201 protein-coding genes, 1 pseudogene and 2 riboswitches (1 of these 204 running past the window's edge) are annotated in these 225,386 nt (G+C 65.1%); of the genes and pseudogenes, 104 read left to right on the plus strand and 98 right to left on the minus strand.

All coding sequences use genetic code 11. The features are described 5' to 3' along the window. Positions 1 to 310 precede the first annotated feature (310 nt). Positions 311 to 1,255 (plus strand): flagellar brake protein, encoded by a 945-nt coding sequence (locus ACZ9H4_RS26295; RefSeq protein ID WP_476121606.1) that lies wholly within the window; start codon positions 311 to 313, stop codon positions 1,253 to 1,255. A gap of 38 nt (positions 1,256 to 1,293) precedes the next feature. Here the strand turns inward: ACZ9H4_RS26295 and ACZ9H4_RS26300 are convergent, their stop codons facing one another. The 4 genes from ACZ9H4_RS26300 to cobW are packed head-to-tail and all read right to left on the minus strand — an operon-like array spanning position 1,294 to position 8,017. Further along, positions 1,294 to 1,920, minus strand: a complete 627-nt coding sequence (locus tag ACZ9H4_RS26300) for a vWA domain-containing protein (protein ID WP_408150410.1) — start codon at positions 1,918 to 1,920, stop codon at positions 1,294 to 1,296. Between the two features lie 56 nt (positions 1,921 to 1,976). Continuing rightward, positions 1,977 to 3,089, minus strand: a complete 1,113-nt coding sequence (locus ACZ9H4_RS26305) for a magnesium chelatase ATPase subunit I (RefSeq protein WP_476121608.1) — start codon at positions 3,087 to 3,089, stop codon at positions 1,977 to 1,979. Next, positions 3,086 to 6,916, minus strand: a complete 3,831-nt coding sequence (gene cobN / locus ACZ9H4_RS26310; RefSeq protein WP_476121610.1) for a cobaltochelatase subunit CobN — start codon at positions 6,914 to 6,916, stop codon at positions 3,086 to 3,088. The genes ACZ9H4_RS26305 and cobN overlap by 4 nt, the downstream gene beginning before the upstream one ends. A gap of 6 nt (positions 6,917 to 6,922) precedes the next feature. Beyond that, positions 6,923 to 8,017 carry a cobalamin biosynthesis protein CobW gene (gene cobW / locus ACZ9H4_RS26315; RefSeq protein ID WP_408157916.1) on the minus strand — a complete coding sequence of 365 codons (1,095 nt, stop codon included), beginning with the start codon at positions 8,015 to 8,017 and terminating at the stop codon, positions 6,923 to 6,925. Between the two features lie 209 nt (positions 8,018 to 8,226). After that, positions 8,227 to 8,506, minus strand: a riboswitch (cobalamin riboswitch). A 67-nt stretch (positions 8,507 to 8,573) separates the two neighbouring features. Continuing rightward, a riboswitch (cobalamin riboswitch) is annotated at positions 8,574 to 8,815 on the plus strand. Positions 8,816 to 9,059: 244 nt separating this feature from the next. Between cobW and cobA the strand changes: the two genes are divergently transcribed. The 5 genes from cobA to bluB all read left to right on the plus strand — a co-directional run bounded on the left by cobA (position 9,060) and on the right by bluB (position 13,174). Further along, positions 9,060 to 9,908: a uroporphyrinogen-III C-methyltransferase gene (gene cobA, locus ACZ9H4_RS26320; protein ID WP_476121795.1), complete on the plus strand. Its 849-nt coding sequence runs from the start codon at positions 9,060 to 9,062 to the stop codon at positions 9,906 to 9,908. Next, positions 9,905 to 10,486, plus strand: coding sequence for a cobalamin biosynthesis protein (locus ACZ9H4_RS26325; protein WP_476121612.1), 582 nt, complete (start codon positions 9,905 to 9,907; stop codon positions 10,484 to 10,486). The genes cobA and ACZ9H4_RS26325 overlap by 4 nt, the downstream gene beginning before the upstream one ends. Further along, positions 10,483 to 11,085: a cob(I)yrinic acid a,c-diamide adenosyltransferase gene (cobO, locus tag ACZ9H4_RS26330; RefSeq protein ID WP_476121614.1), complete on the plus strand. Its 603-nt coding sequence runs from the start codon at positions 10,483 to 10,485 to the stop codon at positions 11,083 to 11,085. Before ACZ9H4_RS26325 ends, cobO begins: the two co-directional genes overlap by 4 nt. A gap of 135 nt (positions 11,086 to 11,220) precedes the next feature. After that, positions 11,221 to 12,531 carry a cobyrinate a,c-diamide synthase gene (locus ACZ9H4_RS26335; protein WP_408150422.1) on the plus strand — a complete coding sequence of 437 codons (1,311 nt, stop codon included), beginning with the start codon at positions 11,221 to 11,223 and terminating at the stop codon, positions 12,529 to 12,531. Then, on the plus strand, positions 12,515 to 13,174 hold the full coding sequence (gene bluB, locus ACZ9H4_RS26340) for a 5,6-dimethylbenzimidazole synthase (RefSeq protein ID WP_408150424.1): 660 nt from the start codon (positions 12,515 to 12,517) through the stop codon (positions 13,172 to 13,174). Before ACZ9H4_RS26335 ends, bluB begins: the two co-directional genes overlap by 17 nt. Positions 13,175 to 13,184: 10 nt before the next feature. On the opposite strand, the gene ACZ9H4_RS26345 is transcribed toward bluB, so the two are convergent. From ACZ9H4_RS26345 to ACZ9H4_RS26360, 4 genes are all read right to left on the minus strand, one after another. Next, complete coding sequence (locus ACZ9H4_RS26345; RefSeq protein ID WP_476121617.1) at positions 13,185 to 13,778, minus strand: DUF4136 domain-containing protein; 594 nt, start codon at positions 13,776 to 13,778, stop codon at positions 13,185 to 13,187. Positions 13,779 to 13,810: 32 nt separating this feature from the next. Continuing rightward, positions 13,811 to 16,309: a CHASE2 domain-containing protein gene (locus ACZ9H4_RS26350; RefSeq protein ID WP_476121619.1), complete on the minus strand. Its 2,499-nt coding sequence runs from the start codon at positions 16,307 to 16,309 to the stop codon at positions 13,811 to 13,813. A 66-nt stretch (positions 16,310 to 16,375) separates the two neighbouring features. Then, the gene (locus ACZ9H4_RS26355; RefSeq protein ID WP_408157926.1) at positions 16,376 to 17,812 is read right to left on the minus strand and encodes a FecR domain-containing protein; all 1,437 of its coding nucleotides are present in this window, start codon (positions 17,810 to 17,812) and stop codon (positions 16,376 to 16,378) included. 14 nt (positions 17,813 to 17,826) lie between these two features. Next, positions 17,827 to 18,564 (minus strand): response regulator transcription factor, encoded by a 738-nt coding sequence (locus tag ACZ9H4_RS26360; RefSeq protein ID WP_408150431.1) that lies wholly within the window; start codon positions 18,562 to 18,564, stop codon positions 17,827 to 17,829. A gap of 164 nt (positions 18,565 to 18,728) precedes the next feature. On the opposite strand from ACZ9H4_RS26360, the gene ACZ9H4_RS26365 reads away from it, so the two are divergent. After that, positions 18,729 to 19,040 (plus strand): hypothetical protein, encoded by a 312-nt coding sequence (locus tag ACZ9H4_RS26365; RefSeq protein WP_476121621.1) that lies wholly within the window; start codon positions 18,729 to 18,731, stop codon positions 19,038 to 19,040. Between the two features lie 357 nt (positions 19,041 to 19,397). On the opposite strand, the gene ACZ9H4_RS26370 is transcribed toward ACZ9H4_RS26365, so the two are convergent. From ACZ9H4_RS26370 to ACZ9H4_RS26385, 4 genes are all read right to left on the minus strand, one after another. Continuing rightward, complete coding sequence (locus ACZ9H4_RS26370) at positions 19,398 to 22,904, minus strand: DEAD/DEAH box helicase (protein ID WP_476121623.1); 3,507 nt, start codon at positions 22,902 to 22,904, stop codon at positions 19,398 to 19,400. Positions 22,905 to 23,425: 521 nt separating this feature from the next. Continuing rightward, the gene (locus tag ACZ9H4_RS26375) at positions 23,426 to 23,965 is read right to left on the minus strand and encodes a cytochrome b (RefSeq protein WP_476121625.1); all 540 of its coding nucleotides are present in this window, start codon (positions 23,963 to 23,965) and stop codon (positions 23,426 to 23,428) included. Beyond that, positions 23,962 to 25,053 (minus strand): catalase family peroxidase, encoded by a 1,092-nt coding sequence (locus tag ACZ9H4_RS26380; protein WP_476121627.1) that lies wholly within the window; start codon positions 25,051 to 25,053, stop codon positions 23,962 to 23,964. The genes ACZ9H4_RS26375 and ACZ9H4_RS26380 overlap by 4 nt, the downstream gene beginning before the upstream one ends. A 108-nt stretch (positions 25,054 to 25,161) precedes the next feature. Next, entirely contained in the window at positions 25,162 to 25,434 is a 273-nt protein-coding gene (locus ACZ9H4_RS26385; RefSeq protein ID WP_408148345.1) for a DUF4148 domain-containing protein, read from the minus strand. Between the two features lie 305 nt (positions 25,435 to 25,739). On the opposite strand from ACZ9H4_RS26385, the gene ACZ9H4_RS26390 reads away from it, so the two are divergent. The 3 genes from ACZ9H4_RS26390 to ACZ9H4_RS26400 all read left to right on the plus strand — a co-directional run bounded on the left by ACZ9H4_RS26390 (position 25,740) and on the right by ACZ9H4_RS26400 (position 27,970). After that, on the plus strand, positions 25,740 to 26,465 hold the full coding sequence (locus ACZ9H4_RS26390; protein ID WP_408148347.1) for an anti-sigma factor family protein: 726 nt from the start codon (positions 25,740 to 25,742) through the stop codon (positions 26,463 to 26,465). A gap of 165 nt (positions 26,466 to 26,630) precedes the next feature. After that, on the plus strand, positions 26,631 to 27,149 hold the full coding sequence (locus ACZ9H4_RS26395; protein WP_408148349.1) for a sigma-70 family RNA polymerase sigma factor: 519 nt from the start codon (positions 26,631 to 26,633) through the stop codon (positions 27,147 to 27,149). Further along, positions 27,146 to 27,970 carry an anti-sigma factor family protein gene (locus ACZ9H4_RS26400; protein WP_408325916.1) on the plus strand — a complete coding sequence of 275 codons (825 nt, stop codon included), beginning with the start codon at positions 27,146 to 27,148 and terminating at the stop codon, positions 27,968 to 27,970. The genes ACZ9H4_RS26395 and ACZ9H4_RS26400 overlap by 4 nt, the downstream gene beginning before the upstream one ends. 184 nt (positions 27,971 to 28,154) lie before the next feature. On the opposite strand, the gene ACZ9H4_RS26405 is transcribed toward ACZ9H4_RS26400, so the two are convergent. Next, positions 28,155 to 29,039, minus strand: a complete 885-nt coding sequence (locus ACZ9H4_RS26405) for a helix-turn-helix domain-containing protein (RefSeq protein ID WP_476121631.1) — start codon at positions 29,037 to 29,039, stop codon at positions 28,155 to 28,157. Positions 29,040 to 29,252: 213 nt separating this feature from the next. On the opposite strand from ACZ9H4_RS26405, the gene ACZ9H4_RS26410 reads away from it, so the two are divergent. Continuing rightward, a complete protein-coding gene (locus tag ACZ9H4_RS26410; RefSeq protein WP_476121633.1) occupies positions 29,253 to 30,152 on the plus strand; it encodes an NmrA family NAD(P)-binding protein in 900 nt (299 codons plus the stop codon). 29 nt (positions 30,153 to 30,181) lie between these two features. Next, complete coding sequence (locus ACZ9H4_RS26415) at positions 30,182 to 30,388, plus strand: hypothetical protein (protein ID WP_408148357.1); 207 nt, start codon at positions 30,182 to 30,184, stop codon at positions 30,386 to 30,388. Positions 30,389 to 30,578: 190 nt separating this feature from the next. On the opposite strand, the gene ribA is transcribed toward ACZ9H4_RS26415, so the two are convergent. Then, a complete protein-coding gene (ribA, locus tag ACZ9H4_RS26420) occupies positions 30,579 to 31,229 on the minus strand; it encodes a GTP cyclohydrolase II (protein ID WP_042328071.1) in 651 nt (216 codons plus the stop codon). 278 nt (positions 31,230 to 31,507) lie between these two features. On the opposite strand from ribA, the gene ACZ9H4_RS26425 reads away from it, so the two are divergent. After that, positions 31,508 to 31,951 carry a CBS domain-containing protein gene (locus ACZ9H4_RS26425; protein ID WP_175163344.1) on the plus strand — a complete coding sequence of 148 codons (444 nt, stop codon included), beginning with the start codon at positions 31,508 to 31,510 and terminating at the stop codon, positions 31,949 to 31,951. Between the two features lie 367 nt (positions 31,952 to 32,318). On the opposite strand, the gene ACZ9H4_RS26430 is transcribed toward ACZ9H4_RS26425, so the two are convergent. After that, positions 32,319 to 32,660: a DUF4148 domain-containing protein gene (locus ACZ9H4_RS26430; RefSeq protein ID WP_408157716.1), complete on the minus strand. Its 342-nt coding sequence runs from the start codon at positions 32,658 to 32,660 to the stop codon at positions 32,319 to 32,321. A 293-nt stretch (positions 32,661 to 32,953) separates the two neighbouring features. Beyond that, positions 32,954 to 33,583, minus strand: a complete 630-nt coding sequence (locus ACZ9H4_RS26435) for a DNA-3-methyladenine glycosylase (protein ID WP_476121797.1) — start codon at positions 33,581 to 33,583, stop codon at positions 32,954 to 32,956. A 447-nt stretch (positions 33,584 to 34,030) separates the two neighbouring features. Between ACZ9H4_RS26435 and ACZ9H4_RS26440 the strand changes: the two genes are divergently transcribed. Both ACZ9H4_RS26440 and ACZ9H4_RS26445 read left to right on the plus strand, forming a co-directional pair. Further along, positions 34,031 to 34,381: a BON domain-containing protein gene (locus tag ACZ9H4_RS26440; RefSeq protein ID WP_408148362.1), complete on the plus strand. Its 351-nt coding sequence runs from the start codon at positions 34,031 to 34,033 to the stop codon at positions 34,379 to 34,381. A gap of 433 nt (positions 34,382 to 34,814) precedes the next feature. Then, the gene (locus tag ACZ9H4_RS26445) at positions 34,815 to 35,897 is read left to right on the plus strand and encodes a calcium:cation antiporter (protein WP_476121637.1); all 1,083 of its coding nucleotides are present in this window, start codon (positions 34,815 to 34,817) and stop codon (positions 35,895 to 35,897) included. A gap of 38 nt (positions 35,898 to 35,935) precedes the next feature. Here the strand turns inward: ACZ9H4_RS26445 and ACZ9H4_RS26450 are convergent, their stop codons facing one another. Further along, positions 35,936 to 36,829, minus strand: a complete 894-nt coding sequence (locus ACZ9H4_RS26450; RefSeq protein WP_408157712.1) for a LysR substrate-binding domain-containing protein — start codon at positions 36,827 to 36,829, stop codon at positions 35,936 to 35,938. Between the two features lie 560 nt (positions 36,830 to 37,389). Between ACZ9H4_RS26450 and ACZ9H4_RS26455 the strand changes: the two genes are divergently transcribed. The 7 genes from ACZ9H4_RS26455 (at position 37,390) to ACZ9H4_RS26485 (ending at position 43,787) form a co-directional block, all read left to right on the plus strand. Beyond that, the gene (locus tag ACZ9H4_RS26455; protein ID WP_408157710.1) at positions 37,390 to 38,484 is read left to right on the plus strand and encodes an ABC transporter substrate-binding protein; all 1,095 of its coding nucleotides are present in this window, start codon (positions 37,390 to 37,392) and stop codon (positions 38,482 to 38,484) included. Between the two features lie 5 nt (positions 38,485 to 38,489). Next, positions 38,490 to 39,443: an ABC transporter permease gene (locus ACZ9H4_RS26460; RefSeq protein WP_408325930.1), complete on the plus strand. Its 954-nt coding sequence runs from the start codon at positions 38,490 to 38,492 to the stop codon at positions 39,441 to 39,443. Further along, a complete protein-coding gene (locus tag ACZ9H4_RS26465) occupies positions 39,440 to 40,333 on the plus strand; it encodes an ABC transporter permease (protein ID WP_408325901.1) in 894 nt (297 codons plus the stop codon). The genes ACZ9H4_RS26460 and ACZ9H4_RS26465 overlap by 4 nt, the downstream gene beginning before the upstream one ends. Positions 40,334 to 40,367: 34 nt before the next feature. Next, positions 40,368 to 41,438, plus strand: coding sequence for an ABC transporter ATP-binding protein (locus tag ACZ9H4_RS26470; RefSeq protein ID WP_476121640.1), 1,071 nt, complete (start codon positions 40,368 to 40,370; stop codon positions 41,436 to 41,438). 76 nt (positions 41,439 to 41,514) lie between these two features. Next, the gene (locus tag ACZ9H4_RS26475) at positions 41,515 to 42,339 is read left to right on the plus strand and encodes a transporter substrate-binding domain-containing protein (protein ID WP_476121642.1); all 825 of its coding nucleotides are present in this window, start codon (positions 41,515 to 41,517) and stop codon (positions 42,337 to 42,339) included. A gap of 42 nt (positions 42,340 to 42,381) precedes the next feature. Continuing rightward, the gene (locus ACZ9H4_RS26480) at positions 42,382 to 43,128 is read left to right on the plus strand and encodes an amino acid ABC transporter permease (protein ID WP_408157706.1); all 747 of its coding nucleotides are present in this window, start codon (positions 42,382 to 42,384) and stop codon (positions 43,126 to 43,128) included. A gap of 2 nt (positions 43,129 to 43,130) precedes the next feature. Further along, entirely contained in the window at positions 43,131 to 43,787 is a 657-nt protein-coding gene (locus tag ACZ9H4_RS26485; RefSeq protein ID WP_408148377.1) for an amino acid ABC transporter permease, read from the plus strand. Positions 43,788 to 43,895: 108 nt separating this feature from the next. On the opposite strand, the gene ACZ9H4_RS26490 is transcribed toward ACZ9H4_RS26485, so the two are convergent. Genes ACZ9H4_RS26490 through ACZ9H4_RS26500 form a run of 3 tightly spaced genes read right to left on the minus strand, consistent with a single transcriptional unit; the run spans position 43,896 to position 47,913 of the window. Then, positions 43,896 to 45,200 carry a c-type cytochrome gene (locus ACZ9H4_RS26490; protein WP_408148379.1) on the minus strand — a complete coding sequence of 435 codons (1,305 nt, stop codon included), beginning with the start codon at positions 45,198 to 45,200 and terminating at the stop codon, positions 43,896 to 43,898. Positions 45,201 to 45,212: 12 nt separating this feature from the next. Continuing rightward, positions 45,213 to 47,456, minus strand: coding sequence for a xanthine dehydrogenase family protein molybdopterin-binding subunit (locus ACZ9H4_RS26495; RefSeq protein WP_408325892.1), 2,244 nt, complete (start codon positions 47,454 to 47,456; stop codon positions 45,213 to 45,215). 1 nt (position 47,457) lies between these two features. Further along, positions 47,458 to 47,913: a (2Fe-2S)-binding protein gene (locus ACZ9H4_RS26500; protein WP_408148384.1), complete on the minus strand. Its 456-nt coding sequence runs from the start codon at positions 47,911 to 47,913 to the stop codon at positions 47,458 to 47,460. Positions 47,914 to 48,345: 432 nt separating this feature from the next. On the opposite strand from ACZ9H4_RS26500, the gene ACZ9H4_RS26505 reads away from it, so the two are divergent. Next, positions 48,346 to 48,744, plus strand: coding sequence for a hypothetical protein (locus tag ACZ9H4_RS26505; RefSeq protein WP_408148386.1), 399 nt, complete (start codon positions 48,346 to 48,348; stop codon positions 48,742 to 48,744). Positions 48,745 to 49,166: 422 nt separating this feature from the next. Continuing rightward, a complete protein-coding gene (locus ACZ9H4_RS26510; protein ID WP_408148387.1) occupies positions 49,167 to 49,985 on the plus strand; it encodes an alpha/beta fold hydrolase in 819 nt (272 codons plus the stop codon). A gap of 24 nt (positions 49,986 to 50,009) precedes the next feature. Here ACZ9H4_RS26510 and ACZ9H4_RS26515 read toward each other — a convergent pair whose 3' ends face one another. From ACZ9H4_RS26515 to ACZ9H4_RS26525, 3 genes are all read right to left on the minus strand, one after another. Beyond that, positions 50,010 to 51,014, minus strand: a complete 1,005-nt coding sequence (locus ACZ9H4_RS26515; protein ID WP_476121646.1) for a peptidoglycan DD-metalloendopeptidase family protein — start codon at positions 51,012 to 51,014, stop codon at positions 50,010 to 50,012. Between the two features lie 649 nt (positions 51,015 to 51,663). Continuing rightward, a complete protein-coding gene (locus ACZ9H4_RS26520; RefSeq protein ID WP_408157697.1) occupies positions 51,664 to 52,080 on the minus strand; it encodes a hypothetical protein in 417 nt (138 codons plus the stop codon). 334 nt (positions 52,081 to 52,414) lie between these two features. Further along, complete coding sequence (locus ACZ9H4_RS26525) at positions 52,415 to 53,575, minus strand: porin (RefSeq protein WP_476121648.1); 1,161 nt, start codon at positions 53,573 to 53,575, stop codon at positions 52,415 to 52,417. Positions 53,576 to 54,135: 560 nt separating this feature from the next. On the opposite strand from ACZ9H4_RS26525, the gene ACZ9H4_RS26530 reads away from it, so the two are divergent. Next, positions 54,136 to 55,242, plus strand: coding sequence for an OpgC domain-containing protein (locus ACZ9H4_RS26530; protein ID WP_408148395.1), 1,107 nt, complete (start codon positions 54,136 to 54,138; stop codon positions 55,240 to 55,242). A gap of 154 nt (positions 55,243 to 55,396) precedes the next feature. Further along, positions 55,397 to 56,269 (plus strand): alpha/beta hydrolase, encoded by an 873-nt coding sequence (locus ACZ9H4_RS26535; RefSeq protein WP_408148396.1) that lies wholly within the window; start codon positions 55,397 to 55,399, stop codon positions 56,267 to 56,269. A 120-nt stretch (positions 56,270 to 56,389) separates the two neighbouring features. Here the strand turns inward: ACZ9H4_RS26535 and ACZ9H4_RS26540 are convergent, their stop codons facing one another. Beyond that, complete coding sequence (locus tag ACZ9H4_RS26540; protein ID WP_408148398.1) at positions 56,390 to 57,472, minus strand: AI-2E family transporter; 1,083 nt, start codon at positions 57,470 to 57,472, stop codon at positions 56,390 to 56,392. A 344-nt stretch (positions 57,473 to 57,816) separates the two neighbouring features. Between ACZ9H4_RS26540 and ACZ9H4_RS26545 the strand changes: the two genes are divergently transcribed. Both ACZ9H4_RS26545 and ACZ9H4_RS26550 read left to right on the plus strand, forming a co-directional pair. Beyond that, positions 57,817 to 58,101 (plus strand): DUF3331 domain-containing protein, encoded by a 285-nt coding sequence (locus ACZ9H4_RS26545; RefSeq protein WP_121323857.1) that lies wholly within the window; start codon positions 57,817 to 57,819, stop codon positions 58,099 to 58,101. A 304-nt stretch (positions 58,102 to 58,405) separates the two neighbouring features. Beyond that, a complete protein-coding gene (locus ACZ9H4_RS26550; protein ID WP_476121651.1) occupies positions 58,406 to 60,973 on the plus strand; it encodes an adenosylcobalamin-dependent ribonucleoside-diphosphate reductase in 2,568 nt (855 codons plus the stop codon). A 145-nt stretch (positions 60,974 to 61,118) separates the two neighbouring features. Here ACZ9H4_RS26550 and ACZ9H4_RS26555 read toward each other — a convergent pair whose 3' ends face one another. From ACZ9H4_RS26555 to ACZ9H4_RS26590, 8 genes are all read right to left on the minus strand, one after another. Continuing rightward, positions 61,119 to 62,069, minus strand: coding sequence for a dimethyl sulfoxide reductase anchor subunit family protein (locus tag ACZ9H4_RS26555; RefSeq protein ID WP_408148402.1), 951 nt, complete (start codon positions 62,067 to 62,069; stop codon positions 61,119 to 61,121). 47 nt (positions 62,070 to 62,116) lie between these two features. Then, entirely contained in the window at positions 62,117 to 62,875 is a 759-nt protein-coding gene (locus tag ACZ9H4_RS26560) for a 4Fe-4S dicluster domain-containing protein (protein WP_408148404.1), read from the minus strand. Between the two features lie 127 nt (positions 62,876 to 63,002). Continuing rightward, entirely contained in the window at positions 63,003 to 65,924 is a 2,922-nt protein-coding gene (locus tag ACZ9H4_RS26565; protein WP_476121654.1) for a molybdopterin-dependent oxidoreductase, read from the minus strand. A 180-nt stretch (positions 65,925 to 66,104) separates the two neighbouring features. Next, entirely contained in the window at positions 66,105 to 67,103 is a 999-nt protein-coding gene (locus ACZ9H4_RS26570; protein ID WP_408148408.1) for an Ldh family oxidoreductase, read from the minus strand. 34 nt (positions 67,104 to 67,137) lie between these two features. Continuing rightward, entirely contained in the window at positions 67,138 to 68,127 is a 990-nt protein-coding gene (locus ACZ9H4_RS26575) for a hydroxyacid dehydrogenase (protein WP_476121657.1), read from the minus strand. Beyond that, positions 68,128 to 69,480, minus strand: a complete 1,353-nt coding sequence (gene dctA / locus ACZ9H4_RS26580) for a C4-dicarboxylate transporter DctA (RefSeq protein ID WP_408325868.1) — start codon at positions 69,478 to 69,480, stop codon at positions 68,128 to 68,130. 204 nt (positions 69,481 to 69,684) lie between these two features. After that, positions 69,685 to 70,860, minus strand: coding sequence for a UxaA family hydrolase (locus ACZ9H4_RS26585; RefSeq protein ID WP_408148414.1), 1,176 nt, complete (start codon positions 70,858 to 70,860; stop codon positions 69,685 to 69,687). 77 nt (positions 70,861 to 70,937) lie between these two features. Further along, complete coding sequence (locus ACZ9H4_RS26590; RefSeq protein ID WP_246291102.1) at positions 70,938 to 71,282, minus strand: UxaA family hydrolase; 345 nt, start codon at positions 71,280 to 71,282, stop codon at positions 70,938 to 70,940. Between the two features lie 596 nt (positions 71,283 to 71,878). On the opposite strand from ACZ9H4_RS26590, the gene ACZ9H4_RS26595 reads away from it, so the two are divergent. From ACZ9H4_RS26595 to ACZ9H4_RS26610, 4 genes are read left to right on the plus strand one after another with little or no spacing between them, the layout of a single operon-like run. After that, on the plus strand, positions 71,879 to 72,898 hold the full coding sequence (locus ACZ9H4_RS26595) for an ABC transporter substrate-binding protein (protein ID WP_408157168.1): 1,020 nt from the start codon (positions 71,879 to 71,881) through the stop codon (positions 72,896 to 72,898). A 1-nt stretch (position 72,899) separates the two neighbouring features. After that, a complete protein-coding gene (locus tag ACZ9H4_RS26600) occupies positions 72,900 to 73,697 on the plus strand; it encodes an ABC transporter ATP-binding protein (RefSeq protein WP_408148419.1) in 798 nt (265 codons plus the stop codon). Next, a complete protein-coding gene (locus tag ACZ9H4_RS26605; RefSeq protein ID WP_408148421.1) occupies positions 73,690 to 74,595 on the plus strand; it encodes an ABC transporter permease in 906 nt (301 codons plus the stop codon). Before ACZ9H4_RS26600 ends, ACZ9H4_RS26605 begins: the two co-directional genes overlap by 8 nt. Before the next feature lie 35 nt (positions 74,596 to 74,630). After that, positions 74,631 to 75,548 (plus strand): LysR substrate-binding domain-containing protein, encoded by a 918-nt coding sequence (locus tag ACZ9H4_RS26610; RefSeq protein ID WP_408148423.1) that lies wholly within the window; start codon positions 74,631 to 74,633, stop codon positions 75,546 to 75,548. Here ACZ9H4_RS26610 and ACZ9H4_RS26615 read toward each other — a convergent pair. From ACZ9H4_RS26615 to ACZ9H4_RS26640, 6 genes are read right to left on the minus strand one after another with little or no spacing between them, the layout of a single operon-like run. Next, the gene (locus ACZ9H4_RS26615) at positions 75,479 to 77,215 is read right to left on the minus strand and encodes an L-aspartate oxidase (protein ID WP_408148424.1); all 1,737 of its coding nucleotides are present in this window, start codon (positions 77,213 to 77,215) and stop codon (positions 75,479 to 75,481) included. The two genes, ACZ9H4_RS26610 and ACZ9H4_RS26615, sit on opposite strands and share 70 nt — an antisense overlap. A 21-nt stretch (positions 77,216 to 77,236) precedes the next feature. Continuing rightward, entirely contained in the window at positions 77,237 to 77,878 is a 642-nt protein-coding gene (locus ACZ9H4_RS26620; RefSeq protein ID WP_476121662.1) for a fumarate hydratase C-terminal domain-containing protein, read from the minus strand. Positions 77,879 to 77,885: 7 nt separating this feature from the next. Beyond that, positions 77,886 to 78,803: a fumarate hydratase gene (locus ACZ9H4_RS26625; protein WP_476121664.1), complete on the minus strand. Its 918-nt coding sequence runs from the start codon at positions 78,801 to 78,803 to the stop codon at positions 77,886 to 77,888. A gap of 24 nt (positions 78,804 to 78,827) precedes the next feature. Next, positions 78,828 to 79,235, minus strand: coding sequence for a succinate dehydrogenase, cytochrome b556 subunit (gene sdhC / locus ACZ9H4_RS26630; RefSeq protein ID WP_408157176.1), 408 nt, complete (start codon positions 79,233 to 79,235; stop codon positions 78,828 to 78,830). Then, positions 79,232 to 79,576 (minus strand): succinate dehydrogenase/fumarate reductase transmembrane subunit, encoded by a 345-nt coding sequence (locus ACZ9H4_RS26635; protein WP_408148432.1) that lies wholly within the window; start codon positions 79,574 to 79,576, stop codon positions 79,232 to 79,234. Before ACZ9H4_RS26635 ends, sdhC begins: the two co-directional genes overlap by 4 nt. After that, positions 79,573 to 80,307, minus strand: a complete 735-nt coding sequence (locus ACZ9H4_RS26640; RefSeq protein ID WP_408157178.1) for a succinate dehydrogenase/fumarate reductase iron-sulfur subunit — start codon at positions 80,305 to 80,307, stop codon at positions 79,573 to 79,575. The genes ACZ9H4_RS26635 and ACZ9H4_RS26640 overlap by 4 nt, the downstream gene beginning before the upstream one ends. Before the next feature lie 266 nt (positions 80,308 to 80,573). On the opposite strand from ACZ9H4_RS26640, the gene ACZ9H4_RS26645 reads away from it, so the two are divergent. After that, positions 80,574 to 81,332, plus strand: coding sequence for a GntR family transcriptional regulator (locus ACZ9H4_RS26645; protein WP_408148436.1), 759 nt, complete (start codon positions 80,574 to 80,576; stop codon positions 81,330 to 81,332). 59 nt (positions 81,333 to 81,391) lie between these two features. Here the strand turns inward: ACZ9H4_RS26645 and ACZ9H4_RS26650 are convergent, their stop codons facing one another. Next, positions 81,392 to 82,324: a 2-hydroxyacid dehydrogenase gene (locus ACZ9H4_RS26650; RefSeq protein ID WP_408148437.1), complete on the minus strand. Its 933-nt coding sequence runs from the start codon at positions 82,322 to 82,324 to the stop codon at positions 81,392 to 81,394. Between the two features lie 390 nt (positions 82,325 to 82,714). Here ACZ9H4_RS26650 and ACZ9H4_RS26655 point away from each other — a divergent pair, with 390 nt between their 5' ends. Next, positions 82,715 to 84,145: a sensor domain-containing diguanylate cyclase gene (locus tag ACZ9H4_RS26655; protein ID WP_408148485.1), complete on the plus strand. Its 1,431-nt coding sequence runs from the start codon at positions 82,715 to 82,717 to the stop codon at positions 84,143 to 84,145. A 121-nt stretch (positions 84,146 to 84,266) separates the two neighbouring features. Here the strand turns inward: ACZ9H4_RS26655 and ACZ9H4_RS26660 are convergent, their stop codons facing one another. Then, positions 84,267 to 84,569: a putative quinol monooxygenase gene (locus tag ACZ9H4_RS26660; protein ID WP_408148439.1), complete on the minus strand. Its 303-nt coding sequence runs from the start codon at positions 84,567 to 84,569 to the stop codon at positions 84,267 to 84,269. A gap of 268 nt (positions 84,570 to 84,837) precedes the next feature. On the opposite strand from ACZ9H4_RS26660, the gene ACZ9H4_RS26665 reads away from it, so the two are divergent. Continuing rightward, complete coding sequence (locus tag ACZ9H4_RS26665; RefSeq protein ID WP_408148441.1) at positions 84,838 to 85,254, plus strand: VOC family protein; 417 nt, start codon at positions 84,838 to 84,840, stop codon at positions 85,252 to 85,254. Positions 85,255 to 85,262: 8 nt separating this feature from the next. Here the strand turns inward: ACZ9H4_RS26665 and ACZ9H4_RS26670 are convergent, their stop codons facing one another. Together ACZ9H4_RS26670 and ACZ9H4_RS26675 are read right to left on the minus strand one after the other, a co-directional pair. Further along, entirely contained in the window at positions 85,263 to 86,663 is a 1,401-nt protein-coding gene (locus ACZ9H4_RS26670; protein WP_408148443.1) for a heavy metal sensor histidine kinase, read from the minus strand. Then, positions 86,660 to 87,331 (minus strand): heavy metal response regulator transcription factor, encoded by a 672-nt coding sequence (locus tag ACZ9H4_RS26675; protein ID WP_408148445.1) that lies wholly within the window; start codon positions 87,329 to 87,331, stop codon positions 86,660 to 86,662. The genes ACZ9H4_RS26670 and ACZ9H4_RS26675 overlap by 4 nt, the downstream gene beginning before the upstream one ends. Positions 87,332 to 87,595: 264 nt before the next feature. On the opposite strand from ACZ9H4_RS26675, the gene ACZ9H4_RS26680 reads away from it, so the two are divergent. From ACZ9H4_RS26680 to ACZ9H4_RS26690, 3 genes are all read left to right on the plus strand, one after another. Further along, positions 87,596 to 88,228 carry a hypothetical protein gene (locus ACZ9H4_RS26680; protein ID WP_175163261.1) on the plus strand — a complete coding sequence of 211 codons (633 nt, stop codon included), beginning with the start codon at positions 87,596 to 87,598 and terminating at the stop codon, positions 88,226 to 88,228. A gap of 94 nt (positions 88,229 to 88,322) precedes the next feature. Further along, a complete protein-coding gene (locus ACZ9H4_RS26685; protein WP_408148447.1) occupies positions 88,323 to 88,964 on the plus strand; it encodes a cytochrome b/b6 domain-containing protein in 642 nt (213 codons plus the stop codon). After that, on the plus strand, positions 88,961 to 89,752 hold the full coding sequence (locus tag ACZ9H4_RS26690) for a molybdopterin-dependent oxidoreductase (protein ID WP_408325846.1): 792 nt from the start codon (positions 88,961 to 88,963) through the stop codon (positions 89,750 to 89,752). Before ACZ9H4_RS26685 ends, ACZ9H4_RS26690 begins: the two co-directional genes overlap by 4 nt. Positions 89,753 to 89,788: 36 nt before the next feature. Here ACZ9H4_RS26690 and ACZ9H4_RS26695 read toward each other — a convergent pair whose 3' ends face one another. Continuing rightward, the gene (locus tag ACZ9H4_RS26695) at positions 89,789 to 90,757 is read right to left on the minus strand and encodes an AraC family transcriptional regulator (protein WP_408148450.1); all 969 of its coding nucleotides are present in this window, start codon (positions 90,755 to 90,757) and stop codon (positions 89,789 to 89,791) included. Between the two features lie 320 nt (positions 90,758 to 91,077). Here ACZ9H4_RS26695 and ACZ9H4_RS26700 point away from each other — a divergent pair, with 320 nt between their 5' ends. Beyond that, positions 91,078 to 92,130: an NAD(P)-dependent alcohol dehydrogenase gene (locus ACZ9H4_RS26700; RefSeq protein WP_408325840.1), complete on the plus strand. Its 1,053-nt coding sequence runs from the start codon at positions 91,078 to 91,080 to the stop codon at positions 92,128 to 92,130. A gap of 753 nt (positions 92,131 to 92,883) precedes the next feature. Continuing rightward, complete coding sequence (locus ACZ9H4_RS26705) at positions 92,884 to 93,840, plus strand: LysR family transcriptional regulator (protein WP_408148454.1); 957 nt, start codon at positions 92,884 to 92,886, stop codon at positions 93,838 to 93,840. Positions 93,841 to 93,892: 52 nt separating this feature from the next. Here ACZ9H4_RS26705 and ACZ9H4_RS26710 read toward each other — a convergent pair whose 3' ends face one another. Together ACZ9H4_RS26710 and ACZ9H4_RS26715 are read right to left on the minus strand one after the other, a co-directional pair. Further along, complete coding sequence (locus tag ACZ9H4_RS26710; protein WP_408325834.1) at positions 93,893 to 95,035, minus strand: nucleoside hydrolase; 1,143 nt, start codon at positions 95,033 to 95,035, stop codon at positions 93,893 to 93,895. A gap of 97 nt (positions 95,036 to 95,132) precedes the next feature. Next, on the minus strand, positions 95,133 to 96,191 hold the full coding sequence (locus ACZ9H4_RS26715) for an SDR family oxidoreductase (protein WP_408325831.1): 1,059 nt from the start codon (positions 96,189 to 96,191) through the stop codon (positions 95,133 to 95,135). 133 nt (positions 96,192 to 96,324) lie between these two features. Between ACZ9H4_RS26715 and ACZ9H4_RS26720 the strand changes: the two genes are divergently transcribed. Continuing rightward, positions 96,325 to 97,230, plus strand: coding sequence for a LysR family transcriptional regulator (locus ACZ9H4_RS26720; protein WP_476121672.1), 906 nt, complete (start codon positions 96,325 to 96,327; stop codon positions 97,228 to 97,230). Positions 97,231 to 97,520: 290 nt separating this feature from the next. On the opposite strand, the gene zwf is transcribed toward ACZ9H4_RS26720, so the two are convergent. From zwf to ACZ9H4_RS26745, 5 genes are all read right to left on the minus strand, one after another. Continuing rightward, the gene (gene zwf / locus ACZ9H4_RS26725; protein WP_408148462.1) at positions 97,521 to 99,002 is read right to left on the minus strand and encodes a glucose-6-phosphate dehydrogenase; all 1,482 of its coding nucleotides are present in this window, start codon (positions 99,000 to 99,002) and stop codon (positions 97,521 to 97,523) included. A 454-nt stretch (positions 99,003 to 99,456) separates the two neighbouring features. Beyond that, on the minus strand, positions 99,457 to 100,398 hold the full coding sequence (lhpI, locus tag ACZ9H4_RS26730) for a bifunctional Delta(1)-pyrroline-2-carboxylate/Delta(1)-piperideine-2-carboxylate reductase (protein WP_476121674.1): 942 nt from the start codon (positions 100,396 to 100,398) through the stop codon (positions 99,457 to 99,459). A gap of 430 nt (positions 100,399 to 100,828) precedes the next feature. Continuing rightward, positions 100,829 to 101,077: a hypothetical protein gene (locus tag ACZ9H4_RS26735; RefSeq protein WP_476121676.1), complete on the minus strand. Its 249-nt coding sequence runs from the start codon at positions 101,075 to 101,077 to the stop codon at positions 100,829 to 100,831. Positions 101,078 to 101,199: 122 nt separating this feature from the next. Further along, positions 101,200 to 101,859 carry a C39 family peptidase gene (locus ACZ9H4_RS26740; protein ID WP_408325827.1) on the minus strand — a complete coding sequence of 220 codons (660 nt, stop codon included), beginning with the start codon at positions 101,857 to 101,859 and terminating at the stop codon, positions 101,200 to 101,202. A 25-nt stretch (positions 101,860 to 101,884) separates the two neighbouring features. Further along, the gene (locus ACZ9H4_RS26745; protein WP_476121678.1) at positions 101,885 to 103,225 is read right to left on the minus strand and encodes an NAD(P)/FAD-dependent oxidoreductase; all 1,341 of its coding nucleotides are present in this window, start codon (positions 103,223 to 103,225) and stop codon (positions 101,885 to 101,887) included. 240 nt (positions 103,226 to 103,465) lie between these two features. Between ACZ9H4_RS26745 and ACZ9H4_RS26750 the strand changes: the two genes are divergently transcribed. From ACZ9H4_RS26750 to ACZ9H4_RS26760, 3 genes are all read left to right on the plus strand, one after another. Next, entirely contained in the window at positions 103,466 to 103,720 is a 255-nt protein-coding gene (locus tag ACZ9H4_RS26750) for a helix-turn-helix domain-containing protein (protein ID WP_408157198.1), read from the plus strand. Between the two features lie 2 nt (positions 103,721 to 103,722). Further along, a complete protein-coding gene (locus tag ACZ9H4_RS26755; RefSeq protein WP_408148472.1) occupies positions 103,723 to 105,063 on the plus strand; it encodes a type II toxin-antitoxin system HipA family toxin in 1,341 nt (446 codons plus the stop codon). 367 nt (positions 105,064 to 105,430) lie between these two features. Beyond that, a complete protein-coding gene (locus tag ACZ9H4_RS26760) occupies positions 105,431 to 106,285 on the plus strand; it encodes a helix-turn-helix domain-containing protein (RefSeq protein WP_408148474.1) in 855 nt (284 codons plus the stop codon). 130 nt (positions 106,286 to 106,415) lie between these two features. Here the strand turns inward: ACZ9H4_RS26760 and ACZ9H4_RS26765 are convergent, their stop codons facing one another. Both ACZ9H4_RS26765 and ACZ9H4_RS26770 read right to left on the minus strand, forming a co-directional pair. Further along, positions 106,416 to 108,254 (minus strand): hybrid sensor histidine kinase/response regulator, encoded by a 1,839-nt coding sequence (locus tag ACZ9H4_RS26765; RefSeq protein WP_476121681.1) that lies wholly within the window; start codon positions 108,252 to 108,254, stop codon positions 106,416 to 106,418. Then, complete coding sequence (locus ACZ9H4_RS26770) at positions 108,224 to 108,745, minus strand: putative pterin-binding protein (RefSeq protein WP_476121683.1); 522 nt, start codon at positions 108,743 to 108,745, stop codon at positions 108,224 to 108,226. Before ACZ9H4_RS26770 ends, ACZ9H4_RS26765 begins: the two co-directional genes overlap by 31 nt. 285 nt (positions 108,746 to 109,030) lie before the next feature. Here ACZ9H4_RS26770 and ACZ9H4_RS26775 point away from each other — a divergent pair, with 285 nt between their 5' ends. After that, positions 109,031 to 109,978 carry a phosphoribosyltransferase gene (locus ACZ9H4_RS26775; protein WP_476121685.1) on the plus strand — a complete coding sequence of 316 codons (948 nt, stop codon included), beginning with the start codon at positions 109,031 to 109,033 and terminating at the stop codon, positions 109,976 to 109,978. 42 nt (positions 109,979 to 110,020) lie between these two features. Here ACZ9H4_RS26775 and ACZ9H4_RS26780 read toward each other — a convergent pair whose 3' ends face one another. Further along, positions 110,021 to 111,703 carry an ATP-binding domain-containing protein gene (locus ACZ9H4_RS26780; RefSeq protein WP_476121687.1) on the minus strand — a complete coding sequence of 561 codons (1,683 nt, stop codon included), beginning with the start codon at positions 111,701 to 111,703 and terminating at the stop codon, positions 110,021 to 110,023. A 169-nt stretch (positions 111,704 to 111,872) separates the two neighbouring features. On the opposite strand from ACZ9H4_RS26780, the gene ACZ9H4_RS26785 reads away from it, so the two are divergent. Beyond that, entirely contained in the window at positions 111,873 to 112,499 is a 627-nt protein-coding gene (locus ACZ9H4_RS26785; protein WP_408146789.1) for a glutathione S-transferase family protein, read from the plus strand. Between the two features lie 216 nt (positions 112,500 to 112,715). After that, positions 112,716 to 113,285: a Fur family transcriptional regulator gene (locus tag ACZ9H4_RS26790; RefSeq protein ID WP_476121689.1), complete on the plus strand. Its 570-nt coding sequence runs from the start codon at positions 112,716 to 112,718 to the stop codon at positions 113,283 to 113,285. Between the two features lie 168 nt (positions 113,286 to 113,453). Here ACZ9H4_RS26790 and ACZ9H4_RS26795 read toward each other — a convergent pair whose 3' ends face one another. Next, the gene (locus ACZ9H4_RS26795; protein ID WP_408146785.1) at positions 113,454 to 113,966 is read right to left on the minus strand and encodes a response regulator; all 513 of its coding nucleotides are present in this window, start codon (positions 113,964 to 113,966) and stop codon (positions 113,454 to 113,456) included. 501 nt (positions 113,967 to 114,467) lie between these two features. On the opposite strand from ACZ9H4_RS26795, the gene ACZ9H4_RS26800 reads away from it, so the two are divergent. Then, entirely contained in the window at positions 114,468 to 115,187 is a 720-nt protein-coding gene (locus ACZ9H4_RS26800; RefSeq protein ID WP_408146783.1) for a ribonuclease activity regulator RraA, read from the plus strand. 144 nt (positions 115,188 to 115,331) lie between these two features. On the opposite strand, the gene ACZ9H4_RS26805 is transcribed toward ACZ9H4_RS26800, so the two are convergent. Continuing rightward, positions 115,332 to 116,129, minus strand: coding sequence for a TetR/AcrR family transcriptional regulator (locus tag ACZ9H4_RS26805; RefSeq protein ID WP_476121692.1), 798 nt, complete (start codon positions 116,127 to 116,129; stop codon positions 115,332 to 115,334). 75 nt (positions 116,130 to 116,204) lie between these two features. On the opposite strand from ACZ9H4_RS26805, the gene ACZ9H4_RS26810 reads away from it, so the two are divergent. The 3 genes from ACZ9H4_RS26810 to ACZ9H4_RS26820 all read left to right on the plus strand — a co-directional run bounded on the left by ACZ9H4_RS26810 (position 116,205) and on the right by ACZ9H4_RS26820 (position 120,794). Next, positions 116,205 to 117,764 (plus strand): MDR family MFS transporter, encoded by a 1,560-nt coding sequence (locus ACZ9H4_RS26810; RefSeq protein WP_408325802.1) that lies wholly within the window; start codon positions 116,205 to 116,207, stop codon positions 117,762 to 117,764. 1,022 nt (positions 117,765 to 118,786) lie between these two features. Then, the gene (locus ACZ9H4_RS26815; RefSeq protein ID WP_408155039.1) at positions 118,787 to 119,530 is read left to right on the plus strand and encodes a hypothetical protein; all 744 of its coding nucleotides are present in this window, start codon (positions 118,787 to 118,789) and stop codon (positions 119,528 to 119,530) included. A 190-nt stretch (positions 119,531 to 119,720) separates the two neighbouring features. Continuing rightward, positions 119,721 to 120,794 (plus strand): TAXI family TRAP transporter solute-binding subunit, encoded by a 1,074-nt coding sequence (locus ACZ9H4_RS26820; protein WP_408146774.1) that lies wholly within the window; start codon positions 119,721 to 119,723, stop codon positions 120,792 to 120,794. Positions 120,795 to 120,834: 40 nt separating this feature from the next. Here ACZ9H4_RS26820 and ACZ9H4_RS26825 read toward each other — a convergent pair whose 3' ends face one another. Beyond that, positions 120,835 to 122,274 carry an aminotransferase-like domain-containing protein gene (locus tag ACZ9H4_RS26825; protein WP_476121695.1) on the minus strand — a complete coding sequence of 480 codons (1,440 nt, stop codon included), beginning with the start codon at positions 122,272 to 122,274 and terminating at the stop codon, positions 120,835 to 120,837. A 116-nt stretch (positions 122,275 to 122,390) separates the two neighbouring features. Here ACZ9H4_RS26825 and ACZ9H4_RS26830 point away from each other — a divergent pair, with 116 nt between their 5' ends. The 9 genes from ACZ9H4_RS26830 (at position 122,391) to ACZ9H4_RS26870 (ending at position 131,957) form a co-directional block, all read left to right on the plus strand. Next, positions 122,391 to 123,278 (plus strand): DMT family transporter, encoded by an 888-nt coding sequence (locus ACZ9H4_RS26830; protein WP_408155035.1) that lies wholly within the window; start codon positions 122,391 to 122,393, stop codon positions 123,276 to 123,278. A 126-nt stretch (positions 123,279 to 123,404) separates the two neighbouring features. Then, positions 123,405 to 124,337, plus strand: a complete 933-nt coding sequence (sapR, locus tag ACZ9H4_RS26835; RefSeq protein WP_408146768.1) for a sap1 transcriptional regulator SapR — start codon at positions 123,405 to 123,407, stop codon at positions 124,335 to 124,337. Between the two features lie 162 nt (positions 124,338 to 124,499). Beyond that, the gene (locus tag ACZ9H4_RS26840) at positions 124,500 to 125,132 is read left to right on the plus strand and encodes a GNAT family N-acetyltransferase (protein WP_408155031.1); all 633 of its coding nucleotides are present in this window, start codon (positions 124,500 to 124,502) and stop codon (positions 125,130 to 125,132) included. A 46-nt stretch (positions 125,133 to 125,178) separates the two neighbouring features. Next, positions 125,179 to 126,045 (plus strand): MerR family transcriptional regulator, encoded by an 867-nt coding sequence (locus ACZ9H4_RS26845; protein WP_476121698.1) that lies wholly within the window; start codon positions 125,179 to 125,181, stop codon positions 126,043 to 126,045. A gap of 307 nt (positions 126,046 to 126,352) precedes the next feature. Continuing rightward, on the plus strand, positions 126,353 to 127,348 hold the full coding sequence (locus ACZ9H4_RS26850; protein ID WP_476121700.1) for an aliphatic sulfonate ABC transporter substrate-binding protein: 996 nt from the start codon (positions 126,353 to 126,355) through the stop codon (positions 127,346 to 127,348). Between the two features lie 133 nt (positions 127,349 to 127,481). Further along, entirely contained in the window at positions 127,482 to 129,092 is a 1,611-nt protein-coding gene (locus ACZ9H4_RS26855; RefSeq protein ID WP_476121702.1) for a flavin-containing monooxygenase, read from the plus strand. A 66-nt stretch (positions 129,093 to 129,158) separates the two neighbouring features. Next, a complete protein-coding gene (locus ACZ9H4_RS26860; RefSeq protein ID WP_476121704.1) occupies positions 129,159 to 130,067 on the plus strand; it encodes an SDR family NAD(P)-dependent oxidoreductase in 909 nt (302 codons plus the stop codon). A 67-nt stretch (positions 130,068 to 130,134) separates the two neighbouring features. Continuing rightward, the gene (locus ACZ9H4_RS26865) at positions 130,135 to 131,016 is read left to right on the plus strand and encodes a metal-dependent hydrolase (protein WP_408325786.1); all 882 of its coding nucleotides are present in this window, start codon (positions 130,135 to 130,137) and stop codon (positions 131,014 to 131,016) included. Beyond that, entirely contained in the window at positions 131,013 to 131,957 is a 945-nt protein-coding gene (locus ACZ9H4_RS26870; protein ID WP_476121706.1) for an alpha/beta fold hydrolase, read from the plus strand. Before ACZ9H4_RS26865 ends, ACZ9H4_RS26870 begins: the two co-directional genes overlap by 4 nt. On the opposite strand, the gene ACZ9H4_RS26875 is transcribed toward ACZ9H4_RS26870, so the two are convergent. Next, positions 131,932 to 132,486, minus strand: coding sequence for a putative glycolipid-binding domain-containing protein (locus ACZ9H4_RS26875; RefSeq protein ID WP_408325780.1), 555 nt, complete (start codon positions 132,484 to 132,486; stop codon positions 131,932 to 131,934). The genes ACZ9H4_RS26870 and ACZ9H4_RS26875 overlap by 26 nt on opposite strands. A gap of 86 nt (positions 132,487 to 132,572) precedes the next feature. Between ACZ9H4_RS26875 and ACZ9H4_RS26880 the strand changes: the two genes are divergently transcribed. The 5 genes from ACZ9H4_RS26880 to ACZ9H4_RS26900 all read left to right on the plus strand — a co-directional run bounded on the left by ACZ9H4_RS26880 (position 132,573) and on the right by ACZ9H4_RS26900 (position 135,150). Continuing rightward, positions 132,573 to 132,734 carry a hypothetical protein gene (locus ACZ9H4_RS26880; RefSeq protein WP_476121708.1) on the plus strand — a complete coding sequence of 54 codons (162 nt, stop codon included), beginning with the start codon at positions 132,573 to 132,575 and terminating at the stop codon, positions 132,732 to 132,734. A gap of 150 nt (positions 132,735 to 132,884) precedes the next feature. Continuing rightward, positions 132,885 to 133,823 (plus strand): urea transporter, encoded by a 939-nt coding sequence (locus tag ACZ9H4_RS26885; RefSeq protein ID WP_476121710.1) that lies wholly within the window; start codon positions 132,885 to 132,887, stop codon positions 133,821 to 133,823. An 86-nt stretch (positions 133,824 to 133,909) separates the two neighbouring features. Next, a complete protein-coding gene (locus ACZ9H4_RS26890) occupies positions 133,910 to 134,686 on the plus strand; it encodes a class II aldolase/adducin family protein (RefSeq protein ID WP_408325776.1) in 777 nt (258 codons plus the stop codon). After that, positions 134,632 to 134,925 carry a 4-oxalocrotonate tautomerase gene (locus ACZ9H4_RS26895; protein ID WP_476121712.1) on the plus strand — a complete coding sequence of 98 codons (294 nt, stop codon included), beginning with the start codon at positions 134,632 to 134,634 and terminating at the stop codon, positions 134,923 to 134,925. The genes ACZ9H4_RS26890 and ACZ9H4_RS26895 overlap by 55 nt, the downstream gene beginning before the upstream one ends. Before the next feature lie 99 nt (positions 134,926 to 135,024). Then, complete coding sequence (locus ACZ9H4_RS26900) at positions 135,025 to 135,150, plus strand: hypothetical protein (RefSeq protein ID WP_476121714.1); 126 nt, start codon at positions 135,025 to 135,027, stop codon at positions 135,148 to 135,150. Positions 135,151 to 135,185: 35 nt separating this feature from the next. Here the strand turns inward: ACZ9H4_RS26900 and ACZ9H4_RS26905 are convergent, their stop codons facing one another. The 7 genes from ACZ9H4_RS26905 to garD all read right to left on the minus strand — a co-directional run bounded on the left by ACZ9H4_RS26905 (position 135,186) and on the right by garD (position 143,479). Further along, positions 135,186 to 136,412, minus strand: a complete 1,227-nt coding sequence (locus ACZ9H4_RS26905) for a porin (protein WP_408325767.1) — start codon at positions 136,410 to 136,412, stop codon at positions 135,186 to 135,188. Between the two features lie 79 nt (positions 136,413 to 136,491). Beyond that, entirely contained in the window at positions 136,492 to 137,844 is a 1,353-nt protein-coding gene (locus tag ACZ9H4_RS26910; RefSeq protein ID WP_476121717.1) for a TRAP transporter large permease, read from the minus strand. Positions 137,845 to 137,851: 7 nt separating this feature from the next. Next, positions 137,852 to 138,331, minus strand: a complete 480-nt coding sequence (locus ACZ9H4_RS26915) for a TRAP transporter small permease (RefSeq protein WP_408146742.1) — start codon at positions 138,329 to 138,331, stop codon at positions 137,852 to 137,854. Positions 138,332 to 138,482: 151 nt separating this feature from the next. Beyond that, positions 138,483 to 139,475: a TRAP transporter substrate-binding protein gene (locus tag ACZ9H4_RS26920; RefSeq protein WP_408146740.1), complete on the minus strand. Its 993-nt coding sequence runs from the start codon at positions 139,473 to 139,475 to the stop codon at positions 138,483 to 138,485. A 579-nt stretch (positions 139,476 to 140,054) separates the two neighbouring features. Continuing rightward, positions 140,055 to 140,972 (minus strand): SMP-30/gluconolactonase/LRE family protein, encoded by a 918-nt coding sequence (locus tag ACZ9H4_RS26925; protein WP_408325927.1) that lies wholly within the window; start codon positions 140,970 to 140,972, stop codon positions 140,055 to 140,057. A gap of 8 nt (positions 140,973 to 140,980) precedes the next feature. Further along, entirely contained in the window at positions 140,981 to 141,823 is an 843-nt protein-coding gene (locus ACZ9H4_RS26930) for an NAD-dependent epimerase/dehydratase family protein (RefSeq protein WP_408155011.1), read from the minus strand. Positions 141,824 to 141,889: 66 nt separating this feature from the next. After that, positions 141,890 to 143,479, minus strand: coding sequence for a galactarate dehydratase (garD, locus tag ACZ9H4_RS26935; protein WP_476121719.1), 1,590 nt, complete (start codon positions 143,477 to 143,479; stop codon positions 141,890 to 141,892). A gap of 233 nt (positions 143,480 to 143,712) precedes the next feature. Between garD and kdgD the strand changes: the two genes are divergently transcribed. The 3 genes from kdgD to ACZ9H4_RS26950 all read left to right on the plus strand — a co-directional run bounded on the left by kdgD (position 143,713) and on the right by ACZ9H4_RS26950 (position 147,195). Then, the gene (kdgD, locus tag ACZ9H4_RS26940) at positions 143,713 to 144,630 is read left to right on the plus strand and encodes a 5-dehydro-4-deoxyglucarate dehydratase (protein ID WP_408155006.1); all 918 of its coding nucleotides are present in this window, start codon (positions 143,713 to 143,715) and stop codon (positions 144,628 to 144,630) included. Between the two features lie 268 nt (positions 144,631 to 144,898). Further along, a complete protein-coding gene (locus ACZ9H4_RS26945) occupies positions 144,899 to 146,251 on the plus strand; it encodes an MFS transporter (RefSeq protein WP_408146733.1) in 1,353 nt (450 codons plus the stop codon). Between the two features lie 200 nt (positions 146,252 to 146,451). After that, the gene (locus ACZ9H4_RS26950; RefSeq protein WP_408146731.1) at positions 146,452 to 147,195 is read left to right on the plus strand and encodes a FadR/GntR family transcriptional regulator; all 744 of its coding nucleotides are present in this window, start codon (positions 146,452 to 146,454) and stop codon (positions 147,193 to 147,195) included. A gap of 119 nt (positions 147,196 to 147,314) precedes the next feature. Here the strand turns inward: ACZ9H4_RS26950 and ACZ9H4_RS26955 are convergent, their stop codons facing one another. Further along, the gene (locus ACZ9H4_RS26955) at positions 147,315 to 148,898 is read right to left on the minus strand and encodes an aldehyde dehydrogenase (NADP(+)) (RefSeq protein ID WP_476121722.1); all 1,584 of its coding nucleotides are present in this window, start codon (positions 148,896 to 148,898) and stop codon (positions 147,315 to 147,317) included. A gap of 223 nt (positions 148,899 to 149,121) precedes the next feature. Between ACZ9H4_RS26955 and garL the strand changes: the two genes are divergently transcribed. The 3 genes from garL (at position 149,122) to ACZ9H4_RS26970 (ending at position 153,132) form a co-directional block, all read left to right on the plus strand. Next, positions 149,122 to 149,922, plus strand: coding sequence for a 2-dehydro-3-deoxyglucarate aldolase (gene garL, locus ACZ9H4_RS26960; protein ID WP_408146727.1), 801 nt, complete (start codon positions 149,122 to 149,124; stop codon positions 149,920 to 149,922). Next, a complete protein-coding gene (locus ACZ9H4_RS26965) occupies positions 149,841 to 150,878 on the plus strand; it encodes a 2-hydroxy-3-oxopropionate reductase (RefSeq protein ID WP_476121724.1) in 1,038 nt (345 codons plus the stop codon). The genes garL and ACZ9H4_RS26965 overlap by 82 nt, the downstream gene beginning before the upstream one ends. Positions 150,879 to 151,107: 229 nt before the next feature. Further along, positions 151,108 to 153,132 (plus strand): glycoside hydrolase family 28 protein, encoded by a 2,025-nt coding sequence (locus tag ACZ9H4_RS26970; protein WP_476121726.1) that lies wholly within the window; start codon positions 151,108 to 151,110, stop codon positions 153,130 to 153,132. A 228-nt stretch (positions 153,133 to 153,360) separates the two neighbouring features. On the opposite strand, the gene ilvD is transcribed toward ACZ9H4_RS26970, so the two are convergent. The 3 genes from ilvD to ACZ9H4_RS26985 all read right to left on the minus strand — a co-directional run bounded on the left by ilvD (position 153,361) and on the right by ACZ9H4_RS26985 (position 157,815). Further along, positions 153,361 to 155,220 carry a dihydroxy-acid dehydratase gene (gene ilvD, locus ACZ9H4_RS26975; RefSeq protein ID WP_408146721.1) on the minus strand — a complete coding sequence of 620 codons (1,860 nt, stop codon included), beginning with the start codon at positions 155,218 to 155,220 and terminating at the stop codon, positions 153,361 to 153,363. Positions 155,221 to 155,650: 430 nt separating this feature from the next. After that, entirely contained in the window at positions 155,651 to 156,949 is a 1,299-nt protein-coding gene (locus ACZ9H4_RS26980; protein WP_408146719.1) for an MFS transporter, read from the minus strand. 29 nt (positions 156,950 to 156,978) lie between these two features. Continuing rightward, positions 156,979 to 157,815, minus strand: a complete 837-nt coding sequence (locus ACZ9H4_RS26985; protein ID WP_408154994.1) for an NAD-dependent epimerase/dehydratase family protein — start codon at positions 157,813 to 157,815, stop codon at positions 156,979 to 156,981. A gap of 415 nt (positions 157,816 to 158,230) precedes the next feature. Here ACZ9H4_RS26985 and ACZ9H4_RS26990 point away from each other — a divergent pair, with 415 nt between their 5' ends. Continuing rightward, on the plus strand, positions 158,231 to 158,785 hold the full coding sequence (locus ACZ9H4_RS26990) for a DUF2867 domain-containing protein (protein WP_408146715.1): 555 nt from the start codon (positions 158,231 to 158,233) through the stop codon (positions 158,783 to 158,785). 217 nt (positions 158,786 to 159,002) lie between these two features. On the opposite strand, the gene ACZ9H4_RS26995 is transcribed toward ACZ9H4_RS26990, so the two are convergent. The 4 genes from ACZ9H4_RS26995 to ACZ9H4_RS27010 form a co-directional block, all read right to left on the minus strand. After that, positions 159,003 to 159,755 (minus strand): IclR family transcriptional regulator, encoded by a 753-nt coding sequence (locus ACZ9H4_RS26995; RefSeq protein ID WP_408146713.1) that lies wholly within the window; start codon positions 159,753 to 159,755, stop codon positions 159,003 to 159,005. A 17-nt stretch (positions 159,756 to 159,772) separates the two neighbouring features. Further along, positions 159,773 to 160,939 carry an acyl-CoA dehydrogenase family protein gene (locus ACZ9H4_RS27000; protein WP_476121729.1) on the minus strand — a complete coding sequence of 389 codons (1,167 nt, stop codon included), beginning with the start codon at positions 160,937 to 160,939 and terminating at the stop codon, positions 159,773 to 159,775. Between the two features lie 79 nt (positions 160,940 to 161,018). Beyond that, positions 161,019 to 162,320 (minus strand): CitMHS family transporter, encoded by a 1,302-nt coding sequence (locus ACZ9H4_RS27005; RefSeq protein WP_408154986.1) that lies wholly within the window; start codon positions 162,318 to 162,320, stop codon positions 161,019 to 161,021. 187 nt (positions 162,321 to 162,507) lie between these two features. Then, positions 162,508 to 163,653, minus strand: a complete 1,146-nt coding sequence (locus tag ACZ9H4_RS27010; protein ID WP_476121732.1) for a CaiB/BaiF CoA transferase family protein — start codon at positions 163,651 to 163,653, stop codon at positions 162,508 to 162,510. A 413-nt stretch (positions 163,654 to 164,066) separates the two neighbouring features. Here ACZ9H4_RS27010 and ACZ9H4_RS27015 point away from each other — a divergent pair, with 413 nt between their 5' ends. The 4 genes from ACZ9H4_RS27015 to ACZ9H4_RS27030 all read left to right on the plus strand — a co-directional run bounded on the left by ACZ9H4_RS27015 (position 164,067) and on the right by ACZ9H4_RS27030 (position 167,772). Then, on the plus strand, positions 164,067 to 165,479 hold the full coding sequence (locus tag ACZ9H4_RS27015; protein ID WP_408154982.1) for a cytochrome ubiquinol oxidase subunit I: 1,413 nt from the start codon (positions 164,067 to 164,069) through the stop codon (positions 165,477 to 165,479). A 35-nt stretch (positions 165,480 to 165,514) separates the two neighbouring features. Next, on the plus strand, positions 165,515 to 166,519 hold the full coding sequence (gene cydB, locus ACZ9H4_RS27020; protein WP_408146704.1) for a cytochrome d ubiquinol oxidase subunit II: 1,005 nt from the start codon (positions 165,515 to 165,517) through the stop codon (positions 166,517 to 166,519). Beyond that, the gene (locus ACZ9H4_RS27025; RefSeq protein ID WP_408146702.1) at positions 166,494 to 166,694 is read left to right on the plus strand and encodes a hypothetical protein; all 201 of its coding nucleotides are present in this window, start codon (positions 166,494 to 166,496) and stop codon (positions 166,692 to 166,694) included. Before cydB ends, ACZ9H4_RS27025 begins: the two co-directional genes overlap by 26 nt. 328 nt (positions 166,695 to 167,022) lie before the next feature. Continuing rightward, entirely contained in the window at positions 167,023 to 167,772 is a 750-nt protein-coding gene (locus tag ACZ9H4_RS27030) for a response regulator transcription factor (protein ID WP_408146700.1), read from the plus strand. 27 nt (positions 167,773 to 167,799) lie between these two features. Here the strand turns inward: ACZ9H4_RS27030 and ACZ9H4_RS27035 are convergent, their stop codons facing one another. Together ACZ9H4_RS27035 and ACZ9H4_RS27040 are read right to left on the minus strand one after the other, a co-directional pair. Beyond that, on the minus strand, positions 167,800 to 169,719 hold the full coding sequence (locus ACZ9H4_RS27035) for an ATP-binding response regulator (RefSeq protein WP_408146699.1): 1,920 nt from the start codon (positions 169,717 to 169,719) through the stop codon (positions 167,800 to 167,802). 248 nt (positions 169,720 to 169,967) lie between these two features. Then, positions 169,968 to 170,108 (minus strand): hypothetical protein, encoded by a 141-nt coding sequence (locus ACZ9H4_RS27040; RefSeq protein ID WP_408146697.1) that lies wholly within the window; start codon positions 170,106 to 170,108, stop codon positions 169,968 to 169,970. Between ACZ9H4_RS27040 and ACZ9H4_RS27045 the strand changes: the two genes are divergently transcribed. The 3 genes from ACZ9H4_RS27045 to ACZ9H4_RS27055 all read left to right on the plus strand — a co-directional run bounded on the left by ACZ9H4_RS27045 (position 170,107) and on the right by ACZ9H4_RS27055 (position 175,473). Beyond that, the gene (locus ACZ9H4_RS27045) at positions 170,107 to 170,898 is read left to right on the plus strand and encodes a hypothetical protein (RefSeq protein WP_476121736.1); all 792 of its coding nucleotides are present in this window, start codon (positions 170,107 to 170,109) and stop codon (positions 170,896 to 170,898) included. The two genes, ACZ9H4_RS27040 and ACZ9H4_RS27045, sit on opposite strands and share 2 nt — an antisense overlap. A gap of 179 nt (positions 170,899 to 171,077) precedes the next feature. Next, positions 171,078 to 174,497, plus strand: coding sequence for an alpha/beta fold hydrolase (locus ACZ9H4_RS27050; RefSeq protein ID WP_476121738.1), 3,420 nt, complete (start codon positions 171,078 to 171,080; stop codon positions 174,495 to 174,497). Between the two features lie 193 nt (positions 174,498 to 174,690). Further along, the gene (locus ACZ9H4_RS27055; RefSeq protein WP_476121740.1) at positions 174,691 to 175,473 is read left to right on the plus strand and encodes a substrate-binding domain-containing protein; all 783 of its coding nucleotides are present in this window, start codon (positions 174,691 to 174,693) and stop codon (positions 175,471 to 175,473) included. Positions 175,474 to 175,563: 90 nt separating this feature from the next. On the opposite strand, the gene ACZ9H4_RS27060 is transcribed toward ACZ9H4_RS27055, so the two are convergent. Together ACZ9H4_RS27060 and ACZ9H4_RS27065 are read right to left on the minus strand one after the other, a co-directional pair. Continuing rightward, positions 175,564 to 177,000 (minus strand): FAD-binding oxidoreductase, encoded by a 1,437-nt coding sequence (locus tag ACZ9H4_RS27060; protein ID WP_476121742.1) that lies wholly within the window; start codon positions 176,998 to 177,000, stop codon positions 175,564 to 175,566. Then, on the minus strand, positions 176,997 to 177,986 hold the full coding sequence (locus ACZ9H4_RS27065) for an isopenicillin N synthase family dioxygenase (protein WP_408146689.1): 990 nt from the start codon (positions 177,984 to 177,986) through the stop codon (positions 176,997 to 176,999). The genes ACZ9H4_RS27060 and ACZ9H4_RS27065 overlap by 4 nt, the downstream gene beginning before the upstream one ends. 287 nt (positions 177,987 to 178,273) lie before the next feature. Here ACZ9H4_RS27065 and ACZ9H4_RS27070 point away from each other — a divergent pair, with 287 nt between their 5' ends. From ACZ9H4_RS27070 to hutC (ACZ9H4_RS27090), 5 genes are all read left to right on the plus strand, one after another. Next, positions 178,274 to 179,101 carry a transporter substrate-binding domain-containing protein gene (locus ACZ9H4_RS27070; RefSeq protein WP_408146687.1) on the plus strand — a complete coding sequence of 276 codons (828 nt, stop codon included), beginning with the start codon at positions 178,274 to 178,276 and terminating at the stop codon, positions 179,099 to 179,101. Positions 179,102 to 179,184: 83 nt separating this feature from the next. Then, complete coding sequence (locus tag ACZ9H4_RS27075; RefSeq protein ID WP_408146685.1) at positions 179,185 to 179,835, plus strand: amino acid ABC transporter permease; 651 nt, start codon at positions 179,185 to 179,187, stop codon at positions 179,833 to 179,835. A 24-nt stretch (positions 179,836 to 179,859) separates the two neighbouring features. Continuing rightward, entirely contained in the window at positions 179,860 to 180,522 is a 663-nt protein-coding gene (locus tag ACZ9H4_RS27080; RefSeq protein WP_408146683.1) for an amino acid ABC transporter permease, read from the plus strand. A 13-nt stretch (positions 180,523 to 180,535) separates the two neighbouring features. Further along, positions 180,536 to 181,405 carry an amino acid ABC transporter ATP-binding protein gene (locus ACZ9H4_RS27085; RefSeq protein ID WP_408146681.1) on the plus strand — a complete coding sequence of 290 codons (870 nt, stop codon included), beginning with the start codon at positions 180,536 to 180,538 and terminating at the stop codon, positions 181,403 to 181,405. Positions 181,406 to 181,461: 56 nt separating this feature from the next. Next, on the plus strand, positions 181,462 to 182,265 hold the full coding sequence (hutC, locus tag ACZ9H4_RS27090) for a histidine utilization repressor (RefSeq protein WP_408154847.1): 804 nt from the start codon (positions 181,462 to 181,464) through the stop codon (positions 182,263 to 182,265). Positions 182,266 to 182,304: 39 nt separating this feature from the next. Here the strand turns inward: hutC (ACZ9H4_RS27090) and hutC (ACZ9H4_RS27095) are convergent, their stop codons facing one another. The 9 genes from hutC (ACZ9H4_RS27095) to ACZ9H4_RS27135 form a co-directional block, all read right to left on the minus strand. Next, positions 182,305 to 183,093, minus strand: coding sequence for a histidine utilization repressor (gene hutC, locus ACZ9H4_RS27095; RefSeq protein ID WP_408146677.1), 789 nt, complete (start codon positions 183,091 to 183,093; stop codon positions 182,305 to 182,307). 91 nt (positions 183,094 to 183,184) lie between these two features. Beyond that, a complete protein-coding gene (locus tag ACZ9H4_RS27100) occupies positions 183,185 to 184,834 on the minus strand; it encodes an HAL/PAL/TAL family ammonia-lyase (protein ID WP_476121747.1) in 1,650 nt (549 codons plus the stop codon). A 38-nt stretch (positions 184,835 to 184,872) separates the two neighbouring features. Continuing rightward, positions 184,873 to 185,664 carry an ABC transporter ATP-binding protein gene (locus tag ACZ9H4_RS27105; protein WP_408154841.1) on the minus strand — a complete coding sequence of 264 codons (792 nt, stop codon included), beginning with the start codon at positions 185,662 to 185,664 and terminating at the stop codon, positions 184,873 to 184,875. A gap of 47 nt (positions 185,665 to 185,711) precedes the next feature. Continuing rightward, entirely contained in the window at positions 185,712 to 186,467 is a 756-nt protein-coding gene (locus ACZ9H4_RS27110) for an ABC transporter permease (protein ID WP_476121749.1), read from the minus strand. Positions 186,468 to 186,481: 14 nt separating this feature from the next. Continuing rightward, entirely contained in the window at positions 186,482 to 187,204 is a 723-nt protein-coding gene (locus ACZ9H4_RS27115) for an ABC transporter permease (protein WP_121321560.1), read from the minus strand. 88 nt (positions 187,205 to 187,292) lie between these two features. Next, complete coding sequence (locus tag ACZ9H4_RS27120) at positions 187,293 to 188,117, minus strand: transporter substrate-binding domain-containing protein (RefSeq protein WP_408155055.1); 825 nt, start codon at positions 188,115 to 188,117, stop codon at positions 187,293 to 187,295. Between the two features lie 312 nt (positions 188,118 to 188,429). After that, complete coding sequence (locus ACZ9H4_RS27125; RefSeq protein ID WP_408154839.1) at positions 188,430 to 189,110, minus strand: methyltransferase family protein; 681 nt, start codon at positions 189,108 to 189,110, stop codon at positions 188,430 to 188,432. A gap of 33 nt (positions 189,111 to 189,143) precedes the next feature. After that, positions 189,144 to 189,980: an arylamine N-acetyltransferase family protein gene (locus ACZ9H4_RS27130; RefSeq protein ID WP_476121752.1), complete on the minus strand. Its 837-nt coding sequence runs from the start codon at positions 189,978 to 189,980 to the stop codon at positions 189,144 to 189,146. Between the two features lie 206 nt (positions 189,981 to 190,186). Continuing rightward, positions 190,187 to 190,867 (minus strand): hypothetical protein, encoded by a 681-nt coding sequence (locus ACZ9H4_RS27135; protein ID WP_408146665.1) that lies wholly within the window; start codon positions 190,865 to 190,867, stop codon positions 190,187 to 190,189. A gap of 339 nt (positions 190,868 to 191,206) precedes the next feature. Here ACZ9H4_RS27135 and ACZ9H4_RS27140 point away from each other — a divergent pair, with 339 nt between their 5' ends. The 6 genes from ACZ9H4_RS27140 (at position 191,207) to ACZ9H4_RS27165 (ending at position 199,153) form a co-directional block, all read left to right on the plus strand. Beyond that, a complete protein-coding gene (locus ACZ9H4_RS27140; RefSeq protein WP_476121754.1) occupies positions 191,207 to 192,730 on the plus strand; it encodes a carbohydrate porin in 1,524 nt (507 codons plus the stop codon). A 100-nt stretch (positions 192,731 to 192,830) separates the two neighbouring features. After that, a complete protein-coding gene (locus tag ACZ9H4_RS27145) occupies positions 192,831 to 193,982 on the plus strand; it encodes a hypothetical protein (RefSeq protein WP_408146661.1) in 1,152 nt (383 codons plus the stop codon). 44 nt (positions 193,983 to 194,026) lie between these two features. After that, positions 194,027 to 195,340, plus strand: coding sequence for an iron uptake transporter deferrochelatase/peroxidase subunit (gene efeB, locus ACZ9H4_RS27150; protein WP_476121756.1), 1,314 nt, complete (start codon positions 194,027 to 194,029; stop codon positions 195,338 to 195,340). A 62-nt stretch (positions 195,341 to 195,402) separates the two neighbouring features. Continuing rightward, a complete protein-coding gene (locus ACZ9H4_RS27155; RefSeq protein WP_476121758.1) occupies positions 195,403 to 196,434 on the plus strand; it encodes an iron ABC transporter substrate-binding protein in 1,032 nt (343 codons plus the stop codon). Continuing rightward, positions 196,435 to 198,039: an ABC transporter permease gene (locus tag ACZ9H4_RS27160; RefSeq protein WP_408146655.1), complete on the plus strand. Its 1,605-nt coding sequence runs from the start codon at positions 196,435 to 196,437 to the stop codon at positions 198,037 to 198,039. Between the two features lie 58 nt (positions 198,040 to 198,097). Continuing rightward, positions 198,098 to 199,153, plus strand: a complete 1,056-nt coding sequence (locus ACZ9H4_RS27165; protein ID WP_476121761.1) for an ABC transporter ATP-binding protein — start codon at positions 198,098 to 198,100, stop codon at positions 199,151 to 199,153. Positions 199,154 to 199,193: 40 nt separating this feature from the next. Here ACZ9H4_RS27165 and ACZ9H4_RS27170 read toward each other — a convergent pair whose 3' ends face one another. After that, positions 199,194 to 200,069 carry a LysR family transcriptional regulator gene (locus ACZ9H4_RS27170; protein ID WP_408146652.1) on the minus strand — a complete coding sequence of 292 codons (876 nt, stop codon included), beginning with the start codon at positions 200,067 to 200,069 and terminating at the stop codon, positions 199,194 to 199,196. Positions 200,070 to 200,170: 101 nt separating this feature from the next. Here ACZ9H4_RS27170 and ACZ9H4_RS27175 point away from each other — a divergent pair, with 101 nt between their 5' ends. Next, positions 200,171 to 201,091 carry a DMT family transporter gene (locus tag ACZ9H4_RS27175; RefSeq protein ID WP_476121763.1) on the plus strand — a complete coding sequence of 307 codons (921 nt, stop codon included), beginning with the start codon at positions 200,171 to 200,173 and terminating at the stop codon, positions 201,089 to 201,091. A 165-nt stretch (positions 201,092 to 201,256) separates the two neighbouring features. On the opposite strand, the gene ACZ9H4_RS27180 is transcribed toward ACZ9H4_RS27175, so the two are convergent. Next, positions 201,257 to 202,555, minus strand: coding sequence for an MFS transporter (locus ACZ9H4_RS27180; protein WP_408146647.1), 1,299 nt, complete (start codon positions 202,553 to 202,555; stop codon positions 201,257 to 201,259). Positions 202,556 to 202,747: 192 nt separating this feature from the next. Between ACZ9H4_RS27180 and ACZ9H4_RS27185 the strand changes: the two genes are divergently transcribed. The 8 genes from ACZ9H4_RS27185 to mdcH are packed head-to-tail and all read left to right on the plus strand — an operon-like array spanning position 202,748 to position 209,862. Next, positions 202,748 to 203,521 carry a GntR family transcriptional regulator gene (locus ACZ9H4_RS27185; RefSeq protein WP_476121765.1) on the plus strand — a complete coding sequence of 258 codons (774 nt, stop codon included), beginning with the start codon at positions 202,748 to 202,750 and terminating at the stop codon, positions 203,519 to 203,521. 8 nt (positions 203,522 to 203,529) lie between these two features. Beyond that, entirely contained in the window at positions 203,530 to 205,200 is a 1,671-nt protein-coding gene (gene mdcA / locus ACZ9H4_RS27190; RefSeq protein WP_476121767.1) for a malonate decarboxylase subunit alpha, read from the plus strand. 2 nt (positions 205,201 to 205,202) lie between these two features. Continuing rightward, positions 205,203 to 206,225, plus strand: a complete 1,023-nt coding sequence (locus tag ACZ9H4_RS27195) for a triphosphoribosyl-dephospho-CoA synthase (protein ID WP_476121769.1) — start codon at positions 205,203 to 205,205, stop codon at positions 206,223 to 206,225. Beyond that, the gene (locus ACZ9H4_RS27200; RefSeq protein ID WP_168664006.1) at positions 206,213 to 206,527 is read left to right on the plus strand and encodes a malonate decarboxylase subunit delta; all 315 of its coding nucleotides are present in this window, start codon (positions 206,213 to 206,215) and stop codon (positions 206,525 to 206,527) included. Before ACZ9H4_RS27195 ends, ACZ9H4_RS27200 begins: the two co-directional genes overlap by 13 nt. Continuing rightward, on the plus strand, positions 206,524 to 207,408 hold the full coding sequence (locus ACZ9H4_RS27205) for a biotin-independent malonate decarboxylase subunit beta (RefSeq protein WP_408146639.1): 885 nt from the start codon (positions 206,524 to 206,526) through the stop codon (positions 207,406 to 207,408). The genes ACZ9H4_RS27200 and ACZ9H4_RS27205 overlap by 4 nt, the downstream gene beginning before the upstream one ends. After that, positions 207,405 to 208,220 (plus strand): biotin-independent malonate decarboxylase subunit gamma, encoded by an 816-nt coding sequence (gene mdcE / locus ACZ9H4_RS27210; RefSeq protein ID WP_476121771.1) that lies wholly within the window; start codon positions 207,405 to 207,407, stop codon positions 208,218 to 208,220. Before ACZ9H4_RS27205 ends, mdcE begins: the two co-directional genes overlap by 4 nt. Beyond that, a complete protein-coding gene (locus ACZ9H4_RS27215) occupies positions 208,220 to 208,930 on the plus strand; it encodes a malonate decarboxylase holo-ACP synthase (protein ID WP_476121801.1) in 711 nt (236 codons plus the stop codon). The genes mdcE and ACZ9H4_RS27215 overlap by 1 nt, the downstream gene beginning before the upstream one ends. Next, complete coding sequence (mdcH, locus tag ACZ9H4_RS27220; RefSeq protein WP_408154815.1) at positions 208,930 to 209,862, plus strand: malonate decarboxylase subunit epsilon; 933 nt, start codon at positions 208,930 to 208,932, stop codon at positions 209,860 to 209,862. Before ACZ9H4_RS27215 ends, mdcH begins: the two co-directional genes overlap by 1 nt. 32 nt (positions 209,863 to 209,894) lie before the next feature. Here mdcH and ACZ9H4_RS27225 read toward each other — a convergent pair. Both ACZ9H4_RS27225 and ACZ9H4_RS27230 read right to left on the minus strand, forming a co-directional pair. After that, positions 209,895 to 210,116 (minus strand): annotated as a pseudogene (locus tag ACZ9H4_RS27225) (carboxymuconolactone decarboxylase family protein); the annotation flags it as partial. After that, positions 210,052 to 211,380 (minus strand): MFS transporter, encoded by a 1,329-nt coding sequence (locus ACZ9H4_RS27230; protein WP_408325700.1) that lies wholly within the window; start codon positions 211,378 to 211,380, stop codon positions 210,052 to 210,054. The pseudogene ACZ9H4_RS27225 and the gene ACZ9H4_RS27230, both read right to left, overlap by 65 nt. Positions 211,381 to 211,576: 196 nt before the next feature. Between ACZ9H4_RS27230 and ACZ9H4_RS27235 the strand changes: the two genes are divergently transcribed. Further along, complete coding sequence (locus ACZ9H4_RS27235) at positions 211,577 to 212,539, plus strand: GlxA family transcriptional regulator (RefSeq protein WP_408146793.1); 963 nt, start codon at positions 211,577 to 211,579, stop codon at positions 212,537 to 212,539. A 266-nt stretch (positions 212,540 to 212,805) separates the two neighbouring features. Here ACZ9H4_RS27235 and yjfF read toward each other — a convergent pair whose 3' ends face one another. The 5 genes from yjfF to ACZ9H4_RS27260 form a co-directional block, all read right to left on the minus strand. Continuing rightward, on the minus strand, positions 212,806 to 213,915 hold the full coding sequence (gene yjfF, locus ACZ9H4_RS27240; RefSeq protein WP_408146631.1) for a galactofuranose ABC transporter, permease protein YjfF: 1,110 nt from the start codon (positions 213,913 to 213,915) through the stop codon (positions 212,806 to 212,808). Then, the gene (locus tag ACZ9H4_RS27245) at positions 213,912 to 214,955 is read right to left on the minus strand and encodes an ABC transporter permease (RefSeq protein WP_476121775.1); all 1,044 of its coding nucleotides are present in this window, start codon (positions 214,953 to 214,955) and stop codon (positions 213,912 to 213,914) included. The genes yjfF and ACZ9H4_RS27245 overlap by 4 nt, the downstream gene beginning before the upstream one ends. Then, positions 214,952 to 216,586 (minus strand): sugar ABC transporter ATP-binding protein, encoded by a 1,635-nt coding sequence (locus ACZ9H4_RS27250; protein ID WP_476121777.1) that lies wholly within the window; start codon positions 216,584 to 216,586, stop codon positions 214,952 to 214,954. Before ACZ9H4_RS27250 ends, ACZ9H4_RS27245 begins: the two co-directional genes overlap by 4 nt. A 196-nt stretch (positions 216,587 to 216,782) precedes the next feature. Next, complete coding sequence (locus ACZ9H4_RS27255; protein ID WP_408146625.1) at positions 216,783 to 217,769, minus strand: ABC transporter substrate-binding protein; 987 nt, start codon at positions 217,767 to 217,769, stop codon at positions 216,783 to 216,785. 213 nt (positions 217,770 to 217,982) lie between these two features. Next, complete coding sequence (locus tag ACZ9H4_RS27260; protein WP_476121779.1) at positions 217,983 to 218,582, minus strand: alpha-ketoglutarate-dependent dioxygenase AlkB family protein; 600 nt, start codon at positions 218,580 to 218,582, stop codon at positions 217,983 to 217,985. A 164-nt stretch (positions 218,583 to 218,746) separates the two neighbouring features. On the opposite strand from ACZ9H4_RS27260, the gene ACZ9H4_RS27265 reads away from it, so the two are divergent. Further along, on the plus strand, positions 218,747 to 219,331 hold the full coding sequence (locus ACZ9H4_RS27265; protein ID WP_476121781.1) for a malonic semialdehyde reductase: 585 nt from the start codon (positions 218,747 to 218,749) through the stop codon (positions 219,329 to 219,331). Positions 219,332 to 219,389: 58 nt separating this feature from the next. Here ACZ9H4_RS27265 and ACZ9H4_RS27270 read toward each other — a convergent pair whose 3' ends face one another. After that, positions 219,390 to 219,731, minus strand: a complete 342-nt coding sequence (locus ACZ9H4_RS27270) for a hypothetical protein (protein WP_476121783.1) — start codon at positions 219,729 to 219,731, stop codon at positions 219,390 to 219,392. A 375-nt stretch (positions 219,732 to 220,106) separates the two neighbouring features. Here ACZ9H4_RS27270 and ACZ9H4_RS27275 point away from each other — a divergent pair, with 375 nt between their 5' ends. After that, positions 220,107 to 221,270: a metallophosphoesterase gene (locus tag ACZ9H4_RS27275; protein WP_476121785.1), complete on the plus strand. Its 1,164-nt coding sequence runs from the start codon at positions 220,107 to 220,109 to the stop codon at positions 221,268 to 221,270. Between the two features lie 31 nt (positions 221,271 to 221,301). Here ACZ9H4_RS27275 and ACZ9H4_RS27280 read toward each other — a convergent pair whose 3' ends face one another. Then, positions 221,302 to 221,826, minus strand: coding sequence for a hypothetical protein (locus ACZ9H4_RS27280; RefSeq protein WP_476121787.1), 525 nt, complete (start codon positions 221,824 to 221,826; stop codon positions 221,302 to 221,304). 639 nt (positions 221,827 to 222,465) lie between these two features. Here ACZ9H4_RS27280 and ACZ9H4_RS27285 point away from each other — a divergent pair. Beyond that, on the plus strand, positions 222,466 to 223,173 hold the full coding sequence (locus ACZ9H4_RS27285; RefSeq protein WP_476121789.1) for an MgtC/SapB family protein: 708 nt from the start codon (positions 222,466 to 222,468) through the stop codon (positions 223,171 to 223,173). 162 nt (positions 223,174 to 223,335) lie between these two features. Beyond that, positions 223,336 to 223,590 (plus strand): GlsB/YeaQ/YmgE family stress response membrane protein, encoded by a 255-nt coding sequence (locus ACZ9H4_RS27290; protein ID WP_084585457.1) that lies wholly within the window; start codon positions 223,336 to 223,338, stop codon positions 223,588 to 223,590. Positions 223,591 to 223,648: 58 nt separating this feature from the next. Here ACZ9H4_RS27290 and ACZ9H4_RS27295 read toward each other — a convergent pair whose 3' ends face one another. Both ACZ9H4_RS27295 and ACZ9H4_RS27300 read right to left on the minus strand, forming a co-directional pair. Then, positions 223,649 to 225,163, minus strand: coding sequence for an acetyl-CoA hydrolase/transferase family protein (locus tag ACZ9H4_RS27295; protein WP_476121804.1), 1,515 nt, complete (start codon positions 225,161 to 225,163; stop codon positions 223,649 to 223,651). 197 nt (positions 225,164 to 225,360) lie between these two features. Beyond that, on the minus strand, positions 225,361 to 225,386 hold the end of the coding sequence (locus ACZ9H4_RS27300; protein WP_408146611.1) for a hypothetical protein. It continues 199 nt past the right edge of the window; the window shows 26 of its 225 coding nt (coding positions 200-225); its start codon lies beyond the right edge, outside the window; it ends in the stop codon at positions 225,361 to 225,363.

Raw genomic sequence — 225,386 nt, forward strand, 5'->3', positions numbered from 1 at the left:
TCGATCCGCTCACGCACAGCGCCCACTTCAACCACCCGGCACCGCTTCGTTCTGCGTCGCTGCATCAGCAGCAGAGAAACGAGATTATGGAGAACGGTCGCCAGGTCGTCAAGCCCCTTCTGTGAATTTTCTTCTGGCCAGTAAAGCCACGCCTCCGACCAGAGCCAAAAAATTAGTTAGTTATCCAATTTTATTGAACACCCCATTCGGAACCACCGGCGCGTAACCGACCGTAATAACCGCGCACTCAAGTTTTCACTTCCGCCGCCGTCAACCAAGATATCCCGCCACTTAAAATAACCGCCCGACCATGGATCATCCTGTCGAGGAACACGTCGTGGAAAACTCGCCCGCCGCGCTATCGTCGGCGCTCGCCCCGGATGCGGTGCCAGTCGGCACGCCCCTCGCCTGGCCGATCGTCGATAGCGACGGCTCACTGCTGTTCGCTGGCGGCACCACTCTGGCGAACACGGACGAACGCAACTTCCTGTTCAGTCACTTTCATCCGCAGCGGGGTGATCTGCTGGACACGGCCACCCAAGCGTCGCCCACGGCAGCACCACTCGCGGATTCCGCCAGCGAACTGACGCTCAAGGACATGCACCTCGAAATAGGCGCATTGATCGGCGTGCGTTCGCAGCTCGGCAGCGGCGCGCCAATGCACCCATGCCGCATCATCGGTTTCGCGCCGAATCACGCGCTCTTCGTCACGCCGCCGTTGCAGCAAGGCCGCCAGCTACCGCTCGCGCCGGGCGAAAACATCGAGATCGTCGCCATCGCCAGCCAGGCCGTGTTCCGCTTCGTCTGCACGGTCGAAGCGGTCTGCCGCGCGCCGTTCGACTACGTCGTGCTGTCGAAGCCCGGCGTCGTCCGCCGTCTGCGCGAGCGCAAATCGATCCGCGTTCAGGCGCGCCTGGCGGTACGTTTTGGCATCGGCGAAACGGGCAATGCATATGAAGGACTCGGTCTGGCCAAGGGCATCAGTGCGCTCGGCATGTCGTTGAGCGCCGCGTGGACGCTCGGCGCGGTCGGCGAACGGCTGCGAATCGCTTTCCGCCTGAAGTCGGCGGAATTCGATACGCAGATCGAGACCAGCGCCATCATCCGCAACGTGCAGAAAGGCAACGCGCCTGGCGCCCCGTCGAACCATGGGCTTGAGCTGGACCGGCTCGACGCGTCCCAGCAGATGGCGATGAAAGTCTTCGTATTCGACCGGCAGGACGACGTGCAGTACTGGTCGAACGGTCTGAAGTAAGCGTATGAAAGCGGGCGACACCCAGACGCACGGGCCGCTCAGCCGATCAGCTCTTCCGGCCTCACACGCCGCGCCCCCCACGCATCGGCGAGCGCTTCGCAACGGCCGAGCCGTATCGCCCCGCGCTCGAAATCGACAAATACAACTTCGTCCGCGTCGGGCGGGCGCGCAGGTTCGTCGCGGGTGCGGCCATCGGTCAGAATCCACAGCCAGCGCTGCTGGGCGGGCTTCACACGCGCACTCCGCGCGAGCAACTGTGCGGCGCGCCGGATGCCGGACGTGAGCGGCGTGCCGCCGCCGCCGCCCACGGGCCGGAGCCACCGCTCGTTCCACCAGCGCGGCACGGCCGGGCCAAAACGCACGTCCGCCTCCGCGCCGCCGAAACAGACCAACGCAGCTTCGGCGCGCGCGGCGCTCGCGCGGTCGAACAACGCAGTCAGCAAGCCCTTCGCGAGCGCAAGACGCTGCCCGGCCAGCATGGAGCCGGAACAATCGAGCACGAAGCAATGCATTACGCCGCCGCGCGGCGCCTCCCGCACGAAGCGCAGGTGATCTGCACGCAGCGGCGCCGCGCGCTTCGCGGCAAGCGTTAGCGGCCAGGTGATGCGCTTACCCGGCTTGCCGCGCGGATCGCCCCGCAAATGGCTGCGCGAATTCGCACCCACGCCTCCTCGCCATCGAAAACCGCTGCGCGTGTCAGCGGCGGCGCCCTTCCGATGGCTCAGCGTTTTTTTGCGCCAAGCGGTATGACGCCTTTGACTTGCCTGGTCGGGGCCGGCTCGGGCGGCAGGTAGCCCCAGTCGTTCTCGTCGGTGCCGGGGGGAGCCGACGCGGCATCCGCTGCAGATCCAGCCGGTCGATCCGCAGTGCCGCCCGCAGCGGCTTGCCGCCGCGCTTCGCTCTCATACGCATCGCCACCTGCCTGCTCGTCACGCTGACGACGCCGATGAATCAACACCACCTCGGCAACCCGGTCGACATGCTCCGCCGTTACCGCGACCGCCTGCTCCAGTGCGGCCAACGCCCGCGCCGCGCGCAGCATCACGAGATCAGCGCGCAGACCATCCACGGCCGCGTCGATGCACAACGCGCTGACATGCGCGTGCACGGCGTCGTCGAACGCGAGTTGCGGCAGCGCTTCGCGCGCCGCACGAATCCGCTCGACATACGCCGCCTGCCGCGCCGCATAGCCTGCACGAAAGCCCTGCGCATCGAGATCGAACGCGAGCCGCGCTTTCACGATCGCCTGACGCACTTGCGGCTCGAAACAGTTCTGCAACTCCACCATCAAGCCGAAGCGGTCGATCAATTGCGGCCGCAGTTCACCTTCTTCGGGATTCATCGTCCCGATCAGCACGAAGCTCGCGTCGTGGCTATGCGAAACGCCATCGCGTTCGACGGTGTTCACGCCGCTCGCCGCGACGTCGAGCAATGCATCGACGAGCGCATCAGGCAACAGATTGACTTCATCCACATACAGCACGCCGTGATGCGCTTTCGCGAGCAGGCCTGGAGAAAAACGCACCGAGCCGTCACGCAGCACGGTTTCGATATCGATCGTACCGATCAGACGGTCTTCGCTCGCGCCGAGCGGTAAATTCACCAGTTGCCCTTGCGGTAGCAACTCGGCGAGCGCGCGCGCCGCGGTCGACTTGGCCGTGCCGCGCGGCCCGCTGACCAGCACGCCGCCCAGCCCCGGATCGATCGCGGCCAGCAGCAGCGCCTGCTGCAACGGCGCCTGCCCGATCAACGCGGCAAACGGAAACCCGGGTCGCTGATTGCGCCGCGGCTCCTCGGCCGCCTGGCGGCTCATTGCTGGCGTCGCTGCATTCATGTCTGCATTCCTTCGATCTGCTGCTCGCTCGCGAGCAGATGTCCTTCGACTTGTGCACGGTACTCGCCCGGCGCTTGCCACAATCCCCGCTGCATCGCTTCTAGCAGACGCTCGCAGATCGAATGCAATGCATGCGGATTGTGCCGCTGCAAGAACTCGCGCGTATCGGCGTCGTTCAGATAAGCATCCGTGACGAGCGCATATTGATGATCCGCGATCACCCGCGCGGTCGCATCGTAACCGTACAGATAATCGACGGTCGCGGCGATCTCGGCCGCGCCCTTATAGCCGTGACGCTTCACGCCGTCGATCCACTTGGGATTGACCACACGCGAACGAATCACGCGTGCGATCTCCTCATGCAGCGTGCGTACGCGCGGCGCGGCCGGATTGCTGTGATCGGCGTGATACACGCTCGGCTGAGTGCCGGCCAGATGCCGAACCGCCGCGACCATGCCGCCCTGGAACTGGTAATAGTCGTTCGAATCGAGCAGGTCATGTTCGCGGTTGTCCTGGTTCTGCAGCACCACGTCCAGCGCGGCGAGGCGCGCACCGAACTCATCGCGCGCTTCTTCGCCCGCGTTCTTCTGCGTGTACGCGTAGCCACCCCACGCCTGATAAGCGTCCGCGAGATCGGCGTCGGTCTGCCACTGCTGCGAGTCGATCATGTCCTGCAGACCCGCGCCATACGCGCCGGGCCGTGCGCTGAACACGCGCCAGCCGGCGCGCCGGCGCGCCTCGGCGGCATCCATGCCGCGCGCGATCAGCGCATCGCGTTCGCGCAGCACACGCGCGCGAATCGGGTTCAGCGCTTCGGGTTCGTCGAGTTCGGCAACGGCCTGCACAGCGGCGTCGAACAGATGCATCACGTTCGCAAAGGCGTCGCGGAAAAATCCGGACACGCGCAACGTGACGTCGATACGCGGACGATCGAACGCTTCGATCGGCATGATCTCGAAGTCGGTCACGCGATGGCTGCCCGGCGCCCACTTCGGCCGCACGCCGAGCAGCGCGAGCGCCTGGGCGATGTCGTCGCCGCCGGTGCGCATCGTCGCGGTGCCCCAGACCGAGAGCCCGATCGCGCGCGGATAATCGCCTTTGTCCTGCAGATGCCGCTCGAGCAACTGCTGCGCGGATTTCAGTCCGAGCGACCACGCGGCTTGCGTCGGCACCGCGCGCGTGTCGACCGAATAGAAATTGCGGCCGGTGGGCAGCACGTCGGGCCGTCCGCGCGACGGCGAACCGCTCGGCCCCGGCGGCACGAAGCGCCCTTCGAGGCCGCGCTTCAGATGCAGCATTTCCTGTGGACCGCAGGCGTCGAGCCTCGGCAGCACGTCGTCGCGCAAGCGCTCGATGACCTGCTCCGCTTGCGGCAGCGCACCGGCTGGCGGTGTCGCGCGTGATATCGCGCCGCGCAGCTCGCCTGCATCGGCCCGGTCGCCGCACACGCCGCTCAACATTTGCGCCGCCAGCAACTCGAGCCGTTCGCGCGTGTCGCCGCCATGCCGCCACGGCGCGTCGCTCACCTGCTGCAACACATCGGGACGCGGGCCGTCCCACACCGCCGACCAATCCACCGACAACGGATCGAACAGATGATCCATCCGCAGATCGCGTGCCAACGCATCGATCAAGCCGGCTCTGGCGCCTCGCCCGTCACCGACCGGAAAGCGCCCCAACGCGAGCAACGTGTCGCGCCGCTGCACACCGGCAGGCGATTGCCCGAACGTATGCAAGCCATCGCGAATCTGCGCTTCCTTCAATTCGCACAGCCACGCGTCGACGCGCGTGAGCAGCACGTCCTCGTCGTCCTCGCCGTTCGGCTCCGCGAGACTCAACTCCTCATGCAGCTTGTGCTCGACGATGGTCGCCAGAATCGTGCGCCGTAGCAGCTTCGAGCGGCGCGGATCGACCATCAGCGCTTCATAGTATTCGTCGACCTGGCGCTCCAGATCCTGCAACGGACCATAACTTTCGGCACGCGTGAGCGGCGGCATCAGGTGATCGACGATGACCGCCTGCGCGCGGCGTTTGGCCTGGCTGCCCTCGCCCGGATCGTTGACGATGAACGGATACAGATGCGGCATAGGCCCGAGGATCAGATCGGGCCAGCACGCCTCGCTCAACGCGACGCTCTTGCCGGGCAGCCATTCGAGATTGCCGTGCTTGCCGACATGCACGACCGCGTCGATACCGAACTGGTGACGCAGCCAGAAATAGAACGCGAGGTACGCATGCGGCGGCACCAGTTCGGCGTCGTGATAGCTCGCATAATCGCCCTGCTCGCGCGAACGCGACGGCTGGATGCCGACGAACACCTGCCCGCAGCGCCAGCCCGCGATCAGGAAACGGCCGCGCCGCAGGGTCGGGTCCTGGTCGGGCGTACCCCAGCGCGCGTTCAGTGCTTGACGCGCCTCGGCGGGCAGCGCGTTGAAATGCGCGAGATAGTCGTCGAGCGCGAGGCTTTGCAACGCGGGGCGCAGATCGCGCACGACCGGATCGTTGGTCACGCCTTGCGTGAGCTTCCTCAGCAGCGCATCGCCATCGGCGGGCAATTCGTCCGCGAGACGATAGCCCTCGTCGCGCAGCATCGCCAGCATGCCGACCACCGACGCCGGCGTGTCGAGCCCCACGCCATTGCCGATGCGCCCTTCGCTCATCGGATAGTTGGCGAGAATCAGCGCGAGTTTCTTGTCCGCATTATCGAGCGATCGCAGACGGCACCAGCGGCGGCTCAATTCAGCGAGAAAGCCCACCCGTTCGAGGTCCGGCTGATAACGCACCACGTCGACCTGGGTGTGCGCACAGCGATACGCGAGCCCCTTGAAACTGATCGCGCGCGTGATGATGCGTCCGTCCACTTCCGGCAGCGCGATATGCATCGCGATATCGCGCGAATTGAGGCCGTGGTTGTCCTTGAGCCAGTCGTCGCGATTGCCGCCGCTCAGGATCACCTGGAACACCGGCGCGTCGCCGGCAAGCGCGAGCGGCGCGGGGTCGTCGATCGCGGATGCGGCGAAGGCGGTCGTATTCAACACCAGCGCGACCTCGTGCTGCGCGCACAATGTCTGCACGACGTCGCGGCTCATCGCGTCTTTCAGCGACGTGATCGCGATCGGCAACGGATTGAGGCCCTGTGCTTCGAGCGCGTCGATCAGCGCGTCGAACACCGCCGTGTTGGCCGCCTGCAGATGCGCCTTGTAAAACAGGATCGCCGCGACCGGCGCGCCGGCTTGCCAGCGCGCCTGCCAGTCGGCGATGGTCGGCATGTCGTGCCGCGGATGATAGAGCGCGGCGGCCGGCAACGCGCGCGGCGGCGCAGGCTCGCGCCCCCAGCCGAACGCGCGGTGCGCGATGCAGCGCAAAAACGCCTCGGCATTTTGCGGACCGCCCTCGCGCAGATAGCGCCAGAGCTGATGACACAGATCGGCAGCGGCGGTGCTGCGCGCGAGCAGGTTCGGATCTTCCTGCAAGTCGCCGGAAAACATTGCGAGCGTTTGCTGTTTGCGCTCCGCCAGCGCGACCACCTGCTCGATGCCGTATGGCCAATACGCCTCGCCGCCGAGGTGATCGACCACCACCACGCGCGCGTGCTGCAGCACATCCTCGAGATAGAAATCGACCGAGGCCGGTTGCCGCAGATACGTGACGTTCGCGAGTCGCACGCTGGGGAAGCCCTCGCCCAACCGCGGAAAAACACTCGCGAGCAGGGACAGCGTGGTGTCGGCGGAACTGAGCACGACAATGTCGGCGGGCTGCTGATCGATACGGATCACGCCCTGCGTATCGTCGACGAAACCGCCCGGCGTCGTGCGCAGCAGATGCATGAGCGCTTACGCCTCGCTGGCTGCGGCGCGCGACGACACGACGCCGAGCGCCGCATCGAACGCGCGTTGCAACGCGGCCTGATCGAGGTCTTCGCCGATCAGCACGAAGCGGCTTTGCGTCCCTTCGCCGGGCTGCCAGCGTCGATCGAAGTAACTGTCGAAGCGCCGGCCCACGCCCTGGATCACGAGACGCATCGGCGCGCCCGGCAATGCCGCGAAGCCTTTGACGCGGTAAATCGTGTTCGCTTCGACGAGCGCTTGCAGCGCGGCGATCACCGCTTCACGCGACGGCGCATTCGCCTGCACGACCACTGAATCGAATTCGTCGTGGTGGTGATCGGCGTCGTCGGCGGACCCGTGGTGGTCGTGGCGCAAGTGGATCGTTTCCTCCGACGCTGCTTCGAGACCCAGCAACGTATGCAGATCGAGCTGGCCCATCTGCGCGCGCACGACCTTCACCTGCGGCGGAATCTCTTCGCGGATCACCGCTTCGACCGCGCCCTGCTGCGCGTCGTCGAGCAGGTCCGTCTTGTTCAGGATCACGAGGTCGGCCGCCGAGAGTTGATCTTCGAACAGTTCGTGCAGCGGCGACTCGTGATCGAGATTCGGATCGGCTTTGCGCTGCGCGTCGACGGCCACCGGGTTATCGGCGAACTGGCCGCTGGCGGCAGCCGGGCCGTCGACGACCGTGACGACCGCATCGACGGTGAAGCTGTTCCTGATCTGCGGCCAGTTGAACGCCTGCACCAGCGGCTTGGGCAACGCGAGACCGGAGGTTTCGATCAGCACGTGATCGATCTGCTCGCGGCGCTCGACGAGCTTTTCCATCACGGGAAAGAACTCTTCCTGCACGGTGCAGCACAGGCAGCCGTTCGCGAGTTCATACAGTTGCCCTTCGGTTTCGACGCCGTTTTCATCGCAACCGATGCCGCAGCCTTTGAGGATTTCGCCGTCGATGCCGAGTTCGCCGAACTCGTTGACGATCACCGCAATGCGCTTGCCGCCCGCATGCTGAAGAATATGCCGCAGCAGCGTGGTCTTGCCGCTGCCGAGAAAGCCCGTGACGACGGTGACGGGGATCTTGCGCATTTGAGTTTGCATCGTGAGGTCCATCCGTAGGCGTTGCCCGGGGCCGCCGGTACGTTCGCGCGTCTGTCTGCATGGGCTGGCCGGCCGGACACGCACGAGGCGCACGCGCTGCCAAAGCCGGCACGATCACAACACACGGGGACGAACGACGGCGTTGCCGCGACAACGGTAAACAGAAAGCGGGTGTGAGGTCATGAACGCGCCGTCGCATCCCCGCGGCGGGCATCCTGCGTATTCTGGCCGGTATCCGGGCTGGCGAAAGCGCCGCTTCCCCTTCCCGGACGAGTGATTTCTCGCCCAGTGGTGATATGCCGACGCGGCCTTGCGCGTGGACATCGAAGCCGGCTCCGCAGCGTCGGTCGATGCAACCGACGCCACTTTTCGCTTACCGTTGCGGGGGCAGCACAGGTTGACCCGGTCCAATGCAGGCGGGCACCCTGTTTCCCGTTTAACTGCATGCGCACGAGCGCGCACACGAGCACCAAAGTGCGTGCGAGTGTAGGCCCGCGGCCCCGTGCAGTCAAGAAAACGCAGGCCGCAAGCGCTTATCGGGCGGGGTGCCATGTGCTATCGTATGCGCGCGTTTGGTGCCCGCACATGCGTTCGCGTGTGCAGTTAAACGGGAAACAGGCAGCGCGTCATGCGCTCAACCTGTGCTGTCCCCGCAACGGTAAGCGACCTGCGGCGCGCTGTTCCATCAGCCCTGCCGCGCATGCGTTTTTTCGATGCCACTGTCCGGCGAATCCGGCACGGGAAGGCAAAGCGCATGAGGCCGCCAGCCCGGATACCGGCCAGACGCGGAGGCGGCGCACGTTACGCCGCCGGCCGCCGGAATCCGCGAGGGACGGATGTGAAGGCGCTGAAGCACGACGTGACGCGTCCGTTCGCGTATTCCGCATGAGCCGTACTTTCGCGGGATTCGCCATGAACCGGCCGCGTTTTCGCCGAGCCCGAATCCGTTGCACCGCATGATTTCAATCTCCGCCGCTGGGCGCAGTTGCCCGCTTCGCCCCTTCCCGCCGGTGACGCCATGGCGCGCGCCATGCCCGCCGCGATGAGCCGCGCGTGGCTGATCGGCGCGGGCCCGGGCGACGTCGAACTGATGACGCTGAAGGCCACCCGCGCGCTGGCGCAAGCCGACGTGGTGCTGGTCGACGACCTGGTCAATCCCGACGTGCTGCAATTCGCGCGCGATGACGCGCAGGTCGTGTACGTCGGCAAACGCGGCGGGCATCCGTCCACGCCGCAAGCCGGCATCGTTGCGCAGATGCTCGGACATGCGCGGGCCGGGCGCAGCGTCGCGCGCCTCAAGGGCGGTGATCCGTTCGTGTTCGGCCGTGGCGGCGAGGAACAGCAGGCGCTGCACGAAGCGGGCATCGAGGTCGAAGTGATCAACGGCATCACGGCGGGGATTGCCGCGCCCGCGGCAATCGGCATCCCGGTCACACATCGCGATTACGCGCAGGGCGTCGTGTTCGTCACGGGACACGGCGCGGGCAGCGGCGAGCCGGATTGGACCGCGCTCGTCGCTACCCAGATGACGCTGGTGATTTATATGGGCATGCGGCGCCTGAGCGAGATCACCGCCGCGCTGCTCGCGGCCGGCATGCGCGCCGACACGCCGTGCGCGGCGATCGAATCGGCGACGCGTCCCGAACAGCGTCACGTGCTCGCGCGGCTCGGCGAGTTCGTCGATGCTGTCGCGCGTGCGGGGCTTGGCTCGCCGGCGATCGTGGTGATCGGCGGGGTGGCGTCGCTGGCGCTGGCTCGTGCGGCGGTCAAGGCGGACGTGGCGCATGGGGCGGCTGGTGCTGGCGCCAATGGCGGCTCCGACGTTGATGGCACTTCCGTTGCCAGTGCCGATTCCGCCGCTGCCTCGACTCCCGGAACGGCCTCCCAATGAAAACGCTGAGCGTCGGCATTGGTTGCCGCCTGAACACGCCGGCCGCGCAGATCGAAGCGGCCGTGCGCGCCGCGCTCGGTCCACATGCATTCGATCGGATTCGCGCAGTCGCTTCGGTCGACACCAAAGCCGACGAGCCGGGTCTGCTCGAATTCTGCGCGCGTCACGCGCTGCCGTTGCTACTCTTCAGCCGTGCGCAGATCGCAGGAATCGCAGTCGCGAAACCGTCGGACGCCGTGCGAGAGCATCTCGGCGTGGACGGCGTCTGCGAACCGTGTGCGCTGCTCGCGGCGTCGTGTGAGCCTGCCGCGCTCGTAGCGGCGACTGTGCGTGGCGCACGCGCGGCGCACACCGCACCCGATGCGGGCGCAATATCGGCTGTGGCGGCTGCGGGTACGCTCGCCGCACGTGGTGCCGTAGCAATTGCACCGGCAGCACCCACCACCCGCCTCCTAACCACCCGCCTCCTAGTCTCCAAAACGCACCACGGCGGCGTCACCGTGGCAATCGCCACGGCCGCAACCGACGCCGGTGACGAACCACCCAACCACGCCCCTCACCGACAGGACCTTCGATGAAGACCGACCCCGAATCGCATCAACGCATGACCGAGCGCCGACGCGAAGGCCACGAGAAGAAGCAGGCCAACGCGACCGTCGAAAAAGGCCTGCTGATCGTCAACACCGGCACCGGCAAGGGCAAGACCACCGCCGCGTTCGGCATGGCCGTGCGGGTGCTCGGACACGGCATGCGGCTCGGCGTCGTGCAGTTCATCAAAGGCGCGCTGCATACGTCCGAGCGAGACTTCCTCGGCGCGATCGCGAACTGCGATTTCGTCACGATGGGCGACGGCTACACCTGGAACACGCAGAACCGCGACGCCGACATCGCCACCGCCCGCAAAGGCTGGGACGAAGCGCGCCGGATGATCGAAAGCGGCGAGTACCAGATGGTGATCCTCGACGAGCTGAACACCGTGCTGAAGTACGAATACCTGCCGCTCGACGAAGTGCTGTCGGTGCTGAAGGCGCGCCCCGCGATGCTGCACGTGGTGGTCACCGGCCGCCACGCACCGGACGCGCTGATCGAAGCCGCCGACCTCGTCACCGAAATGCGCATCGTCAAGCATCCGTACCGCGAGCAAGGCGTGAAAGCGCAGCGCGGCGTGGAGTTCTGAGCGATGTCCGAGCGGCCCAACGGCACTTCGTCAGGAGCGTCCCAACAGGGAGAGGCCTCCGCGCCCTGCGGGGTGCCCTCCCAAGGAACGTCCACCGGGGCGTCTGCACAGAAGACTAACTCCGGAGCGCGCCCGATGGAGACTTCCTCCCGTGCCTGCCCCGCGCTCTTCATCAGCGCTCCCGCTTCGGGGCAGGGCAAAACCACGATCACCGCCGGTCTCGCGCGCTACCACCAACGGTTGGGACGGCGCGTACGCGTCTTCAAAACCGGCCCGGACTTTCTCGATCCGATGATCCTCGCGCGCGCGAGCGGCGCACCGGTTCTGTCGCTCGACCTGTGGATGGTCGGCGAGGCCGCGTGCCGCAATCTGCTCGCACAGGCGGCGGCCGAAGCCGATCTGATCCTGATCGAAGGCGTGATGGGTCTGTTCGACGGCACGCCGAGCAGCGCCGATCTCGCGACGGTCTTCGGCGTGCCGGTGCTCGCAGTGATTTCCGCGAAGGCGATGGCGCAGACCTTCGGCGCGGTCGCCTTCGGCCTCGCGCACTTTCGCCCGCAGGTGCCGTTTCATGGCGTGCTCGCGAATCGCGTCGGCTCGGCGCGCCACGCGCAGATGCTCGAAGAGGCGTTGCCCGCCGGGCTGCGCTGGTGCGGACACATCGCAGCCAGTGATGAAATCGCGTTGCCCGACCGCCACCTCGGCCTGCACCAGGCGGCCGAGATCGACGATCTGGACGCGCGTCTGAACCGCGCCGCCGACACGCTCGCCCAGACCGCGCTCACCGCCTTGCCACCGCCGGTCGAGTTCGGCGCGCCGGCGCCGCAAGCCTTGCCGCGCCTGCTCGAAGGCAAGCGCATCGCGATTGCCCGCGACGCCGCGTTCTCGTTCATCTATCCGGCCAACGTCGCGTTGCTGGAAGCGCTCGGCGCGCGGGTCGACTATTTTTCGCCGCTCGCCGACGAGGTCTTGCCCGACGACGCCCACGCGCTCTATCTGCCAGGCGGCTATCCGGAGCTGCACGCCGCGACGCTCGCCGCCAGCACGCGCAGCGCCGCGTCGATCCACGCGCACGCGGCGGCGGGCAAACCGCTGGTCGCCGAATGCGGCGGCATGCTCTACCTGCTCGACCGGCTGACCGACGCGCACGGCGTCACGACGCCGATGCTCGGCCTGCTGCCCGGCCATGCGACGATGCAAACCCGCTTCACGGCGCTCGGCATGCAGCAGATCGACGGCCTGCACGGGCCGCTGACCGGCCACACGTTTCACTACTCGAAGCTGAGCAGCCCGCTTACCCCGCTGCGCTCGGCCACCCGGCCGAACAGCGACGGCCCCGGCGAGGCCGTCTATCGCGCGGGCTCGATCGTGGCGACCTACATGCACGCTTACTGGCCCTCCAACCCGGCCTTCACGGCCGCCCTGTTCCATGGCGAAGCCTTTTAACGACTCCGAGCGCGACGCCGTCTATCGCGCGATTTACGAACGCCGCGACATGCGCCACTTCGTGCGCGATCCCGTCGATCCCGCCATGCTCGCGCGCCTGCTCGACGCGGCGCATCACGCGCCGAGCGTCGGCTTCATGCAGCCGTGGCGGATCATGCGGATCACCGACGCGGCGCTGCGCACCGCCTTGCACGCAACGGTCGAAAGCGAACGGCTCGCCACCGCCGACGCGCTCGGCAAGCGCCGCGAAGAGTTCATGAAGCTGAAAGTGGAAGGCATTCTGGAGTGCGGCGAACTGCTGGTGATCGCGCTGATGGACGGGCGCGAGCGCCATATCTTCGGGCGCCGCACGTTACCGGAGATGGATCTGGCCTCGGTGGCGTGCGCGATCCAGAACATGTGGCTCGCCGCGCGCGCCGAAGGGCTCGGCATGGGCTGGGTGTCGCTGTTTGACGTCGACGCGGTCCGCACGCTGCTGCACATGCCCGAGGGAGCACGGCCGGTTGCGATCCTGTGTCTGGGCCACGTCGACCAGTTCTACAGCGAGCCGATGCTGGAAACCGAGCGTTGGGCAAGCCGCCTGCCGCTGGCCGATTGCGTGTTCGAAAACCGCTGGCCGGAAGCCGACGCGCCGCAGCGATAGCCCGCGCCCGTTACTGTGGCAGCGGCTTCACCGAAATCACGTCCGGCACGCCGCTCGCCTTGTCCTGCCGCAGCTTGACACGCCAGTCGGACGCATCGAACGGAAACTTCGCCAGCGCGCTTTTCACGAGCACCGGCATCGCGTGCAGCGGGTCCGCATCGCGATCGGCGATCACCGCGCGAACCTTATAGCGCTCTTCGCCGCTCGTGCGCTCGAAAAAGCGCAGTGTCAGCGAATGCTGGTAAGGAGCGCCGCCGAACAGCGCGAACGGCGCCTCGGCTTTGGCGCAGTCGCTCGGCGCGCAATCCTTGCCGCCGACGCCGACCGTGGCCGGCCGCGTGTCATACGCAATCGACAGCAGATAATGCGTGGCGTTGCCCGTCGCGGCGACGAAGCCGCGTTTGGCCAGTTCGTCGCGCAGCAGCGCCTCGAATTGCGGATGATCGGCGCTGGCATCCTGCGACGGCATGCGCATGATCGTATAAGTCGGCTCTCCCGGCAGCCCCGCCGCCGGATTCGCGCTGTGCACGTCCGCATTGAGGCCCGCGCAACCGCAGAGGCTTGCCGCGGCCAGCGCGGCACACATCAGAGTGGTTTTGTGCATCTTCTCTTTTTCGAACCTTACGTGTTGGTCCGTCATGAACGTGACGTGACGGATGCGTCGAATTGCGCCTCATCGAGCGCCGGCAGCCAGATCGTAAAAGCCGTGCCCTCGCCGGGCGCGCTGACCACGTCGACGTCGCCGCCATGGCGCGTCACGACGGTCTTCACGAAGGCCATGCCGAGCCCCGCTCCGCCCACCTCGGGCCGCTCGCTCGCGTGAAAGCGGCGAAAGCGCTCGAACAGCCCCGCCTGCTGCTCCGTCGGAATGCCGTAGCCCTGATCGCGGATCGTGCACGACACGCGCCGCGCGGGGCCCGGCACGATCGCCGGTGTCGCGCTCTCGACGCTGCACACGATGCGCGTGTCCGGCGGACTGTACTTGACCGCGTTGTTCAGGATGTTGACGAGCGCGCGCGTTATCAGCGACCGGTCGACGCAGATCCAGCGGCCGTCGTCCTCGTGGTCGTCGCCGGTGTCCGTCTGCAGCGTGATGCGCTTCGCGTGCGCCTGCGGCCAGACTTCGTCGCTCGCGTCGATGATCAACTCGGTCAGGCTCACCGGTTCGAGCACATAGGCTTGCGACTCGGCGCGCGCCAGTTGCACGAAGTCGTCGGCGAGCGTGAGCGCGCGTTGCGCATAGCGCTCGATGCGCCCCAGCAATTCGCGCGCAAGCGTGGGCTCGGTGCGGGCGCGCTCGATCTCGACCAGCGCCAGAATCGACGCCTGCGGCGAGCGCATGTCGTGCGACAGCAGCCGCAACGCGTCTTCGCGCTGACGCTCGGCCGCATGCAGCGCCGACACGTCGACGAGACCCGCGATCCAGCCGGTCGTCTCGCCTTGCGCGTTGGTACAGGTCGCGTAGCGCAGCAGATGGTCGCGCCCGTTGGCGTCGCGCACCTCGACGCCGTGCTCCATCAGTGCGGCGAATTCGCCGCGCGCCGGATCGAGCAGCGCCGGCCAGTGCGCATGCGCGTACTGATTGTGCTCGGCGTCCGAGGCCGCGTCGCCGTCGATCGTCTTGACGAGCGTCAGGCCGTCCAGCACCGCCTGCATAGGCCGCCCTTCGGGCAGCGGCGCGCCGAGCCGCGCGAAATGCGCCTTGGCCGCATGGTTCGCGATCAGCACGACGCCGTGCACGTCGCTGACCAGGATCGGCTCGGGCATGCTGTCGAGGCTGTCCCAGACGAATCGCTTCATGTCCTGCACCCGCTGCGCGGCCTGCGCCATCAGGGCCATATGCTGCTCCAGCACGTCGCCGCTGAACTCGCGGCGGCGCTGCGGCGTTTCAGGCAGCAAATGAGGCTCGTCGGCGAGGCGCTGCAGTTCTTCGCGCAGATAGGCCATCGTCATTTCGAGGCGCCGCCAGTTCCAGATCGGATACACGACCACCACGCCGATCATGGCCGGCGCCGGCGATATCCAGAACCGCGCGCCGTACAGCCACGCGGCGCTGGCGGCCACCGAGAGCAGCACGAGGCCGACCGTCAGTAGCAACGAACGACGCGGCGACAGCACCAGAAATCCGCCCAGCAGCACCGCGAGCGGCAGCAGCGACACCGCGAACACCATCCAGCGCCCGGCCGGCTGGATCTCGCGGCCGGTGAGTAAGGTGTCGAGCACGTTCGCGTGGATGTACACGCCGGGCAACGGTCCCAGTTCGCCGGACACCGGCGTCGCGAAACGGTCGTACAAACCGGACGCGGTCACGCCGATCACGACGATGCGCCCGCGCAACTGGTCGGCCGATACCTTGCCGGCGAGCACGCTCGCGAAGCTCAGCCTCGTGTAGCTCTGCGCGTTCGGGCCGAACGGGATCAGGAAACGGTCTTCGCCGCCGTTATCGCGGGCGGCCAGGCTCGCCGCCGCACTAGCCGGCGCTTGCCGTGGCGGTCGCCCGTTCAGGTGCACGGTGTCACGCCCGATCGCATCGGCGAGCGCGACCATCAGTTGCGGCCAGCGCGAGCCGGCGTCCCCCTCGAACTGCGCGACGCTGCGCACGATGCCGTCGCGGTCCACTTCGAAATTGATGTGGCCGAGGCCAGCCGCCGCCTGCGCGAGCGGCGCGACGGGCTCGACCACGACTCGACGCCCCGAGGCGTCGGGCGCGCTCAGCAGCACCGGCAGGTAGGTTGGACTCAGCGCGACCGCGTGAGCCAGTTGGGCGTCTTCGGGATTGGCCTCGGTGAACAGCACGTCGTAAACCACGGCGGCGGGTTTCGCCCCGGCGATCTGTTCGAGCAGCTTCGCATGGACGCTGCGCGGCCACGGCCAGCGGCCGAGTTGCGCGATGCTTGCGTTGTCGATTTCGACCACGACGATGTCGGGCAGCGAAGGCTGCGCGCGCGCACTCAGAAAGTAGTCGTAGACCAGCAGATCGACGCTCGCGCTCATCCGGCCGAGCGAGGCAAGCAGAATCACCAGGATGCCGAGGCAACCGACGCTCACCCATTCGATCAGGAAGCGCAGGCCGGCGCGCCTGCCGAGACGGGCACGCGGGTCGACGAGGCTCAGGCGCGTAGGTGTGGTCGGCAAATGGGTGTGGGGTGAGGAACCTGGGAATGGGCCGGCTCGCGGGCCGGCCTCACCAATCTACCAGCGTCAGCGCGCGATCGTAAACGAACGCACTGCGCTGCCCGTTTCGTAAAGGCGGCCGTTCTGGAACTGCTCGGCGATGATCGTCCAGTAATAGACGCCGGCCGGCAGATCGCTGACGACGAATTGGCCGCCCGACAGATCGGTACGATCGACGACCGGCTCACGCAGATCGGGCGTCTTGCCCAGCACGAAGCGAAAACGTGTATCGACCTGCGCGCGGCTGACGAACCAGCGGAACTCGTAGTCGTGACTGTTGGCGCGCGGCCCGGCCGACACGTCCAGTCCCACCTGACGCCGCTCGAACGCGTACACCTGCGGCAGACTGTCGAGCCCGTTGGCGGCGATCGCGGCGATCCGCACGAAATACGTGCCGTCGGGCAGATCGCCGAAGTCCGCATGCGGCGCGCTCACGCGCAGGTCGCGGATCAGGTCGAGTTGGTCAGCGTCGCGCGCGATCTGCACGCGGTAGCCGACGGCGTGGTCGGCCGCAACGAGATCGAACGCGACCGTCTTGCCGTCCTGCACTCGGGCCGGCTGGACCAGCGCCGGCGCCGGCAGCAGTTCGACCGGACCGCCGACCGCGCCGCCCGAGCGCGTGACGTTGCCGAAGCGCGCCTTCACGAGCTGCTCGGACGCCTGCAGCGCCGCGCCGGGCGGCGGTGCGGCGTCCCGGCCGTTCTGCGTGGCCGGATCGACGCCGACCGCACCGTCTAACACCTCCACCATGGTCGTCTGCGCGTCGCCGCTATAGTTCACCTTGAATCGCGTCCCGCGCACGCCCGCCACCACCGACGGCGAACGGATCTGGAAGCGGTCGTCCGGCCTGGTCGCATGCGTGACCTGGCTCTCGACCTCGCCGTGATGCAGTTCGAAGACGCGGTCGCCCGCGCCGGTGAGCCTGGTGCGCCGGAGCTTGCCGATGTCGAGTTCGCCATCCTGCGCGACCGTGATGAACGAGCCGTCCGGCAACTCCAATGTGACGAAGCCGTTTGGCCCGGTACGGATGCGGTCGCCTTCGACCAGCGTCGCGTCCGGCGTGAGCGGCGCATAAGGGTTCTTGCCGAAAGCGCGCTCGGCCGGACCGCTGGTCGCCACCACGTGGGCCGTTTCCCAATCCTGCTTGAGGCGGTCGGCGGGCAGGCGCAACACGATGCCGGCGGGCATGCGGCGTGGCGCAGGCACGTGGTTCAGACGGCTCAGCGTGGCCCAGTCGGCGGTGCCGTCCAGATAACTGTTGGCGATGTCGTACAGCGAGTCGCCTTCGCGCGTCGTGTACCGGACATAGGTCGGCGCCGTGGCTTTGGCGCGGGGTCTGAGCGCGCGGGATACCGCCGACTCGGCCGATACCGTCCCGCACCAGCTCATTGCAATCAGCCCGGCCATCGCCAGCCAGCCGGCGGCACGACGGCCGGGCACGGCTACGCTGCAGCGTACCGTCATAGTCAGGGAAAACGTCACGCCTGCCCCGCTTCCGGCGTTTCGTCCGCGGCGGCCGGCGGCTCGTTGGTCTCGATTCGTTCGAGCCGGTAGCCATAACCGTAGATCGGCGTGAGGCGATAGCCGCTCTCCGGCCGCAGCCCGAGCTTGCTGCGCAGCATCGACACGTGGGTATCCATCGTGCGCGAAGGGATGTCGGTGGCCTGCTTCCAGATCACATCGAGAATGTGAGCGCGCGACAGCGGCCGGCTCAGGTGCTGGAACAGCAGCAGCGCCAGTTCAAATTCCTTCTGCGTGACGGCGACCGGCGTGCCCCGCACCACCACATGCTTCGCGCCCAGATCGAATTCGAATTCGCCGAACACTTCTTTCGCCGCCGGCGGCTTCAGATAGTAGGCGCGGCGCAGCAGCGAGCCGACCCGCGCCAGCAATACGGCGGCCGATACGGGCTTGACGAGATAGTCGTCGGCCCCGGTGTTCAGGATCGACGTGATATCGGTCTCGCGGCCGCGGCTGGTCATGAACAGAATCGGCAGGCGCTCGGAGAGGCTTTCGCGCACCCAGCGCAGCACCTCTTCGCCCGACATGTCAGGGACGTTCCAGTCGAGCACGAGCAGATCGAAAGTCTGACGGCGCAACTGCCGCACCAGCTCGCGCCCCGCGCCATATGCGTGACAGATATGGCCCGCCGCCGACAGCGTTTGGCAAACCAGATCGGCCTGGGCCGAATCGTCATCCAGAACTGCAATTCTCATAAAACCCCACAACGCGATGTCGTTCTTCGTAACCGGTGCCGGCTAGCCGGCAGATGACCGGGATGGCGGTGCTCGCACCGACGATCCGGCTTCCCATTCAAGCTCTAGCCGCACCTTTTTGACTAGTGGCCCTTCCTCGCCCCCGTTTTCAGCGTTGTCTCGGCATGTTCCGAAACAACGCTTATATCGACCGCCTTTATCCTACAGATTATTCAGAGCAAATCATCATAATCGAAAACCCCCATGCTTTTTTCGGACGCGGCTCAGCAACTATCCGTCACGGCTTCGGATTGAGCGCCGCTTTCGCACGTTTTCTTGAAGTCTCTCTGGATCCGCCGACTGTGGATCTCGTCCGGCGCCAATCGGCGCTCGCTTCGGCTGGTTTCGCTCGTGCACCGATGGGACCCGTCGGCCTGTCATTTCAGATCGCACCGTACTCGTCGCTCACTGATTTAACAATTTTCGAGCGAGTATAAGAATGATCTCAAAATAAATCGTTTAAACATTGTTAAATTGCGACAAAAGGCAAGTGGGAACGGATTGATTGCGGGTATCCGGCCGTCGTTGTCGGCGAGTGCAGCTTTATCTCATAAAAGATCGCATTCGGCGACTATGGCGACTACGCCCAGTTTTATTGAGATAGCAATGCGGTCCAATAAAACCCGGCGTTGAGGTTGAAGCGGCGTGGGTGCGCAAAAAAGGCGGCGCCTGCCGATCGAGGCCGACGCCGCACAGAACAGATCACGCGCCCGGGATCAGGGCCCTCACTTGCCCGCTTTTGCGATGTATCGCGCGACAGTGCCACTCCAGCACACCCAGGCGTCCAACGACAATCACCTCCCGCCTTCGATCTCCGGCATTGGCGCGAACAGCGCGTCGAGGTCGTCGTCCGAAAACTTGGCGGCGCCCGCCGCGTCTTCTGACAGGATGCTGTCGGCGAGCCCCGCCTTCTGCTCCTGCAACTCGACGATCTTTTCCTCGATGCTGCCCGCGGCAATCAGCTTGTAGACGAACACCGGCTTGTCCTGCCCGAGCCGATGCGCGCGGTCGGTCGCCTGGTTCTCGGCGGCCGGATTCCACCACGGGTCGTAGTGGATCACCGTGTCGGCGGCCGTGAGGTTCAGGCCGACGCCGCCCGCCTTGAGGCTGATCAGGAACAGCGGCACCTCACCCTGCTGGAACCGTTCGACGGGTGTGATGCGATCGGCCGTATCGCCGGTCAGGAGCACATAGGGAATCGCGGCTTCGTCGAGCGCCGCGGCGATCAGCGACAACATGCCGGTGAACTGCGAAAACAGCAGCACGCGACGCCCTTCCTCGATCAGCTCCGGCAACATCGACAGCAGCAAATCGAGCTTGGCCGAGCGCACGGCGCGCGCGCCCTTTTCAACCTTCTCGACTTTCTCCCTGTCCGGCCTGGCGGAATTTCCAGCCGCCGAATCGTCCCCCTGCTGCGCCGCACCATTTGCCCGCAACATCCTGACGAGCCGCGGATCGCAACAGACCTGACGCAGCTTCAGCAACGCATCCAGCACGATGATGTGACTGCGCGCGAGCCCCTGTGCGCTGACCGCCGCGCGCACTTTCTCCTGCATCGCCGTGCGCACCGTTTCGTAGAGATCGCGCTGCGCGCCCTCCAGATCGACCGAACACACGATGGTGGTCTTGGCCGGCAGTTCCTTCGCGACCTCGTCCTTGCGGCGGCGCAGCATGAACGGCCGGATGCGGCGCGCCAGCAGCGCGCGCCGCACACCGTCGCCGTTCTTCTCGATCGGATTGCGCCAGCGCCGCGTGAAGTCTTTCTGAGTGCCGAGGAACCCCGGCAGCAAAAAATCGAACTGCGACCACAACTCGCCGAGATGATTCTCCAGCGGCGTGCCCGTCAGGCACAGCCGATGCCGGGCGCGCAAACCGCGAATCGCCTGCGCGGCTTTGGTGGTCGCGTTCTTCACGTATTGCGCCTCGTCGAGAATCAGCAGGTGATACTCGTGTTCGGCCAGCACCTTCTGATCGCGCCATAGCAACGCGTAGGTCGTCAGGATCAGTTCGTGTTCGCCGATCTGCTCGAAGCGCTCCTTGCGCTGCGGGCCGTTCAACACCAGCACCTTCAACCCGGGAGCGAAGCGCCGCGCTTCCTCGCGCCAGTTATGCACGAGCGTGGTCGGCACGACGATCAGCGCGGGGCGGCTCAGACGCCCCGCTTCCTTCTCCGCAAGAATGTGCGCGAGCGTCTGCACGGTCTTGCCGAGCCCCATGTCGTCGGCGAGCACGCCGGCCAGATCCTGTTCGCGCAGAAACTGCATCCAGTTAAGGCCTTGCTGCTGATATGTGCGCAGCTCCGCCTTCAGACCGCGCGGTACCGGCACTTCGCGCAGGCCTGGGCCGGCTTGCAGACGCCGCGCGAGCTGACGGATCGAATCGTCGCCGCGGAATTGCCAGCGGCCGGTGTCGTTCAACGCCTCCAGGCGGCCGGCGTCGACCGACGGCACGCGCAGCGGCGCGCCTTCGGCCAGCGTGCCACCGAGCGAATCGAACAGATCGACGAGCACCCGCACCACCGGCTTCAGACGATCGGCGCGCAGGCGCAGCCGCTTGTTTTCTTCCGTCTTCAGTTCGATCGGCTCATGGTCGGCGATGCTGTCGAGCCCGCCGTTCAACCAGCGCCGGTCGCGCCGGAACAGATCGGCGAGCAGCGGTTCGAGCCGCACGTTGCGCTCGCCGATGCGGATGCCCATCTCCAGATCGAACCAGCCGTCGCCGGCCTGATGCGCAGTGCCGTCGATCGCATCGATCTCGATCACGTTGTAGCGGAACGCCGGCGCCATCGTCACGCGCCAGCCTTGCCGCACGAGTTCCGGCACGGCGTCGTTGACGAAGGCGGACCACGCGTCGGCGTCGGACAGGCCGAGCATCGTGTCGGGCAACAGCCGCGACGCGTAGACCCGGCTGGTCGGGACTTTCTGCAGGCCGGTCTTGCGCAGTTCGAGCAGACGCTTTTTCTCGGCCTCGTAGCGCCGGCGAATATGGATCACATCGCCGCCCGGCATCGGCACCAGTGTGACGCTGCTGTCGACGTTGATGCTCACGCCGTCGTAGTCGAAGCTCACGCCGGCCAGTTCGACCGCCTGGGGTTTGCGCTGCTCGCCCTTCGTCGCGGACGGCAGCACGTGGCTGTTGAGCGTGAGCACCGGCACGGGCTCGACGTCGATCACCCGGATCGCGGACGCGTCATGGGCGGGCGGCAGCGGCAAGCCGGGCGCGATCTCGCGCAGCACCGATGCGACGAGCGGCGCTTCGGCCAGCGAGATCGGCGGCATCGCGAGGTAGTCGGGCAACTGCTGGAACGGCAGCGACGACTGCACGATACCCGCTTCGTTGGCGACGCCGTCCACGTACCAGACCGGCTCGGTCGGCAGGACCATCGACGCGCGCGGTTCGGTGCGCAGCACGGGCCGCAGACGCTGGTCGGCGAGCGGCTCCCATTCGATCCGGCCGGGGCGGTCGGCGGCACGCGACAGCGGCACCGGTCCCGCGCTGCCCGGCGCCGCTTCGAAGTCGAAGAACAGGCGTCCCGTCGCGATCAGCTTCTGCAGCATCTCCGCGCCGTTCGTGCCGCGCAGGATGAACTGGCCGAAATCCTCGCGCGAGCGGCCGAGCCAGAGGCCGCGCAGGATCGACAGGTCTTCGTCGGAGACGAATTTCGGTTGCTTGAGCAGCGCGGCTTCCACGTTGTCCCAAGGTTCGTCGACTTCGACAACCATGCCGTCCGGATTGCAGCGCGCGCGGTACAGCACGACCTCGTGGCGCATATGGAATTTCGACCAGTTCAGCCGGTACGCGAGCGTCTGGGTGGGCGCGGCGCCCGCTTTTTGCGTGATCGCGTCGGCCGCTTCGGCGCGGGCGCGGAAACGCTCGAGCCAGCTCACCAGTTCGGGGCGCACGCCGGCTGGCCGGGCGAGGTTCGGGAGCGACTCCTGCGACTGGCTGTGTGGCGGCTCGCCGTCGTCCGCCCCTTCGTTCGGCCTTTCATTCGGCTCGACGTCGATGATGTGATCCATCTCGTCGTGATACTCGAGTTCGGCGAGCAGCAGCGCGGCGACGTGCTTGCAGTCGCGGCCGACGGGGCAGGTGCAGTCGCTTTGCGCCCACGGCGAACCGCCATCGGTGCGAAATCGCACCCGCGTTCGGTACGGCAGCGGCTGCGTGCCCTGGACGTCGCCGCTGAGCGTGGCGCCCTGCCACTGCACATGTGAGACCAGGCCCACCGAGCGCGCTTTGGCCACGGTCCGATCACCGAGCCATTCCGCAATCCGTTCCCGATCAAAGAAAACTGACGACATCAGCGTCCATTCCTATTCAAGCCGGCCGAGGCAATCGCCCGTGGATCGTGAGGCTCGCCGGAGGGTGCGTCCATGCGGGTGTCGGCGATGTTCCGTGCGGCTGCGATTGCCTGTGATAGCCGGCCATTTTACGCGTTGGAGGGGATTGGCTGTGGGGGCGGAGTTGGGGCTGGGGGCTGGGGGCTGAGGGCTGAGGGCTGAGGGCTGCGGGCTGAGGGCTGAGGGCTTCGGGCTTCGGGCTTCGGGCTTCGGGCTTCGGGCTTCGGGCTTCGGGCTTCGGGCTTCGGGCTCAAGGCTTCGGACAAGAGGCGTTCAGATTCCGGGTTCCGGCTTCCCGCCCGGGACCTCGGAGGTGCGGAGCATCAGGCCATCGCCCGGGGCACGCCGGAATTGCCCGGCGAGCCAACCCGCAACGCGTAGCGAAGGCCGTATCTCAGAGCGCCATACCCGGCGCGCCCCATATCACCCGCCATCTTCCAGCAGCCCGGCCCCACGCATCCGCAAGCCCCTGCCACAAACCACTATCGCCCCCCACGCGCCATACTCGAAAACACCCCATCCCGCCGAATCAACCCATGAAACAGCGCAGCGGCCAGATGCAGCAACACAGTCGCAAACAGCGCGAACGCCAGCCACGTATGCAACGCACGCAGCACCGCGAACAACTCGACGTTATGTGGCGCGATCGGCGGCAAATGCAGCGGTCCGTATAGCGTGACCGGATACCCCGCCGCGGACAGCATCGCCCAGCCGATCAACGGCATCGCCGCCATCAGCGCATACAGCACGAGATGCGAGGCCTTGGCCGCGACACGCTGCGGCATCGCCATGTCGGCGGGCAGCGGCGGGCTGCCGCGAGTGAGACGCACGCCCACGCGCAGCACCACCAGCAGCAGCAACGCAATGCCGAGCGGCTTGTGAATGGCGATCAGCGTGTTGTGCGCGCGCGAGACGCTCGCCACCATCCCCACGCCGATGAACAGCATCGCGACGATCAGCGGCGCCATCGTCCAATGCAGCAGCCGTGCGAGCGGACTGAAATGGGTAGGCGTCGGGCTCATGAGCGATCTCCGTGGGTCTGGGTTTGATGAACGGCGGGATGCAACGTCTCTTCACGCGTGCGCCGCTGGTACGACAGCGCGTACGCGGCCGAGCGCGTGGCGAGCAACGGATCGTCCGATGGCGCGATGCCTGCCGGCAGGATCGTCGGATCGAAATTGATGTCGCGGCACGCGCCGTCTTCCTGCGAGCTGGCACGCTCGAGCACCAGTGTGCCCGCATCGACCTGCTGCCGATCGTCGGGCCATTGCAGCGTGGCGTCGTCGGTGGGGTCACCCGGCTGTGCGACGCTCAGGATCAGATGCCAGCGCAGCGGCCCGTTCTCAAGACGCTCATCGAGATCGGCCTGGAGGAAATTCTTCGCGGCCTTTTGCGCATCTGTGATCGGCGCGTACGGCGTCTCGGGCACCATCGCCCAGCGCACGGCGCGCGTCGTGCTGGAACCGTCGGTGAAGCGGAATGCGTTGATACCGTAGTACGCCGCATTCGCGAGGCTCGACGAAGGCGGATGCGCCTTCACCCAGTTCTGGAACGGCGCGGTCTCGGGATTGGCCGCGTAGAACGCCTTGAGTTTCGCCGGGTCCGGTTTGCCGGTCGCCGGGTCGGGCCGCGCGGCGAGCAGCTGCTGATAGAACTGCGCGGGCGTATGCACCGCGAAAACGGGCGTCGAATTCATGCCGGTGCGCCATTGCTCGCCATTCGTCAACTGGAACTCCAACGCGAGGCTGCGCACGGGCGAACTGGTGTCGGGCGCGGACGGGTTGCCGCCTGGCACCGCGAAGCGTCCTGTGACCGGCGTGCGCCCCGGCGCGAACACGGCTGCGCGCGACAGCGCCGCGCCGTTGCCGTTGCTGTCGAAATACCCTTCGACGCACAGGCCCTTCGCATGATTGCGCCGGTAGCCCGGATGCGGCTGCCCGGCCACCATTTCGAACGTATTGATGACGCGCGCCGCGGTCAAACGTGCCGGCGTGAGCCAGCCGGCCGTGTAGGCGAAGCCGCCGGCCAGCGCCAGCACGACCGCGCCGATCGCGGCGAGCCGGCATGGCACGCAGCCAGGCCCGGAGTGGGGAACGGGAGGTTGTGTCACGAGGACTCCTTGTCGGATAGATGCACCTACCGGCTAACACGCGCAGCGGCGATCTATTCCGCTCGACACCGGCGCGCCCGTTCCAGCCGCGCGCCGGCTGCCGATACGTCAATTGGCGCTGCCTGCCGACGCGCCGCCACCGCTTGCCACGCTGCTGGCCGCCGCCGCTTTCGCGGCGAGCGCTTCCTTGCGCTGCTGAACCTGTTGCGCAAAGATCGGATTGACGTCCGGATACGATGCGTCGGTGATGTAGTCGAGGCCATTCTGCTGCGCCTCGATCAATTCCTGGTACACCTCGGCGCGTGTCTTGCCTTGCGCAAAAGCGCTCGACGAAGCAGCGAGAACGACGACGGACAAGGCGGCAAATGCGAGCTTCTTCATGATGGACTCCAATGAGTGTTGTGCGGGTTCGCATCAGGGAGAACCACGGCGTGGCGGCTTTTATTCCTGCATCGACAGCGCGAGAAAAACATATCTGGAAAGGGGAATAAAAGCCTGCGCATCGGGGTTTGCACGCGCGTTGAGTCGCGATCCGGCGGTCGCAGGAAAGCGCAAAGGACGTCGCACCGTTCGCTCATCGCGGGCGCCACGGCATCGAAAAATGACACACGGCATGCTTGCGTGGAATAAACCCACGCCTGCGCGTGTTCGCCCTCGTTAGCAGCACTCCGACCACCACCGACACCATGACCTCCACCGACGTCCCTCCCGACTCGCCGCTTTCCGAAGCCGACATCCAGGCCTACGCCGACGGCACCCTGACGCCGGAGCGCGCGGCCTCCCTGCGCGACTATCTCGGCAAAGACCCGGCGGAAGCGCGGCGGGTGGCGTTTTACGGCCGGCTGAACGCGCAGATCCAGCAGACCTTCCCCACCCCCGACGAGCCCGCGCCGCGCCCGGCCGACGGATCGCGCCGCGCGTTCGGGCGCGTGAACCCTGCGGGACGCCGGCGCAAACTGGTCGACGCACTGGTGGCGTTCGCGCTGACGCTGGCGGCCGCGAGCGGCTGGCTCGCTGCGACCCAGGTATCCGCCCAGTCGCTCGACAACGCCGCGGTGATGGCCCTGGCCGAAACGGCGGCGACGCCGTTTTCCGCGGCGTCGCCGACCCGCGCGGACCCGGCCGCGCCCGACCTCGGCGCGATCGGCCTGCGGCTGGTCGGGCAGCGCGTGCTCTCGCTTGGCCCATTGCAGCGCGCCAGCGAGTTCATCTATCTGAACGGCGACAACCAGCCGGTGGTGGTGGTATCGACGCTCGCGCTGCTCGCACCGGCGCAGCCGCAGTGGTCCGCGCGCCGCATCGGCGAGATCCGGCTGCTGAGCTGGACCGCGCAGCGCCAGCGCTTCGTGGTGGCGGGCGACGCCCGCACCCACGGACTGATGCGCGCCGCCGACGTGATGACCGCGCGATGATTCCGGCGGCGCGCCACGACTTTCGGGCACTGTAGGGGAATAAAATGCACTCACCCGTGTTTGCCATTCGAATGCGCCTGGCAGTCCACGCGACAGCCGCCGGCCCTATGCCCGATCGAAGCCCCTTCACCGGAACCGCGATCGGACCCACCATCGGGATCAAAAATGGATGTGCGTGACGAGTTGATGGAGCATGTGCCGCGCTTGCGACGCTATGCGCGAGCGCTGATCAACAATCGCGATCTCGCCGACGACCTCGTGCAGGACACGCTCGAACGCGCGCTCGGCCGCACCGGCATGTTCCAGCCCGGCACCGACCTGCGCGCGTGGCTCTTCACGATCATGCACAACGTGTTCGCCAATCAGGCGCGCAAGGCGTCGGCGCGCGCCGTGCACGTGGCCGTCGATGACGACAGCGTCGCCGAAAGCGAATTCGCGGTGCCGTCCGAGCAGACCCGTTCGCTGGAAATGCGCGACCTCGACTACGCATTGCAGCGTCTGCCGATGGAGCAGCGCGAAGTCGTGCTGCTGGTCGGTCTGGAGGAAATGAGCTATGCCGACGTCGCGCTCGCGCTGAACATCCCGATCGGCACGGTGATGTCGCGGCTGTCACGCGGACGCGAGCGGCTTCGGGCATTGATGGCGGGCGCGCAGCCCGGTGCGAAATTACAGGTGGTGCGATGAGCGACCAACAGATGCCGATTGGCGAAGAAGACCTGCACGCGTACGTGGACGGCACGCTGTCCGACGAACGCCGTGCCGACGTGGAGCGCGCGCTCGAACAGAACCCCGAGCTGACCGCGCGCGTCAGCGATTATTTTTCGCTGAACAACATGTTCCATGAGCGCTATGACCGCGTACTCAGCGAGCCCGTGCCGAAGCGCCTGCAAGCGAGCGCGCCGCGCCGCTCGCGCATTGCCGCCAACTGGCCGCAGTTCGCCGGCATGGCGGCGGCGCTGGTGTTGGGAATCGGCATCGGCTTCGGCACGCACATGGGGCAGGACGTCGTCGGGCCGGTGGCGATGGGTCGCTCGGACACGCGTCCGGTGAGCGCGGACAGCACCGAAATGTTCGCGCGGCAAGCGGCGCTCGCGCACGTGGTCTACATGCCGGCGATCGACCGGCCGAGCGAAATGAGCGCCGATCACGAACAGGATTTCGTGCAGTGGCTCGCCGACCGGCTCGGCACCAACGTGCATCCGCCGGTGCTGTCGAAGAGCGGCTTCAACCTGTCGGGCGGCCGCCTGTTGCCCGGCGCCGATGGGCCCACCGCGCAATTCATGTATCGCGGACCGAACGGTGAGCGCGTCACGCTGTGCATCTCGCATCGCAAGGTGAACTCGAACACCACCGCGTTCCAGTTGTATCAGTCCGGGCCGGTGAACGTGTTTTACTGGGTCGACGGCGATTTTGGCTACGCGGTGTCGGGCGGGATCGATCGCAAGCAGTTGTTGCAGCTCTCGCACGACGTGTACTCGCAGTTGACGGGGGCGGCGCCCGGTTGAGCCCGTTGAGCCCGTTGAGCCCGTTGAGCCCGTTGAGCCAGGTTGAGCCCGTTGAGCCCGTTGAGCCAGGTTGAGCCCGTTGAGCCCGTTGAGCCAGGTTGAGCCCGTTGAGCCCGGCGTGCCGTGCTGCTGGCCTGTCGTTAGTCTGCCTGTCCGCCGCCACGTTCGGACGACGCGGCGCGCGTCACGTCGTCCGGTCGCGCGATGCGAACAGCAGTTCGCGCGGTGTGACGCCGAGCAGGCGCCCCATCCAATGCGCCATATGACTCTGATGCGCGAAGCCCGTGTCCAGCGCGATCTGACTCGCGTTGAGCTTGCCCTGAAGCAGTAGCGTTTTCGCGCGCTCCACCCGCCGCTGCACCACGTACCGATGCACCGGCATGCCAAGCGTTTCGCGGAACAGCACCTTGAAATGCGGCACACTCAGATCAGCCAGCGCGGCCAGTTCGCTCAGCGTGAGACGCTGGTCCAGGTGCGCGTCGATAAACTCGATCACGCGTGCGGCCGTCCCCGGCGCGAGCGTGCGCCGCCTGTCGTCGAGCGTCGGCGCGCCGCCGATCAGACGCACTACCATCGCGGTGCACAGGCTCTCGGCGTAAAGCGGATCGGAAGCGTCGTCTGCTTCGAGCTCCGCGCGTAACGCCCATGCGAGATGCTGGAAACGCGGGTCGCGCATCTGGAACTGTGGACGCAGTTGTGCGCTGCCCGGCTTCAACGCCAGTTGTTCGACGGTTCGCTGCGCAAACTCTTCGCCGATCCACACGCTGAAAATCGTGCAGGCGGCGTCGTCGCTCCATTGCCCGTCGAGCCCTGCCGGAATCACATCCGCGTCACCGTGTGCCTGAATTCGCACGTGACGGCGTTCGTTGCACAGGCAGCGCGCCCTCACCGGTGCGCCGACATGCACGCCCACCCGATGATGTTTGAACGCCGGTATGCGGTGCAGGCCGGCCGACACGTTGAGCAGTTCCGCGCCGAAGCCCTGCCAGCCGAGGGTCTTGCTGGAGCGCAAGGCGATGCGGGAGCCACTGTGGGGTCGAAGTTGCGGTATCGGTGTCACAGCGTTCATGGCGTCCCTCGTGGATAGCGGCACAACGAACGTGCATTGTGCTGCGTTTTTCGTGGTCTCGCCCCGCGCTACGAAATTCGATAGGCGTTGCGCGCCGTGCTTCTGGAAAAAACAATCATCCGAATCTGCGCGGATCCATCCTTGCCTGCGCGCAGGCCGGGTGCCGCGTCCCTAAGATCACCGCATACCGATCGATCTTTCAGGGAGTGCGACGTGTTCGTGATTTTTGGAGCAGCCGGCCACGTGGGCTGGATGAGTGCGGCGGCCTTGCGTCGCGCGGGCCGCGAAGTGCGCGCAGTGGTTCGTCACGAAGAACAAGGCGGGCCGCTCGCGGCGATCGGCTGCGAGATCGCCGTCGCCGATCTGAACGACGCCGTGTCGGTGGCGCGTGCGATCGAGGGTGCGCATGCCGTGCAGATGCTATGTCCCCTGCCTCGAGCGCATGCCGATCCTGCGGCGGCGATGCGGAAGATGATCGATGCAAGTGTCGCCGCCGTGCGGGCCGCTGCGCCGCCGCGCGTGCTCGCGCTTTCCGACTACGGCGCGGAACATCCCGACCGCACGGGCATCACGACACTGTTCCATTACCTCGAAACGCAACTGCGCACCATCGACGCGCAACTGACGTTTCTACGTGCCGCCGAGCACATGCACAACTGGGCCCGCATGTTGCCGATGGCGCTCGCCAACGGCGTGCTGCCGAGCTTGCATCATCCACTGGACAAGCTGTTTCCGACTGTCGCCGCAGAGGATGTGGGTGTGCTCGCCGCCGAACTGCTGCTCGATACTTCCGCTCCGCAAACATCTCCGCGTGTCGTGAATGTTGAAGGCGATCGGCGCGTCAGCGCGCTGGACGTGGCGCGCACGCTTGCTGAAGTGTCGGGCCGGCCGGTTGTCGCGCAGGAAGTGCCACGTGGCGAATGGGCCACGGTGCTGCGGCACGCCGGGCTCGGCGATCATCACGCGCGCCTGATCACCGATCTGTACGACGCGCACAACGCGGGCCGCATCGATGTCGAAGCGGAGGTCAGCGAGCGGCGCTTTGGCGCGACGCCGCTCGCTCAGGTGTTGGCGGCGCTGCTGCCGGGCGCGAGCGCGGCGGCGGCGCGCTGAGCGGTCACCGCCACTGAAGGAGAGACAGCATGCAAAACTGCCCTTTGCTGCGCGCATCACTGCGCGACGCATCGCATGAGGCGGCGGCCTGCCGCACTTCATCGACGCGAGTGAGCCCAGCCGCACCCCCCTGGCTGACGATAGCGACGACGCTTGCCGGATGGATTGGCGGGCGCGCGTTGCGAGACCTGCTCAACGCGATTCCCGATAGCAATGACGATTTCGCTCTGTTCTGAAGCGCGGCGGCGCGATACGCGTGGTGCCGCTCCTTATTGCATCAGGCGATGCACACGCAAATGCAAACGCTACGCACGGCCGGCGGCACGCACTCCAATGCATTGCATCTGACCCACGCAACATCCCGACGAATCCGCTGCTACAACACCGGCGGCCAGCGTCCTAAGACAACCGCCAACCATCCTTCACTTATTCATTCTCGTCGAAGTAATGCCCGAACTTGAGCTGCTTCGTACGGATATAACGCTCGTTTTCCTCGCGCATCGGAATCGCCAACGCGACCCGCTCGCACACCGGAATGCCGTGCTTCGACAGCGTGTCGAACTTCTCCGGATTGTTGCTCATCAAGCGCACCGACGTGACTTTCAGCGTGCGCAGAATGCCCGCGGCCGAATCGTATTCGCGCGAATCGTCCGGCAAGCCGAGGTCGAGATTGGCCTCGACGGTGTCGCGCCCCTGCTCCTGCAACGCATACGCGCGAATCTTGTTCGACAGGCCAATACCCCGCCCTTCATGCCCGCGCAGATACAGCAGCACGCCGCAGCCTTCGGCCGCGATGTAGCGCAGCGCGAGGTCGAGTTGCTCGCCGCAATCACAACGATACGAGCCGAGCACGTCGCCCGTGAGGCACTCGGAATGCAGGCGCGTCAACACGGACGACTGATTGGCGACATCGCCCATCACGAGCGCGAGATGTTCGGCGCCGCTTTCGCACACGCGAAACACGTACGAGGTGAACGTGCCGTAGCGCGTGGGAAGCGTGGCGGTGGCGTCGAGAACGACGCACTCGCCGTTGATGGCGCCGTCTGCTGCGGGCGATGGATCGTGAGACGTGAGCATGGCGTTGGACAGTATTGCTGACATGAACCCGATCAAACCGGGGATAAGGGTTGGACTGGGAGTTTACCGCTAATCCGCACGGCGCACCCGGATGTCCGTGCGCGGTGCAAGGCGCGCGGCCAAACACGGACTGCGCCGACGCTACCCGAATTGAACGCGCGACGCGCCCCAGGTATTCCCGGAGTACCGCGCCGCCGCGTCGCGCCTATACTGGAATGGCCTGTCCCTCACGACAGCGCGCCGCACCGGCGCGCTGCACTGCGAAACGGAGCCGCTCCATGACAAGCGTTGCCCAGCTTCTTAAAACGAAACCGAACAACACCGGTGTCATCACGATCGGCGTCGACGATTCCGTCTACGAGGCGATCCGGTTGATGGCCGAAAAAAGCATCGGCGCACTGGTCGTGACGGACGGCGACAGCATCGCCGGCATCATCACGGAGCGCGACTACGCGCGCAAAGTGGTGCTGATGGATCGTTCGTCGAAGGCCACGCCGGTGCGCGACATCATGAGCAAGGCAGTGCGCTTCGTGCGTCCCGACCAGACCACGGAAGACTGCATGGCCTTGATGACCGAGCGCCGCATGCGCCACCTGCCGGTGATCGAGAATGACCGGCTGGTCGGCATGGTGTCGATCGGCGACCTGGTGAAGAACATCATCGCCGAGCAGCAATTCACCATTCAGCAGCTCGAGTTCTATATTCACGGCGAACGGCCCTGATGCATGCGGCATGCTGAATGCCGCGACGCTCCGAGCGCGCTTCCTGTTGCGTAAAACAACGCAAAAAAAGCCCAATCGTTGCAACGGTTGGGCGAAGCTACCTTGCGGCAGCGGAGGTTCTTTGAACGGGGAAACGCACCACGCGCGCTTCCATGCCGATGGGTGCGCGCAGCGCGGCAAAGGTGAATCGCGCGGCAACTGAATCACTTCGCGATGGTGTGCGGCCCATGAACCTCGACAGGACGCACGCCGCTGCGACGCCAAACGGCCTGGCCACGGCAGCGGGGCGGCTGCGATTGCACCTGCCCCGCTTCGCCCCGCTATCGGCCGGCCATGGCGGCCGGCCCTTCAACGCGGCTACTTGACCTTAGTTGCCGAAATACACCGACTTCGGTCCGGTCGTCGGCTGGAGCACGCCGCCCGCTTGCGACGAACCGCTCATCGGTGCACCGTAACCGCTCGTGTCGGCGACCGGCTGGGTCTGCGCGACGGCCGGGTTCTCAGCCTGTACACGGCGTTCGGCAGCCTGAATGTTGGCCGGATAGTTTGTGTCGTTGGTGGTCGCGGGGTTGTAGCCTGCGCGCTCCAACTGAATCAATTCGTTGCGAACATCCGCGCGGGTCACGGGTTCCTGACTCGATTGAGCGAACGAAACGACCGGGGCGGCAAGAACGGCTGCAATGGCGACTGCCTTGATAAGCGATTTCATGATGACTACCTCCAGACTTGTTTTAATTGCATCGCTTGCCACACCATGTGAGAAGCGAGTGATTTCAGTCTAGTCACCAGATCGTCGAGGGAAAACCCTTAATTTAGAGATACATAATTGCTGGATTCGCAAAAGAGCGCCGAAAATTGCAGGACGATGCGATTTACATTCCCGCGTTACGGTAATAATTGTCCGGGCCTTAAGCGAGGTGTTTGACGTTTTCAAAATAACGTCTGATCTGAGCAGTTTTTGCCACGACGCGCCGCGCCATCAGTCGAATTGACGCGTGCCTTTCATGCACCGGAATGTGGCATCAGAAGCAGCTTTCTCGGGCCACTGACGAACGCACTGCCGGGTTCGAAAAATCGCAGCGGCCGATGCATCTCGCGTGACAAGCCGATGCGCGTCGTCACGCCGATAGGTGTCTCCACTGTCTCTATCACGCCGATCCACAGACCACTTCCCGTACACAGGTCGCGGCCGTCGAACGACCGGCCGATGCCGAGCGCCATCGTGAGCCGGCCGGGGCCACGCGCGAGATCGCGTAGCGGCACGCCGGGACGCCGCGCTTCCATCTGCGGCAGGCCTTCGAGCGGTTCGATCGCGCGAAACAGGATGCCGGCGCCGACCTCGGGCTCTTCCGCCGACATGTTGAGCATGTACGACAGACCGTAGGTCAGACGCACATAGGCGTGGCCGGGCGCGAGGAACATCGCGCCGTTATGCGGACGGCGACCGATAAACGCATGGCTGGTCGAATCGCCGACCGGGTAGGCCTCCGTTTCGACAATCCGTCCGCTGATACGCCCCTCCGGCAGATCATGGACGAGATATTTGCCGATCATGAAGCGCGCCAGTTCGATCGTATCGACCGGAAGATCGTCACGCGTTAATGGCCGGATGGGCAGCAACTCATTTCGCATGCATTCGATTCCTGATTTTGAAGCAGGCGGCATAACAGCATTTAAGCGTTCACAAAGCGCGATTCCCGGTTTATTCCCAAAGGTTGGGATAAAACCGCCGCCACTTGAGAAGAATAGCGAGATCACACGCAAAACGGCCTGGCTAATCAGCGATACAACGCCATCGAAGTGTTTCCATCAACCGATTCGTTGTAGCAAAGCCTCATTTCGGGATAGCCCTCCTTCAACATGGCACTAATTGCTGTATCGTTCTCTCCGGCCTGTTGCACAGCCTTTTGCTGGCGCGGACGCGCTTGTCTTCGGTTCGCGCAAAATCGGCATACAGATTGAAAGCTTCCGCAGGACCTGCAGTTCGGTTCCATTCAGATTTGATTCCGATTCACTCGTTGGTGTAGCAAATCGTCCCCGTCCGGGGACTGCGTACTTATGACAATAGGAGAAAGTTGAATGAAAGCATTTCCGGCAATCAAGGTGATCGGCGGCGCGCTGATCGTTCTGGCGTCCATCAATGCCTACGCGCAAACCGCCGATGCCGCGTCCCCCGCGTCTGCGGCGCCGACCGCCAAGCAGACGAAGCAGGCTAATCGCGCGCTGCAACGCAAGGTCCGCAGCGCGTTGTCCAAGACGAAAGGCCTGAGCGTCTCGAACATCACCGTGCGCGCGCGCGGCGGCGACGTGACGCTGGCCGGTTCGGTGCCGGAAGCAGCGCAACTCGACATCGCCACGAACGCTGCGAAGTCGGTGGCTGGCGTGACGTCGGTGAAGAACGCGCTGACGATCCGTGCTGAAGGACAATAAGCAGATCGATCTGCGGTAACGCAACGAGCGGGCGCCAGTATCACTTCGCATGATATTGGCGCCGCGCCTGGCTCGAACCCCTATTCGTCCGTGCCGCGCAGGTGCGATTCGCCCGGCGCCCCGTGTCTTGCAGCGCAGCCGCTGCGCACGCGACATCCCCACTACGCGGTCCTGCGTAACAAAGTCCTGCTGCAAGAGAGAAGCCCCGTTTGCGCGCTGGCAGCCCGACCCTTGGGCAATGCGGCGAGCATCTGCAATGGGTTGACGCTGTCTGACACAACATCAGCCGGTCCGTTTAGATTATCCTTTATAATTTAATACGTTAGCGCGCATTGTTGATCAATTGGTTTAGCCTTTTACCAGCTTCGCCAGCTTTGCCAGCTCCGGGCGACGTGGATCGCCCAGCCACGAACACGCATGACAGGACGCACGAATGACCAAGCCCTCGACCGTTTTGCCTCGCTGGACCATTGCCGCGCCCTTCATCGCGTGGATCGTGCTCGGCGGCGCGTATGCGATGCCGGGCAATGCGCTGCTGCTCGCACTCGTGGGCGTGGCGCTGTGCGCGGCGGTCTTTACCGCGGTCCATCATGCGGAAGTGGTCGCCCATCGCGTCGGCGAGCCGTTCGGCACGCTGGTGCTGGCGGTGGCCGTCACCGTGATCGAGGTGGCACTGATCGTTTCGGTGATGCTGACCTCCGGCCCCGAGAAAGCCGGTCTGGCGCGCGACACGGTGTTCGCCGCCGTGATGATCGTGTGTAACGGGATCGTCGGCCTCTGCCTGCTGGTGGGCGGCATCCGCCATCTGGAGCAGGACTTTCAAAGCCGCGGCGCGGCCGCCGCGCTGGCGGTGCTCGCGTCGCTGTCCGTGCTGACGCTGGTCATGCCGAACTTCACGACAACCAACGTCGGCCCGATCCTGTCGTCGTCGCAACTGGCGTTCGCCGGCATCTCGTCGCTGGTGCTGTATTGCGTGTTCGTGTTCGTGCAAACCGTGCGTCACCGCGATTATTTCCTCGCCGGCGTGCCCGACGAAGACGTTCACGCCGCGCCGCCGAGCGTCGGCCTCGCGCTGGTGAGCGGCGGCCTCCTGCTGGTGTGCCTCGTCGCCGTGGTGCTGCTGGCGAAGGTGCTGTCGCCGGTCGTCGAGACCGCGGTGCAGAACGCGGGGGCGCCGCCGGCCGTGGTGGGTATCATCATCGCCGCGCTGGTGCTGCTGCCCGAAGGGCTTGCCGCCGTGCGCGCGGCGCGCGCCGACCGCTTGCAGAACAGTCTGAATCTCGCGCTCGGCTCGGCGCTGGCGAGTATCGGGCTGACCATTCCGACTGTGGCCGGCGTGTTTCTGTACACCGGTCAGCCGCTCGTGCTCGGCATCAACGGCAAGGAAACCGTGCTGCTCGCGCTGACGCTGGTGGTCGGCACCCTCACGCTGAGCACCGGCCGCACGACGATTCTGCAAGGCGCCGTGCACCTGTCGCTGTTCGCGGCGTATCTGTTCCTGTCGTTCGCACCCTGAGGCAGCGACAGGCAGGCGGCGGCCGACGGGCCGCCGTCCTACTCTTCCCAATGCGCGGCGATCCAGTCGCGAAACAGATTCAGCTTCTGCTGATGCGCAACAGAATCCGGATAAACGAAGTAGTAACGCCAGCCGGTCTTGAGCACCATCTCGAACGGACGCACGAGGCGCCGCGCGGCGACGTCCTCGTCGATTAGCGCGAGATCGCTGATCGCAACCCCGAAGCCCTGCAAGGCGGCGTTGGTCGCCATGTCGAGCGTATCGAAACTCGGGCCGTGTTCGGCGTCGACCACCTGGGCATCCGCGGCCTCTGTCTCGGCTATCCTGGCGAGCCACATCTTCCAGTCGCGATGATCGCGGGTCGGATGCAGCAGCGTGTGCCGCGCAAGATCCGCCACCTGCGCGAGCGGCTTGTCCTTGAGCAGGTCGGGCGCGCAGACCGGCGTCAGACGCTCCTCGAACAACGGCACCGCCTGCACGTCCGCACCGGGCGACGACGCATAGATGATCGCGGCGTCGAACGGCTCGCTCTGGAAGTCGACCGCGTGCTGCCAGGTCGTGGTGATCTGCACATGCAGATCGGGGTACTCGGCCTGGAAGCGCATGATCTTCGGCAGCATCCAGCGCATCACGCAGGTCGGCACTTTCAGCGCGAGATCCGTGCGTTGCCGCGTGAGGCGCAGCGAAATCTCCTCGATGCGGGCAAAGCTCTCCTTCACGGCCGGCAGCAGCATTTCGCCTTCGGCGGTCAGCGTCAGGCCTTTCGCGTGGCGCTTGAAGAGCGGAAACTTGTAGTAGTCCTCGAGCGCGATGATCTGCCGGCTGACCGCGCCTTGCGTGAGGCACAGGTGGTCGGCGGCGCGTGTGAAACTGCGGTGGCGCGCGACGGTTTCGAAAATCTGCAGCGCGTTGAGCGGCGGAAGACGTCGCATCGTGATATCCGGAATCAGAAAAAGTCATTGCTCGGGCGTCGCGGCGCGGGCCGCCGGCGTGTCCGTCAAGCCCACAGGATACGCGATCGGCACTCGCCGCACGAGAGGCCGGCAGGCAAACCCGCATGCGTTCGATGCATGGCGCCCCCGGCTGCGCGCGATCCACCGCGCATTCTGCACCGGCACGGGGCAACGCGCCGCACCGGCCGCACCAGAACCGAGCTTTCCTCATACCTCCGCGCGAGTCGGAGCATCGCGCAAAGCATGGACGTTAACCCGCATGCGCCGCTGTCGCGGCTCCGCCAGAGGTTGAGCCGATATCCGCACCACGATCACGCAAGCGCCTTCGCATGAGCTTACCTCATACCGCCCATGCGCATATTTCGTTTGGCGGGGGATTTTGGCAAACCTAGAGTGCATCCACACAGGACACACAACGCATCAGACACGCAGCGTGTGCCGACAAGAATGCAAACGGGCAACGCCAACAAGCGGCGCTCCAAACCGCAGCGGTCACAGCGACTATCACCAGCAACAGGCGTTCATCACAGGAGACCGCCATGCAAGAGATCAAACGGGCCAGAAGGCAGGTCATCAAAACGATCGGCGCGGCGTTGGCCGCGTCCACATTGCCGATGCCGTTCGTCAACCTGCGCGCCCAGGAGCAGAACTTCAGCGGCAAGACGCTGCGCCTGCTGACCTGGTCGGACGACACCGGCGCGGCCGCGCTGCGCAACATCGCCGCGAGCTTCACGGCCAAGACCGGCGCCAAGGTGATTGCCGATCGCGCCGACGGCACCTCCGGCATGGTCGCCAAAGTCAAGGCCGCGGGCGAGCGCCCCACTTACGACGTCATCACGCTCGCCGGCGTCGGCGCGGCGGGTCTCGGCGACGCAGGCCTGCTGATGAAGCCCGATCTCGACAAGCTGCCGAACCTCAAGGAAGTCGCGCCACAATATCGCACCGGCGCGAACGGCTTCGGCGTCGGCTATCTGTTGTGGTCGGACGGGCTGATCTACAACACGGCGACGGTCAAGACCGCGCCGACCTCGTATGAAGCGCTGTGGGACCCGAAGTACGCCGGCCGCATTTTCCTGCCGCCGCCTGAATGGGCCGAAGCGGTGGACCTCGCGATCATCGCCGCGAAGATGAACGGCGGCTCGCAGCAGAACATCGAGCCGGGCTTCAAGAAGCTGATGCTGCTGAAAGACCGCGTGATGACGCTCGGCGAGAACCCGAACCAGGTGGCCGACCTGTTCCGCACCGGCTCGCTCGACATCGGCGGCATCTATTCGCCGGCCTTTTTCCCCGACCAGATCCGCAAGCCCGAGTACAAGATGGGCGTGACCTACGGGATGAAGGAAGGCTTCGCCACGCAACTGATGTTCACGGTGATTCCGAAATCGCATCCGGGCGACAGCGACCTGATCCACGCGTTCATCAATCATTCGCTCGACGCGGGCGTGCAAGGCCGCATGGCCGCTGACGTGCTGAACGGCCCGGTCAATTCGAAGGCGGTGATTCCCGCCGTGAGCCGCGCGTTCGTGCCGAGCCCGCAGCAGATCGCCGAGAAAGCCGTGCTGCACGACGACAAGGCGCTCGCCGTGGTGCAGCCCGCCTGGATCAAGCGCTACACCGAAATCTTCTCGGCATGACAGCGATGCTCGCGCGCTTTTCGCGGCGTGCTTCGGCGGCATCGGGGCCGGCTTTGGAGCCGACGCCCGGCGCCGGCTTCAGCGGTCCCGAGCAGCCCGCCGCCACCGCCATGGCGAAGGCGCGGCCGTGGCTGCTGCTTACGCCGATCCTGCTGTTTCTCGCGCTGCTCGGCGCGGCCGCGCTGGTCGTGCTGCGCATGAGTTTCGGCACGCCGGGCCACGAATGGCGCGGCTTCACGCTGCAAAATTACGCGGACCTGCTCGACGGCTATTTCATGAAGTCGCTCTGGCTCACATTGCGGCTCGCGTTTCAAAGCATGATCTGTGCGGTCGCGCTGGCGATTCCGGTCGCGCTGGCCATGGCGCGCACGAAGTCGCGGCTCGCGCGCCGGCTGCTGCTCGCCGGCGTGCTGCTGCCGCTGCTCGTCAATCTGCTGCTGCAAGGCTATGGCTGGCTGATCATTCTCGGGCCGGCGGGTCTGCTCAATCACGCGCTGCTCGCGAGCGGCCTCGTCGAACGTCCGGTGATGTGGCTGTATCGCGAGCATGGCGTGTTGCTCGGCCTGATCCAGACCGCGTTTCCGCTTGCTGTGCTGCCGCTGTCGAGCGCCATGCGCGCGGTCTCGATCTCCTATGAGGAAGCCGCCGCGACGCTCGGCGCGACGCGCTGGCAAACGCTGCGTCACGTGCTTTTGCCGCTGGCGATGCCCGGCCTCGTGTCGGGTGCGCTGCTGGTGTTCGCCTACAACGCGAGCGCGTTCGCCGTGCCGCTGCTGCTCGGCGGACGGCGCGTGCCGATGCTCGCCGTGCTGGTCCACGACCAGGTCGCGCCGTTGCTCAACTGGCCAGCGGCGTCCGCCTCGGGTGTCGTGCTGATGATCGCCACGCTCGCGGTGATGGCGCTGTCGCAGCGCCTCGTGCGCCGCACCCAGCGTCTCTCAGGGGAGTCTCAAGCATGAGCACGCCGCTGCCCACTCCGCGTTTGCCGGCGCACTCGCCGCGTTTTCCGTTCCTGCCGCGTCTGCCGGACACGATGCCCGGCCAGCTCGGCCGCGCCACCGCCCTGCTCGCCGCGCTCGTGCTGTTCCTCGCCGCGCTGCCGATCCTCACGATGATCACGATGTCGTTCAGCGCGGCCGACACGCTCGAATTTCCGCCGCACGCGTTCAGCCTGCACTGGTATCGCGCCGCGTGGCACAGCTTCGTGTCGCCGGATGCGAGCGACTCGCTGTCGATGGGCGCCGCGTTGACCACGAGCCTCGTCGTCGCGCTCTCGACGATGCTGATCGCCACGCTCGTCTCGGTGCCGGCCGCCTACGCGCTAAGCCGCTACCGCTTTCGCGGCAAGCCCGCGGTCGAACAGCTGGTCGCGCTGCCGCTCGTCTATCCGCTGGTGATGCTCGGGCTGTCGCTGCTGCTGGTGTTCAACGTGCTGCCGGTCGAACTCGGCGTGTTCCGCCTGATCATCGCGCACGTGATTCTGGCCCTGCCGTTCACCGTGAAAAATTGCGCGGCCTCGGTCGCGTCGATCGGCCCGGAGTTCGAAGAGGCCGCCTGCGTGATGGGCGCAAGCCCCAGCCGCGCGCTCGTCGACGTGATCCTGCCGCTGATGCGCCCCGGCATTCTCGCCGGCATGCTGTTCGCGTTCATCGTCTCGTTTAACGAGTTCACGGTGACCTTCTTCCTGTACGGCATCGATACGATGACGCTGCCCGTGTGGCTCTACAGCCGCACGGTGTCGTCGCTCGATCCGACCGTGTTCTGTTTCGCCGTCGTCATCGTCGCGATCGACTTCGCGCTGATCTGGCTGCTCGAAAAGCTGATCGGCGACGAAGGGGTCGCACTGTGAACGCGCGCCCGACATCACTTTGCTGGAGCCTCCGATGACCCATCTGACCTTGCAGGCCGTGACCCGCCGCTTCGGCGCGGCGCACGCCGTCGACAACGTCGATCTGAGCGTGCCCGACGGCAAGCTGGTGTGTTTTCTCGGCCCGTCCGGTTGCGGCAAGACCACGCTGCTGCGGATGATCGCGGGCCTCGAAACGCCGAGCTCGGGCAGCATCCAGTTCGCCGGCCGCGACATCACGCGGCTGCCGGCCAATCAGCGCGACTTCGGCATGGTGTTCCAGTCGCTCGCGCTGTTTCCGCACATGACGGTCGCGCAGAACGTCGCGTATCCGCTGAAGCTGCGCAAGACCGGGAAGGATCAGCAGACGCGCCGCGTCGCCGAACTGCTGGAGCTGATCCAGTTGCCGCATATGGCGAACCGCCCGGTTACGCAACTCTCGGGCGGCCAGCGCCAGCGCGTGGCGATTGCGCGCGCGATCGCCTCGCAGCCGAAACTGCTGCTGCTCGACGAGCCGCTCTCCGCGCTCGACGCCAAGCTGCGCGAGGCGATGCAGGTGGAAATCCGCCTGCTGCAACAGCGCCTCGGCATCACGACGATCATGGTCACGCACGATCAGCGCGAAGCGATGACGATGGCCGATGAAATCGTCGTGATGGAAAAAGGCCGCATCGCGCAGGTCGGCAAGCCGCTCGACATCTATCGCGAGCCGGTCAGCGAGTTCGTGGCCGACTTCATCGGGCTCGGCAATATCCTGCCGGTCACATACGATGGCGCCGGCGGCGTGAGCCTGCCGGGCGGCCGGCGCATCGCGCTCGCGCCGGGCGCGCGCGTGCCGGAGTCCGGCACCGGCCTGCGTTTGCTGATCCGGCCGGAAGACATCTGCGTGAAGACCACGCCGGCAGCCGCCGACGACGCCCCGAACCGGCTCGCCGGCACCGTTACGTTCATTCGCGACGTAGGCGCCTCGCTCGAAGCGACCATCGACTGCGCGGGCTTCACGCTGACCGCCGCGACCACGCCGCGCGAAACGCCGGGGCTCACGCCCGGCTTGCCGGTGGTCGCGCAATTGCCACCGCACGCGTGCAAGCTGATCGCCGCGCGCTGAGTACACTCGCGCCGGGCCGCTTGCCGCCACCCATTCCAACACCAACGCTTCACACGCTTTCGACAGAGGACACATCATGAACCAGCGCCCCGTTGCCCACTCGACCACCCGCCGCCTGTTCGCCACGCTCGCCGCGACGCTCGCCTTCACCGCCGCCGGCGCACTGTGCGCGTTGCCGTCGGCCGCGCATGCCGACGCCCTCGACAACATCGCGAAGTCGGGCACGGTGCGCGTCGGCGTGTTCATGGACTATCCGCCGTTCGGCTCGATCGGTCCGGACATGAAGCCGATGGGCTACGACATCGACGTCGCGAACCTGATCGGCAAGACGCTCAACGCCAAGGTCGAACTCGTGCCGGTGACCGGCGACAACCGCATGGCCTACCTCGCCGACCATAAGGCCGACATGCTGCTGTCGGTCGGCCAGACGCCGGAGCGCGAAAAGGTGATCGACTTCTCGCAACCGTACGCGCCTTACTACCTCGCCGTGTTCGGCCCGAAGTCGCTGCCGGTGAAGAGCGCCGCGGACCTCGCCGGCAAGTCGATCTCGGTTGCGCGCGGCACGCTCGAAGACCTGAGCGTGACGAAGATCGCGCCGCCCAGCGCCAACATCAAACGTTTCGACGATCCGAACGGCGCAATTTCGGCGTTTCTTTCTGGTCAGGTACAGTTGATGGTGGTCGGCAACGACGTCGGCGCGACGATTCTCGCGCGTCACCCGGCGAACGATCCGGAGCAGAAGTTCTCGCTGTTCAGCTCGCCGGATCACGTCGGCCTGAACAAGAACGAGCCGCGTCTGAAAGCGAAAGTCGACGAGACGATTGCCAAGGCGCGCAAGGACGGCACGATGAATGCGATTTCGCAGAAATGGCTGCGCGCGCCGCTGCCCGCCGACCTTTAAACCCTTTGCGCGGAGTTTCGACCTCACGATGAGCGGCACCTCATGACCTATGCGTTCGATTTCAGCGGCTTCGACCTCTATGCGGGGATGCTCGTGCGCGGCGCCGCCGTCACCTTGGGGCTCACCGCCGTTTCGACCGTGCTCGGCGGCGTCGTCGGGATCGGCGGGGCGAGCATCGCGGTGGCCGGGCCGAAGTGGGCGCGCTGGCTGGTGGCAAGCTACGTCGAACTGATCCGCAACACGCCGTTCATCGTGCAGTTGTTTTTCGTGTTCTTCGGCTTGCCGAGTCTCGGCATTCACATCGACGAAATCCAGGCCGCGATTCTGGCGATGACCGTCAACCTCGGCGCGTACGCGATCGAGATCGTGCGCGCCGGCATCGATTCGATTCCGCGCGGCCAGGTGCAGGCGGCCCAGGCGCTCGGCCTGCACGGACGGCAGGTGTTCCGCCATGTCGTGCTGCCGCAGGCGATCGCCAACGTGTTCCCCGCGCTGCTGAGCCAGGTGCTGATCGTGATGCTCGGCTCTGCGGTGGTATCGCAGATCTCGGTGCCCGACCTCACCTATGCGGCCAACTTCATCCAGTCGCGCAACTTCCGCTCGTTCGAGAGCTACGTGATCATCACCGCGGTCTATCTGCTGATGTCGATCCTGTTGCGGCAACTCATCAACCGCTTTGGACGCGGCCTGTTCGCGGGCCGCACCGCGCGCGGCAACGACACTGCACCGCGTAGCTGGCGCAGCCGCCTGATGTGGCGCGGCACCCGCACCCTGCCGACGGAGCGCTGATCATGATCGAATTCACGCTGTGGGACATTGCCCGCAATCTGTTGCTCGCCGCCCGCTGGACCGTGCTGCTGTCGTTGATCGCGTTCGTCGGCGGCGGCGTGGTCGGGCTGCTGTTGCTCGCGATGCGCGTGTCGCCGATCGCGTGGCTGCGCCGCATCGTCGTGCTGTACGTGGAAGTGTTTCAGGGCACGCCGCTGCTGATGCAGCTGTTTCTGGCGTTCTTCGGCTTGCCGCTGCTCGGCGTCGATGTATCGCCCTGGGTCGCGGCGACCGTCACGTTGACGCTTTACACGAGCGCGTATCTGGTCGACATCTGGCGCGGCTGCGTCGAAGCGGTGCCGCGCGGCCAGTGGGCCGCGGGCGCGAGTCTCGGCATGACGTTCAGCCAGCAGTTGCGCTATATCGTGTGGCCGCAGGCGCGCAAGATCGCCGTCGCACCGACGGTCGGTTTTCTCGTGCAGGTGGTGAAGAGCACCGCGCTCGCGTCGATCATCGGCTTCACCGAGCTGACCAAGACCGGCACGATGATCACCAACGCGGCATTCCGTCCGTTCCCGATCTACGGCATGGTCGCGATGATTTACTTCGCGATGTGCTTCCCGTTGACGTGGTACGCACGCGTGCTCGAAAAGCGGCAGAAGATCGGGCAGCATCGCTGACATTGGCGGAGCGCTCCGCCCCCTGCCAATAGAAAAGCGGCAACCGTGCAGAACACGGTTGCCGCTTTTTTCGTCGATCGCGGCGGGTTATCGCCCCGCCGCAAAGGCTTAACGCGCCGCTTGCGTCGACTTGCGCAGCTTCGCCACTTCGGCCGCACTCACCGCCGGCGCGTCGTTGTTCCAGCCGGCCCGCACGAAGCTCAGCACGTCGGCGATCTGCTGGTCGTTGAGCACCGGCGCGAACTTCGGCATCGGGAACGCCGCGGGCACGCCGCCGATCACGAGATCGCCGGTGCCGTTCAACGTGACATTGATCAACGACGACGCGTCCTTCTCCAGCACGTTCGGATTGCCGGCCAACGGCGCCATCATCGGTGCGAAGCCGCGTCCGTCGGCGCCGTGACAGTGCATGCAATACGCCGTATAGACACGCGCGCCGGCATCGTTCGCGGGACGGTTCAACGACACCTTCGTCTTCTGCGGATCATACGCATACGGCACCGCGCCGCTGCCGCCCGCCGGCGGTAGCGACTTCAGGTAGCTCGTCATCGCGGCGATGTCGGCGTCGCTCATATGCTGCGTGCTGTTGTTGATCACGCTGGTCATCGAACCGAACGCCGACGCATGGCGATTCGCACCGGTCTTCAGGAATGCGTGCACGTCCTCATCGTTCCAGCGGCCCAGCCCGACATTGTGCTCGCCGGTCAGATTCGACGCGAACCAGCCGTCGAGCAGGCCGCCGGTCAGGAACGCGCTGCCGCTTTCATCGAGCGCCTTCTCCTGGAACGCGACGCCGCGCGGCGTATGGCACGAGCCGCAGTGCCCGAGGCCCTGAATCAGATACGCGCCGCGATTCCATGCGGCGTCCTTGCCCGGCTTGTCCTGATAGGCGCCCTTCTCCAGGAACGCCATGTTCCAGAACTTCAGCGGCCAGCGCATGTTCAACGGCCATTTGATGTCGGGCTCGCGGTTCGCCTGCTGCACCGGCGTCACGCCGCTCATGAAGAACGTGTAGAGCGCTTTCATGTCCTCGTCGTTGATCTTCGCGTACGACGGATACGGCATGGCCGGGTACAGGTTGTGGCCGTCTTTCGCGACGCCTTCGCGCATCGCCCGCGTAAAGTCCTCCTGCGTATAGCCGCCGATGCCGGTCTGCGGATCGGGCGTGATGTTGGTGGTGTAGATCTGCCCCATCGGCGTCGTCATCGGCAAGCCGCCCGCGAATGGCTGGCCCTTCGGCGCCGTGTGACAGGCCACGCAATCGCCGATCTTCGCCAGATAGGCGCCGCGTTGCAGCAGCGCCGGGTCCGCCGCATGCGCGGGCGTGGGCGCGGCCGCATGAGCCGGCGCTTGGGCGATGAACGGCAGCGCCACGCACAGCGCTGCGCTGAAACCCTTCAGTGTGTTTTTCATGGTCGGCTCCGGTCAGGCGGTTTGCAGTTGGCTGCCGACCGGCAATTGCCGCAGCCGCTTGCCCGTAGCCGCGAAAATCGCATTGGTCAACGCGGGCGCGAGCGCCGCCGTACCGGGTTCGCCGATGCCGCCGGGCGCCTCGCCACTCTTCACGATATGCACGTCGATCGGCGGCGTCTGGTCGATACGCAGCATGCGGTAGTCCGTGAAGTTGTTCTGCTCGACACGGCCGTCCTTGATCGTGATCTCGCTATAGAGCGCCGCCGTGATGCCGAAAATGATGCCGCCCTGCACCTGTGCTTCGATCGTATTCGGATTGACCACCATCCCGCAGTCCACCGCGCACACGACGCGTTTGACCGCGACTTCGCCCTGATCGACCGCGACGTCGACGACGATCGCAAAGAAGCTGCCGAACGCGTGCATCACGGACACGCCGCGTCCTTGCCCCTTCGGCAGCGCGCTGCCCCAACCCGCCGCCTGAGTCGCGACGTTGAGCACGTTCAACGCGCGCGGTGTTTTACCGAGCAGGTCCTGACGGTACTTGACCGGATCGATCTTCGCCTGCGCGGCGAGTTCGTCGATGAAGCTCTCCACCACGAAGGTGCCGCGCGTCGGCCCCACGCCGCGCCAGAAGGCGGTGGGCACCGCGTGCGGTTCCTGGCGCACATAGTCGACCAGCTGATTCGGCAAATCGTACGGCAGGTCCGACGCCACTTCGACGGCGTCGGGGTCGAGCCCGTTCTTGAACGCGGGCGGCGCGAAACGCGCCATGATCGACGAACCGACGATGCGGTGCTGCCACGCGACCGGCTTGCCGTTCGCGTCGAGCCCGGCCGAGATCTTGTCGTAGTAGTACGGCCGGTACATGTCGTGCTGGATGTCTTCTTCGCGCGTCCACAGCACCTTCACCGGCGTCGAGACCTGCTTGCCGACCTTGACCGCCTGCGTGACCATGTCGAACTCGAGCCGCCGACCGAAACCGCCGCCGATCAGATGGTTGTGCACGACGATCTTGTCGGCGGGCAGACCGGTGACCGCGACCGCCGCGTCCACCACGCGCGTCGGCACCTGCGAGCCGAGCCACACATCGCAGCCGTCGGCGCGCACGTGCACGGTGCAGTTGATCGGCTCCATCGTCGCGTGGGCGAGGAACGGTTGCTGATACACGGCATCGACGCGCGACTTCGCGTTGGAGAAGGCCTGGCCGACGTCGCCCTCCTTACGCGCGACCGCGCCGTTGCGCTGCGACGCGTCGGCGAGATCGCCGACGATCTGCTTCATCGAAATGTTCGCGCCCGCGCCTTCGTTCCACTTGATGTCGAGCGCCTGCAGACCGCGCCGCGCCGCCCATGTGTGATCGCCGATCACCGCGACCGCGTTGTCGATCTTGACGACCTGCCGCACGCCGGGGATTTTCCTCGCGTTGGTATCGTCGACGCTCGCCAGCGTGCCGCCGAATACCGGGCAATTCGCGATCGCCGCATAGACCATGTCGGGCACCCGCACATCCAGCCCGAACAGCGCGGTGCCGTCCACTTTCTCTGGCGAATCGAGGCGCTTCACCGGTGTGCCGATCAGCTTGAAATCCTTCGGGTCTTTGAGCGGCACGTTCTGCGGCACGGGCAGTTTGGCCGCGGCTTCCACGAGCTGGCCGTAGCCGATGCTGCGATTGCTGGCCGAATGGATCACCTGGCCGCCCTGCGCGTGGCAGCTCGCAGGCTCGACCTGCCACTGCTGCGCGGCCGCGTCGACCAGCATGACGCGCGCGGTCGCGCCGGCGCGGCGCATCGGCTCCCAGGCAAAGCGGATCGACGTCGAACCGCCGGTGAGCTGGCCGCCGAGCAGCGGGTCCATGAAGAGCTTTTCGTTGGGCGGCGCGTGATCGAGCGTGACCGCATCGAGCGGCGTTTCGAGTTCTTCGGCGATCAGCATCGGGATCGACGTATAAACGCCCTGGCCCATCTCGACTTTTGGAATCACGAGCGTGACCTTGCCCGCCGTATCGATCTGGATGAAGGCGTTCGGCGCGAACACGCCGCTTTGCGGCGTTTCGACCGCATCGCCGCCGACCACCGATTTACCGCCCTTCTGATCCTGGCTCGCGGCCGGCAGGCTGAAGCCGAGCAGCAAGCCGCCGCCGGCCGCCGCGCCGACCGTCACGCCAAATTTCAGAAACGTGCGGCGCGAAATGCCACCCGCGCCACTTTGCGAGGCCCCCGCGCCGTTCTGTGCATCGAGCAATCCCTGAGACATCTCACACCCCCTTCGCGGCTTGCTTGATCGCCGCGCGGATGCGGTTGTACGTCCCACAGCGGCAGATGTTGCCGGCCATTGCGGCGTCGATATCCGCGTCGGAGGGATTGGGGTTGCTCGCGAGCAGCGAAGCCGCCGACATCACCTGCCCCGACTGGCAGTAGCCGCATTGCACGACGTCCAGTTGCCGCCATGCCTGCTGCACCTTCTGCCCCGCGGGCGTGTTGCCGACCGCTTCGATCGTGACGACCTTGCGCTCGCCGACCGCCGCCGCCGGGAACACGCACGAGCGCACCGCGACGCCGTCGAGATGCACGGTGCACGCGCCGCATTGAGCGATGCCGCAACCGAACTTGGTGCCGGTCAGGCCGACGAGATCGCGCAGCACCCACAGCAAGGGCATGTCGGGTGGCGCGTCGACGGTATGGGTCTCACCGTTGATGTTGAACGTTGTCATGTACGGCTCCGAGTGGGGTTTATTGTTTGTGAGGCTATTTAGACAGAGGCGGCGAACCAAAACGTAAAGAATTGTCGTGGTTATTCGACGAGCCAAACTAATATGCGATGTGACTCGCCTGGCAATCGGCCTGCGGATGCGAACGGCAGATGATGCGGCGCGCATGCGCCGGAACGGACCGGTAAATTGTAGCCGCGTAAAAAGAAGTTCGCCGTGTAGCCGGCCACGCTGCGTTACGGCATGCGGCCTTCGCCGGCGCAGAATGCGTACTTGAAACGGGAGTGGAATCGATGCGTTAGTATCGGCGCATCCACACGAGCGGACGCGTCTTGCACGAACATGCGGTGCGCCGCTCAATCAACGGCGGACGATTTTGTTAGCATGAGCCGATTGCCGGCGCGATCCGGCCAGACCCTCCGAAGGAGCAGCACAATGAACGACCAGCAATGCACTCAATTCCTCTCGGACATTCGCCGACCCCTCCTCTCGCTGCACAAGGCCATTCTCGATCACGAACGCGCGGCATATGAGAAGGAATTCGGCCCGGTGACGCCCGCGGCCTTTCTGCAAGTGCTGATCAACGGCTCGGGGTTTCGCTGGCTCACGCCGTTGTCGACGGTCATTGCCAGCGTCGACGAAATTCTCGACGACAAGGAAGCCGACGCGACCGATCGGCTCGCCGCAGCGGAAGCGGTGACCGGCCTGTTCTCGCCCGATCAGCCGAACAACCAGTTCCTGCCGCGCTACCTGCCGCTGTTGCAGGCCGATCCGGCGATCCTGCATCACCACGGCCAGGTGTCGCAGCTGTTGCGCGGCGTTCAGGCGAAGTAAGAGACACGAGGCGGCAGTACGGCGGCGCATCACATCGACTCGACTCACGATGATCGCGCCGCCGACTCCCGAATTTCCTCACCGTTGAAAAGCGGCCTTTCGAACGACGCAATGCTGTCCATTCGAACACGGCCTGCGCTTGCACCCGATCGATTACTTCGTGCTTCGGTCCCCGGCCTTAAAAATACCCCCCGTTTCAAGCCAATTTCTGCCCGATTCGTAAGAGTGCGGGTTGCAAACGCCGTTGGCTGATCATTCAAACATTGCCGTAATCGCACCATCTGCGAATTTGCCTGGTTTTGCTGAACAAAACAAAGGTGAGCTTCTGCGGGAGCCATTCGCTGCCGCCTACGAAAAGGCGCGCTGCACGTTCGACGTTCCCCTGCTAAGGTAAGCAGACCTTCTTTGCGACGCCCATCGCCATGCAAACCTGGCCGCTCCCCGAAAGCTATACGTTCCGCGATCAAACCGTGCGCTATGGCGTCACCGGCAACGGTCCGCCGCTGGTGCTGGTTCACGGCACGCCGTTCTCTTCGTATGTGTGGCATCGCATTGCCGCGCATCTCGCGCTGACGCGCACGGTCCATTACTACGATCTGCTCGGCTATGGACAATCGGAGCAGCGCGACGCACAGGACGTGTCGCTCGGAATCCAGAACGTGTTGCTCGCGGAACTGCTCGCGCATTGGAAGCTGGAGAAGCCGGACGTCGTCGCACATGATTTCGGCGGCGCGACTTCGCTACGCGCGCATCTGCTGAACGGCTGCGAGTACCGTAGTCTCACGCTGATCGATCCGGTCGCGGTTGCGCCATGGGGTTCGCCGTTCGTGCGGCATGTGCGCGAACACGGCGACGCGTTCGCCGGGCTGCCGCCTTATATCCACGAAGCGGTGGTGAAAGCGTATGTGCGCGGCGCGATCGCCCGCGAGATCCCGGACGATGAACTCGCGCCTTACGTGACGCCGTGGCTCGGCGCCACGGGACAAGCGGCCTTCTACAGGCAGATCGCGCAGATGGACCAGCGCTACACCGACGAAGTCGAAGCGCGTTATGCGCAACTGCGCTGTCCGGTGCAGATTCTGTGGGGCGAGAAAGACCAGTGGATACCGCTCGAACGCGGCCGCCAGCTGGCCGCCGCGATTCCGTCCGCGCGCTTTCAGACGGTGCCGAACGCCGGCCACCTGATGCAGGAAGACGCGCCGGAGGCGATCGTCGCCGCGGCGCTGCGCTGGTTCGTCTGACGGCGCGCGAGCGGTCCGTGCCCGTTAGCCGCGCCCTTGTGGGAGATACGGCAGCGGATCGATCGGCTTGCCGTCGTGGCGCAACTCGAAACCGACGGACACGCGCGAGTTGTTTTCGTCGCCCATCTCCGCGATCTGTTGTCCTTGCCGCACGATGTCGCCGATCTTGACCAGCAGCTTGCGGTTATGCGAGTACGCGGTCAGAAAGTCCTTGTTGTGCTGGACGATGATCAAGCTGCCATAGCTGTTCAAGCCTGTGCCGGCGTACATCACGCGGCCGTCGGCGGCGGCGCGCACCGGGTCGCCCGGCTTGCCGCCGATCTCGATCCCGCGCGTTTCGCCCGGCTGGAATGCTTCGACCACGCGGCCGCCCGCGGGCCACGCCAGCGCGACGCCATTCGCGTGCCGGGTGGTTTGCTGCATGACTTCGCGCGCCTGTTCGGCGGTGGGCGAGCGTGCCGTGGACGGGTTCGCGGTGGACTGCGCCGGGCCCGGCGCCGCTGCTTGCTGCGCCGCCGAAGCCGAAGCAGCCGGTGCGGAACTCGAAGCGGAACCCGCGGCGGCTTTCGCAGCCAACGCCGCCTTCGCATTGGCCGCATTGGCCGCATTGGCGGCATTGGCGGCATTCACCGCCCGCACCGTTTCCGGCGACGCGACATGCAGCACCTGCCCCAGCTTCAGCCGCGACGATGCCTTCAATCCGTTCCACGTCTGCAACTGTTTGACGCTGCAATGATGATGCTGCGCGATGCGCGACAGCGTATCGCCACGCTTGACCCGATAGACTAGCGGCGGCGACTTCCTGAGCGACGCACCCTCGTCGCCGCTCATCGCGACAGGCGTGCCCGCTGACGCGGCATTGGAAGCCGACGCGGCTACGCCAGCCGGCACGCCGGACGCAGCCGCCGGGCTCACCGCCACGCCGTTCTGCGCGTCCTGCTGCCCCACATTCGCACAACCACTCACTGCCAGCGCGACCCACACGCCGGCCAGGCTGGCCATCATCGTTCTGTCGAAACGCCTCGTCATCTTTGTTCGACTCCTGCCTTATTCATGGGCGGGCCGGATGCCGCCATGTCGCCTGCAATGCGCGCGGTCTTACGCTGCGCGGCCTGCTTCGCGACACGGCGAGGCCGCCTCGTGCGACGCTCATCCTGTGCCCTGCCGACCAACCCCACCTTGACGCTGACCGGAACAGCCGGTCTCGAGCGCGAAGGGCCAGATTGCTGATCAAAATTCCAGCGGAATTGTAAAGGGCGCTTTAACAAAAACGTCTCTTCACGAACACTCTGATACAAACATTACTCACGTATTTCCGGGACGCGTTGGCACCCGCCATGGTGTGTGCAGCGGCGAACTCCTTTCGAGTACACGGCGGCGTCGCGTCCGCGGTCGCCGGCGACGGGTTGCGCGCGGGTATGCGCGGACCGAACACGTCCGATTTGCCTCGCTCGTGGGAATGACCACCGGAGCACGCATCGCGATGCGCGGCAATCGCGCCATCGCGCGTCGTGTCCCGTGATCCGACGATCACCTTTGCCTTAACGGCAGGTCGCCGCCGGAACTTGAATCGCCGTGAGTCGCAGCGGCGAGCGCGGAGCGCAGAATGCGTCCGCAAGTGGAGAGGCGGCCGTCGGCATCGACGAACTCGCCTGACTTCGATGATGAAGCGTGGGCACTAGCTGTAGTACTCTCCCGCGTACTTCACATACCCCACCGGATGATGCGTGAAGTGAAGCACCGGCAGGACGGGATTCGAATTGTCGGCGGTCGGATAAGCGCTGGCTTCGGAGATATATTCGCCTTGCGCTTCGATCGGCTGCCCCGCCTGGAGGCCGGGGATTTCCTGCGCCAGTCCCTCGTTGTCGCCGAAACGCACGGCGACGAAGACCTCCGTGCCCACCAGATTTTGCGTCCCGCCCTCGAACTTCAGCACCTTGTCGACCCTGATGACGAAGTGCTGGTGATTGGCGCCGTGGTGATTATCAGGGCTGTCGAACACCTTGGCGATCGTGCCTTGAACGCACGCGAGCGGCGCGCCCAGCGAATGCACATAACGATGATGCGGAAGTATCTGTGTCGCGCGATTACTCATGAAGTCTCCGTGCAAAAAAAGCGGGCTTGTCTACGACAAACGAAACGCGCGGCTGCCGGGCGGCGACAGCGCGATACCGTTTGAGCGAGCTGTGCCGTGCGAGTTCATCGCGCGGGACCATTGCGCGAAGCCGGCAGCACGCTCGCCGGTTGAACGCGAGCAAACGAACCGCACGCCTTTGACGGGCCGGCCCAAGCGATTTCAGGAAGCATCCGAGATGGCGAACAAAGCCAAAGAAAATAGGCTTACGGCTCTTTTGACGTCAGCGCTGCCCGACCAAGGCACGAGCGCATCGCGTAATGAAACACCGAGATGAATCACCGCAGCGGCTCGCCTAGAATTTATGCCGGATCGCCGCGCGCACCACGACCTGCTTCGACGTCGACGAAGGCGACTGGGTGCCGGGAATGAACGCGTAGTCGAGAATCGAATAGGTCTGGTCGCCCGTGACCTGCTGATACTCGCCCTGAATATAGACATCGGTGCGTTTGGACAGGTTGTAATCCGCCATCAGGCCGAACGAGTGAACGCGCGGCTTCACGCCGCCGTTCGACGCGTCGTAGGTCTCCATCGTGTACACGTACTGCGCGCCGACGAACAGCATCGGCGAAATCTGATACTTGCCGTTCACCTCGAAGTTCTGATACTTCAGCGAGTTCAGCAGCACGCCCGGCGGCACGAGCGGCGTGGTGCCGAGATAGCCGTTGCCGGTCGGATTCAGATAGTTCGAGTTGGTGTAGACGAAGCCCGCCGTCGCCGGACCGAAGGTATAGGTAATGCCGCCGCCGAACACGCGCATGCGGGCCGCGATGAAACCGGCGTCGTTCGCGGTGATCGCACCACTCGCGCCATTGCCAGGGTTGTCGGCCTGGAGATACGCCGCAGCCACCAGCAAGCCGGCATATGCATACTGGCCGCCGATGCTGTATGCGCGATTGTTCGCGAAGCCGGTGTCGTTGCTGAAGCTGTAGGTGCCGCCGAACTGGAAGCCGGAGATCGACGGGCTGGCGTACTTGACCGTGTTGTCGAGACGGAATGTGTTGTCGGTGTTGTCGTTGTCGAGCGGGTGCGAAAACAGCGTGCCGGCCCAGTTGCCGTTGGCGGTGGTCTGCGCCAGATAGTCGACCACCGAATCGTACTGGCGGCCCAAGGTCAGCGTGCCGTACGGCGCCGAACTCAAGCCGACGTAGGCCTGACGGCCGAACATCCGGCCGCCCTGCGCGAGCCGCCCGGAATTCAGGTCGAAACCGTTCTCGAGCTGGAACACGGCTTTGAGGCCGCCGCCGAGTTCCTCGGCGCCTCTCAGGCCCCAGCGGCTGCCTTGCGCGAAACCGCTCGACAGTTCGTAGACGTGGCCCCGGCCGACATTGTTGGTGTAGTTGATCCCCTCGTCGATCACGCCATACAGCGTGACGCTGGTCTGTGCGTCGGCGGACGCGGCAAAAGTGGCGGACACAGCGGTGGAGACAGCCAGCGCGAACACTTGCTTGTTCATGATGATCTCCCTGCACTCGAGTAATCGGACAACTCGATCCGGCCGCTTTTTCTGCTGGCGCTTCCGGGCACTTCGACAGTGCTGCTCACGACCCCGCCGCGCTTTTGGGAAATCCTCACACGCCGTTTGCTGGCCGTCCATTGGGGGTCGCTTCGATATCTCAAAATGTTGCGAAATCTCCACTGTGTGCGGCTGCCACTTTTTTCCCGGCCCCCGTTCAGGTAGGCGGCACAGCACGGTCCGCGCGACGTCGACAACGCTGGCCGAGCTCGCGCCTTGCGCCTTGCGCCGTCCGCTGCGGCTTTGTCACGGAAAGAAATATAATGGCGGGTTCTTGCGGCGGCGCAGCGGAACTCCGCGCCGTCCTCCGGGGTCTTTTTAGTGCCCCTGACACCGCGCCTTGCGAGGCCGGTCGAACGCGGCGACGTGGGTCACGATGTAAAGCCCGACATGGGTCGATACCCGCCGCAGCACTGAATCAATCCAATTCCAAAGCCTTGTGAGACGCCCGCCGCGCTGCATCAGCGCGCCGTCGCACGGGGCTGCCTTCGGCGCAAACAATGCAACCTTCATCCTCACGCCTGATCGAGCTGGACTTTTTCCGCGGCCTGGTCCTGCTGATCATCGTCGTCGACCACATCGGCGGCAGCATCCTGTCGCGCTTCACGCTGCACGCGTACGCGTTGTGCGATGCCGCCGAAGTCTTCGTGTTCCTCGGCGGCTTCGCTACCGCCACGGCCTACGTGACGCTCGCCGAACGGCGCAACGAGACGATCGCGCGTAGCCGCTTCCTGCGGCGTTCGCTGGAAATCTATCGTGCGTTCCTCGTCACCGCGGGGTTGATGCTGCTGGTCAGCGCGGTGCTGAGCGCGTTCAGCATCGACGGGCCGAATCTCGCCACCACCGATCTCGACGATCTGATCGCCACGCCCGTCGGCGCGCTGCGCGACATCCTGCTGTTGCGCCGCCAGCCCTATCTGGCTTCAGTGCTGCCGATGTACGCGTTCTTCGCGCTGCTGGTGCCGATGATCCTGCCGCTCGCGCGCAGCAAGCCATGGCTGCTGCTGGCCGGCAGCGTCGCGCTGTGGGCCGGCGCACCCGCGATCGACGCCTACCTGCCCGCCGCGCCGGACATGCATTGGGACTTCAACCCGTTCGCGTGGCAGCTGCTGTTCGTGCTCGGTGTGCTCGCGCGATGCCAGCCGGTTTATCAGCGCGTCAGCGCGCATCGCCTCAGCTGGATCGTCAGCCTGAGCGCGTTCGCGGTGGTGGCCGGCGCGGCCTATTTCAAGCTCTTCATCCATCACGAGCCGCTCGACGCCAGCCTCAAGCAGAATCTGTCCTGGCTGCGGGCAGGCAACTTCCTCGCCATCGCCTGGCTCGTCGCCAATCTGATCGAGCTCGGCTGGGCGAAGAAGCTCGCCCAGTGGCTGCCGTGGGTCGGCGTGATCGGCCGCAAAGGGCTGCTGTGCTTTGTCGCCGGCGCGGTGATCTCGCTGGTGGTCGACTCGGTGCTGTATGCGGCGACCGACGGCTATCTGAACTATCCCCTCGGCCTGCTCGCCGACCTGATCGCGGTCGGCGCCCTCTTCGCCGTCGCGCTGGGCGTGGCGCCGCTCAAGCGCTTCGTCGGACGCTTCGTCGGCGCGCTCGGGACGTCGTCCTGAGCCGTGCGCGCGCAGCAGCGCGGGTGACGCGCCTCTTCCGCTTCCCGCCTGCACCGCCTACGCTCGAATCGGCCTCAAATCGGCCTCAGATCGGCCGCCGATGCTGATAGCATGACGGCCGCGCGCAAGCTGCGCGCCGGTTTCCTACCCTGACATGCGTCCACTCCTACACCTCGCACTCGCCCTGCTATCCGTCGCCGCCAGCGTGCCGGCGTCCGCCAGCACCGTCGTCAGCCGCAGCTTCTATGCCGAAGCGCTCGGCCGCGACTGGGGCTATACGGTCTATCTGCCGAGCGGCTATCGTCAGGACGCCGCGCGCATCCCCGTGCTCTACCTCCTGCACGGCAACAACGGTGACGCCAACGACTGGCTCACCCAGGGCCACCTGCAAAGCGCCGCCGATGCGCTGATCGCGCGCAAGGAGATCCCGCCGGTCGTCATCGTGATGCCGCAAGGCGGCACCGACTGGTACGTCGATCGCAAGGAGAAGATGGAAAGCGCGTTTTTCGGCGATCTGCTGCCCGAGATAGAAACGCATTACGCGGTGTCGACGCAGCGTGGCGGGCGGGCGATCGGCGGCGTGTCGATGGGCGGCTTCGGCGCGCTGCGCTACGCGCTGACGCAGCCGGAACTGTTCTGCGGCGCGCTGCTGCTGAGCCCCGCGATCTACGCCAACGAGCCGCCGCGCGCGTCGGCCGCGCGCCGCGTCGGCGTGTTCGGCGACCGGCAGTTCGATCCTGAAATCTGGCACGAACTCAATTATCCGGCGCAGTGGGAGCGCTACATGAGCCGGCCGTATCGGCTGCCGATGTTCATCGCCGCCGGCGACGACGACCTCGCGATCCAGGCCGACGCGTCCTCGCTGTACACGCGTCTGCGGCTGGCGGGCAATCCGGCGGCGCTGCGCATCATCGACGGCGGCCACACGTGGGAAGTCTGGAGCGCACTGCTGCCGGCCGCGTTGAAATACACGCTGGGCTGCGTGAAGCCGCCGGCGGTCGAGCATCCGTCGAATCAGCGGCCGTGAGCGGGGCCGGGGCGCGTGAGAATGCGCCGGAGATCAAGGCGAAATACAGGCGCTAAGCGGGAAAAAGGCGGGCAAAAGGCTGGCGAAATCACGCCGACATACCAGTGGAAAACGCTGCCCCTATCGCACCAGATCGGTCCACAACACCATCAGCACCGTCATCAGCGCGGGCCCGATGAAGATGCCGAGCAGCCCGAACGTCTCCGCCCCGCCGAGAATGCCGAACAGCACGAGCAGGAACGGCAGGCGCGTCGAATTGCCGATCAGCACGGGCCGCACGAAGTGCTCGGCGACGAACACCACGATCGAGCCGAACACGACCAGCCCCATGGCCGCGGCCACCGAGCCCTGCGCGAGCAGCCACAGCGCCGCGAGGCCGAACGTGATCGGCGCGCAGAACGGCAGCATCGCGGCGATCGCGGTGATGAAGGCGAGCAAGGCGACATGCGGCAAGCCGGTCACGAAATAGGCGACGCCCATCAAGACCCCCTCCCCGAGTCCCACCACGACCAGCCCCGACACCGTGCCGCGCACCGCGGCGGCCATCCGTTGCAAAAGCTCGGCACCGTCGTCGCCGAAGCCGCGCCGCACGGCTCTGACCAGCGCTCCGGAGAGGCGCGGCCCCGCCTGGAAAATCACAAACAGCGTGACCAGCATGAAGCCGAACACCACCACCGCATGGAGCGCACGCACGCCGAAGCGGCGGCCGAGCGTCATTACCGTGGGGTTGTGCAGGCCCTTCATCGCCGCCGAATCCCGCAGCGGCTGAGCGAGATTGGCCTGCCACCACTCGGAAATCTGCTGCACGCCGAACGGCAAACGCGCGACGAAATCCGGCAGCGCGATGCCGTTTTCCCGCGCGCTCCTGAACCATTCGTTCAGGTCGTGCGCCTCGCGCAGCGCCTGAGCAATGCCGACGCCGACCGGCAGCACCACCAGCAGCGCAATCGCAAGCGTCAGCGCCGCGGCGATCAGCGTGGTGCGGCCGGTGAACCAGCGGTTGCCCTCGACCTTGCGCAACAGCGGCCACAGCGCGATCGCGACCACCCCGGCCCACGCGACCACCACGATGAAGTCGCGTACGACCCACACCGCCAGCAGCACCAGTCCGATGTACAACGCGAGCGAGGCCGCCTTCTGCTTTTTCAGGCGATCCGGCGGGACCGGTCGATCGGACGAGGTGTCGGGCGGGCGTGAGATCATAGGGCTCTGCTCTTTTGAGTTGTGTGCGCGAGCCGACCGGAAAAAACCAAACCGGCTACACTGGCAGCGCCCGGTCGGCGGCTCATCGAAGAGCCCTATCTTAAAGGAGCACCGGTGCCCTCTGCAGGCGGCGCTTGCGTCGCGCTCCAGTCAACACTCCGTTGCAAAAACTCACACTATTAAAAATTTGCATAACAACGGCGCGTAACGTCCGTCATTTCGGGCGATCGCAAATGTCAAGCGGCATTGTTGCTATTTGGAGAACAGTGTTTCAACCGCGGCACAATGGCTATCCGGCGCGCACGGGACTACATTCGGCACACCACACTACGGAGCCGATGATGATGACCTTAGAGTCCATCCCCCTTGACGGTACCAATGGCGTACGCATCGAAATTCTCGAGCGCTCCGACACGACGCTGGTGATCCGCTGGGTAGAACCGGGGCGATGTCATTACGGCGAGCAACGCTGGCGCCGCAGGTCGGCGCATACCTCCGGCACCTGCGCGGTATCGCGCCGCAAGATCCGCCGCGGCGACGCGGTATTCAAGCCCGCCGAACGGCCCGCGCCGTCGAATGCTTCCGCGATGATCTGCGCCGAAATCCTCTGCGCGCTGGCGGAAGCCTGAAGTTTCGAGCCGCCGCTGCGCGCTCACCCTGCCCCCCACTCTTGCTGCCAGGTTCTTTGCCGGCGTCGCGCGCATCGCGCCGATGGCCCGGCAAACCGCCCCTCGCACGGGCTGGTGCACGGGGCGGCATTCGCCACACGCGTGACACCGCGCGCCGAACACCTCCGATTGCGGCCCTTCGCCACGTGCGCTAAGGTGGACCTCATTGCGACAAGTCAGCCGCCGGCTTCCTGCGCGACGGTAAAGTGACCCGCATTTCCACCCACCGCGCCGTGCCCTTTGCGGCGCCGTTTGAGGGCCTACCATGGCAGAAGACACGCCGGACACCCGCGCGGCACTAGCGCTCCCCGTTCCCCTCGTCGCTCCGCAACAATTCTCCATCGACGTCCTGCTCGAAAAATACGCGAAAGGCGACGAGCAATCGGCCGACGACGTGTTCAAACGCGTCGCCCACGGCGTCGCCGAGGCCGAGCCGCCGGCGCTGCGCGAATCGATCGAGGCGCTGTTCATCGACAATCTGCGGCACGGCGCGCTCGGCGCGGGCCGCATCATGAGCGCGGCGGGCACCGGCATCGCCGCCACGCTGATCAACTGCTTCGTGCAGCCGGTCGGCGACGCGATCCAGGGCGTCGACGAGCAGGGCCTGCCCGGCATCTACGTTGCGCTGCTGCAAGCGGCCGAAACCATGCGCCGCGGCGGCGGCGTAGGCTACAACTTCTCCGCGATCCGGCCCAAGGGCGCGCGCGTTCACAGCACGAGTTCGTCGGCGTCGGGGCCGTGCAGTTATATGGACGTGTTCGACGCGTCGTGCCGCACGGTCGAAAGCGCTGGTTCGCGGCGCGGCGCGCAAATGGCCGTGCTCGATTGCAGCCATCCCGACCTGCTCGAATTCATCGAGGCCAAGCATTCGAAGGGCCGCTGGAACAACTTCAACGTGTCGGTCGGCGTCACCGACGTGTTCATGCACGCCGTCGAAGAAGATCAGCCCTGGCAACTGGTGCACCGCGCCGAGCCGTCGCCGGCGCTGCGCGCGGCCGGCGACGTGCGGCAACGCGACGACGGCCAGTGGGTGTACAGCGAACGCCCGGCCCGCGAGATCTGGGACCGCATCATGCGCTCCACCTACGACGTCGCGGAACCCGGCATCGTGTTCATTTCGCGGATGAACGAGGACAACAATCTGCGCGCCGTCGAAACCATCCGCGCGACCAACCCGTGCGGCGAGCAACCGTTGCCGGCGTACGGCTGCTGCAATCTCGGACCGTTGAACCTGACGCGCTTCGTGATCGATCCGTTCGCGCAGATGAAAGGCGGCAAGCCTTCGTTCGACTGGGACGGTCTCGCGCGGCGCACCCGCACGCAGGTGCGTTTTCTCGACAACGTGCTCGACGTCACGCTGTGGCCGCTGCCGCAGCAATACGACGAGTCGCGCGCGAAGCGGCGCATCGGCGTCGGCTTCACCGGTCTCGGCGACACGCTCGTGATGCTCGGCTTGCGCTACGACTCGCAGGAAGGCCGCTTCTTCGCGGTGCGCATCGCGCAGTTGATGCGCGACGAGGCGTACCGCGCGTCGGTGGAGCTGGCGAAAGAGCGCGGCGCGTTTGCGCTGTTCGACGCCGAGCGCTACCTGGAAGCCGGCACCTTCGCGTCGCGCCTGCCCGAGGACATCAAGCAGGCGATCCGCCGCGACGGCATCCGCAACAGCCATCTGCTGTCGATCGCGCCGACCGGCACCGTGAGCCTCGCGTTCGCGGACAACGCGTCGAACGGCATCGAGCCGGCCTTCTCGTGGACCTACACGCGCATGAAGGTGATGGCCGATGGCGGGCGCGAATCGTTCGACGTCGAGGACTACGCATACCGGCTCTATCGCGAACTCGGCGGTGACGTGAAGAATCTGCCGGACTATTTCGTCAGCGCGCTGCAGATGTCGGCGCGCGACCACCTCGACATGATGGCGGCCGTGCAGCCTTACGTGGACACGTCGATCTCGAAGACGGTCAACGTGCCCGCCGACTATCCGTTCGAAGCGTTCGAAAGCCTCTACTTCGATGCGTGGAAAAACGGCCTCAAGGGCCTCGCCACGTATCGCCCGAACGAGACGCTCGGCGCGGTGCTCAGCGTGAGCCCGCCGCAAGCGGATGACACGCTCGCCGAGAACGATCTCGATCCGTTGCGTATCGCGATCGATCATCGGCCCAAAGGCGAGTTGCCGGCGATCATCGAGAAGGTCGAATATCTGACCCAGGCCGGCAAGAAGTCGCTCTACGTGGCGGCGTCGTTCATCGAGGTGACCGGGCGTCTGGGCGGTGAGGACGTGACGATCGAGCGGCCGATCGAATTCTTCATCCCCACCGGCCAGCGCGACGAATCGCAGCAATGGATCACGGCGACGATGCGCTCGCTGTCGCTCGCCGCGCGCGGCGGGTTCGTCGCGCGCAACCTGCAGGATATGCGCAAGGTCTCGTGGGATCGCGGACAGGTCCGGCTCGGCGACGTGCAACGCCTTGACGGGCATCGTGCGCCGCGCTGGCACGATTCGGAAGTGGCCGCGCTCGCGTTTGCGATCCAGCAGATTCTGCATCGGCGGGGCTTTCTCGATGCCGAGGGCAATCAGGTGCCGTCGCGCATGCTGGCGCGTCTGCCGCGTGGCCAGATGAAAGCGGAGACGGCGTTGTCGGCGGACTTCGGGCTGCGCCCGCCACCCGCTGACGCCAGCGCCGATGCCGATGTGTTGACGCAGCCCGGCGGCGCGCAGGGACTGCACACGATGCTCGGGCGCAAATGCGGGTCTTGCGGTGCGAACGCGGTGATTCGCAAGGACGGATGTGATTTCTGTACGGCGTGCGGTGAAGTGGGGGCGTGCGGGTAAAGCCGTGGACGTTGGTTGACCTTGGTTGAGGGCGCCGGCCGGCGCCCTCAACCGTCAATCTGCGAGGCACGCAACAGCATCACCTTGCTCGATCCGATCCCCCTGCATCCCGCTGCGCCACCGCGCAATCCAGCGAAGCCGCGCTTCAGCCGACTCTCGCGTAATAGAGATTCTGCGGATGCTTCGCTTCGGCGAAGAAGAACCAGCGCTCCGCGACGAGACCCGCGTACTGCACGAGACAGGCCGCGGCCAGCAATCCGAGCGACACGCCGATCGAATCCAGCCGCGCGCCGAGCGCCATCAGCACGACCGGCACGACGAACGCGGTGACGAGAAAACCCCACTTGATGCCGCGCAGCGTCCCCGCCGACTTGCCGTGAAAGAACTCGCGCAGATTGAACGCGCCGGCCGTGAAGCCGCGCGACACCTGCACGAGCTTCGGATTGCGGATCCCGGTCGCGCTTTGCACCGTCGACTTCGGCCGCAAACGCGCATTGCGCACCAGCGACGCCGAGCGGCTCGCGCAGCCCGCGAGCGTGAGCGCGCATGCGCAGACGGCGAGCCCCACGGTCAACGCGGGCGCGCACCACGCGCTCAGCGCCGTGGCCAGCGTGAAGCCCGACGCGCAGCCGAGCAGCACGAAGTTGACCAGCGTGAGCGGCGTCGCCCATTCCTGCAGGAAGCGCAGACACGCGTAGATCATTGCGGTGCAGACGAACAGCGTCGCGCTCGCCAGCACGCCGAGCCAGCCCAGCGCGAGCGACCACGGCGAACCGAACCCGTGCGCGACGCCGTAAAAAAACGCGCAGGCGAGAAACGCCGGCAGGCACAGACATTCACGCGAGAGCCACGAGGTTCGCCACATCGCGATCGCCCGCCATGCGCGCTCGGGGTGACCGAGATGGAAGAACGACGCGATCAGCCCGAGCCCGCCCAACAGCACCGACACCGCCGCGCCGATGACATAGAACGCAGCCGTTGGGGGCGCGACGAAACCCAGTTGCGCCGCGCTCTCCACGCCGACGAGCGCGATCAGCAAGCCTTGGGCCGCGCCGCTTAAAGTAGTGAGGAAAACTACGGAGAATGCCGGATTCATCGTGAGGTCCTGTGTGGATTCCGTTGGATGGGCGTTGAGATGCGCGTTTAGATGCGCGTCGCCATCGACGCGAGATGCAGTTCGCCGCGCTCCAGTTGCGCGTCTGGCGAAGCGGGTGCGAGCGTCGCGTCGGTAGCGGACGAGCCGGCCGCTTTGCACGAGCACGCGTCGCTGCCGCAGCCCGACGCCGCGGTGGGCACGCGGGGCAGATAATGATTCGCGGGCCGCGTGTTCCACTCGGGCATTAGCTGATAGCCGCCCCGCTCCTCGATCGCTTTCGACACCACCGACTGCGGATCGTGAATGTCGCCGAAGAGCCGCGCCGAGGTCGGGCACGCGAGCACACAGGCCGGCTGCCGATCGCGCTCGGAGAGATTTTCATCGTGAATGCGATCGACGCACAACGTGCACTTGGTCATCTCCTTGCGCGCTTCGTCGAGTTCGCGCGCGCCGTACGGACACGCCCACGCGCAGTACTTGCAGCCGATGCAGCGGTCGAAATCGACCAGCACCAGGCCGTCTTCCTTACGCTTGTAGCTCGCCCCGGTCGGACAGACCGGCACGCACGGCGGGTCCTCGCAGTGCAGACACGATTTCGGAAAATGGATCGTCTCGGCATTCGGGAAACTGCCGGCTTCGAAAGTCTGCACGCGGTTGAAGAAGGTGCCGGACGGGTCCGCGTCGTACGGGTTCAGGTCGGCGAGACTGCCCGATTCGCCCGACGTATTCCACTCCTTGCAACTCGTCACGCACGCCTGGCATCCCACGCACACATTCAGATCGATCACCAACGCCATCTGGGTCATCTAACGCTCCTTGCCCCTGCCAGCTAGACAGTGCTTGCCGCTTTCAGTGGCGCCATTGCTGCCACCGCCCTTGCTTTGCTGCTTGACCTCGCCACTTGCGTTGCGACTTGCGCTCGCAAGTGCGCCGCTACTTCCGCCGGTTCGCGCCCCGCAGCCGCGCCGCGAACTCGCCTCGTCCCGCGAAGTAGGTTTGCACGATCCGCGAGACCACGCCGTTCGAACCCGGCAGTGCCGGCATCGCGTCGAATTGCGGCAGCGTGTGCCGCGCATCGGCTTCAGCCGGATAGATCCGCACGCGCACGTCGTACCACGCGGCCTGGCCGGTCACCGGATCGGAGTTCGACAGCCGCGAGGCCGCTGCGTCGCGACCGGGCAGTTCGTCGGTGATCAGGTGATTGAGCAGGAAGCCGCGCCGCGCTTCGTTTGCGCCCGGGCCGAGATTCCATGCGCCCGCCGCCTTGCCGATCGCGTTCCACGTCCACACGGTGCCAGGCTCGACGGTCTCGCTGAAGCGCGCCATGCAGCGCACGCGGCCCCATTGCGATTCCGCGTAAATCCAGCTGCCATCCTCGATGCCGTTTTCGGCGGCCATCAACGGGTTCATGTACAGATAGTTCTCCCCATGAATCTGCCGCAGCCATGCGTTCTGCGAGTCCCACGAGTGGTACATCGCCATTGGGCGCTGCGTCACGGCAGCGAGCGGGAAGCGCGCGAGATCGGTAGCCGCGCTTTCGAGCGGGGCGTACCAGAACGGCAGCGGATCGAAATACTTTTCTACGCGCGCGCGCAGATGATCCGGCGGCTGCCTGCCGCTCGTGCGCCCTTGCGCGGCGAGCCTGAACTTCTGCATCACGTCGGAGTAAAGCTGGATCAGAATCGGCTCGTTGAATTTGCGAAAGCCATTCTTGACCGCCCAGTCTAGATACGGGCCATTGCAGTTGCGCATGTACTGCAGCGTCTCGGGCAGCCGGTAATGGAACACGCAATTGTTCTTCGCGTACTGTTCCCATTGCTTTGGATTCGGCTCGCCCACCAGCGCCTTGTCGCCATCCTTGCCGCGCCAGCCGATCAGAAAGCCCACGCCGGAGTCCGGCGCGGTCGTGTGATTGATGATGAAGTCGGGATAGTCGCGAAAGCGCCGCACGCCATCGGCTGTGGTGAACGCGGGAAACTTCAGCCGCGACGCGAGTTCGATCAGCACTTCCTGGAACGGTTTGCACTCGCCCGTGGGCGGCACGACCGGCACGCGCACCGAATCCACCGGACCGTCGAATTCGGAGATCGGCCTGTCGAGCATCGACATCGCGTCGTGCCGTTCGAGGTAGGTCGTGTCCGGCAGGATCAGATCGGCGAAGGCGGTCATCTCCGACTGGAACGCGTCGCACACCACGAGAAACGGAATCTTGTACTCGCCGTTCGCGTGCCTGTCGGCGAGCATCTCGCGGACTTTCATCGTGTTCATCGACGAATTCCACGCCATGTTGGCCATGAAAATCATCAGCGTGTCGATCGGATACGGATCGCCGCGCCACGCGTTGGTGATCACGCTGTGCATCACGCCATGCACGGCGAGCGGATATTCCCACGAGAACGCCTTGTCGATGCGCACCGGGCCGCCGTGTTCGTCGATGAACAGGTCTTCGGGCGCGGCAGGCCAGCCAAGCGGGCCGGTCGCGAGCGGCGTGTTCGGCTTGATGGCGTCGGGGCTGTTCGGCGGTTTGGCCGAGGGCGGCACCGCGCGCGGAAACGGCGACTTATGGCGAAAGCCGCCGGGACTGTCGATCGTGCCGAGCAAGGACATCAGCACCGCGAGCGCGCGGATCGACTGGAAGCCATTGGAGTGCGCGGCGAGTCCGCGCATCGCGTGAAAGGCCACCGGGTTGCCGGTCACCGTTTCGTGCGTCTCGCCCCATGCGTCGGTCCAGCGGATCGGCAATGTGATGCGGTGCTCGCGGCTCGTCTGGATCATCTCGCCCGCGAGGCGGCGAATCGTATCCGCCGCGATGCCGGTGATTTCGGCGGCCCACTCGGGCGTGCAGTCGGCCACGCGCTCGCGCAGCAACGCGAACGACGGCGTGACCGGCGTGCCGTCGTCGAGCGTATAGCGGCCGTCGAGCGCGGGCGTCACGCCAGGTGCGTGATGCGGCACCGCGCGTCCGGCTTCTGCATCCCACCACAAATGATTCTGCGGAAACAGCGGATTGCCGGCCGGCCGTTCCTGATCACGCACGAACAGGCCAAAGTTTTCGCTGGCCTCGTCGAGATCGACGAGTTCCGCCGCGTTCGTATAGCGGCGCACGAACTCGTGATCCCACGCGTCGGCGGCGATCAGTTCATGCAGGAACGCCATGAACAGCGCGCCGTCCGTGCCGGGTTTGATGGGCACCCACTCGTCGGCGATCGCCGCATAGCCGGTGCGGATCGGATTGATCGCGATGAAGCGGCCGCCCGCGCGCTTGAACTTCGAGATCGCGATCTTCAGTGGATTCGAGTGATGATCTTCGGCGGTGCCGATCATGAGGAACAGTTTCGCACTATCCAGGTCCGGCCCGCCGAATTCCCAGAACGAGCCGCCTATCGTGTAGATCATGCCCGCCGCCATGTTGGCCGAGCAGAAGCCGCCATGCGCGGCGTAGTTGGGTGTACCAAACTGTTTGGCGAACAGCCCGGTCAGCGCCTGCATCTGGTCACGGCCAGTGAAGAGCGCGAATTTCTTCGGATCGGTCCCGCGGATCGCGGCAAGGCGCTTTTCAAGCACGTCGAAGGCAACTTCCCACGATACCGGCTCGAACTGTGCGCTGCCCCGCTCCGCACCGGCCTTGCGCATCAACGGCTGGGTCAGGCGCGCGGGGGAGTACTGCTTCATGATGCCGGAGGCGCCCTTCGCGCAGATCACCCCCTGATTCAGCGGATGCTCCGGATTGCCGTCGATGTAACGCACCTCGCCGTCACGCAGATGCACGCGAATGCCGCAGCGGCAGGCGCACATGTAGCAGGTGGTGGTTTTGATGTCGAGCCGTTCGTTCTGCGTGCGGGCGTGGTGTTCCATGCGGAATCTCCGTCGCTGCTGCGGGGGTGCAGCGGGATGGTGCAGTACCGATCATCCTATTCGCGCTAGCGTCAGAAGGGAAATCGCGATTCGCGACGGAAACTATCCGCGTGGCCGATAGTTTCCGTCGGGCTTTCAGTGAGGCGCTGTTTCAACCACGGGCTGACTGGCCGTGCGCGTTCAACCGCGTCCCTGCAGTTGCGCGATCAACGCGTCCGGGATCTCGACGCCCTCCTGCTGCGCCGTCCGCGCGAGGCTTTCGCGCCGATAACCCGGCAAGCGCACGTCGTCGTCCTCGAGCATGATCCCGATCAACGCTTCCACGCGCGACAGATAAGCGTCGTCGCCGGCGAGCGCGCCCGGATCGATCGCCCAGAACAGATGGCCGATGCGCGAGCGCTCGCCTTCCTCGGTCAGGAACGAGCCCGCTTCGTAGCCGAAGTTCGCGCCGGTCAGCGCGGCCGCCAGCAACTCGACGACCAGCGCGAGCATCGCGCCTTTCGCGCCGCCGAACGGCAGCATCATGCCGTCGAGCGCGGCACGCGCGTCGGTGGTCGGCAAGCCGTCGCGGGTGGTCGCCCAGCCTTCGGGAATCGGCTTGCCGTCGCGCGCGGCAATCGCGATCTTGCCGCGCGCGATCTGCGACAGCGCGAGGTCGATCACGAGCGGCTCGCCGTTGCGACGCGGGAACACCGCCGCGATCGGATTGGTGCCGAACAGCGCGCGCCGGCCGCCCCACGCCGGCATCGCCCCCGGCGAATTGCTGAACGCGAGCGCGACCATGCCCGCTGCGCCCAGCGCGGCGAGATGAGCCGCACCCACGCCGAAGTGATGGCTGCGCTTCACACCCGCCACCGCGCTGCCGAATTGCCGCGCGCGTTCGATCAATGTCGACACCGCGAGATCGCAGGCCGGATACGCGAGACCGTCCGCGGCGTCGATCAGCACCGTCGCGCCGCGATCCGCGACGATGGCCGCGTGCGCGGCGGGATCGACGCGGCCGTTGCGCAACTGCGCGCAATACATCGGCAGACGCGACACGCCGTGGGACGACAAGCCGCGCAGGTCGGCATAGACCAGCGCGCGCGCCGTCGAGTCAGCGGTTGCCGGCAACGCGCCGGCGTGACGCAGTGAGCCGACGGCAAGCTCGGTGAGCGCGTCGGGAAGCAGTCGGGCCATCGATCATTCCTCTGGTTGGGTGGTTCAGGGGGCGTCAGTTTGACATGGCCTTTGGCGTCGCATCCGGGTTGGCGTCCGGTGATGTGTCCGTCAACGCCGCGGCCACCCGTTCGGCGACGAGCGAACTCACCCGCTCGTTGGCCTGCCTCGTCAAGCCGGCAATATGCGGCGTGAGAATCAGGTTCGGCGCATCGGCGAGCGGCGAACCGCACCGCAACGGTTCGTCCGCGAAGACGTCGAGCGCGGCGCCCGCCAGGCGCCCTTCGCGCAACGCGGCGGCGAGCGCATGTTCGTCGAGCGTGCCGCCGCGCGCCGTGTTGATCACGATCGCGCCGTGCCTGAGCCGCGCGATGCGCTCGCTATCGAGCAGATGGCGCGTCGCGTCGGAGAGCGGCACGTGCAGCGTGACGACATCGGCGAGCGCGAGCGCATCGTCGAGCGCCATGCCGCGTGCGCCGGTGCTGCGCCAGCACGGCGCGGCGGCGGGCTGTTGCGGATCGTAGCCGACCACCGTCATGCCGAGCCCGCGCGCGAGCCCGGCGACCCGCTGGCCGATCCCGCCGAAGCCGATCACCGCCAGCACGCTGCCGGCGGCTTCCCGCCCGCTCGACAAAGCCTCGCGCGGCCAGGCGCCCGCCGCGACCTCGGCGCTGTGCAGATACGCGCCGCGCAGCAACACGAGCGTGGTAGCGATCACGTATTCGGCGACGGCCTGCGCGTTCGCGCCGGTCGCCGGGAACACGGCCACGTTACGCGCGGCACAGGCGGCGAGATCCAGATTGTCCAGACCGACGCCGAGCCGTCCGACCACGCTGAGGTTCGCGCCGGCATCGAGCAGCGCCGCCGTGACCCGGGTGCGGTTTCGCACGATCAGCGCGTGCGCGTCGGCCAGTTCGGCGGCGAGCCGCTCGGGCTCGCCGAACAGCGTGGGATCGAAGCGCACGTCGAAGCGTTGCCGCAACGTGTCGATTGCCGCCTCGTCCATGAACTCGCTGATGACGATCTTCTTCGCGATGGTCGTCATTTAGCCGCCCTTTCCCGCGGCGAGGCGGCTGGCTTCGTCGAGACCGGGGTGCGCCGGTTGCGGCTTCGGCTGCGGTTGCCGCGGCGCCTGAACCTGCGCCTGCACTTCACGCGGCGCGGCCAGGAATTCGCGTGCCGCCCGCGCATCGAATGCGCCTTCCCAGCGCGCGACCACCAGCGTCGCCACCACGTTGCCGATCATATTGGTCAGCGCGCGGACTTCGTTGAGCACGCGGTCGACGCCGAGAATCAGCGTGATGCCCGCCACCGGAATGATGTTGTGGGTCGACAACGTGGCAGTCAGCGCGACCAGCGCCGCGCCCGCCACCCCCGCGCCGCCTTTGGAGGTCAGCATCAGGATCGCCAGCAGCCCGACCTGCTGCATCAGCGTCAGATGCGTGTTGGTGGCCTGCGCGATGAAGAGCGAGGTCATCGTCAGATAGATCGCCGCGCCGTCGAGATTGAACGAATAGCCGGTGGGCAGCACGAGGCCGACGATCGCGCGCGGGCAGCCCATGCGTTCGAGCTTCTCCATCAGACGCGGCAGCACGGATTCCGTGGTGGACGTGCCGAGCACGATCAGCAGTTCCTCGCGGAAGTAGCGCAGAAGCGGCCACAGCCCCACGCCGGCCCAGCGCGCGGCCGCGCCGAGCACGATCGCGATGAACAGGATACTGGTGATGTAGAAGCACAGGATCAGCAGGCCCAGTTGCTGCAACGTGCCGATGCCGTACTTGCCGACCGTGAACGCAATCGCGCCGAATGCGCCGAGCGGCGCGAGCCGCATGATCATCTCGACGATGCGCATGAGCGTGTCGCCGAACTGCTCGATGCCGCGCATCAGCAAGCGGCTGCGTTGCGACATGATCGACAGCGCGATGCCGAACAGCACCGAGAACAGCAGCACCTGCAGCAGGTCGCCGCGAGCGAACGCGCCCACCACCGAGTTCGGCACGATCATGTCGATGAAGCCCGACGAGCTCACGTGCGCGTCCGCCACGTAATGCGACATCGCGTGGGTATCGAGCGAAGCGGGATCGATGTTGAGTCCCTCGCCCGGGCGCAGCACGTTCGCGACGACGAGGCCGAGCACGAGCGCGACGGTGGTCACGACCTCGAAGTACAGCAGCGTCTTGAAGCCGACTCGGCCGACCTGCTTCAGGCTTTCCATGCGCGCGATGCCCACCGACACGGTGCAGAAGATCACGAGCGTGATCAGCATCTTGATGAGGCGAATGAACGTATCGCCAAGCGGTTTCATTTCCACACCGAACTTAGGCCAGAAATAACCGACGAGAATACCGGCGGCAAGTCCGATCAGGACCTGCACGTAGAGATGTTTGAGCACGCGCAAGATGGTGTCTCCTCCACTCGCTGCTGCCAGATGTCGAGCCGGCGCCGCTGCCGCCTGAAATGCCGGCACGGGCGGCTTCGCGGCCGGTCTCCGTGCCGGCGTGCGCCGGGAATGTGGGGTCCGCTCCGTTCGTGGCTGGCGGGCTTGCCTGCTGATCCTGCAAAGCGAGACTACCAGATGAACGCAGCGGCCGGACCGCCGCAATCAGGCGCTTTCGAACAGACGCGTCAGCACGAACTCGCGATGACCGAGCGCTTCCGCCGCGGTGAAGCGGCCGTTGATCGTGGCCATCATGCATTTGAGCAGCTTGTCGCCGCTCTGGTCGAGATTCTGCTCGCGCTGCAGGATGCCGGTCACGTCCACGTCGATATGCTCGCCCATCGTGCGGACCGTGCGCGGATTCGCGCAGATCTTGATGACCGGCACGATCGGATTGCCGATCACGTTGCCCTGCCCCGTCGGGAAAAAATGCACCGCGAAGCCCGATGCCGCGCACAGCGTCACCATCTCGGCGGCCGCCGACGACGAGTCCATGAACCACAGCCCCGCATGCGTCGGCTCCTCGGCTTTGTCCAGCACGCCGTCGACCATGCACTTCTTGCCGATCTTCTGGATGTTGCCGAGCGCCTTCTCTTCGATCGTGGTCAGGCCGCCCGCGATGTTGCCCTTGGTCGGCTGCGACTCGGAGAGGTCGTCGGTTTTCCAGCGGTTGATCATCTCCTGATAGCGGTCGAACATGAACTGGAAGCGCTCGCGCACGCCGTCGTTCGCGCAGCGCGCGGCGACGATCTGCTCGCCGCCGGTCAGCTCCGAGGTCTCGCCGAACACGAGCGTGGTGCCGAGGCCATACAGTTTGTCGAATGCATTGCCGACGGTCGGATTCGCGCCGCAGCCCGACGTGGTGTCCGACTCGCCGCATTTGGTCGACACCCACAGGTCCGAGATCGAACACTCCTCGCGATCGAGCGACGTGGCGTACTGCACCATTTCCTTCGCCGCCTTCGACGCCCGCATGATCGTGTCGTGATCGCCGTGCAGTTCGATGCCGAAGCCCATCACCGGCTTGCCCGTTTTCGCGATGCCGTCGACCACGCGCTTGGTCCAGCCTTCCTCGATGCCGATCACGATCACCGCCGCGACGTTCGGATTGCTGCCCGCGCCGATCAGCGTGCGGAAGTGCAGATCCAGATCGGCGCCGAACTGCAGCCGCCCATACGGATGCGGCAGCGCCATGGTGCCCTTGATGTTGTGTTCGACCGCTTGCGCCGCGGCGTTCGACAGATCGTCGACCGGCAGGATGATCACGTGGTTGCGTACGCCCACGCGGCCATTGTCGCGACGATAGCCGCGGAAAGTCGTATCCAGGTCAATCACGCTCATGGTGTCTCTCTCGTTCGGGTTGGTGCGGCTCGTTTCCGCGAAGTGATAGTGCTCGCTGCGTGGTGCGGCAGCGCCGCTTACCAGCGCTTCGTCTTGATGTTGTGCACGTGCGCGTGCTCGCCGGCCTTGATCGGCGCAACCACCTTGCCGATGTCCACGCCGTACTTGAACACCGTGTCGCCCACGGCCATGTCTTTGAGCGCCACCTTGTGACCGATCGGAATGTCCTGCTTCGCCGGGAAGCTGACGATCTCGTCGTCGTCCATGATCCATGCGTTCAGTTGCGTGCCCGCCTTGATGCCCTCGACGACCGCCACGCCGACTGTGTCCTTCGCTTCGTGCAGAACGATGTGGATCGTCTTGCGTTCGGGCGACGCACCCGCTGCCGGGGTGCTGTTGATGTCTGCCGTGGGATTGCTCATTAGCGTCTCCGTTCGTGTGATGAATGCGGTGGGGTGCCGCCGGGGCAACGCGCTCGAAACGCGCTGCGGTGAATCGATATTAGGCGGCGACTTAGTGGATGTCAACTAGGTCATCTATATGTGTTAGAGGAGTGTTTTCCACTAGTGCCGCGCCGCTCGCGGCCTGCGAGGCCCGTGCCAGAGCGGCTGCACGCCGATCCGTCGAGCCCGGTGCGCGATCTCGCGTTTCCCCGAGTTTGATTTCGCCTACATCATCGCCTAGACTCCACACTCATACAGATGACCTAAATAACACCGATCATCTCGAGGCGGCGTCAGGCGCTTCGAGATGCATCCGAAAAAAGCTGAACGCATGCCGGCGCCCGTGCGCGAAAAAGTCACGCCGCGCACCACCGGCCACTGGAGACACGCATGATGCTTGCCCCACTCTTCACGGCGCTCGCGCTATTCGCGCCGGCGCCGCATCCCCGGTCATTCATTCAGGCACGCGCGCCCACGCGCACGCCCTAGCGGCCCTCCCCCTGCTCGCCCCGCTTTCGTCCGATCTTCCCCACGCGCGCCGCCACGGCGCTCCACCAACATAGGGTGTGCCAGCCATGAACGTGCAGAGACTGTTTCGAACGATCGGCATGAGCTGTGTCCTGTCGGCCATGCTGGCCGCCGGCGCCGCGCGAGCCGAACTGAGCGAGGTGAAGATCGCGCGGCAATACGGCGTGAGCTACCTGCCGCTGATGATCATGCAGGACCAGAAGCTGTTCGAAAAACACGCGGCGCAGGAGGGCATCAAGGATCTGAAGGTGTCGTGGGTCGAGTTCGCGGGCGGCAACGTGATGAACGACTCGCTGCTCTCCAACTCGTTGCAGATCGCCTCGGGCGGCGTCGCGCCGCTCGTGCTGCTGTGGTCGCGCACCGCCGGCACGCCGGTCGAGGTCAAGGCGCTCGCCGCGATCAATTCGATGCCGCTGCTGCTCAATACGACCAACGCGAAAGTGAAGACGCTGAAGGACTTCACCGGCCAGGACAAGATCGCGTTGCCGGCGGCCAAAGTGTCGATCCAGGCGATCACGTTGCAGATGGCCGCCGAAAAAGCATTCGGCGCGGGCAACCAGGGACAGCTCGACAAATACACCGTGTCGCTCTCGCATCCCGATGCGCAGCAGGCGCTGATGTCCGGCAACAGCGAGGTCACCGCGCATTTCGGTTCGCCGCCGTTCCAGGAGCAGGAATTGCAGAAGCAGAACGTGCATACGGTGCTCAATTCGTACGACGTGCTCGGCGGCAAGTCGAGTTTCAATCTCGTCTGGTGCACGACGCGCTTCTATCAGGAGAACCCGAAACTCACGAAGGCCTTCATGGACGCGCTAAATGAATCGCAGGCGTGGATCAATCACGACAAGCACGCAGCCGCGGTCGCCTACCTGCGCATCTCGAAGGAGAAGAGCAGCGTCGAGGAAGTGGAAAAAATGATCACGTCGCCCAACGTGTCGTTCACCACGGTCCCGCAGAACACGATCAAATACGCCGACTTCATGGCGCGCACCGGTCTGATCAAGAAGAAGCCGGCCTCGTGGAAGGACATGTTCTTCCCCACCGCTCAATCCCTGCAAGGAAGCTGACATGCGCGCCGCGACTCAAGCCACGCCTTATCCCGACTCCGCGCCGCTACTCGCCGTGCGCGGCGTGACGCTGCAATACAAGACCCCGAAGACGCTCGTGATGGCGACCTACCGCGTCGACTTCGAAGTGTTCAAGAGCGATCGCTTCGTGTTGCTGGGGCCGTCCGGCTGCGGCAAGTCGACCTTGCTGAAGAGCGTCGGCGGCTATCTCGCGCCGACCGAAGGCACGATCTCGCTCAAGGGCAAGACGGTCACGCGGCCGGGCCCCGACCGGATGATGGTGTTCCAGGAATTCGACCAGCTATTGCCCTGGAAAACGGTCCGGCAGAACGTGATGTTCGCGCTGCAGGCCTCGCATCGGCTGCACGGCAAGGAGATCGAAGAGCGCGCGATGCACTACATCGAGAAGGTCAATCTCGCTTCGTTCGCCGACAGCTATCCGCACACGCTGTCGGGCGGCATGAAGCAGCGCGTCGCGATTGCGCGCGGCATGGCGATGGAGCCCGACATCCTGCTGATGGACGAACCGTTCGCCGCGCTCGACGCCCTCACGCGGCGCAAGATGCAGGACGAACTGCTCGCGCTGTGGGAGGAAACGCGCTTCACGGTGCTGTTCGTCACGCACTCGATCCCCGAGGCGATCAAGGTGGGCAGCCGCATTCTGCTGCTCTCGCCGCACCCCGGCCAGGTGAAGGCCGAACTGGAAACGGCGAGCACGCCACAAGCCGCTGTAGCGCTCGAAAAGCGCATCCAGCACATGCTGTTCGAAGACGAGATCGAGAGGGCGGAAAATGTCTGACATGCTTACTCATGACGGTTCCGGTCAGCGCGACGCGCCCGCGGTCGTGCGGCGCTCCGAGGTGGTCCGCGAGCCCGCGGAAACCCGCGAGTTCAGTGTCGTCGAAAAGCCGTTGTCGCCGTTCGAGCGGCTCTACAACCAGGCATGGATCCGCAAGCTGATCATCTTGCTGTTGCTCGCGGGCGTGTGGGAAATCTATGGCCGCGTGCTGAACAATCCGCTGCTTTTTCCGACCTTCAGCGCGACCATCGAGGCGTTCTTCAAAAGCATCGCGAGCGGCGAACTGCCGGGCAAGGCATGGGCGTCGATCCATGTGCTGCTGATCGGCTACGCCTGCGGGATCGTGCTCGCGGCCCTGCTCACGGCGGCGGCGATCACCTCGCGCATCGGCACGGATTTTCTGGAGACGATGACCTCGATGCTCAATCCGCTGCCGGCCATCGCACTACTGCCGCTCGCGCTGATCTGGTTCGGCCTCGGCAACGGCAGCCTGATTTTCGTGCTGGTGCATTCGGTAACCTGGTCGGTCGCATTGAATACGCACTCGGGATTTCTGTCGGTGAGCAATACGCTGAAGATGGTCGGGCGCAACTACGGTCTGCGCGGCGGCCGCTATGTGTGGCAGATTCTCGTGCCCGCCGCGTTTCCGAGCATCCTGACCGGGCTGAAGATCGGCTGGGCCTTCGCGTGGCGCACGTTGATCGCAGCGGAGCTGGTGTTCGGCGTGAGTTCGGGTTCGGGTGGTCTCGGCTGGTTCATCTACGAGAACAAGAACCTGCTCGACATCGCCAACGTGTTTGCCGGACTGTTCACGGTGATCCTGATCGGACTCGCGGTCGAGAACCTGATTTTCCGCGTGCTGGAGCGTCACACGGTGCAACGCTGGGGCATGCAATGAAGGTAACATGATGAACGAACCGAACCGGGACCGCCGTGAGTGCAATCCGCTATTTCGTGACGTTTCTGTCGGTGGCGCGGCACGGTTCCTTCGCGGCCGCCGCTGAGGAAGTGTGTCTCACGCAAGCCGCCGTCGGCCTGCAGATGCGCTCGCTCGAACGCGATCTCGACCTCGTGCTGTTCGATCGCGCGGCGCGTTCGGTATCGCTCAGCGCGCAAGGCCGCGCGGTGCTGCCGCTCGCGGAAACGCTGGTGGCCAACTACCGCCAGATTCTCGCGACCGGCGACGCCGGTGAACTGTCCGGCACGGTGCGCGTGGGCGCGCTGGTGTCATCGCTGATGGGCGCGTTCGCCGATGCGATGCTCAAGCTCAAGCAGCGCTATCCCCGTCTCGATCTGAAGCTGTTCACGGGCTTGTCGAGCGATTTCGCCGCACGCGTGGAAAGCGGCGAACTGGATGCGGCGATCGTCGCGCAGTCGCCGTCCGCATTGCCGGCCGCGCTCAAATGGACCATGCTGTATAGCGAGCCGATGGTGTTCATCTCACCGGCGGGCGCGCCGCACGCGTCGATCGACGCGCTGCTCGAAGAGCCCTTCATCCGCTTCGACCGTCACACGTGGACCGGCGTGCTGGTCGACAACGCGCTGCGCCAACTCGGCACGGCGCGCAACGAAATCATGGAATTGAACTCGATCGAAGCGATCTCGGAGATGGTGCGGCGCGGCTTCGGCGTGTCGATCGTGCCGCTGCTCGCCAACGCGAACTGGACCCGCGAGTCGGGGCTCCAGGTGACGCCCTTGCCGGAGCGGGTGACGCCGCGCCGGGTCGGGCTGCTCGAGCGGCGCGATCATCCGCGCGAGGCGTTCACGGACGCGGTCAAGCGTCATTTCATCGACACCGCCGAGCTTTCCTCTTCGAGCAACGACTCGCCCGGCCGCACCCGCGTGAACTGAACGCGCTGGCGGCTCGCGGCGAAGCGCTCGCCTTCGAGGCGCAGGCACACGTATTCGGACGTCTCCAGATCGCCCGCTTCCGGAAAGTCCTCGCGATAATGCGCGCCGCGCGAGTTCTCGCGCAGCAGCGCGGATTCGGTGATCGCGCGGCTCACGAGGATCAGGTTGCGCAGATTCATCCAGTCGTGCCACGACAGATTGAAGCGTAAGTCGCGGCCGTCGACGCCGGTCTGTTCGAGCTGCGTCTCCAGTTCGCCGAGCTGGCGGCGCGCGCGTTCGAGCCCCTCGGCGTCGCGCAGGATGCCGACGTCGTTCCACATCACTTCGGCGAGCGCGTCGCGGATCGCTTCGAGGTCGCCCGGCGGCTGATGCAATGGACGCGTGCAACGCGCCATCGCCGCGTTGAGCGCGTCCGTGTCGGCGGTGGCGAAATAGCCGTGACGCGGCACCCAAGCCGCCAGTGTGTCGCCCGCAATGCCGCCGAACACCGTCGAATTCGCGACGCCATTGCCGCCCAGCCGGTTCGCGCCGTGCACGCCGCCTGCATCCTCGCCGGCGACGAACAGGCCCGGCAACGTGGTCGCGCACTGCGCGTCGAACACGACGCCGCCCATCATGTAGTGCGCGGTCGGCACCACTTCGACGAGGCCGCCCGCCAGATCGAAACCGCAATCGGCGCAACGCTCGACCATCCCCTTGAACTTCTGACGCACGCTGTCCGCGCCGAGATGATGCATCTGCAGATAGACGCCGCCATTGGGCGTCGCGTGCCCGGCGCGCAATTCGCGGAAGATGCTGCGCGACACCACGTCGCGGGTGGCGCGCTCGGCGCGCGGGTCGTACGCCTGCATGAAGCGCTCGCCCGCGCCGGTCAGCAGATAGCCGCCCGCGCCGCGCAACCCCTCTTCGAGCACCGTGCCGGTCATACGCGTACCCGCGCCCGCGAGCAATCCGGTCGGATGAAACTGCACCATCTCCATGTCGCGCAGCGTGAGGCCGGCGCGCAACGCCATCGCCATGCCGTCGCAGCTCTTGTCGCCGCTCGGCGTGTGATAGCGATACATGGTCGGGCCGCCGCCGGTCGCAAGCAGCACCGCGCGCGTGCGCACGAACACGAATTCGCCGCTGCGCATGTCGATCATCAGCACGCCGGCGAGCGTCGCGCCGTCGCGGCTGCGGATGAACTCCACCGCGCGATGCTCTTCGAGCCGCTCGATGCCGCGCGCCCACACCTGCTCCGCGAGCCGGTTGATGATCTCGATGCCGGTCTGGTCGCCCTTGTGCACGGTGCGGTCGAACGTCTGTCCGGCGAACGCTTTCTGCCGCACCGAGCCGTCCGGGTTGCGGTCGAAGAAGCAGCCCAGTTCGTTTTCGAGTTCACGAATCCGTTCGAGCGCGCCCGTCACCAGCATCCACGCGAGGTCCTGATTCGAGAGCCACTTACCGCCTTCGATCGTGTCCATGAAATGGCGCTCGACCGAATCGCCCGGCGCGAGCGCGACGTTGTAGCCGCCCTGCACCATGCGCGTACAGCCGCATTTGCCGAGCAGCCCTTTGACGGCAACGGTGATGCGCAGGTGCGGCGCGGCGGCCTGCGCGTGCAACGCGGCGAACAGGCCCGCGCCGCCGCTGCCCAGAATGAGGATGTCGGTATCGAACTGTTTCATCGCGATGCGCTCTCCGATGCCTCAAGCACGAATGCCGAGCGACGCGAGCACCGCGTCGCGCTGCGTGCGCGTGTTCTGTTGGACGGCGGTGTAAAGGCTGCCGCCGTGACTGTCCATCGCAACCAGCAGCGGTCCGAAGCCGTGAATGCGCAAACGCCACAGCGACTCCGGATTGAGATCGTCGAGATCGACGTCTTCGATCTGCTCGATCCACGTGGTTTCGAGCGCCGCCGTGCCGCCGACGATCGCGAGATACACGCCGCCGAACTCCGCGAACGCCGCGCTCGACGCCGCGCCGAGCCCACCCTTGCCGATCACCGCGCGCACACCGCAGGTTTGCATCAGCGGCGCGGTGAAGCGCTCCATGCGCATCGACGTCGTCGTGCCGATGCACACCGGCTCGTAGCCCGCCGGATGCTGCGGCGAGACGTCGACGCGCCGCACGTTCGGCGCGGTATGGATCACCGCGTGGCCGCGCAGATCGAAGCGCGTGGCGCGGCCGTGATCGAACATGTGAATCTGGGTGGCGTCGCGAATGCCGAACAGCGTGCGGTTCAGCGTGACCGTGTCGCCGATGCGCAGCGCGCGGACCTGCGCGTCGCTCACGGGCATGTCGAGCGTGTGATGCGTGCCGTTCGTCGGTGTGCTTAACGGCGTGCTCATGGACGTTTCAGTAGCCATACTCGACTCCCTGCGCGCTCAGCGTGGCGCGCGCGCGCCGCGCCGAATGACACTGCATGTTCACGGCGACCGGGTTCATCGTGATGTGCGTCGCCGCGAGCTCGACATGCACGGCGAACGCGGTCGCATCGCCGCCGAGCCCCTGCGGCCCGACGCCCAGCTGATTGACCGCCGCCGACATCTGCCGCTCCAGCGCCGCGCCGTGCTCGTCGCCGCAGTGCGTGCCGAGCGGCCGCGTGGCCGCCCGCTTGGCCAGCGCGACGCACAGGTCCGAGGTGCCGCCGACGCCCACGCCGACGATCGTCGGCGGACAAGTCTTGCCACCGGCCTCGACCACGCAGTCGATCACGAAGCGCCGGATCGCGTCGACACCCTCGGCTGGAATTGCCATGCGCAGAAACGAGTTGTTCTCCGAGCCGCTGCCCTTCGGAATCATTTCGATCGACAGCGTGCCCGGCGTCGCGTCGAAATCGATGTGGATCACGGGCACCCCGGCGCCGCACGAATTCTGCTCGTTGTGACGCGTCAGCGGATGCACGACCGACGAGCGCAGCGGATGCTCATGCGTGGCGCGCGCACAGCCGCTGCGGATCGCGGCCTTCAACCGCAGGCCGTCGAAGCGCACACCCTCACCGAGCGTGACGTTGTAGATCGGCAGGCCGGTGTCCTGGCACAGCAGATTGTCGGCTTGCTCAGCTACCACGATGTTCTGCCGCATCGTGCCGAGCACGCGGCGCGCGGTGTCGTTGCGCTCGCTGGCTTCGAGCTTGGCAATGCCGTCCTTCACGTCCGGCGGCAACTGCTTGAGCGAACGGACATACAAGGTGCTGGCGATCTCTTCGATCAAACCGTAGTCGACGGTGAAGCCCGTCATGTCCTGTGTCGTTTCCATCGTCGTCGTTTCCATTGAGGCCTCTTCAGGCGTGCGCGTTCACAAGGTCAGCGAAAGCGCAAATGCCATCCCGATCACGAACGCGCCGCCCGCGGTCAACGCGATCAGATCCTTGCGCAAGCCGCTCCACGGCCGGAACTCGATCAGCAGCAGCCGCACGCCGCCGATCAGATGCGCGGCGAGCAGCGTGACCAGCCCCCACTCCGCGAACACGAAGCCCGGCGCGCGCGTGACGGCAAGGAACGATTCGAAACGCGCGGCGCCGTTCAGCGCGCTCCCGAGCGCCCAGAAATGCGCGGGCAGGAAGAACGCCAGCGCGAGGCCGGACAGGCGGTGCACGAGAAAAGCCCACCACGCCGGATGATTGCGCGCGCGGAAGTCGAGCTTGCGGCCCGGCGTGACGGCGCGTGGATGAGCGGTTTGGGTAGTGCGGGTGGTGGAGTTCATGCCGGCACGCCCGCGATCAATGCATAGACCGCGCGCAAGCCCGCCAGCGCCAGCCCGACACCGATCAGCACGCTCGCGCGCGCCGCCCAGAGGCCGCGCCAGTTCAACCACTCGTCGGCGATACGGCGCAGGCCCACCGGAACGTGCAGCGCCGCGGCGATCACGAAGACCGCGTAAAACAGGCCCCATGCGACGTTGCCGTGCAGACGCGCGATCACATCCACCGCGCGCAGTCCGCCATGCACGACCCAGATCATGGTCGCCAGATGAATCGCGACGCACAGCGTCAGCACCATCGCGGACAGGCGTTGCAGCCACCACGCGTCGAAGGTCCGGTTCATCGCTCGCCTCCTGTCGGCCGCGCACGCCCCGCGCGTTTGAGGCCCGCGATGCTCGCCGTGGGCGCCAGCGCTTTCGGGCAGCGTTCCGTGCACGAGCCGAGGGTATGGCACGAGTGGCAGCCGGCGTCGGTGGCGACCGCATCGTGGCGGGCGCCCTGCTGCATGTCGCGCACGTCGTTGACGAGCGTCCACGCGCGATTGAGCGCGGCCGGCCCGAGATAGTCCGGTTTCCAGCCGACCACGTCGCAACTGGCATAGCAGACACCGCAGCCGATACACTCGATGCCCGCATCCACCGCCCGCCGTTCGGGCGACGCGGGATCGACCCGTTCGAGCGGTGCGCAGCGATCGCGGTTGCCTGCGAAATAGCCCTTCGCATCGCGCCATTTGTCGAAAAACCGTGTCATGTCGACCGCCAGATCCTTGACGATCGGCAGATGGTTCAGCGGCGCGATTTCGAGCACCTCGCCGGGGCGCCGCAGCACCTGCGCGACGTGCGTGCGGCAGGTCCAGCGCGCGCGGCCATTGACGGTCATCGCACAGGAACCGCACATGCCGACGCGGCACGCGAAACGGTAGGACAACGTGGCATCGATGCTGCGCTGAATGTGCGTGACGACGTCCAGCACGGTCTGGCTCGCGCGGCGCGGCACCTCGAACGGCTCGAAGGCGCCGTCTTCGGCTCCGCGCCAGACGCGCACGCTCAGCATGTCGCTGACGGATGGCTGCATAGGGTGATGGCCTGATAGTTCTGTGGTGCTGTGGGGAACGACTGGCTGACCATCAGGTTAGGCCCACGTGCGCGTGCCTGAAAGCCAGTAATTCTTGGCGTGAGGACAAGGGATTCTTGCGCAAGCGGGACAGCCCGATGCAATGTCGCGACGAACCGACAGAATCTATCTCATCTAGATGTGCTAGATGACTTTGTCGTTTAAAATCGGGGCGGGTCCCACTTTAGCGAGCGGCGTCGCGCGACTCGCGCTTTGCAGAGGTTTTCATGAGCACGCTCGCCATCAATCCGCCCGCGCTGGGCGGCACGCGGTACAAGGAGGTCAAGAGCGCGATCCTCGCCGCGCTCTCGGCCGGCGAATGGAAAGGCGGCGAATGCATTCCTTCGGAAAAGCGCCTCGCCGAACGCTTCGGCGTGTCCATCGGCACGCTGCGCAAGGCAATCGACGAACTCTGCGCGGAAAACATCCTGATCCGTCATCAGGGGCTCGGCACCTTCGTGTCGATGCACCAGCGCGACCGGCATTTTTTCCGCTTCTTCCGGATCGTGCGGCGCGACGGCGACAAGGCCTATCCGGTCGTCACGCTGATCGACTTCAGGAAGGCACGGGCGTCGCGCGAGGTGGCGGCCGCGCTCGGCATCGAGACCGGCGCGCGGGTGTTCCAGTTCGTCAACGGCCTCGCGCTGCATGGCCAGACGGTGCTGATCGAACACATCACCGTGCCGGAAGCGCACTTTCCGGGCCTTACCGAAACGAAGCTGCGCAACCGGCCGAACACGCTGTACAACTTCTATCAGGACGTGTTCGGCATCAACGTGGTCGAGACCGATGAACGCGTGAGCGTCGCGCTCGCGAACGAGATCGAGAGTGAGCAGCTCGGCGTCGAGCTCGGCGCGCCGTTGCTGGAAATCCGCCGGATCGCCTATTCGTATCACCGCAACGCGGTCGAGTTGCGGGTGTCGCGGCTCAACACGGCGGAGTACGAGTACATCGGCGCGCGGCCTGGGCGAGATGAAGAGAAATAGGCGGCGGGTGGACGGCAACGCGCCCTCACCGTGCGCCCGCCCCGTGCATCATGCGTCGGTCAGATCGGCGTCAATACCGGCTCGCCCGCGAAATGGCGCTTCGCATTGCTCAGGAAGTTGTCGATCGAGGCCGTGATCGCCTCCGGCGAACGGCCGCCCACATGCGGCGTGAGCACCACGTTGCGCAATGTCAGCAAAGCCTCGGGCGGCTGCGGCTCGCCTTCGTAGACGTCGAGCCCCGCGCCGGCAATCGCCCCTGAGGTCAGCGCGCGCGCCAACGCGGCCGTATCCACCACGCTGCCGCGCGACACGTTGACGATAAAGCCCTGCGGACCGAGCGCGTCCAGCACACTCCCGTCGATCAGATGCCGCGTGCCCGCTCCACCGGGCGTCGCCACCACCAGAAAATCGCACCATTGCGCGAGTGCCTGCACGCTGTCGAAGTAACGCAGCGGCGAGCCTTCACGCGGCTTACGATTGTAATAGCCGATCTCCATGTCGAATCCCGCGCCTCGCCGCGCGACCTTCTCGCCGATATTGCCGAGCCCGGCGATCCCCAAACGCTTATGCGACACGTTCGGCTGCAGCGGCAGCGTATCGCGCCAGACGCCCTTGCGCGTGGCCTGATCGAGTTGCGGCACGTCGCGCACGACCGCGAGCAGCAAGGCGAACGCATGATCGGCCACGCAATGATCGTTGGTGCCCGCGCCATTGACGAGCACGATGCCGCGCGAACGGGCGTGGTCGACGGCGAGGTTTTCATAGCCGGCGCCCGATGCGCTGACCAGTTCGAGTCGCGGCATCCGGTCGATTGCGGCGGCGCTCAGGCCGATCGTGCCGTTGGTCAGCACGGCGCGAATCGTCTCGCCGTGCGCGGCGATCGCGGCGTCGTGCTGAGCGGTCTCGGGCGCGTAGACGACCTCGAACGCCGCCGCGATATCGGCGCGGCTCGCGTCGTTCAAATGGATCAGCACCAGCAGGGATGGCTTCATGACGGCGTTATGGTTGACGACGTGGGTGGGTGGAATCCGTGGGCACCGAGTGTAGCAAGGCTCGACAATGCGTGCTGCGGTCATGCGTCTGGGTACCCTTGCCTTTGCCTTTCATCCTTCACCGCGCACACTGCCGGATCGTGTGCGTGGCGCCTCAAGTCCCCTGCCCGCGTGGCCGTTATCCAGTTGGATAGAGTTGCGCAAAAACGATGCGCCGCTTGCCTTTCTTTTCAGCAGATGCCGAACCCGTCTTAAAATAGCCGCAACTTCGATCCCGAGACCCTCATGCTCGATATTGTCCCGCGCGGCTCCGCGCCTCCAGAAAGCGCCCCTAAGGAAGCCTCCTTGGGTAACAACCCGACGGCAGCCCCCCACGGCGACGATTCCGAAATGTTCGAACTCGCGCCCGTCTCGCTCTGGCTCGAAGACTTCAGCGGTGTGCGCACGTTGTTCGATACGTGGCGGGCCGCAGGCGTGACCGATCTGCGCGCGCATTTCGCCGACGACCCGCAGCGGGTCGCCGAATGCGCGCATAGCATCCGCGTGATCAAGGTCAACCAGAAGACGCTCGAACAGTTCGAAGCCGCCGATTTCGACGCGCTGACCAGCAATCTCGCGTCGGTGTTCCGCGACGACATGCTCAAGACCCACCTCGAAGAACTCTGCCAGTTGTGGGAGGGCCACGCGCAGTTCACGAGCCAGACCGTCAACTACACGCTCGGCGGGCGCCGGCTCGACGTGCTGCTCAAGGGCGCCGTGCTGCCCGGTCACGAGGCGCGCTGGGACCGCGTGCTGGTGTCGGTCGAGGACATTACCGAGCTCGAAGGCGCGCGCCGGCGCGTGACGCTCGCCGAGCAGTACGTGCGCGGCCTGTTCGAGCATTCGCCGGTGTCGTTGTGGGTCGAGGATTTCAGCGCGGTCAAGCGTCTGCTCGAGGGCGCGCGGGCGGCCGGCATCGCCGATTTTCGCGTGTTCACCGACGTGCATCCCGAGTTTGTCGAACGCTGCATGCAGGAGATTCACGTGCTCGACGTGAACCAGCACACGCTCGATATGTTCGCCGCGAAGGACAAGAAGACCCTGCTCGCGCGTCTGCCCGACGTGTTCCGCGACGACATGCGCCCGCATTTCCGCGAGCAGCTGATCGATCTGTGGGACGACAAGCTGTTCCAGCAACGCGAGGTGCTCAACTATTCGCTCGACGGCAGCGAGGTGCACGTGCACCTGCAATTCTCGGTGCTGCCGGGCCACGAGCAGAACTGGGACCTGGTGCTGGTCGCGCTCACGGACATCACGGCGCGCAAGAAGGCCGAAGCCTATCTGGAGTTCCTCGGCAAGCACGACGTGCTGACCAGGCTGCGCAACCGCTCCTTCTACGTGGACGAACTGAACCGGCTCGAACGCAAGGGCCCGTGGCCGGTGACGATCATCATGGCCGATCTGAACGGCCTCAAACGCGTGAACGACCAGCTCGGCCACGCCGCCGGCGACGCGCTGCTAAGGCGCGCGGGCGAAGTGCTCGCGAAAGCGATGGAGTCGCCGTTTCACGCGGCGCGCATCGGCGGCGACGAGTTCGCGATTCTGATGCCGGACACCGACGAGCGCGGCGGCGCGGCGATGATCGATGCGATCCGCCAACTCGTGGAGATGAACAACCAGTTCTATCCGGGCTCGCCGCTGAGCTTCTCGATGGGCGCGGCGACCTGCCAGCGCGGCGACCGGCTCGAATCGGGCGTGCAGCGCGCCGACCTGCTGATGTACGAGGAAAAGCGCGCGCACTATGCAAACCGGCCGGCTGCGGATGCGGCCAGTGGTGGTTAAAGCCGGCGGTTGAGAGCCGGCGTTTGAACCCCTGACGGCGTTGGGACGCGGCGTGGCGATATTGGCGGCGTGGTGGGTCTGCGGCGTTCCCAGTGTATGCGCATCTCGACACGCCGACCGATCACCCCGGCAACTTCGCCGCCAACACGTCCACCTTGTTGATGCTCGGCGGCGATGCGAGCAACTCGCCCGCCTGGGCCATCAGCGCAGCGGCCACCTTGCCGTTCAGATGCGCGTCACGGCCCGCTTCGTCGGGAAAGGCGTCGAAAATGCCGAAGCTGGACGGCCCCAGCCTCAGAGCGAACCAGGCGGTGGTGGCCGGCTCCTGTTCGACGAGCGGCAAGCCGCCGAGCAGAAACGCCTCGACTTCCTTTTCCTTGCCGGGCTTGGCTTCGAGATGAACGTACAGAGCGAGTTTGACCATGGCACGACTCCTGAGGTGAGACGCTGGCAATGAAATCGCTTTGCGAAACTGCGCAAAGCGCGCGGAAGCAGTCGCGAACGTTTCGCTGTCCGATAAGTGAGTATAGGCCGCGCCGCGCGAGCGCTGAGGCCGAGGCGAACAACGCTGGAAAGCGCATCCGGGTGAGAGCATGCGCATCGCGCACGCCGGTCACCGGATGGACCGCAGGATGAACGCGTGCAGGCCCGTACCGAACGCGCCCGAGCCGCGTCAACGAGGAGCGACAACGATGCTGTCCCACGTATTCGTCGGCATTACCGATTTCGAGCGCGCTTTCGATTTTTATCAGGCGCTGATGGACACGCTAGGCCTGCCCCTGAAGTTCCGCGAGACAGACCGGGGCTGGGCCGGCTGGATGGCGACCGATGCGCCGCGTCCGTTGTTCCTGATCGGCACGCCCTACGACGGTCGCCCTGCCGTAGCCGGCAATGGCCAGATGATCGCCCTGCTCGCCGCCGATCGCGCGACGGTCGATCGCGCGCATGCCGCCGCGCTCGCGCACGGCGGCGTCTGCGAAGGGCCGCCGGGTTTGCGTCCGCACTATCACGCGAACTATTACGGTGCCTACTTCCGCGATCCCGACTGCAACAAGCTATGCGTCTGCTGCCATGAACCGGAAGCGCCTGCCACGTCCGCGATTGAGTAAGCCGGCCATCAGACGGCCGGAAAGCGCAACTCGAAGCGCACCACGCCCGGCGCCGGACACTTCGCGCACGCGGTACCGCCATGCAGATGCATGATCGCCTTGACGATCGCGAGCCCCAATCCGTTCGATTCGGTGAATGCGCTGCGCGCTGCATCCGCGCGATAAAAGCGATCGAACAGTCGGTCCAGCTGCGCCTCGGGAATCGGCTCACCCTCGTTTTCGACCACCACGGTGGCGCCCGCTACGTCCTGCGTGCCGCGTAAATGCACGACCGTATCGCTTGCGCCGTAGCGCACCGCATTGACGACCAGATTGTGGATCGCGCGGCGCCACAACAGCGGATTGACCGACGCTACGCCTTGCGCGTCCACTTCGAAGCGCATGCCGCGTTCGTCGGCGGGACCTTCGAAATAGTCTGCGATCCTGATGAGTTCCGCGCGCAGATCGACCGGCTCGCGTTCGACCGACAGCGCCGCATGATCCGCATGCGCGAGAAACAGGATGTTCTCCGCGATATGGCTCAAACGGTTCAGCTCTTCGAGATTCGATTCGAGCAACTGCTGATATTCGTCCGGCTCGCGCGGCTTGGCGAGCGTCACCTGCGTCTGGCCGATCAGCGCGCCAATGGGCGTGCGAATCTCGTGCGCAAGGTCGGCGGAAAACTGCGACAGGCGTTGATAGCCGTCGGCGAGACGGTCGAGCATCGCATTGAATGCGTGCGTGAGCTGCCGCAATTCGACCGGCGCGGCGTCGCTGTCGAGCCGCACGGACAGGCTCGCCGGGCTGATCTGCGCGGCCCGCTCGGCAATCGCGCGAACCGGTCGCAGCGCGCGGCGCAGCACGTACCAGGCGAGCAGCGTCGCGGCCAGCATGCCGATCAGCGTCGCGAGCAGGATGCGATTGCGGTACGCCGCCAGCATCTGCACTTCCTGCGTCATCGGGTGCCCGGCGATCACTTCGACTTCGGCGCCGTCCTCGCGCGCTGTCGCGGTGGCGATCGCCCAATGCACCGGCACGCCGTTCGGCAAGCGGGTCTGGTGGATGTCGGCGAAACCCGGCGGGCTGTCCACGGCGGCGGCCGGCAGCGCGGGCACCGCGACCTTCGCGGGGTTCACGTCGACGAACGGCGCTTCGCCGGGACGGCGAAACAGCAGCACGTCCTGCTCCGCGCCGAGCATGGTCTCGAACAGCAGCGGCCGCGTCTTCAATTCGCTGACTGAATACAGGTCGTGCACGATCCGGCTGAAATGCTCGACGCGGCCGTTGAGCACGACGTCGGCGCGGCGTTGCAGCGACACTTGCGCTGAGTGATAGAAATACCCACCGAGCGTGCCGATCACGAGGCACGCGATCAGCGCGAACAGCACCGTGGTGCGCGCCGTCAACGAGCGCTCGGTCCAGAATTTCATGCGCCGTCGCCGAAGGTGTAGCCGATGCTGCGCACCGTGTGGATCAGCTTCTTTTCGAATGGGTGATCGATCTTCGCGCGCAGCCGTTTGACCGCGACATCGACGACGTTGGTGTCGCTGTCGAAGTTCATGTCCCACACTTCCGACGCGATCTGCGAGCGCGACAAGGCCTCGCCCTGGCGGCGCACCAACAGATGCAGCAGCATGAATTCCTTGTTGGTGAGCGGAATGTCGACGCCTTCGCGCGTCACTTTGCGGCGCAGCACGTCGAGCTTGAGATCGGCGACCTCGAACACGTCGCTCTCGCGGGTCACGCCACGGCGCAATAGCGTGCGAATGCGCAGCACCAGCTCGATGAAGGAAAACGGCTTGACGAGATAATCGTCCGCGCCCAGTTCGAGACCGCGAATGCGGTCGCTGACGTGATCGCGTGCAGTCAGAAAGATTACCGGCAGATCGCGCCGCGCGCGCAGCGCACGCATGATTTCCCAGCCGTCGATGCCGGGCAGCATCACGTCGAGCACCACGAGGTCGTACGCGTGTTCGAGCGCCATGTGCAGGCCGTCCGTGCCGGTGCGCGCGAGATCGACCGCATAGCCGCTCTCGCGCAAGCCCTTCTTCAGATAATCGCCGGTTTTCGGATCGTCTTCGATGACGAGAATGCTCATGGTGCTCGGTGCTCCAACTCGGGCTACGGCTCGCGGCCCGGATCAGGCTTTGACCCGGATCGTGATTCAGGCCGCGATTCCAGCGGTAACTCAACAGCGCGCTCCCGCGTGCGCAGGCAACAACAAACGCCGGACATGGCTTACGCGGCCATTCTACGTGGCGGCGGCGCGCCGTTCATGACGTTTTTGTCATCTGTGCGTCACGCGCGCGAGCCGATTCACGGCCTAATCTGCCAGGATCGTTCACCACCCTGGAGCAGACTCATGAAGATCGTTTCGGCGCACGCACTGCGCGCATTCGTCGCCCCCGCGCTCGTCGCCGCCGCCTTCCTTGCGACCGCGAGCGCGGCTCAAGCCCAAAACGCGGCACCTACCGGCGTGCGCGGCACGGTGACGTCGCTCTCGGGCGATCTCCTCAAGGTCCATACGCGCGACGGCAAGGACGTCGACGTGAAGCTCGCGGCGGATACGCCGATTCGCGGCGTCACGCTCGCCAACGTGAACGACATCAAGCCGGACAGCTATGTCGGCACCGCCGCGATTCCGCAAGCCGACGGCACGCTGAAAGCGCTCGAAGTCCACGTGTTTCCGGCCAGCATGCGCGGCTCGGGCGAAGGCCATCGTCCGTGGGACCTCGGTTCGAACAGCACGATGACCAACGGCACGGTCGGCTCGCTCGTGGTCAGCAACGGCCGCACGATCACCGTGAAGTACAAGGACGGCGAAAAGAAAATCGTGATTCCGCAAGACGTACCTATCGTCAGCCTGCAACCGGGTGACCGCTCGCTGCTGGTGCCTGGCGCCAAGGTCGTGCTGTTCGCTCACAAGGAAGCGGACGGCTCGATGGCCGCGAACTTCATCTCGGCCGGCGAGCACGGTGTAACGCCGCCGATGTAAGGGCGCGGCGCAGACTTTCATCGATTACCCCAAGGCAGCCGCGTTCTTTGACGACGCGGCTTTCCAGTTCCCGTTCGCGTTGTCCTCTTCGCTCATGTCCGAATCGCAAGCGCGCCTGATCGTTCACCCGCTCGTCGTCCGCGTGACGCATTGGATCAATGCGTTCGCGATGGTCTGCATGGTGATGAGCGGTTGGGCGATCTACAACGCGTCGCCGTTCTTTCCGTTCAGATTTCCGGCATGGGCGACCGTCGGCGGATGGCTGGGCGGCTCGATCGCCTGGCACTTCGCGGCGATGTGGCTGCTGTGCGCGAACGGGCTGCTGTATCTCGCGTATGGCATCGGCCGCGGGCATTTTCGCCGCAAGCTGCTACCGGTTCATCCGCGCGAAGTCGTGCATGATGCGGCGTTGGCGCTGCGTTTCAAACTGCCGCACGATACCGGCAAATACAACGCGGTGCAGCGCGCGCTCTATCTGTTCGTGCTGTGCCTCGGCGTGCTGCTGGTCGCGTCGGGACTGTCGATCTGGAAGCCGGTGCAATTCTCGTGGCTGACCGCGCTCTTCGGCGGCTTCGATTTCGCGCGGCGCGTGCATTTCATCGCGATGGCGGGTGTGGTCGGCTTCGTCGCCGTGCATCTGGCGCTCGTGCTGCTGGTGCCGCGCACGCTGCTGCCGATGCTGACCGGCCGCGCGCGGCGTGCCCACGGCACCGCGCATGAAAGGACTCAGGCATGAGCGCATCCAAACCTACCCGCGCCGCCGACGCCATCGACGCGCAAACATCGCGGATCGTCCTCGCCGATCATCAGCCGCACATCGAGCGGCTGCAACGGCGGCTGTTTCTGCGCTCGTCGCTGTCGATCGGCGCGCTAGCGATGCTTTCGGGCTGCAACATGCAGGACAACGATTCCGTCGACAAGGTGCTGTGGGCGATGTCGCGCTGGAACGATCGCGTGCAGGCGTGGCTCTTCGACCGCAACAAGCTCGCGCCGACGTATTCGGCCCGCGAGATCACCGATCCGTTTCCCTTCAACGCGTTCTATCCGGAGTTCGATGCGCCGGATATCGACGGATCGACGTATCGGCTGGAAGTGTCGGGGCTTGTCGCGGACAAACGCACCTGGAATCTCGATCAGTTGCGCGCGTTGCCGCAAGCTTCGCAGATCACGCGTCATATCTGCATAGAAGGATGGAGTGCGATCGGGCAATGGCGCGGCGTGCCGTTTCGCACGTTCCTCGAACGCATCGGCGCCGATCTGAGCGCGCGCTATGTCGGCTTCAAATGCGCGGACCGCTATTACTCGAGCCTCGACATGGCGACGGCGCTGCATCCGCAAACGCAATTGACGCTCGATTTCGGCAACGCGCCGCTGCCGGCCAAATATGGCTATCCGCTGAAGCTGCGCGTGCCGACCAAGCTCGGCTTCAAGAACCCCAAGCACATCGCGGCGATCTTCGTGACCAACACGAATCCCGGTGGCTATTGGGAGGATCAGGGGTACAACTGGTTCAGCGGCTTATAAGCGAGCGCGCCCGCCCGCGCCACTACGCTGATGCGCCTAAACGGCGGTAACGTAGCGCGCGACCGGCTTCAGCACGCGCGGCGGCGGTGCATCGTAGACGGTGCGCATGCGTTTGACTTCGTCGATCGGGCTCAGGCCGAACAGCCGCTTGAACTCGCGGCTGAATTGCGACGCGCTCTCGTAACCCACACGCGCTGCCGCCGCGCCCGCATTCAATCCATCCTGCACCATCAGCAGACGCGCGTGATGCAAACGCGTGGTCTTCACGTACTGCATCGGCGAGGTCGCCGTGACGGCTTTGAACTGCGCATGGAACACCGCGAGACTCATGCCCGCTTCGGAAGCGAGCATATCGACGTCGAGTTGTCCGTGGTAGTCCGCATGAATGCGGCGCAGTGCTTTTGCAATGCGGCCGAAATGATTCTGATGCGTGAGCGCCGCCCGAATCGCGTCGCCCTGCTCGCCGGTCAACACGCGATAGCAGATTTCGCGCACCACGCCGGGCGCGAGGATGCGCGCATCGAGCGGCGAGGCCAAGGCGTCCATCAGACGCTGCACCGCATTGCAGAGCGCCGGGTCGAGCGGCGTCGAATAGATTCCGACCGGTTCGTTCTGCGCGGCGCCCTGCGTTTCGTTCAGCGCCATCAACAACTCGGCGACCATGGTCAGATCGACGCGGATCGAAATCGCGAGAAACGGCTTTTCCACGCTCGCCTCGGTCTCGCATTCGAACGGCAGCGGCACCGACAGCACGAGGTACTGCTGTGCGTCGTACTGGAACACCTGATCGCCGAGAAAGCCGCGCTTGCGGCCCTGACAAACAATCACGATGCTCGGCTCATACATGACCGGCATGCGCGGCATGGGACTGTTCGCGCGCATCAGGTTGACGCCTTCCAGACTCGAACGCGTGATACCGGGATTGGGCGCGAGCACGTCGAATAAATCGATCACGCGCTGTTGCGCGGGATCGGCCGAGACGGCTTCAGCAGAACGGGTTGACATGACGGTATAGTGACGAGCAAGAGAATAATGCTTGAAATTTAGCATCAAACAGCCTACTGCGCTTCCTGCCAGGAGTTTTAGGCAAATCTTCAAGACATTCAGGTATTCCCGCACTCCCGCTCGGATCCTATGATGGGAACCCTGCCGGATCATCCTTTTCCGCGCTGTGCCGGGCCTGGTTGCCAATTCAATGCTTCGGCGGATTCGTCAACCACTGCCGGCGCTGTGATCCCGGTCTCATGTCAGGGTTAGCCGCAGCGGCAACACGCGTTGCCCGTCGCTGGCGCCTTGCACCATCACCCTCTTTGCTGGAGCTACCCATGAGCACGACTTATGCCTATGCAGCGACCGCCGCTACCGCGCCGCTCGCCCCGTTCGAAATCCAGCGCCGCGAACTGCGCGCCCATGACGTGCAGATGGAAGTCCTGTTTTGCGGCGTGTGCCACTCGGACTTGCATCAGGCGCGCAATGAATGGCAGAACACGGTGTTTCCGGTGGTGCCGGGCCACGAGATCGTTGGCCGCGTGACGGCGGTGGGCCCGGACGTGACGAAGTACAAGGCGGGCGACCTGGTCGGCGTCGGCTGTCTGGTCGATTCGTGCCGCACGTGCGCGAGTTGCGAGGAAGGTCTCGAACAGTATTGCGAAAACGGTTTTGTCGGCACGTATAACGGTATGGACCGCGTCGACGGCCAGATCACGTACGGCGGCTACTCCACTCAGCTCGTCGTGGACGAAGCGTTCACGCTGCGCGTGCCGGACAATCTCGACCCGGCGGGCGTCGCACCGCTGCTGTGCGCGGGCATCACGACGTACTCGCCGCTGCGCACGTGGGGCGCCGGTCCTGGCAAGAAGGTCGGCGTTGTCGGCCTCGGCGGCCTGGGCCACATGGGCGTGAAGCTGGCTCGCGCGATGGGCGCACATGTCGTGTTGTTCACGACGTCGCCGTCGAAGATCGAAGACGCGAAGCGGCTGGGCGCGCACGAGGTGGTGATTTCGAAGAATGCGCAAGAGATGGAAGCGCATGCGAACAGCTTCGATCTGATTGTGAATACGGTGGCTGCGCAACACGATCTGAATCCGTTTTTGAATCTGCTCAAACGGGACGGGACGATGACGCTGGTTGGTGCACCGGAGCACGATCATCCGTCGCCGCAGGTGTTCAACCTGATCATGAAGCGCCGCCGACTGGCGGGGTCGTTGATTGGGGGGATTGCGGAGACGCAGGAGATGTTGGACTTCTGCGGTGAGCATGGGATTACTTCGGATATTGAATTGATTCCGATGCAGCAGATCAATGAAGCTTATGAACGGATGCTGAAGAGTGATGTTAAGTATCGGTTTGTGATTGATCTGGATTCGTTGCGGAAGTAAGTGTTTTTTTGCCCGCGCAGCGGTTGGTTTTTTGCGCCTGCGGCGCGGGCTTTTGTTGGAACTCGTTTTGTTTTTTTGCCTGCGCGGCGCTTTGGTTGTGCTCGTATGGTGTTGGCCTTTCCTTGAGTTCATGGTGGTCTATTAGCGTTGCCCCTGTACGGGGCGGCACTTACTTTCTTTGCATGCCGCAAAGAAAGTAAGCAAAGAAAGCGGCTTCAAACCGCTAACTTTTAAGTGGGTCCCCTGGCTTGGAGGGGGCAGTGGTGCATCTGGAATCCGTGCATTCGCACATTCCACCCCGGTGACAAGGCAGTCATTCTTCCGGCGGCGCTACGCGCGCCGCGGCGGTACTTCACTAAACCTTTGGGTATTCGGCGCCTCGGTGGGGCGGGCCGACGCCTTTTCGCTGCTAAAGAAACACCAACGGGTTTCCCCGGCATACCCGTCCGCGACGCACGCAGTGCGGAGTGGGAGCGAATGACGGCTTTGTCACTCACGCGGAATGCGCGAGCGCACCGATTCCAGATGCACCACTGCCCCCTCCAAGCCAGGGGACCCACTTAAAAGTTAGCGGTTTGAAGCCGCTTTCTTTGCTTACTTTCTTTGCGGCATGCAAAGAAAGTAAGTGCCGCCCCGCACAGGGGCAACGCTAATAGACCACAGTGAACTCAAGGAAAGGCCAACACCATACGAGCACAACCAAAGCGCCGCGCAGGCAAAAAACCACCCCTACCCTCGACTGGAGTCTGCACCGTGATTGACAGAATAACTGCAATGCGCACATTCATCCGAATCGTGGACACCAACAGCTTCACCCGCGCAGCGGAATCACTAAACCTTCCCCGCGCGACGGCGACCACCATCGTCCAGAACCTTGAAGCGCTACTCGGCACGGCACTCCTCGCCCGCACCACGCGGCGTCTGAGCGTCACCCCCGAAGGCGCCGCCTACTACGAACGCTGCGCGCAAATCCTCGCCGACATCGACGAAATGGAAGCCAGCATCCGCTATGCCACCGACAACCTGACAGGTCGTCTGCGCATCGAAATGCCCGGCGCCGTGGCAAGCGCCATCGTCCTGCCCGCCCTGGACGACTTTCACACCCGCTACCCGAATCTCGATCTGGCGATCGGCGTGAGCAACCGCACGGTCGATCTGATCTCCGAAGCGATCGACTGCAGCATCCAGCTCGGCGAATTGCCGGATTCGAATCTGGTCGCGCGCCAGCTCGGTACGCTCGAACACGTGACCTGCGCAAGTCCGGCCTATCTGGCCCGTTACGGCACGCCCGTCGCGCTCGACGATCTGCGCGGACACGCCGCCGTCAATTGCATGTCGCCGCACAACGGCCGCGAAGTGGATTTCGATTTCGAGGTGGACGGCGAGGCGCAAAACGTCAAGGTCGACGGCTTCGTCAAGGTCAGCGACGAGCAGGCGTATCTCACCTGCGGACTGCAAGGCCTCGGCCTGATCCAGCCCGCGCGGATCGCCGCCCAGCCCTACCTCGATTCGGGCTTGCTGCGCGAAGTCCTGCCGCAATGGAAGCCCGTGCCGATGCCGGTCTCGGTCGCCTACATGAAGAATCGCCGCGTGTCGCCGCGCGTGCGGGCCTTCGTCGACTGGCTCGCGGAGTTGTTCGAGAAGACCGAACACGTCGATCAGGATCTCTCGCGTGTGCGCCAGTTGTTGCGCGGCCTGCATCCCGCCTGAGGCGGGTGACAGGTAGGTGACAGGCAGGCGCGCGCAGCGCGAACGAGCTCGTTCAGTTCGATAGCGTGACCGGCACCGGCCGCGTCAGCAGATCGACGTAGAAATTGAAAAAGCTCGGATTGTCGAAGCGTTTGACGATCGTCATCCTCTGCAAACCCGCCGGCGGCGAACCCGTATAACCCGTTGCCTTGCCGTCATTGGCGCCGAAGCTCGTATCCACGTCCACCCACTCGTCCACCGTTTGCGTCGCGAACGAAGGATGCATCAGATACGCGAGCGTCAACGTGTCCCAGATGTTCGTCGTGTAGGCCGGGTTCGTCTCGAAGCCGTTCTTGCCGTCGAAACCATAGCCATTCAAGGTCTTGAACAGTTGCGTGATGATGGTCTGCTTCGTCGGATCATGCGCGACGCGGTCGTACAGCGTCTTGTCCATCTTCACGGTGTCCGTCACGTCGAGCGGCACCACCACCTGTTTGACCGGCAGATGCAGCACGGCTTTTGCCGCTTCCGGATCGAACCACCAGTTGAACTCGGCGCTCGGCGTGGTGTTGCCCGGCACGTCGACCGCGCCGCCCATGTAGATGATCTGCTTGATCAACGGCACGATCTCGGGATGCTGGCGAGTGGCGAGTGCAATGTTGGTCAGCGGCCCGATCGCGAGGATCGTTACTTCGCCGGGATATTGCTTCACCGAATCGACGATGAAATCGACCGCGCTCCTGCTCTGCACCTGGGTGTGGGTCGCGAAACCGTCCGGCGGTGCGACGAGGTCGCCATCCGAGGTCGGCTCGGGCGTGCTCCACGCGCCGAGATAGCCGTCGCCTCCGGGGAATTGCGCGAGTTCGGCCTGAATCGTCGCGTAGTCGTGCGACAAGGCGTAATTGGCGCCCGCATACACGCCGATCTGCTTCTCGACGCCGAGGCGCTCGACCGATTTCAACGCATCCGCTACGCCCTGCTTTAGCCATTGATTTCCGGACACTACGGTAATGCCGAGTACTTTCAACGAACCCTGCGCCTGCAATTGCGCCGCCATCACGCCGAGCTGGCCGTCGTCGCTGAGCGTGTTGTAGTCGCTGTCGATAATGACTTTGGGTGGACTGGCGGCCGTGAGATTGTCGCCACCACATGCTGGAATGGCCAGAACTACCGCCAGGATTGCCATGCACTTCAATGCCACGAGAACTCGCCTCATTGATGTCTCCTTTTTTATGCCGCTGTGCCACGCGTATAAGGAGGCCCATCATAGACGTAAAGCGAATGAAATCAAATCGTCATGCTAATTGAATCGCTTATGGAATCAGCTTGCGGTGGCGCAGATCGTCGAAGAGGCGAAACAGCATCGCTTCTGTCTCGACGAATTCGTGAAAGCCGAAACGCCGCGCTTTCGAACCGTCGCCGAACATGTCGTAATCCCACGAGAAAACGAAATCGGCAAATCGCCACGACGATACGTCCTGATAGGCAACGGGCTGCAAGCCGTGCTTGTGCGTCATCGCATTCCACAACGGCGCCTTGTCGGCCATGACCGTATCCAGCGACAGCGGCAGCGGCGGCGCCACGTCGAGTTCGAAATAGCGGGCGATCTTCGGCCACATGTCGTTCCAGCGGAACAGGTCGCCGTTGCTGATGTTGAACGCCTGATTCTCGGCGCGCGGCTCGGTCGCGGCCCACACCGTCGCGCGCGCGAGCAGCCCGGCGTCGGTCATTTCGAGCAGCTTGTCGTAGGCGCCCGGTTTGCCGGGAAAGCGCAACGGCACGCCGAGTTCTTTCGACATCGATGCATACACGGCGATCGCCACCGCCAGATTCATCGGATTGCCGAGCGCGAATCCACCCACCACCGCCGGACGAATCGCCGACCAGTGCCAACGCTTGCCCGCCTGACGCGATTCGAGAAAGCGCTGCTGATCGAACATGAACTCGGGCGGCATGAAGTGCGCGTCGTCCTCGCGTGCCGGCGTCTTGAAGGGACCGAGATGGCCGCCGTACACCTTGTAGCCCTGCATCAGGCTCACATGCTGCAAAGCCGCCGCGATCGGTTCGATCGCATCGAGTGTGTTGACCAGCATCGCGAGATTCGGCGGGACCAGTTCGGCCCAGCTCGGGCGGTCCTGGTAAGCCGCGTAGAACACGTGCGTGACGTGATCGAGGCCGCGCAGTTTTGCGTGCGTGTCGGCCGGATCGAGCAGATCTGCCGCGATGTATCGCACCTGCGGCCTGGTCTCGCCGCCGCGACGCGCGAGGCCGATCACCTCCCAATCGTCGAGCGTGGCGAGATGCTCGACCAGATTGCGCCCGATCACGCCTTGCGCGCCCACCACCAAAGCCACTTTCTTCGTTGCGTTCATTGCGACGCTCCTGATCGTTTCGTTCATCGCGACGGCGCGCGTCGTGCACGCCGTCCGGTCAATGAAAGATATCGGCGCCGCGGTGCTTTCGGTAGACTGCCCGCTGGCACATCACCTGTGAATTGAACTCACGATGGCACGTTTGGACGTGAACCGCTCCGGCGAACTCGAAGTGTTCGTGCGGTCGGTCGAACTAGGCGGCTTCTCGGCGGCCGCGCGCGCGTTGGGGATGACGCCGTCGGCCGTCAGCAAACTGGTGGCGCGGCTCGAAGCCCGGCTGGGCGCGCGGCTCCTCAACCGGTCCACGCGCAATCTGCAACTCACGCCCGAAGGCTGCGTATTCTATGAACGCGGCGTGCGCGTACTGGCGGAGCTCGACGAAACCGAGCGCGGCGCGGCGCTCGGCGCGACGCCGCGCGGCCGTCTGCGTGTGCATGCGAACGTGCCGCTCGGGCGGCATTATCTGCTGCCGCTCGTGCCGGCATTTCTCGATGCCCATCCCGACATCACGCTCGATATCGTGCTGACCGATCAGGTGGTCGATCTGCTGGAGCAGCGTACCGACGTCGCCATTCGAAGCGGCCCGCTCAAGGATTCGCAACTGGTCGCGCGCAAGCTCGGCGACGCCGGCATGGTGATCGTCGGTGCGCCCGCGTATCTCGCGCGTCACGGCACGCCAGGCACGCCTGCGGATCTGCGCGCGCATAACCGGCTCGGCTTCGGTTTCGCGAGAGCGGTCAACGGCTGGCCGCTCCTCGAAGGCGGCCGCAGAATCGATGTGCCCGTCGAAGGCAACGCGCTCGTGAGCGATGGCGAGACGCTGCGTCAACTGGCTGTAGCCGGCGTGGGGCTCGCGCGGGTCGCCGCGTTTCAGGTGCGGGACGAGGTGGCCGCCGGCCGTCTTGTCGTGCTGCTCGACGCATTCAATCCCGGCGACACGGAACCGGTCAACGCGCTCTATCTCGGCCAGGGCGGCCATCTGCCCGCACGTGTGCGCGCATTGCTCGATTTTCTCGTGCAGCGCTTGCAGATCGAATGATACGGATGACTAATGATTGAGCATCGAGCCGCGGCACAGCAAGACCGCTTGGGGATTTTGACGCGCGTTGGCGAATTCACTCACGCGCGACCCTGATAGAAGACACGCGCCACCAGAACGGCGACGCGTACTGCCCGATGGCATTAACGCTGGCAAGTCTGCGGCGATGAACCTGAACATGCCGGGCCTTTTCCCGATAGCCCGGCAGCCCGGCAGCCACACACACAGGCGCTACAACAACGCTTCAGAGAACGTTATAGCGCCCGCCTTCATGCACGTGACGCGTCGATTTACTGCGACTCTTCCGCCCACACGGCATTCTCACGCGCCATCAGCGCCGTCGATGCCGCCGGCCCGAACGTGCCCGCCGTATAAGCGCGCGGCTTGTCGCCCGACTTGGCCCAACCGGCCAGAATCGGTTCGGCCCACGCCCATGCGGCCTCCAGTTCGTCGCGGCGCATGAAGTGCGTGAGGCGCCCGCGAATCACGTCGATCAGCAGACGCTCGTACGCTTCCGCGCGGCGCTCGGTGAAGGCCTGCTGCAAATCCAGATTCAGATTCACCGGCAGCATGTGCATGCCGCTGCCCGGCTCCTTGGCGAGCATCTGCAACTGGATCGACTCTTCCGGCTGCAACTGGATCACGAGACGGTTGCCATAGTTGCGCCCGCCGCTCGGGATGATCGAGAACGGCAGTTCTGAGAACTCGATGACGATCTCCGACACCTTCTTCTGCATCCGCTTGCCCGTGCGCAGGAAAAACGGCACGTTGGCCCAGCGCCAGTTGTTGATATGCGCGCGCAACGCGACGAACGTCTCGGCGCGGCTGCCCGCCGGCACGTTGTCTTCTTCCTGATAGCCCTTGACCGCCTCGCCGTCCACCGCCCCTGCGGTGTACTGGCCGCGCACGGTATCGCGGGCGATGTCCTCGGGCGTCATCGGACGCAGCGAGCGCAGCACCTTGAGTTTCTCGTCGCGGACCGCATCCGGGTCGAGCGACACCGGCGGCTCCATCGCAACGATACACAGCAGTTGCAGCAGATGGTTCTGCACCATATCGCGCAATGCGCCGGTCTTGTCATAAAAGCCCGCGCGGCTGCCCACGCCGACCGTTTCCGCGACCGTGATCTGCACGCTCTTGATGTACGGCGCCTGCCACAGCGGCCCGAAGATCGCGTTGCCAAAGCGCAGCACCATCAGGTTCTGCACGGTTTCCTTGCCGAGGTAGTGGTCGATCCGGTAGATCTGCGCTTCATTGAAATGCTTGCCGACCGCCGTGTTGATTTCCTGCGCGGACGCCAGATCGTGGCCCAGCGGCTTTTCGAGCACCACGCGCGAATGGTCGTCGACCAGCCCCGCCGACGACAGGTGATCGCAGATATGCATGAACAGATCCGGCGACGTCGCGAGATAGAACACGCGGCGCACCCCCTCGCGCGACGCTTCTTTCAGCCGCTGGTAGTCGTCGGCCGAATCGACGTCCATCCGCACGTACTCGAACAGCGCGAGGAATTTGTCCCAGGCGGCGGCGTCGAACGCCTTCTTTTCGATGAAGGGCTTGGCCTTCAGCTCCATGAATTCGTTGATGTACTCGTCACGCGACCAGGGCTTGCGGCCGATCGTGATAATGCGGGTGTCCGGCGGCAGATTGCAGTGCAGATGCGCCATGTACAGCGCGGGCAGCAGCTTGCGAAACGACAGGTCGCCGGTGCCGCCGAAGATGATCATGTCGAGCGGCAGGTTGGGTGTGGCTGAAGCGTGTTGGGTCGTCATAGCGCGGTCGCAGCGTCGTGATGGAGGAGGCGTCGGTCAAGGAGCGGAAAAACGTGGGCGAGACGCCCGCGCCGGCGAACCGGCGCTTTTTTCCGGCAAACGCCTATGGTGCAACTTTTTGGGATTGTTTGCACGGCAACATCTGCCCCACGTTGGCGCAAGATGCCAAGCCGAGGTGACAGAGGCTTGTTTCCTATGGTTTTTGTACGGGTGGAGGCGGGTCGTTTGCGGGGAGTCTTTCGTGCGGGATCTTGTTATGTGCCGCTCGCGTGGGTCTTTCCTGCGGGTCTGGCTGCAAGTCCGCTCCGCCAGGTTGACTGCGTGCCTGGTCCGCCAGTCCTCCTCGCGGGCCTTTCGTGCAAGGCTCACCCGCTGGCAAGCTCGCGCGCCGGGCCTGCCCTGCACGCCCGGCGCCTCCCGCTGCGCGTGCCGATCCAGCCGCTTCTCCGCTCCCTCAGCCGCCTGACAACGCCTCGCGCGCCACCCGGCACGCCGCCAGATCCCACGCCGCGCAGCCGACGCTTTTGAAAACCACCGGCGTCTCCGGTGAAACCCCCGCCGCACTCTCCAGCACCGAGGCAATCCCGCCGACCGTCGCCCAATCCACGCCGGCCTGGATGAAGTCGCCGGCCTCGTGTTTCGCGCCGGCCGGATCGTCGACGAAAAGCGCGCTGGTGGCGATGGTGCGCGCGCCGATCTCGACCATCTCCGGCGTGAACGCGCCGACCCCGATCACGAGCCGCCCGGCACGCGCCGCTTCGTCATAGACCGGCTGCTTGCTGGTGGTCAGCGCGATCACCACATCGACCGACTCGGGAATCGCCTGGCCGGTGAGCGGCTGCAGGTCATGCGCGCTGCCGCGATGCACGGTGCAAAACGCTTCGGCTCGCGCGGGCGCACTGCCCTTCACGAACACGCGGGCGTCGGGGAACAGTTCGCCGATCGCCTGCAGGTGGTTGAGTGCCTGCGTGCCCGTGCCGATCAGCAGGAATTCGCGCGGCTTGCGGACATCGGAGCGCGCGGCGAAGGTCTCGACGCCCAGCATCGACATCGCCGCGGTACGGCGGCCCGTCACGGTCGGGCCGTCGAGGATGAACAGCGTTTCGCCGGTGTCGGCGTCGAAGGCCATGACCTGGCCGTGGATGGTCGGCAGATTGCGCGGCCCGTTGCTCGCGCACACGTTGACGAGCTTGTGAATCGCGAGATCGGGCGCCGTGGCGGGCATCGACAGCATGATGCCGCCCGCGTTGAGCGGCACCACGAGCCGCTCGGGACTCGCAATGCGCTGCTGCGCGTAGTCGATGCTCGCGCGCCTGAGCGCGTCGACGAGCGCCGCATACGGAATCAGCCGCGCGGTCGCGGCGGTGTCGAAAATCTGCGTGGTCGGGCGGGTCATGAGCGGTCGTTCCAATCCTTGGTGAAGGGTTGAGGCCGGTTTCGGGCGTGGTGCATGGGCGGTCGTCGACTGGCGGGACGCATTCGCGTCGCCGGGAGGCGTCGAGGCGCCGCGTGCGCGCCGTGACGGCAAGACGTCACCGTAACCGACCGTGGCGACATTGACCAGTCACGCCGAAAATGCCCGCGGCCTGGCGTTTGAGTGAGTGATCGGGTTGGCGATAAGGCGACGCAGAGGGGCGCGGTCGGTCCGAGACGAAGCACGGCGAGCGGACGCAGCGCACGCGGCCATCACATCTCGACTACGCCATGAACGTGCCGCGCTCGCCCCCCGCGCTTCAGGCCACGCTTCAGGCCACGCTTCAGTCCATATTCAGAGCCAGTGCGCTACACCCTTCGCCGGAGCCCCGATCCGCGACACCCTTCGACCGTCACTGCGACGCGCCCTTATCGTCGGCTTGCTGGCCGCCCTTGAACATCGCGCGACACGCCGGGCTGAGTTCAGCGATGTGCTGCTTCATGCAGGCGGTGATCTTGTCTTCGTTGGGAATATCGGCTGCACAGAAATGCATCGCGTCGCCACGGCAGGCTTTGCTCTGTTCGTCGCGACTTGCGGCATTCGCCGGGATGGCAGCGAGGGCGAACAGGCTGGCAGCAAGGAGGCAATAGGTTCGTTTCATGTCAGCTCCGATTTCGCAAAGGTCGACGAAAATCACCAGCAGAAAGCGGGCCCGATCACGGCGCGAGGCGGTCTCGCGCGTTGCCTCGCCTGCCGGACGACCAGCCGGTCACCCCTGGCGACTCACACTCGCCCTCGCTCGTCCCCTGACGCGCCCCGGCCAAGCGTCATCCCGCGCCCCGCATAGAACCGCTTCATCGTCTCGAACGGCAGATACGCATCGGCCTGATGCGGCGCGATACCCGATGGATTATGAAACCATACGCCGTCGCGATCGCGTCCGTGCAGCAGGATCAGATGACCGCCCCGCCGCTGATTCGGCCGGTCGGGATAGCGGATCTCGGGGCTCACGGAAACGATCGCCAGCGTATCGGCGTTCAACCGCGCGGCGATCTCCTCGAGCGACGCCTGCGGGAGCACCTCGACCTGAATGCCGAATGCGTCGCCCGCCCATCCGGCAAACGGCCGGTAGATCATCCCGTCGACGCCGCCGTCCTCGCGCAACCGGTACACGCCATGCCGCAGGGCGTCGTCGAGCAGCGCGGCGCGCGGCGCGTGTCCGATGCGCCAGTAGTCGAGCGCGGATTCGAGGCACGTCAGGCCGCACAGGCGTTTGGCCCAGAAACGATAGCGCTGCGGGTCGGTGAAACCGCTACGCTGCCAATGCGGATCGTCGCACGGGTCGCAGCGCTCTTCGACGATGTGCGCAACCCATTCGGGGCTGCCCCATTGTGTGTAGTACGGCACGTTGGCGTGGCGCAGAGTCGGTTCGTGATGGCTCATCGGTCGGATGCAAGGTTGCGGGTATTTACAGCATGCTGCGGGGCCGCTGCATCGTGCCGTCGAAGAAACGTTGCAAACGGAACGCCGATAGATCGAGCGAGGCCGCGCCACCGTCGTTCATCTCGGCGAGCAGCTTGCCGACGATCGGCCCCATCGCGAAGCCGTGCCCGCAAAAACCGGTGGCGATCGTCAGACCTGGCACCTGCGGCGGCGCGTCGATCACCGGAATGCCGTCGGGCAGGACGTCGATAAGACCGGCCCACGATTCGACCACCTGCGCGTCTCTCAACGCCGGGAACAACGCGCGCAGTTTTTTTAACGCGCGCGGCGCGTGGCCGACGTTCGGCTGCGGATGCGGATCGCGCGGATGCAGCACGCGCTCGCTCTGCGGCACGCCGCCGGCCAGGCGCTCGCGCAGATCACGCAGACAGGCGCCGTTCAGATGGAAGCTGAACTTCGCGCGCTGCTTCCACAATTCGGGCAAAAACCACTTGAGCGCGCGGAAATGGCCGAGGGTCATGTCGACATCGACTTGCATGTCGTCGGCGAGATTGATCGCGCCGTTCGCGCGCTGGCGCACGCCGAGACCGTGCCCCCAAAACGTGGATGCGGTGATGCGCGGCAGCGGGTTGGTGCGCATGCAGGTGCCGCGCACCGCCTGCTGCGGCAGTTCGAGGCCCAGCGTGTCGAGCAGCCGCCAACTGCTCGCGCCCGCCACGCAGATGAACCGCGAGGTGCGCACCGTGCCGCGCTCCGTGACCACGCCGGCAATCGCGCCCCCCGCGCGTTCGACGCCGAGCACCCCGCAGCCTTCGAAGAACAGCGCGCCGGCTTCGGCAGCCCGCGCCGCGAAGGCGGCTGCGGCGCGGCGCGGTTCGGCCTGGCCGTCGCTCGGCGTATAGAGCCCGCCGAGCGCGGGGCCGTGCATGCCGGTCACCACCGTGTCGATCTGCCTGCGATCGAGCGTGCGCGTGTCGAGCCCGTACTGACGCGCCACGTCCATCCATTGCTGGAACGAAATCCAGTCCTCTTCATCCGACGCAACGTACAGGCAGCCGCCTTGCCGCCATTCCAGATCGAAATTCAACTCGCGTTCGAGCTCTGTCCACAGCGGGATGCTCGCCATCATCAGCGGCACTTCCGCGGCTTCGCGGCCCTGCTGGCGCACGAAACCCCATGCGCGCGACGACTGCTGCCCGGCGATCCGCGATTTGTCGAGCACCACTACCGACAACCCGCGGCGCGCCAGATAGTAGGCGGCCGCGCAGCCCATGATGCCGGCGCCCGCGATCACCACATCGGCATGGCTCGGGAACAGTTGGTCGGCGGAGGTGAAGTTCGCGTGCAGCGGGTAAGTCGTGGTCATCGGGCAGGCTGGTTTTAAGTGTGTGCATCATCTTCGCAGGCAGGCGGATTGTCCGCAATGCCGTGCGGCGGCCGAAGGCCGCGACGCCGGTGTCTGCGCGATGCAGCACTATTTATTCGTCTCGCAGATATTTGCATATTATTCGCCTGGCAGATATTTGCAAAATATTCGCGAGACGAATATTTGACAAATATTCGTGTGACGCATAAATTACATTTATTCGTCTCACAGATAATCCGTATGCTCCACCTCATCGCCACACCGGATCAGATGGGCCAATTGCTCGCCGCCAGCCGGCGGCACGCCGGCCTCACCCAAGCCGAGGCCGCCGCGCGGCTCGGCATCAGCCAGAGCCGCATTTCGGCGCTGGAAACCGATGCCGGCGCGCTGACGCTCGCCCAATTGCTGGCGCTTTGCGGCATCTACGGCCTGCAATTGCAGTTGCACGACAAGAGCCAGCCGGTGCCCGAGCAGGCGCCGATCGTCGAGTGGTGACCATGGCCCGGCAAACGCACTCACGGGCGCTGTCAGTGTGGGCCAACGGCGAGCGCGTCGGCGTCTGGCGCCTGCCTGCACGCGGCCCCATGGAGTTCGCCTACGATCCCGCGTGGGCCGCGTCGCCCGCCGGCCGGCCGTTGTCGCTGTCGCTGCCGTTCACGCCGGGCAACATGGCGCAAAAAGGGCATCGGGTGCTCAATTACTTCGACAATCTGCTGCCCGACAGCGACGCGATCAGAAAACGCATCGCCCAACGCTACCAGACCGAAACGCTCGATGCGTTCGACCTGCTGCAGGCCATCGGCCGCGACTGCGTGGGCGCCGTCCAGTTGCTCGCCGAAGACGGTGTGCCGAGCGGCGTCGAGCGGATCGAGGGCACGCCGCTCACCGACGACGAAATCGAGGCCATGCTGGCGCGCACGGTCAGCAATCCCGCGCCCGGCGCGCCCGACGACACCGACGACTTCCGCATCTCGCTCGCCGGCGCGCAGGAAAAAACCGCGCTGCTATGGCACGACGGCACATGGCAGCGCCCGCACGGCGCCACCCCCACCACGCATATTTTCAAACTGCCGCTCGGCCTCGTCGGCAACAAGCTCGCCGACCTCAGCACCTCGGTGGAAAACGAGTGGCTGTGTCTGCGGATTCTGCGCGCCTACGGCCTGCCGGTCGCGAACGCGGAAATCATGACGTTCGGCAGGCAGCGGGTCTTGAGCGTCGAGCGGTTCGACCGGCAACTGCATTCGAGCGGGCAATGGCTGCTGCGCCTGCCGCAGGAAGACTTCTGCCAGGTGTACGGGGTGCCGTCGCATCGCAAATACGAAAACGAAGGCGGCCCAGGCGTGCTCGATCTCGCGCGGATTCTGCAGCAATCGGTGCAAGCGCGGCAGGACATCGAAACCTTGCTGGCGAGCCAGATTCTGTTCTGGATGCTCGCGGCACCCGACGGCCACGCGAAAAACTTCAGCATCCGCCTGCTCGCGGGCGGCCAGTTCCGCATGACGCCGCTTTACGACGTGATGTCGATCTGGCCGGTGGAAGGCAACGGCCCGAACCAGTGGTCATGGTTCAAGGCGAGACTCGCGATGGGGATGTGGTCGCGCAGCAAACACGACGCGTTTCGCGACGTGCAGCGGCGCCACTTCAACACGATGGCGCTCAGATGCTCTCACGGCGCGGACGCCGAGCCGCTGATCCAGCGGCTGATCGCGCAGACGCCTGGGGTAATCGCCCGGGTGTCGGCGGAATTGCCCGAGCGCTTTCCCGGCAAGGTCGCCGAGCGGATTTTCAAGGGACTAAAAAACTCCGCGGCGAAACTGGAAAAAATGCCCGCGGCGTAAGGGGCAACGGGGTCGACGACCGCTCTATTTGGCGCCTCGAACCGGCGCTCAACCTGCCGCCACGGCGCGCAACGCCCCCGTGCATCCCGCGCGCCGACACCGCCTCCCACGCATTCTCTACGATACGGCACTGTTTCCTCGGTAAAATACATTTATGCCGAATAGATACAAATTGCCCGAATGCCGGTTTATCCCTCGCACGGACGACCTCGACGGCGGTCTCACAACATACCAATCGCGATAAACTTTTCGGTACATTTGCGATCCCCCGCATAGCCGGTCAATGCGCACCGAATGTGCAGGGTCGCACTGCGCCTGTCGTATCGCACTCCCCAGTACTCTTTAAGACGGCGGATTCTCACGCAGTATGACCAACGAAACACACTCACCTGACTCCATCGCAGTCGCCGAGCGCGTGCGCGAGTTGATGAGCCGGCATGGAATCGGCAAGCGCCAGCAGACCACGGAGCTTTGCCGCATCCTCGATCTGAGTTTTTCCCAGGGGCACCGCAAGCTGCGCGGCAACAGTCCGTGGACCCTGTCGCAGATCAAGAAGGTCGCCGAAGTGTTCGGCGAACCCGCCGCGCAGTTGTTCGGCGCGCAATCGCTCGATCCGGGCATGGTCGGCGCGATCGCCCAGGAAGCCGTGTTCTGCATCGGCGCGATCGAGCTGGCGTGCACCGCGTGGGTCGGCGCCGCGCTCGAACCGGGCAGCCGCCCGGAATTCGTCGCGTATTCGAAGCTCGGCCAATGGCGCGTCGCGCGCCACGACGGCACGCTCTACCAAAGCGCGTACGAAGTCCACAAGATCGAGATCTATCCGCGCCGCGCCGAGACCGACAAGCCGACCATCGCCGTGGTCGACGACGATCAGGCCAGCGCCGACAATCTGCGCGACTATCTCGAGCGCAGCGGGTTCGCAGCGGTGGCGATCTACGGGCTCACGGCCTTCGCCGAACAATTGCAAACCCAGGTGTTCGACGGCGTCGTGATCGACTGGCTGTTCGGCGCGCAAACCTCGGCGGCCGCGATCCGCGCGGTGCGCGCGTCGGAAAATCCGGACGCGCCGGTCTTCGTGCTGACGGGCGAATTGCTGACCGGCAAAGCCAGTGAATCGGAGATCAGCCAGGTTATCCGCGATTACGACGTCGCGTGCTACGAAAAACCCGCGCGTATGGCGATCCTCGTCGCCGATCTGTCCAAGCGGCTGAACCGGCCGTAACGGCGGCACTGGCGGGCGAAAACCGTGCCGTCCGGCGGCTGAAGGCGTACGCTCAGGTTGATGCCCGCTTTCACTCCCGCCTCCCGCCTATCATCACGCGCTTCGTACGCTATCTGCCACACCGCGCCCGTCATGCGGCATGCCGCGCAGCCAACGCCCGCTGCAATGCGCGGCGCAAATCCTCGTAGTGCACCGGCTTTGACAGCGCCTCGAAGAACGGCTGCGCGCCGCGCCCGTCCGCTGCCTCCGGCTCCGGCGCATACGCGCTGACCACGATCACCGGCGTCCCCGACGACGGCCCGCCGCGTCGCGCGAAATCCGCGAGAAAGGTGTATCCGTCGCGCTCCGGCATGTGCAGGTCGAGCAGCACCACGTCGCAGCGGCGCGTATCGAGCCAGGCGAGCGCGTCATCTGCATTGGGCAGGGCATGCGCGTCGAAATTCATGTGCACGATCATTTCGCTGAGCGACTCGCGGATCAGCCGGTTGTCATCGACGATCAGCACGCACGGCCGCGCGCCGCCCGGCGCGGCCTGCACGGCCACGCCGGCCGGCGCGGCAGCCGCGACCGGGGTGATCGGAATCGTCACGGTGAATCGCGTGCCCTCGCCGACCGTGCTCGCCACGTCGACCGTGCCGCCGAACAGTTTCACCAGCCCCTGCACGATGGTCAGCCCCATCCCCGCGCCTTCGAAGCGGCGCGTGCGCGACGCGTCCAGTTGCGTGAACTCCTGGAAGATCAGCGGAATCTGCGCCTGAGGCACGCCCGGCCCGGTATCGCTGACGACGAAGATCAGCACCGCCGGCTCCTGCCGCAACTGCACGCGCACCGTGCCGGTCTCGGTGTAGCGGATCGCGTTGGTGACGAGGTTGTTGACGATCTGGCGAATCCGGTGCGGGTCGGAATCGACCAGACCGCCCACCCCGCTCGCCTCGCTCTCGAGCTTCAGACCGCGCGCGGCGGCCGCCATCGCGTGTTCGTCGACGATCGACGCCAGCAACTCGCGCGGCTCGAAATGCTCGTAACGCAACTCGAGCTTGCCGGCGCCGAGGCGCGCGTAGTCGGTCAGGTCCTTCATCTGTGCTTCCAGATGCCGCGCCGCGGTTTCGAGCCGCTGGATCACCTTGCGGTCGGCTTCGGAGTGATAGTTAAAGCCCAGCAATTCGATCGACGACACGATCGCATGCAACGGCGTGCGCAGCTCGTGGCTGATCATGCCGAGAAACGCGTCCTTCGCGAGACTCGCCTCACGCGCCGCGCGGCTCGCCTGGTGTTCGGCGGCGAGTGCGGCATGCTGCTGCAGCATCAGCCGGGTGCGGCGCCGCCCGTTGAGCACCAGCAACAGCGTCGCCGCCGCCGACAGCAACAGCAGCAGCAGGCCGCCCGCGAACAGCATGCGTCGCTTGTCGATGAAGTCGCGGTTCAGCGCCTCGCGATCGGCGACGTCGGCGAACCGGCGGCTCAGCGCGAGATCGTTGACCTGGTTCCAGTGCTCGCGCAACTGCGCGACGATGCCATTGGCACGCATGCGGTCCTGCGGCAACGCTTCGACCGCGGGCTGAATGTCGGCGAGCAGACGATCGAGTGACTGGATTTCGTCGAGCTGCCGATGCAGCAACGCAACTTGCGAGGTCAGCCGGCCCGTCGAGCCGGCCATCACGTGCAGCTTCGATTGCAGCAACTGGAAACGCAGCATCAGCCGCTCATAGTCGTCGTCGACGCCCGACTGGTAGAGCAGCAACTGGTTTTCGAAGCGCGCATACGCGATCTGCAACTGCGCGGCGTCCCAGTAGAAGCCGTCGTAGGTGCCGGTCAACTGCTCGGTGGCGCGCGGATTCAGCAGATTCGCGTACAGCAGATAGCCGATCGCGCCGACCGGCGCAGCGAGCGCGGTCAGCCAGATCAGCACGTAGAGAACACGGCGCCACGAACGGCGCACTATTTGACGATGAGGGCCTTGATCTGCCATACGAATTTCGAATCGCCCAACGCGCCCGTGAGTTCAGTGGGGTATGCGTCGCGCGGGTAGATAAGGAACAGCGGCCCGAAGTCGCTGATCTTCAGACGCTGGCCGTTCATGCTGTACGCGACGACCACGCCATAGCGATCGGCATCCGACACCGGCAGGGTGTAGGTGTAGTCATCGAACGTATGGAACTCGACCTGGGTGCCATACGCGCCGACGGTCTTCAGAATATCCGCGAGCAGCGGTCCTGTGAAGGTGGAGCGCGGCGTCCACGTGGTCGCGGTCGTGATCGAATGGACCGGCAGTGCGAGCAGCTGGGCCTCGGTGAAGTGATAGGTGTGGTGTGACGCATCGGTCATCACGCCGATCTTGCCCTGTACGTCGAGCGCGAGCGGCGCCCCCGTCTGGGCCTGCGCCCCCCATGCGGCCAGCGCGAAGATCAGGCCTGTCGCCCAGCGTGCGCGCCGGGGCGCGCTCCTTTTTTTATGCAGCATTGCAATCACGGTTGGTCACCTGCGCTCTTATCCGTTGTCTTTTGTTTGCGGGCGGCGCGGCGCCATGCCGACGCGATCCTTTCCCGCCCCTGCCCATTCATCCGGCCCAGCCTCGCTCTGGCGACATCCTGGCCGACGATGCGTCGTCACCCCTGACGCGCGATCTTTGAACCGCATGCATAATATCGCCAAAATTCTTTGTCTCACAGACGGGAACGCGCCACTGCGGCGAGCCGCGCGTGCCCCGCAGACACTCGCCCTACGCGCCGCGACGCCACGAGAGTTATGAACAAGCCGGTTTTGCCTCTGACGTACGAACAACTCGATCACTGGATCGAATCGCTGCAACCTGCGCTGCTCGCGGAGCGCTTCACGATGGCGATCGGCATTTTGCGCGGCGGCGCGCCGCTCGCGCTGATGGTGTCGCATGCGGTCGGCACACCGGTGGCGTTCCTGCGCTACGACCGCCAGTCGCGCGTGGTCGCGTGGGATTCGACGCTGCCGATCCCGCCCGCGGGTGCGAAAGTGCTGCTGTGCGAAGACATCGCGGGACGGGGCTTCACGCTCACCGATTGCATCGCATTCCTGCGCGAGCAAGGGCTCGACGTCAGAACGCTGACCGGCGCGGTGGACGACCTGAGCCGCACGCAGCCCGACTACGCGATCGATGCGCGCGGCTACTTCGCGTTGTTCCCGTGGGAGCGCCAGGCTTACACCGAGCGTTATCGCGAGGACTGGGAGCGCGTCGAAGCCGGCGCCGCACCCGCGATGGCCGACGATCACGAATACACGACCTACGCGATCGACCTCGACGGCATTCTGCTGCCCGACGTGCCGCTCGCCCGCTATGACGAAGATCTCGCCGCCGCGCTCGCCGAGCGCGACGCACTGCTGCCGTTCGAGGTGCTGCCCGGCATCGATCTGCAACGGGTTCGCACGATCATCACCGGCCGTCCCGAGATGGATCGCGTGCGCACCGAGGCGTGGCTCGCGCGGCACGGCTTCGGTCATCTGCCACTGGTGATGCGCAGCCCTGGCGCGCACGACGAAAGTCCCGCCGGCGCCGCCGCTCACAAGGCCGGCGCGGCGTTGCGCGGCGGCGTCACGCATTTCGTCGAGAGCGATCCGGTGCAGGCGCTGCTGATCGCCCAGCAAGCACCGCTGTTGCGCGTGATCTGGTGGGATGCGCTCTCGCGCACCGGCATGCTGGTCGGTGCGCGTGCCTGGAGTTGACTGAAAACGGTCGCGCGGCGCACGAAGCACGCCGCCCACCTGCTAACCCTCCCGAGCCTCCCGGCTATCCTTCCCATCGCGCAGCCGCAGGTGACGCGCGGCACGCTGCGACGCGACGACGATCAGCTTCATCGTCGCGCGCGTGGCGCCGACGAATAGCTTGCGCGCGATACGCTCGTCGAACGTTTCGAAGTCGACCTCGGTGAAAATCACGCACGGTGCCGCCTGCCCCTTGAAGCGATAGATCGACTCGAACAGCACGTCGCCTTCGCGATACTGCGGGTTGCCGAACAGGTCGTACTTGCCGGTGAAACTGCGCAGCCGATGCGGGCCGAGATGATCCAGCCCGGTCATCGCCGAGCCTTCGCGGCCGCGGAACGACAGCACCACGATATCCTGCTTGCGAAATCCCAGCGACAACGCCTGCGTGATCGCGCGCTTGGTGGCCTCGATGCCGGCCTCCGCGTGCGTGTCGTCGTAGACGGAGAGTGAAATATCGGAGCCGTCGAACGGACTGCCCGACGCCAACTCCGCGGCGACCGGCACCGACGCGCCGACCACGTCGCGCACATAGTCGAGGATGTCGCGCGGGCTGCGATAGTTGGTGGTTTCCTTCAGCGTGGTCCATCCGGGCAACGCGACCGGCTCGCGCATGTACAGATTCTGCAGCGGGTCTTCGAGCCACCACCACGCGGCGCCGGGACGCAACATCCGCTCGAGCGCGGCGACCCAGGGCTGCTGAAAGTCCTGCCCTTCGTCGACGATCAGCACGTCGAATTGCCAGCGCGGCTCGATCGGGGTATCGGCGAACATCGTCTCCAGTTGCCCGAATACCTGAGCGGACTGGAAATCCGGTTCGCGGCCCGCGTCGCGCGCGATCCAGTCGCACAACTGGTGATAGTTCGCGACCTTCGCCTCGGGTGGTGCAACCCGCTCGATGTGGTCCGCCAGCGGCCGGTTGAAGCACACGTATAAAGGCCGCTGGCCGCGCGCCACGGCGTCCTTCATCACCTGCACCGCGAGTTGTGTCTTGCCGGAGCCGGCCGTGCCGATCACGCGCAGCCGGAACGGCGAGAATTCGAGCCGCCGCGCCCACGTCGCGAGTCCGCCCGCGAGGCGCGTGACGAGCGTGCCTGCCTGGCCGACCAGCGCGCTCGCGTCGGGCGTGAGCGCGAGTTCGTCGGCGAGAAAATGATGGATTTTCGATGCGCACGCAAGGCGCGGCTCGTCGGCCGGCAACGCTTCGCGGATGACGGCCGCGAGCCGGTCCTTACGCGTCGCGTCGACGATGCGCGCCGGATTCACGCCGGCAATCGCCGCATCCTTGACGATGTGGTCGGGACAGTACAGCAGTTCCTCGATGAAGTAGGTGCCCGCGCCGAACGCCGCGGTGAAGCGCCGATGCAAACCCTCGATGGTATGCGCGAGCGCGATCGCCACATTGCGCTCGGTTTGCAGATAGACCTTGACGAGCCCCTTCGGCGTTTCGCGCAGGAAACCGGTCTTCTGTTCGACGATCATCACACGCCCGGCCGGGCTCACGATCACGAAGTCGGCCTCGCCGAACACCGAGAAGTTCTGGTTCAGACGCGTCCAGTGGACGCCGTGATAGACCGTGTAGTCGGCGGGCAGCGCCTCCTCCAGCAACGCGAGCGTTTCACGTTCGCGGGCCGCCGCGCCGGTGGCGGCGAGGCTCTTCCAGTCGTCGGGGACAATGCGGGCCATGCGGTGCCTCGTCGTAGTCGGGTGCGGTCATTGTACGCAACGGGCAACGCGCTGGCGGCTTCGTCAGCGGCCTTATGCGGCGCGCAATCCGCACGCATCGTGTATCGTTGCGGATTGAACGCCGCGCACCACGCGCGGCTTGCCAACTGTAAGAAAAAGGATTGACCGGATGATTACGATCTGGGGACGGGCCAATTCGGTCAACGTCCAAAAAGTCTTGTGGTGTTGCGACGAACTGGTGCTGCCGTACGAACGCATCGACGCCGGCCTGGCGTTCGGCCGCAACAACGAGCCCGACTATCTCGCGATGAATCCCACCGGCAAAGTGCCGACCCTGGTCGACGACGACTTCGTGCTGTGGGAATCCAACTCCATCCTGCGCTACCTCGTGCTGCAATACGGCGAGGCGAGCCTGCTCTATCCGTCCGAGCCGAAACAGCGCGCGAGTATCGACCGCTGGCTCGACTGGTCGCTGTCCACCTTGCAGCCCGCCGAGCGCCCGGTCTTCTGGACCCTCGTGCGCACACCGGTGGCACAACGGGATACCGCCAGACTCGCCGCCGATATCGACGCGGTCAGCCTGCTGTGGCGCATGCTGGACACACATCTGCAAGGGCGGTTTTTTCTCGAAGGCGAGAAGTTCACGCTGGCCGACATCGTGATCGGCGCCTACGCGAAACGCTGGTTCGGGCTGGACGGCGTGGAGCGCGCGCCGTTGCCGAATCTGGAGCGCTGGTATTCGCGCATTGCGACTCGGTCGGGTTTCAAGAAGTACGTCGACTTTCCGCTGACTTGAGCCGGTGGGCGGGCGCTTGTTCCGCTTATCCCGCTCCTCGCGCCAATCACGCCTGCCACGCCGTACCGCACAAACCGGCCGCGTCTGCGTTCCGCCGTTTGTGCCAGCGTGCCAGCGCGGGCGTCAACGTCTTGCTCCACCACGGCAATACCACCGTGGCGGCGAGACGCGCCGCATCGGCCCACGGCGAGCCCCGCGGACCTTTATAATCGACGCATGAAGACCGCCAAGCCCGCCGCAACCGCCGACCAGGCCGCCCCTGCCCACTCCGCTCATGCTCATGAGCCGGCGCACGCGCACGCCGATTCGCAGGAAGCCGCGCTGACGCTCGCGGATGAATATTGCCGCGAACGGGGCGAAAAACTCACGCCGATTCGTCGCAAGGTGCTCGAACTGCTGCTGAACTCGGGACGCGCCACCAAAGCCTATTCGCTGCTCGACGAGATGCGCCAGATCCATCCTGGCTCGGCGCCACCCACGGTGTATCGCGCGCTGGATTTTCTGCTGTCGGCGGGGCTCGTGCATCGGATCGAGTCGATCAATGCGTTCACCGTCTGCCACGATCTGACGCAGTGCCAGCACGGCATCCTCGTGGTCTGCCAGCAATGCGGCAGCGTCACCGAGTTGCATCAGCCGAAGCTGCGCCAGGCGCTGGTCGCGCAGATCCAGGACGCGGGTTATCGGCTCGCCAGCGATGAAATCGAATTGAAGGGATTGTGCGCCGCCTGTCAGGCAGCCGAAGCGTCGAGCGCGAGCACCTCGATGCCCGTCGCCGCCGCGAAATAACGGCGTGCCCGGCGGCCTGCTTGACGGGCCGCGCGATGCGCTGCTTCATCGCGGGATCACTTTGGCTCCCGCGCGTCAGCTTCGCAAACGTCGCATACGAACTCGCGACCTGCCTGCTGCGCAACACACAGGTTGCAAAGCAACCGCAGAACTGGACCACCCGGCAGATCAACCCGCCGCGCGGGCGTCGATCGCGTCGTGCAGCAGCATCACCAGTTCCTCCGGCAATGCGGGCTTGGTCATGAAATGCTGAAAGCCTTCGCCGATACTGCGCAAGCGGTACGCGTCTTCGGTGTGACCAGTGAGCGCCACCGCGACCGACGGCGAGTGATCACCGCGAATTTCGTGGTCGCGCAGCCGTTGGATCAGATAGAAGCCATCCATGGCCGGCAGATCGAGATCGCAGACGACAGCGTCGGGTAACAACCGCAGCGCCGCTTCGACACCTTCCTCCGCATCCGCCACGGCGCAGACTTTGGCGCCTTCCGCTTCGAGTAACAAGGTCAGCGATTCCCGGCTATCCGGGTCGTCTTCTACGAGCACGATCGTTGCCTGATCGAGTCTCAATGCTCCGTTCATTTTCTGTTGCTGCTCTAAAAAACCAGTTAGGCCGTCAGACGTGGCCAATGTTTCGTTCTGTTGCTTGCCGCCGGTTTGCGCGGCTGCGAAATTGCTGTTCATGGTTCCGACTCGATTTCATGCAACGAGTTGCAGACAGGGCCAAGATTGTAGGTCATGGCCCTGGCGCAACCCGCGCACAGTAACGCGCCAAAACTGCACGCCGATGAAAAAACGGCTTTCGGCCTTCGCTCGGACAGACCGACGCCGACACCCGATTCGCCACGGCGGCGCGTGCAAACCCCATTCGCACGGCCCTTCCCGCCAGGCGTCTTTTCTGAATTCTTTTTGCCGCGCCGGCGAGGCGGTTCAACTCGCACGGCGTTCACATCCATCTGCCTGGTAGCACGTGGCGTGCCGCGTCCGCGTCGACCGTGCATGGCGATGCTTGCTTGACGCTGTTATCACGCTTACGCGATGTGCGAGCGAGCCGGCCGTGTGGTGAGCGGCGGCGCTATCATCGTGTGCGCGAAGGCCGCGTTAGCGCCGTCGCCCTCACCGTTGCCGCGCCATGCGGCATGCGTTTGCCGACTACCGCTCCTTGACCTGAGGCCACCCGACACCATGTCCGATCTCGACTCCGCGACGCTCGACGCGCTCCGCCATGTCAGCACCGCCACACTGACCACGCAGTTGTTCAAGCGCGGCTTGCGCAATACGTTCATGCAAGGTGTCGCGCCACTCGCTTCGCACAGCGGCGCGAATCTGGTCGGGCCGGCGTTCACGCTGCGCAACATTCCGTCGCGCGAGGACATCGACGTGCTCGAACTGTTCGCAGACCCCGAGTACGCGCAGCGCAAATGCGTCGAAACGATTCCGGCCGGTCACGTGCTCGTGCAGGACTGCCGCGGCGAGCGCGGCAGCGCGTCGTTCGGTTCGATCCTTTCGCTGCGTTTGCAGGTGCGCGGCGTGGCGGGCATGGTGTCCGACGGGCCGGTCCGCGACAGCACGACAATCGCCGCGCTCGGCATGCCGGTGTTCTGCGCGGGCGCGAGCGCGCCGCCGAATCTGATTCGCCATCATGCGGTGGATATCAATGTGCCGATCGGCTGCGGCGGCGTCGCCGTGTTTCCCGGCGATGTGATCGTCGGCGATGCGGACGGCGTGGTGGTAATTCCACGCAAGATGGCCGCGGAGGTCGCGCAAGCCGCCGCCGGACAGGAGCAGCTCGAAACGTTTCTCACGGAGCGGATTCGCGAAGGCGCGGCGTTGCCGGGCACTTATCCGCCAAACGAAACGACGATGGCGGCCTTTGCGGAATGGAAAAAGGAACGTGGTGTCTGATGCCGCGAGTCGCGTGGGCCGGTTGCAGCACGTTGCAGCACGTTGCGGCACGTTGCGGCACGTTGCGGCTTAGGGTCGCCGCAGCGCTGTCTGAGCGGCGAACGAGTGTACCGCTCTGCGCGCATTTCAACACGCAGCGGGGCGTCAGTCCGCTTTCTTCGGACCTATCCCCTGAAGCAGCAACGCGACCGCATGCCGCGCGATCTCTTCGCCGCCGATATTGCGCCGCAAAGGATCGTTGCGCCACAGCTTCAACGTGGCTAGCGGCAGAAGCGTCAACCCCATCAGCGAGACGAACACCAGCGCGGGTTCCAGCCCCGCGTTGAGACGCCCTTCTTTCTGCCAGCGCGCGATGGCCGCCAGCGACGCCTTCTGATGCGCGTTGCCGAAGCGCTCATGAATGCGCTGGCGCAGCAGGCCGCCATCGCTGATCACTTCGCGCACCCACAGCGACGGAAACCACGGATGCTCGCTCGCCACCAGCACGAGCCGCTGCGTGAGCTGCGTGATCGCGGCGACGGGATCGTCGAGATTCTCCTGGAACGGCATGCCGAGCTCCGCGCGCAACGGCCCGAAGCGCTCCTCGACCAGTAAGTCGAGCAACTGTTCGCGCGTCTTGAAGTAGTAATGCATCATCGCCGGCGTGAATCCTGCCTCGCGCGCGATCTCGCCGAGCGTAGTGTCGACGATGCCCTGCCGCGCGAACAGCGTGAGCGCGGCGTCGAGCAGGCGGCTGCGCTGCTCCGCTCCGCGTGCGGCGCCCGTCGGCCTCCCAGGGCGGCGGGCGGGCGCGGCGGTTGCGGCGGTTGCGGCGGTTGCGGCACGTGTCGAGTCTTCCGGCGCGGCTTTCACTGCGCGCTTCGGCACCTTGCCCGCCTTGACGGCGGCCGTACCACGCGACGATTTTTTCACCGCCGGGTCATCTGCTGGAATCCTTGCCATTGCATTCAATTTGACGAGTGACGCGATGTCGCATATATTAATCTCTGAATTAATTAATTTCAATGCCCTGGTGCCATGGAACAATCGACCACGACTCAACTCGCCGAGCGTATGAAGCCTGACGCGCAGCCCGGCTTGCACCCGGACGTGCGGGCAGACTCGCCAGCCGCCGCGCACCCGCCTATCCGTCTGCTGTTTCCTGCGCTGCTGCTGGTCATGCTGCTCGCCGCGCTCGATCAGACAATCGTCTCGACCGCGCTGCCGACCATCGTCGGCGAACTCGGCGGGCTCAACAACCTGTCCTGGGTGGTGACCGCCTACCTGCTCAGCTCGACTATCGTCGTGCCGCTGTACGGCAAGTTCGGCGACCTGTTCGGCCGCAAGATCGTGTTGCAGACGGCGATCATCGTGTTCCTGGTCGGCTCTGCCCTGTGCGGCCTCGCGCAGAACATGACCCAGCTGATCGTGCTGCGCGCGCTGCAAGGGCTCGGCGGCGGCGGCCTGCTGGTGGTGACGATGGCAGCGATCGCCGATGTGATTCCGCCGGCCGAGCGCGGCCGCTATCAGGGCGTGTTCGGCGGCGTGTTCGGTCTTGCGACCGTGATCGGGCCGCTGCTCGGCGGCTTTCTCGTCGAGCACCTCACGTGGCGCTGGATTTTCTACATCAACCTGCCACTCGGCATCATGTCGCTCGTCGTGATCGGCGCGGTGTTCAAGCCGCACGTTCGTCACGTGAAGCACACCATCGACTACATGGGCGCCGCGTTTCTGGCCGGCGCGCTCACCTGCATCATCCTGTTTACAAGCCAGGGCGGCACGATCCTGCCGTGGTCGTCGCCGCAACTGTGGTTCACGCTGGGCATGGGGCTCGTGGCGATCTGGGGTTTCATCCATGAAGAACGCAGCGCGGTCGAACCGATCATGCCGCTCGAACTCTTCAAGCAGCGCACGTTTTTGCTGAGCAGCCTGATCGGCTTCATCATCGGCGTGTCGCTGTTCGGCTCGGTGACGTTCATCCCGCTCTATTTGCAAGTGGTGAAGGGCTCGACGCCGACGGCGGCGGGCATGCAGATGCTACCGATGATGGGCGGCCTGTTCGTGATGTCGATGGTGACGGGCCGCGTGATCAGCAAGATCGGCAAGTACCGCCTGTTCCCGATCATGGGCACCGCGCTCGTGGCGATCGCGATGGTGCTGCTCTCGCGTTTGCAGATCGACACGCCCATTCATGTGATGTATCTCTACATGGGCGTTCTCGGTTGCGGTCTCGGCATGGTGATGCAGGTGCTGATTCTCGCCGTACAGAACGCCGTGGAGTTCAAACACGTAGGCGTGGCCACTTCCGGTGCGACGCTGTTCCGTTCGATCGGCGGTTCGATCGGCGTGGCCGGCTTCGGTGCGGTGTTCTCGAACGGACTCGCCGCCCGACTCGAAAAGCTGATTCCGCCCGACACGGAACTGCCGCATGCGTTGGGACCCGCTGCGATCCACCAGTTGCCGGACGCGTTGCGCAACGACTATCTGCATGCGTTCGCCGGTGCGCTGCATACGGTGTATCTCGCGGCCGCCTGCGTGGTGGTGCTGGCTTTCGCACTCGCGTGGTTGCTGAAGGATCATCCTCTGCGCAAGCATTGATTGCCATCGGAGAGTTGTCTTTCGGCGCTTGATGCAAGCGCTTAAATGACGGGATCGGGACGAGGTCGAACGCTACACGCGTCGACCTCGTTTTCATTTTCGCCGTCACGCTGCTGCGTTGCGCAAGCGCCGCAATTCATGCGCGCCGAGCACTCGTCCTGAACCACTGGAAAAAATCCAACGTTCGCTCGTTCTTCCGGCATCCTCACTGTTTCGTCGTACCTGGCAATGTGCGGTAGCGCACACAAGATAGGTGCCAACGGCGATTGACGTTATGAGCGAAACACCACATATTGGAAGCATCGGCAACGCAAGCGCAGCTTGCGTTTTCAGACTCTCCGGCGCATGTGGATCGTGATTCCGCGGACAAGGCTCCAGCCTCAACACGATCCGGAGCATGCCGTAATGGCATTGTTTTCCACAGGCGGGTCCACGGCATGTCCACCCAGACAGCACTCGGCCACAGTTTCCCAACACCCTGCAAACGGTGCGGCGGTGCACTGTACCGGCAAGTGGACACTTGTCCATATTGCGGCGCGGCACATCCGCTCGAAGAGAGCTCGTACAGGCGCACGCCGTTCGCGGAGAGCCGGACCGGCGCGAGCGATCAGGCCCGCCACAAATTCAGTAACGTGCAAGCTTCGTCGGGGGCGACCGCGACGGTTCACGCTGTGCGTCCCGACGAAGCCGCTCCTTCCGCGGTCACACCTCGCACCGCGCCAGCGCCGACGCACGTGCCGCTCCCACCGTACGACGACACGAACTATCCGCCGCGTGAAGGATTAACGTTTCGCCACGCGCTGATTGCAATTGCCGTGCTTGTCGTCATCGGCCTGGCGTTTGTCGCTTTTGCGCTATTTAGCGCCGGTAGTGATTCGGAAGACACGATCGGCGATCAGACTAGCTCCACTCGTCAGGACGCCAGAACGACTACCGGTACGATCGCGCCATTCGCACCGGCTCAATCGAATCCTCCGGCCGTTGCGACCAGGCCTTCTGCACCGGTCAACGTGGTGAAGATAATGCCACCCGCTCCCGCCATGCCTGTCGCGCCAACGGTCGTAGCGCCAACGGTCGCACCGCCACCCGCCGTCGCACCACAGGTCGTCGCACCACAGGTCGTCGCGCCACCCGCTGCCGCGACGCCTGTCAGACCCGCACCGCAGTTCCGCGATGTCTCGCAAGCCCTGCAAGCGGCGCGGCTCGCGTTCCGCGCCAACGACCTGTCCGCCGCGCAAGCCGCACTCGGCGCCGCGCTGGCGATGCAACCGGGCAACAGTGCCGCGCAGGACCTGGCGTCCGAATTACGGCCCTTGACCGCGCGCCGCGACGCCGCATTGCAGGCCGCGCAAACATGCATCGCGCAGCAGTCGTGGCCCTGCGCGCGCGCGCATGCCAACGAGGCGCTCACGATCGACACCGGCAACGAAGCAGCCAGGGGCATCCTCGCGCGCGTGATTCGCGAGACCGGCTGGGCGCCGCTCAACCCGCGCGCTGCGGCAGCCGCGCCGGCGCAAGGCAAACCGCTCGCACCGCCACAGGCCGCCGCGGCAACGCAACAGGCCCAACTGCAAACGCCGTTGCCGCAAGGCTTACCGGCAACCGGCGAGTTGTCGGCGGCAGCGCCGCGCGCCGGCACGGCAGGCACTGCCGGAGGAACGGCAAATGGCGTCGATGCTCGCGAGCGCGCCATCAAGGACTCCGGTTGGAGCCGGGCACCGCCGAACGGCGGAAAATCTTCAACCAGCACGCCAACCGGCCAGTGAAATTTGTTTGGATACCGAATCACATAGCAGATATCCGCTCAAAGCGCCCACATTAATCCATGCGCTTTGAGCGGCAACAGACGGACGCGGCCATCGAAGCGCGTCGAGCATGACATGGCAACCGGCTCTCTTGCGCTTCACGCGCACTGACTCGCGAGGCTGTACAACCTGACCGATAGGTGAATAGACCATGCTGAAGAGACTTCTCGCGGGATGGCTGGGGCTGGCGCTAATCCTCGTATGCTCGCTAGCCGGCGCGGAACCGGCGCACTACAAAATCGTCACCGGCCCCGAGCGCGGCACCTATATCCAGATCGGCCAGGATCTGTCGAAATGGGTGGCTCAACCGGTCGGCATCGACCTGGACGTGGTGGCGTCGAAGGGCTCCGCGGAGAACGTGCAGCGCATGCGCTTCGAACCCGGCGTCAAACTCGCGCTGGTGCAATCCGACGTGTACCAGGCCTACATCGACATGGCAAACGCGGGCAATTCCGACGCGGGCACGACGATCCGCCCGCTGCGGCTCATCATGCCACTCTACGACGAGGAAATTAACGTCGTGGTACGCGCGGATTCGCCGCTGAAAACCCTCGCGGACATTAAGGACAAGACCATTAGCGTCGGCCTGCTGGGCAGCGGTACTGCTCAAACGGCCACGACGCTCTACCACCTGATGTTCGGCCAGCCGATTCCCCCACAGAACGTCCAGCACCTGAGCAACGAGGACGCGCTCGCCGCGCTGATCGTGAAGAAGGTGGACGTCGCGATCATCGTGGTCGGGCAGCCGGCGAAGCTGTTCAACGACATGAACCCCGAGCTGCTGCAACAGATCCGCCTCTTGCGGGTCGATCCCGCCGCGCCCGAAACCGCGCGCGCCAAACAGACCTACTTCCCCACCACGATCCGCACGGCCAGCTACCCGACCTGGTTGAAGGAGGATGTCCCCGCGCTGACCGTCAAGGCCTTTCTCGTCACCTACGATTACGGCCTGCGCGATACCGTCGGCAATCTGAACCGCTTCGCCGACTCGCTGTGCGCGAACTTCGACACCCTGCAGGAGCACGGCCATCCCAAATGGAAGCAGGTGAAACTCGAATTGCCGCCCCTCGTGCGCGGCTGGAAATATTACGGGCCGGTCGAAAAGCATCTGCGCGCGTGCCTGACGAACCGGAGCGCCGCGATGAACGCGACCGCCACGCAAGCGGCGCAGAAACCACGCTCGACCTGCACGGACCAGGAGCGCCTGCTTCTGTTGTGCAAATAGCTTCGCCTGAAAGGCGAATAGCTTCGCGGGACGCGCGCGTTCAGGCGCGCTCCCGCGCCCTTCCTCCTGCCACGGCCGATGCCTCCATCGCCCGTTGCAACGCCTCGTACACCTTTGGCCGATTGCATTGCGACACGTTAAAGCGCAGAAAGCCCGCCGCCGATTGCGACGCGCTGAACACGTTGCCCGGCGCGAACACGACGTTGTCGGCGAGCGCACGACGCGCGACGTCGGCGGCGTCGAGCGAATCCGGCAAACGGGCCCACACGAAGAGGCCGCCGCGCGGCCGGGTCCAGATATCGAGGCCCGCATAGCCGAGCCGCCTGACGGTGTCGCCCATTGCGTCGGCGAGCTTCGCGCGCATCGACTCCAGATGCCGCCGGTAGGTGCCGTCCACCAGCATCCGATGCACGACGCTCGCCGCGAGCTGACCGTTGCCGAACGTCGTCGCCAGCTTCAGGTCGATCAGCGGCTCGATCCATTCGGCGCGCGCGGCGACGTAGCCGCAGCGCACCGCCGCGGACAGGGTCTTCGAAAAGCTGCCGATCGACACCACCCGCGCGAGCCCGTCGAACGCGGCGAGACGCGGCGCGGGTTCGTCCTCGAGGTCGGCGAAGATATCGTCCTCGACGATCAGCAGATCGTGCTCACCCGCGAGCTTCAGCAGCCGATGCGCGATAGCCGGCGCGAGCGTCGCGCCCGTGGGGTTGTGAATCGCGGAGTTGGTCACATAGAGCCGCGGACGATGCTCGATCAGCGCCCGTTCGAACGCCGCCAGATCGGGCCCGCAAGGCGTGTACGGCACGCTCACGATGCGCGCGCGATGGGCGCGCAGCAAGGCCTGAAAATTGAAATAGCACGGATCGTCGATCAGCACGGTGTCGCCCGGTTCGAGCAGGAAGCGGCACACCAGATCGAGCGCGTGCGTACCGCCGTCGGTCAGCACGATCTGCTCGGGCGGCGCATCCACGCCGTGCTGCGAGAGCCGCCATGCCAGCTGCTGGCGCAGCGCGGGCAGACCGGCCGGGCACGCGTAGTCGGCGAGCACGGACTGCGGATCGCGCGCCACCGCGCGCAGCGCGCGGCGCACGCCGTCTTCCGGCAGCCACGCGGCCGGCACCCAGCCGCAGCCGGGTTTCAGCACCTTCGAGCCCGCCTCCAGCGACTGCCGCGTGAGCCACAGCGGATCGACCTCGCGATCCAGACGCGGCCCGAGATCGGCGAGCGCGAGCGGCGGCGCATGGCCTGACACGAAAAATCCGGAGCCGCGCCGCGCGACGATCACGCCTTCCGCGACCAGCCTGTCGTATGCTTCCACGACGGTCGACTTCGATACCCCGAGTGTTTCGGTCATCGCGCGGATCGACGGCACGCGCGCACCCGGCATCAGCGAGCGGCTTGCGATGCGCTCGCGCAAACTGTCCATCACCGTGCCGACACGCGTGCCCGATGCAGTCCGGTTGTTCTCGCTTTCTACCATCTGTACTGCTCCACGTTCGGTACAGTTTGTACGAATTGTACTGATCTGTAGCTTACCCTTTTCGGCTAAAACCGGGATGCTATGCGTTCTATTTCATGGGCATATGGACTCTTCCGATGGACAAGACGACGAACGGCTGGCTCAGCGGACTTGCAGGCGTCCTGATTTTCAGCGGCTCGCTGCCGGCCACGCGGCTTGCCGTGCAAGGCCTCGACCCGGTGTTTCTGACCGTCGCCCGCGCGACGATTGCCGGCGCGCTCGGCCTGTTGCTGCTGCTGGTGTTTCGTGAGACGCGCCCCGCCCGCCGCGATCTGATTCCGCTCGTCGTGGTCGCGCTCGGCGTGGTGGTTGGCTTTCCGTTGTTGACGGCGCTTGCGTTGCGCCACGTCAGTTCCGCGCATGCGGTCGTGTTCGTCGGCCTGCTGCCGCTTGCCACCGCGATTTTCGCCGTGCTGCGCGGCGGCGAGCGTCCGCAACCGGCGTTCTGGCTGTTCTCGGCGCTCGGCAGCGGCGCGGTGGTCGCGTTCGCGATGCGCCACGGCATCGACGCATCGCCCATCGGCGATGCGCTCATGCTGGGCGCCATCGTCGTATGCGGCCTGGGCTATGCCGAAGGCGCGCGTCTGTCGCGGCATCTCGGCGGCTGGCAGGTGATTTCGTGGGCCCTGGTGCTGTCGCTGCCGCTGATGCTGCCGCTCGCCTGGTGGACCCGGCCCGCTTCGTTCGAGGGCGTCAGCCACGCCGCGTTCTGGGGACTCGCGTACGTGTCGCTCTTCAGCATGCTGATCGGCTTCGTGTTCTGGTATCGCGGGCTCGCGCTCGGCGGCATCGCGGCCGTCGGGCAGTTGCAGTTGCTGCAACCGTTCTTCGGGCTGCTGCTTGCCGGACTGCTGCTGCACGAACAGGTGCCGCCCGCGATGATTCTGGTCACGGTCGTGGTGGTGGCGTGCGTCGCGGGCGCGCGGCGTTTCTCGCGGGCCGCGCCGGTGCGGCCGGCGGTTTGAGCCGCGGGTTGGACAGGGTCGGGGTCATGATCATGGCCCTCCTCCTTTCCGGATCGAAGGAAGCGAACCGCCGGTTGAATATGTCATCATCCCGATGATCGATCCACCACCGCGCCGCGACTCACGATGCCGACCGCTTTCGCTCAAACCGTCGAAGCCCGCTTTGCCGAACTCACGCCAACTTCCAAACGCGTCGCCAGCTACATGCTGGCGAACCTCGAGCGGCTCGGCCTCGAAACCGCCGATCAGATCGCCCAGCAAGCCGGCACGAGCGGCATTTCGGTCGGCCGCTTCCTGCGCAGCGTCGGCTACCAGAACCTCGACGACCTGAAGCGCGAATTGCGCGGCGCGCAGGAGCGCCCGTGGCTCATCACCGACCGGCTCGACGCGTTCCGCCGCAGCGGCAGCCCAGGCAGCCCAAGCAGCAGCCCAAGCGGGCAAGGCGAAGCAACCGGCGAGGCCGCGCCCGACGCCGCCACTGCCACAGCTCATCATGCCGTGCTCGCCCATTCGCTCGAACTCGAGATCGGCGCGATCCAGCATGTCTACCAGCTCGCGCAAACCCCTGTGTTCGCTCGCGTCGCGGAGCGCATTTCGACCGCCGACGCGGTGTACATCCTCGGCATTCAATCCACGCGCGGTATCAGCAACGCGTTCTACAGCTACCTCGAATACATTCGGCCGCGCGTCTTCTATTCCGATGGGATGTCCGGTTCATACGTCGATTCGCTGAACTCGGAATTCGAGTCGCCGTATCTGATCGTCACCGACACCCGCGCTTATTCGACGGTCGCGCGCCGCTATTGCGAAGCCGCCACCCGCCGCGGCCTGCCGTTCGCGCTCGTCACCGATATTTACTGTCCGTGGGCGCGCGATTTCGACGGCGATCTGCTGCAGGTGAAGACCGATGTCGGCCAGTTCTGGGACTCGCTCGCGCCGCTCACCTGCCTGTTCAATCTGCTGATTTCGGCGATCGTCGAGCGGCTCGGCGCGGGAATCGACGAACGTGTGGCCCGCAATCGGCAACTGCAAAGCGAATTCGATCAGTTCGATCTGTGAGGCGCGCGTTGCCTCGACCGGCAACAATAAGAGCGGATTCGCCGCACGTTTGCTGCAATCGCCCACCACGTATCGCGCCGATTTTTGACCCGCTTCAAATCGGCGCGCGCGGCGAGCATAGTAAGCGTTTCGGCGGATTTACCGGCTACGACAGGAACACGTATGAGCACGACCCGCACAGCCCCCTCATCATCACCGTCAGCGGACGCATCGACGGATACACGAAGCGCCCCGTCCATCCGCGACGCCACCGAAGCCGATCTCCCCGCGATTCAGGCGATCTACGCACATCACGTTCTGACCGGCGTCGCGTCGTTCGAAGAAACCCCGCCTTCCGTCGACGACCTGTGCACCCGGCTCGCATCGGTGCGCGCTCATGGGCTGCCGTACATGGTCGCCGAGATCGACGGCGAGGTCGCGGGCTATTGCTATGCGACGCCATACCGGCCGCGCGCCGCGTATCGCAACACCATCGAAGATTCGATCTACGTGAGCGACGCCTATCGCGGACGCGGCCTCGGACGCGTGTTGCTGCAGGCGCTGATCGAACGCTGCGAAAGCGGACCGTGGCGCCAGATGGTCGCCGTGATCGCGGATAACGGCAGCGGCGGTTCGCTGTCGCTGCACACGCAGTTGGGCTTCGAACTGACCGGCACGTTGAAGGCCGTGGGCTTCAAGCACGGCCGCTGGATCGACACGACGCTGATGCAACGCACGCTGGGACGCGGCGACTCCACGATGCCGGATGATGCAACGAAAGAAACCGCCGGCGCACCAACCAGCCGACGCGCCTGAAGCGCCGCGCTGGTGGCGCGCAAGGCCGCCGCGTTAAAATCGCCGCATGCCCAAGAAGCCGCCTCCCGTCGCGCCCTCGCCTGCCGGTTCCGTCGAACCGGCGAGCGCCACGTCGCGCAACGAATACACCGTCGACGAACTCGCGCGCGTCACCGACACCACCGTGCGCAACGTGCGCGCCTATCAGGACCGCGGCCTGCTCGCGCCGCCGGAGAAGCGCGGCCGGGTCGGCGTGTATGACGACACGCACGTGTCGCGTCTCAAGCTGATCAATCACCTGCTGGCGCGCGGCTACACGCTCGCGAACATCCAGGACCTGATCATGGCGGTCGATGAAGGCCACGACCTGCGCTCGATCCTCGGTCTCGAAACCGCGATCGGCGGACGCTGGTCGCGCGAACGGCCAAAGAAATATTCGCTGCTCGAACTGCTGCAAATGTTCGGCGACAAGACGTCGCCCGGCGCGCTCGCCAAAGCGGTCGATCTCGGCCTGCTCGAACGCGACGGCCTCTCGTTCGTGTCGGGCAACCCCACCGCGCTGACCGCCGGCGCGACCATGGCGAAGGAAGGCATTGCGCTTGCCGATCTGCTCGACGCCGTGAGCATCGCGAGGCCGCATTTCAGTGCAGTCGCGAAAGCACTGGTCGATCTGGTGGTGCATCAGTTGGACCGCTACGACGCCGATGCACTGCCGCCGCCCGCCGACGTGCCCGCACTGGTCGACGCGATCTGGCGTTTGCGCCCGCTTGCCAGCGTGCTGGTCGAAAGCGAAATGAACCGCGCCCTCGAAGAAGCGTCCGGCGACTATCTGGGCGACCGCGTTGCCGCAATCATGGAAAAGAAGCTTGGCCATCCGGCGCAAGGCGCGGCGGCTGCGCGCACTGTGACGAAAAAAGGCAACGCGAAGAAGTAACGCGGCAGACGGTGCAGGCGCGCGCATACGTGGCGCGCACCCGTGGCGCGCGTTCGTGCCCGCTCCCACCGCGAAATGCACACGCCGATACAGCGCAGCGTTTTCGCGCGCACGTCATATTCAAATCTGCATTGCTTCGTTTGACCGGCAAGACGTCCATGCGACGATCCCCGAATGCCGCCGCAACGTGTTCCCCGCAGCGCCCATCCCGACACGCGCCATGCATCGCTCGACCCGGGCGGACCACGCGGGACGCAAGCGGACACCAACGGCGCACACGTCAATCGACTGCAATGGAGATCGCCGGATGGCACGTCACCCTCGTTTCACGCTTCATCTCACCGCCGCGTTGCTGACGGCTGTCACGACCCTGGGCGCGAACGCGCAGAGCACGGGCAACAACAACGAGCCGGCCAAAGTGCTGCGCATCGGCTATCAGAAATCGGGCTTGCTCGCGGTGCTCAAAGCGCAAGGCTCGCTCGACGACAAACTCAAGCCGCTCGGCTATGCCGTCAAGTGGTTCGAATTCCCGGCCGGGCCGCAACTGCTCGAAGCGCTGAACGCCAACAGCATCGACTTCGGCTATACCGGCGCGCCGCCAGCCGTGTTCGCGCAAGCGGGCGGCGTGCACTTCGTGTACGTCGGCGCTGAGCCTTCGGGGCGTCATGCCGAAGCCATTCTGGTCAGAAGCGATTCGGCGCTGCGCAACGTCGCCGATCTGAAGGGCAAACGTGTCGCGTTGCAGAAGGGATCGAGTTCGAACTATCTGCTGCTCGAAGCGCTGAAGCAAGCGGGCCTGCACTACGAAGACATTCACCCGGTGTATCTGGCGCCCGCCGACGCGCGCGCCGCCTTCGAAAACGGCAGCGTGGACGCATGGGTGATCTGGGACCCCTATTACGCAGCGGCGCAACAGGCGCGGAAGGCGCGCATGCTGGTCGACTATGCCGAACTCAACAGTCCGTACAACTTCTACGAAGCGACGCGCGATTTCTCGCAGCAGCATCCCGATGTGATCGGGGCGATTCTCGGGCAGTTGCGCCTTGCCGGCGCGTGGGTCAATGCGCATCCGGTGGAAACCGCCGCGCTGATCGCGCCGAAGGTCGGCCTCGACCAGAAGGTGGTCGAGACGTGGGTGCGCCGCTATCCGTACGGCACCACGGCCGTTAGCGACGAGATCGTGCGCTCGCAGCAGGTGGTCGCCGACGCCTTTTATGGCGCCCACCTGATCCCGCAGAAAATTACCGTGAAAGACAACGTCTGGCAGAGCCCGGTGGTCGCGGCAGCGCTGGCCGTGCGGTGAAGCGCGCGGCGAGCATCGCCGCCGGGCACCTAGAGTCGGGCGTCTAACCGGCTTCTTGCGTCAGCCGTTTCCAGCCTCTATCGTTACATCAACCAATGTAACAGTTTAGACGGTTAAAATGGAGACGGATCGGATGAACGCCCGCACGATGCCTCACGACGCCGCGCCTCCCGACGCGCCGGCGCCCGTCGACACCGATATCGCCATCATCGGCTCCGGCTTTGCGGGCCTCGGTATGGCGATCCGCCTCCGGCAAGCCGGCATCACCGATTTCATCGTCGCCGAAAAGGCCGGCTCGGTCGGCGGCACCTGGCGCGACAACCATTATCCCGGCTGCGCGTGCGACGTCCAATCGCACGTCTATTCGTTCTCGTTCGCACCCAATCCGCGCTGGTCCCGCATGTTTGCGCGCCAGCCGGAAATTCGCGCTTACCTCGAAGATTGCGCGCGGCGCTTCGGCATCGAGCCGCATCTGCGTTTCGCTCACGAACTGGCGAGCGCGATCTACGACGACACACGCCACCGCTGGCAACTGACCTTCACGAACGGCCAGCGATGCTCCGCGCGCGTACTGATCTCGGGAATGGGCGGCCTCTCACGCGCCGCCGTGCCAAACATTCCCGGCATCGAGCGATTCCGCGGCAAGTCGTTTCACTCGCAGCACTGGGACCATGACTATCCGCTCGACGGCAAACGCGTCGCCGTGATCGGCACCGGCGCGAGCGCGATCCAGTTCGTGCCGCAGATCGCCCCGCGCGTCGCGCATCTGGATCTGTTCCAGCGCACGCCGCCGTGGATCATGCCGAAAGCCGACCGCGCGGTGAAGCCGCTCGAACAGTGGCTGTTCAGAAACCTGCCATTCACGCAGAAGATCATGCGTTCGGCGCTTTACTGCATGCTCGAATCGCGCGCGTTCGGTTTCGCGATTCATCCGTCGCTGATGAAGACCGCGCAGAAAGTCGCCGAGCGTCACCTGCGCCGCGAGGTACCCGACCCGCAACTGCGCGCCACGCTCACGCCGAACTACACGATGGGCTGCAAGCGCATCCTGATCTCGAACGACTACTTCCCCGCCGTGTCGCGCCCGAATGTCTCGGTGACGACCACGGGCATCGCGCGCATCGAAGAAGACGCGGTGATCACCACCGACGGCGTGCGCCATCCGGCCGACTGCCTGATCTTCGGCACCGGCTTCCAGGTGGCCGATCCGTTTCCGGCGGGCGTGGTGCGCGGGCGCGGCGGCATCGATATCGTCGATACGTGGCGCGACGGCGCGCATGCATACCTCGGTACGTCATTGCCTGGCTATCCGAACTTTTTCATGATCGTCGGACCGAATACCGGCCTTGGGCATAACTCGATGGTGTTCATGATCGAGTCGCAGGTCGAGTACATCCTGCGCGCGCTGAAGACGATGCAGGCTGAACGCGCCGCCGCGATCGAAGTGCGTGCGCAAGTGGAGCGCAGCTACAACGAGCAGATCCAGCGGAAACTCGGCCGCGCGATCTGGTCGAGGGGCGGCTGCAAGAGCTGGTATCTCGATCCGAAGACCGGCAGGAACACCACGCTGTGGCCGGGGTTTGCGTACAAATTCCGCCAGGCCACGAGTACCTTCAGCATGGACGACTACCTTGCCTATGCGCCCGCACCGCAAGCAAGTACTCAGGCAGGTACCGAGGCGAGTCCGCAGCAGCCCGCGCACGTTCATGGCAACGCGGCCGCTACATCGGCGCAAGCGTCCTGACAACGCATCACGAAGACATGGACGACAACGACAGCGCACCGTTCAGAGAGGACTGGAGACAAGCCAATGAAGAACTTTACCGGCAGAGTGGCCGCGATAACCGGCGCGGGTTCGGGCATGGGCCGCGCACTCGCTATTCAACTGGCGCGCGAAGGCTGTCACCTCGCGCTCGCCGACCGCAATGCGACGAGCCTCGCCGAAACCGGGCAGCTTGTGCGCACCGCCGCCCCGCACATCGTCGGCTCGCCGTTGCACATCACCACCCGCGTGCTCGACGTCGCGGACCGCGCGGCAATGTTCGAGTGGGCCGCCGAAACGGCGCTGCAGCACGAGCGCGTCAATCTCATGTTCAACAATGCGGGCGTGGCGCTGTCGAGCACGATCGAAGGCATGGACTACGCCGATCTGGAATGGATCGTCGGCATCAACTTCTGGGGCGTGGTGCACGGCACGAAAGCGTTCCTGCCGTATCTGAAAGCGTCCGGCGCGGGACATATCGTCAATACGTCGAGCGTATTCGGCCTGTTTTCGCAGCCTGGCATGAGCGGCTACAACGCGACCAAATTCGCCGTGCGCGGCTTTACCGAAGCGCTGCGCCAGGAGCTCGATCTGATGAAGTGCGGCGTGTCGGCAACCTGCGTGCATCCGGGCGGCATCCGCACGGGCATTGCACAGTCGAGCCGGATCTCGTCGAACATGGTCGGCTTCATGCTGGAAACCGAACAGCAAGGCAAGGACGACTTCGAGAAGTTCTTCATCACCACCGCCGACGACGCCGCGCGCGTGATTCTCGACGGCGTGCGCAAGAACAAACGGCGCGTGTTGATCGGGCGGGATGCGCGCGCCGCAGACTGGCTCGCGCGCACGTTGCCGGCGGCGTACCAGGCGCTGGTCGTGATGCAGACGCGCCGGCTGAAACGCGCCGCGGAAAAACGCGCGCGCCGCGCCGCGCAGGTCGACGGCACACGCGCCTGATGAACGCGCTGCGCTCCACTCAGCCCGCACGCCCGACTGTGTCCTCAACATCACCAGGAGAAAGGTCATGATGCCGGTTCGCCGCGACCTCCGTTTCAACCTGCCGCCGCAACACGCGTGCGACTGGCACGCGCAAGGCGCGTATGTGACGCACTTCTTCAATTCGCTTTCGCTGCTCTTTCCGGCCGGAGAGCGTTTCTTCATGGACAGCGTGCGCCACTACCGCGACCAGATCGACGACCCCGAGCTGAAAAAGCAGGTGCTCGGCTTCATCGGCCAGGAAGCGATGCATACGCGCGAACACATCGAATACAACGATCTGCTGCAGCAAGCCGGCCTGCCCGCACACAAGCTCGACAAGCGGCTGTGGATGATTCTCAACTTCTTGCGCAAGGTGCTGCCGCCTTCGCATCAGCTCGCGATCACGGTCTGCCTCGAACACTACACGGCAATGCTCGCCAACCTGCTGCTGGAAGACGGGACGCGCATCGAGGGATCGGTCGAAGGCTATACGCAGATGTGGACCTGGCACGCGCTCGAGGAAACCGAACACAAGTCCGTTTCATACGACGTCTGGAACACGGTGCTCAAGCCCGGCCTCGGCCGCTATCTGCTGCGCACCGGCACCATGCTCGCCACCACCGTGACGTTCTGGCTCATCGTGTTCGACTTCCACGTGCGCCTGCTGATCGCCGATCGCAAACGCGGCGGCCATCTGCGCGGCATGTGGCGCATCGTCAAATATCTGTATGGTCCGCGCCATGGCGTGTTTCCGCGTATCGCCGGGGAATGGCTGAGCTTTTTCCGGCCCGGCTTCCATCCGTGGGATTACGACAATCGTGCGCAACTGGCGCGCATCGAGGACCTGGTGGCCGCAGTCGACGCAAGCAATGCCGTCACGCCGAGCGCGCGCAAGGCCGCGCGGCGCGGCGTGCAGGCGGCCGCGTGATACGCGACGCGCTGTCGGTCGAGTCCGGCGGTGTACGGCTCGCGGTCTACGTGAGCGGACCGCGCGAAGCGCCGCCGATCGTGCTGGTGCACGGTTATCCCGATTCGGCGGCCGTATGGGAGCCGGTGCGCGCGCAACTCGACGCGCGCTATCGCGTGATCGCTTACGACGTGCGCGGCGCGGGCGCCTCCGACGCACCGGCCACGCGCAGCGCGTACCGGCTCGAACGACTTGCGGCCGATCTCGCCGCGGTCGCCGATGCAACCTGCGGCACGTGCCCTTTTCACCTGGTCGGGCATGACTGGGGCTCGATTCAAAGCTGGGAAGCCGTCACCGATCCGGCGTTCGAAGGCCGTATCGCGTCTTATACGTCGATCTCCGGGCCGTGCCTTGATCATGCGTCGCCCGGTTTGCGCGGAGGCGAGGCGAATCGCCCGTCACGCGAAACGGCAAAACGTCCGTTCGGCAGCGGCGTGCGGCAAACGCTCAAATCCTGGTACATCTTTTTCTTTCATCTGCCGTGGCTGCCGGAACTGATGTGGCGCGCCAGCTGCGCTCGCCTGTGGCCGCTGTGGCTGCGCATGACCGAACACGTGCACCCGGCTCGCGATCCAGCGCAAATGCGCAATGCGATCAACGGACTGAATCTGTATCGCGCCAACTTCATCGACAAGCTGCTGCGGCCGCGCGCGCGTCATGCGCATGCGCCGGTGCAATTCATCGTGCCGCTGCGCGACCGTTATGTCGGACCGGAGCTATCGCTCGGCCTGGAAGGCTGGCTCGGGGCCTACGAACGCAGTGAAATCGATGCGGGCCACTGGGTCGTGCTGCGTGAGCCCGTGCGCATCGCGGCATGCATCGAGCGCTTTGTCAGCCAGCATCGAACGGAACATGACGGCCTCGCTGCGGCGCCGCTCAACGCGCGCGCGGCAGGCGCGTGAATAGCGTCGGATAGTCGATCACGAGGCCGTCCTGGTCCACCTGCATGTTCGCGGTGAAGTTGCGGAAGATACCTTCGTAGCGATACTCGCGATTCAGACCGACGCACGAATACGCCTGCTCGACGCGCGTGACCTGCAAATCCGGCGTCGAGATATAGGCGACCGAGATCGGTTGACGCTCGCCTTCGGCCAGTTGCAACCGGCGGATCGGTAACGTATTGGTGAACGGCGTGGCCGCGATATCGATGTCGATACAGCCTTCGATCCCGCTCAATACGAGACCGTGCCCGTCGCGCCAATGGCCCGCGCCGTCGCCGTACAATTCCAGTTCGCCACCGCCGACGATCTTCAGCCACGCATGCCGCGTGCGCCATTGCGCGTCGCAGCGCACCGAGTAGTGCAGCCCATACGCGCGCCCGTAGCGCTGGCCGACCACCACGCTCTCCACTGCGAAGCTGTCGTCGCGCGCGTCGAACGTCAGATGTTCGATGCCGTCGCCCTCTTCCGAAGCCCACCGTAGTTCACGCATCAGCCTGTCTCCTCGCGAAAGCCGCGCGACCTGCGCGCCGGGCTCATATATCGTAGCGCGAATGCCGGCTAGCGGGTCACCGACGCGTGTTCGTCGTGCGCGTGTTCGTCGTGCGCGTGTTCGTCGTGCGCGTGTTCGTCGTGCGCGTGTTCGTCGTGCGCGTGTTCGTCGTGCGCGTGTTCGTCGTGCGCATGGGCGGCTACGCAAATAGCCACTATCAACGCGCGACGATGCCCGAATCCACATAGCTGGCCTATGCTCGCGGTTTGCCGTAGTCAGGGCGCTCGCTGCGTTGCGGCCGAACCTGCTCGCACGCCTGGCGCCCGCCGTGCAAGCTCGCGCGGCGCGCTTCATCGACATTGCGACATTCCGACACTCAATCGAACCACCGTCAATCCATGCACGCCGCCGCGACCGACGCTCCCTCCGCCGCCTTGTGCACACTGTTGCGCAGTCTCGGCCAGATCGTGCTGCAACCGAACGCGTTCACCGGCGCGTGCCTGCTCGCTGCGTGGTGGGTCGCCGAGCCGCGCCTCGCATGTGCGGCGCTGATGGGCGCGGTCGCGGCCAACGTGAGCGCCATGCTGGCCGGCTGTCGCGACGACGACACCCGCGCCGGACTGCACGGCTTCAACGGCGCGCTCGCAGGACTCGCCGCCTTCAGTTTCATCCGCGACGCCGCGACTGCAACCGCCGTCGCGATTCTCGCCGCGACGGCCACCGCGTGGCTCGTGGGGCCGTGGTCGCGATGGCTGCGCGCACGCGGACTGAGCTGCCTGTCGAGTCCGTATCTGATCGTGACATGGTGCTGGCTGCCTATGATCACGAGCGGCGCACAGCCCGTGAGCCCGGCTTCGTTGCACTCGCCAGGCCTCACCCAATGGAGTGGCGCGGTACTCGCCGGATTCGCGCAAACAGGCTTTGGGTCGGGCGCGTTAGCGGGTTGGCTCGTGCTGACCGGCATCGCGGCGGCATCGTGCCGGCATGCACTATGGGCGCTGGGCGGCGCGACACTTGCGAGCGCCGCGCATCTTCTGCTCGGCGCAACCCCACACTCGTTCGACACCGGCCTGTTAGGATTCAACGGCGCGCTCACCGCACTCGCGCTCATCGATTGCGGCGTCGTGCCGATGCTGGGCGGCGTCGCCGTTTCGATCGTGCTGCAAGCGGCGGCCGCCCACTTCGGCTGGCCGGCGATGGCCGCGCCCTTTGTACTCGCGACGTGGTGCGTGCAATGGGTCAGGCATCGCGTCACGCGCGGCGCTATCGCAGACGGATCGGCGCAAAGCATGGAAAGCGCCCGACCGGTCACGGCGCCGGTCACGCGCACGAATTGACACATGGCGGCGGCATTGCGCGCAGGTCAGCACGCGCTGACAACCGACTGCACCGCACCGACGCGAGGCAACCTCAGGAGACAGTCATGTCGTTCACCCACACCCCGGCCGGCCGCGTAGCCGACTCCGGCCCACTCTCCGACGCGGAGCGCCAGACCCGCGTCGACCTGGCCGCCGCCTATCGCCTCGCGGCGCTCAACGGCTGGGACGACCTGATCTACACGCATATCTCGGCGAGCGTGCCGGACGGACCCGGCCACTTCCTGATCAACCCGTTTGGTCTCGCGTTCGACGAAGTGCGCGCGTCGAACCTCGTGAAGATCGATATCGCCGGCAACATCGTCGGCGCCAGCGAATACGCCGTGAACGCAACCGGCTTCGCGCTGCACGCCGCCGTCCACGCGGCGCGCGCCGACGCGTTCTGCGTCATGCATCTGCACAACACGGCGGGCGTCGCGGTTTCCGCGCAACCGGCCGGCCTGCTGCCCGCCTCGCAGCACGCGCTGCGCTTTTACGGCCAGCTCGCGTATCACGATTACGAAGGCCTCGCGTTCACACTGGCCGAAGGCGAACGTCTCGTCGCGAATCTCGCCGACAAGCCCGCTATGCTGCTGCGCAATCACGGCACACTGACGGCCGGACGCACGGTCGCCGAAGCTTATGTGCTGATGGCCACGCTGCTGAAGGCCTGCGAGATTCAACTGCAGGCGCAAGCATGCGGCACGGAGCTCGTCGTACCGAATGACGCGCTCGCCGCACGCACGGCGGCACAACTGTATGACGGCGGCGCAATCGAAGGCACGCTCGAATGGCCTGCGCTGCTGCGCAAGCTCGACCGGCTCGACCGCAGCTATCGCGACTGAAGCCGCGCCACGCTCATCTCAATCTCATTGCTCAACGGAGTCATGCCATGCCCACGTTTCACATCGAACTCTTCGAAGGCCGTTCGCTGGAACAGAAACGCCAGTTCGTCGAAGCGATCACCCAAGCGACTTGCGACTCGCTCGGCGTCGAACCGAATTCGGTGGAGATCATCCTCACTGACGTGAAGCGCGAGAACTGGGCAACGGGGGGACGTTTGTGGTCAGACGCCGATACGTGAACATGCAATGGCATGGTTCAGCGGGTCAGCTGTGGATGTGTGTAACGAGGGGCGCTCGCCCTGAGCGCTGAAAAGGCTCGCCGCCGGATGCGTGCGGGAATGGCCGATCAGGCCACCGCTCGCGATGCCGAAAAGTCGCAAACGGCTCAAAAAGCTGCGCGCGTTGCGCGCGCAGCTGTTGTTGCTGAACAACGCTTTTCTTCAAGCGTTGCCGTGGCGGCGTAACGAAACGCCGGCTGCGCCGCCACTAAACTACCCGATCAGAACTTGTGGATGATACCCACGCCGACAGCAATCTGGCTGCGCGACGAGGACGGCGAACCGTTCTGGCCGTCGCCGATGCTTGCCGTTGCGTCGATGATCGTCTTGCCGTTGCCTGCAAGCGTCTGACCGTTAGCACGCTGATACGCTTCCAGCGCATACAGGCCGGTACGCTTGGACAGGCTGTAGTACTGCGACAGGTTGAACTGGTTGTAGCTAGCCGTGTTCGAAATGCCGTTCGACGACGTCGCACGCGTGTAGCTATAGCCAGCGGCCAGGTCCAGCGGCGTGATCGGCTTCCAGTGCAACACTGCGCCACCCGTATTCCAGATTTGCGTGTCGTGGAAGAACGAACCCGAACCCGCAGCGTATTGAACGTTCGAGTAAGCGAACGAAACGTCCCACTGCGAGTTGAACGCGTAGCCGCCCGTCACTGCAACGCGCTGCTGCTTCGCCGCGGTCTGGAAGCCGTTGTTGATTGCCGAGACAGCCGGCTCTGCGCCGTTGTTCGACATCGCGGAATTCCAGTTCACAGCGGCCGGGCTGGTGGTGGCGATCCCGGCATTGTCGATGCGCTGGATGCCTGCTGCGATGCCGATCGGGCCATTCAGGTACTGTGCCGCCACGCTCCAGACCTGGCCAGCGGAGAAGCTGCCCGCGTTGCCGCCCAGCGAGTACGAACCGCTGATCGTCAGACCGCGCATGTTCGGCGACGTGTAGACCAGCGAGTTGTTGGCGCGGTACAGCGTATCCAGCGAGTCGATATCACCCGGGTGCGCGCCGTATGCACCGGTCAGCCACGTAGTCGGGCTGTACGGCGACAGCAGCGTGTAGTACGACGTGTACTGGCGACCCGCCGTCAGCGTACCGAACGTGCCATTCGTCAGACCCACCCATGCCTGACGGTTGAACGCCAGACCCGACACGCCTTGCGCGCCGGTTGCGCTGTTAAAGCCCTGTTCCAACTGGAAAATCGCCTTCGTGCCGCCACCCAGATCTTCCGAGCCCTTCAGGCCGAAACGGCTGCCAGCCCAGATGCCGTTGATCATCTTGACTTGCGAGGAGCCACCCGCAGACGGCTTCGCCGAACCCACCGCGCTCAGCGTCGTCGAGCTGTTCTGATAGCCGATACCCGTATCGACGATACCGTACAGCGTCACGTTGCTTTGTGCATGCGCGCCGAGGGCGACCAACCCGATGGCCGAACCAACCAGTGCCTTTTTCATTTCTACTCCTGTTAAAAATTCTATTTTTTTGCGGCCTTGTGCGAGCGCCGCTGAGTGTGGGCTTATACGTTTTTTTAAATCAGAACACCGGGTGTCCGTTAATCAGACTCGGCAACCATGTCGAGAACCACGGCACGTACGTCACGATGTTGATCGCGCTGAAGATAGCCAGGTAATACGGCCACGCCACCTTAGTGGTTTCCCCGATCGACACATTGCCAATTGCGCACCCAATGAATTGCACCGAGCCGATCGGCGGGTGCACGAGACCCAATGCACAGTTCAGCAGGATCATGATGCCGAACTGCACCGGACCCACGCCGTTGTGCATCGCCATCGGCAGGAACAGCGGCGTCGTGATCAGGATGTGCGCCGCCATGTCGACGAACGTGCCGAGAAAAACCTGGATCACGTTGATGTACAGCAACATCAGCCAGGGCAGCGTCGTCGCGCCGTCGAGCATGCGTTCGATCGCGTCCGGAATCTCGAGGAAGGCCATCTGGAAGCGCAGCATGTTCGACACGCCGATCAGCAGCAGCACCACGCCCGTCGTCTTGGCCGCTTTCGACAGTGCATGACCCAGCTTGCTCAGCGTCATGGAGCGGTACACGACGACCGTCAGGACCAGCGAGTACCCCACGGCGATCGCGGCCGCTTCCGTCGCGGTGGCGATGCCGCGCGCCACGCAGAACAGAATGATCGCGATGACCATCAGACCCGGCACCGCGCCGATGAACGTACGCGCCACCGCCATCCAGCCCGGGAAGCGCTGCACGCCGGTCGAGCCGTCGGGACGGCGCGGATAGCCGAACTTGACCGCTTGCCAGTACGCGGCGATCAGCACGAGGCCCATCACCCACAACACCGGCAGCAGCCCGGAGAACAGCAGATCGCCGATCGACACGCCGCTCATCTTCACGCCGTTCAGGGTGCCGGTGATGCCTTGCGCCGCGAACGCGTAAATGATCATGTTGGTCGACGTGGGCATCAGCGCGCCCGCCAGCGACGAGTGCGTCGTGACGTTGACCGCATACGCCGCGCTGTAGCCTTCGCGCTTCATCAGCGGAATCACCACACCGCCCATCGCGGACGTGTCCGCCGTCGGCGAACCCGACACGCCGCCGAACAGCGTGCACGCCACCACGTTGGCCATGCCCAGGCCGCCGCGGAAATGCCCCACCGTGGCCTGCGCGAACCGGAGGATACGGTCTGCGATGCCACCGTGCAACATCAACTCGCCGGAGAAGATGAAGAACGGGACCGCGAGGAACGAAAACGCGTTCATGCCCGAGATCATCGACTGCATGGCGGTGGCCGCCGGCAGCCCCTCATACAGATACGTCAGGACGCACGACAGTCCCAACGCAAACGAAACAGGAACCCCGAGAAAGAGGAAGACGAGAAAACTGATGGAAAGAAGGGCGAGTTCCATGATTGTTCTATTTGTGTTTCTTTTCGAAGAGAGCCAGCAGATGCTCGAACGAGAACAGTGCGATGCAGATGCTGGCAACGACCGGAATGCAATACCGCAGTGCTTCCGGCAAACCGAGAATCGGAATCCGGTCTTCCCTCGTGGTGATCGCCATCTCCAGACAACCGAAGAAAACCGCCACGGCGAACGCGATCAGGCAGACATGCTGAATCCCCGTCGCAACCGTCCGGCCTTTCTCCGACAACTTGTTGACCAATGAGTCGAGGCCGATATGGCCGCGTTCGCGCACCTTGAGCGCGGCGCCGAACATGGCGATCACGATCACCAGCAGCAGCGCGATGGGCTCGACGAAATCGGGTGCGTCGCTAAAGACATAGCGCATCACGACGCCATAAATCACCAGCAGACACAGCGCGGCCAGACTTGCCGAGGCCACGACAGTCAGCACGCGAAAGAGAAAATCATTTGGGCGTTTCAAGAAACTCATTGACCCCGTCCTTGCTCACGACAGATCTGTCTTTAATATTTGCAACTGTGTTCGACTGCGCCGGCTCAGGACGCCGCGCGCGGCGGAAAAGCCCGCAGAACCTCCTGCAAGCTGTTTCCGCCGCTATCGCCGCCTGTCCGGCACGCGAACCTTATTTGACTGCCTGGATCTCGTCGACGAGCTGCTTCATCTGCGGGGTCTTTTCATACTTCGCCCACACCGGCTGCATCGCCTTCACGAAAGCCGCGCGATCGACCTGCGACGCAGCGACGATCGTCGCGCCACCCTTGGTGACCGTCTTGCTCGCATCGGCTTCGCGCGCGGTCCACAGCTTCTCGTAGTACGGCACCGAGTCGGCCGCGGCCTTCTTGATGATCTGCTGTTGCTGCGGCGTCAGCGTGTCCCAGACCTTCTTCGAGAACACCAGCACTTCCGGCGTCATCGAATGCTGGGTTTCGGAGAACACCGGCGCGACTTCGAAGTGCTTGGTTTCTTCGTACGACGGGATGTTGTTTTCCGCGGCATCCACGAGACCCGTCTTCAGGCCCGTGTACACCTCGGCGAACGGCATCGGCGTGGGCGTGCCGCCCATGGCGCGGATTTCGTCGACCATCAGATCGGACGGCTGCACGCGCACCTTCAGGCCCTTCATGTCGGCCGGCGTATGGATCGGCTTCTTCGTGTAGATCGAACGCGCGCCGCTCTCATAGAACGTCAGCGCGATCATGCCCTTCGCCGAGAAAGCGTCGAGAATCTTCTGGCCTTCCGGGCCGTACATCACTTTGCGGAAATGGTCGATGTCGCGGAACAGGAACGGCAGCGACGGGATCATCGATTCAGGAACGATTTCGTTGAACGCGGCACCGTTGGCGCGCGCCATGTCGAGCGCGCCGATGCGCACCTGATCGATCGTGTCGTTTTCCGAACCCAGCGCGCTGTTGCCGAAGACCTTCACGGAATCCTTGCCGCCGGTCGCCTTGTTGATTTCCTCGCCCATGTACTTCACGGCCATGTTGGTCGGGTACGTATCGCCGTGCACGTCCGAAACGCGGAACGTGCGCGCTTCTGCCGACGCGGCGCTGAACGCCAGCGCCGCAGCTGCGACGATCATCGAAACACGGGAAGAGACAAACTTCTTGTTCATCGTGACATTCCTTGAAAAATTGACCATCCAATCGATTGCGGATGCGACATGGTTTGCTGCGTCTCCTGGCTCGACACTCACCGCCCATTGCGGGTGGCGAGCGGGTTGCCGTACTGGTCTGCGCAACATCCCCGGCACAGATACTCAGCACTCCTGTCAGACAACTTGCTTCTTTTACTTCGATTACCTCGGCGCGAGTCTCGTGAGCGGAAACCGCCTTGTTATCCCCTTGCTATCCCAATATTCAAAGAAAGGAATCTGTTTGGGCTTATATGTTGTACGACGACATACGAAGTCTATAAAACGCGTTTTGACTTGTACAGACGGTATTTACCCGCAGAATTGACAGCCTCGGTACGGATGACCTATTTGGGGTCCCGGCGAGAGCCCGCGCCAGCGGGAGGAGAAATGGGGAGGGAAGGACGGCGCTTGGGGACGCCCGGTTTTTGTTCAGAAATCCGCGCCGAACCGTGGTCTCTACGCCACATTGTTGTACGACGAGTGATGAATCAGAAGCCAGTTGGATGACTGACGCCGGGCGGAATCGCTTGCCGGCGCCAGTTTTCGAGCAGATTCAGCTTACAGTTCGCCCGCGAATTCGGGCTCGGGCAACCCAGTCACGCCGGGACTCACGGCGAACAGATGCCCGTCGTGCTCGCTCGCGCTGGCTCCCGGATGAATCGAGGTCACAAATAGCGTATCCAGCTTGCTGCCGCCGAACGCACACATGGCCGGCTTGGTCGGCGGCACCGGCACCTGGCGGTCGAGCTTGCCCTCCGGCGTGAAGCGCAGCAGCAGGCCCGCGTCGTTCGCGCAGATCCAGTAGCAGCCGTCGGCATCGACCGCCGCGCCGTCGGGACGGCCCGAATAGTGATGCAGATCGGCGAACACGCGCCGGTTGCGCGGCTCGCCCGACTCGATGTCGTAGTCGAACGCCCAGATCAGTCGATGCAGCGGATGCGAGTCGGACAGATACATGGTCTTGCCGTCCGGCGACCAGCCGAGGCCGTTCTGCGTGATCAGCGAAGCGACGACCGGCGCGGACAGCACCCCGTTCGCGTCGAAGCGGTACAGCGCGCCGGCCGGATCGGCCGCCGCCATGTCCATCACCATCGTGCCGGACCAGAAGCGGCCCTGACGGTCGCAACGGCCGTCGTTAAAGCGCATGCCGTCGGCGCCGAACTCCGGCGCGGCGAGCTTGCGCACCGACGCCGCGACCGGTTCGCTGCCGCAAGCCTGCGCCGCCTCAGGCAACGTAACGGCGAAGAGTCCCGTCTCGCAGCCGGCCAGCACCGTGCCGCGACGATCGAACGCGATACAGGCGACCTTCTCCGGCAACAGCCATTCGGCGCGCCGGCCCGAATCGACCTGCAGCCGCACGATTTTCTGCGCCGGGATGTCCACCCAGTAAAGCGCCTGTTCCGCCGCGCGCCACACCGGGCTCTCGCCCACCGACGCGCGCCCTGCCGCGTCGAGCCGCTCGACGGGCGCATTCATCGTGACGCTCACCGCTTCGGCTCCATCGGACCTGCCAGCACGAACGGGCCGCCCTGGAAGCGCTGGGTCGGATCGTCGAACTGCGTGTCGGGGGCGCTAGCCGGGAATAGATGCTCGAATTGCGCCGAGCTGTCCTGCGCACGGAAGCCGAGGAACGCGGCCTTCTTGTTGTCCACCCACGAGATGCGGTTGTCCGACACACCGTAGATGATCGCGTGGCCGACGCGGTTCGTGAACAGCGAGCAGCGCACCAGTTCGATGAAGTCGCGATAGCTCAGATACGTGACGAGCATGCGCGGGTTGCGCGGCTGCTCGAACGACGAGCCGATCCGCAGACACACCGTCTCCAGCCCGAAGCGGTCGAAGTAGTAGCGCGACAGCGATTCGCCGAAGCACTTGGTCACGCCGTACAGGGTGTCGGGGCGCAGCGGCGCGTCGGTATCGATCACCGAGGTCGTCGGGTGGAAGCCCACCGCATGGTTCGAGCTTGCGTAGATGATGCGCTTCACGCCCTGCTTCTGCGCCGCCGAGTACAGGTTGTACAGACCGCGGATGTTCGCTTCGATCAGGTCTTCGAACGGCGCTTCGACGGAAATGCCGCCGAGATGGACCACCGCGTCCACGCCTTCGAGCAGCGCGTGCACCGCTGCTGCATCGGCGAGGTCGACGACGGACGCTTCTTCATGCTCCGCCACTTCGCCGAGCGGCGCGATGTCGGACACGCGCACGACGTCGGCCCACGCGGCGAGCGCGCCGCGCAATTGCTTGCCGAGGTTGCCGGCGGCGCCCGTCAGGAGCAGTCGGCGGAAAGGTTTCTGTGCCGCGGAGCGGTCAAGGTTCGAGTCGGTCATGTCTTTCTGTTGATGTGATTGCGATCGGATCAGCCTCGCGGCGCGGGCACGCCGCGCCGCCGGAAATCAGGTCACCGGCGCCGGGTTGAACAGCGTCAACGCGTTGTGCAGCTTGAGCTTTTCGGCGCAGGTCTGTTTGCGCCCGCTGGCGACGTCGAGCATCAGTCGGAACAGTTCCCAGCCCACCTCTTCGATGGTCGCGGCACCGGTCGCGATCGTGCCGGCGTTGACGTCCATCAGGTCGTGCCAGCGGCGCGCGAGGTCCGAGCGGGTCGCGACCTTGATCACGGGCACTTCCGCGAGGCTGTACGGCGTGCCGCGGCCGGTGGTGAACACGTGCAGGTTGATACCCGCGGCGACCTGCAGCGTGCCGCAGATGAAATCGCTCGCCGGCGTGGCCGCATAGATCAAACCTTTCTGGCGGACCTTCTCGCCGGGCGACAACACGCCGGAGATCGCCGAGTTGCCCGACTTGATGATCGAGCCCATCGCCTTTTCGACGATGTTCGACAAGCCGCCCTTCTTGTTGCCGGGCGTGGTGTTGGCGCTGCGGTCTGCGCCGCCGCGCTTCAGGTAATCGTCGTACCACTGCATTTCGCGGATGATCGCCGCGGCGACGTCCGCGTTGGCCGCGCGCGCCGTCAGCTGATCGACGCCGTCGCGCACTTCGGTGACTTCGGAGAACATCACGGTCGCGCCGGCCCGCACCAGCAGGTCGGTTGCGAAGCCCACGGCCGGGTTCGCCGTCAGGCCGGAGAACGCGTCGCTGCCGCCGCACTGCACGCCGATCACGAGGTCGGAGGCGGGGCAGGTTTCGCGGCGGCGGTTGTTCAGGCGCTTCAGATGACCGTCGGCCATGCGCATGATCGAGTCGATCATCGACTGGAAGCCGACGTGCGATTCGTCCTGCAACACCACCACGTCGCCGTTCGCTTCAGCCTCGACATCACCGATGTCCGCGACCTCGGCGACATTCGCGGCCGCCGCGATCGGAATCGTGCCGGGCGGCATCAGGCGCTCGGGCTGCAGCTTCTCGCAGCCGAGGCTGACCATCATCACCTCGCCGCCGAAATTCGGGTTCAGCGCGATGTTGCGCACGGTGCGGATCGGCACCATCGCATCGGGCGCGTCGATCGCGACGCCGCAGCCGTAGGTGTGGCCGAGGCTCACCACGTCGTCGACATTCGGATAGTTCGGCAGCAGTTCGGCCTTGATGCGCGTGACCGCATGCTGGACCACGTCGGCCACGCATTGCACGGTGGTCGTGATAGCGAGGATGTTGCGCGAGCCGACCGAGCCGTCCGCGTTGCGATAGCCCTCGAACGTGTAGCCCTCGAGCGCCGGCATCTCCGGCGCCTTGATCGTGGCGATCGGCAGGTCTTCGAGTCCCGGCGGGCTCGGCATGCGGATCACGTGCTCGTTGATCCAGCTGCCCCTGGGCAGCGCCTTGAGCGCGTAGCCAATCACCACGTTATAGCGGATGACCTCGTCGCCCTCGGCCAGATCGGCCAGCGCGACCTTGTGCCCTTGCGGCACGCGCTCGCGCAGCGTCAGACCATCGGGGAAAACGGCGCCCTCACCCAGCCCGCCGTCGTTGACGACGATCGCGACATTGTCATTGGGGTGAACGCGAATGTAGAGCGGAGATTGTTCCATTGCATCGATCCTTATGGCGCTTTTGGCACGATCGCCCGCTGCGCCAGCTATTCATACGTCATCCTACAACATGAAAGTTTCCATGGACGTTCCGTATTTACCCTATAGCGTGCATTATGCCGTGAAAACCCCGTTGAGTTACCCGTTTTGTTGTTGTACGATGACGTATAAGAAATCTCCATTTCGACTGAACGACTACCAATCGACTCAAAACTGGCACCTGGATATTCATCATGACGACACCGCAGGAACTCAAGCAGATCGTTTCGGAAGGCCTTCTCTCCTTCCCCGTGACCGACTTTGACGCACAAGGCGATTTCCGCGCCGACACGTACGCAGAACGCCTCGAATGGCTCGCGCCGTACGGCGCGTCGGCATTGTTCGTCGCCGGCGGCACGGGCGAATTCTTCTCGCTGACGCATAACGACTACTCGAACGTGGTGCGCACCGCCACCGAAGTCTGCAAAGGCAAGGTACCGATCCTGGCCGGCGCCGGCGGCCCGACGCGCGTCGCGATCGACTACGCGAAGGAAGCCGAGCGCCATGGCGCGAACGGCATTCTGCTGATGCCGCATTACCTGACGGAAGCCTGCCAGGAAGGCATCGCGGCGCACGCGGAAGAAGTCTGCAAGGCCGTGCCGAACATGGGCGTGATCATTTACAACCGTGCGAACTCGAAGCTCAACGCCGACATGCTCGAAGGTCTGGCGGAGCGCTGCCCGAACCTGATCGGCTTCAAGGACGGCGTGGGCGAGATCGAAAACATGGTGACGATCCGCCGCCGTCTGGGCGACCGCTTCTCGTACCTCGGCGGCCTGCCGACCGCTGAAGTCTACGCCGCGGCCTACAAGGCGCTGGGCGTGCCGGTGTACTCGTCGGCGGTGTTCAACTTCATTCCGAAGACCGCGATGGACTTCTACCGCGCGATCGCCGCTGACGACCACGCAACGGTCGGCAAGCTGATCGACGAATTCTTCCTGCCGTACCTGAAGATCCGCAACCGTCGCGCAGGCTACGCGGTCAGCATCGTCAAGGCTGGCGCGAAGCTGGTCGGCCACGACGCAGGCCCGGTCCGCGCACCGCTGACCGACCTGACCGAAGAAGAAATAGCGCAACTCGACGCGCTGATCAAGAAGCTCGGACCGCAGTAATGCAGTTGGCGTAACAGTGGAATAGAGAGCCGGCGGCCGTGCGAACACGGCCGTATTGGACGGCTTTTAGCCACGAGCGCCCGGGACGGCAACGTCGCCGGGCGTTTTTGCACCGCAGTGCCGCGGCATCGGCTTCGCGCAACACCTCAGGCGAACCCGTGCCGCCCGGCCTTCCGCAGCCGGACCGACTGGCCGGCATCACGACGGCTGGTTACACCAGCTTCCCAGGGAGCCCTGCTCCCTTGCAAAAAAAATTCAGGAGATGACCATGGAGATGAGCCGCACGGCGAATCCCGCCGACGCCACCACGCGCACCAAAGTGCGCTATGCGATCCTGCTGCTGATCTTTCTGATCACCACGCTCAATTACGCAGACCGCGCGACGCTCTCGGTGACCGGCTCCGCGATGCGCACCGAGTTCGGCTTCGACGCGATCCGCATGGGCTACATTTTCTCCGCGTTCAGTTGGGCCTACGTGCTCTCGCAACTGCCGGCCGGCTGGCTGCTGGACCGCTTCGGCGCACGGCGCGTGTACGCGGCGAGCATCTTCCTGTGGTCGCTGTTCACCCTGCTGCAAAGCTCGATCGGTCTGCTCGGCAGCGCGGGCGCCGCTGTCGTCGCACTGTTCGCGCTGCGTTTCGCAATGGGCGCGGCGGAATCGCCCGCGTTCCCGGCCAACGCGAAAGTGGTGGCCAGCTGGTTCCCGACCAGCGAACGCGGCACCGCCTCGGCCATTTTCAACGCGGCGCAATACTTCGCCGCCGTCGTGTTCACGCCGCTCATGGCGTGGCTCACCCACGCGTTCGGCTGGCAGGCCGTCTATGTCGTGATGGGTGCGATCGGGCTCGCGCTCGCCCTCACCTGGCTGAAGGTGATGAAGAACCCCGCCGACCATCCGCGCGTATCGCGCGCCGAACTGGAGTACATCGAACAGGGCGGCGGCGTCGTGACCGGGCACAAGAAAACGACGCGCGCCGACAGGATCGAAAATACCGGCGGCTGGTCGCTGGTGCGTCAACTGCTCGGCAACCGCATGCTGCTCGGCGTCTACCTGGCGCAGTACTGCATCAACGTGCTGACCTACTTCTTCCTGACCTGGTTTCCGATCTACCTCGTGCAGGCGCGCGGCATGACGATCCTGCAAGCGGGACTCGTGGCGTCGCTGCCGGCGATCTGCGGCTTCTCGGGCGGCGTGCTCGGCGGCGTGCTGTCGGACGGCATGATCCGGCGCGGCCATTCGCTGACCGTGGCGCGCAAGGTACCGATCGTCGGCGGCATGCTGCTGTCGGTGAGCATCATCGGCTGCAACTATGTGTCGACCGACTGGATCGTCGTCGCGCTGATGTCGCTCGCGTTCTTCGGCAAAGGCATCGGTGCGCTCGGCTGGGCAGTGGTCGCCGATACGTCGCCGAAGGAAGCGCTCGGCCTGTCGGGCGCGATCTTCAACATGTTCGGCAACGTCGCGGGCATCGTCACGCCGATCGTGATCGGCTACCTCGTCGCGCGCACCGGCTCGTTCAACGGCGCGCTGGTGTTCGTCGGCGCGAACGCGCTGCTCACGGTGTTCAGCTACCTCGTGATCGTCAAGGACATCAAGCGCGTCGAACTGCGCCAGGCCTGAAGCCGCGCGCGCGGTTATCGTACTTCCGGGCGCCTCGCGCGGGCACCACTGCTGCTTCGCGAGGCGCTTTCGGCACGCCTCGTCGTCCCTCGGACGACGGGGCCGAAAATGATCCGGCGTTTTTATAATCAGTCGTCAGACGACGGTATAATGAACCTGCAGAGCGTATCTGCAACTATCTGATTCAAGGGGCGTTCTCGATGGCTACTCCACTGGCATCCGCGGCACCGCCACGACGCGCTCGCAATCTTGCCGAGTTCGTCGTGAACTACGTCACCGAGCAGATCGCGAGCAACGCGCTGAAGCCCGGCGACAAACTGCCGACCGAATCACAGCTGATGGTCACGCTGAGCGTGAGCCGCACGGTGATTCGCGAAGCGATTTCACGTCTGCAGGCGGGCAAGATCATCGAGACGCGGCACGGTATCGGCAGTTTCGTGCTGGAACCGCAGCGCGAAAAGCTAGGCATCGACATGGTGCCGGCCACCACGCTGCGCGACGTGCTGTCCATTCTCGAACTGCGTATCAGCCTCGAGACGGAGTGCGCCGGTCTCGCCGCGCAACGCGCGAAGACCGAAGACCTCGCGCGCATGCGCGCCGCGCTCGACGCGATCGAAGCCACCCGCCACAACGGGCTCGATAGCGTCGACGCCGACCTGCAGTTCCATATCTCGGTCGCGCGCGCCACGGGCAACCGCTATTTCGTCGACATCCTCACGCAAATGGGCAGCGCGCTGATTCCGCGCAACCGGCTCGACTCGGCCGGCATTGCGCGCGCGGAGCCGGACGCGTATCTGTCGCTCGTCAACCTCGAACACGAAAGCATTCTCGAAGCGATCTCGCGGCACGATGCGGAAGGCGCGCGCGCGGCAATGCGCATGCATCTGTCGAATAGCCGTGAGCGGCTGCGGCGCGCGAACGAGGTGAGCGAGGCGAATAGCTGATTCACCAGGCTGCGCGCAAAAGCAAAATGGCCGGGATTTCCCGGCCATTTTTTATCCTGCTTCGCTTTGATCTCACGCTCGCGGCCCGCTCACCGGCAGGCCACGAGCGAGGTCCATCCTTAACCGCGCGTGATTTCGCCGTCGCGACGACGCCACAGGTCGAGCGGATTGCCGTCGGCCAGTGCGTGCGGCAGCAGGTCCGCCGGGAAGTCCTGGTAGCAGACCGGGCGCAGGAAGCGCTCGATCGACGTCGTGCCGACCGACGTGGCGCGGCTGTCCGACGTCGCCGGGAACGGGCCGCCGTGCACCATCGCGTGCGACACCTCGACGCCCGTCGGGTAGCCGTTGACCAGAATCCGTCCTGCCTTGCGCTCGAGAATCGGCACCAGCTTCTTCGCGGCGGCGATGTCGGCGCTGTCCATCTGCAGCGTCGCGGTCAGCTGGCCGGCGAAGTGCTCGGCCACCTTCAGCATTTCCTGCTCGTCCTTGCAACGCACGATGGTCGACACCGGGCCGAACACTTCGTCTTCCAGCGCCGGATTGGCGAGGAAAGTTTGCGCATCGGTCACGAACAGTGCCGCGCGAGCCTGCGTCGGGCCGCTTGCGTCGACACCGCGCGCCACTGCCTCGACGCCCCTGGTCGCCGCCAGCTTGCTTTCGCCGTCCTGATACGCGGCGTGAATGCCCGCGGTCAGCATGGTTTGAGCCGGCTTGCCGCTCAATGCTTCCGACGCCGTCGCGACGAAGCCCTTCAGCGCGTCGCTGTCGAGCACGATGGCGAGACCCGGGTTGGTACAGAACTGGCCCGCGCCGAGCACGAGCGAATCGACGAAACCGCGCGCGATGCTCTCGCCGCGTTGCGCCAGCGCGTTCGGCAGAATGAACACCGGGTTGATGCTGCTCATTTCCGCGTAGACCGGAATCGGCTCGGCACGCGCCGCCGCGACGCGCATCAGCGACATGCCGCCCGCGCGCGAACCGGTGAAACCGACCGCCTTGATCGCCGGATGCGCGACCAGCGCTTCGCCGACCAGATTGCCCGCGCCGACGATCATCGAGAACACGCCCTCAGGCAAGTCCATTTCCTGCGCGACGCGCTGGATCACTCGGCCGACCATTTCCGATGTGCCGAGGTGCGCGCGATGCGCCTTCACGACGACCGGGCAACCGGCCGCGAGCGCTGCCGCCGTATCGCCGCCCGCCACCGAAAACGCGAGCGGGAAGTTGCTGGCGCCGAACACTGCGACCGGGCCGAGCGCAATCTTCTGCATGCGCAGATCCGAGCGCGGCAGCGGCTTGCGCTCCGGCAGCGGCGAATCGAGCGTCGCGGCGAGCCACTGGCCGGCGCGCACGACTTGTGCGAACAGCTTGAGCTGGCCGGTCGTACGGCCGCGCTCGCCTTCGAGACGCGCCTTCGGCAAACCCGACTCCTGGTGCGCACGCTCGATCAGCGCGTCGCCCAGCGCCGTGATGCCGTCGGCGATGCGCTCGAGAAACTCGGCGCGCACCGTCAGCGGCAATGCCCGGTACGGGTCGAACGCCTGTTGCGCCAGTTCGCACGCGCGCTCGACCTGAGCGACGCCGCCGCTGCCGAAAACCGGCTCGGCGATCTCGGACCCCGTGGCGGGATTGACCGCGTGCAATGGTTGTTCCTCGCCGCGCACTGCCTGGCGGCCGATCAGCATTTCGCCGGTAATGGACATTTTCGCTTTCCTTAAAGTGAAGGCCTTAGATATAGGTCATCCTACAACATAGCGGGCCTACCGCGCAACCTGAAACGCTTGTCCGGCGGGGAATTCGGGTTTACGTGGCCGTTACAACCCAAGGGGTCAATGCTAACCTGAGAGCAAGACATACGACGACTTATAACACTTCGCATAGGCGTCGTCGGACTCGCCCGATCCATTGCCGTTCGAGGAGATACCCATGCCGACTGTCACGCCCTACCAGGCCTTACCCAACCGCTTCCGCCGCGCGGTCTGCGCCGGTGAAACCCAGATCGGCTGCTGGGCGTCGCTCGCCAGTCCGGTCGTCACGGAACTGCTGGGCGGCATCGGTTTCGACTGGATGCTGCTCGACGCCGAGCACGCGCCGAACGACGTGCTCACGCTGATCCCCCAGCTGATGTCGCTCAAGGACAGCGCGAGCGCGCCGGTGGTGCGGCCGCCGGCCAACGACAGCGTATTCATCAAGCGGCTGCTGGACAGCGGCTTCTCCAACTTCCTCGTGCCCTTCATCGAAAGCGCCGACGACGCGGCCCGCGCGGTCGCCGCGACGCGTTATCCGCCGCAGGGCATTCGCGGCGTGTCGGTGAGCCATCGCGGCAACCGCTATGCGGCCGTGCCCGATTACTTCGACATCGCCAACGACAACGTCTGCGTGATTGTGCAGATCGAGAGCCGCAAGGCCGTCGACGCGATCGACGAGATCCTCGCCGTGGACGGCATCGACGCGGTGTTCGTCGGCCCGTCCGACCTCGCGGCCGGCTACGGCCGGCTCGGCAACGCCAGCCATCCCGACGTGCAACAGGCGATCGCGCATGTTTTCGCGCGCGCGCAGGCGGCCGGCAAATCGAGCGGCATTCTCGCGCCGGTGCAGGCCGACGCGGAACGCTATCTGTCGATGGGCTGCCGCATCATTGCGGTGTGCGCGGACATGGGCATGTTGAAAAACGCCGCACAGACGGTTCAGAAACACTTCATGCAGAAACCGGCGGGCGAGGCCTGAACCCCGGCGCCAAGCCAGATACGGGCAGCAGCACGGCCGCCACGACATCTTCGGAGTATTCCATGCAAAAAGCAGGCTTTATCGGACTCGGCATCATGGGCAAGCCCATGGCCGCCAACCTTCTCAAGAACGGCGTCGCACTGGCCGCGTTCACGCGCAGCGGCGTGCCCGACGAACTCACCCAGGCCGGCGCCGTCGCGTGCGACAGCCCTGCCGCGGTCGCCGCGCAGGCCGACGTGATCTTCATCATGGTGCCGGACACGCCGGACGTCGAACGCGTGCTGTTCGGCGAACAGGGCGTGGCCAGCGCCTTGCGCGCGGGACAAACGGTGGTCGACATGAGCTCGATCTCGCCAATGGCCACCCGCGAATTTGCCGCGCGCGTGCGCGAGCGCGGCGCGGACTATCTGGACGCGCCGGTGTCCGGCGGCGAAGTCGGCGCCAAGGCCGGCTCGCTGACCATCATGGTGGGCGGTGAAAGCGCGACCTTCGACAGCGTCAAGCCGCTCTTCGACATGATGGGCAAGAACGTCACGCTGATCGGCGCGGTCGGCGCGGGTCAGGTGTGCAAGGTCGCCAATCAGGTGATCGTCGCCGCGACGATCGAGGCGGTCGGCGAGGCGCTGCTGCTCGCGTCGAAGGCCGGCGTCGATCCGGCGCGCGTGCGCGAAGCGCTGATGGGCGGCTTCGCGTCGTCGCGCATTCTCGAAGTGCATGGCGAGCGCATGACCAAACGCACCTTCGATCCGGGCTTCCGCATCGAACTGCATCAGAAGGATCTGAACCTCGCGCTGTCGACTGCGCAAGCGCTCGGCGTGTCGCTGCCGAACACCGCCACCTGCCAGGCGCTGTTCAATGCGTGCGTCGCGCATGGCGGCAAGGCCTGGGACCACTCCGCGATGGTGCGCGCGCTCGAAGTGCTCGCCAATCACGAAATCGGCCAACAGCCCGCTTAACGCCGCACGTTCCTGCTCGCCTTTCCACCGGTTCCTTGCAGATGGAGCCGTGGAACGGCGCGCGCTCACGCTTGTGCGTGTGAACCCATTGCCGTCGCCGCGCGTTCTTTACAAATAGTAAGGATCACTACCGATCGTGATTCTTGCTGTGGCAAAACGACACCGGCGACGGTCGTCCCATCAGCACCCACGATTACTGACAACGCCCGCAAAGGGCAAGGAGACATCCGTGACAACCCGGCATAAAAATAACGGCCAACGGAACGCATCGAGAAACCGCCAGCAGAGCGAACCGCACTCGCCGGCACGCCGCGCATTCATCGTGCTGGCTGGCACGTCCGCGGGCGCGACCCTGCTGGGCGGCCTGTCCGCTTGCGGCAGCTCCAGCAACGATTCGCCCGCTGCGCCGAGCGCACCGCCCGTGGTGCAGGACCCGATCTGGGGCTCGTCGGGCGCGGCCACGCAGATCATCGCGTCGCTGCAAGGCATCAACCAGTCGATGTTCCCCGCGCGTGATTATCTGGTCACCCAGTATGGCGCGCAGCCCTGCTCCGTGATCGCCGCGAGCAATCCGTACACGGGCTCGGCATCGCTCACGAGCCCCGGCTCGCAACAGACCAACGCCGCCAACTCGTTCGATTCGCGGCCCGCGTTTCTCGCCGCGATCCAGGCCTGCAATGCGGCCGGCGGCGGTCGCGTGGTCGTGCCGGCCGGCACATGGTATTGCGCAGGCCCGATCGTGCTGCTCAGCAATGTGAACTTCCACCTGAGCGCGAACTGCACGATCTACTTCAGCCCGAATCCCGCCGACTACGCGAAGGACGGCCCGGTGAACTGCGGCGCCAACGGCAACCTGTTCTATAGCCGCTGGCAGGCAAACGATTGCCTCAACTACGGCTCGCCGGTTTACGCCCGCAACCAGACCAACATCGCACTGACCGGCGAGGACGCCACCTCGGTGCTCAACGGCCAGGCGATGACGCCGTTCACCGGCACCGGCAACACCGCCACCTGCTGGTGGACCTTCAAGGGGTCGAGCGGCGCCTACGGCTGCGCGGGTTCGACGACGCCGTCGCAGGTCTATCTGAATCCGAACAACGTCGATCTGCGCACCGCCGCGCCGGGCATTTCCGACGCGCTCTATGCGCAGCTCACGAGCCCCACCACGCCGTGGCAAGAGGACGCGAACTACCTGCCCGCGCTGTCCGAGGCGGGCGTGCCGATCGCGCAGCGCATCTTCGGTGTCGGCCATTACCTGCGTCCGTGCATGGTCGAATTCCTCGGCTGCACCAACGTGCTGATGGAGAACTACACGACCAACAACACGCCGTTCTGGCAGCATCATCCGACCGATTGCAAGAACGTCGTGATCCGCGGCGTGACGACCAACAGCATCGGCCCGAACAACGACGGCTTCGATCCGGACGCGTGCGACAACGTGCTGTGCGACAACGTGACGTTCAACACCGGCGACGATTGCATCGCAATCAAGTCGGGCAAGGACCTCGACACGCAGTACGGCCCCGCGCAAAACCACGTGATCCAGAACTGCACGATGAACAGCGGCCACGGCGGCATCACGCTCGGCAGCGAAATGGGTGGCGGCGTGCAGAACATCTACGCGCGCAATCTGCAGATGCTCAACCAGAACTGGGCGACCAATCCGCTGAACATCGCGATTCGCATCAAGACGAACATGAATCGCGGCGGCTTCGTGAAGAACTTCTATGTCGATACGGTCACGCTGCCCAACGGCGTCGCGCTGAAAGGCTCGGGCTACGGCAGCGCATTGCTGCCGGGCAGTCCGATCAACGGCACGGTGCCGCTCGGCGTGGTCACGGCGACGGCAGCCAATCCGTCGGCGGCGCAAGGCGGCCTGATCACGTTCGACTGCGACTACCAGCCGGCCAACGACGCGATCCGCACCCGTCCGGCGGTCGTGCAGAACGTCAACATCTCGAACGTGCAGGCGAGCAACGTGACGCTCAACGGCGTGACCGGTTCGTGTTTCCAGGCGATCGTCGCGCAGGGACCGGTCGCGTTCGACTACAACGGCCCGACACCGGCGCCGACGGTTCCGGCGATCACTGGCGTCACGATATCGAACTGCAATCTGGGCACGGCGGTGAGCGCGGGACCGGCCAGTGCGAGCACGCCGGGGCCGATCTACGCATACAACGTCAACGGCATCGCGTTGAACAACGTGGTGATCGGCTCGACGACATACAACACGACGGTCGTCGATCAGCGGTAAGCGCATACGCGGCGGGGTGAGAGCGGGCGATCCGGCGATCAGTCGGTCTTTGCCCTGCCGCCGTGGACGCCGCGCATGCGCGTTCATGCGTGCACCACTCAGGCAGTCGCAGGCCGCGGGTGTGTGCGCGTCCAAGTGCATGTGAAACCGCAAAACGCGCGGGCAAAAAAAGCCGCTCCGAGGAGCGGCTTTCTTACAGGCAGACAGGGCGCAAAGCCCGTCGCAAGATCAGTCTTCCAGCAGCGACAGGTCGCGCACCGCACCCTTGTCGGCCGACATCACCAGCTTCGCATACGCCTTCAGTGCAGCCGACACCTTGCGCGGACGCGGCTTGGCGGGCTTCCACCCTGTCGCGTTCTGCGCTTCGCGGCGGCTCGCCAGTTCCTCGTCGGACAGCAGCACGTTGATCGTGCGGTTCGGAATGTCGATGCGAATCTTGTCGCCGTCGCGCACGAGGCCGATCGCGCCGCCCGCCGCCGCTTCCGGCGAGCAGTGACCGATCGACAGGCCCGACGTGCCGCCCGAGAAGCGGCCATCCGTCAGCAGCGCACAGGCTTTGCCGAGACCCTGCGACTTGATATAGCTCGTCGGATAGAGCATTTCCTGCATGCCCGGGCCGCCCTTCGGACCTTCGTAGCGCACGATCACGACGTCACCGGCCTTGACCTTGCCGGCGAGGATGTTCTCGACCGCCTCGTCCTGCGATTCGGTCACGTGAGCCGAGCCCTCGAACACGAGGATGCTCTCGTCGACGCCGGCCGTCTTCACCACGCAGCCGTCGAGCGCGATGTTGCCCGTCAGCACCGCGAGGCCGCCTTCCTTCGAGAACGCATGCTCGTACGAGCGGATGCAGCCCTCGGCGCGATCGAGATCGAGACTCGGCCAGCGCGTGTTCTGGCTGAACGCCACCTGCGTGGGAACGCCGGCCGGGCCCGCCATGTAGAAAGTCCGGACCGCTTCGTCCTGGGTGCGGACGATGTCCCACTGATCCAGCGCGTCCTTCAGCGTGGCCGCATGCACGGTCGGCACGTCGGTATGCAGCTTGCCGGCGCGGTCGAGCTCGCCGAGGATGGCCATGATGCCGCCCGCGCGATGCACGTCTTCGATGTGGTACTTGTTGGTGTTCGGCGCCACCTTGCACAACTGCGGCACGATGCGCGACAGACGGTCGATGTCGGTCATCGTGAAGTCGATCTCCGCTTCACGCGCGATCGCCAGCAGGTGCAGGATCGTGTTGGTCGAACCGCCCATCGCGATATCGAGCGTCATCGCGTTTTCGAATGCCTTGAAGCCCACCGCGCGCGGCAGAATGCTCGCCTCTTCCTGCTCGTAGTACTGGCGGGCCAGTTCGACGATGCGGCGGCCGGCGCGCTTGAACAGCTGCTCGCGGTCGGCGTGCGTGGCGACCACGGTGCCGTTGCCCGGCAGCGAGAGGCCCAGCGCTTCGGTCAGGCAGTTCATCGAGTTGGCCGTGAACATGCCCGAGCACGAACCGCAGGTCGGGCAGGCGGAACGTTCCACCTCGGCCACGTCGGCGTCGGAATAGGCCTTGTCGGCGGCGATCACCATCGCGTCCACCAGGTCGAGCTTCTTGAACTCGATGGTGCCGGTTTTGGGATTGGCGAGGCGCGTCTTGCCGGCTTCCATCGGGCCGCCGGACACGAAGATCACCGGAATGTTCAGGCGCATCGCGGCCATCAGCATGCCGGGGGTGATCTTGTCGCAGTTCGAGATGCACACCATCGCGTCGGCGCAGTGGGCATTGACCATGTACTCCACCGAGTCCGCGATGATGTCGCGGCTCGGCAGCGAATACAGCATGCCGTCGTGGCCCATCGCGATGCCGTCATCGACCGCGATGGTGTTGAATTCCTTGGCGACGCCGCCGGCGGCTTCGATTTCGCGCGCGACGAGCTGGCCCAGGTCCTTCAGGTGCACGTGGCCGGGCACGAACTGGGTGAACGAATTGACCACCGCAATGATCGGCTTCGAGAAGTCTTCGTCTTTCATGCCGGTGGCACGCCACAGGGAGCGCGCCCCCGCCATGTTGCGGCCGGCGGTGGAGGTTTTGGAACGGTATGCGGGCATCGTGGTTGTTGGAGAAATATCGCTGAAAAGAAGCGGGCCAAGGGAATAAAGGCCCCTCGCGCGCCCGTGCGAACAACCTTGTGAGCCGCGCTCCGGGCAAACTTCGCAATTATCCCACAGCACTTGATGACGTGCGGCTCGAGCGTGCCGCGCGGCGCCACGTAGGCGGCGCCGGGCGACGCGTGCGCGTGACGGAGGGGATGGCCTTTTGATGATCTGTTTCGTTTTCCTCGCGCCAATGCGTACGACGCGCCGCGCCGCGGCGTGCATCCGGAAAGAAGCCTCGTGAAGACTCGTGTCACCGACGCCGGGTGAAGCTCGCAGGCCCCGCCCGAAAAAAAACGGCGCCTCAGTGAAGAAAGCGCCGTTGTCTGCATGTCGAATCCAGCTGTATGTTCCGCCGGGTCCCACCCGCGGAACTCGCCATCACTTACTTGGCGGGGACCACATCACCGGCTCCGGACCAGCGCGGCTCAGGCGCCTTGTCGCTGCTTTTCGCGAGCAGGCACACCACGGCGGCGGCGATCAGATCGAACACGGCCAGCACGACGAACAGCGGGCTGTAGCCGATCTGCGTGACGAGCACGCCGAACAGCATCGTGAACGCCGCGGCGCCCAGATAGCCCGCCATGCCGCCCATGCCGGTCGCCGTCGCGACTTCGTTCTTGCCGAACATGTCGGACGTGATCGCGTACAACGCACCGGACAAGGTCTGGTGCGCAAAACCGCCGACGCACAGCAGCGCCACCGCCACATACGGACTTTGCACCAGGCCCACACACGCCGGTCCGATCATGAACAGCGCGCCGACGACGAACACCATCTTGCGCGACGTGAACAGCGACACCTTCGCGTACTTGTGGAACAGCGGGCTCAGATAGCCGCCGAGCACGCAGCCGATGTCGGCGGCGAGGAACGGCATCCAGGCGAACATCGCGACTTCCTTCAGGTTCATGTGACGCTCGGTCATCATGTACAGCGGAATCCACGCGTTGAAGGTCTGCCACGCCGGTTCCGACAGAATGCGCGGAATGCCGATCGCCCAGAAATCACGGCTGCCCAGCATCGCGCGCCAGCTGCGCTTGGGCGCGCCGGCCTCGGAGTGCTTCGCTTCCTGGCCGCTCAGGATGTAGTCGCGCTCAGTGGCGCTCAACATCTTCTGCTTGCGCGGATGCTTGTACATCACCATCCACAGCGCGCTCCAGACGATGCCCGCCACGCCGACGATCACGAATGCCAGTTGCCACTGGCCGCGCAACAGCGCCCAGACCACCAGCGGCGGCGCCAGCAACGCGCCGATCGAGGAGCCGATGTTGAACCAGCCGATCGCCACCGACCGCTCTTTCGCCGGAAACCATTCGCTGGTCGCTTTCACGCCGGCCGGAATGCCCGCCGCTTCAGCGAGGCCGAGCAGGCCGCGGAAGAACGCGAGACTGCGCCAGCCCGTCGCCCACGCGGCGGCGGCACAGGCCAGCGACCAGGCGAGCGCGAACGCCGCGAAGCCGAGCTTGGTGCCGACCGTGTCGAGCACGAAACCCGCGACCGGCTGCATGAACGCATAGCAAAGCTGCCACGCGACGACCACGTGAGCGTACTGCTCGGTGGTGATGTGGAGGTCCTTCATCAGCGTCGGCGCGGCGACCGACAGCGTATTGCGCGCGAGGTAATTGATGATGAGCCCGGCCGCGACCAGGCTGACCATCCACCAGCGGATGCCTTTGACTTTCATGACTGCGTCTCCTCGTGATGCCCGGCCAGTCAGACCGGCCGTGCCGCCTTGGCGGCCGATGCGTCCGGACCGCCGTCTGCGCGCGAATAATCGATGCCGACAAAAGCGCCGCCCTGGAAGCGTTGGCCAAAAGCGTCGAGCGGATTCGGGCGCGCCAGAATTTCAGCGGCGTAATCTTCGGAGTTCTGCGTCGGCTGATAGCCGAAACGCGCGGCGCCGCTGTTGTCCCACCAGCTGCGCGTGTTGGCCGACACGCCCCAGATGGTCAGGAAGCCGACGTCTTCGGCCTCGACGCAGCGGTCGAGGAAGTGCATCAGATCGCGATGGCCGAACCACGTGCTCAGGTGGCGCGGCTCGCTCGGGCGTTCGAGGCAGCTGCCGATGCGCACGCACACGCTTTCGATGCCGTGCTTGTCCCAATACATTCTGGCGAGCGCTTCGCCCCACACCTTGCTCAGGCCGTAGAAACCATCGGGGCGCAGTTCGCAGTCGAGGCTGAGCTTTTCGGTGACCGGATACATGCCGATCGCGTGATTCGAGCTGGCGAACACGATGCGCTTCACGCCTTGACGGCGCGCGCCTTCGTACACCTCGACCAGACCGCGCAGATTGTTCTCGATGATTTCGGGCAGCGGGCGCTCGACGCTCGTGCCGGCGAAGTGGATCAGCACGTCCACGCCTTCGAGCAGACGATCGACCACCGCCGGATCGCGCAGGTCGCCGTGCATCACGTCCTCGCCTTCGACGAGGGGTGTCAGGGCTTTCGAGCCTGCTGCCGAACGCAGCGGCGTGCCGCGCGCAATCATGGCAGCGCGTACGACGGAGCCGAGCTGGCCGCCGGCGCCACTCAGGGCAATCTTTTTCATAGGGGTTCCTTTCCTGCGTTGACTGCGCCGCGCGCGATCGAACTTGGGGGCAGCCAGCGGTGAAGCGGCGGTGATGCCACCTGCATAACACACGCTAGTTGTACGATAACGTACTATCGTCGAAGCCCGAGCGGATTTCAACCAGGCATTTACCCCTAGTCAAACTGCCAACAGAAACGCTTTGCCTTGATAAACAAGCAGCTAGTCGCGCTCTATTTATAAGATGTCGTATAACGTGCGCTAAACTTTTTTCTCTCGATGCCGTCATCCGCGCCGCGCGCGCTAAGCCGCCGGCGCAGCCACGCGCAAGCACGCGTAGACTTGCCCCCTTGTGCATCAGCGAATCACCGCGCCGCCGCCGTCACGTCATCGACGCGGCCTTCGAGCCTGCTTCATTTCAGCGCCGCACGTCACCATGCCCAACGCCCACTCCTCCGTGCAATCCGTCGCCATGCCGGCCGAATCCGCGGTCACGCGCCTGTACCACGCGCCGGATCTCGCCGACGCGTTCGCGGTTCGCCTGCCCGAGAACGCCATCGACGATCCGGAATTGCTGGCGCGCTTTGTTTTCGCGCATCAGGCGGGATGGGTCGGCAGACTGATGGGGTTGCGCGACGCGCTGGTCGCACGCTTCGGGCTCAAGACGACGAAGCAGTTGCGCACGGAAGCAGCGGCCGGCTCGCGGGAGCGCGTCGACATCTTCAGGATCTACACGCGCAGCGCGCACGAAATCATCCTCGGCGAGAACGACAGTCATCTGGACTTCCGGGTGTCGGTGCTGCAGCAAACGCGCCAGACGCGGGACGGCCGTTCGCGCTATCTGGTGCTGTCCACGGTCGTGCATTGCCACAACGGGCTCGGGCGCTTCTATATTCTCGCGATCGCGCCGTTCCACCGGATGGTGGTGCGCTCGGCATTGCGGCGAGCGGCGCGGATAGGCTGGCCGACTGATTCATTGCCTGGCCGGTGAACCGGTGAAAGTCGGTTCGGATGAGCGGATTGTCGGTTGATAACGGGTTGGGGGCGGTCGTTATGGGCCGTTTGCGGTGTGAGTTGTGTGGAGTTGCTCGCACCGAATGCGGGCGTTGCGCGCGAGTCGCGCGCGTGCAGTGTTGCTGTGGGAAACCGGGCAGTCGAGCGGTCCGCAGACAAGCCATCGCCGGAACCTCGGCCCCACCCCCGACAACCTAGTCCGCCTGCTCCTGCTGCTCCTGCACTTCGATCGCCTGCTTCACACGCAGCAATTGCGCGGCATGCGTCTTCTGATCTCTCTGGATGCGCTCGGTCGGCCCCACCACCGACAGCCCGTACCACTCGCCACCGATCCTCACCGCCACTGCAATCGCCGACAGCTCCGGCGCGCTCTCGCCGAGATTCGCGCACCAGCCCTGGGCTCGCGCCGCCGCCGCTTGCGCGACGAGCGCGGGCAGATCGGCCACCGTCGCCGCCGTAAACCGTTCGAACGACAGTTGCGCACCGAGCGCCTGCTGCGCCCCCGCGTCCAGTTCGCCGAAAATGGCCTTGCCGATCGAGTTCGCATACAAGGGCCGCAACTCGCCGGGCGCGCGCGTGTAGCGAATCGCCTTGGTCGACTCCACCACGTCGAGATACACCACGGCGGCGCCCTGAATCTTGCCGAGCACCGCGGTCTCGCCGCTCGCGTCGCGCAACTCGATCAGGCGCGGATGCACGATCTCGACCACCGGATCGACCGCATTGATCGCACTGGCGAGCATCTGCAAGCGCCGCGTCGGATAGTAGCCGCCGCGCTTCCTCACCTCGACCAGATAGCCGCGGCTCACCAGCGTGCGCGCGAGCGCGAGACAGCTCGACACCGGCACGTTCAGCAGACGCGCGAGTTCGGTAAGCGGCAGCGGCCGTTGCTCGGCGGCGAACAATTCGAACAGATCCAGCGTGCGGGCAACGAGTTTGACATCCATGGCGGTCGGGAGATACGTCAATACGACTTCGGCAAGCCCAGCACTTTCTCCGCGATGAAACACAGAATCATCTGCGGACTCACGGGCGCGAGCCTCGGAATCATACACTCGCGCAAATACCGCTCGACGTGATATTCCTTCGCATAGCCCATCCCGCCAAGCGTGGCGATCGCGGTCTGGCACGACTGGAACGCGGCTTCCGCGGCGAGATATTTGGCGGCGTTGGCTTCGGCGCCGCACGGCTTGCCCGCGTCGTACAGCGAGGCCGCCTTGAACACCATCAGGTTGGCCGCTTCGAGCTGCATCCAGGCCTGCGCGAGCGGATGCTGGATCGCCTGGTTCTGGCCGATCAGCCGGCCGAACACGACGCGCTCGTTCGCGTACTGCGTCGCGCGCCGCAATGCCGCCTGGCCGAGACCGACCGCTTCGGCGGCGATCAGGATCCGCTCCGGATTCAGGCCATGCAGCAGATAACGGAAACCGGCGCCTTCGTCGCCGATGCGGTCTTCGAGCGGCACGCGCAGATTGTCGATGAACAGCATGTTCGAATCGACCGCCTTGCGGCCCATCTTCTCGATCTCGCGCACTTCCACGCGCTCGCGATCGAGATCGGTATAGAACAGCGTGAGACCGTCGGTCGGTTTCCTGCACTGGTCGAGCGGCGTGGTGCGCGCGATGATCAGCATCCTGTTGGCGACCTGTGCGGTCGAAATCCAGATCTTGCGGCCGCTCAGCACGTAATGGTCGCCGTCGCGCACGGCCTGGGTTTTCAGATGCGTGGTGTCGAGACCGGCGTCGGGTTCGGTCACCGCGAAGCAGGCCTTGTCGCGGCCTTCGATCAGCGGCGGCAGAAAGCGCCGCTTCTGCGCGTCGTTGCCGAACACCTGCACCGGATTCAGGCCGAAGATGTTCATATGCACCGCCGACGCGCCCGACAACCCCGCGCCCGAGCCGCTGATCGTGCGCATCATCAGCGCGGCTTCGGTCATGCCGAGTCCCGCGCCGCCATACTCCGGCGACATCGCGATGCCAAGCCAGCCCGCGTCGGCCAGCGTGCGGTGGAAGTCGTGCGGAAATCCGCCTTCGCGATCCTTCGCGAGCCAGTACTCGTCGTCGTAACGTTCGCAAAGTTTTTCGATGGCGGCCTGGATCGACTGCTGGTCGTCGGTGAATTCGAAGTTCATGGCAATGTCCTGTGGAATATCTGCGCGTCGCAGAGCGCGCCCGGCATGCACAGCGCACGCGGCACGCGACGCTGCGCGCTCATAACGGAAATACGCTGACCAGCACCGCGGTCAAAACCATGATGACGGTGGCGGCGAAAAGAAACGGGATCGTGAATTTCTGGTGTTCGGCGAGTTCGACGCCGGTCAGCCCGACGATCAGAAACGTCGCGGGCGTCAGCGGGCTGACCGGAAAACCGGTCGTCATCTGCCCGAGCAAGGCGGCTTGTGCCATCTGGATCGGCGGCACGCCGAGCAGCTTGCCGCTTTCCGCGAGAACCGGCAGGATGCCGAAATAAAACGAGTCGGGATCGAACAGCAGGCTGAGCGGCATCGACACGAGCCCGAGCACGAACGGCATATGGCGCGCATGCTCGACCGGCACGTGCTGCACCATCACCTGCGCCATCGCCGTGAGCATGCCGGTGCCGGACATGATGCCGGTGAACGCGCCCGCCGCGAGCAGCACGCTCGCCATCATCAGCGCGGCCTTGGCGTGCGCGTCGATGCGCTCGCGCTGCTGCCTGACGTCCGGATAGTTGATGATCAACGCCGCGACCGTGCCGAGCATGAACATCACCATCGGATCGACGATGCCCCACACCAGCGTGACCAGCACGACCAGCGTCAAGACGATGTTGATCCAGAAACGGCCGGGGCGGCGCAACGCCTGCTCCGCCGCGCTCAACTCGCGCGGCGTCACCGCGACCGACGCGGCACTCGCACGGTCGAGGCCGAGACGCTTCTCTTCACGCTTGCCGAGCATATACGCGGTGCCGAACACGAAGATCAGGCCGACGATCTGCACCGGAATCATCGGATAGAAAATCACCGTGCCGGGGATGTGCAGCGCGGCCGACGCGCGCAGCATCGGCCCCACCCACGGCAGGAAATTCACGCCTGCGGCCATCGACGTGACGCACGCGAGAATCCGCTTGTCGATGCCGAGGCGCGTGTACAGCGGCAGCATCGCCGGCAGCGTCACGAGGAAGGTCACCGCGCCGGAGCCGTCGAGGTGAATCAGCAGCGCGAGCAAGGCGGAGCCCATCACGATGCGCGTCGGATGACAGCCCACCACCCGCAGCACGCCATTGATGATCGGATCGAGCATGCCCGCATCCGTCAGGATGCCGAAGAACAGAATCGCAAATACGAACATGCCCGCCACCGGGCCGATATTCTGCACCCCGTGCACGATGTACTTGCCCGTCGTGAGCCCGAAGCCTGCCACGAGCGCGGCCACGATCGGTACGACGATCAGCGCGACGAGCGGCGAGAGGCGCTTCGTGATGATCAACCCGAACAACGCGACGATCGCGACCGTGCCAATCAGCGCGAGCATCGGAAGGCTCCTTGCGTGCGGCCGATTTTGTCATCGGCGGGTGCTGCGAAAGCTGCCGGCGAGCGCCGTCCTGCGCGATTCATGCACATGCTGTCTCCTTCGCGGCATGGCGCCGCGCTGTGTTGTAGCGAGAGGGAAAGCCTGTGAAGCGCAAGCCGCTCCAGGCAGGCTCAAACAGACGGCGGCGTCAGCCGTCCGCCGGCGGCGTGCCGAACACCTGCCCGGCGTGCTCGTTCAGCGCAGGCGGCGCGCTGCGATAGGTGGCAGGCGTACGGCTCAGCTTGATCGGCGACGCAATGCCTTGGTACGAGCCCAGTTCGACCCGCATCGCGCGATGCGCCGTGTGCGGATGCTCCAGCGCCGCGCCGAGGCCGAGCACCGGCGCGCACGGCACGCCGCACCGGATCAGCGTGTCGGCGAGCAGTTCGCCCTCCCATTGGGCAAAGCGCGCTTCCAGTTGCGCGCGCAATTCGCGGCGATGCGCGCTGCGCTCCCGGTTGCTGGCGAAGCGCGCATCGGCGGGCAGAGACGGCGCGTCGATCACCGCACACAGTTGCGCAAACTGCGCGTTGTTGCCGACCGCCAGAAAAATATCGACGCTGCCCGTATGGAACATGTCGTACGGCGTGATGTTCGGATGCGCGTTACCGCTGCGCTGTGGTTCGTTGCCCGAGTAAAACCAGTTCGGCGTATGCGGATGCAGAATCGACAACGCGCTATCGAACAGCGTCGATTCGACGAACTGGCCGCGCCCACTCGTCTCGCGTTCGCGCAGCGCCATCAGGATGCCGAGCGCCGCGTTCAGGCCCGTGACCAGGTCGACGATCGGCACGCCGATGCGCAACGGCGCACCGCCCGCTTCACCGTTCACGCTCATCATCCCGGTGAGAGCCTGCACCGCCGCGTCGTAGCCCGGCAATGCGCCGAGCGGGCCGTCCGCGCCGAAGCCCGACACGCGGCAATGCACGAGCCGCGGAAACCGCGCCTGCAAGGCGTCGTAGCCGAGCCCCCAGCGCTCCAGCGTGCCGATCTTGAAGTTTTCGACCAGCACATCGGCGCTGTCGAGCAGATGCAGCAGCTTCGTGCGCTCGCTTTCCTGCGTCAGATCGAGCGCCACACCCCGCTTGTTGCGGTTCACGCCGAGGAAGTACGACGCCGTGTCGCCGTCGAACGGCGGGCCCCAGGTGCGGGGTTCGTCGCCGTTGGGCGGCTCGACCTTGATCACGTCGGCACCGTGGTCGGCAAGGATCTGCGTGCAATACGGGCCACCCAGTACGCGTGACAGATCGACGATGCGAAGGCCCGCGAGCGAACCTGGCGTGAGATTGAGCAAGGCTTGTCTCCTGTTGGCCGGCTGAAGTAGCAGCGGCCTTTAATTCCTGTGTATGAATAAAACTTTATGCCCAGGAAATATCGAAGTCAAGCGGCTCGCGGGCAAACACCAGGGCCGAGCCGCGCGCGCAAAGGTGACGGGGTGCATTGCTGCAGCGCGGTCTATTGACGCAGTTACGGCGCGCGCACGCAGAATTCGCACACGAAGACAATCAGGAAAACTTGATACTCATCAAAGGTTTGCCGCCAAAAAACATAAAAACGGCTTAAAACAAGGCGGTTTTTTGACGCACGTCGCGGCGCAGCAAAATTGTTCCCTATCCCCTACTCTTGCGCCATCTGCCAGCCGCAGTGCGCACCGACACCGGTCGACGCGCGTAGTCCGCTCCCGCGGCCATCACGCACAACACGCTCATGAACTCCGCAATATCGGCATTCGATCTCGCCCGCATTCAATTCGCGTTCACCGTCTCTTTTCACATCGTGTTTCCGGCGCTCAGCATCGGCCTCGCCAGTTTCATCGCCGTCCTCGAATGGCGCTGGCTGAAGACCGGCAAGGCGTACTACAAAGATCTTTGCCTCTTCTGGTCAAAGATCTTCGCAGTGGCCTTCGGCATGGGCGTCGTCTCCGGCGTCGTGATGAGCTATCAGTTCGGCACCAACTGGTCGGGCTTCTCCAGTTTCGCGGGCCCTGTCACCGGGCCGTTGCTGATGTACGAAGTGATGACCGCGTTCTTTCTCGAAGCGGGCTTTCTCGGCATCATGCTGTTCGGCTGGCAACGCGTGAGTCCGCGTGCGCACTTCGGCGCCACGCTGATGGTCGCCATCGGCACGCTGATCTCGACCTTCTGGATTCTCGCCTCCAATAGCTGGATGCAAACGCCGCAAGGCTTCGAAGTCGTGAACGGCCACGTCGTGCCGCTCGACTGGTTCAAGATCATCTTCAATCCGTCGTTCCCGTACCGGCTCGCGCATATGGCGCTCGCGGCGTTCATCGTCGCGGGGCTGGTGGTGGCGGCCGTGGGCGCATGGCATCTGCTGCGCGGACGGCGCGATCCGGCCGTGAAGAAAATGTTCTCGATGGCGCTGTGGCTGCTGTTGATCCTCACGCCGATCCAGGCATTCGTCGGCGATCAGCACGGCCTGAACACGCGCGAATATCAGCCGGCGAAGATCGCCGCGATCGAAGGCCTGTGGGAGACCGAGAAAGGCGGCACCGCGCTGAACCTGTTCGGCATTCCCGACATGAAGGCGGAGACGACGCGCTACGCGGTGTCGATTCCGCACCTGGGCAGCCTGATCCTCACGCATAGCTGGGACGGCGAAATTCGCGGCCTCAAGGAATTCCCGCCGCAGGATCGTCCGAACTCGACGGTGGTGTTCTGGAGCTTTCGCATCATGGCCGGGCTCGGCGTGCTGATGATCGTGATGTCGCTCGCCGCCTGGGTGCTGCGCCGCCGCGGACGTCTGTTCGAATCGACGTGGTTCCAGCGCTTTGCCGTCGCGATGGGGCCGACCGGGTTCATCACGCTGCTGGCCGGCTGGGTCACCACCGAAGCGGGCCGCCAGCCGTGGGTCGTGTACGGCGTGATGCGCACGTCGCAAGCCGTGTCGCCGCTGACCGCGCAGCAGGTAGGCATCTCGTTGATGGCCTTCGTGGTGGTCTACTTCCTCGTGTTCGGCACCGGCATCTACTACATGCTCAAACTGATGCGCTCGGGTCCGGCGTTGCCGGGACACACGCCGCACGGCGTGCCGCGCCAGGAGCCGAATCAGACCGCGCGCCGCCCGCTGTCCGCCGCCGATCAGATGATCGACGCCGCGTAAGCCCCATCGTCACCCAACCACTTGCGAGAAAGAAAATGGATGTAACCGTCGTGTGGGCCGCGATCATCGCGTTGGGCCTTTTCATGTACGTCGTGCTGGACGGCTTCGATCTGGGCATCGGCATCGTGTTCCCGTTCTTCCCAGACGAGAAGGAGCGCGACCTGATGATGAACACCGTTGCGCCGGTCTGGGACGGCAACGAGACCTGGCTCGTGCTCGGCGGCGCCGCGCTGTTCGCGGTGTTTCCGGTGGTGTATTCGACCGTGCTGTCCGCGCTGTATCTGCCGCTGATCTTCATGCTGGTGTGCCTGATCTTTCGCGGCGTGTCGTTCGAGATTCGCGCCAAGGCCAATCGCACGAAGCATCTGTGGGATCTCGCGTTCATCGGCGGCTCGGCGGGCGCAACGTTCTTCCAGGGCATCGTGCTGGGCGCGTTCCTCCAGGGTATTCCGGTGATCGACGGCGGCTATGCCGGCGACGCATTCGGCTGGCTCACGCCGTTCAGCCTGCTCACGGGCCTCGGGCTCGTGGTCACGTATGCGCTGCTCGGCTGCTGCTGGCTGGTGGCGAAGACCGAAGGCGATCTGCAACGACGGCTGCATCGCGTGGTATGGCCGCTCACGCTGGTGCTGCTCGGCTTCATCGCGATGGTCAGCCTGTGGACGCCGCTGCAGGACCCGACGATCGCGCAGCGCTGGTTCCACGACAACCTCTTCTATCGCCTGTTGCCGGTGCCGTTTCTCGTAGCGGTCTGCGCGTTCCTCATGCATCGCGCGGTGCGTGCGCGGCATCACACTACGCCGTTCGTGCTCGCGCTGCTGCTCGTGCTGCTCGGCTACGCGGGGCTGCTGGTGAGCCTGTGGCCGTATGCGATTCCGTCGAGCATGACGCTGTGGGAAGCGGCCGCGCCGCGCTCGAGCCAGACCTTCACGCTGGTCGGCGCGGCGGTGATTCTGCCGATCATCATCGCCTATACGACGATGGGTTACTGGGTATTCCGGGGCAAGGTGCGCCATGACGACCAACATCACTATCACTAAGCACAACGGCTCGAACAGTTCGAACGAGGCGCTTGCCGGCTCCCCGCCGCGGCGGCGCAAACTGCCCGGCTGGCTGTGGTTCATCGCGCTGTGGTGCTTCGGCGTGGCCTCGGCGATGTCGCTCGGTTTCGCCTTCAAACTGCTGATGAATGCGACGCTATTTGCAGTCAAATAGACGCGGCCGGCACGCGTTTTCATCCTCCGCGCATAACCTGTTCGATCTTGCGCGGAGAGCTTCAAAAAAGGCTCGCGCGGCTCGTCTACGTAGCAAGCCGGAACCTATGCGCGGGAGACCTGCCTTACACATCACGTGGCGCATCGAACCAGCCGGCGAGTACTCATAACGCGCCACCAGCGCGGCCAGCCGGAAGGCGCGCCGCGCCACCGATCGGCGCAGGAAACGCGGGGTAGCCGGCCATGATGCGGTTCACGAGGACAGAAGTAAAACGAGACCCCACTACGGCGGTAGTCCACAACGGGCAGGCCCGACTCGCGGAGACATCATGAAGTTTCTTGTGGCCGACGACCATGAACTGATCCGGCAAGGCGTCAAGGGCATGCTGCGCGGTTTCGATCCCGACGCCCAGTTCGACGAAGCCGATAGCTGGGAAACCCTCGCCACCGCCGCGCGGCCCGACGCCGATCACGATCTGGCGATCGTCGATCTGCATATGCCGGGCATGACCGGCGCGTCGTCGCTCGAAGTGCTGCTGAAGGCGAATCCGGCGCTGCCGGTGGTCGTGCTGTCCGCCGAGGAATCGCCGGACGAAATGCGCGCGGTGCTGGCCGCGGGCGCGCTCGGGTTCGTGCCGAAGCGGCAGCCCGCGAGCGTCATGCTCAAGGCGATCGAACTCGTGCTGTCGGGCGGCGCTTATGTGCCGATGGAAGCGCTCAGCCTGCTCGGCTCGCGTGATGCGCAAGGGGCGGCGGCAGGCGCCGGGTCGATCGCGCAATCCGCTGCACAACCGGCGTCCGGTCAGGGCGGCGCCACGCTGACCGAGCCGATTACCCAGGTGCCGGCCTTGCAGCCGCATCAGCAGCATCTGCTGGAAAACCTGTCGCCGCGTCAGCAGGACATCATGCGGCTCGTGCATCGCGGCTGGACCAACAAGATGATCGCCCGCGACCTGGGGGTCGCCGAGGGGACGGTCAAGGTGCATCTGTCGGTGATTTTCCGGGCGCTCGGCGTGCACAACCGGTCGACCGCGATTGCGGTGATCAACGGCTGGCTGGAGGCGGGGAAGACTTTGTAGGCCGGACGCTGGCCCACCCTGCCGTTCCTACTTCTGCGGTTCGCTCTCGGAGCGCGTCTGCGAGCCGCCGGCGGCGCCGCGCGATGAATCACCCGCCGCATCTCCTGCCGCGCCCCGCGCCACGCCCGCATCGCCACCCGCTCCACCCTCGCGCAACGTGGGCGTCGCCGCCACCCGTCCCCGATCCAGCTCCGCCTGCTGCCACAGCATTTCCAGCGTGCGCCGCAAACGCGCGGGCGTCACCGGCTTATGCAGCACCGGAATGCCCTGCAACGCGAGCGCCGCCAGTTCCGCCGAGGCCATATCACCCGTGATCAGCAAGGTCACCACGTTCTCGTGCCCCGCGCGCGCGAGCACAGCGCGCACCGCCGTCAGCGCCTGCGCGCCGGTGCGGTGATGCGCGAGCTGGTAATCGCACAGCACCGCGTCCGGCACGAAACCGCCGGCGAGCGCCGCGAGCGCCTCGGCCTCGTCGCGCGCGCCGAGCACGTCGCAACCCCAGCGCCCCAGCAGACTCGCGAGCCCTTCGAGGATCGACGGTTCATCGTCGATACACAGCACGCGCCGCCCTTGCGCCGACGGACCGCCCGCCACCGCTTCGTTCAGGCTCGCGACAATGCCGCCGGCGTCGCCCGCCTGAACCGGAAAGCGGAACACGGACCCGCGTCCGGGCGCGGAACGCAGTTGCAACTCGCCGCCGAGCATCCCGACCAGCCGCTTCACCGTCGGCAAGCCAAGGCCGTGGCCCTGGCGCGCGTCGCGCTGTGGATTCGCGACCTGATAGAACTCTTCGAAAATGCGCTCGTGCTCGTCGGCCGGAATGCCGATACCCGAATCGCGCACTTCGATATAACCGCCCGTCGGCCGCCCCGCGCGGCGAAAGCCGAGCCAGATCGCGCCGTCCTCGGTATAACGCACCGCGTTCGACAGCAGATTGCTCAGCACGCGCTCGAGCAGCACCGGATCGTCGTACACGACCATCGTGGTCGGCGCGATGCGCAGCGCGAGCCCTTTCGCCGCGGCCTGCGGACGGTACTGGCTACCCACCCGTTCGAATAATTCGGAGAGCCGGAAGTGCAGCCGGATCACCTGGGTCACGCCGCTTTCGAGCCGCGCGAGATCGAGCACCTGATTGAAGAGCTGATTCAAGGCCTCGACGTTGTAGACGATGTGCTCAGCGGTTTTCGCGTGCTGCGCGGGCGTCGCCGTGGTGTCGTTGAGCGACGCCGCCAGCAGTCCGATCGCGTGCAGCGGCTGGCGCAGATCGTGGCTCGCGGCCGCGAAAAAGCGCGTCTTCGCGAGGCTCGCCTCTTCGGCAACGTGTTTCTGCGCTGCCAGCGATTCCGCCAGGTACTGCTGATCGACCCGCGCCTGCACGACCTGGCGGAACAGCTTGCGATAGCTCATCGCGTAGACGTTGATCGCACAGAAGAAAAACGCGAGGACGATCGCGAGTATCGTGCGGTCGAACGTATGCGAGCCGAAGTGCAGCACGATCGACGGAAACAGCAGGAACGGAATCGCGGTCGAGAAGTTCAGCAGGTCGAAACCGTTCGACATGAACACGCCGGCCGCCAGCGTCACGAGCAGGACCGTGTGCAGCAAGGGCAAATCGCTCTGCGGGACCTGGAACGCGAACCACACCGCGAGGCCGGGCGCGCTGTACAGCAACACGCCGCGCAACGCGTGCAGGTAGATCCAGTCGCGCGGCGAGAAAAACTGCGGATAACGTCGATTGAGAATCCACAGCGCGAGGCCGCCGCAATTGGCCGCCGCATAAAAACCGAAACACGCGACGAACAGCGACGGCGACGGAATTCTCGGCCAATAGATCGCCACCAGCACCGCGATCGAAAACCAGTGCGAAAAGAAAGCGATCGGGTCTTGCGCGTACAGCACGCGCACCAGGTCTTCGTCGATGGCACGCTGGATCGGGTCGGCCCGCATTGCGCGGTCTCCTTGTCGGGCACGGCAACTTCGGTGAAGGGGCGCGCAAGCCTGGCGCCGCGGGCAGCCGCAGCGGTACAGGCCGGGCGTGGCGCGCCGCAGGAGCGCTGCGGGCACGGCAGGGTCGTGCAACACGGTGCGGCGGTTGCGCGGGGCGATTGTCCGCTGCTGCGCAGCGCCCTCTCGTCAGACGAATGGCAGGTTTCTCGTCAGAAGGTTTACCCGGCAGTTTACCCATCAGCTACCACTTAATCCATATAGGCGAAGCAGTTGCCGCGAACCATACTGAACTCACATTCCAGCGCGGCTTCAACGCTCCACGCTTCACCCGCCGGCCCGCAGCCAAGGCTCACCGCGCTCTTCGCCTTACCCCTGACGGAGGTTTTCATGGGCGCAGTTCCGAGCTACGAGTTCGTCCGCAATCTCGACGATGCGATCCTGCCCGATCTGTGGCGTCGGCGCACCTGCCTGTCCGCGGACGAAATGGTGTCGATGGTCGAGCTGGTCAAGCGGGCGCTGCGCACCTATCACCCGCTGGAATTGCAGGCGCTCGGCGAGGACAAGGAAGAGCTGGTCGCGCAGTTCATCTACGCGAAAGTACTGCGGCTCGCGCCGGGCCACACCGAGACCCATGCCTGCGCCGACAGCGCGCCGTCGAACGGCTACGCGGTGTGCGCGTATTTCCGCCGCTATCTGATCGACTGTCTGCGCAGCGCGGGCCATCAACGCAACGTGTCGATGGAAACCGAAGGCATGGCGCAGGAAATCGATCTGCGCGCCCATGCGCTCGAAGACCCGGTGGAAAGCGTGCTGCTGCAATACGGCCTCGACGAACAGCGCGTGCGGCTCGCCGCGCGCGAGTTCATCGACGGTCTCGACGAGCCCGAGCGCATCGTGCTGGCCGGCAGCCTCGGCTGGTGCTCGGAAGGCAAAGGCGGCCTGTCGGCCGTCGCGGCTCAGCATCGGGTGCCCTCCTATCACTATCGCGCCGTCAAACTCGGCGTCACGATGAAAAAGACGGCCGGCGCCGAAGATTTTTCCAATACCAAGATCGGCCGCTGGCTCACCGACGTGCTGGGGATCGCCATCGACATCGACAACCGCGCGGTCATTCTGCTCGCGCTGAATCTGCTTGCCGCCGAATCGAGCGACAGCGAATTGAATGAAGTGGCCGCATAACAGAGACGGGGCGCGGCGTTGGCAGCACGCGACGCGCCCTTGACATCGCGCATTGCGCACTCCGCGCTTTTTTTGTCGCCCCGCACGACCTACGATAAAAAAGCCGCGGCCGCGCACCGTCTTCCTTCCGAAGTCCGGCGTCCCCTTCCCCGCATTCGATTCCAGACGAGGTGGTCCTGATGAACCGCTTATCGAGCGCGCCGACGGCGCTGAAAGGCCATTACGACGTGGTCGTGGTAGGTTCGGGCTACGGCGGCGCGATTGCCGCGAGCCGCATGGCACGCGCGGGCCGCAGCGTGTGCGTGCTCGAACGCGGGCGCGAATTCATGGCCGGCGAATTTCCGCGCACGCCGTTTCAGGGCGCCACGCAGATCCAGTACAACACCGCCGCCGCGCAAATCGGCTCGCCGCTCGCGCTGCTCGAAGTGCACGTCAACGAAGACGTGAACGCGGTGGTCGGCTGCGGTCTGGGCGGCACCTCGCTGATCAACGCGAACGTCGCGCTCGAAGCCGACCCGCGCCTGTGGGACGATCCGCGCTGGCCGGCCGCGCTGCGCGCCGACAAGACGGGCCGCGATCACGGCTATTCATTGGCCCGCGCGATGCTGCAACCGTCGCCGGTGCCCGCCACCTTTCCCACGCTGCCGAAATTGCAGGCGCTCGAGAAATCGGCCCAGGCGCTCGGCATGGCCGACCGCTTCAGCCGCCCGCCGATCACCGTGACCTTCACAACAGGGGCGAACGCCGCGGGCGTCGATCAGAAAGCTTGCGTGGGTTGCGGCGATTGCAATTCGGGTTGCAACTACGAAGCGAAGAACTCGACGCACATGAACTATCTGCCCGATGCGGTCGCGCACGGCGCGCAGATCTTCACGGGCGCCGCGGTGCATGCGGTGACGCGCGAGACCGGCCCCCAGAAATGGAAGGTCGGCTTCCAGCTCGTCGCGCTCGGACGCGAAAACTACGACGCGCCCGATCTGTTCGTGAGCGCCGACATCGTCATCGTGGCGGCCGGCACGATCGGTTCGACGGCGCTGCTGCTGCGCTCGCGCAAGGAAGGGCTGAGCAGCTCGGACATGCTCGGCCGGCACTTCACCGGCAACGGCGACGTGCTCGCCTTCGCCTACAACACCGACGATCCGATCAACGGCGTCGGCTGGGGCTCGCACGAAGAAGGCGAGATTGCGCCGGTCGGGCCGACCATCACAGGCCTGATCGACCATCGCAACACCGCGAACGTGAAAGACGGCTACGTGATCGAGGAAGGCTCGCTCGCCGGGCCGCTCGGCGCGGCGCTCGTCGGCATGCTCGGCGCAGCTGCGCCGCTCGAAGGCGTGGACGTGGGCGGACCGCGCTCGCTGCATGAGCGGCTCGCCTACGACGCGCGCGTGATCGGGAGCCTGCTGCGTGGCCCGTATCACGGCGCGCTCCACCATACGCAAAGCTACCTGGTGATGGCGCACGACGACGAGAGCGGCCAGATCGGCATCGACAACCGGGGCCGCGCGCGCATCGCATGGGACAACGCGGGCCGCCAGCCGATCTTTCAAACGATCGAAGACGCGCTGAAACAGGCGACCGTGCCGCTCGGCGGCAAGTACCTGCGCAATCCGATTTCCACGGAGATCGTCGGCAACCGGACCGTCACCGTACATCCGCTCGGCGGCTGCGGCATGGGCGAGGACGCCGAACGTGGGGTGGTCGATCACCTGGGCCGCGTGTTCAGCGGCACGGCGGGCAATGCGGTGCATGACGGCCTGTATGTGATGGACGGCGCGGTGATGCCGATGTCGCTCGGCGTCAATCCGCTTCTGACCATCTCCGCGCTCGCCGAACGCAATTGCGCACTGCTCGCGGCCGCGCACGGCTGGTCGATCGACTATCAGTCCAAGGGCAGCGCGGCGACGCCGCCTGCCGAAAAAATCGGCCTGCGCTTCACGGAAACGATGGTCGGCACATACACGCCGAACGGCCCCGGCCTCACAGGCGAGCCCGCCACGAGTCCGATTGAGTTCACGCTGACTGTCGAATCGGACGACCTCGCCGATATGCTTGGCAATCCGCAGCATCTCGCCCGCACCGCCGGCACGCTGACCTGCCCCGCGCTCTCGGCACAACCGATGACGATCACGGACGGTACGTTCAACCTGTTCGTCGTCGACAGTTCGGACGTGGACGAGCGCGACATGAACTATCGCATGACGCTCAACGCCGCAGACGGAAAAACGTACTACCTCGCCGGTCAGAAGATCATCACACGCACGTCGCCGGTCAATCTGTGGGAGCAGACCAACACGCTCCATGCCGAGCTTCGCGACGCGCCGCAAGCCGACGCGCCGGTGATCGGCAAAGCCACGTTGATCATCACGCCGGAGAACTTCCTCAAGCAGCAACGCACGCTCGAAGTGACCCACGCGCCCGATCTGGAGACCCGCCTCGAATGGACGCTGCAGTTCGGCAAGTTCTTCGCGGGCGTGCTGTTCACCGAATACGGCGGCGTGGCCGGGCCGTTGCAATACTTCGACCCGAAGACGACCCCGCGTCTGAAACGGGCGCTGCGCGCGCCGGCGCCGCAGATCTTTTTCTTCGATACACCCGACGGCACGACCCTGCGGCTCACGCGCTATGTCGATCCCGCGCGTAAAACGGCGCGTCCGGTGCTGCTGATTCACGGCTCGGGCGTGTCGAGCCGCATCTATTCGACCGATCTGATCGCGACCAACATGGTCGAGTATCTTTGCGCGGCCGGCTACGACGTGTGGCTCGTCGATCTGCGCGTCAGCATCGAGATGCCGAGCGTGCTGGTGCCGACCAATGTCGACAAGGTGGCTTGCGAGGATATCCCCGCCGCCGTCGCGAAGATCCGCGAGCTGACCGGCGCGCAACAGATACAGGCGGTCGGCCATTGCCTCGGCGGCCTCGCGTTGAGCATGTCGCTGCTGTCCGGACTCGAAGGCGTGCGCTCGGCGGTCATCTCGCAGGTATCGACGCATCCGGTGCCCGGCACGTTGCAGAAGATCAAGGCCGGCCTGCATATCCCCGACATCATGCAGTATCTGAAGGTGCGCGATCTCACTGCGTACACGCAGGACGACACGTGGCCCGGGAATCTGCTCGACGAAGCGCTGCGGCTTTACCCGATCGATCACGACGAAGGCTGCGGCAACCCGATCTGCCATCGCGCGACCTTCCTGTACGGCCTGCTCTACGAGCATGAAAAACTCAACGAGACACTGCATGCGAATCTGCAGGAATTGCTCGGCGTGCATGACGTCGAGGTCTTCAAACATCTGGCGACGATGGTGCGCGCGGGCAAGGTCGTCGATGCCGACGGCAAGGATGTCTACCTCACGGGCACCGACGGCATGAAGGGGCTCGCGGGCATGCGCCTGCCGATCGGCTTCATCCATGGCGACAGAAACGAAACCTATCTGCCGCAAAGCACTGAGCTCACTTTCGATATGCTCGTGAAGCACTTTCCCGAACAGCCCTACGAGCGGCATCTGATTGCGGGTTATGGGCATATCGACTGCATCTTCGGCAAGAACGCGTCGGTGGATGTTTATCCGGTGATTGCGCGGTATCTCGACGCGCATTGACGGCGATCGGGCGAAGTGTCTTCGCCGCATCGACCCTGCCTGTTCCGTTCCTGCACGCCGCCTGATCGCCGTGCACGGGTTCTCCTGCTGCTTCCATTCAGGTATGGTTCATCCTGCGCGGCATCAGCCGCCGCAGGATGCGCGCCGCGTTTCATTCCGCTTTCACCACCTTCGCACCACCCTACCTGTTCCGATGAAAATCTTCTTACTGTCCATGTTGACCGCCGGGCTGCTAGGCAGCGCGGTCGCCGCCCCGAACGTGCAGGCGGCGGAGCTTCGCGTCATGAGTTCCGGCGGGTTCACCGCCGCCTGCAAGCTGCTCGGCCCGCAGTTCGCGGCGTCGACCGGCAATACGCTCGACACCATCCTCGGGCCGTCGATGGGCAAAGCGCCCGAAGCCATTCCCAATCGGCTCGAACGCGGCGAAGCTGCGGACGTGGTCATCATGGTCGGTTACGCGCTCGACGATCTGATCAAACAAGGCAAGGTGATTCCCGGCTCGCGCGTCGAGCTCGCGGATTCGCGCATCGGCATGGCCGTGCGCACCGGTGCGCCGAAACCGGACATCGGTTCGGTCGACGCGTTGAAAGAGACCTTGCTGCACGCGAAATCGATCGCTTACTCGGACAGCGCGAGCGGCGTGTATATCCAGCGCGAGTTGTTCAAGCGCCTCGGTATCGAAGATCAGGTGAAGGCCAAGGCGACGATGGTGCCGAAGATCCCGGTCGCGTCGGTCGTCGCCAGCGGCGACTACGAAGTGGGCTTCCAGCAGGTCAGCGAATTGCTGCCGGTACAGGGCGCCACGTTCGTCGGCAAGATCCCGGAGTCGGTGCAATCGGTTACGCGATACGCGGCGGGCATTCCTGTCGGCGCGCAGCACCCGAAGGAAGCGAAAGCGTTGCTCGACTATCTCGCCTCGCCGGCTGCGCAGGCCACCGTCCGCTCGACCGGACTCGACTCCGTCAGCACGCATTGACGATTCACGCGGCGTGTGCCGGGCAGCCTCGGGCGTGTCCGGAACGCGCCGTGCGCTGTCCTGCCTCTCTGGTCAACCAGGCCCCCGCGCTCAGAACAGCTTCCCCGGATTCAGAATGCCATGCGGGTCCAGTGCATGCTTGATTGCGGCCATCGCCGCCAACTCCGCCGGCGACCGCGAGATCGGCAGAAACTCGCGCTTGAGCAAACCGATGCCGTGTTCCGCCGACACCGAGCCGTGCAACGGCCCGAGCATCTCGTAGACGAACGCGTAGACCGCATGGTGATCGACACCGGCGATCGAATGGCCGTCGACGGTCACATGCAGATTCGAATCGCCGATATGCCCGAAGAAATACGACGCGTTGCCGGGCCAGCGTCGATCGAGCGCCGCGCGGCAACGCTCGACGAACGCGCCAATCTCGCCGATCGGCAGGCTCACGTCGAAGTTGATCGCGTCGAGGCGCACCGGAAACTCAGCGGTGCATTCGCGAATCGCCCACAGTGCGCGCACGTCGGCCACCGATTGCGCGATCACCGCGTCGCGGATCGCACCCGCATCAAGCGCTTCGGTCAGTGCGGCGGAGAAGCGTTCGCCGTCGTCGCTCGCATCGAAGCTCGCGTGCTCGATCAGCGCATAGAGTGGATGCGCGTCGGCGAACGGCGAACGCGCGCCGGTCAGCTTCACGCCGAAATCGTAGAAGTCCGGCCACATGATCTCGAACGCACCGATGTCGTTGCCGAAGCGCATCGACAAACGGCGCAGCAGGTTCACGGCGGCGTCGTAATGGTCGAGCGCGACGAGCGCCGTATGACGCGCCGCGCGCTGCGGATGCAGCCGCAACACCGCGCGCGTGATCACCCCGAGCGTGCCTTCCGAGCCGATGAACCAGTGCTTCAGATCGTAGCCGGTGTTGTTCTTGACCATCTTGCCGAGCGACGTCAGCACGTCGCCATTGGCGAGCACGACTTCGAGACCGAGCACCTGATCGCGCGCGGTGCCCGACTGGATCACACGATTGCCGCCCGCGTTGGTCGCGAGATTGCCGCCGATCTGGCATGAGCCGCGTGCGCCGAGATCGAGCGCGAGTTCGAAGCCGGCGTCGGCGGCGGCTTCCTGCGCGGCCTGCAACGTGGTGCCCGCGCGCAAGGTTAGCGTGGCCGATGCGGTGTCGATCTCTTCAATGCCGCTCAACCGTTCGAGCGACAGCGCGATATCCGTAGCCCGCGCAATCGCCCCGCCCGCGAGGCCGGTCATGCCGCCTTGCGGCACCACCGGCTGATGCGCCGCGTGACAGATGGCGAGCGCGCGCGAGACCTCTTCGGTGGTGCGCGGCAATAGCAGCGCGGCGGGACGCGTCGGGTCGTGACGCGTCCAGTCGGTCAGCGCGCGTTCGCCGATCTGTTCGCCGACGCGCACCGAGTCGTCGCCCAGTGCCGCGCGTAACGCGTCGAGTGTCGATGTGAGCGACCCGGCGCCGCGAGTGTCTTCATACGTTGCGCCATGCGCGCTGCCGTGATCTGTCATGCAGGGGTTCCTTGCGTTCCTTGAACAGCGTGTTTCTTCCGGTAGCCCATCGAATCGTTGATGCGCCCGAGGATATAGTCGCCCGCGGCGACAGGCTGATATTTGAGTTCGGCGTCGCTCGCCCCAAGCTCGCGCGGATCGACCGTCGCGCCGTAGGTCGGATCATAGAACGTTGCGATCGAATAGCGCTCGCGCCCCGACGCATTGATCACGCGATGCAGCGTGGAGCGAAAGCGGTCGTTGGTCCAGCGCGCAAGCAGATCGCCGACGTTCACGACGAAGCTGCCCTCCACCGGCGGCGCCTCCACCCAGGTGTCGTTGGCGATCTCGCGTACCTGCAGGCCGCCTACCTGATCCTGCCACAGCAACGTGATGCAGCCATAGTCGGTATGCGGCGCAACACCGAACTGATCGTCGTCCGACTGGGGAGGCTGCGGCGGATAGTAGACCATCTGCGTGCGCTGCATCCGTTTCGTATAACGCGGCGCGAAGAAATTTTCGTCGACGCCGAGGCTGAGCGCCACCGCGCGCAGCAGATCGGCGCCGCACGCCGCTACGGCCTCATAGTAGCCATACAGCGCGGGACGCAGCTCCGGCATGAAGTCCGGCCAATTGTTCGGCCCGCGCAGCGCCTGGCCCGCGAGTACGTCGGGATCGTCTTCGGGCAACTCCAGGCCGATGCTGAAAAACTCTTTATAGTCGGGCCGTTTCGCCTGATACATGGTGGCATCGCCGAGCGCGTTGAAGCCGCGATGCCGATGATTGACGGCCGCGCGCCGCTTGGTCTCCGGGGGGAATGCGAAGAACCGGCGCGCCGCGTCGGCGGCGGCATCGATCGACGCTTGCGGCACGCCGTGATTAACGATGTAGAAGAAGCCGATCGTCGTACACGCTTCACGGATTTGCGCCGCGACTCGCTGCAAGGCCTGCGGGTCGCCCGCGCGCACGCCGGCGAAATCGATGATCGGAATGCGGGTGACGGGCATCGTGTTGCTCCCTGAAGGGCGGTTGAATCGACGGACGAAACACGCGCACGAAGCGCCGCGCAGTGAGCGCGCCAAAGCGTTCGCGCGCTCACTGCATTGCCGTTGTATATACCGCCAAAAGCGTACTCGCAAGCTGCATTTCGTCCGTTCATATAAGGGCTTTTCTCTAGCAGAACGTTTATTTGTTTTACGCGAAAAACGCGGTATATACTGCCTCGCATGACTCGCGCCGAACCCGTCGAACGCACTGCTTTCGCGCGACACCGCTTTGCCAACCGGAGAATCCCATGAGTATCCTTGCAGGCTGGAAGTGTCGTCTGGTCATGGTGGCGTTGTGCGCGGCAAGCGTCGCCGCACACGCGGAAGATCAGCTCGCCAAAGTGAAGAAAGCCGGCGAACTGGTGGTCGGCACCGAGATGCAGTTCGCGCCGTTCGACTTCCTCGAAAACGGCCAGCAAGCGGGCTTCAACAAGGACCTGTTCGCCGAGGTCGGCAAGGAAATGGGCGTGAAGGTGCGCTTCATCGACCTGCCCTGGCCGAGCGTGCTGCCGGGTCTCGAAGCGGGCAAGTTCGACATGGTGGGCGGTCCGCTGACGGTCACGAAGGCGCGCACGGAGCGCTACACGTACACGCTGCCGGTCGCGGACGCCACCGACGCGCTGCTCAAACGCGCGAACGATGCATCGCTCAAGCAATCGGCGGATATCGCGGGCAAGACGGTCGGCGCGGGCAAGGGCTCGGCGCAGCTCGATCAGTTGAAGGCCTACGTGGCCACGTTGCCGAAGCCGCCTGAAATCCGCGAATACGTCGACAACAATCAGGCTTATGCCGATCTCGCCGCCGGCCGCATCGCGGCGGTCGCGAACTCGATGACCAATATCGCCTACGTGGCCAAGCAGCGACCGGAGACGTTCGCCGTCGTGCAGCCGCCGTTCGGCGCGAAAGTGTACTTCGCTTACGCGTTGCGCAAGGACGCGGACAGCAAGCCGCTCGCCGACGCGTTCAACGCCGCGCTCGTGAAGATGCACAACGACGGGCGCCTCGCGGCCTTGCAGAAGAAATGGTTCGGCGTCGCGATGGACGCGCCGACCACGATGCCCGTTCCGAACTATTGACCGTCTCACGCGGCCTCTGACGCACGCGATGCGCGCCTCGATGCGACGCATCGCCCTCCATCGTTCCAGCGAGTGCTCCGCCTATGTTCAGCACGACCGTCTTCGTTCAGGGCTTGCCATTGCTGCTGCACGCGGCGCTCGCCACCATCGGCATTTCGCTGACGGGGCTCGTGATCGGCTTCTTCGTGGCGATCGGCGTGTGCGCGGCGCGGCTCTCGCCGAAGCGCGCGGCGCGCATGGCCGGCGGCGCTTACGTGTTCTTCTTTCGCGGCGTGCCGATGCTGGTGCAGTTGCTGCTCGTGTACTACCTGCTGCCGTTCGCGGGCATCAACGTGTCGCCGGTCGTCGCGGCAATCAGCGCGGTGTCGCTATGTTCCGCGTCATATATCGCCGAGATATTGCGCGGCGGCTTTCTCAGCATTCCGCCGGGTCATCTCGAAGCCGCGCGTATGCTCGGGCTCTCGCCGTTCGACATGCTGCGGCGCATCCTCGTGCCGCAGGCATTTCGTCTCACGCTGCCGTCGCTCGTCAATGAAATGGTGCTGCTGATCAAGGCTTCGTCGTTGATCTCGGTGGTCGGCGTAGCCGAGTTGACGCGCACCGCGCAGAACATCGCCGCCAGCACGTACCGGCCGCTGGAAGCGTATCTCGCGGCCGGGCTGATCTACTTTGTGATCTGCGGTGCGCTCGCGCTCGTCGCGCATACCGCCGAATATCGTTTGCAGCACGCCTGATTTCGCGCCCACGCCACCCACGCCATGCAAACGCTCGACCCCACCGTCATCACGCACAACCTGCAGCCGATCGCCGCCGGTCTCGCGACGACGCTCGGCACCTGGGCCGCGGGCGTCGCGATCGGCCTCGTCATCGGCTTTCTGATCGCCGTGCTGCAACTGTTCTGCGGACGCTGGGTGCGCGGCGTCCTGCGCATCTATATCGAACTGTTTCGCGGCACGCCGTTTCTCGTGCAGCTGTTTCTGCTGTACTACGGCGGCCCGTCCATCGGCCTCACGCTCGAACCGATGACGGCCGGCGTGCTCGGCCTCGGCCTCTACGGCAGCGCGTATTTCGCCGAAGCATTCCGCTCCGGCTTCCAGTCCGTGCCGCCGGGACACCTCGAAGCGGCGTCGTGTCTCGGCCTCACGCGCTGGCAAGCCGTGCTGCGCATCCAGGTGCCGCAGATGCTGGTGCTGATCGTGCCCGCGCTGACCAATCTGATCATCGTGCTGAGCAAGGAGACCGCGGTGCTGTCCATCGTCACCGTGCCGGAGCTGACCTTTGTGCTGACCGGCATCGGCTCGGCCACCTTTGCTTTCGTCGAAACGCTGCTGGTGCTGTGCGTGTGCTACCTCGCGCTGGTCGAGCTGACCTCGCGCGCGGGCATGTGGGCCGAGACCCGCATCGCACGCTTCATCGCATGAAACCGGAGCCCTTATGAACGCCATCGCCGACATGCCCTCCTCCGCCTCCGCCGCCGGCGTGGCCACGCCGCCCGGCGCACCGCTGATCGAAGTACGCGATCTGCGCAAACGCTTCGGCGATGTCGAGGTGCTGCGCGGCGTCGATCTGCAGATCGCGCGCTCCGAAGTGGTGTGCATCATCGGCCCGTCGGGCTCGGGCAAGAGCACGCTGTTGCGCTGCCTCGCCGCACTCGAAACGTACGATCAGGGCGACGTGCGCATCGAAGGCGAACTGCTCGGCTATAGCGAGCGCAACGGCAAACGGGTGCGCGCGTCGCAGGGCGAAATCAATCGCGTGCGGCGCAATGTCGGCATGGTGTTTCAGCAGTTCAATCTGTGGCCGCACATGAGCGCGCTCGGCAATGTGATGGAAGCCTTGCTGCGCGTGCGGCATCTGTCGCGCGACGAAGCACGCCGCCGCGCCAACGCGATGCTCGATACAGTGGGCCTCGCGCACAAGGGCGACGCGTATCCGGCGAAGCTCTCCGGCGGCCAGCAGCAACGGGTGGCGATTGCGCGAGCGCTCGCGATGGAGCCGCACATCATGCTGTTCGACGAGCCGACCTCGGCGCTCGATCCGGAACTGGTCGGCGAAGTGCTGCAAGTGATGAAACAGCTCGCACGCGACGGCATGACGATGGCGGTCGTCACGCACGAAATGGGGTTTGCCGCGCAGGTCGCGGACAAGGTCATGTTCATCGACCAGGGGCGCATCGCCGTGCAAGGCAAACCGCGTGAGGTGTTCCACGATGCCGGGCAGCCGCGTCTGCGGCAATTCCTGCAAAACTACTTCGACCGCAACGCATTCTGGACGCGCGATGCCGACGACGCGCCGCCGCTATGAACGCTCGCCGCCCGTCGCCCGTGCCCGCGTCACACAACCGCTAGCGAGCGTCGCCGATGACCTCCACGGTTCGCAGCAAGGCTCACGACAAGCCGCTCGCCGCCGCGGCGCTGAAAACCGCGCGCGCCGCCGACGAGATCCCGGCCGCGCGCTACGAACAGGTCAAGCACCACATCCGCCAGATCATCGAATCGGGCGCGCGCCAGGCGGGCGACCGTTTGCCATCGGAACTGGATCTCGTCGCGACACTCGGCGTGTCGCGTATGACGGTCAATCGCGCGCTGCGCGAACTGGCCGACGCGGGGCTCGTCACGCGTGTGTCGGGCGTCGGCACCTTCGTCGCGCAAAGCAAGCCGCAATCGACGCTGCTGATGATCGCGCATATCGGCGATGAGATTCGCTCGCGCGGTCACGAATACCGTTGCGATACGGTGCTGTCGCAACGCGAGACGGCGTCGGTGAGCGTGTCGAACGCGTTGGGACTCGCGCCCGGCGCCTCGGTGTTTCATGTGACCTGTGTGCATCGGGAGAACGGCCTGCCCGTGCAGCTGGAAGACCGCTACGTGAATCCGGCGATCGCGCCGGACTTTCTGCAGCAGGATTTCTCGGCGCTCAGGCCGTCGGAGTATCTGCTCGAAATCGTGCCCGCACATGACGTCGAGCATGTCGTCGACGCGGCGCTGCCGACGCGCGCCGAAGCCGAGCTGCTGGAAATTCGCGTGGAAGAGCCCTGCCTCACGCTGATGCGCCGCACGTGGACGGGCGGCGTGGCGGTGACGTTCGCGCGCTTCGTGCATCCGGGCTCGCGCTATCGGCTGGGTTGCCGTTTTTCGCCGGACATGTCGCAGCGCCAGGGCTGACGCCCCTCACGCCGCCTTGATGCTCCGATGTAAAACGCGCTAGACGTTCCCCGCCAGATGAAAGCGCGACGCCGGATGCCATAAGCGCACCGAGGTTGCCACGTCGTCGCCGACCCACGTGCGGCGCCAGAGCTGCAAGCACGGCTCGCCGATATCCATCGTCAGATGCCGGCGCACATGGGCGTCGGGCTTCTGCGCATAGATGCGAAACTCCGCGCGCTGGATCGGCGCGAGCCGCACCATGTAGTGATTCGGCGTTTCGACCGTGAAGTCCTGCTGCAAATACTCGGGGAATACTTTCGGATTGACGTAGCGGTCCTCGTACTGGATCGGCTCGCCTTCCTCGCTGTGCACGATGCACGAATGAAACGCCGGCCCGCTCGCGAGTCCGAGCGCTTCGAGCGCCTGCGGATCGTCGCTCGGTTCGAGCGTCAGCACGCGCGCCGCATGACGATGGCCGCGCGCGGCGATCTCGTCGGCGATATTGCGGATTTCCAGCACCGTCGATTCATAACGCTGCGGCGCGACGAACGTGCCGGAGCCTTGCACGCGTGTCAGCACGCGCTCGGCGGTCAGCTCGCGCAGCGCGCGCGACACCGTCATGCGCGCGACGCCGAACTCCTTGACCAGCTCCATTTCCGATGGGATCAGCCCGTTTGGCTTCCAGTCGCCTTCGCTGATGCGTTTGATCACGTAGCGCTTGATCTGCTCATAGGCAGGCATCGCCCTGACCGGTATCTCGCGGTGGCGCTCACCGTGGTTCTGCGTTTGCGCGCCCGGCGCGGCGGGTGCGTTCGGTGCGGTTTGTGCGTTTGTAGTTGTGTTCACTCCGACCTCGTGGGTGGTACGCGGTGGTACAGGGTTGTGCACCGTAGCCGGTTCGCCGGCGGGTCAGCCCGCTCACCGGCATTGTTGTCCATCATGCCATGTGGGCGGCGGCCTGCCCGTCATTGACCGCGGCGCTCGCGGCTGCCCGGACGTTGCCCGCGGCCGCCAGATTCGTCACCGTGACGCGTGCGAACTGCTGCGCGCCGTCGACGGAGGTGGCCGGCCGAGGCCCAATGTTACCTGGGTTCGGCAACGGCGGCGGCGCCTCATCGGCGATCATCCGGAATGCGACGCTCATGTCGTCCGCGAGCGGACGGTCGTCGCGATAGGTCGGCACGACGCGCCGCACGCGTTGCCGCAACGCTTCGGTGTGCGGCGCGCGCGGCGCGTCGATACTTTGCAGATCGTAGGCTTGCGCCGCCGCCAGCAATTCGATCGCGACGATGCGCCCGGCGTTGTCGATGATTTCCAGTGCCTTGAGCGCGGCCGGCGTGGCGTGGCACAGGTGATCCTCCTGCAGGCCCGACGTGATGCCGCCGTCGAGGCTCGCGGGCATCGCGAGGCGCCGGTTCTGCGCCACCAGCGAGGCCGCCGTGTACTGCGCGATCATGAATCCCGAACAGGTGCCGCCCGGCTCCGCGAGAAACGCCGGCAAGCCGCTGACCAGCGGATTGACGAGACGGTCGAGGCGCCGCTCGGCCATCGCGGCGACCTGGGCGATCGCGGTGGCGAGGCTGTCCATGGCCAGCGCGATCGACGCGCCCACCGCATGCGCCTGCGAATAGACGCGCGGTGCGTCCGGCGTGCCGGCGACGATCGGGTTGTCGGTGATCGACGCGAGTTCGCGATTGACCACGTCGGCGGTTGCGGCCAGCACGTCGCGCGCGGCGCCGTGCACGTGTGGGATGGTCCGCATGCTCAGCGGGTCTTGCGTGCGTTGACCGACCACCGCCGCGAGAATGCCGCTGTCGGCGAGCGTGATGCGCATCCGCTCGCCGACCAGATTGAGGCCGGCGGAAATACGCAACGCAAGCGAGTCTTCATCGAAGGCCGCGAGCTGGCCGCGCAGATTCTCGAAGCTCATCGCGGCGACCATGTCGGTCCAGTCGAGCAGACGTGCGGCGCGCGCCATCGCCAGCGCCGCGAGGCCGGTGACGCACGGCGTGCCGTTGATCAGGCTCAGCCCTTCCTTCGCTTCGAGCACGAGCGGTTCGAGGCCGAGCAATTGCAACGCGTCGCGTCCCTTGAGCCGCTCGCCGCGATAACGCACATGCCCCTCGCCGATACAGACCAGGGCGATATGCGCCATGTGACTCAGATAGCCCACCGAGCCGAAGGCTGGCACCTCGGGCAAACAATCGGCATTGAGCAAGGCCACCAGTTGCTCCGCGACTTCGAGGCGAATTCCAGAATGCCCGTGCGCGAAGTTGTTGACGGCGGCGGCCATGATCGCGCGCGTCTCGGCGGCCCCGAGCGGCGCGCCGACGCCGACCGCGTGGCTCATCAGAATGTTGCGCGACAGCGTGCGCTGTTCGGCCGGCGACACGATCACGTCGCACAGCGCGCCCACACCGGTATTCACGCCATACGCGCGAATCCCGCGCGCGACGATCTGCTCGACGAGCACACGCGCCGCCATCACGCGCGCGCGGGCATCGCTGCAAAGCTCGAGCGGCTCGCCGGCGGCGACTGCCGCCACCTGAGACCAGTCGAGAGGACGTTCGGAACGGATCACGGCCATGATAGTGCTCTGCTCGGTCAATTACCTGGTGATACTGATCAGTGAGTGCTGCGGTCCTGATGGCTAGACACGAATTGCCGGAAGCGCTCGGACTTGCATTCGACGAACACTTCGTCCGGCGTGCCGTCCGCTTCCACCTGCCCCTGATGCAGGAACATCACGCGGTTCGACACATGACGCGCGAAACCCATCTCGTGCGTGACGACCAGCATCGTGCGGCCCTCTTCGGCGAGCGAGCGCATCACGCGCAGCACTTCGCCCACCAGTTCGGGGTCGAGCGCCGAAGTGGGCTCGTCGAACAGCATCACCTTCGGATGCATCGCGAGCGCGCGTGCAATCGCGACGCGCTGCTGCTGACCACCCGACAGATGCGCCGGATAGTGGCCGCGCTTTTCCGCGAGACCGACTTTGGCGAGCAACGCCTCGGCCTCTTCGACGGACTCGGCGCGGCTACGCTTTTGCACACGCATCGGCCCTTCGATCAGATTCTCCAGCACCGTCATGTGCGACCAGAGATTGAAGTTCTGGAACACCATGCCGAGTTGCGAGCGCACACGGTCCACCTGGCGGCGGTCGCTCGGTTGCAGCTTGCCGTCGCTGCGGCGCTTCATCTTCAGTTCTTCGCCGGCGAGCGCGACCGAACCGTCGTCGGGCGTTTCGAGCAGGTTCAGGCAGCGCAGGAACGTGCTCTTGCCCGAGCCGCTCGCGCCGAGAATCGAGATCACGTCGCCCTGGTGCGCATCGAGCGAAATGCCTTTGAGCACGTGATGCTCGCCGAACGATTTATGAATGTTCTTGACCGACAGTGCGACGGGTGCCGTAGCGTTCATGGAATTCTCCAGGTTCAATCCAGATTCAAGCCAGACGGGCCGGTCATTCAGGACGCGGCGCGGCGTGTTTCAGCGGAGCCCGAGACCGGGCGGTTCGGCGCGCGCTGCGCGGGTGCCGCGCGCAAATGGCGCGACAGACGCGTTTCGAGCAGCCCGAGCGCACGCACGATCACGAAGTTCAGAAACAGATAGATCAGCGCCGCACAGATGAACACTTCAGTCGTGCGATAGCTCTGCTGGATGATCTGCTGCGCGACGCCGGTCACCTCCCACACCGTGACGAGGCTCGCGAGCGCGGTCGACTTGACGAGCAGCACGGCTTCGGTCGAATACGCGGGCAAACACTGGCGCAAGGCAATCGGACCGATCACGCGGCGCAGCAGCGCGAAGCCCGACAGCCCGATCGCATGCCCCGCCTCGATCTGCCCGACCGGCACGGCCATCAGGCCGCCGCGAATGATCTCGGCGGTGTATCCCGCTGTACACAGCGCGAGTGATAAAACCGCGCACAGGTACGGCTCGCGCAACACCGGCCATAGGAAGCTCTCGCGAATCACGCCGAACTGGCCCATGCCGTAGTAGACGAGGAACATCTGGATCAGCAGCGGCGAGCCGCGAAACACGAGGATATAAGCGCGTGCGAAGCGGTTCGGCAGCCAGTGCGGCGAGACGCGCATCGTCACGATCACGAGCGACAGCAGACCGCCGAGTATCAGCGAGCAGAAGAACAGCCCGAGCGTGGTCGGCACCGCGGCGAGCAGTTGCTTGAGCGTGTCGAGCAGAAAGTCGAAATCGAAATGCATGGTGGCCGCTCCCGTCAGTTGCGCGCGAAGTTGCGCTTGAAGGACCGGCCCACGCGCGCCTCGGCGTGGTTGAAGACCCGGTTCGAGATGCTGGTCATCAGCAGATACAGCGCGCCGCCCACCACGAAGAACGTGAAGTACTGATGCGTGGAGCCGGCCGCCACCTGGCTCGTGCGCAGCAACTCCGCGAGCCCTGTCACGGAGATCAGCGCCGAATCCTTCAGGCTCAGCTGCCAGACGTTGCCGATGCCCGGCAGCGCGAAACGCAGGACTTGCGGAATCAGAATGCGGCGCGCCATCGTCAGCGTCGGCATGCCGATCGAGCGCGCGGCTTCGAGTTCGCCGCGCGACACGGCCAGCACCGCCGCGCGATACACCTCGGCCTGATACGCGCCCGAAATCATGCCGACCGCCAGTGCGCCGACCACGAACGGCGGCACGCCGACGAAACCCTCCGCGCCGAACCACTGGCCGACGGTGGTCACGAGCGTCGAGCCGCCGAAATAGAACAGATAGATCACGAGCAGCTCGGGCACGCCGCGAAACACCGTCGTGTAGATATCGCCGATCACGCGCAGCGTGCGAAAGCGCGACAGCTTGGCCGCCGCCACCAGCGCGCCGAGCACGGCGCCTACCGCGAGCGCGGCCAGCGTGAGCGCGACCGTCATCAACGCCGCGAGCAGCAGCACGCCGCCCCAGCCTTCCGGCCCGAAGCCGAGCATTTCTATCAGAGCCATTCCCTACTCCTCGTCCATGACCGCGGATCGAACCAGCCGGCGTGTGCACGCTCGCTGCGCGCGCCGCCTCTACCGAGCGCTCAGCGCATCAAGGCGTGACGTCGGTCTTGAACCACTTTTCGGAAAGCTTCCTGACGGTGCCGTCGGCGAGCGCTGCGCCGATCGCGGTGTCGAACTTCGCCCTCAGATCGGCGTCCTGCTTGCGGAATGCGAGCCCCTCGCCCGGCCCCCAGATCGGGCCGCCGATCTTCGGACCGGCCATCGTGATCGACGCGGTTTCCTTCTTGTCGATGTTGGCGGCGTAGTACGTCACGTCGTCGAACGAAGCGTCGATGCGGCCGTTAGCCAGATCCAGATCGCGCTCGGGCGAAGTCTTGTAGACACGGATGCTGGCGACGTCCTTGAAGCCGTCGTTGATGAATTTGGTGTAGACCGTGCCCGACTGGATGCCGATGGTCTTGCCCTTCAACTGCTTGCGCAGCGCGTCGATGGCCGGCTGGTCGGCCTTCGGGTCGCCCGAGAGCTTGACGATGGCGGCGCTGGGCGCCGCCTTCGGCAAGATCTTCGCATCGGCCACGGCGAACGTGGCAGGCGTCGCGGCGTAGGGCCGCGAGAACGCGATGACTTTTTCACGCTCCGGCGTGATCGAGATCGCATCCATCAGGACGTCGAACTTTCCGGCTTGCAGACCGGGAATCATGCCGTCCCAATCCTGCGCGACGAGGTTGCATTGCAGCTTGGCGCGCTCGCACAGATTGGCGACCAGTTCGGGTTCGAAGCCGCCCAGCTTGCCGCCCGGCAAAGTCAGATTCCACGGCGCGTAGCCGCCTTCCAGCGCGATCGTCACCGTCTTCCAGTCTTTGGCCTGCACCGGGGCCGCGAAAATCGCCACGGCGCCGAGAACGGCGCCCATCAATGCGTTTGCTGCCGTTCTGCGCTTCACTTTCACGTCGAAACTCCTTTGATTGAGGAAACCGTCGAGCTGGGTGTTTTAGCTTTTGTAGTTCGCGTTGATTTGTATAGACAAGCTTGCACGAGTCAAAAAGCGGCTGCAAGTGGATTCAATGGAAATTGGCGGAATCATCGGGCAAACCCCTATGCATCACCGTACTATAAGGCTCTGCGAGGTGTTATTCGTGACCGGATGTCGCGTGACGAAGCTGCCGCGCGCATGATGGGCGAATCACTTTGTCTAGACAGGTTCGCACGCGAAGCGGAATGCGCGCTACCAGATGAACGGCACGAAGCGATAACGCACGCGCGCCATGTACTCGCTGTAACCCTCGAGTTGCTCCGCGAGGACGCGCTCCTCGCGCACCGCGCGCCAGCCGATGCCGAACACCATCACGGGCACGAACGCGAGTCCCCACCATGACCCGAGCAGCAACGGCGTGCCGACGAGCAGCAGCAGCGCGGCGGCATACATCGGATGCCGGATGTGCGCGTAAGGACCGGTGTCGATCACCTTATGGCCGCGGCTTGTCTGGATCTTCACGACCGGCGCGGCATAGCTATTCGCCTGAAACACGAAGCGGCACATGAAGATGCATAGGAACACGCCCAGCGAACCGAGACTGACTAGCCAGACCGGCAGCGGCGCGGACCATTGGAAGCGCATCGCGTCGAACCCCATCGCGATGAGCCAGGCGCACCACACCAGCGCGACGCAGATCATGAAGACACGGTCCCAGCGGCTTTGCTGCGCCTGCACGAACGGCGCGAGACGTTCGGCGAGAAGCCCCGGATCATGGCGCGCGAGCCACAGCCCGATCCACAGACTCAACGCGCCCAGTTCGATCAGATACCACCAGGCGGCCGGCCACGCGAAGGTGCCCGCCGCGCCGAACAGCAGCGCGCCCATAGCTGCCAGCCAGACCACCGTTTGCAGGATGAGGCGCTTGATCATGGCGACGGGCCGTGGCACGTATTACGCCACACGTTACGCGCTTTGCACCGGTGTGCGCACGCGTTCGAACACCTCGGCGAGGTCGACGTCGCCGGTGTCCAGACCGAAGCGCTCGCGCAGGCATACGGCGAGTTCGTCGGCGCTGAAGAGCTGGCGCTCGCTAACGATCTGTCCGTTGGCTGCTCGCTCGTTCAGCTGATCGTTGAACAGCGTCAGACGTGCTTGCGGCAACACGCGGCACACGATCAGGTTGCCCGCGAAAATCGAATCGGGCGAGGTCGACGTGTACCAGTTCGAGGTTTCGTAATCGATCCACTCCACCGGCTGCAAGTCGAAGCGGTAGACGCGCGCCCAGCTTTCGTCGTGAGCCTGCACTTCGAGATAGAGCGCGTCGCGCGATGCGTCGGCGAGACGGAACGTGCCGAGCGGCGTCTGCTGCGCGAGACCCGCCGTCAACCGCAGCGGCGCGGTCAGCGTGACGCTGCCGAAGCCGACGTCGGCCATCCACGCATCGGTGCCGATGTCGACGCGCAACACCATGTGCGTGCGAGGCGGCACGGCATCGAACTCGCGGCCCCATAGCACGCGCCCAAGCAGCGGTGTGACTTCGAAACCCAGTTGCATCAGCACGTTGGCGAACAGCGCATTCTGCTCGAAGCAGTAACCGCCGCGCCGCGCGGTGATGAGTTTGCTCTCGACCGATTCGAGATCCAGCTCGACAGGACGCCGCGTGAGCGGGTTCAGGTTCTCGAACGGGATCGCGGCCGGCTGCAGCCGGTGAATCGCCTGAAGAACTTCCAGCGTTGCCGCGCGCGGGCCTTCGTAGCCGATGCGGGCGAAGTAGTTTTCCAGATTGACGGTGTGTGGCATCGGCGTGGTCCCGGTAGGATTTTGAGCTGGACGCCGACGGACCTGCACACTTGCGCCCGCTACGCGGTCCGGCGGTTTCGGGACAAGATCATAGCCGCATTTGCCACGCTTGCTTGCCGCTTGCCCGATGCGCCCGCCTCGAGCGCTTTTCCGTCACTGCGTCAGGCGCCGCCCGACTGAGCGGCGCCCAAAGCACTCGCCGCGTGCTACTGGATACCCTTCAATGCCGCGGTCGCGATCGACGGCACGGTAATGCCATTGCTCGACGCGAACTGCACAGCCGAACTCAGCGTCGACATCAGCGATTGCAACTGACCCGGCGCCGATTGCGCGATGTACGACGCACTCTGCGCCGTCTGCGGATTCAGCCCCGACTGCAACAGCGAAGACGGACTCATCTGCCCGATGCTGCCGAGTCCCGACTGCAAGCTCGAATACTGGCTCACACCCTTGCCGAGCGACGACAAGCCGTCCGTGAACGCCTGCTTGTTGACCGGCGCTGCCGACGCGCCACCGCTTGCATGACTCGCGAACGCATCGGTCAGCTTCTGCGAGAGCGACTGCTGCGTGCTGCCCACCTGCGTCAACTGACTCACCGACGGCGTTCCTCCGCTCAGCAGACCTGCGGCCTGCTGCGCCTGCCCTGCGGCACTGCTCATGCCCATCGCCGACGCGAGGCTCGACTGGCCGCTGAGCACCTGCTGGTTCGCGCCCACATAGGTTTGCAGCAACTGCGACATGCTGCCTTCGGAGGCCGGCGCGGCGCCCGCCGAACTATTGCCGCCGCCAAGGCCGAACTGCTTCAAATTCAGTTGCGCGTTTGCAACGCCGCTCCCAAACAAACTGCCGCCGACCAGCATCGACATCAAAAGAATGCGGGTTTTCATCTCTCTCTCCTTACTGTATTGGGCTTCGGGTTGATCGTGCGCTTCGACACGTCACTCGCGAGTACGTTCGATCTGACCACACCCATACGATTCAACTACGTTTTTATTCGGTTCAAATTACGTACAAATATCAATTAGTACCAGTGCGTAACGTACAAAATTACATGTCAGTAATATTGATGAGAATCGTTCTCATTTAAATTGACGCCCGCAATACGCATGAGTACGATTCGCGTTATCTGCTGCACGGCGTCGCGGACTGTGACGGCGAATCGTGGGTTGGCGACATCGCCGGTCCGTGAAGAATTGGTCAATCGAAACATACGAATAAGGATTTCGATGAAGTTCGCCCGACTCCAGGCACGCGCCGCTCAGGCGCACCCGCCTCGCGACTCCGCGGCGCGTGCCGTCACAATTTATCGTACGCGTTTGCCCGCAATGCGGCATGCGGCGCTCTGCGCCGCGTTCGCCTGGGCTTCGCTGACGGCTTCTGCGGCGATGGCCGAAGCCAATCCCGATGCCACACCGGAAGCCCCCGAAGCCGATCTGAACATCAAGGCTGCCCAGACCAGCCAGTGGACCGGCTTCTGGAACCGTGAGCAGATGCTCGGCGACATCGGCGGCCTGCGTCCCTGGCTCGGTAAGTACGGCGTGACATTCACGCTCACCGAGACCAGCGAAGTGCTCGCCAATCTGCGCGGCGGCCTCGCGCGCGGCGCGGACTACGACGGTCTGACGACCGCCACCGTGCAGATGGATACGCAAAAAGCGTTCGGCCTGCCCGGCGGCCTGTTCAACGTCAGCGCGCTGCAGATTCACGGCGCCAACCTGAGCGCGAACAAGCTCGGCACGCTGAATACGGCAAGCGGCATCGAAGCCGACGACACCACCCGCCTGTGGGAGTTGTGGTACCAGCAGTCGTTTCTGAACAAACGAGTCGACGTGAAGATCGGTCAGCAAAGTATCGACCAGGAATTCATCACCAGCCAGTACTCGGCGCTGTTCCTGAACACGATGTTCGGCTGGCCCGCACTGCCCTCATACAACATGCCGTCCGGTGGTCCGGCGTATCCGCTGGCGGGCCTCGGCGTGCGCGTGCGCGGCCAGATCACGCCTTCGTTGACGGCGTTGGCCGGCGTGTTCTCCGGCGACCCGCTCGGCAACAACCCGGACAACCTGAGCGGCACCAACTTCAATCTGCACAACGGCACGTTGTGGATCGGCGAGTTGCAGTACGCGATCAACCAGCCGGCCGACGGCGAAATGGTCGGCACGGGCAACAGGGCGTTGCCGGGCACCTACAAGATCGGTGTCTGGTACAACAACAACAGCTTCGCGGACCAGCGCTACGACAACAACGGCTTGTCGCTGGCGAATCCGGCCTCGACCGGCGTGCCCGCGAATCATCGCGGCAACTACAGCATCTACGCGGTAGCCGACCAGATGGTTTGGCGTCCTGATCCTGACGAGCCGCGCAGTCTCGGCGTGTTCGCGCGTGTGATGGGCGGCCCCGGCGACCGCAACCTGGTGAGCATCGCGGCCAACCTCGGCGTCGTGCTGAAAGCGCCGTTCGCCGGCCGCGACGACGACAGCGTCGGCCTCGCGCTCACCTACATCAAGGTCGGCAATCACGTGCACGGACTCGATGAGGATTTCCGGACCTTCACCAACGGACCCTACGGCGTGCGCACCAGCGAAACCGCGCTCGAGGCGACCTATCAGTATCAGGTCAATCCGTGGTGGCAACTGCAAGCCGACGCGCAATACACGTTCAATGCCGGCGCCGGCCAGAATCCGAACGACCCGACGCAGCCGCTGCGCAACACGTTCGTCATCGGTGTACGGACCAACATCAATTTCTGATGCGGTTCGCGCCCAACCCATACGCTATCGACAAACCGGAACCCATGCTTTCGATCATGACCGACACCACCGCTTTGTGCGCAGGCACGGAGGCTCAATCGTGAACCATCCCACGCGCAAATTTTCGCCACGCGCCGCGCGGGCCCTGATCGCCGCCGCAGCCGGCGCGGCCGCCTTCGCGACGGCCCCGGCTGCGTATGCCGAGCCGCAAGGTTTCCTCGAAACCATCAAGCACCACACGACGCTGATCAACACCGTGCCCGACAACGGCGACCAGAACCCGTACGCGGTAGTGGTCGCGCCGGTCACGGCGGGCACCATCAAGCAGGGCGACGTGCTGGTCGGCAACTTCAACAACTCGACCAATCTGCAGGGCACCGGCAGCACGATCATCAACTATCGTCCGGACACCCAACAGATGTCGGTGTTCGCCACCGTGCCGCGCGATCTGAAGGAATGCCCCGGCGGCATCGGCCTGTCGACCGCGATGACGATGCTCAAGTCGGGCTACGTGATCGTCGGCAGTACGCCAAGCAACGACGGCACGACCGGCACCAAGGGAGCCGGCTGTCTGATCGTGCTCGATCCGCAAGGCAAGGTCGCGTCCACCATCACCAGCCCGAACATCAACGACCCGTGGGGCAACATGGCCGTCGTCGACAACGGCACGAGCGCGACGCTGTTCCTCAGCAACGCGGGCTTCGGCGTGGGCGGTGCGCAAGGCACTCCGCCCGTGTTCAAGCAGGCCACCGTGCTGCGTCTGGACCTCGACATGCCGGCCGGCAAGCCGCCCGTCGTGAAGAAGGAAACCGTGGTGGGCAGCGGCTTCGGCGCGCAGGCAGACAAGGGCGTGTTCCTCGTCGGCCCGACTGGTCTCGCGCTGTCGAACGATCAGAAGGTGCTGTACGTGTCCGACGCGATCGGCAACCGCATTACCGAAATCGACGATCCGATGACGCGCGACACCAGTGCCGGCGTAGGCCGGCAGCTCACCGCCGACGGCCTGCTGCATCGCCCGCTCGCGATGGTCACCGCGCCCAACGGTCACCTGCTCGTGACCAATGCGCTGAACGGCCAGATCGTCGAGATCGATCCGGCAACCGGCAAGCAGATCTACGCACGCTGGATCGACACCGACAAGGCGCAATCGCCGCCAGGCAACGGCGACCTGTTCGGCCTCGCGATGACGCCCGAAGGCGACGGCTTCTACTACGTGCAGGACGACGTGAATACATTGGTGCTCGCGAAGTGAGCGTCACGCGCTCTCGCGACGATGAAGGCGAAGGTGAAGTAACCATGAAAGACGATCAACCCCCACGGCCTCCGCGGCCATCAAGGCGCGGTTTTCTGAAGGCGGGCGGCGCCGCGGTCGCCGCCGGCGCGAGTCTCGGCGCAGGCCTCGCCGCGCCCCAGAGCGCGCTCGCGAAAGCCTCGACGCGCAGCACCGATCCGCAGATGGCGGTCGAGCCGTTTTACGGGCTGCATCAAGGCGGCATCGTCACGCCGCAGCAGAGTCACACGTACGTCGCCGCACTCGATCTGACGACCGACAAACGCGACGACGTGATCGCGCTGCTGCGCGCGTGGACCGATGCCGCCGCGCGTCTTACGCAAGGCAATACGGCCGCCGCGTTGCCGACGGGCGATGCCGGCGACAACAAATCCGCGCCCGATTCCGGCGACGTGCTCGGCCTCGGCCCCAACGCGCTGACGATCACGTTCGGCTTCGGCGCGGGCCTCTTCACGAAAGACGGCAAGGACCGCTACGGCCTCGCCGCGCGCCGCCCCGCCGCGCTCGTCGATCTGCCGCGCTTTAACGGCGACCAGCTGATCCCCGAGAAAACCGGTGGCGACCTCTTCATTCAGGCGTGCGCGAACGACCCACAGGTCGCGTTTCACGCGGTCCGCCAGTTGACGCGAATGGTCTACGGCAACGCAGCGATGCGCTGGGGCCAGGCCGGGTTCCTGTCGGGCCCGCGCGGGCAGACGCCGCGCAATCTGATGGGCTTCAAGGACGGTACTAACAACCCGTCGATCGCGAAGCCGCAGTTGATGAACGAATTCGTCTGGGCCGGCGCTTCCGCCGACGCGCCGTGGATGGAAGGCGGCACCTACACCGTCGTGCGGCGCATCCGCATCACGCTCGAACACTGGGACAACATGGAGCTGGGCTTCCAGGAACAGGTGTTCGGGCGACACAAGTACAGCGGCGCACCGATCGGCAAGAAGAACGAGTTCGACGCGGTGGACCTGAAGGAAGAGGACAAGGACGGCAATCCGGTGATTCCGGAGAACTCGCACGTGCGTCTGTCGAATCAGGCGAGCAACAAGGGCGCGCAGATTCTGCGCCGCTCGTACTCGTATAACGACGGCACGAACTTCTATATCGAACGCTGGCCGCCGTGGCGCCAGGAAACCGAATACGACGCAGGGCTGATTTTCATCGCGCATCAGAGCGACCCGCGCGCCGGCTTCATTCCGATCAACGACAGGCTCGCGAAGTTCGACATGATGAACCAGTTCACGACCCATGTCGGCAGCGCGATCTTCGCGGTGCCGCCGGGGGCGAAGCCGGGTTTGTATATCGGCGCGGGGTTGTTCGAGACGTAACGCACGGCCCTGAAGCACACCACTTAGATCAACCAACCTCATCACAACGGGATTTCTGGAACATGGCTCATTCTCGATTTGGCACCCGCCTGCGCCTGCTCGGCAGCGTGGCCGCGCTTACGCTGGCCGCTTTCGCGACGGTGCCGTCGGCGGCGCATGCCGCTTCGATCACGCTGTACAACGCGCAACACGAGCAGGTCGTCAATCTGCTCGCGAAAGACTTCGAGAAGCAGTCGGGCATTTCGGTGAAGATCCGCAACGGCGAAGGCCCGGCGATGGCCGCGCAGATCGTCGCGGAAGGCGCCGCGTCGCCCGCCGACGTGTACTTCACCGAGAACTCGCCTGAGCTGATGCTGCTCGAAGAAAAAGGCCTGCTCGCCAAGGTGGATAGCGAAACGCTCGCCGCCGTGCCGACGCGTTTCAACTCGCCGGGCGGCGTGTGGGTGGCGGTGACCGCGCGTGAAAACGTGCTCGCGTACAACACGACCAAACTGCAGCCGTCGCAATTGCCGCAATCGCTGTTCGATCTCGCCAAGCCGGAGTGGAAAGGCAGGATCGGCATCGCGCCGAGCGACGGCGACTTCCTGCCGCTCGTGAGCGCCGTGCTCGCGCTCAAGGGCGAAGAGCAAACCGTGCAATGGCTCAAGGGTCTGAAAGCCAACGCGCAGATTTTCGACGACGACGAAGGCGTGGTGGCCGCGGTGAACCGCGGCGGCGTCGCGACCGGTCTGATCAACAATTACTACTGGACGCGCCTGCATGCCGAACTCGGCGACGCGAAGACCCGCAGCGCGATCCATCACTTCGGCAACGGCGACGCCGGCGCGCTGGTGAACGCGTCGGGTGCGGCGGTGCTGAAGACCGCGCACAATGCGGACGGTGCGCAGAAGTTTCTCGCGTACCTGGTCGGCGAACGGGCGCAACGGTTGATGGCGAACAGCCACGTGATGTTCGAATATCCGCTGCATGCGGGTGTGGCACCGGACCCGATCCTGAAACCGTTCACCGAATTGAGCCCGCCTGCGCTGACGATCCAGCAACTCGGCGACGACAGCCAGGCCGGCAAGCTGCTGCGCCAGGCCGGTCTGCTGTAAATGAGCGAAGCGCTGTCAGCCGGGCCACCGGCTGTCTCCCCCGCCCCGGCGCGCACCCGCTCGCGCGCGCCGCGCGGTTTATTCGCGGCGGCCGCGCTCAGCGCTTTGCTGGTGCTGCTGCCGATTGCGTTTACGTTCTGGCGCGCCGCGAGCTTCGGCGCCGCCGAGGCGCTCGATCTCGTGTTCCGCCCGCTGGTCGGCGAACTGCTGGTCAACACGCTGATGATCACCGTGGCGACGACGCTCGTGTGCGCGGTGGTCGGCACGGCGGCCGCATGGTTCGTCGAACGCACGCATTTGCCGGGACGCCGCATGTGGGCGGTGCTCAGCGCCGCGCCGCTCGCAATGCCCGCTTTCATTTCCAGCTATGCATGGGTCTCGCTCAGCGAGGATCTGCAGGACTTCAACGGCGCGCTGCTGGTGCTGAGTTGCGCGTATTTCCCGCTCGTCTATCTGCCGGTCGCCGCCGCGCTGCGCGGCATGGACCCGGCGCTCGAAGAAAGTGCGCGCGCGCTCGGCTGCAATCGCTGGAGCAGTTTCGTGCGCGTGGTGCTGCCGCAATTGCGGCCGGCGTTGCTCGGCGGCATGTTGCTGGTGGCGCTCGGCGTGCTGTCCGAATTCGGCGCCTTCACGCTACTGCGCTTTCGCACCTTCACCACGCAGATCTACGCGGATTTCCGCACCAGTTTCGATGGCGGCGGTGCTTCGCTGCTCGCATGTCTGCTGATCGTGATCTGCCTGATCGTGCTGGCGTTCGAGTTTCGCGTGCGCGGCGCGGCGCGTTACGAGCGCGTCGATCGCGGCACGCGGCGCGCGGTGTTGCGCTATGACCTCGGCGCATGGCGCTGGGTCGTCGTCGCGGGCTTTGCGCTGTTGACGATCACCACGCTCGGCGTGCCGCTCGGCATGATCGGCTACTGGCTCACGCAGCCGGGCGCGGCGGCTGTCACGCCGGCCGACGTGTCGCCCGAACTGCTGTTCAACGCGACGCTGTCGTCGCTCGGTTTCGGCCTCGCGGCGGCGCTGCTGACCACCTTGCTCGTGGTCCCGCTCGCGTTCCTGCTGGTGCGTTATCCGGGCCGCTTCGCGACGCTGTTCGAGCGCACGGTGTTTCTCGCGCAAGGCGTGCCGGGTCTGGTGATCGCGTTGGCGATCGTGTCGCTCGCGGTGCACGCGCTGCAACCGCTTTATCAAAGCGCGACGCTGCTCGTGATCGCCTACGCGATGCTATTCATGCCGATCGCGCTGGTGAGCGTGCGCGCCGCGTTCATGCAGGCGCAGCCGCGTCTCGAGGAAACCGCACGCGCGCTCGGCCTGAACTGGTCGCAAACGCTCTTTCGCGTGATGCTGCCGCTCGCCGGGCCTGGACTGGGCGCCGCGGCGGCGATGGTGTTCATCTCCGTCGTCACCGAATTGAACGCGACGCTGCTGCTCTCGCCTCTCGACACACAAACGCTCGCCACCCAGGTGTGGGCCGATACGTCGACGATGGCCTTTGCCGCGGCCGCGCCGTATGCGGCATTGCTCACCGGTATTTCGCTGCTTGCGTCGGGGCTGTTGTTCGCGCTGCTGGGCAGGTCGGCGCTGCTTGGCGAGCGGGGTTGAGGTGGTCGATGTCGCTGAAGATACCGCTGAACCCACGCCCTTTTAACATCGGATTTTCATGAGCGAACTTCGTATCCGCGGACTGCGGAAATCGTTCGACGGCCAGCCGGTGCTGCACGGCATCGACCTGTCGGTCGAGCGCGGCACGCTGCTCGCGCTGCTCGGCCCGTCAGGCAGCGGCAAGACCACCTTGCTGCGTCTGCTGTGCGGTTTCGAACGCGCCGATGGCGGCAGCGTCGACATCGACGGACGCCGGGTCGCCGACGACAACCTGCATATGCCGTCGGAGCAGCGCCGCATCGGTTACGTGCCGCAGGAAGGCGCGCTGTTTCCGCATCTGTCGGTCGCCGACAATATCGTGTTCGGCTTGCCGCGCATGCAGCGGCGCGCGCGGCATCGGGTGGCCGAGTTGCTCGAACTGGTCGGCTTGCCGGCGGAGTTCGGCACGCGCGCGCCGCAGCAGTTGTCGGGCGGTCAGCAGCAACGAGTCGCGTTGGCCCGGGCGCTGGCGCCAGCACCAAAGCTGGTGATGCTCGACGAGCCATTTTCGTCGCTCGATGCCGCGTTGCGGCTCGAAACCCGGCAAGCGGTGGCGAGCGCATTGGCCGCCGCCGGCGCGACGGCCGTGCTGGTCACACATGATCAATCCGAGGCGTTGTCGCTCGGGCACGAAGTGGCGGTGCTTTGGAACGGCCGGCTGATCCAGACCGCGACGCCGGAGATGCTGTACCAGCGGCCGGTGACGCGCGAACTGGCGTCGTTCGTCGGCGAGGCGGTGTTGCTGCCGGGGCTGGCCGAGCGCGATTGCGTGAGCTGCGAACTCGGCGAACTGACACTGGCCGCGCCGATAGGCAACGGCATGGTCGATGTGATGCTGCGGCCCGAACAGATCCGCCTGCTGCGCGCCGATGAGAGCACAGCCGATGGCATGGCTTATGAGGCCATCGTCACCGATGTGATCTTTCAGGGGCAGGACGCCGCTGTGGCGCTGCAATTGCAGTCGGCGTCGCGGACGATGGTGCGCGCACGCGTGCCCGGTTATCTGTGTCCGCGTCCGGGAGAACAGGTGCGGCTCGCGGTGGATGGGAAGGTGACGGCTTATCTGCGTGGTTAGGAATGGCCGGGTTGCGGACGGCCCCCATCGCACTTGTGATCTATACCCCACGCGCCGGCGCCCGCAACGACAGATCCTGCACCATCTGCGCAGCCAGATAATCGCAGGTCGGCCGGTCCGATTTGGCGCTGCGCGCCACCACGATTTCCAATGGCGCGATCTTCGGCAAGCCTTGCGCTTCGCCGAGAATCGCGAGCCGCGCCGGCACGCTGCAACGCGTGAGCGCGATCACCGACAACCCCGCATCCACGGTCGCCACCAGACCCATCAGGCTCGCGCTGCTGAACGCCGCCCGATAGCGGATCCGCGCGCCGTCCAGAGCGGCCAGCGTATGCTGGCGCGCGACGCAACCGGGCTCATAGAGTCCCACCGGCAACGGCGACGCCGCCAGCACCGGCGTATCCACCGATGCCCCCACCCACACCATCGGCTCGCTGCGCACGAATTCGCCGCGCAATTTGCGGTCGCGCGTGACGAACGCGAGATCGATCTTGTTATCGGCCAGCATCGGCGCGAGCGACGTGCTTTGCGCACAGACGATCTCGATCTCCACATGCGGATACAGGTTCGAGAAACGCCGCAACACCGGCGACAGCAGCGACGAGACGTAGTCGTCCGGCGCGCCGAGCACCACGCGTCCCGTCACCTCGGGCCGCACGATCGCCGACCACGCCTCCTCGTGCAACGCGAGCACGCGCCGCGCGTATTCCAGCAGCGTATTGCCGGGCCGAGTGAGCGACAGATTGCGTGTATTGCGCGCGAACAGCGTGGTGCCGAGCATGGTTTCGAGCCGTTTGATCTGCATGCTGACGGCCGCCTGCGAGCGATGCACGGTGGTCGCCGCTTTGGTGAAGCTGCCTGTCTCCACCACCGCGACGAAGCTGCGCAACAGGTCGACGTCGAATTCGGGGTGCATGATTTATCAATCCGGCTGATGGAATTACTCAATTTAATTCGTTTGTCGGTGCCACGCAAGCCGCGCAATACTCGGCATATCCCGTCTCGGAGCCGCTTCGCATGTCCCTCACCCAACGTCAACAAGGCGCGATCACTCTCGCGAGCGGCGGCCTGCTGATGGGCACGCTAGGCGTCTTCGTCGAGGAGGCGCGGCTCGGCGCGCTGACGCTCGTGTTCTTTCGCTGCCTGTTCGGCTTTCTGTCGCTTGCCGCGTATTGCGCGTGGAAGGGCTTTTTCACGCGCTCACATTTCACGCGCCGGACCGTCGCACTCGCGTTGCTCTCGGGCGTGCTGATGGTCACGCAGTGGGTCGGCTTCTTCGACGCGATCCATCGCACCAGCATTGCCGTGGCGACGGTGGTGTTCCACGTGCAGCCGTTCTGGGTTGTGCTGATCGGCGCGGCGCTGTTCAACGAGCGGCTCGGCATGGATCGGCTCGGCTGGATCGCGACCGCCTTCATCGGACTCGTGCTCGCCTCGGGCGTCGCGGCCACCGGGAATCTGCAGGGCCATACGGGTTATCTGATCGGAATTGGCGAGGCGCTGGTGGGGTCGCTGCTGTATGCGAGCGTCACGCTGATCGCCAAAGGGCTCGGCGATCTGCGGCCGCATCTGCTGACGCTCGCGCAATGCGCGGTCGGCGTGGTGTGTCTGCCGTTCATTGCGCCGCTCGGCGCGGAGCATATCGGCCCGATGCAGTGGTTCTGGCTGGTCGGCATGGGCGTGCTGCATACGGGGTTGGCGTATGTGCTGATCTACGGCGCACTGCCCAGGCTGAGCACGCCGGTGATCGCGGTGCTGCTGTTCGTCTACCCGCTCACCGCGATCGTGGTGGATGCGGTGGTGTACGGCCGGGCGCTGTCGCTGCCGCAACTCGCGGGCATGGGGCTGATCGTGGTGGCGAGCCTCGGGGTCAATTTGGGCTGGCCGCTGCTGTCGTTGCTGCGCACTCGTGGGCAGGCGCGGCGGCACGCGGATTGAGATCCCGTCTCACAGCACATAGGTACCGGCTGACCGCAAAGTCATCAGGATACCGAACCGATTCTATAAAACGCGATGGATTCAGACAACGCTGTGCTGAATCCACTCACGCAGGCTGGCCGCCATAATTCGTGCTGAAGACCTATTCACGCCACCCGGCCAACATCACTGCGGCAACACCTCCCCCTTCGTCTCAGGCGCGAACGGAATCACGAACAGACCAATCACGAACACGAGCGCCGTCAACGCGACCGGCACGCCGAGCGTATGCATGCGCAGCACCGCAGCACCGAGCAGAAAGTTGACCCCCGCGCCGACAAACCGCCCGAACGACGTGCAGAATGCGAACGCCGTGGCTCGCACGCGGGTTTCGAACTGCTCCGGCAGCCACAGGCTGAACAACGCGAAATTGCCGCCAAAAAAGCCCAGCACGCAGAGCCATGCGATGAACGGCGCAAGCCCGTTCGGCAGATAGAACGCCCAGCCGAAACTGCCGGCGATCGACACCGCCATGCCGGCGAAGTAAATCGCCAGAGTCTTCTTGCGGCCGATGCGCTCGGCGAGCGGCGGCAACGCGAGACAGCCGATGATCGTCGCGATGGACAGGAGCCCCGTCGCCACCGACGCCATCCTGATCGAATCGGCCTTCGCCATGCCGGCGCGGGTCGCCAGCTGAATCACCGCGGACGGCTCGTACACCGCACCCGCCCACAAGCCGATGATCGCAATCGTCAACAGGATGCACGCTACCCAGGTCCTGCGCCGATAAGCCGGTCCGAGGATTTCGCGCAGCGGTTTGCTGCGCACGGCGTTGGCTTCGGCCTTCTGCCACTTCTCCGGCTCTTTCACGCGCAGCAGGATCAGAATCGCGACCACCACCGGCACGGCGCCGGTGAGGAACATCGCGCGCCAGCCGAAGTGCACGCCGATCGTGTAGTTGAGCGCCGCCGCGAGAAAGAAGCCCGCGTAGTAGCCCGTTTGCAGATAACCCGCGCCCATCTTGCGGCGATCCTCCGGCCACGCCTCGGCTACATAGGTGCCCGCCAGCGCCCACTCGCCGCCGATGCCGACGCCCGCAATGAAGCGATAGATGCCGAGTTCCCACACGTTCGAAGACGTCGCGGCGAGCCCCGTGAAAATCGCGAACGTGAAGATGGTGCCGGCCAGCACCTTGGTGCGTCCAAAGCGGTCGGCGAGCGGCCCCCAGATGAACGACAGCCCCCACCCCACCAGGAACAGCGCAAACAGGATCGAGCCGGCGAGACCCACGTTTGCCGGCGTGGCCGCAAAGCCGGAGCGCGGCAACAGCTCGGTCAAGGCCGGCGTCAGCACGAGCGCGTAGATGAACGAGTCCATCCCGTCGAGCGTCCAGCCGGCCCATGCTCCCCAGAAACCTACGATCTGCGAACGATTGAGCGGCGTGCGGCGCCGCGCGACCGGTGTACCGTCGGTCAGTGAATTCATCATGCTCCTCCGGCCCTATGGCGGGCGTACGTAATCGGAACTACCGGGAACGACATGGAACGGCGCGCGCAGGTGAATGGATACGGGCCGCCCTCGTACGACGGAGGAGCGGCCTGCGGGTCGACCCGGCAAAAAATTTTCCGGGTTTGTCCGCGTGTAAAGCGCGTCTTTTTATATATAATATTTGATACTATGAGCGACGCAATAGATGGTTTTCCCCTGGACGCCCCGGCACGCGGTCCGCTTTTACCCGCGGCGGCGCCGCGCGAGAGCACTTCGCGTGTGATCGCGGAGGCCCTGCGCACGGCGATCGTCGACGGCACGCTGGCGCCTGGCGCGCCACTGCGCCAGGACGCGATCGCGCGGCACTTCTCCGTCAGCGCGATTCCGGTGCGCGAGGCGCTGCGCCAGATCGAGAGCGAAGGCTGGGTGAGAGGCGCGGTGCATAAAGGCGTAACGGTCGCGCCGTTGTCGGCGGACGAAGCGCGCGAGATCTACGAGATCCGCTCCGCCCTGGAGAGCCTCGCGATCGGCCTTGCGATTCCCAACCACAGCGCCGCGACGCTGCGCGAAGCGGCAAACCTGTGCCACGCCGCCGAACGCGAGCCTGAGCCGTCGCTGTATGTCGCGCGCAATGTCGCGTTTCACATGAGCCTGTATGCGCCCGCCGGGCGTCCGCAACTCGAGGACATGATCGGCATGCTGCATCGGCGCGGCGAACGCTATCTGCGCCTGAAATTCGGCTTGCCCGCGTACAAGGGCGAGTCCGACAATGAGCATGCCGCGCTGCTCGACGCCGTGCAGCGCCGCGACATCCCGATGGCCCAGTCGCTCGTCGTCGCGCATCTGCTCGGCACCGGCGAGCTGCTTCATCGTTTTCTGACCGAACGCGCGCAGGCGGAAGCCGCGCTTGCGAATCAACCGAAGCCGCGCGGCAGACGCCCGCGCACTACCACCGGGAGTTGACCGAGCCGATGAACCGCCCCGCCGAAGCCTCTGCGTCATTACCCGCCGCCCGTTCATGGACCACGCGCCGCGACGAGAAGAACCGTCGCCTCACGGCCATTGCTCCATGGCTCGAAGACGGCATCCTGCCGACCCACCGCATCGTCGATGCGCTCGAAACGCTGATCCAGCCCGGCGACCGCGTCGCGCTCGAAGGCGACAACCAGAAGCAGGCCGACTTTCTGTCCCGCTCGTTCGCCAAGGTCGATCCACAAAAGCTGCACGACGTGCATCTGCTGATTTCGAGCATCAGTCGTCCTGAGCATCTGACGCTGTTCGAGCGCGGCATCGCGCACAAGGTCGACTTTTCGTTTGCCGGGCCGCAGAGCTTGCGGGTTGCGCAACTGCTCGAAGACGGCCAGCTGGAAATCGGCGCGATCTATACGTACGTCGAACTGTACGCGCGCATGTTCGTCGATCTGACGCCGCACGTCGCGCTGCTGTGCGCGGAAAAGGCCGACCGTCACGGCAATCTCTACACCGGCCCGAATACCGAGGACACGCCGACTATCGCCGAGGCCGCCGCGTTCCGGCACGGCATCGTGATCGTGCAGGTCAACGAGATCGTCGACGAACTGCCGCGCGTCGACATTCCGGGCTCATGGGTCGACGTGATCGTGCAGGCGGACCGGCCGTTCGCCGTCGAGCCGCTGTTCACGCGCGATCCGCGCCACATCGGCGACCTGCAGGTGCTCACCGCGATGATGGTGATTCGCGGCATCTATGAGCCGTACGGTGTGACGTCGCTGAATCACGGCATCGGCTTCGATACCGCGGCGATCGAATTGCTGCTGCCGACCTACGGCGAATCGCTCCGATTGAAGGGCAAGATTTGCCGCAACTGGACGCTCAATCCGCATCCCACGATGATTCCCGCGATCGAATCGGGCTGGGTCGACAGCATTCATTGCTTCGGCAGCGAAGTCGGCATGGAGGCGTATATCGAGGCGCGTCCCGACGTGTTCTTCACCGGCAACGACGGAAGCCTGCGCTCGAATCGCGTGCTGTGCCAACTGGCCGGGCAGTACGGCGTCGATCTGTTCATCGGCTCGACCTTGCAGATCGACGCCGACGCGAATTCGTCGACCGTCACGCGCGGACGTCTCGCCGGCTTCGGCGGTGCGCCGAACATGGGCCACGATCCGCGCGGCCGGCGTCATTCGAGCGAAGCATGGCTCAAGCTGCTGAAGGACCAGGGCCCGGTGTCGCGCGGCCAGAAGCTGGTCGTGCAACTGGCTGAGACCTACAAGAAAGGCGGCGAACCCACTTTCGTCGATGAACTCGACGCGGTCGCGGTCGGCGCGAAAAACGGCATGCCGGTTGCGCCGGTGATGATCTACGGCGACGACGTAAGTCACGTCGTCACCGAGGAAGGCATCGCGCATCTGCACAAGGCCGAAGGCATCGACGAGCGGCGCGCGGCAGTCGCGGCCGTGGCCGGCGTCACGCCGATCGGCTTGCGCGCCAAGCCTGAAAAGACGGCCGAGCTGCGCCGGCGCGGCATCGTCGCGTATCCGGAAGACCTCGGCATCCGGCGCGGCGAAGCCAAGCGTTCGCTGCTGGCCGCACGCAGCATCGACGATCTGGTGACGTGGTCGGGCGGTCTGTACGCGCCGCCGGCGCGCTTCAGGAGCTGGTGACGATGGCGCCCGCTGCCTGGGTGAAGCGCGCGCAGCAGCGATCGTCCGCGCTGGAGGGCAAGGCGGCATCGCCTCGCGCGGGTGTGCCTGCCTCGCGCGCCGATTCGCGCCGCACCTTGCCGTCCGACGCGCAACTGGCCTATTACGCGATCACCGCGCTGATCGAAGAAGCGCAGCTCACGCCCAAGCCCGCGCTGGTCGACCGGCGCGGCAGCGGCGCGCATCACGACCTGGATCTCGTGACGATGCTGCGTTCCGCACGCGCGCTCGAACCGACTTTCGCCGCGCTCGCGCGCACAGCGCGCCGCCGCGGCGAACCGTCGGCGCTGCTGCGCACCGAACTCGCGCAGATCGGCCGCGCCGGCGAGCAGGACATGTTGCGGGCCACCGGCGGTAGCAACGCGCATCGTGGCGCGATCTGGATCGTCGGTTTGCTGGTCGCGGGGGCGACAATGGGCGGATGCGGGGTTGCGTCCACACTGTCGTCCGAGGCTCCATCCACCCCTGGCAATACTGAGCATCCAGACGCGTCGCCGATCTGCACGCGCGCCGCGCAAATCGCCTGCTTCCCGGACCGCTTCGCCGCCCCCTCCGACAGTCACGGCGAACGCGCAAGACAGCGCTACCAGGTCGGCGGCGCTCGCCGCGAAGCGCAAGACGGCTTCCCGCACGTGATCGATGTCGGCCTGCCCGCCCTGCTCGCGGGGCGGGCCAAAGGCATCGACGAAAACGCCGCGCGCGTCGATGCCTTGCTCGCGATCATGGCCTCGCTCGACGACACCTGCCTGCTGCATCGCGCGGGCTTGCCCGGTCTGCACGCCGGACAGCACGGCGCGCGCCGCGTGCTGCAAGCCGGCGGCAGTTCGACGCCGGCGGGCCGCGCCGCGCTGGCCGCGCTCGACCACGAATTGCTGTCGCTCAACGCATCGCCCGGCGGCGCAGCCGATCTGCTCGCCGCCACCCTTTTTCTCGACATGCTGGCGCACCACCACGCCGGCCGGAGCCCAGACCCATGGAACATCTGACCTTCGACTATCCGGCGCAACGCGCCGTCACGACCCGCGCGCATGTCGGCGTGGTGGGTTCGGGCGATCTGGAGGTGCTGCTCTCGCCCACCGATCCCAGCGGCTCGCTCGCCGCGCATGTGGTCGTGCGCACCAGCGTCGACGGCTACAGCCACATCTGGAAGAGCGTGCTCGACCGTTTCTTCACCCGCTACGACGGCGCCGCGCAAATCGAAATCAACGACTTCGGCGCGACGCCCGGCGTGGTCGCGTTGCGGCTCGCGGAAGCGGTCGAAGCCGCTGAAGAAGGAGACGACGCATGAACACGAGTGCAAGCGCCCATTGCGCGCCGCTATTGCGCGACAGCTTCATCGAATTACCCGCGCGCGAACGCGCGCGCTCGCTGCTCGACGCGGGCAGCTTTCGCGAATTGCTCGGCCCGTTCGACAGGATCGAGTCGCCGTGGCTGCCACTGCAAGGCGTCGTCTGCCAGGCCGACGACGGCTGCGTGATCGCGCGCGGCACGATCGACGGCGAGCCCGCCGTCGTCGCCGCGATCGAGTCCGCGTTCCAGGGCGGCAGCATCGGCGAAGTGTCGGGCAGCAAGATCGCCGCCGCGCTCGAGATGGCGCTGCGCGACTGCGAGCGCGGCAAGCTCGTGCGTCCCGTCGTGCTGTTCGAAACCGGCGGCGTGCGGCTGCAGGAGGCGAACCTGGGTCTCGCGGTGATCGCGGAGATGCAGGCGGCGATCGTCGCTTTGCGCCGGCACGTGCCGGTGGTCGGCGTGATCGCGGGGATGGTCGGCTGCTTCGGCGGCATGTCGCTCGCAGCGGCGCTGTGCTCGTATCTGATCGTGACGAAGCAGGGCCGGCTCGGTATGAACGGTCCCGAAGTGATCGAGCAGGAAGCCGGCATCGACGAGCTCGATGCCAGTGATCGCCGTCGCGTGTGGCAACTGATCGGTGGTGAACAGCGCACGGCGAGCGCGCTCGCCGATCACCTGGTCGACGACGATGCCGATGCGCTGCGCGCCGCCGTGCATGCGGCGTTCAAGCACGGCGTGCCGGCCGCGCATCGCAGCGAACAGGTCGACGTGTTCCTGAACCGGCTCGCGCAGATCGACCCGGCCGACGTCACACCGCAGAGCATGCGTGACGTGTACAACCCCCATGTTCAGCACGCCGCGCGCAAGGAGCAAGCATGAGCGACACTCAATTGAGCCGGGGCGCGCGCTGGTTCCACGCACTCGTCGGCGATCCGTCCGGTCAGGCGCCGGTATGGAGCGGCGATGCGCCGCTCGGCGGCGAAACCGCGCGCTTCATCACGGTCGTGCCCGATCCCGCGAACCGCTTCCCGCGTGCAACCGACAACGTGGTCGGCCTCGAACAGGGCTGGCAGCTTGCGCGCGCCGTGCGCGAAACCATCGCGCAGGACGACGCGAGCGGCACGCGCCGGCCGATCGTCGCGATCGTCGATGTGAAGAGCCAGGCGTATGGCTATCGCGAGGAAATGCTCGGCATCCATCTAGCCTGCGCGGCCGCCGTCGATGCGTATGCGTCGGCGCGCGACGCGGGTCATCCGGTGATCGCGCTGATCGTCGGGCCGGCGATGTCGGGCGCGTTCCTCGCGCACGGCTATCAGGCCAACCGCATCGTCGCGCTCGACGCGCCCGGCACGATGGTCCACGCGATGGGCAAGGAAGCGGCCGCGCGCGTCACGCGCCGCACGGTCGAAGCACTCGACGCGCTCGGCGAAACGATCGTCCCGATGTCGTATTCGATGGCGTCGTTCGCGAAGCTCGGGCTGCTCGATCAGCTGATCGAGGGTGTCGATGCGGATGCGCCGGATGCCGCGCAGATCGAGCGTGTGCGCCAGGTGTTGTGCGCGCAGATTCGCAGCGCACGCGACGGCGGGCACACGCTCGCGCATCGGCTGGAATCGGCGGCGGCGCAGAAGAACCGCGCGGCGTCGATCGAGGTGCGGCGGCGGCTTGCGCAACAATGGGATGCCGTGTGATGCGAGTCTGCGCGGCACCGCCGTTCGTTGCCGAACACGCGTTGTCGTGCGATACGAGGTGGCGTCCGCACGACTTGCTGGGTTTGCAGCAACTGCGTGTGTTCGATGACGAGCCGGCATGGGTCCGTGAGGCATTCGAGCGCGCGCCGTATGCGGTCGTCAGACGCGCGCCGGTTGCCGAGGGGTTCGTGGCGGTCGGCGTGCGCGGTGTCGAGCGGGCGCAGCGCTATGGCACGTGGGTGCGTGCGGCCGATGTCGTGACTGTGGTCTCGCCGGAGAGCTTGGGGCAAACCGAGCCGCCGATGGGTCGCGATACGTTGCCTCCTTTCGCTGCGCTCGCTTTTTTGCTGAGCGACACGGGCAGTCCGCTGGCGGGTTTTGTCTGGGGCCCGACGGGCAGCGCCGGTTTTGAACTGGCCACGCGCGTACCGACAGTGAGCGAATCGAGCGATCTCGATCTGCTGATTCGCTCACCCGAACCGCTCGCGCGAGACGGCGCCCACGCGTTACTCGATCAACTGCAGGCACTTGCGAAACGCATCGGCATCCGTGTCGATGCGCAACTCGAAACGCCGGCGGGCGGTGTCGCGCTGGCCGAGTGGGCTGCGGGCAAAGCGCGCGTGATTGCACGCCATGCAAGCGGGCCGCAATTGATTGCCGATCCGTGGGCACACGCAGTCCCTCGCACAAGTCAAAGCGGTGCCGTCTGATGCTCGCGCTGCTTTTTCCCGGCCAGGGCGCGCAGACCGATGGCTTCCTGCACAGTTTGCCGCAGCATCGCGCGGTGCGTGACACACTGGAAGAAGCCTCGCACGTACTCGGCGTCGACGCGTTGACCCTGGACACGCCGGACGCGCTCCGTTCGACCGTTGCCGTGCAGGTCGGCTTGACGATCGCGGGCGTGGCCGTGACGCGCGCGTTGGCTGACGAACAGCTCGCGCCGGAGATCAGCGCGGGGCTGTCGGTCGGTGCGTATGCGGCAGCGGTCAGCTGCGGCGCAGTGCGGTTCGCTGACGCGTTGAAAATGGTGCGGCGACGTGCCGAACTGATGGAAGCGGCATATCCATCCGGATATAGCCTCGCGGCGATCTCGGGTTTGACTGAGCATCAACTGGAAACACTCGCCGCGCGGCATGCGGATGAGAACCGGCAACACGTCTACATCGGCAATGTGAATGCCCCCCGCCAGATCGTCGTGGCGGGTGCAAACGACGCGCTGGACGCATTCATCGTCCGCGCGCAGGCCGCGGGTGCGCGTAAAGCCACCCGGCTCGCCGTGAGCGTGCCGTCGCATTGCGAGTTGCTCGCGCAAGCCAGCGACGAACTGCTCGCCTACGCCAGCCAGGTCCCCTTTCAAGCACCGCGCAGCACCTATATCGGCAATCGCGGCGGCCGACCGTTGTATACGGCCGACGCGATCCGAGACGATCTCGCGACCAACATGCGCTACACCGTGCGCTGGTTCGACGCGCTCACCGCGATGCAGGAAATGGGCGCGCGCGTGCTGATCGAAGCGCCGCCTGGGCAGGTATTGACCGACATCACGCGCGAGCATTTCCCGGGTGCCGCAGCGCTGGCGGCCAGCGGGCTTTCGTTCGACAGACTTGTGGCGACGGCCCGGCGGCGGTTGGAGAGTGGCTAACCAGGCCGTGAACCGCGATGTGGTCCGCAACCGCTTTGCACCAGCGCCAGCTTTCCCACCTTCAGCCCATTGCTCAGCAGATCGCGCGTGTGCATATCCGGACAGCAGGCGCACTTGTTAGTCTGTGAAATCCGCAGTTAGGCGAGGTCGACGAGAATGGGTGAAAGACCACGTTGCATCGCGTATCCATCAACGTTCCCCAAGGCTTTGATGCCTGCCGGTGCGACTTGTGTTTGGTCGAGACGTCTTGTCATCTCGCTCTCCTTGTTTAACTGTTCGGGCCAGCCTGTTCATGCGGTCAACGGAGAACACAGGCCGCCGCAAGAACTCAGACGGCCTCGGTTTCACGACCGGCCGTTGGCCGATGCCCGACACGGGGCGCTCGATGCAACGATGCGCGGCCTCCGCCAGGATAAAGGCTAGAGCAATGAGACCTGCCGCAACGATGCCAAGATAACGAACACCCAGCGACTGAAGCACCGTGCCACCGACCACGCTGGAGCCCGCGAGGCCTACGTAAGTGGCCGTGTTGTTCAGCGCGAGTAAAAGCGGCGCTGCCTTCGGCGTGATTTGCACGAGGCGGTGTTGTTGCGGGACGATCAATCCCCATCCGCAAATTCCCCAGATGCACAGCGCGGTTAAGGCGCTGAGTGCATGCGCGGAGGTCCAGGGCAGCGCGCCGAAATTGATGATCGCGAGCCAAAGCATGGCGTTGATGATGCTACGACTCTCGAAGCGATCGACGAGCCGCCCGGACAGCACATTGCCGACCGTTGCCGCCACGCCCCACAGGAGCAGCATGCCCGCGAGGATGCGCTCGTCGCCGTGCGTTACCCGTGCAAGGACCACCCCCGCATAGGTGTAGACCATCAGGAAGCCGCCGAAAGCGAACAACGAAGTGAGCAAGGTGAGCGCGATCCGCACGTCCCGAACCGGCACGAGCCGCTCTCTGAGCTTGACCGTCGCCGGCCGTGCAACAGACGGCAGCAATGTCCAGACGCCGATCATGGCCACGATGCCGAGCATGGCGACAAACCAGAGCGTCGTTCTCCAACTTCCGAATCCGCCGATAAACGTACCGATCGGCGAACCCAGCGCGGTTGCCCCCGTGAGGCCGACCGTTACCGTCGAAAGCGCGCGACCGCGCTTCTCGGGCGTTGCAAGCGCGGCGGCAACGCCTAGTGCCGTCGGAGAAAAAAGCGCGGCGCCGAACCCCGCCATCACCCGGCTCAGCAGTACCCAGTGCAAGTCGGTGGCGAGCGCACTGATCGCGTTGCCGGCGACGAAAATGCCGAGCGCCGACACCAGCAGAAGCTTGCGCGGCCATCCACCGGCGACTGCCGCCATGACGGGCGCCGCGACCGCATAGGTCAAGGCGTAAAAAGTCACCATGAGGCCGGCCAAGCTGACCGAGGTATGCAGTGATGCCGCGACGTCCGGAAGAATGCCGGCGACGACAAAGTTGTCCGTCCCCATCGCGAACATGCCCAGAGCGAGTATCAGTAGTCGACGATCCATACGAAAGTTGTTTCAAACGCGATTAGGGGTGGCCTCACGGAGCCGCCGTGACAGCGCGGCGGAAAGCTCACATCTACGGCATTGCCCCGGTCGGCCAAGGACTGCTCGAACGGTGCATAGTCAAAGGATAAGCGCGCTTGACCATGTCTCAAATGTCATATATACCGGCGATTCAGGACATGACACAGGACATGCAATGCACACGATCGGCTTCGTCGTATTTCCGAATTTCTATCTGCTGGGCTTGGCGGCGGTCACCGCGTTCGAGCTGGCGAACGTGGTTCTGGAAGCGCGGGCTTACGACGTCGCGGTGCTGTCCGAGCATGGAGGGCTTGTCGTGTCCTCGGCAGGCATCCGCGTCGAGACGGTCGCCTTCAGCGACGCGACATTCGATACGGTCATGTTCGGCTCGGGCGTTGAACTGGACATGGTTTCCAGCCCCTTGACCGCGTTCGTCAGGCGCGCGCTCACGACGTCGAGACGAATCGCGGCGCCCTGCACGGGCGCTTTCATCCTTGCGGAAGCGGGTGCTCTGGACGGCAGGCGCGCCACCACCCACTGGCGCTTCGCCCACGAACTGCAGCGCCGTTTCCCGAAAGTCGCCGTCGAGGATGACCAGATTTTCATCGTGGACGGCCCGGTTTGGACGTCCGCAGGCATGACGGCCACGATCGACATGGCGCTCGCGATGATCGAGAAGGATCATGGCCCGGACGTCTCGCGCTCGGTGGCGCGCAGGCTTGTCATCTACCACCGGCGCGCGGGCGGCCAGTCGCAGTTTTCGACACTGCTAGACCTCGACCCCAAGTCCGACAGAATCCAGAAGGCGATCGACTACGCGAGCGCCAATCTGCGTAGCGCGTTGACCGTCGACGAACTGGCTTACGTGGCCGGGCTGAGTCCGCGCCAGTTCAGTCGCGCATTCAGCACAGAGACTGGACAATCACCGGCCAAGGCGGTCGAACATCTGCGCGTGGAAGCCGCGCGGCTGATGCTGGAAAAAGGGCGTCTATCGATGGACGTGATCGCGGCCGAGGTCGGCTTTTCGGACCGCGAACGAATGAGGCGGGCGTTCCTGCGCACCATTGGACAGCCGCCTCAGGCAGTTCGTCGTATTGGCAGGGAAAATCGTGGACCGGTTCTTCAAGGCAACGAGTAAAGCGCGCGTTGAGCGTCGTTCGTATCGCCTTGACGCTGAGGGTGCATTGTGTCTTATTGCGGCCGTTGTCCGTCGAGGATGCGAGTGGCCGCAACGTGCATCGACTCGCGATTGACCACCTATCGCGAACCATCACGCCCGGCCATGCAATCGCCGTATTTACCGCAGTCGCGTATGGCGTAGTGATCCTCGCCGCGCTGACGCTACCCGAAACCAGAGGCAGGCAGCTCAGCGCCTGAGTCAGGCCACGCATGCGCAGCCTCGCATCACGCCTGCTCCGGCGCCCCTCGGCCAAGCACCTGCGAATCCGACGCCGTGGCCGACGTTTCGCCATGCGCGTGTCCGTGCCCATGCCCCGGCGTCGTCACCGCGGCAGTGCCGCCCGGCCGCCGCACCGACTTCGCGTGCCGCTCGATCAATCGTTGCAACAGACAGAACGCGCACAACAGCGCACCGATCACGATGCGGGTCCACCACGAACTGAGCGTGCCGTCGAACGTGATCAGCGTCTGGATCGTGCCGAGAATGCCGACGCCGAACAGCGAGCCGATCACATAACCTACACCGCCCGTCAGCAAGGTCCCGCCGATCACGGTCGCCGCGATCGCGTCGAGCTCCATGCCCTGCCCCTGCAAGCCATAGCCCGAGAGCACATAGAACGTGAACACCGCGCCGCCCAGCGCGGAACAGAAACCGCTCAGCGCATATACACCGATCCTCGTATGCGCGACCGGCAGGCCCATCAGCAGCGCCGAACGCGGATTGCCGCCCACCGCATACACATTGCGGCCAAAGCGCGTGAAATGCGCGACGAAGATCGCGGCCAGCAGCGTCACCATCGCAATCAGCACGTTCGCCGTGACCGAGCCGATGCCGATGTCGAGACGAAACGCCGAGATCTTCTGGAACGTCGGATCGGTGATCGTGATCGATTGCGTCGTGATCAGAAAGCACAGGCCGCGTGCGAAGAACATGCCGGCCAGCGTGACGATGAACGCCTGCAGACGGAAGAAGTGAATCAGCGCGCCCTGCACCGCGCCGAACACGGTGCCCATCAGCAGCACGATCGGGATGATCACCCACACCGACAGATGCATGTGTTCGGACAGGACCGCCTCGACAATGGTCGTCAGCGCGACGACCGAGCCCACCGACAGATCGATCCCGCCCGACACGATCACGAACGTCATGCCGATCGCGACGATCAGCAGGAATGCGTTGTCGACCAGCAGGTCGAGCAGCACCTGCCATGAGAAGAAGCCGGTGTACATCACCGAGCCGAAGCCGAACAGCGCGCAGAACAACAGGATCGTGACGGCGATCGGCAACGTGCGCGGATCGACGACATGCGCCAGGGCATCGAGAAGTCGTCTCATCGTGCCACCCCGCGTTGCTTGAAGACCGACGCGCCAGCCGACATCGCGAGAGCGCGCGCCGCCGGCGACTGGATCACGCTGACCGCGAGCACCACGGCCGCTTTGACGACGAGCGTCGCCTCAGGCGGCACGCCGATCGAATACGTCGTGTACGTCAGCGTCTGGATGATCAGCGCGCCCAGCACCGTACCCGCAAAGCTGAAGCGTCCGCCGAGCAGCGACGTGCCGCCGAGCGTCACCGCGAGAATCGCGTCGAGTTCGAGCAGCAGGCCGGCGTTATTGCCGTCGGCGCTGCGCACATTCGAGCTGATCAGGATGCCCGCCATCGATGCGGTCAAGCCCGAGAAGCCGTACACCGCGAACACGAGCGCCTTGGAGCGCAAGCCGACCAGACGCGTCGCCACGGGATTGACGCCGATCGCGCGAATGAAGAGCCCGAGCGCCGTGCCTTCGACGAGCGCCGCGGTCGCCAGCACGACCACCGTGGCGATCCACACCGAACACGGCACGCCGAGCCAGTAACCGCCGCCCACGAACAGATAGCCGGGCGCGCCGATCGGAATGATCTGCCCGGCCGTCAGCAACTGCGCGATGCCACGGCCGGCAACCATCAGGATCAACGTGGCGATGATCGGCTGCATGCCGACAAAGGACACCAGCACGCCGTTCCACATGCCGCTCAACACGCCGACGATCAACGCCGCCACGAGCGCCTGCGCGACCAGCCCCGCGCTCGGCACGGGCTGCGTCGCGAGAATCGTGGCCGCGGCGGCACCGGCGATCGCCACCACCGCGCCGACCGAAATGTCGATGCCGCGCGTCGCGATCACCAGCGTCATGCCGATCGCGACGAGCACGAGCGGCGCGGCGCGATTGAGCACGTCGATCGGCGCGCCGAACAGATGGCCGTCGAGCATGCGCAGCGACAGGAAATGCGGATTCACCCACAGATTCAGGCCGCACAGCAACGCGAGCGTGACGCACGGCCAGATCAACGGACGTTCGACGCCGTCGCGCGCGAACCAGTTCGATAGCTTCATTCGCCGCTCCCCGCGATGAGTCGATAGATGTTGTCTTCGGTCGACGCCTTGCCGGCGACTTCGGCGATCTTGCGGCGGTCGCGCAGCACCGCGACGCGATGGCTCACGCGCAGCACCTCGCTGATCTCCGACGAAATGAACAGGATGCTCAGACCGTTCGCGCACAGCGCCAACAGGCGGTCCATGATGTCGAACTTGGCGGCGACGTCGATGCCGCGCGTGGGTTCGTCGAGAATCAGCAGCTTGGGGTCGGTGGCGAGCCAGCGCGCGAGCAGCGCTTTCTGCTGGTTGCCGCCGGACAGCAGGCCGATCGGCTGTTCAGCGTCCGAGGCCTTGATGCCGAGCCGCTCGATCCACAGATCGGCCAGTTCGCGCGCGCGCTGCCGGCTGATCTTGCGCCACCACCCGCGCCGCGCCTGCAGCGCAAGCAGGATGTTTTCGCGGATCGACAGTTCGGCGACGATGCCCTCTTTCTTGCGGTCTTCCGCGCAATAGCCGATGCCGTGGCGCACCGCGTCGCGCGGCGAGCGCAGCCGCACCGCCTTGCCGCCGACGAGAATCGTGCCGCTGTCCGCGCGGTCCGCGCCGAACAGCAGGCGCGCGGTCTCGGTGCGGCCGGAGCCGAGCAGGCCGGCGAGGCCGAGAATCTGGCCGGGCTGAACGTCGAGATCGATCGGCTGCAGCGTGCCGCGCCGGCCCACGCCGCGCAATTCCATGAATGGCTGCGCACCCTGCGATGCCGGCACGCTCTCGTCGGACTCGTGCGCCGCTTGCGCTGCCTGTGCTTCGTGCGCGGCTTCACGCAACCGCGCGCTCATGCGCTCGTGACCGACCATCTTCGAGACCAGTTGATCGGCCGGCAGATCGCGCGCAAGGTATTCGCCTTCGCGCTCGCCATTGCGCATCACCGTGATGCGGTCGGAGATCGCATAGGTTTGTTCGATGAAATGCGTGACGAACAGAATCGCGATGCCAGATTGCTTAAGATGCCGAAGTATTTTGAAAAGCTGCGCGACTTCGCTGTCGTCGAGACTCGAAGTCGGCTCGTCGAGAATCAGCACGCGCGCGTCGACTGACAGCGCTCGCGCGATCGCCACCATCTGCTGCACGGCGATCGGATACGCGTCGAGCGAGCGCGTGACGTCGAGCGACACGTCGAGGCGCGCCAGCGCGGCCTGGGCGCGCCGCTTGATGTCGGGCCAGTCGATCGCACCGAAGCGCCTCGGCTGCCGGCCCGCGAAAATGTTCTCGGCCACCGACAGGTTCGGACACAGGTTCACTTCCTGATACAGCGTGCGCACACCAGCCGCTTCGGCCTCCTGCGGCGAGGCGAACGCCACCACTTCGCCGCCGAGGCGGATCGTGCCGGCATCCGGCGCGACCACGCCGGTGAGCACGTTGATCAAGGTGGATTTGCCGGCGCCGTTCTGCCCCATCAGCGTGTGAACCTCGCCGGGAAAGAGACGAAAATCGACTCCTTGCAGCGCCTTCACGCCGGGGAATGTCTTGCTGACGCCGGCGGTGGCCAGGATGGGTTCGGGCGCGTTCGCGGGGCCTGTTGCGCCGTTCGCGCCGTGGGTGCCGTGGGCACCGATAGCCGGCTGATTCGGCTCGGAAGCGGGATGGGTCATGGACCTCGCTCGATCGGCTATGCGTGGGTTCGGCAGGCTCCAACAGCGTCCGTCTGAAAAGAGACCGCCCGCTGCCGAAGCAGCCCGGGCGGCCAGGCACCACTGGAGAAACCTGTTCGATCTATCCGTACTGCGCGTCTCCTCTTCTCTGCGCCGCGACGCGGCGCACATCATGAGGATAGCTGAGTACTTCGCTTCAGTACTTACGTGTCGGCAGAGTCTGCGCCGCGACGCTCATCGGGAAGACGGTCTCTTCCGTGAGGATGCGCTTGGGCAGCGGCTTGCCGGCCACGACATCCTTCACCGCCGACATCAGTTGCGGCCCCAGCAGCGGGCTGCACTCCACGTCGACATTCATCTTGCCTGCGGCCATCGCCTGGAAGCCGCCCTTGGTTGCGTCGAACGACACGACGACGACGTCCTTGCCCGGATGCATACCGGCCTCTTCCATCGCCTGGATGGCGCCGAGCGCCATGTCGTCGTTATGCGCATAAACTACATTTATTTTATTTCCATAAGTTTTAATAAACGCTTCCATGACCTGCTTGCCGCCGGCCAGCGTGAAGTCGCCGCTTTGCGACGCGATGATCTTAAATTTGGGGTCGTTCTTGATCACTTCCATCAGACCGGAGTGCCGGTCATTGGCAGGCGCCGAGCCGACCGTTCCCTGAAGTTCGGCGATGTTGACGGGGCCTTGACTGCCTTTATAGTGCTCTTCGAGCCAATGACCGCCGCGCCGGCCTTCTTCCAGGAAGTCGGAGCCGATCATCGTCACGTACAGCGACGTGTCTTTGACGTCGATGTTACGGTCGGTGAGAATCACCGGAATTTTCGCGGCCTTGGCTTCGCGCAGCACCGGCTCCCAGCCGGATTCGACGACCGGCGAGAATGCGATCACATCGACTTTCTGCGCAATATACGAGCGGATCGCCTTGATCTGGTTTTCCTGCTTCTGCTGCGCATCGGAGAATTTGAGCTTGATCTTCGCGTCCGCTGCGGCGGATTTGACCGACTCGGTGTTGGCGGTTCGCCATGCGCTTTCCGCGCCGACTTGCGCGAAACCGAGGGTAATCTGTTTGTCCTGCGCATAAGCGCCGGGCGCGGTCAGCGTCAGCGCGCCGATGCCTGCGGAAAGTGCGAGCGCGCCCAACGCACGACACGCGGCACGTCGTGTATTCGCCATGACTGTCTCCTGATGTTGTTGTGTAGACGACCCAGCGAACCTGCCCAGCCCTCGCGGCCCTCACGGTGCGTGGATCGTGATGTAGCGTACTGTGCGGCGCGTTAACCGTCCAATCATATGATTCGCACCGGCGATATCAATTCTGGTATCGCGTGCGCGATTGGCTTGCGCTGGGCACATGAGAGCGGATCGTCAGGCGAATTGGCGGACGAACTAGCGCGCGGCCACTTTCGGCGTGACCCAGCGGAACGTCAGATTGATGCGCTCGCCGGTCACGCGCGGCTCCTTCGGCACCCGATGCCGCCACTGCGCCTGGGTGTTGCCCTTCATCACGAGCAGGCTGCCGCCCTTCAGCGAAAACGACTGCACGACGCCTGTCCTGTTGTGCCGCAAATCGAAAGTGCGCGCGACGCCCAGGCTGACCGACGCGATCATGGGCCGGGGGCCCAACTCGGGTTCGCGGTCCGCATGCCAGCCCATGCTGTCGGCGCCGCTGCGATAGCGGTTGAGCAGCACACTGTTGAAAGGCATGCCGCAGACTGCCTCAGCGGCCGCCTTCAGTTGCGCGACGGCCGGCGTCCACGGCTGCGGCACGTTGCGAATCCCCGAATAGACGTACACCGCATCCGGCTCGCCCTGCCACGCGGTCAGACGCGGCAGCGCGACACGGCCCGCGGGCGTGCCCATCGTGTCCTGACGCCACTGCACTTCGTCGATCAGCTGCGTCAACGCCTGCCCCGCCGTGGCAGGCGTGAGCCAATCGGGATACCAGTCGACGTCGGGCGTCGGCAGGTCGTCGAAAAGATCGCTCATACCGTTACCTGAATACCTGTGTGCGATTGCGCGAGCAAAACCCTGCGCGGGTGAAAACCCTGGCTATTATGGTGGCAATGACGCATACGCTCGCCCCGGCGCGTTGCGCTGTCATTCCAGTCAATCACGCCGTCTTTCATTTCTATTTTCAACGAACCTTCATCATGACTCTTTCCGATCAGGCGCTCGATCAACTCTTTCGTGAGGCGCGCACGCATAACGGCTGGCTGCCGAAACCCATCGACGACGCCCTCCTCAGGCAACTGATCGAACTGACGCTGCTCGGCCCGACCTCGGCCAATTCGAGCCCGGCCCGGTTCGTCTTCGTCAAGACGGCGCAAGGTAAGGAAAAGCTGCGTCCGGCGTTGTCCGCGGGCAATCTCGACAAGACGATGGCCGCGCCGGTCACGGTAATCGTCGGGATGGATATGGCGTTCTACGAGCAGCTGCCGAAACTGTTTCCGCATGCGGACGCGCGCAACTGGTTCGCCGGCAATGAGCGCGCGATCGCGGATACGGCATTTCGCAATTCGACGCTGCAAGGCGGCTACCTGATTCTCGCCGCCCGCGCGCTCGGTCTGGACGCCGGCCCGATGTCGGGCTTCGACGCGGCCAAAGTCGACGAAGCGTTCTTTACCGGCACAACCGTGAAGGCGAACTTTCTCATCAATCTCGGTTACGGCGACCCGTCGAAACTGTTTGCGCGCAGCCCGCGCTTCTCGTTCGACGAAGCCGCCCGGATTGTGTGACGTTGCCTGACGCTGTCCGACGCGCGGCGAGCGGTCCGCGCGCGCGTCCAACTTGTTTTCAGGTGAGCAGCGCCACGTAGAACACCACGGTGCCGATCAACGCGCCGATAAAGCAGAAGCCCTCGTCGGCGTCGTCGTCACCCGAATTCGAAGTCGAACGCAACCAGGCACCGACGACGCCGAACAGTCCCGCGATACCCAGCGCGACGCACAGCATCACCACGCCGAATAGCGCGCTCCTGCCGAGCTCGGAGAAGTCGATGTTGCGCACGCCGAAGTACACGCCGAGCGCCATCAGCGAAATGACGACGAGCGGCAGCATCACGTGACTGCCTTCGTATCCGACGTGGTGCGCATGATGCGCGTGGCGTATTTGTTGGCTCGATCTGAGCAGCTTCATGATGTGCCTCCCCCTCGCCCTCTCCCGGCGATCAAACTCATCGCTACCGAACCGCAGCGGCCCCGTTGCGACCGTCAAACGAACCGGTTCCTTTTGAGCATAGTCCACGCGCGAACACAATTCAAAGCCCATTTAATTAGGTTGCGCAACGCGTTTCGGTGCGCTTTCTCGAGTCGCGCGAATTGCTGCAATGCACGACTCTGTGGACACCCTCAAGCACCGGATCGAACGCGTCGTTTCCGCTAATTTTGCGCTGCCGGCAAGCGCCGGTACATGCCGGTAGAATGGGTCGCCCGGCCGCGAACCGCATCGCCGCCGACGATTCGCCGCCACCCTTCTGCTCCGTGTCGGCCCCTTCCCGCCCTGATCCTCTTTATGCGCCGCTCATCCTTTCTTGTTCGCATCATCCTGATTGGCATCCTGCTGCATATCTACGTCGGCTTGCGTCTGATTCCAGACATGCCGATCGACACCACCGGCCGCTGGCTGAGCGTGTTATGGCTCGTGCTGTCGATATTCCTGATTCCGTTGGGCATGATGGCGCGCAGCATCAAGCGCCAACCGCTCGGTGACCGGCTCGCATGGGTCGGGCTGCTGGCGATGGGCTTCTTCTCGTCGCTGCTGGTGCTAACCTTCGCACGCGACCTCGCGCTCGCCTCGCTGCTGACCGTGGATGCGATCTGGCCGAACACCATCGCGATCGCGCATTGGCGGACCGGCTCAGCGGCAGCGGTGCCGTTGCTTGCGCTGCTCTCGACGCTGATCGGTCTGTTCAATGCACGTCGCCGGGCGCGAGTCGTGACGATCGAGGTGCCGATCGACGATTTGCCCGCGGCGCTCGACGGCTTCACGATCGTACAGATCAGCGATATCCACGTCGGCCCGACTATCAAAGGCCGCTATGTGGATGCGATCGTCGACGCGGTGAATCGATTGAAGCCGGATCTGATCGCAGTGACCGGCGACGTGGTGGACGGCAGCGTGCCGCAACTGACCAAACATACGCAGCCGTTATCACGGCTCAGCGCGCGTCACGGCACATTTCTCGTGACGGGCAACCATGAGTACTACGCCGGCGCGAATGCGTGGATCGACGAATTCCGCAGGCTGGGATTGAACGTGCTGCTTAACGAGCACGTGATCGTCGATCACGACGGCGCACGCGCAGTGATTGCCGGTGTGACCGATTATTCGGCGGGTCATCACGACCCCTTGCACCGCAGCGACCCCGTCGCGGCGCTCGCAGGCGCGCCCGGCGACGTGCTGATCAAGGTGCTGCTCGCCCATCAGCCGCGTTCCGCCGAAGCGGCTGCGGCGGCGGGCTTTACGTTGCAGTTGTCCGGCCATACGCACGGCGGCCAGTTCTTCCCGTGGAATTTCTTCGTGCGGTTTCAGCAACCGTTCACGGCCGGTCTCGCACGTCTGGACGGATTGTGGGTGTACACGAGTCGAGGCACCGGCTACTGGGGACCGCCGAAGCGCCTGGGCGCTCCTTCTGAAATTACGCGCTTGCGACTCGTGCCCGGCGAGCCGGACTGATCTGAATGGCCGAACGTGGCGGCGTTGACCGCTACTGGGCTGGCTCCACGGCCACGTTCACTTGCGGCGCGTAGGTCACCGACACTTGCATGCCCGCCGCCAGATTGGCGACCGCGGCCGGCGTGCGGCTCTGGATATGGAATACCGAGCCACTTGCGCCTCTGAGCGCCAGCACGCCGGCTGAACGATCCACCGCTGTGACTTCGGCAGTCACATTCTGCATCGTGTCGCGTGGCGTTCCCTGAGCAAGCTTGCCTTTACCGTCCGCGCCGTCCGTGACCCGGATCACTGCATTGCGGATCATCTGGATATGGACCTTGCTGCCCGGCCGGAGTTGCGCGAGGTTGCGAACATCCGTGACGGTGAACGAGCCTTCGCCACCTTGCGCGTCGAGCACGGTCAGCGACTGTTTCGCCTGGTCGATCGATTTGACGACGCCGTCCGCCTGCAACAGGCTGCGGCCTTCGAACGGTGCGGGCAGGCCCACGGCGAACGACACCAGCGGAGCGGCCGCAAGCAACGCGCCGGCAATCACACCGGAAGCTTTAACTTTCATACATTCCTCGATTGGGCTGAACAGCGGGAGAGCGACGACGTCGTGCTGATGAATGGCGCAAGCGGAACAGGAAAAAGAGCGACGAAAAGCAAACTTGATTTGAGCAGCGCGACAGCACGACGCGTTCCGAAGTATTCAGACAGTTTGTTTTCCGGGATAGGGTCCGTCAATATTCGGAGTCCGTATTTGAGCGAGGATTGTTCTCCGACGTCGTCGGAAATTTCCGAAACGACGTGCCATGGGATTCGGCCGTCCCGTTCGATCCGGCTTGACTTGACTTTGCACCGCCGCCTAAAATGCGCCCACTTCTTTTAACCGGAATAACGATCTTGGACAGTAGCAGTCGTCCCCGAGCTTCGCTTCTCCCGCTCGCCTGATCGGCAGGATTTCCGCGTCAGTCTTATCTGCCGCCGTCTTGCCTTCTGGCCTGATGGCGCGCTTCGCTCAATACCCTCGCATTGGCGGCGGTGAAACCCGGCATGGCGCTTTGCCATGCCGATGCTCCACGCCTTTACGCTTCGCGAGCCCTGGCTCACGTGCGTCGTCACGACTGATCCACGCGCGTCCATGACCGGTGACGCGCTGCTGTCACGCGTCGTATTCACACTGCGCGAATCCGCGCTTCAATCTTACTGAACGATGACACTCGAATTCGTCTGGCGGCTCCTTGCCGCTTTCGCCTGCGGCGTCGCCATCGGCCTCGAACGGCAGATACGTCAGCGCAATGCAGGGCTGCGTACCATTACGCTGGTCGCGAGCGGCGCATGCCTGTTCGTCACGCTCGGCGTGCTGACCGGCACCGGTACGGCCGGCGTCACCCAGATCGCCGCGTATGTGGTGTCCGGCGTCGGCTTTCTGGGCGGCGGCGTGATCATGCGCGACAAAGGCTCGATTCAGGGGATCAACACCGCCGCGACGCTATGGTGCTCGGCGGCAGTGGGCGTGTTGTGCGGTGCGGGTCATTACGGCCCGGCGCTCGCTGGCACGGCGGTCGTGTTGCTGACCAATACGGTGCTGCGTGAAGTTAGCCGTACTATCAATGCAACGCCGGTTTCAAACGCCGACCTGATTCGCGAGTACGTATTGACGGTGGTTTGCCGCGAGGCCGACGAGATTCACATTCGCACCGCCATCTCCAATTCGATGTATTCGACGCCGCTGTCGTTCCAGAGCCTGACGAGCGAAGACGTCGAGAGCGATTCCGGCGGTATTCGCGTGACGGCGACGCTCAAGCTGCATCCGAAAGACCAATCGAAGCTCGAACAGATGGCTAGCCGCCTGAGCATGGAAAAGAGCGTGTCCAGCGTCAGCTGGACGGCGCGTGAAGCCGAGCCGACGCCGGAGTGACGCGCGACTCGCCGGCTCCCCAAGTTGGCACGCATCGTCTACACTTACACGGCAATAGATTCAAACAATGTCAATTCCGCGTCCGCAACATGGACTGTCCCATCACCTTCGACTAAGCTCTAGCCGCGTGATTTTCTCTCACTCAACCTTGGAGTCTCGAATATGGAACACGGCATCATTGCATGGCTCATCATCGGCGCGATCGCGGGCTGGCTGGCCGGCGTGCTGGTCAAAGGTGGCGGTTTCGGCCTGATCGTCGACATCATTGTCGGGATTGTGGGCGCGTTCATCGGCGGCTGGCTCGCCGGTGTGCTGCATATCTCGCTCGGCGGCGGCTGGATCGGTTCGATCATTACCGCTGTGATCGGCGCGGTCATTCTATTGTTTCTTATCCGGCTGGTTCGACGAGGCAGCTGAGCGCAGCAGTCGATACCCGAAGGCGTCAGGGGCGAACGCCACCTGACGCCACGCTGCTTTAAAGCACTGTTTCCATTACCGGCAACATCGAGCCGGTGTCACGCAGCCGCGTATGCCAGGCGAAAGCCTGGTCCAACCGATGCGGCGTCTGCCCTCCTCCTTGCAACGCGTCCCGATAGTAGTCGCGCAGCAGATCGCGATACACCGGATGCGCGCAGTTTTCGATGATCAACGTCGCCCGCTCGCGCGGCGCCAGGCCGCGCAGATCGGCGAGCCCCTGCTCCGTCACGACCACGTCGACGTCGTGCTCGTTGTGATCGCAATGCGGCACCATCGGCACGATGCTGGAAATGCGGCCGTCCTTCGCGGTCGATTTGGTGGCGAAAACCGCGCACGACGCGTTGCGCGCAAAGTCGCCCGAGCCGCCGATGCCGTTCATCATGTGCGTGCCGCCCACATGGGTGGAATTCACGTTGCCGTAGATGTCCAGTTCGAGCGCAGTGTTCAACGCGATCAGCCCGAGCCGGCGAATCACTTCGGGATGATTGCTCACTTCCTGCGGACGCAGGACGAGACGATCGCGGTAACGTTCGAGTTCACCGAATACCTGCGCCTGACGCGCGGCCGACAGCGTGATCGACGCACCCGAGGCGAACGTCACCTTGCCTGCGTCCATCAGATCGAAGGTCGAATCCTGCAGTACTTCTGAGTAAATCTCGAAGGCGTCGAAGGGCGAATCGACGAAACTGGCCAGCACCGCATTCGCGATAGTGCCAATGCCGGCCTGCAACGGCGGCAACTGCCTGGGCATGCGAGCGCGCGATACTTCGTGCTGGAAGAATTCAATCAGGTGACCGGCGATCAGCTCGGTCTCCTCGTCCGCCGGCAGCACCGTCGACGAACTGTCGGCCATATCGGTGATGACGATCGCCGCAATCTTCTCGAACGGAATCTCGATGGCCGGCGTGCCGATGCGATCGTGCGCATGGACGATGGGCAGGGGCTCACGGTTCGGCCTGCGGCCCGGAATCCAGATGTCGTGCAGCCCTTCGAGCGCGAGCGGCTGCGCGAGATTGATTTCGACGATCACCTTGTCGGCGAGAATCGCGAAGCTGGCCGAATTGCCAACCGAGGTAGTCGGCACGATGCCGCCGGTCTCGGTGATCGCGGCCGCTTCGATAATCGCGACGTCGAGTTGGCCGAGCTGATTCGCGCGCAGCATCTCCACGGTTTCGGACAGATGCTGATCGACGAACATGACTTCGCCGCGATTGATCGCGTCGCGCAGGGTCTTGTCCACCTGGAACGGCAGACGGCGTGCGAGCACGTGCGCCTCGGTGAGCATGCGGTCCACGTCGTGACCGAGCGAGGCGCCCGTCATCAACGTGATACGCAGCGGCTTGCCTTCCTGACGGGCCCGTTGCGCAAGCGCAACCGGCACGGCCTTCGCATCGCCTGCGCGCGTGAAGCCGCTGGCGCCGACGCGCATGCCGTCCTGAATCAGCAACGCCGCTTGCGCAGCCGAGGTGATCTTTCCGCGCAGCGCGGCACAACGAATCCGGTCTTCGTACATGAAACCAAGTCTCTCCATAGTCATCGATTCAGCCTACCGGTGCGCACGTCTGCTGTGTGCTTCGCTCAGTAGCTGAATTGCCGCACCCGCCGCGGCGCCTCGAGGGGACGGCGCCGCGGGCTGGTGTTTCATCGCGTGCGACGTGCTCGCGACAGGTCTTGCAAATACTTCAGGTGTTGCAGCGGCGCACGCCTGGTTTAGCTGCCGAAATAGATGTTGCAGA

This window comes from Paraburkholderia sp. TE9906, assembly GCF_056279605.1.

Excerpts from the sequence above, each read along its gene's own strand:
- ACZ9H4_RS26295 (WP_476121606.1), top strand. The coding sequence starts at position 311 with ATGGATCATCCTGTCGAGGAACACGTCGTGGAAAACTCGCCCGCCGCG.
- ACZ9H4_RS26305 (WP_476121608.1), bottom strand. The coding sequence starts at position 3,089 with ATGAATGCAGCGACGCCAGCAATGAGCCGCCAGGCGGCCGAGGAGCCG.
- cobN (WP_476121610.1), bottom strand. The coding sequence starts at position 6,916 with ATGCATCTGCTGCGCACGACGCCGGGCGGTTTCGTCGACGATACGCAG.
- cobW (WP_408157916.1), bottom strand. The coding sequence starts at position 8,017 with ATGCAAACTCAAATGCGCAAGATCCCCGTCACCGTCGTCACGGGCTTT.
- cobA (WP_476121795.1), top strand. The coding sequence starts at position 9,060 with ATGAGCCGCGCGTGGCTGATCGGCGCGGGCCCGGGCGACGTCGAACTG.
- ACZ9H4_RS26325 (WP_476121612.1), top strand. The coding sequence starts at position 9,905 with ATGAAAACGCTGAGCGTCGGCATTGGTTGCCGCCTGAACACGCCGGCC.
- cobO (WP_476121614.1), top strand. The coding sequence starts at position 10,483 with ATGAAGACCGACCCCGAATCGCATCAACGCATGACCGAGCGCCGACGC.
- ACZ9H4_RS26335 (WP_408150422.1), top strand. The coding sequence starts at position 11,221 with ATGGAGACTTCCTCCCGTGCCTGCCCCGCGCTCTTCATCAGCGCTCCC.
- bluB (WP_408150424.1), top strand. The coding sequence starts at position 12,515 with ATGGCGAAGCCTTTTAACGACTCCGAGCGCGACGCCGTCTATCGCGCG.
- ACZ9H4_RS26345 (WP_476121617.1), bottom strand. The coding sequence starts at position 13,778 with ATGCACAAAACCACTCTGATGTGTGCCGCGCTGGCCGCGGCAAGCCTC.
- ACZ9H4_RS26355 (WP_408157926.1), bottom strand. The coding sequence starts at position 17,812 with ATGACGGTACGCTGCAGCGTAGCCGTGCCCGGCCGTCGTGCCGCCGGC.
- ACZ9H4_RS26360 (WP_408150431.1), bottom strand. The coding sequence starts at position 18,564 with ATGAGAATTGCAGTTCTGGATGACGATTCGGCCCAGGCCGATCTGGTT.
- ACZ9H4_RS26365 (WP_476121621.1), top strand. The coding sequence starts at position 18,729 with ATGTTCCGAAACAACGCTTATATCGACCGCCTTTATCCTACAGATTAT.
- ACZ9H4_RS26370 (WP_476121623.1), bottom strand. The coding sequence starts at position 22,904 with ATGTCGTCAGTTTTCTTTGATCGGGAACGGATTGCGGAATGGCTCGGT.
- ACZ9H4_RS26375 (WP_476121625.1), bottom strand. The coding sequence starts at position 23,965 with ATGAGCCCGACGCCTACCCATTTCAGTCCGCTCGCACGGCTGCTGCAT.
- ACZ9H4_RS26385 (WP_408148345.1), bottom strand. The coding sequence starts at position 25,434 with ATGAAGAAGCTCGCATTTGCCGCCTTGTCCGTCGTCGTTCTCGCTGCT.
- ACZ9H4_RS26390 (WP_408148347.1), top strand. The coding sequence starts at position 25,740 with ATGACCTCCACCGACGTCCCTCCCGACTCGCCGCTTTCCGAAGCCGAC.
- ACZ9H4_RS26395 (WP_408148349.1), top strand. The coding sequence starts at position 26,631 with ATGGATGTGCGTGACGAGTTGATGGAGCATGTGCCGCGCTTGCGACGC.
- ACZ9H4_RS26400 (WP_408325916.1), top strand. The coding sequence starts at position 27,146 with ATGAGCGACCAACAGATGCCGATTGGCGAAGAAGACCTGCACGCGTAC.
- ACZ9H4_RS26405 (WP_476121631.1), bottom strand. The coding sequence starts at position 29,039 with ATGAACGCTGTGACACCGATACCGCAACTTCGACCCCACAGTGGCTCC.
- ACZ9H4_RS26415 (WP_408148357.1), top strand. The coding sequence starts at position 30,182 with ATGCAAAACTGCCCTTTGCTGCGCGCATCACTGCGCGACGCATCGCAT.
- ribA (WP_042328071.1), bottom strand. The coding sequence starts at position 31,229 with ATGCTCACGTCTCACGATCCATCGCCCGCAGCAGACGGCGCCATCAAC.
- ACZ9H4_RS26425 (WP_175163344.1), top strand. The coding sequence starts at position 31,508 with ATGACAAGCGTTGCCCAGCTTCTTAAAACGAAACCGAACAACACCGGT.
- ACZ9H4_RS26430 (WP_408157716.1), bottom strand. The coding sequence starts at position 32,660 with ATGAAATCGCTTATCAAGGCAGTCGCCATTGCAGCCGTTCTTGCCGCC.
- ACZ9H4_RS26435 (WP_476121797.1), bottom strand. The coding sequence starts at position 33,583 with ATGCGAAATGAGTTGCTGCCCATCCGGCCATTAACGCGTGACGATCTT.
- ACZ9H4_RS26440 (WP_408148362.1), top strand. The coding sequence starts at position 34,031 with ATGAAAGCATTTCCGGCAATCAAGGTGATCGGCGGCGCGCTGATCGTT.
- ACZ9H4_RS26445 (WP_476121637.1), top strand. The coding sequence starts at position 34,815 with ATGACCAAGCCCTCGACCGTTTTGCCTCGCTGGACCATTGCCGCGCCC.
- ACZ9H4_RS26450 (WP_408157712.1), bottom strand. The coding sequence starts at position 36,829 with ATGCGACGTCTTCCGCCGCTCAACGCGCTGCAGATTTTCGAAACCGTC.
- ACZ9H4_RS26455 (WP_408157710.1), top strand. The coding sequence starts at position 37,390 with ATGCAAGAGATCAAACGGGCCAGAAGGCAGGTCATCAAAACGATCGGC.
- ACZ9H4_RS26460 (WP_408325930.1), top strand. The coding sequence starts at position 38,490 with ATGCTCGCGCGCTTTTCGCGGCGTGCTTCGGCGGCATCGGGGCCGGCT.
- ACZ9H4_RS26465 (WP_408325901.1), top strand. The coding sequence starts at position 39,440 with ATGAGCACGCCGCTGCCCACTCCGCGTTTGCCGGCGCACTCGCCGCGT.
- ACZ9H4_RS26470 (WP_476121640.1), top strand. The coding sequence starts at position 40,368 with ATGACCCATCTGACCTTGCAGGCCGTGACCCGCCGCTTCGGCGCGGCG.
- ACZ9H4_RS26475 (WP_476121642.1), top strand. The coding sequence starts at position 41,515 with ATGAACCAGCGCCCCGTTGCCCACTCGACCACCCGCCGCCTGTTCGCC.
- ACZ9H4_RS26480 (WP_408157706.1), top strand. The coding sequence starts at position 42,382 with ATGACCTATGCGTTCGATTTCAGCGGCTTCGACCTCTATGCGGGGATG.
- ACZ9H4_RS26485 (WP_408148377.1), top strand. The coding sequence starts at position 43,131 with ATGATCGAATTCACGCTGTGGGACATTGCCCGCAATCTGTTGCTCGCC.
- ACZ9H4_RS26490 (WP_408148379.1), bottom strand. The coding sequence starts at position 45,200 with ATGAAAAACACACTGAAGGGTTTCAGCGCAGCGCTGTGCGTGGCGCTG.
- ACZ9H4_RS26495 (WP_408325892.1), bottom strand. The coding sequence starts at position 47,456 with ATGTCTCAGGGATTGCTCGATGCACAGAACGGCGCGGGGGCCTCGCAA.
- ACZ9H4_RS26500 (WP_408148384.1), bottom strand. The coding sequence starts at position 47,913 with ATGACAACGTTCAACATCAACGGTGAGACCCATACCGTCGACGCGCCA.
- ACZ9H4_RS26505 (WP_408148386.1), top strand. The coding sequence starts at position 48,346 with ATGAACGACCAGCAATGCACTCAATTCCTCTCGGACATTCGCCGACCC.
- ACZ9H4_RS26510 (WP_408148387.1), top strand. The coding sequence starts at position 49,167 with ATGCAAACCTGGCCGCTCCCCGAAAGCTATACGTTCCGCGATCAAACC.
- ACZ9H4_RS26515 (WP_476121646.1), bottom strand. The coding sequence starts at position 51,014 with ATGACGAGGCGTTTCGACAGAACGATGATGGCCAGCCTGGCCGGCGTG.
- ACZ9H4_RS26520 (WP_408157697.1), bottom strand. The coding sequence starts at position 52,080 with ATGAGTAATCGCGCGACACAGATACTTCCGCATCATCGTTATGTGCAT.
- ACZ9H4_RS26525 (WP_476121648.1), bottom strand. The coding sequence starts at position 53,575 with ATGAACAAGCAAGTGTTCGCGCTGGCTGTCTCCACCGCTGTGTCCGCC.
- ACZ9H4_RS26530 (WP_408148395.1), top strand. The coding sequence starts at position 54,136 with ATGCAACCTTCATCCTCACGCCTGATCGAGCTGGACTTTTTCCGCGGC.
- ACZ9H4_RS26535 (WP_408148396.1), top strand. The coding sequence starts at position 55,397 with ATGCGTCCACTCCTACACCTCGCACTCGCCCTGCTATCCGTCGCCGCC.
- ACZ9H4_RS26540 (WP_408148398.1), bottom strand. The coding sequence starts at position 57,472 with ATGATCTCACGCCCGCCCGACACCTCGTCCGATCGACCGGTCCCGCCG.
- ACZ9H4_RS26545 (WP_121323857.1), top strand. The coding sequence starts at position 57,817 with ATGACCTTAGAGTCCATCCCCCTTGACGGTACCAATGGCGTACGCATC.
- ACZ9H4_RS26550 (WP_476121651.1), top strand. The coding sequence starts at position 58,406 with ATGGCAGAAGACACGCCGGACACCCGCGCGGCACTAGCGCTCCCCGTT.
- ACZ9H4_RS26555 (WP_408148402.1), bottom strand. The coding sequence starts at position 62,069 with ATGAATCCGGCATTCTCCGTAGTTTTCCTCACTACTTTAAGCGGCGCG.
- ACZ9H4_RS26560 (WP_408148404.1), bottom strand. The coding sequence starts at position 62,875 with ATGACCCAGATGGCGTTGGTGATCGATCTGAATGTGTGCGTGGGATGC.
- ACZ9H4_RS26565 (WP_476121654.1), bottom strand. The coding sequence starts at position 65,924 with ATGGAACACCACGCCCGCACGCAGAACGAACGGCTCGACATCAAAACC.
- ACZ9H4_RS26570 (WP_408148408.1), bottom strand. The coding sequence starts at position 67,103 with ATGGCCCGACTGCTTCCCGACGCGCTCACCGAGCTTGCCGTCGGCTCA.
- ACZ9H4_RS26575 (WP_476121657.1), bottom strand. The coding sequence starts at position 68,127 with ATGACGACCATCGCGAAGAAGATCGTCATCAGCGAGTTCATGGACGAG.
- ACZ9H4_RS26585 (WP_408148414.1), bottom strand. The coding sequence starts at position 70,860 with ATGAGCGTGATTGACCTGGATACGACTTTCCGCGGCTATCGTCGCGAC.
- ACZ9H4_RS26590 (WP_246291102.1), bottom strand. The coding sequence starts at position 71,282 with ATGAGCAATCCCACGGCAGACATCAACAGCACCCCGGCAGCGGGTGCG.
- ACZ9H4_RS26595 (WP_408157168.1), top strand. The coding sequence starts at position 71,879 with ATGAACGTGCAGAGACTGTTTCGAACGATCGGCATGAGCTGTGTCCTG.
- ACZ9H4_RS26600 (WP_408148419.1), top strand. The coding sequence starts at position 72,900 with ATGCGCGCCGCGACTCAAGCCACGCCTTATCCCGACTCCGCGCCGCTA.
- ACZ9H4_RS26605 (WP_408148421.1), top strand. The coding sequence starts at position 73,690 with ATGTCTGACATGCTTACTCATGACGGTTCCGGTCAGCGCGACGCGCCC.
- ACZ9H4_RS26615 (WP_408148424.1), bottom strand. The coding sequence starts at position 77,215 with ATGAAACAGTTCGATACCGACATCCTCATTCTGGGCAGCGGCGGCGCG.
- ACZ9H4_RS26620 (WP_476121662.1), bottom strand. The coding sequence starts at position 77,878 with ATGAGCACGCCGTTAAGCACACCGACGAACGGCACGCATCACACGCTC.
- ACZ9H4_RS26625 (WP_476121664.1), bottom strand. The coding sequence starts at position 78,803 with ATGGAAACGACGACGATGGAAACGACACAGGACATGACGGGCTTCACC.
- sdhC (WP_408157176.1), bottom strand. The coding sequence starts at position 79,235 with ATGAACTCCACCACCCGCACTACCCAAACCGCTCATCCACGCGCCGTC.
- ACZ9H4_RS26635 (WP_408148432.1), bottom strand. The coding sequence starts at position 79,576 with ATGAACCGGACCTTCGACGCGTGGTGGCTGCAACGCCTGTCCGCGATG.
- ACZ9H4_RS26640 (WP_408157178.1), bottom strand. The coding sequence starts at position 80,307 with ATGCAGCCATCCGTCAGCGACATGCTGAGCGTGCGCGTCTGGCGCGGA.
- ACZ9H4_RS26645 (WP_408148436.1), top strand. The coding sequence starts at position 80,574 with ATGAGCACGCTCGCCATCAATCCGCCCGCGCTGGGCGGCACGCGGTAC.
- ACZ9H4_RS26650 (WP_408148437.1), bottom strand. The coding sequence starts at position 82,324 with ATGAAGCCATCCCTGCTGGTGCTGATCCATTTGAACGACGCGAGCCGC.
- ACZ9H4_RS26655 (WP_408148485.1), top strand. The coding sequence starts at position 82,715 with ATGTTCGAACTCGCGCCCGTCTCGCTCTGGCTCGAAGACTTCAGCGGT.
- ACZ9H4_RS26660 (WP_408148439.1), bottom strand. The coding sequence starts at position 84,569 with ATGGTCAAACTCGCTCTGTACGTTCATCTCGAAGCCAAGCCCGGCAAG.
- ACZ9H4_RS26665 (WP_408148441.1), top strand. The coding sequence starts at position 84,838 with ATGCTGTCCCACGTATTCGTCGGCATTACCGATTTCGAGCGCGCTTTC.
- ACZ9H4_RS26670 (WP_408148443.1), bottom strand. The coding sequence starts at position 86,663 with ATGAAATTCTGGACCGAGCGCTCGTTGACGGCGCGCACCACGGTGCTG.
- ACZ9H4_RS26675 (WP_408148445.1), bottom strand. The coding sequence starts at position 87,331 with ATGAGCATTCTCGTCATCGAAGACGATCCGAAAACCGGCGATTATCTG.
- ACZ9H4_RS26680 (WP_175163261.1), top strand. The coding sequence starts at position 87,596 with ATGAAGATCGTTTCGGCGCACGCACTGCGCGCATTCGTCGCCCCCGCG.
- ACZ9H4_RS26685 (WP_408148447.1), top strand. The coding sequence starts at position 88,323 with ATGTCCGAATCGCAAGCGCGCCTGATCGTTCACCCGCTCGTCGTCCGC.
- ACZ9H4_RS26690 (WP_408325846.1), top strand. The coding sequence starts at position 88,961 with ATGAGCGCATCCAAACCTACCCGCGCCGCCGACGCCATCGACGCGCAA.
- ACZ9H4_RS26695 (WP_408148450.1), bottom strand. The coding sequence starts at position 90,757 with ATGTCAACCCGTTCTGCTGAAGCCGTCTCGGCCGATCCCGCGCAACAG.
- ACZ9H4_RS26700 (WP_408325840.1), top strand. The coding sequence starts at position 91,078 with ATGAGCACGACTTATGCCTATGCAGCGACCGCCGCTACCGCGCCGCTC.
- ACZ9H4_RS26710 (WP_408325834.1), bottom strand. The coding sequence starts at position 95,035 with ATGAGGCGAGTTCTCGTGGCATTGAAGTGCATGGCAATCCTGGCGGTA.
- ACZ9H4_RS26715 (WP_408325831.1), bottom strand. The coding sequence starts at position 96,191 with ATGAACGCAACGAAGAAAGTGGCTTTGGTGGTGGGCGCGCAAGGCGTG.
- ACZ9H4_RS26720 (WP_476121672.1), top strand. The coding sequence starts at position 96,325 with ATGGCACGTTTGGACGTGAACCGCTCCGGCGAACTCGAAGTGTTCGTG.
- zwf (WP_408148462.1), bottom strand. The coding sequence starts at position 99,002 with ATGACGACCCAACACGCTTCAGCCACACCCAACCTGCCGCTCGACATG.
- lhpI (WP_476121674.1), bottom strand. The coding sequence starts at position 100,398 with ATGACCCGCCCGACCACGCAGATTTTCGACACCGCCGCGACCGCGCGG.
- ACZ9H4_RS26735 (WP_476121676.1), bottom strand. The coding sequence starts at position 101,077 with ATGAAACGAACCTATTGCCTCCTTGCTGCCAGCCTGTTCGCCCTCGCT.
- ACZ9H4_RS26740 (WP_408325827.1), bottom strand. The coding sequence starts at position 101,859 with ATGAGCCATCACGAACCGACTCTGCGCCACGCCAACGTGCCGTACTAC.
- ACZ9H4_RS26745 (WP_476121678.1), bottom strand. The coding sequence starts at position 103,225 with ATGACCACGACTTACCCGCTGCACGCGAACTTCACCTCCGCCGACCAA.
- ACZ9H4_RS26750 (WP_408157198.1), top strand. The coding sequence starts at position 103,466 with ATGCTCCACCTCATCGCCACACCGGATCAGATGGGCCAATTGCTCGCC.
- ACZ9H4_RS26755 (WP_408148472.1), top strand. The coding sequence starts at position 103,723 with ATGGCCCGGCAAACGCACTCACGGGCGCTGTCAGTGTGGGCCAACGGC.
- ACZ9H4_RS26760 (WP_408148474.1), top strand. The coding sequence starts at position 105,431 with ATGACCAACGAAACACACTCACCTGACTCCATCGCAGTCGCCGAGCGC.
- ACZ9H4_RS26765 (WP_476121681.1), bottom strand. The coding sequence starts at position 108,254 with ATGGCAGATCAAGGCCCTCATCGTCAAATAGTGCGCCGTTCGTGGCGC.
- ACZ9H4_RS26770 (WP_476121683.1), bottom strand. The coding sequence starts at position 108,745 with ATGCTGCATAAAAAAAGGAGCGCGCCCCGGCGCGCACGCTGGGCGACA.
- ACZ9H4_RS26775 (WP_476121685.1), top strand. The coding sequence starts at position 109,031 with ATGAACAAGCCGGTTTTGCCTCTGACGTACGAACAACTCGATCACTGG.
- ACZ9H4_RS26780 (WP_476121687.1), bottom strand. The coding sequence starts at position 111,703 with ATGGCCCGCATTGTCCCCGACGACTGGAAGAGCCTCGCCGCCACCGGC.
- ACZ9H4_RS26785 (WP_408146789.1), top strand. The coding sequence starts at position 111,873 with ATGATTACGATCTGGGGACGGGCCAATTCGGTCAACGTCCAAAAAGTC.
- ACZ9H4_RS26790 (WP_476121689.1), top strand. The coding sequence starts at position 112,716 with ATGAAGACCGCCAAGCCCGCCGCAACCGCCGACCAGGCCGCCCCTGCC.
- ACZ9H4_RS26795 (WP_408146785.1), bottom strand. The coding sequence starts at position 113,966 with ATGAACAGCAATTTCGCAGCCGCGCAAACCGGCGGCAAGCAACAGAAC.
- ACZ9H4_RS26800 (WP_408146783.1), top strand. The coding sequence starts at position 114,468 with ATGTCCGATCTCGACTCCGCGACGCTCGACGCGCTCCGCCATGTCAGC.
- ACZ9H4_RS26805 (WP_476121692.1), bottom strand. The coding sequence starts at position 116,129 with ATGGCAAGGATTCCAGCAGATGACCCGGCGGTGAAAAAATCGTCGCGT.
- ACZ9H4_RS26810 (WP_408325802.1), top strand. The coding sequence starts at position 116,205 with ATGGAACAATCGACCACGACTCAACTCGCCGAGCGTATGAAGCCTGAC.
- ACZ9H4_RS26815 (WP_408155039.1), top strand. The coding sequence starts at position 118,787 with ATGCCACCCGCTCCCGCCATGCCTGTCGCGCCAACGGTCGTAGCGCCA.
- ACZ9H4_RS26820 (WP_408146774.1), top strand. The coding sequence starts at position 119,721 with ATGCTGAAGAGACTTCTCGCGGGATGGCTGGGGCTGGCGCTAATCCTC.
- ACZ9H4_RS26825 (WP_476121695.1), bottom strand. The coding sequence starts at position 122,274 with ATGGTAGAAAGCGAGAACAACCGGACTGCATCGGGCACGCGTGTCGGC.
- ACZ9H4_RS26830 (WP_408155035.1), top strand. The coding sequence starts at position 122,391 with ATGGACAAGACGACGAACGGCTGGCTCAGCGGACTTGCAGGCGTCCTG.
- sapR (WP_408146768.1), top strand. The coding sequence starts at position 123,405 with ATGCCGACCGCTTTCGCTCAAACCGTCGAAGCCCGCTTTGCCGAACTC.
- ACZ9H4_RS26840 (WP_408155031.1), top strand. The coding sequence starts at position 124,500 with ATGAGCACGACCCGCACAGCCCCCTCATCATCACCGTCAGCGGACGCA.
- ACZ9H4_RS26845 (WP_476121698.1), top strand. The coding sequence starts at position 125,179 with ATGCCCAAGAAGCCGCCTCCCGTCGCGCCCTCGCCTGCCGGTTCCGTC.
- ACZ9H4_RS26850 (WP_476121700.1), top strand. The coding sequence starts at position 126,353 with ATGGCACGTCACCCTCGTTTCACGCTTCATCTCACCGCCGCGTTGCTG.
- ACZ9H4_RS26855 (WP_476121702.1), top strand. The coding sequence starts at position 127,482 with ATGAACGCCCGCACGATGCCTCACGACGCCGCGCCTCCCGACGCGCCG.
- ACZ9H4_RS26860 (WP_476121704.1), top strand. The coding sequence starts at position 129,159 with ATGAAGAACTTTACCGGCAGAGTGGCCGCGATAACCGGCGCGGGTTCG.
- ACZ9H4_RS26865 (WP_408325786.1), top strand. The coding sequence starts at position 130,135 with ATGATGCCGGTTCGCCGCGACCTCCGTTTCAACCTGCCGCCGCAACAC.
- ACZ9H4_RS26875 (WP_408325780.1), bottom strand. The coding sequence starts at position 132,486 with ATGCGTGAACTACGGTGGGCTTCGGAAGAGGGCGACGGCATCGAACAT.
- ACZ9H4_RS26885 (WP_476121710.1), top strand. The coding sequence starts at position 132,885 with ATGCACGCCGCCGCGACCGACGCTCCCTCCGCCGCCTTGTGCACACTG.
- ACZ9H4_RS26890 (WP_408325776.1), top strand. The coding sequence starts at position 133,910 with ATGTCGTTCACCCACACCCCGGCCGGCCGCGTAGCCGACTCCGGCCCA.
- ACZ9H4_RS26895 (WP_476121712.1), top strand. The coding sequence starts at position 134,632 with ATGGCCTGCGCTGCTGCGCAAGCTCGACCGGCTCGACCGCAGCTATCG.
- ACZ9H4_RS26900 (WP_476121714.1), top strand. The coding sequence starts at position 135,025 with ATGGCCGATCAGGCCACCGCTCGCGATGCCGAAAAGTCGCAAACGGCT.
- ACZ9H4_RS26905 (WP_408325767.1), bottom strand. The coding sequence starts at position 136,412 with ATGAAAAAGGCACTGGTTGGTTCGGCCATCGGGTTGGTCGCCCTCGGC.
- ACZ9H4_RS26910 (WP_476121717.1), bottom strand. The coding sequence starts at position 137,844 with ATGGAACTCGCCCTTCTTTCCATCAGTTTTCTCGTCTTCCTCTTTCTC.
- ACZ9H4_RS26915 (WP_408146742.1), bottom strand. The coding sequence starts at position 138,331 with ATGAGTTTCTTGAAACGCCCAAATGATTTTCTCTTTCGCGTGCTGACT.
- ACZ9H4_RS26920 (WP_408146740.1), bottom strand. The coding sequence starts at position 139,475 with ATGAACAAGAAGTTTGTCTCTTCCCGTGTTTCGATGATCGTCGCAGCT.
- ACZ9H4_RS26925 (WP_408325927.1), bottom strand. The coding sequence starts at position 140,972 with ATGAATGCGCCCGTCGAGCGGCTCGACGCGGCAGGGCGCGCGTCGGTG.
- ACZ9H4_RS26930 (WP_408155011.1), bottom strand. The coding sequence starts at position 141,823 with ATGACCGACTCGAACCTTGACCGCTCCGCGGCACAGAAACCTTTCCGC.
- garD (WP_476121719.1), bottom strand. The coding sequence starts at position 143,479 with ATGGAACAATCTCCGCTCTACATTCGCGTTCACCCCAATGACAATGTC.
- kdgD (WP_408155006.1), top strand. The coding sequence starts at position 143,713 with ATGACGACACCGCAGGAACTCAAGCAGATCGTTTCGGAAGGCCTTCTC.
- ACZ9H4_RS26945 (WP_408146733.1), top strand. The coding sequence starts at position 144,899 with ATGGAGATGAGCCGCACGGCGAATCCCGCCGACGCCACCACGCGCACC.
- ACZ9H4_RS26950 (WP_408146731.1), top strand. The coding sequence starts at position 146,452 with ATGGCTACTCCACTGGCATCCGCGGCACCGCCACGACGCGCTCGCAAT.
- ACZ9H4_RS26955 (WP_476121722.1), bottom strand. The coding sequence starts at position 148,898 with ATGTCCATTACCGGCGAAATGCTGATCGGCCGCCAGGCAGTGCGCGGC.
- garL (WP_408146727.1), top strand. The coding sequence starts at position 149,122 with ATGCCGACTGTCACGCCCTACCAGGCCTTACCCAACCGCTTCCGCCGC.
- ilvD (WP_408146721.1), bottom strand. The coding sequence starts at position 155,220 with ATGCCCGCATACCGTTCCAAAACCTCCACCGCCGGCCGCAACATGGCG.
- ACZ9H4_RS26980 (WP_408146719.1), bottom strand. The coding sequence starts at position 156,949 with ATGAAAGTCAAAGGCATCCGCTGGTGGATGGTCAGCCTGGTCGCGGCC.
- ACZ9H4_RS26985 (WP_408154994.1), bottom strand. The coding sequence starts at position 157,815 with ATGAAAAAGATTGCCCTGAGTGGCGCCGGCGGCCAGCTCGGCTCCGTC.
- ACZ9H4_RS26990 (WP_408146715.1), top strand. The coding sequence starts at position 158,231 with ATGCCCAACGCCCACTCCTCCGTGCAATCCGTCGCCATGCCGGCCGAA.
- ACZ9H4_RS26995 (WP_408146713.1), bottom strand. The coding sequence starts at position 159,755 with ATGGATGTCAAACTCGTTGCCCGCACGCTGGATCTGTTCGAATTGTTC.
- ACZ9H4_RS27000 (WP_476121729.1), bottom strand. The coding sequence starts at position 160,939 with ATGAACTTCGAATTCACCGACGACCAGCAGTCGATCCAGGCCGCCATC.
- ACZ9H4_RS27005 (WP_408154986.1), bottom strand. The coding sequence starts at position 162,320 with ATGCTCGCGCTGATTGGCACGGTCGCGATCGTCGCGTTGTTCGGGTTG.
- ACZ9H4_RS27015 (WP_408154982.1), top strand. The coding sequence starts at position 164,067 with ATGAACTCCGCAATATCGGCATTCGATCTCGCCCGCATTCAATTCGCG.
- cydB (WP_408146704.1), top strand. The coding sequence starts at position 165,515 with ATGGATGTAACCGTCGTGTGGGCCGCGATCATCGCGTTGGGCCTTTTC.
- ACZ9H4_RS27025 (WP_408146702.1), top strand. The coding sequence starts at position 166,494 with ATGACGACCAACATCACTATCACTAAGCACAACGGCTCGAACAGTTCG.
- ACZ9H4_RS27030 (WP_408146700.1), top strand. The coding sequence starts at position 167,023 with ATGAAGTTTCTTGTGGCCGACGACCATGAACTGATCCGGCAAGGCGTC.
- ACZ9H4_RS27035 (WP_408146699.1), bottom strand. The coding sequence starts at position 169,719 with ATGCGGGCCGACCCGATCCAGCGTGCCATCGACGAAGACCTGGTGCGC.
- ACZ9H4_RS27045 (WP_476121736.1), top strand. The coding sequence starts at position 170,107 with ATGGGCGCAGTTCCGAGCTACGAGTTCGTCCGCAATCTCGACGATGCG.
- ACZ9H4_RS27040 (WP_408146697.1), bottom strand. The coding sequence starts at position 170,108 with ATGAAAACCTCCGTCAGGGGTAAGGCGAAGAGCGCGGTGAGCCTTGGC.
- ACZ9H4_RS27050 (WP_476121738.1), top strand. The coding sequence starts at position 171,078 with ATGAACCGCTTATCGAGCGCGCCGACGGCGCTGAAAGGCCATTACGAC.
- ACZ9H4_RS27055 (WP_476121740.1), top strand. The coding sequence starts at position 174,691 with ATGAAAATCTTCTTACTGTCCATGTTGACCGCCGGGCTGCTAGGCAGC.
- ACZ9H4_RS27060 (WP_476121742.1), bottom strand. The coding sequence starts at position 177,000 with ATGACAGATCACGGCAGCGCGCATGGCGCAACGTATGAAGACACTCGC.
- ACZ9H4_RS27065 (WP_408146689.1), bottom strand. The coding sequence starts at position 177,986 with ATGCCCGTCACCCGCATTCCGATCATCGATTTCGCCGGCGTGCGCGCG.
- ACZ9H4_RS27070 (WP_408146687.1), top strand. The coding sequence starts at position 178,274 with ATGAGTATCCTTGCAGGCTGGAAGTGTCGTCTGGTCATGGTGGCGTTG.
- ACZ9H4_RS27075 (WP_408146685.1), top strand. The coding sequence starts at position 179,185 with ATGTTCAGCACGACCGTCTTCGTTCAGGGCTTGCCATTGCTGCTGCAC.
- ACZ9H4_RS27080 (WP_408146683.1), top strand. The coding sequence starts at position 179,860 with ATGCAAACGCTCGACCCCACCGTCATCACGCACAACCTGCAGCCGATC.
- ACZ9H4_RS27085 (WP_408146681.1), top strand. The coding sequence starts at position 180,536 with ATGAACGCCATCGCCGACATGCCCTCCTCCGCCTCCGCCGCCGGCGTG.
- hutC (WP_408154847.1), top strand. The coding sequence starts at position 181,462 with ATGACCTCCACGGTTCGCAGCAAGGCTCACGACAAGCCGCTCGCCGCC.
- ACZ9H4_RS27100 (WP_476121747.1), bottom strand. The coding sequence starts at position 184,834 with ATGGCCGTGATCCGTTCCGAACGTCCTCTCGACTGGTCTCAGGTGGCG.
- ACZ9H4_RS27105 (WP_408154841.1), bottom strand. The coding sequence starts at position 185,664 with ATGAACGCTACGGCACCCGTCGCACTGTCGGTCAAGAACATTCATAAA.
- ACZ9H4_RS27110 (WP_476121749.1), bottom strand. The coding sequence starts at position 186,467 with ATGCATTTCGATTTCGACTTTCTGCTCGACACGCTCAAGCAACTGCTC.
- ACZ9H4_RS27115 (WP_121321560.1), bottom strand. The coding sequence starts at position 187,204 with ATGGCTCTGATAGAAATGCTCGGCTTCGGGCCGGAAGGCTGGGGCGGC.
- ACZ9H4_RS27120 (WP_408155055.1), bottom strand. The coding sequence starts at position 188,117 with ATGGGCGCCGTTCTCGGCGCCGTGGCGATTTTCGCGGCCCCGGTGCAG.
- ACZ9H4_RS27125 (WP_408154839.1), bottom strand. The coding sequence starts at position 189,110 with ATGATCAAGCGCCTCATCCTGCAAACGGTGGTCTGGCTGGCAGCTATG.
- ACZ9H4_RS27130 (WP_476121752.1), bottom strand. The coding sequence starts at position 189,980 with ATGCCACACACCGTCAATCTGGAAAACTACTTCGCCCGCATCGGCTAC.
- ACZ9H4_RS27135 (WP_408146665.1), bottom strand. The coding sequence starts at position 190,867 with ATGAAAACCCGCATTCTTTTGATGTCGATGCTGGTCGGCGGCAGTTTG.
- ACZ9H4_RS27140 (WP_476121754.1), top strand. The coding sequence starts at position 191,207 with ATGAAGTTCGCCCGACTCCAGGCACGCGCCGCTCAGGCGCACCCGCCT.
- efeB (WP_476121756.1), top strand. The coding sequence starts at position 194,027 with ATGAAAGACGATCAACCCCCACGGCCTCCGCGGCCATCAAGGCGCGGT.
- ACZ9H4_RS27155 (WP_476121758.1), top strand. The coding sequence starts at position 195,403 with ATGGCTCATTCTCGATTTGGCACCCGCCTGCGCCTGCTCGGCAGCGTG.
- ACZ9H4_RS27160 (WP_408146655.1), top strand. The coding sequence starts at position 196,435 with ATGAGCGAAGCGCTGTCAGCCGGGCCACCGGCTGTCTCCCCCGCCCCG.
- ACZ9H4_RS27165 (WP_476121761.1), top strand. The coding sequence starts at position 198,098 with ATGAGCGAACTTCGTATCCGCGGACTGCGGAAATCGTTCGACGGCCAG.
- ACZ9H4_RS27170 (WP_408146652.1), bottom strand. The coding sequence starts at position 200,069 with ATGCACCCCGAATTCGACGTCGACCTGTTGCGCAGCTTCGTCGCGGTG.
- ACZ9H4_RS27175 (WP_476121763.1), top strand. The coding sequence starts at position 200,171 with ATGTCCCTCACCCAACGTCAACAAGGCGCGATCACTCTCGCGAGCGGC.
- ACZ9H4_RS27180 (WP_408146647.1), bottom strand. The coding sequence starts at position 202,555 with ATGAATTCACTGACCGACGGTACACCGGTCGCGCGGCGCCGCACGCCG.
- ACZ9H4_RS27185 (WP_476121765.1), top strand. The coding sequence starts at position 202,748 with ATGAGCGACGCAATAGATGGTTTTCCCCTGGACGCCCCGGCACGCGGT.
- mdcA (WP_476121767.1), top strand. The coding sequence starts at position 203,530 with ATGAACCGCCCCGCCGAAGCCTCTGCGTCATTACCCGCCGCCCGTTCA.
- ACZ9H4_RS27195 (WP_476121769.1), top strand. The coding sequence starts at position 205,203 with ATGGCGCCCGCTGCCTGGGTGAAGCGCGCGCAGCAGCGATCGTCCGCG.
- ACZ9H4_RS27200 (WP_168664006.1), top strand. The coding sequence starts at position 206,213 with ATGGAACATCTGACCTTCGACTATCCGGCGCAACGCGCCGTCACGACC.
- ACZ9H4_RS27205 (WP_408146639.1), top strand. The coding sequence starts at position 206,524 with ATGAACACGAGTGCAAGCGCCCATTGCGCGCCGCTATTGCGCGACAGC.
- mdcE (WP_476121771.1), top strand. The coding sequence starts at position 207,405 with ATGAGCGACACTCAATTGAGCCGGGGCGCGCGCTGGTTCCACGCACTC.
- ACZ9H4_RS27215 (WP_476121801.1), top strand. The coding sequence starts at position 208,220 with ATGCGAGTCTGCGCGGCACCGCCGTTCGTTGCCGAACACGCGTTGTCG.
- mdcH (WP_408154815.1), top strand. The coding sequence starts at position 208,930 with ATGCTCGCGCTGCTTTTTCCCGGCCAGGGCGCGCAGACCGATGGCTTC.
- ACZ9H4_RS27230 (WP_408325700.1), bottom strand. The coding sequence starts at position 211,380 with ATGGATCGTCGACTACTGATACTCGCTCTGGGCATGTTCGCGATGGGG.
- ACZ9H4_RS27235 (WP_408146793.1), top strand. The coding sequence starts at position 211,577 with ATGCACACGATCGGCTTCGTCGTATTTCCGAATTTCTATCTGCTGGGC.
- yjfF (WP_408146631.1), bottom strand. The coding sequence starts at position 213,915 with ATGAGACGACTTCTCGATGCCCTGGCGCATGTCGTCGATCCGCGCACG.
- ACZ9H4_RS27245 (WP_476121775.1), bottom strand. The coding sequence starts at position 214,955 with ATGAAGCTATCGAACTGGTTCGCGCGCGACGGCGTCGAACGTCCGTTG.
- ACZ9H4_RS27250 (WP_476121777.1), bottom strand. The coding sequence starts at position 216,586 with ATGACCCATCCCGCTTCCGAGCCGAATCAGCCGGCTATCGGTGCCCAC.
- ACZ9H4_RS27255 (WP_408146625.1), bottom strand. The coding sequence starts at position 217,769 with ATGGCGAATACACGACGTGCCGCGTGTCGTGCGTTGGGCGCGCTCGCA.
- ACZ9H4_RS27260 (WP_476121779.1), bottom strand. The coding sequence starts at position 218,582 with ATGAGCGATCTTTTCGACGACCTGCCGACGCCCGACGTCGACTGGTAT.
- ACZ9H4_RS27265 (WP_476121781.1), top strand. The coding sequence starts at position 218,747 with ATGACTCTTTCCGATCAGGCGCTCGATCAACTCTTTCGTGAGGCGCGC.
- ACZ9H4_RS27270 (WP_476121783.1), bottom strand. The coding sequence starts at position 219,731 with ATGAAGCTGCTCAGATCGAGCCAACAAATACGCCACGCGCATCATGCG.
- ACZ9H4_RS27275 (WP_476121785.1), top strand. The coding sequence starts at position 220,107 with ATGCGCCGCTCATCCTTTCTTGTTCGCATCATCCTGATTGGCATCCTG.
- ACZ9H4_RS27280 (WP_476121787.1), bottom strand. The coding sequence starts at position 221,826 with ATGAAAGTTAAAGCTTCCGGTGTGATTGCCGGCGCGTTGCTTGCGGCC.
- ACZ9H4_RS27285 (WP_476121789.1), top strand. The coding sequence starts at position 222,466 with ATGACACTCGAATTCGTCTGGCGGCTCCTTGCCGCTTTCGCCTGCGGC.
- ACZ9H4_RS27290 (WP_084585457.1), top strand. The coding sequence starts at position 223,336 with ATGGAACACGGCATCATTGCATGGCTCATCATCGGCGCGATCGCGGGC.
- ACZ9H4_RS27295 (WP_476121804.1), bottom strand. The coding sequence starts at position 225,163 with ATGTACGAAGACCGGATTCGTTGTGCCGCGCTGCGCGGAAAGATCACC.